This is a genomic window from Pseudarthrobacter sp. MDT1-22, assembly GCF_054511035.1.
Genome location: NZ_JBTNDK010000007.1, coordinates 1 through 185,091, shown reverse-complemented (window position 1 = coordinate 185,091; position 185,091 = coordinate 1). Strand labels below are relative to the sequence as shown.

175 protein-coding genes, 6 tRNA genes, 1 other RNA gene, 1 pseudogene and 2 riboswitches are annotated in these 185,091 nt (G+C 65.1%); of the genes and pseudogenes, 60 read left to right on the top strand and 123 right to left on the bottom strand.

Going from position 1 to position 185,091, the window contains the following annotated elements; all coding sequences use genetic code 11:
* Positions 1–313: 313 nt before the first annotated feature.
* Genes ACX80M_RS08300 through ACX80M_RS08290 form a run of 3 tightly spaced genes read right to left on the bottom strand, consistent with a single transcriptional unit; the run spans position 314 to position 1,753 of the window.
* Positions 314–499, bottom strand: coding sequence for an SDR family oxidoreductase (locus tag ACX80M_RS08300; protein WP_252604011.1), 186 nt, complete (start codon positions 497–499; stop codon positions 314–316).
* A complete protein-coding gene (locus ACX80M_RS08295; RefSeq protein ID WP_459309377.1) occupies positions 456–989 on the bottom strand; it encodes an SDR family NAD(P)-dependent oxidoreductase in 534 nt (177 codons plus the stop codon). Before ACX80M_RS08295 ends, ACX80M_RS08300 begins: the two co-directional genes overlap by 44 nt.
* Before the next feature lie 53 nt (positions 990–1,042).
* Complete coding sequence (locus tag ACX80M_RS08290) at positions 1,043–1,753, bottom strand: universal stress protein (RefSeq protein ID WP_459309376.1); 711 nt, start codon at positions 1,751–1,753, stop codon at positions 1,043–1,045.
* Between the two features lie 120 nt (positions 1,754–1,873).
* Between ACX80M_RS08290 and ACX80M_RS08285 the strand changes: the two genes are divergently transcribed.
* Positions 1,874–2,566: an NADPH-dependent F420 reductase gene (locus ACX80M_RS08285; protein ID WP_308293027.1), complete on the top strand. Its 693-nt coding sequence runs from the start codon at positions 1,874–1,876 to the stop codon at positions 2,564–2,566.
* Between the two features lie 45 nt (positions 2,567–2,611).
* Here the strand turns inward: ACX80M_RS08285 and ACX80M_RS08280 are convergent.
* Positions 2,612–3,169: pseudogene (locus ACX80M_RS08280) on the bottom strand (transposase); the annotation flags it as partial.
* Between the two features lie 227 nt (positions 3,170–3,396).
* On the opposite strand from ACX80M_RS08280, the gene ACX80M_RS08275 reads away from it, so the two are divergent.
* Entirely contained in the window at positions 3,397–4,077 is a 681-nt protein-coding gene (locus ACX80M_RS08275; protein WP_252599435.1) for a response regulator, read from the top strand.
* A 2-nt stretch (positions 4,078–4,079) separates the two neighbouring features.
* Here the strand turns inward: ACX80M_RS08275 and ACX80M_RS08270 are convergent, their stop codons facing one another.
* On the bottom strand, positions 4,080–5,675 hold the full coding sequence (locus ACX80M_RS08270; RefSeq protein ID WP_308293029.1) for a GAF domain-containing sensor histidine kinase: 1,596 nt from the start codon (positions 5,673–5,675) through the stop codon (positions 4,080–4,082).
* A 283-nt stretch (positions 5,676–5,958) separates the two neighbouring features.
* Between ACX80M_RS08270 and ACX80M_RS08265 the strand changes: the two genes are divergently transcribed.
* From ACX80M_RS08265 to ACX80M_RS08230, 8 genes are all read left to right on the top strand, one after another.
* Complete coding sequence (locus ACX80M_RS08265; protein WP_252599436.1) at positions 5,959–6,426, top strand: pyridoxamine 5'-phosphate oxidase family protein; 468 nt, start codon at positions 5,959–5,961, stop codon at positions 6,424–6,426.
* A 6-nt stretch (positions 6,427–6,432) separates the two neighbouring features.
* A complete protein-coding gene (locus ACX80M_RS08260; RefSeq protein ID WP_459309375.1) occupies positions 6,433–7,437 on the top strand; it encodes a zinc-dependent alcohol dehydrogenase family protein in 1,005 nt (334 codons plus the stop codon).
* A 76-nt stretch (positions 7,438–7,513) separates the two neighbouring features.
* The gene (locus ACX80M_RS08255; protein WP_252599438.1) at positions 7,514–7,981 is read left to right on the top strand and encodes a universal stress protein; all 468 of its coding nucleotides are present in this window, start codon (positions 7,514–7,516) and stop codon (positions 7,979–7,981) included.
* 197 nt (positions 7,982–8,178) lie between these two features.
* Positions 8,179–8,481 carry a universal stress protein gene (locus ACX80M_RS08250; RefSeq protein WP_252599439.1) on the top strand — a complete coding sequence of 101 codons (303 nt, stop codon included), beginning with the start codon at positions 8,179–8,181 and terminating at the stop codon, positions 8,479–8,481.
* On the top strand, positions 8,468–9,343 hold the full coding sequence (locus ACX80M_RS08245; RefSeq protein ID WP_459309374.1) for a universal stress protein: 876 nt from the start codon (positions 8,468–8,470) through the stop codon (positions 9,341–9,343). Before ACX80M_RS08250 ends, ACX80M_RS08245 begins: the two co-directional genes overlap by 14 nt.
* Positions 9,344–9,468: 125 nt before the next feature.
* Positions 9,469–10,524, top strand: coding sequence for a zinc-dependent alcohol dehydrogenase family protein (locus ACX80M_RS08240; RefSeq protein ID WP_252599441.1), 1,056 nt, complete (start codon positions 9,469–9,471; stop codon positions 10,522–10,524).
* A gap of 448 nt (positions 10,525–10,972) precedes the next feature.
* On the top strand, positions 10,973–11,506 hold the full coding sequence (locus ACX80M_RS08235; protein ID WP_252599443.1) for a flavodoxin family protein: 534 nt from the start codon (positions 10,973–10,975) through the stop codon (positions 11,504–11,506).
* Positions 11,507–11,515: 9 nt separating this feature from the next.
* Positions 11,516–13,981 carry an HAD-IC family P-type ATPase gene (locus tag ACX80M_RS08230; RefSeq protein ID WP_459309373.1) on the top strand — a complete coding sequence of 822 codons (2,466 nt, stop codon included), beginning with the start codon at positions 11,516–11,518 and terminating at the stop codon, positions 13,979–13,981.
* Here ACX80M_RS08230 and ACX80M_RS08225 read toward each other — a convergent pair.
* Complete coding sequence (locus ACX80M_RS08225) at positions 13,978–14,442, bottom strand: pyridoxamine 5'-phosphate oxidase family protein (RefSeq protein ID WP_252568836.1); 465 nt, start codon at positions 14,440–14,442, stop codon at positions 13,978–13,980. The genes ACX80M_RS08230 and ACX80M_RS08225 overlap by 4 nt on opposite strands.
* Positions 14,443–14,607: 165 nt before the next feature.
* Between ACX80M_RS08225 and ACX80M_RS08220 the strand changes: the two genes are divergently transcribed.
* The gene (locus ACX80M_RS08220; protein WP_252568837.1) at positions 14,608–15,030 is read left to right on the top strand and encodes an Hsp20/alpha crystallin family protein; all 423 of its coding nucleotides are present in this window, start codon (positions 14,608–14,610) and stop codon (positions 15,028–15,030) included.
* Positions 15,031–15,050: 20 nt separating this feature from the next.
* Here the strand turns inward: ACX80M_RS08220 and ACX80M_RS08215 are convergent, their stop codons facing one another.
* The 3 genes from ACX80M_RS08215 to ACX80M_RS08205 all read right to left on the bottom strand — a co-directional run bounded on the left by ACX80M_RS08215 (position 15,051) and on the right by ACX80M_RS08205 (position 21,107).
* A complete protein-coding gene (locus tag ACX80M_RS08215; RefSeq protein WP_252609604.1) occupies positions 15,051–16,076 on the bottom strand; it encodes a 6-phosphofructokinase in 1,026 nt (341 codons plus the stop codon).
* On the bottom strand, positions 16,073–18,457 hold the full coding sequence (gene ppsA, locus ACX80M_RS08210) for a phosphoenolpyruvate synthase (protein ID WP_459309372.1): 2,385 nt from the start codon (positions 18,455–18,457) through the stop codon (positions 16,073–16,075). The genes ACX80M_RS08215 and ppsA overlap by 4 nt, the downstream gene beginning before the upstream one ends.
* Before the next feature lie 91 nt (positions 18,458–18,548).
* Positions 18,549–21,107, bottom strand: a complete 2,559-nt coding sequence (locus ACX80M_RS08205) for a cation-translocating P-type ATPase (protein ID WP_252609621.1) — start codon at positions 21,105–21,107, stop codon at positions 18,549–18,551.
* Positions 21,108–21,344: 237 nt separating this feature from the next.
* On the opposite strand from ACX80M_RS08205, the gene ACX80M_RS08200 reads away from it, so the two are divergent.
* Positions 21,345–21,797, top strand: a complete 453-nt coding sequence (locus tag ACX80M_RS08200; protein WP_459309371.1) for a universal stress protein — start codon at positions 21,345–21,347, stop codon at positions 21,795–21,797.
* A 156-nt stretch (positions 21,798–21,953) separates the two neighbouring features.
* On the opposite strand, the gene ACX80M_RS08195 is transcribed toward ACX80M_RS08200, so the two are convergent.
* The 3 genes from ACX80M_RS08195 to aspS all read right to left on the bottom strand — a co-directional run bounded on the left by ACX80M_RS08195 (position 21,954) and on the right by aspS (position 25,765).
* Positions 21,954–22,520, bottom strand: coding sequence for a glycosyl hydrolase family 65 protein (locus ACX80M_RS08195; RefSeq protein WP_256476814.1), 567 nt, complete (start codon positions 22,518–22,520; stop codon positions 21,954–21,956).
* 549 nt (positions 22,521–23,069) lie between these two features.
* Positions 23,070–23,909: a GNAT family N-acetyltransferase gene (locus tag ACX80M_RS08190; RefSeq protein WP_459309370.1), complete on the bottom strand. Its 840-nt coding sequence runs from the start codon at positions 23,907–23,909 to the stop codon at positions 23,070–23,072.
* Between the two features lie 68 nt (positions 23,910–23,977).
* On the bottom strand, positions 23,978–25,765 hold the full coding sequence (gene aspS, locus ACX80M_RS08185; protein ID WP_459309369.1) for an aspartate--tRNA ligase: 1,788 nt from the start codon (positions 25,763–25,765) through the stop codon (positions 23,978–23,980).
* Between the two features lie 109 nt (positions 25,766–25,874).
* Here aspS and ACX80M_RS08180 point away from each other — a divergent pair, with 109 nt between their 5' ends.
* Positions 25,875–27,131 (top strand): APC family permease, encoded by a 1,257-nt coding sequence (locus ACX80M_RS08180; RefSeq protein ID WP_459309368.1) that lies wholly within the window; start codon positions 25,875–25,877, stop codon positions 27,129–27,131.
* A 21-nt stretch (positions 27,132–27,152) separates the two neighbouring features.
* Here the strand turns inward: ACX80M_RS08180 and hisS are convergent, their stop codons facing one another.
* Positions 27,153–28,538: a histidine--tRNA ligase gene (hisS, locus tag ACX80M_RS08175; protein ID WP_459309367.1), complete on the bottom strand. Its 1,386-nt coding sequence runs from the start codon at positions 28,536–28,538 to the stop codon at positions 27,153–27,155.
* Between the two features lie 232 nt (positions 28,539–28,770).
* On the opposite strand from hisS, the gene ACX80M_RS08170 reads away from it, so the two are divergent.
* The gene (locus ACX80M_RS08170) at positions 28,771–29,571 is read left to right on the top strand and encodes a peptidylprolyl isomerase (protein WP_459309366.1); all 801 of its coding nucleotides are present in this window, start codon (positions 28,771–28,773) and stop codon (positions 29,569–29,571) included.
* A gap of 67 nt (positions 29,572–29,638) precedes the next feature.
* The gene (locus ACX80M_RS08165) at positions 29,639–31,249 is read left to right on the top strand and encodes a DUF349 domain-containing protein (RefSeq protein ID WP_252599453.1); all 1,611 of its coding nucleotides are present in this window, start codon (positions 29,639–29,641) and stop codon (positions 31,247–31,249) included.
* A 689-nt stretch (positions 31,250–31,938) separates the two neighbouring features.
* On the opposite strand, the gene ACX80M_RS08160 is transcribed toward ACX80M_RS08165, so the two are convergent.
* The 9 genes from ACX80M_RS08160 to pdxT form a co-directional block, all read right to left on the bottom strand.
* Positions 31,939–34,332: a RelA/SpoT family protein gene (locus ACX80M_RS08160; protein WP_305884330.1), complete on the bottom strand. Its 2,394-nt coding sequence runs from the start codon at positions 34,330–34,332 to the stop codon at positions 31,939–31,941.
* A gap of 137 nt (positions 34,333–34,469) precedes the next feature.
* Positions 34,470–35,492: a protein translocase subunit SecF gene (secF, locus tag ACX80M_RS08155; RefSeq protein WP_252599455.1), complete on the bottom strand. Its 1,023-nt coding sequence runs from the start codon at positions 35,490–35,492 to the stop codon at positions 34,470–34,472.
* Positions 35,492–37,249 carry a protein translocase subunit SecD gene (gene secD, locus ACX80M_RS08150; protein WP_459309365.1) on the bottom strand — a complete coding sequence of 586 codons (1,758 nt, stop codon included), beginning with the start codon at positions 37,247–37,249 and terminating at the stop codon, positions 35,492–35,494. Before secD ends, secF begins: the two co-directional genes overlap by 1 nt.
* Before the next feature lie 111 nt (positions 37,250–37,360).
* Complete coding sequence (gene yajC, locus ACX80M_RS08145; protein ID WP_252599457.1) at positions 37,361–37,747, bottom strand: preprotein translocase subunit YajC; 387 nt, start codon at positions 37,745–37,747, stop codon at positions 37,361–37,363.
* A 182-nt stretch (positions 37,748–37,929) separates the two neighbouring features.
* Positions 37,930–39,018, bottom strand: coding sequence for a Holliday junction branch migration DNA helicase RuvB (ruvB, locus tag ACX80M_RS08140; RefSeq protein ID WP_252599458.1), 1,089 nt, complete (start codon positions 39,016–39,018; stop codon positions 37,930–37,932).
* A complete protein-coding gene (ruvA, locus tag ACX80M_RS08135; RefSeq protein WP_141140748.1) occupies positions 39,011–39,655 on the bottom strand; it encodes a Holliday junction branch migration protein RuvA in 645 nt (214 codons plus the stop codon). The genes ruvB and ruvA overlap by 8 nt, the downstream gene beginning before the upstream one ends.
* Before the next feature lie 90 nt (positions 39,656–39,745).
* Positions 39,746–40,324 carry a crossover junction endodeoxyribonuclease RuvC gene (ruvC, locus tag ACX80M_RS08130; RefSeq protein WP_252599459.1) on the bottom strand — a complete coding sequence of 193 codons (579 nt, stop codon included), beginning with the start codon at positions 40,322–40,324 and terminating at the stop codon, positions 39,746–39,748.
* A 35-nt stretch (positions 40,325–40,359) separates the two neighbouring features.
* Positions 40,360–41,115, bottom strand: coding sequence for a YebC/PmpR family DNA-binding transcriptional regulator (locus tag ACX80M_RS08125; RefSeq protein ID WP_459309364.1), 756 nt, complete (start codon positions 41,113–41,115; stop codon positions 40,360–40,362).
* 3 nt (positions 41,116–41,118) lie between these two features.
* Positions 41,119–41,829, bottom strand: coding sequence for a pyridoxal 5'-phosphate synthase glutaminase subunit PdxT (gene pdxT / locus ACX80M_RS08120; RefSeq protein WP_252599460.1), 711 nt, complete (start codon positions 41,827–41,829; stop codon positions 41,119–41,121).
* Between the two features lie 90 nt (positions 41,830–41,919).
* On the opposite strand from pdxT, the gene ACX80M_RS08115 reads away from it, so the two are divergent.
* Together ACX80M_RS08115 and ACX80M_RS08110 are read left to right on the top strand one after the other, a co-directional pair.
* Positions 41,920–43,212 (top strand): MurT ligase domain-containing protein, encoded by a 1,293-nt coding sequence (locus tag ACX80M_RS08115; protein ID WP_459309363.1) that lies wholly within the window; start codon positions 41,920–41,922, stop codon positions 43,210–43,212.
* A complete protein-coding gene (locus ACX80M_RS08110) occupies positions 43,209–43,976 on the top strand; it encodes a type 1 glutamine amidotransferase (protein ID WP_252609588.1) in 768 nt (255 codons plus the stop codon). The genes ACX80M_RS08115 and ACX80M_RS08110 overlap by 4 nt, the downstream gene beginning before the upstream one ends.
* A 36-nt stretch (positions 43,977–44,012) precedes the next feature.
* On the opposite strand, the gene ACX80M_RS08105 is transcribed toward ACX80M_RS08110, so the two are convergent.
* Positions 44,013–45,284, bottom strand: coding sequence for a CapA family protein (locus ACX80M_RS08105; protein ID WP_459309362.1), 1,272 nt, complete (start codon positions 45,282–45,284; stop codon positions 44,013–44,015).
* An 84-nt stretch (positions 45,285–45,368) separates the two neighbouring features.
* On the opposite strand from ACX80M_RS08105, the gene ACX80M_RS08100 reads away from it, so the two are divergent.
* Positions 45,369–47,381, top strand: coding sequence for a M3 family metallopeptidase (locus tag ACX80M_RS08100; protein ID WP_252609586.1), 2,013 nt, complete (start codon positions 45,369–45,371; stop codon positions 47,379–47,381).
* A gap of 152 nt (positions 47,382–47,533) precedes the next feature.
* Here ACX80M_RS08100 and pdxS read toward each other — a convergent pair whose 3' ends face one another.
* From pdxS to ACX80M_RS08070, 6 genes are all read right to left on the bottom strand, one after another.
* Positions 47,534–48,460: a pyridoxal 5'-phosphate synthase lyase subunit PdxS gene (gene pdxS, locus ACX80M_RS08095; protein ID WP_308216167.1), complete on the bottom strand. Its 927-nt coding sequence runs from the start codon at positions 48,458–48,460 to the stop codon at positions 47,534–47,536.
* A 141-nt stretch (positions 48,461–48,601) separates the two neighbouring features.
* Positions 48,602–49,225 carry a phosphatidylinositol phosphate synthase gene (gene pgsA, locus ACX80M_RS08090; protein WP_058932331.1) on the bottom strand — a complete coding sequence of 208 codons (624 nt, stop codon included), beginning with the start codon at positions 49,223–49,225 and terminating at the stop codon, positions 48,602–48,604.
* A complete protein-coding gene (locus ACX80M_RS08085) occupies positions 49,215–49,802 on the bottom strand; it encodes an HIT family protein (protein WP_252599464.1) in 588 nt (195 codons plus the stop codon). The genes pgsA and ACX80M_RS08085 overlap by 11 nt, the downstream gene beginning before the upstream one ends.
* A gap of 20 nt (positions 49,803–49,822) precedes the next feature.
* Positions 49,823–51,832, bottom strand: a complete 2,010-nt coding sequence (gene thrS, locus ACX80M_RS08080) for a threonine--tRNA ligase (protein WP_252599465.1) — start codon at positions 51,830–51,832, stop codon at positions 49,823–49,825.
* 115 nt (positions 51,833–51,947) lie between these two features.
* Positions 51,948–55,436: a DNA polymerase III subunit alpha gene (locus ACX80M_RS08075; protein ID WP_252599466.1), complete on the bottom strand. Its 3,489-nt coding sequence runs from the start codon at positions 55,434–55,436 to the stop codon at positions 51,948–51,950.
* Positions 55,433–55,768 carry a DUF6504 family protein gene (locus ACX80M_RS08070; RefSeq protein ID WP_104060764.1) on the bottom strand — a complete coding sequence of 112 codons (336 nt, stop codon included), beginning with the start codon at positions 55,766–55,768 and terminating at the stop codon, positions 55,433–55,435. Before ACX80M_RS08070 ends, ACX80M_RS08075 begins: the two co-directional genes overlap by 4 nt.
* 154 nt (positions 55,769–55,922) lie before the next feature.
* Between ACX80M_RS08070 and ACX80M_RS08065 the strand changes: the two genes are divergently transcribed.
* Positions 55,923–56,312, top strand: a complete 390-nt coding sequence (locus ACX80M_RS08065; protein ID WP_056340376.1) for a hypothetical protein — start codon at positions 55,923–55,925, stop codon at positions 56,310–56,312.
* Between the two features lie 73 nt (positions 56,313–56,385).
* Here the strand turns inward: ACX80M_RS08065 and ACX80M_RS08060 are convergent, their stop codons facing one another.
* Positions 56,386–56,706, bottom strand: coding sequence for a chorismate mutase (locus ACX80M_RS08060; protein ID WP_104060765.1), 321 nt, complete (start codon positions 56,704–56,706; stop codon positions 56,386–56,388).
* A gap of 19 nt (positions 56,707–56,725) precedes the next feature.
* Between ACX80M_RS08060 and ACX80M_RS08055 the strand changes: the two genes are divergently transcribed.
* Entirely contained in the window at positions 56,726–57,148 is a 423-nt protein-coding gene (locus ACX80M_RS08055; RefSeq protein WP_104060766.1) for a VOC family protein, read from the top strand.
* A gap of 23 nt (positions 57,149–57,171) precedes the next feature.
* Here ACX80M_RS08055 and ACX80M_RS08050 read toward each other — a convergent pair whose 3' ends face one another.
* Positions 57,172–57,903 carry an SOS response-associated peptidase gene (locus ACX80M_RS08050; RefSeq protein ID WP_252599560.1) on the bottom strand — a complete coding sequence of 244 codons (732 nt, stop codon included), beginning with the start codon at positions 57,901–57,903 and terminating at the stop codon, positions 57,172–57,174.
* A gap of 147 nt (positions 57,904–58,050) precedes the next feature.
* Between ACX80M_RS08050 and ACX80M_RS08045 the strand changes: the two genes are divergently transcribed.
* The 3 genes from ACX80M_RS08045 to ACX80M_RS08035 all read left to right on the top strand — a co-directional run bounded on the left by ACX80M_RS08045 (position 58,051) and on the right by ACX80M_RS08035 (position 60,115).
* Entirely contained in the window at positions 58,051–58,308 is a 258-nt protein-coding gene (locus ACX80M_RS08045) for a mycoredoxin (protein WP_056340387.1), read from the top strand.
* A gap of 83 nt (positions 58,309–58,391) precedes the next feature.
* Positions 58,392–59,477 (top strand): S-(hydroxymethyl)mycothiol dehydrogenase, encoded by a 1,086-nt coding sequence (locus tag ACX80M_RS08040; protein WP_252599467.1) that lies wholly within the window; start codon positions 58,392–58,394, stop codon positions 59,475–59,477.
* On the top strand, positions 59,474–60,115 hold the full coding sequence (locus tag ACX80M_RS08035; RefSeq protein WP_459309361.1) for an MBL fold metallo-hydrolase: 642 nt from the start codon (positions 59,474–59,476) through the stop codon (positions 60,113–60,115). Before ACX80M_RS08040 ends, ACX80M_RS08035 begins: the two co-directional genes overlap by 4 nt.
* Positions 60,116–60,165: 50 nt before the next feature.
* Here ACX80M_RS08035 and ACX80M_RS08030 read toward each other — a convergent pair whose 3' ends face one another.
* Positions 60,166–60,957 (bottom strand): lipoate--protein ligase family protein, encoded by a 792-nt coding sequence (locus tag ACX80M_RS08030; RefSeq protein ID WP_459309360.1) that lies wholly within the window; start codon positions 60,955–60,957, stop codon positions 60,166–60,168.
* On the opposite strand from ACX80M_RS08030, the gene ACX80M_RS08025 reads away from it, so the two are divergent.
* The 3 genes from ACX80M_RS08025 to ACX80M_RS08015 all read left to right on the top strand — a co-directional run bounded on the left by ACX80M_RS08025 (position 60,950) and on the right by ACX80M_RS08015 (position 63,854).
* Positions 60,950–61,339 carry a DUF2177 family protein gene (locus ACX80M_RS08025; protein WP_252609580.1) on the top strand — a complete coding sequence of 130 codons (390 nt, stop codon included), beginning with the start codon at positions 60,950–60,952 and terminating at the stop codon, positions 61,337–61,339. The two genes, ACX80M_RS08030 and ACX80M_RS08025, sit on opposite strands and share 8 nt — an antisense overlap.
* A 93-nt stretch (positions 61,340–61,432) precedes the next feature.
* Positions 61,433–62,137: an endonuclease/exonuclease/phosphatase family protein gene (locus ACX80M_RS08020; RefSeq protein ID WP_104060881.1), complete on the top strand. Its 705-nt coding sequence runs from the start codon at positions 61,433–61,435 to the stop codon at positions 62,135–62,137.
* A gap of 22 nt (positions 62,138–62,159) precedes the next feature.
* Entirely contained in the window at positions 62,160–63,854 is a 1,695-nt protein-coding gene (locus ACX80M_RS08015) for a SulP family inorganic anion transporter (RefSeq protein WP_252599469.1), read from the top strand.
* Positions 63,855–63,902: 48 nt separating this feature from the next.
* On the opposite strand, the gene ACX80M_RS08010 is transcribed toward ACX80M_RS08015, so the two are convergent.
* The 7 genes from ACX80M_RS08010 to ACX80M_RS07980 form a co-directional block, all read right to left on the bottom strand.
* Entirely contained in the window at positions 63,903–64,706 is an 804-nt protein-coding gene (locus ACX80M_RS08010) for a thioesterase family protein (RefSeq protein ID WP_252599562.1), read from the bottom strand.
* A gap of 31 nt (positions 64,707–64,737) precedes the next feature.
* Positions 64,738–65,250 carry a DedA family protein gene (locus ACX80M_RS08005; RefSeq protein WP_252599470.1) on the bottom strand — a complete coding sequence of 171 codons (513 nt, stop codon included), beginning with the start codon at positions 65,248–65,250 and terminating at the stop codon, positions 64,738–64,740.
* A gap of 4 nt (positions 65,251–65,254) precedes the next feature.
* A complete protein-coding gene (locus ACX80M_RS08000; RefSeq protein ID WP_252599471.1) occupies positions 65,255–65,509 on the bottom strand; it encodes a biliverdin-producing heme oxygenase in 255 nt (84 codons plus the stop codon).
* A 62-nt stretch (positions 65,510–65,571) separates the two neighbouring features.
* On the bottom strand, positions 65,572–66,096 hold the full coding sequence (locus ACX80M_RS07995) for an NUDIX domain-containing protein (protein WP_459309359.1): 525 nt from the start codon (positions 66,094–66,096) through the stop codon (positions 65,572–65,574).
* 54 nt (positions 66,097–66,150) lie between these two features.
* Positions 66,151–66,351 (bottom strand): DUF1918 domain-containing protein, encoded by a 201-nt coding sequence (locus tag ACX80M_RS07990; RefSeq protein ID WP_056340407.1) that lies wholly within the window; start codon positions 66,349–66,351, stop codon positions 66,151–66,153.
* 53 nt (positions 66,352–66,404) lie between these two features.
* Complete coding sequence (locus ACX80M_RS07985; protein WP_252599473.1) at positions 66,405–66,965, bottom strand: DNA alkylation repair protein; 561 nt, start codon at positions 66,963–66,965, stop codon at positions 66,405–66,407.
* Positions 66,962–67,321 (bottom strand): TraR/DksA family transcriptional regulator, encoded by a 360-nt coding sequence (locus ACX80M_RS07980; RefSeq protein WP_252599474.1) that lies wholly within the window; start codon positions 67,319–67,321, stop codon positions 66,962–66,964. The genes ACX80M_RS07985 and ACX80M_RS07980 overlap by 4 nt, the downstream gene beginning before the upstream one ends.
* A gap of 139 nt (positions 67,322–67,460) precedes the next feature.
* On the opposite strand from ACX80M_RS07980, the gene ACX80M_RS07975 reads away from it, so the two are divergent.
* The gene (locus ACX80M_RS07975) at positions 67,461–67,841 is read left to right on the top strand and encodes a cupin domain-containing protein (RefSeq protein WP_058932317.1); all 381 of its coding nucleotides are present in this window, start codon (positions 67,461–67,463) and stop codon (positions 67,839–67,841) included.
* A gap of 23 nt (positions 67,842–67,864) precedes the next feature.
* Here the strand turns inward: ACX80M_RS07975 and ACX80M_RS07970 are convergent, their stop codons facing one another.
* Positions 67,865–69,157 carry an aggregation-promoting factor C-terminal-like domain-containing protein gene (locus ACX80M_RS07970; protein ID WP_459309358.1) on the bottom strand — a complete coding sequence of 431 codons (1,293 nt, stop codon included), beginning with the start codon at positions 69,155–69,157 and terminating at the stop codon, positions 67,865–67,867.
* Between the two features lie 214 nt (positions 69,158–69,371).
* A riboswitch (cyclic di-AMP (ydaO/yuaA leader) is annotated at positions 69,372–69,540 on the top strand.
* Between the two features lie 29 nt (positions 69,541–69,569).
* Between ACX80M_RS07970 and ACX80M_RS07965 the strand changes: the two genes are divergently transcribed.
* Positions 69,570–70,454, top strand: a complete 885-nt coding sequence (locus tag ACX80M_RS07965; protein ID WP_459309357.1) for a C40 family peptidase — start codon at positions 69,570–69,572, stop codon at positions 70,452–70,454.
* A 69-nt stretch (positions 70,455–70,523) separates the two neighbouring features.
* Here ACX80M_RS07965 and ACX80M_RS07960 read toward each other — a convergent pair whose 3' ends face one another.
* The 3 genes from ACX80M_RS07960 to ribA all read right to left on the bottom strand — a co-directional run bounded on the left by ACX80M_RS07960 (position 70,524) and on the right by ribA (position 75,037).
* Positions 70,524–71,987 carry a protein adenylyltransferase SelO gene (locus tag ACX80M_RS07960; protein ID WP_459309356.1) on the bottom strand — a complete coding sequence of 488 codons (1,464 nt, stop codon included), beginning with the start codon at positions 71,985–71,987 and terminating at the stop codon, positions 70,524–70,526.
* A gap of 125 nt (positions 71,988–72,112) precedes the next feature.
* A complete protein-coding gene (locus tag ACX80M_RS07955) occupies positions 72,113–73,090 on the bottom strand; it encodes a dienelactone hydrolase family protein (protein ID WP_459309355.1) in 978 nt (325 codons plus the stop codon).
* Between the two features lie 72 nt (positions 73,091–73,162).
* Positions 73,163–75,037 (bottom strand): GTP cyclohydrolase II RibA, encoded by a 1,875-nt coding sequence (ribA, locus tag ACX80M_RS07950; protein ID WP_459309354.1) that lies wholly within the window; start codon positions 75,035–75,037, stop codon positions 73,163–73,165.
* A gap of 128 nt (positions 75,038–75,165) precedes the next feature.
* Here ribA and ACX80M_RS07945 point away from each other — a divergent pair, with 128 nt between their 5' ends.
* Positions 75,166–75,663 (top strand): MarR family winged helix-turn-helix transcriptional regulator, encoded by a 498-nt coding sequence (locus tag ACX80M_RS07945; protein WP_252599479.1) that lies wholly within the window; start codon positions 75,166–75,168, stop codon positions 75,661–75,663.
* 71 nt (positions 75,664–75,734) lie between these two features.
* On the opposite strand, the gene ACX80M_RS07940 is transcribed toward ACX80M_RS07945, so the two are convergent.
* The gene (locus ACX80M_RS07940; RefSeq protein WP_252599480.1) at positions 75,735–76,238 is read right to left on the bottom strand and encodes an ANTAR domain-containing protein; all 504 of its coding nucleotides are present in this window, start codon (positions 76,236–76,238) and stop codon (positions 75,735–75,737) included.
* Positions 76,239–76,305: 67 nt separating this feature from the next.
* Between ACX80M_RS07940 and ACX80M_RS07935 the strand changes: the two genes are divergently transcribed.
* Together ACX80M_RS07935 and ACX80M_RS07930 are read left to right on the top strand one after the other, a co-directional pair.
* A complete protein-coding gene (locus tag ACX80M_RS07935; RefSeq protein ID WP_252609570.1) occupies positions 76,306–77,025 on the top strand; it encodes an SDR family NAD(P)-dependent oxidoreductase in 720 nt (239 codons plus the stop codon).
* 60 nt (positions 77,026–77,085) lie between these two features.
* Complete coding sequence (locus ACX80M_RS07930) at positions 77,086–77,550, top strand: GyrI-like domain-containing protein (RefSeq protein ID WP_459309353.1); 465 nt, start codon at positions 77,086–77,088, stop codon at positions 77,548–77,550.
* Positions 77,551–77,582: 32 nt separating this feature from the next.
* Here ACX80M_RS07930 and ACX80M_RS07925 read toward each other — a convergent pair whose 3' ends face one another.
* On the bottom strand, positions 77,583–78,401 hold the full coding sequence (locus ACX80M_RS07925; RefSeq protein ID WP_252599483.1) for a CPBP family intramembrane glutamic endopeptidase: 819 nt from the start codon (positions 78,399–78,401) through the stop codon (positions 77,583–77,585).
* A 211-nt stretch (positions 78,402–78,612) separates the two neighbouring features.
* On the opposite strand from ACX80M_RS07925, the gene ACX80M_RS07920 reads away from it, so the two are divergent.
* Together ACX80M_RS07920 and ACX80M_RS07915 are read left to right on the top strand one after the other, a co-directional pair.
* A complete protein-coding gene (locus ACX80M_RS07920; RefSeq protein WP_252599484.1) occupies positions 78,613–79,083 on the top strand; it encodes a DUF4383 domain-containing protein in 471 nt (156 codons plus the stop codon).
* Positions 79,084–79,317: 234 nt separating this feature from the next.
* Entirely contained in the window at positions 79,318–80,760 is a 1,443-nt protein-coding gene (locus ACX80M_RS07915) for an FAD-dependent oxidoreductase (protein ID WP_459309352.1), read from the top strand.
* A 7-nt stretch (positions 80,761–80,767) separates the two neighbouring features.
* Here the strand turns inward: ACX80M_RS07915 and ACX80M_RS07910 are convergent, their stop codons facing one another.
* The 6 genes from ACX80M_RS07910 to ACX80M_RS07885 all read right to left on the bottom strand — a co-directional run bounded on the left by ACX80M_RS07910 (position 80,768) and on the right by ACX80M_RS07885 (position 84,045).
* Complete coding sequence (locus ACX80M_RS07910) at positions 80,768–81,166, bottom strand: hypothetical protein (protein ID WP_252599486.1); 399 nt, start codon at positions 81,164–81,166, stop codon at positions 80,768–80,770.
* Between the two features lie 2 nt (positions 81,167–81,168).
* Entirely contained in the window at positions 81,169–81,552 is a 384-nt protein-coding gene (locus ACX80M_RS07905; protein ID WP_252599487.1) for a cupredoxin domain-containing protein, read from the bottom strand.
* A gap of 878 nt (positions 81,553–82,430) precedes the next feature.
* Positions 82,431–82,691, bottom strand: a complete 261-nt coding sequence (locus ACX80M_RS07900; protein ID WP_252599488.1) for a type II toxin-antitoxin system RelE family toxin — start codon at positions 82,689–82,691, stop codon at positions 82,431–82,433.
* Positions 82,688–82,936 (bottom strand): type II toxin-antitoxin system Phd/YefM family antitoxin, encoded by a 249-nt coding sequence (locus ACX80M_RS07895; RefSeq protein ID WP_252599489.1) that lies wholly within the window; start codon positions 82,934–82,936, stop codon positions 82,688–82,690. The genes ACX80M_RS07900 and ACX80M_RS07895 overlap by 4 nt, the downstream gene beginning before the upstream one ends.
* A 52-nt stretch (positions 82,937–82,988) precedes the next feature.
* Entirely contained in the window at positions 82,989–83,600 is a 612-nt protein-coding gene (locus ACX80M_RS07890) for an exonuclease/endonuclease/phosphatase family protein (RefSeq protein ID WP_252599490.1), read from the bottom strand.
* Between the two features lie 157 nt (positions 83,601–83,757).
* Complete coding sequence (locus ACX80M_RS07885; protein WP_252599491.1) at positions 83,758–84,045, bottom strand: hypothetical protein; 288 nt, start codon at positions 84,043–84,045, stop codon at positions 83,758–83,760.
* A gap of 340 nt (positions 84,046–84,385) precedes the next feature.
* Between ACX80M_RS07885 and ACX80M_RS07880 the strand changes: the two genes are divergently transcribed.
* Positions 84,386–85,600 (top strand): aminotransferase class I/II-fold pyridoxal phosphate-dependent enzyme, encoded by a 1,215-nt coding sequence (locus tag ACX80M_RS07880; protein WP_459309351.1) that lies wholly within the window; start codon positions 84,386–84,388, stop codon positions 85,598–85,600.
* 67 nt (positions 85,601–85,667) lie between these two features.
* Here the strand turns inward: ACX80M_RS07880 and ACX80M_RS07875 are convergent, their stop codons facing one another.
* On the bottom strand, positions 85,668–86,324 hold the full coding sequence (locus ACX80M_RS07875) for a DUF4352 domain-containing protein (protein WP_459309350.1): 657 nt from the start codon (positions 86,322–86,324) through the stop codon (positions 85,668–85,670).
* A gap of 29 nt (positions 86,325–86,353) precedes the next feature.
* Here ACX80M_RS07875 and ACX80M_RS07870 point away from each other — a divergent pair, with 29 nt between their 5' ends.
* Positions 86,354–87,634, top strand: a complete 1,281-nt coding sequence (locus ACX80M_RS07870) for a hypothetical protein (RefSeq protein ID WP_459309349.1) — start codon at positions 86,354–86,356, stop codon at positions 87,632–87,634.
* A gap of 80 nt (positions 87,635–87,714) precedes the next feature.
* Here ACX80M_RS07870 and nrdF read toward each other — a convergent pair whose 3' ends face one another.
* From nrdF to ACX80M_RS07825, 9 genes are all read right to left on the bottom strand, one after another.
* Positions 87,715–88,689: a class 1b ribonucleoside-diphosphate reductase subunit beta gene (gene nrdF, locus ACX80M_RS07865; RefSeq protein WP_024368367.1), complete on the bottom strand. Its 975-nt coding sequence runs from the start codon at positions 88,687–88,689 to the stop codon at positions 87,715–87,717.
* A 91-nt stretch (positions 88,690–88,780) separates the two neighbouring features.
* On the bottom strand, positions 88,781–90,901 hold the full coding sequence (gene nrdE, locus ACX80M_RS07860; protein ID WP_459309379.1) for a class 1b ribonucleoside-diphosphate reductase subunit alpha: 2,121 nt from the start codon (positions 90,899–90,901) through the stop codon (positions 88,781–88,783).
* A gap of 53 nt (positions 90,902–90,954) precedes the next feature.
* Entirely contained in the window at positions 90,955–91,419 is a 465-nt protein-coding gene (gene nrdI / locus ACX80M_RS07855) for a class Ib ribonucleoside-diphosphate reductase assembly flavoprotein NrdI (protein ID WP_252609616.1), read from the bottom strand.
* A gap of 66 nt (positions 91,420–91,485) precedes the next feature.
* Positions 91,486–91,731 carry a glutaredoxin-like protein NrdH gene (nrdH, locus tag ACX80M_RS07850; RefSeq protein WP_013601222.1) on the bottom strand — a complete coding sequence of 82 codons (246 nt, stop codon included), beginning with the start codon at positions 91,729–91,731 and terminating at the stop codon, positions 91,486–91,488.
* 289 nt (positions 91,732–92,020) lie between these two features.
* On the bottom strand, positions 92,021–93,607 hold the full coding sequence (locus ACX80M_RS07845; RefSeq protein WP_459309348.1) for an AfsR/SARP family transcriptional regulator: 1,587 nt from the start codon (positions 93,605–93,607) through the stop codon (positions 92,021–92,023).
* A 157-nt stretch (positions 93,608–93,764) separates the two neighbouring features.
* Positions 93,765–94,064 (bottom strand): hypothetical protein, encoded by a 300-nt coding sequence (locus ACX80M_RS07840; RefSeq protein ID WP_252565625.1) that lies wholly within the window; start codon positions 94,062–94,064, stop codon positions 93,765–93,767.
* A 51-nt stretch (positions 94,065–94,115) separates the two neighbouring features.
* A complete protein-coding gene (locus ACX80M_RS07835) occupies positions 94,116–95,489 on the bottom strand; it encodes a class I SAM-dependent methyltransferase (RefSeq protein ID WP_459309347.1) in 1,374 nt (457 codons plus the stop codon).
* A complete protein-coding gene (locus ACX80M_RS07830; protein WP_252609522.1) occupies positions 95,486–96,217 on the bottom strand; it encodes a DUF1365 domain-containing protein in 732 nt (243 codons plus the stop codon). The genes ACX80M_RS07835 and ACX80M_RS07830 overlap by 4 nt, the downstream gene beginning before the upstream one ends.
* The gene (locus ACX80M_RS07825; protein WP_459309346.1) at positions 96,214–97,590 is read right to left on the bottom strand and encodes an NAD(P)/FAD-dependent oxidoreductase; all 1,377 of its coding nucleotides are present in this window, start codon (positions 97,588–97,590) and stop codon (positions 96,214–96,216) included. The genes ACX80M_RS07830 and ACX80M_RS07825 overlap by 4 nt, the downstream gene beginning before the upstream one ends.
* A gap of 185 nt (positions 97,591–97,775) precedes the next feature.
* On the opposite strand from ACX80M_RS07825, the gene ACX80M_RS07820 reads away from it, so the two are divergent.
* Together ACX80M_RS07820 and ACX80M_RS07815 are read left to right on the top strand one after the other, a co-directional pair.
* Positions 97,776–98,693: a LysR family transcriptional regulator gene (locus ACX80M_RS07820; RefSeq protein WP_252599504.1), complete on the top strand. Its 918-nt coding sequence runs from the start codon at positions 97,776–97,778 to the stop codon at positions 98,691–98,693.
* 45 nt (positions 98,694–98,738) lie between these two features.
* Positions 98,739–99,245 (top strand): DUF2004 domain-containing protein, encoded by a 507-nt coding sequence (locus ACX80M_RS07815; protein ID WP_104060889.1) that lies wholly within the window; start codon positions 98,739–98,741, stop codon positions 99,243–99,245.
* A 108-nt stretch (positions 99,246–99,353) separates the two neighbouring features.
* Here ACX80M_RS07815 and metE read toward each other — a convergent pair whose 3' ends face one another.
* The 8 genes from metE to ACX80M_RS07775 all read right to left on the bottom strand — a co-directional run bounded on the left by metE (position 99,354) and on the right by ACX80M_RS07775 (position 108,153).
* Positions 99,354–101,693, bottom strand: coding sequence for a 5-methyltetrahydropteroyltriglutamate--homocysteine S-methyltransferase (gene metE / locus ACX80M_RS07810; RefSeq protein WP_252609518.1), 2,340 nt, complete (start codon positions 101,691–101,693; stop codon positions 99,354–99,356).
* Positions 101,694–101,749: 56 nt separating this feature from the next.
* Positions 101,750–102,715 carry a methylenetetrahydrofolate reductase gene (locus tag ACX80M_RS07805; protein WP_252599506.1) on the bottom strand — a complete coding sequence of 322 codons (966 nt, stop codon included), beginning with the start codon at positions 102,713–102,715 and terminating at the stop codon, positions 101,750–101,752.
* Between the two features lie 376 nt (positions 102,716–103,091).
* Positions 103,092–103,841, bottom strand: a complete 750-nt coding sequence (locus tag ACX80M_RS07800) for a hypothetical protein (protein ID WP_252599507.1) — start codon at positions 103,839–103,841, stop codon at positions 103,092–103,094.
* 116 nt (positions 103,842–103,957) lie between these two features.
* A complete protein-coding gene (locus ACX80M_RS07795; protein WP_252599508.1) occupies positions 103,958–104,983 on the bottom strand; it encodes a vWA domain-containing protein in 1,026 nt (341 codons plus the stop codon).
* Positions 104,980–106,008, bottom strand: a complete 1,029-nt coding sequence (locus ACX80M_RS07790) for a vWA domain-containing protein (RefSeq protein ID WP_252599509.1) — start codon at positions 106,006–106,008, stop codon at positions 104,980–104,982. The genes ACX80M_RS07795 and ACX80M_RS07790 overlap by 4 nt, the downstream gene beginning before the upstream one ends.
* The gene (locus ACX80M_RS07785; RefSeq protein WP_252599510.1) at positions 105,999–106,469 is read right to left on the bottom strand and encodes a hypothetical protein; all 471 of its coding nucleotides are present in this window, start codon (positions 106,467–106,469) and stop codon (positions 105,999–106,001) included. The genes ACX80M_RS07790 and ACX80M_RS07785 overlap by 10 nt, the downstream gene beginning before the upstream one ends.
* Positions 106,459–107,109, bottom strand: a complete 651-nt coding sequence (locus ACX80M_RS07780; RefSeq protein WP_445260434.1) for a DUF58 domain-containing protein — start codon at positions 107,107–107,109, stop codon at positions 106,459–106,461. Before ACX80M_RS07780 ends, ACX80M_RS07785 begins: the two co-directional genes overlap by 11 nt.
* 36 nt (positions 107,110–107,145) lie before the next feature.
* On the bottom strand, positions 107,146–108,153 hold the full coding sequence (locus tag ACX80M_RS07775; RefSeq protein ID WP_141140814.1) for an AAA family ATPase: 1,008 nt from the start codon (positions 108,151–108,153) through the stop codon (positions 107,146–107,148).
* Between the two features lie 155 nt (positions 108,154–108,308).
* Between ACX80M_RS07775 and ACX80M_RS07770 the strand changes: the two genes are divergently transcribed.
* Positions 108,309–108,512: a hypothetical protein gene (locus tag ACX80M_RS07770; protein WP_056341538.1), complete on the top strand. Its 204-nt coding sequence runs from the start codon at positions 108,309–108,311 to the stop codon at positions 108,510–108,512.
* A 31-nt stretch (positions 108,513–108,543) separates the two neighbouring features.
* On the opposite strand, the gene ACX80M_RS07765 is transcribed toward ACX80M_RS07770, so the two are convergent.
* From ACX80M_RS07765 to ACX80M_RS07735, 7 genes are all read right to left on the bottom strand, one after another.
* Positions 108,544–109,428 (bottom strand): carbohydrate ABC transporter permease, encoded by an 885-nt coding sequence (locus ACX80M_RS07765; RefSeq protein WP_374210002.1) that lies wholly within the window; start codon positions 109,426–109,428, stop codon positions 108,544–108,546.
* The gene (locus ACX80M_RS07760; protein ID WP_252599512.1) at positions 109,425–110,342 is read right to left on the bottom strand and encodes a carbohydrate ABC transporter permease; all 918 of its coding nucleotides are present in this window, start codon (positions 110,340–110,342) and stop codon (positions 109,425–109,427) included. The genes ACX80M_RS07765 and ACX80M_RS07760 overlap by 4 nt, the downstream gene beginning before the upstream one ends.
* Before the next feature lie 3 nt (positions 110,343–110,345).
* Positions 110,346–111,698 (bottom strand): extracellular solute-binding protein, encoded by a 1,353-nt coding sequence (locus ACX80M_RS07755; protein ID WP_459309345.1) that lies wholly within the window; start codon positions 111,696–111,698, stop codon positions 110,346–110,348.
* Positions 111,699–111,806: 108 nt separating this feature from the next.
* Positions 111,807–113,009, bottom strand: a complete 1,203-nt coding sequence (locus ACX80M_RS07750; RefSeq protein ID WP_252599514.1) for an ROK family protein — start codon at positions 113,007–113,009, stop codon at positions 111,807–111,809.
* A 183-nt stretch (positions 113,010–113,192) separates the two neighbouring features.
* On the bottom strand, positions 113,193–114,353 hold the full coding sequence (locus ACX80M_RS07745; protein WP_252599515.1) for a class I SAM-dependent methyltransferase: 1,161 nt from the start codon (positions 114,351–114,353) through the stop codon (positions 113,193–113,195).
* A gap of 17 nt (positions 114,354–114,370) precedes the next feature.
* Positions 114,371–115,450 carry an FAD-dependent oxidoreductase gene (locus ACX80M_RS07740; protein WP_252599516.1) on the bottom strand — a complete coding sequence of 360 codons (1,080 nt, stop codon included), beginning with the start codon at positions 115,448–115,450 and terminating at the stop codon, positions 114,371–114,373.
* An 18-nt stretch (positions 115,451–115,468) separates the two neighbouring features.
* Complete coding sequence (locus ACX80M_RS07735) at positions 115,469–115,822, bottom strand: zinc ribbon domain-containing protein YjdM (RefSeq protein ID WP_252599517.1); 354 nt, start codon at positions 115,820–115,822, stop codon at positions 115,469–115,471.
* Between the two features lie 84 nt (positions 115,823–115,906).
* Between ACX80M_RS07735 and ACX80M_RS07730 the strand changes: the two genes are divergently transcribed.
* Positions 115,907–117,226: an SAM-dependent methyltransferase gene (locus tag ACX80M_RS07730; RefSeq protein ID WP_252599518.1), complete on the top strand. Its 1,320-nt coding sequence runs from the start codon at positions 115,907–115,909 to the stop codon at positions 117,224–117,226.
* Positions 117,227–117,329: 103 nt separating this feature from the next.
* Here ACX80M_RS07730 and ACX80M_RS07725 read toward each other — a convergent pair.
* From ACX80M_RS07725 to ACX80M_RS07665, 13 genes are all read right to left on the bottom strand, one after another.
* Positions 117,330–117,405: transfer RNA gene (locus ACX80M_RS07725), tRNA-Ala, on the bottom strand.
* A 142-nt stretch (positions 117,406–117,547) separates the two neighbouring features.
* Positions 117,548–117,620 (bottom strand) — tRNA-Ala (locus ACX80M_RS07720).
* A gap of 100 nt (positions 117,621–117,720) precedes the next feature.
* A complete protein-coding gene (gene rsfS / locus ACX80M_RS07715) occupies positions 117,721–118,122 on the bottom strand; it encodes a ribosome silencing factor (protein WP_058932218.1) in 402 nt (133 codons plus the stop codon).
* A 47-nt stretch (positions 118,123–118,169) separates the two neighbouring features.
* Positions 118,170–119,468 (bottom strand): hypothetical protein, encoded by a 1,299-nt coding sequence (locus ACX80M_RS07710; protein ID WP_252599519.1) that lies wholly within the window; start codon positions 119,466–119,468, stop codon positions 118,170–118,172.
* Positions 119,469–119,475: 7 nt separating this feature from the next.
* On the bottom strand, positions 119,476–120,207 hold the full coding sequence (gene nadD / locus ACX80M_RS07705) for a nicotinate-nucleotide adenylyltransferase (protein ID WP_256470950.1): 732 nt from the start codon (positions 120,205–120,207) through the stop codon (positions 119,476–119,478).
* Positions 120,146–120,376: a hypothetical protein gene (locus ACX80M_RS07700; RefSeq protein ID WP_252599520.1), complete on the bottom strand. Its 231-nt coding sequence runs from the start codon at positions 120,374–120,376 to the stop codon at positions 120,146–120,148. The genes nadD and ACX80M_RS07700 overlap by 62 nt, the downstream gene beginning before the upstream one ends.
* A gap of 75 nt (positions 120,377–120,451) precedes the next feature.
* Positions 120,452–121,804, bottom strand: a complete 1,353-nt coding sequence (locus tag ACX80M_RS07695; RefSeq protein ID WP_252613591.1) for a glutamate-5-semialdehyde dehydrogenase — start codon at positions 121,802–121,804, stop codon at positions 120,452–120,454.
* A gap of 26 nt (positions 121,805–121,830) precedes the next feature.
* A complete protein-coding gene (gene proB, locus ACX80M_RS07690; protein ID WP_252599522.1) occupies positions 121,831–122,979 on the bottom strand; it encodes a glutamate 5-kinase in 1,149 nt (382 codons plus the stop codon).
* 10 nt (positions 122,980–122,989) lie between these two features.
* On the bottom strand, positions 122,990–124,579 hold the full coding sequence (gene obgE, locus ACX80M_RS07685) for a GTPase ObgE (RefSeq protein WP_252599523.1): 1,590 nt from the start codon (positions 124,577–124,579) through the stop codon (positions 122,990–122,992).
* A gap of 118 nt (positions 124,580–124,697) precedes the next feature.
* Entirely contained in the window at positions 124,698–124,961 is a 264-nt protein-coding gene (gene rpmA / locus ACX80M_RS07680) for a 50S ribosomal protein L27 (RefSeq protein ID WP_056340543.1), read from the bottom strand.
* Positions 124,962–125,022: 61 nt separating this feature from the next.
* Positions 125,023–125,331, bottom strand: a complete 309-nt coding sequence (gene rplU / locus ACX80M_RS07675) for a 50S ribosomal protein L21 (protein ID WP_018773353.1) — start codon at positions 125,329–125,331, stop codon at positions 125,023–125,025.
* Positions 125,332–125,603: 272 nt separating this feature from the next.
* Positions 125,604–127,202 (bottom strand): bifunctional hydroxymethylpyrimidine kinase/phosphomethylpyrimidine kinase, encoded by a 1,599-nt coding sequence (gene thiD, locus ACX80M_RS07670; protein WP_252599524.1) that lies wholly within the window; start codon positions 127,200–127,202, stop codon positions 125,604–125,606.
* Positions 127,185–127,282, bottom strand: a riboswitch (TPP riboswitch). It overlaps the preceding gene by 18 nt.
* 101 nt (positions 127,283–127,383) lie before the next feature.
* Entirely contained in the window at positions 127,384–130,674 is a 3,291-nt protein-coding gene (locus ACX80M_RS07665; protein WP_459309344.1) for an Rne/Rng family ribonuclease, read from the bottom strand.
* 452 nt (positions 130,675–131,126) lie between these two features.
* Here ACX80M_RS07665 and ACX80M_RS07660 point away from each other — a divergent pair, with 452 nt between their 5' ends.
* Positions 131,127–131,801, top strand: a complete 675-nt coding sequence (locus tag ACX80M_RS07660; RefSeq protein ID WP_252599526.1) for a vitamin K epoxide reductase family protein — start codon at positions 131,127–131,129, stop codon at positions 131,799–131,801.
* A gap of 113 nt (positions 131,802–131,914) precedes the next feature.
* Here the strand turns inward: ACX80M_RS07660 and ndk are convergent, their stop codons facing one another.
* From ndk to ACX80M_RS07635, 5 genes are all read right to left on the bottom strand, one after another.
* The gene (ndk, locus tag ACX80M_RS07655) at positions 131,915–132,334 is read right to left on the bottom strand and encodes a nucleoside-diphosphate kinase (RefSeq protein ID WP_058932211.1); all 420 of its coding nucleotides are present in this window, start codon (positions 132,332–132,334) and stop codon (positions 131,915–131,917) included.
* Positions 132,335–132,372: 38 nt separating this feature from the next.
* The gene (locus ACX80M_RS07650; RefSeq protein ID WP_111909021.1) at positions 132,373–132,819 is read right to left on the bottom strand and encodes a DUF4233 domain-containing protein; all 447 of its coding nucleotides are present in this window, start codon (positions 132,817–132,819) and stop codon (positions 132,373–132,375) included.
* A 2-nt stretch (positions 132,820–132,821) separates the two neighbouring features.
* A complete protein-coding gene (locus ACX80M_RS07645; protein ID WP_252599528.1) occupies positions 132,822–134,180 on the bottom strand; it encodes a bifunctional folylpolyglutamate synthase/dihydrofolate synthase in 1,359 nt (452 codons plus the stop codon).
* 3 nt (positions 134,181–134,183) lie between these two features.
* Positions 134,184–137,522: an isoleucine--tRNA ligase gene (gene ileS, locus ACX80M_RS07640; protein ID WP_252613587.1), complete on the bottom strand. Its 3,339-nt coding sequence runs from the start codon at positions 137,520–137,522 to the stop codon at positions 134,184–134,186.
* Between the two features lie 399 nt (positions 137,523–137,921).
* On the bottom strand, positions 137,922–138,974 hold the full coding sequence (locus ACX80M_RS07635; RefSeq protein WP_083510487.1) for a glycerophosphodiester phosphodiesterase: 1,053 nt from the start codon (positions 138,972–138,974) through the stop codon (positions 137,922–137,924).
* 215 nt (positions 138,975–139,189) lie between these two features.
* On the opposite strand from ACX80M_RS07635, the gene ACX80M_RS07630 reads away from it, so the two are divergent.
* Positions 139,190–140,200 carry an endonuclease/exonuclease/phosphatase family protein gene (locus ACX80M_RS07630; RefSeq protein ID WP_252613585.1) on the top strand — a complete coding sequence of 337 codons (1,011 nt, stop codon included), beginning with the start codon at positions 139,190–139,192 and terminating at the stop codon, positions 140,198–140,200.
* Here the strand turns inward: ACX80M_RS07630 and ACX80M_RS07625 are convergent.
* Positions 140,197–140,955: an SDR family oxidoreductase gene (locus ACX80M_RS07625; RefSeq protein ID WP_141140833.1), complete on the bottom strand. Its 759-nt coding sequence runs from the start codon at positions 140,953–140,955 to the stop codon at positions 140,197–140,199. The genes ACX80M_RS07630 and ACX80M_RS07625 overlap by 4 nt on opposite strands.
* Positions 140,956–141,037: 82 nt before the next feature.
* Here ACX80M_RS07625 and valS point away from each other — a divergent pair, with 82 nt between their 5' ends.
* Positions 141,038–143,656 carry a valine--tRNA ligase gene (gene valS / locus ACX80M_RS07620; protein ID WP_252599532.1) on the top strand — a complete coding sequence of 873 codons (2,619 nt, stop codon included), beginning with the start codon at positions 141,038–141,040 and terminating at the stop codon, positions 143,654–143,656.
* Between the two features lie 313 nt (positions 143,657–143,969).
* Here valS and ACX80M_RS07615 read toward each other — a convergent pair whose 3' ends face one another.
* The 6 genes from ACX80M_RS07615 to ACX80M_RS07590 all read right to left on the bottom strand — a co-directional run bounded on the left by ACX80M_RS07615 (position 143,970) and on the right by ACX80M_RS07590 (position 149,201).
* Entirely contained in the window at positions 143,970–144,584 is a 615-nt protein-coding gene (locus tag ACX80M_RS07615; protein WP_252609479.1) for a mycothiol-dependent nitroreductase Rv2466c family protein, read from the bottom strand.
* Positions 144,585–144,651: 67 nt separating this feature from the next.
* The gene (gene clpX, locus ACX80M_RS07610) at positions 144,652–145,932 is read right to left on the bottom strand and encodes an ATP-dependent Clp protease ATP-binding subunit ClpX (RefSeq protein WP_056340575.1); all 1,281 of its coding nucleotides are present in this window, start codon (positions 145,930–145,932) and stop codon (positions 144,652–144,654) included.
* Positions 145,933–146,111: 179 nt separating this feature from the next.
* Entirely contained in the window at positions 146,112–146,771 is a 660-nt protein-coding gene (locus tag ACX80M_RS07605) for an ATP-dependent Clp protease proteolytic subunit (protein WP_056340578.1), read from the bottom strand.
* 36 nt (positions 146,772–146,807) lie between these two features.
* A complete protein-coding gene (locus tag ACX80M_RS07600) occupies positions 146,808–147,431 on the bottom strand; it encodes an ATP-dependent Clp protease proteolytic subunit (protein WP_248764136.1) in 624 nt (207 codons plus the stop codon).
* Positions 147,432–147,655: 224 nt separating this feature from the next.
* On the bottom strand, positions 147,656–149,041 hold the full coding sequence (gene tig / locus ACX80M_RS07595) for a trigger factor (RefSeq protein ID WP_252613583.1): 1,386 nt from the start codon (positions 149,039–149,041) through the stop codon (positions 147,656–147,658).
* Positions 149,042–149,126: 85 nt separating this feature from the next.
* Positions 149,127–149,201: transfer RNA gene (locus tag ACX80M_RS07590), tRNA-Pro, on the bottom strand.
* Between the two features lie 148 nt (positions 149,202–149,349).
* Between ACX80M_RS07590 and ACX80M_RS07585 the strand changes: the two genes are divergently transcribed.
* Positions 149,350–149,423: transfer RNA gene (locus ACX80M_RS07585), tRNA-Gly, on the top strand.
* Positions 149,424–149,482: 59 nt separating this feature from the next.
* Here ACX80M_RS07585 and ACX80M_RS07580 read toward each other — a convergent pair.
* From ACX80M_RS07580 to ACX80M_RS07570, 3 genes are all read right to left on the bottom strand, one after another.
* Positions 149,483–150,403, bottom strand: a complete 921-nt coding sequence (locus ACX80M_RS07580) for an Fpg/Nei family DNA glycosylase (RefSeq protein WP_252599535.1) — start codon at positions 150,401–150,403, stop codon at positions 149,483–149,485.
* Positions 150,403–150,897 carry a ribose-5-phosphate isomerase gene (locus tag ACX80M_RS07575; protein WP_459309343.1) on the bottom strand — a complete coding sequence of 165 codons (495 nt, stop codon included), beginning with the start codon at positions 150,895–150,897 and terminating at the stop codon, positions 150,403–150,405. Before ACX80M_RS07575 ends, ACX80M_RS07580 begins: the two co-directional genes overlap by 1 nt.
* A 77-nt stretch (positions 150,898–150,974) precedes the next feature.
* Positions 150,975–151,991, bottom strand: coding sequence for a hypothetical protein (locus ACX80M_RS07570; protein ID WP_459309342.1), 1,017 nt, complete (start codon positions 151,989–151,991; stop codon positions 150,975–150,977).
* Between the two features lie 110 nt (positions 151,992–152,101).
* On the opposite strand from ACX80M_RS07570, the gene pepN reads away from it, so the two are divergent.
* Together pepN and ACX80M_RS07560 are read left to right on the top strand one after the other, a co-directional pair.
* Positions 152,102–154,669 carry an aminopeptidase N gene (gene pepN / locus ACX80M_RS07565; protein WP_459309341.1) on the top strand — a complete coding sequence of 856 codons (2,568 nt, stop codon included), beginning with the start codon at positions 152,102–152,104 and terminating at the stop codon, positions 154,667–154,669.
* Between the two features lie 9 nt (positions 154,670–154,678).
* A complete protein-coding gene (locus ACX80M_RS07560; RefSeq protein ID WP_252599538.1) occupies positions 154,679–155,152 on the top strand; it encodes an OsmC family protein in 474 nt (157 codons plus the stop codon).
* 100 nt (positions 155,153–155,252) lie between these two features.
* On the opposite strand, the gene ACX80M_RS07555 is transcribed toward ACX80M_RS07560, so the two are convergent.
* A complete protein-coding gene (locus ACX80M_RS07555) occupies positions 155,253–156,245 on the bottom strand; it encodes an NAD-dependent epimerase/dehydratase family protein (RefSeq protein WP_252613577.1) in 993 nt (330 codons plus the stop codon).
* A gap of 122 nt (positions 156,246–156,367) precedes the next feature.
* On the opposite strand from ACX80M_RS07555, the gene ACX80M_RS07550 reads away from it, so the two are divergent.
* Together ACX80M_RS07550 and ACX80M_RS07545 are read left to right on the top strand one after the other, a co-directional pair.
* Entirely contained in the window at positions 156,368–157,060 is a 693-nt protein-coding gene (locus ACX80M_RS07550; RefSeq protein WP_252599540.1) for a mechanosensitive ion channel family protein, read from the top strand.
* 4 nt (positions 157,061–157,064) lie between these two features.
* Positions 157,065–157,517 carry a globin gene (locus ACX80M_RS07545; protein ID WP_305884324.1) on the top strand — a complete coding sequence of 151 codons (453 nt, stop codon included), beginning with the start codon at positions 157,065–157,067 and terminating at the stop codon, positions 157,515–157,517.
* 52 nt (positions 157,518–157,569) lie between these two features.
* Here ACX80M_RS07545 and ACX80M_RS07540 read toward each other — a convergent pair whose 3' ends face one another.
* Positions 157,570–158,226 (bottom strand): hypothetical protein, encoded by a 657-nt coding sequence (locus ACX80M_RS07540; protein WP_104060850.1) that lies wholly within the window; start codon positions 158,224–158,226, stop codon positions 157,570–157,572.
* 63 nt (positions 158,227–158,289) lie between these two features.
* On the opposite strand from ACX80M_RS07540, the gene ACX80M_RS07535 reads away from it, so the two are divergent.
* A complete protein-coding gene (locus tag ACX80M_RS07535; protein ID WP_252599541.1) occupies positions 158,290–159,270 on the top strand; it encodes an acyl-CoA thioesterase in 981 nt (326 codons plus the stop codon).
* Positions 159,271–159,372: 102 nt separating this feature from the next.
* Here the strand turns inward: ACX80M_RS07535 and ettA are convergent, their stop codons facing one another.
* The 3 genes from ettA to ACX80M_RS07520 form a co-directional block, all read right to left on the bottom strand.
* Positions 159,373–161,055: an energy-dependent translational throttle protein EttA gene (gene ettA / locus ACX80M_RS07530; RefSeq protein ID WP_058932192.1), complete on the bottom strand. Its 1,683-nt coding sequence runs from the start codon at positions 161,053–161,055 to the stop codon at positions 159,373–159,375.
* Positions 161,056–161,101: 46 nt separating this feature from the next.
* Positions 161,102–161,659 (bottom strand): DUF6993 domain-containing protein, encoded by a 558-nt coding sequence (locus ACX80M_RS07525; RefSeq protein WP_459309340.1) that lies wholly within the window; start codon positions 161,657–161,659, stop codon positions 161,102–161,104.
* Between the two features lie 108 nt (positions 161,660–161,767).
* Positions 161,768–162,349 (bottom strand): single-stranded DNA-binding protein, encoded by a 582-nt coding sequence (locus ACX80M_RS07520; RefSeq protein WP_252599543.1) that lies wholly within the window; start codon positions 162,347–162,349, stop codon positions 161,768–161,770.
* Positions 162,350–162,563: 214 nt separating this feature from the next.
* On the opposite strand from ACX80M_RS07520, the gene ACX80M_RS07515 reads away from it, so the two are divergent.
* A tRNA-Arg gene (locus ACX80M_RS07515) sits at positions 162,564–162,636 on the top strand.
* Between the two features lie 114 nt (positions 162,637–162,750).
* Here ACX80M_RS07515 and ACX80M_RS07510 read toward each other — a convergent pair.
* The 3 genes from ACX80M_RS07510 to ACX80M_RS07500 are packed head-to-tail and all read right to left on the bottom strand — an operon-like array spanning position 162,751 to position 165,988.
* A complete protein-coding gene (locus ACX80M_RS07510) occupies positions 162,751–163,608 on the bottom strand; it encodes a sugar phosphate isomerase/epimerase family protein (protein ID WP_252613575.1) in 858 nt (285 codons plus the stop codon).
* Positions 163,605–164,819, bottom strand: a complete 1,215-nt coding sequence (locus tag ACX80M_RS07505) for a dihydrodipicolinate synthase family protein (protein ID WP_252609468.1) — start codon at positions 164,817–164,819, stop codon at positions 163,605–163,607. The genes ACX80M_RS07510 and ACX80M_RS07505 overlap by 4 nt, the downstream gene beginning before the upstream one ends.
* Complete coding sequence (locus ACX80M_RS07500) at positions 164,819–165,988, bottom strand: Gfo/Idh/MocA family protein (protein ID WP_252613573.1); 1,170 nt, start codon at positions 165,986–165,988, stop codon at positions 164,819–164,821. The genes ACX80M_RS07505 and ACX80M_RS07500 overlap by 1 nt, the downstream gene beginning before the upstream one ends.
* 178 nt (positions 165,989–166,166) lie before the next feature.
* Here ACX80M_RS07500 and ACX80M_RS07495 point away from each other — a divergent pair, with 178 nt between their 5' ends.
* Both ACX80M_RS07495 and ACX80M_RS07490 read left to right on the top strand, forming a co-directional pair.
* Positions 166,167–167,255, top strand: a complete 1,089-nt coding sequence (locus ACX80M_RS07495; RefSeq protein WP_252613571.1) for a LacI family DNA-binding transcriptional regulator — start codon at positions 166,167–166,169, stop codon at positions 167,253–167,255.
* A gap of 171 nt (positions 167,256–167,426) precedes the next feature.
* On the top strand, positions 167,427–167,897 hold the full coding sequence (locus tag ACX80M_RS07490; protein WP_252609462.1) for a GNAT family N-acetyltransferase: 471 nt from the start codon (positions 167,427–167,429) through the stop codon (positions 167,895–167,897).
* On the opposite strand, the gene map is transcribed toward ACX80M_RS07490, so the two are convergent.
* Positions 167,884–168,651 carry a type I methionyl aminopeptidase gene (gene map, locus ACX80M_RS07485; protein WP_252599549.1) on the bottom strand — a complete coding sequence of 256 codons (768 nt, stop codon included), beginning with the start codon at positions 168,649–168,651 and terminating at the stop codon, positions 167,884–167,886. The genes ACX80M_RS07490 and map overlap by 14 nt on opposite strands.
* 140 nt (positions 168,652–168,791) lie before the next feature.
* Here map and ACX80M_RS07480 point away from each other — a divergent pair, with 140 nt between their 5' ends.
* On the top strand, positions 168,792–169,568 hold the full coding sequence (locus ACX80M_RS07480; protein ID WP_459309378.1) for a DNA alkylation repair protein: 777 nt from the start codon (positions 168,792–168,794) through the stop codon (positions 169,566–169,568).
* 15 nt (positions 169,569–169,583) lie between these two features.
* On the opposite strand, the gene mptB is transcribed toward ACX80M_RS07480, so the two are convergent.
* Positions 169,584–171,140: a polyprenol phosphomannose-dependent alpha 1,6 mannosyltransferase MptB gene (gene mptB, locus ACX80M_RS07475; RefSeq protein WP_252599551.1), complete on the bottom strand. Its 1,557-nt coding sequence runs from the start codon at positions 171,138–171,140 to the stop codon at positions 169,584–169,586.
* A gap of 161 nt (positions 171,141–171,301) precedes the next feature.
* Between mptB and orn the strand changes: the two genes are divergently transcribed.
* The 3 genes from orn (at position 171,302) to def (ending at position 172,825) form a co-directional block, all read left to right on the top strand.
* Positions 171,302–171,934: an oligoribonuclease gene (gene orn, locus ACX80M_RS07470; RefSeq protein ID WP_082575783.1), complete on the top strand. Its 633-nt coding sequence runs from the start codon at positions 171,302–171,304 to the stop codon at positions 171,932–171,934.
* 129 nt (positions 171,935–172,063) lie between these two features.
* Positions 172,064–172,136: transfer RNA gene (locus ACX80M_RS07465), tRNA-His, on the top strand.
* Between the two features lie 116 nt (positions 172,137–172,252).
* Entirely contained in the window at positions 172,253–172,825 is a 573-nt protein-coding gene (def, locus tag ACX80M_RS07460) for a peptide deformylase (protein WP_252599552.1), read from the top strand.
* 9 nt (positions 172,826–172,834) lie between these two features.
* On the opposite strand, the gene ACX80M_RS07455 is transcribed toward def, so the two are convergent.
* The 4 genes from ACX80M_RS07455 to rnpB all read right to left on the bottom strand — a co-directional run bounded on the left by ACX80M_RS07455 (position 172,835) and on the right by rnpB (position 176,172).
* Entirely contained in the window at positions 172,835–173,632 is a 798-nt protein-coding gene (locus ACX80M_RS07455; RefSeq protein ID WP_459309339.1) for an HNH endonuclease family protein, read from the bottom strand.
* Positions 173,633–173,757: 125 nt separating this feature from the next.
* Complete coding sequence (locus tag ACX80M_RS07450) at positions 173,758–173,961, bottom strand: hypothetical protein (protein WP_252609453.1); 204 nt, start codon at positions 173,959–173,961, stop codon at positions 173,758–173,760.
* Between the two features lie 77 nt (positions 173,962–174,038).
* Entirely contained in the window at positions 174,039–175,517 is a 1,479-nt protein-coding gene (locus ACX80M_RS07445) for a glyceraldehyde-3-phosphate dehydrogenase (protein ID WP_308293026.1), read from the bottom strand.
* Between the two features lie 268 nt (positions 175,518–175,785).
* An RNA gene (gene rnpB / locus ACX80M_RS07440) (RNase P RNA component class A) lies at positions 175,786–176,172 on the bottom strand.
* Positions 176,173–176,228: 56 nt separating this feature from the next.
* Between rnpB and ACX80M_RS07435 the strand changes: the two genes are divergently transcribed.
* Positions 176,229–176,993 carry a YaaA family protein gene (locus ACX80M_RS07435; RefSeq protein WP_459309338.1) on the top strand — a complete coding sequence of 255 codons (765 nt, stop codon included), beginning with the start codon at positions 176,229–176,231 and terminating at the stop codon, positions 176,991–176,993.
* Positions 176,994–177,053: 60 nt separating this feature from the next.
* Here the strand turns inward: ACX80M_RS07435 and ACX80M_RS07430 are convergent, their stop codons facing one another.
* Both ACX80M_RS07430 and ACX80M_RS07425 read right to left on the bottom strand, forming a co-directional pair.
* On the bottom strand, positions 177,054–177,809 hold the full coding sequence (locus ACX80M_RS07430) for a zinc ribbon domain-containing protein (RefSeq protein WP_459309337.1): 756 nt from the start codon (positions 177,807–177,809) through the stop codon (positions 177,054–177,056).
* A gap of 178 nt (positions 177,810–177,987) precedes the next feature.
* Positions 177,988–178,911: a Nif3-like dinuclear metal center hexameric protein gene (locus ACX80M_RS07425; protein WP_252601535.1), complete on the bottom strand. Its 924-nt coding sequence runs from the start codon at positions 178,909–178,911 to the stop codon at positions 177,988–177,990.
* A 99-nt stretch (positions 178,912–179,010) separates the two neighbouring features.
* On the opposite strand from ACX80M_RS07425, the gene msrA reads away from it, so the two are divergent.
* The 3 genes from msrA (at position 179,011) to epsC (ending at position 181,159) form a co-directional block, all read left to right on the top strand.
* The gene (msrA, locus tag ACX80M_RS07420; RefSeq protein ID WP_252601537.1) at positions 179,011–179,535 is read left to right on the top strand and encodes a peptide-methionine (S)-S-oxide reductase MsrA; all 525 of its coding nucleotides are present in this window, start codon (positions 179,011–179,013) and stop codon (positions 179,533–179,535) included.
* A 64-nt stretch (positions 179,536–179,599) separates the two neighbouring features.
* The gene (cysK, locus tag ACX80M_RS07415; RefSeq protein WP_058932137.1) at positions 179,600–180,535 is read left to right on the top strand and encodes a cysteine synthase A; all 936 of its coding nucleotides are present in this window, start codon (positions 179,600–179,602) and stop codon (positions 180,533–180,535) included.
* Positions 180,536–180,574: 39 nt separating this feature from the next.
* Entirely contained in the window at positions 180,575–181,159 is a 585-nt protein-coding gene (epsC, locus tag ACX80M_RS07410; protein WP_252601539.1) for a serine O-acetyltransferase EpsC, read from the top strand.
* 16 nt (positions 181,160–181,175) lie between these two features.
* Here epsC and ACX80M_RS07405 read toward each other — a convergent pair whose 3' ends face one another.
* Positions 181,176–182,009 (bottom strand): oxidoreductase, encoded by an 834-nt coding sequence (locus tag ACX80M_RS07405; protein ID WP_252601540.1) that lies wholly within the window; start codon positions 182,007–182,009, stop codon positions 181,176–181,178.
* Positions 182,010–182,134: 125 nt separating this feature from the next.
* Positions 182,135–183,571: an NADP-dependent phosphogluconate dehydrogenase gene (gene gndA / locus ACX80M_RS07400; protein WP_104060870.1), complete on the bottom strand. Its 1,437-nt coding sequence runs from the start codon at positions 183,569–183,571 to the stop codon at positions 182,135–182,137.
* Between the two features lie 172 nt (positions 183,572–183,743).
* Here gndA and ACX80M_RS07395 point away from each other — a divergent pair, with 172 nt between their 5' ends.
* The gene (locus ACX80M_RS07395; protein ID WP_252601543.1) at positions 183,744–184,472 is read left to right on the top strand and encodes a FadR/GntR family transcriptional regulator; all 729 of its coding nucleotides are present in this window, start codon (positions 183,744–183,746) and stop codon (positions 184,470–184,472) included.
* Positions 184,473–184,514: 42 nt separating this feature from the next.
* Here the strand turns inward: ACX80M_RS07395 and ACX80M_RS07390 are convergent.
* Positions 184,515–185,091 (bottom strand): zinc-binding dehydrogenase (locus ACX80M_RS07390; RefSeq protein WP_459309336.1); only part of this gene is annotated, 577 nt, incomplete at its 5' end.

Below are 185,091 nucleotides of genomic sequence, written 5' to 3'. Positions count from 1 at the left end.
GCACGTTCCATGCTTGTTCATCGGATAAAACTGTTGCCGGACGTTCATCACTTTCCATGCCATGACCTCCTGAACACTCGGGACGGCCCTCCTGCCTAATAGAGAGGGGCAGGAAGCCGTGATGGCGAACGTTGAAACTGGGAGGCGAACGGTCCTGGCAGCCAAGGTCCTGGTAAGGGCACTGCGGCGACCTGACCGCCGTCGACAGCGCAGCCTTCACCGGAAGGGTCTGTTTGACCTCATCATTGCCACAACCGGCGGATCTGCCGCGCGCAGCGTGGACACCGTACCGTCGTCCAAGCCCAGAGCGATCCTATGCTCCGGTGACTGGATTGTGCGCAAGCCCGGCAGTTTCTCCACCGTCAATGACGAATTGGGCGCCGGTGACGAAGCTGGATTCCGCGCCCGACAGATGGAGCACCAACTCTGCGATTTCCTCCGGTCGGCCTACCCGATTAAGGGCAACGTGCGAGGTAGTGAGTTCGAGACCCTCGGTCATGGGGGGTCAGGACGGCGCCAGGGTGCACCGAGTTGACGCGGATGCCGTAGCGGGCGAGGTCCAGTGCTGCGCTCTTGGTCAGCCCGGTGACGTCGAATTTCGACGCCGTATAGCGGGCCGACGGTTGGATCAGGAGGATATTGCCGGGGCGAACTGCTTCGGCGGGGATGTCTTCCGGCGGCAGGCCCCGCAGTTCGCAGTGGGCTGTGTGCGGCACGCGCTCGGGCAGGGACTTGAGTTCCCGGGTGGCCCGGCCTTGGGCGATCTCTTCCAGGGCTTCGCCTCCAGCGAGCATGAGTACGATGATCAGGGCTGCCACGTACTCCCCTACAGCCACGGTCGCGGCAATGGCAGTTACCGCCAGGAGATCAATCCCCCAACGGCCGCTGCGTAGCGCCTTGACCATGGAGCCGGACCGGATGATGGCAACCACAATGGCGTAGGCACTTGCTGTCCATCGGGCTGCCGGGTCCTCCCCCAGTGCCAGCAACAACCAATAAGCTGGCCTGTGCTGCGTCTCGCATGAGCACATCGGCAGGCGAGTCATCCGATTCCAGCGCTTCGCGGACACGGAGTCCCGGAAAGAGCTCCCGGATGCGGCCGGCTGCTTCTGAGATAGCCGGCTGCTTCTGAGATAAGTGCCCGGGGATCAGGCTCACGGCTGTGACCTATTCCCGTCCTGCCTCCTGCGTTGGCTGGAGGCAGCGTTTTCGACACCGCATGCAGCACTGTCAGTCCCTCTCCGGTCCGGCTCGCCTCCTCCGCCGCCATCTTAAGGGCAATTTCGGAGTCAGCCGATCCGTCGACGCCGACCACCACTCCGATATGGTTCGTCGCCGCTGGCGCGGGAATGACTGCGACGGGACTCCGGCAGAGGACTACTGCCTGAAAGCTTACCGACCCGAAACCCTCCCCTCGCCCGTCTGCGGAACGGTCCGAACCGAGAACCACAATCTCGGCGCCAACGGACAACAGGCTCAGCATCGGTGCCGGCTTGCCCGGCTGCCAGCTGGTGAGGATTTGCAGCGTCGGATGCCGCGCGGCCAGCCGGTCACGCGCAAGGCCCAGCAGCACCTGCGCCTCGGCCACGGCCTCCACGTACTGCGCCGGCACCCTGTAGTACGAGGATTCGGGCACCACCCGCACCAAATGCAGCCGGAGGCCTAGCCGGTCCGCCCTCTGCGCAGCCCAGTCCGCAGCCCCTCCGCCTGTGCTGGAGCCATCAACCCCCGCCAGGACCTCATGCGCCTTCAACTCCTGCTCCCTTCATCACACCACTTACACCACAGTGTCTCGCTGAAGCACTGAACGGCCAGTGCCTTAAGCCCCCACCGCCTCCGGGGCTTTCGTCCCTATTGCCCGAACCGACTAACAATGTCTACTGGATGGACAAGCAGATCGCGGCGTTTCCAGCAAGGGAAGATCATGACCAACATCAGCATTCTCGGCAGCGGACACATGGCCCGCGCACTCGCCACGGCGATGCTGCGAGGGAACAACCCGGTACAGATTCTTGGCCGTGACGGCTCCAAAACACGGGATCTGGTCGAAAGCCTCGGACCCGGTGCCACAGGAGGCGTGACGGGGGCCGCCATCACAGGAGCAATAATCTTCCTGGCCATCCCGCACAAGGAAGTCCATAACGCCCTCCTGGAAATCGGCGACGCTCTTGACGGCCGGGTCGTCGTAGACATCAGCAACACCGTGGACGTCACGAATTTCGATCGGCTGACCACGGAGCCCGGCACCTCCGCAGCCGAAAATACAGCCCGGCTGTTAGATGGACGCGCGGATGTGGTGAAAGCATTCAACACCACGTTTCCCACCACCCTGGAGGCTGGAAAGGTCGGCGGGCAACATCTGGACGTTTTTATCGCCGGCGACTCGGAGCAAGCCAAAGAGAAAGTCAGCGCCGTGGCAGCGGCCGCAGGACTCAGGCCCATCGACGTGGGGCCGCTTCGGCGTTCGCGCGAACTTGAAGCCTTCATGCTGGTTGTTATGGGCCTGCAGGTCAGCCCTGAGCACCAGCACTTCAACTGGGACACCGCGCTCAGGATTTTTCCATAGAAAAGGGTTGCCTGATGATCCCGCCTTCAGGCATTCAGCGCGGGTGATCGCCGCGTAGACCTCGTCCAGCGGCCGGTTCTGCCACGCGGCCATCTCCTCGACCACCCGGTCGGTGATCCGGGAGACCGTCTCCTTCGACACAGACGTACCGTAGATCTCGGCGAAATGGGCGCTGATTTCTCCCGTGGTCAAGCCCTTGGCGTAGAGCGAGAGGACCATCTCATCGACCCCCGTCAGGCGGCGCTGGCGCTTCTTGACGATGACCGGCTCGAACGTGCCTTCCCGGTCCCGCGGCACGTCCACCTGCACGGGGCCGGCGGTCTCCGTCAACACCGTTTTCGGGCGCACCCCGTTGCGGGAGTTGCCAGTCTGTTTACCGGCCGTATCGTGCTTTTTATATCCGAGGTGCTCGGTCATTTCCTCATCGAGCGCAGTCTCGATCACGGTCTTGGTCAGCTGCTTGAGCAGACCATCGGGACCGGTCAGGGACAGGCCCTGTTCCTTCGCCATTCTGACCAGCTCGCGGGCAGCGTCAGCCTCGGATATTTCTGTCTTCTTCTCAGCGGTTTTCGTACTCGGCACAGCCTCAAGTGTTGCGGCCATATCGGGCTCCTCCCCGCCAGGCTTAACGCCCGGCGTGTCGAGCCGGATACACCGTTATTTCCACAGTCCCTTCCCCGGTTCCGCGGGCAGGGGTAGGGCCATTGGTCATACCCCGCCGCGCCGGCCGGGTCATTGGACCCTTGTGGCGATACCGTCCTTCCTCAAGAATGAGTCAGTCGCAGACGTGACACCTCGGTACCGGTTGGAACGGGTACACAGAAAGGAACATGATGAACGCCTCGACAGCATCGGAGCAATGGACTGAATCATCCGACGACGGTATCCGGGTGTTCATCCTTGACGACCACGAGCTGGTACGGCGGGGCCTTCAGGACCTCCTGGAAAGCGAAGGTTTCGTCGTCGTCGGCATGTCCGGGTCTGCCGCCGAAGCGGCACGTCGGATTCCGGCGCTGCGCCCGGACGTGGCAGTACTTGATGCCCGGTTGCCGGACGGGACGGGGATCGAAGTGTGCCGCGATGTGCATTCGGTGGATGAAACGATTAATTGCCTGATCCTCACAAGCTACGACGACGAGCAGGCGCTGCGGGGCGCGGTCCTGGCCGGGGCCTCCGGGTACGTTCTCAAGGAAATAGGCGGTTCCGCCCTGATCGGTGCCCTGCGCCGCGCCGCCAAGGGGGAATCCCTGTTTGATGCCGACCTGAAGGCCCGGATTGTTCAGGGACTGGCAGAACCGGAGCGCGTGGACCCAAAAATCGCGTCCTTGACCCGGCAGGAGCGCAGGGTGCTGGAGCTCATTGGGGAGGGTCTGACAAACCGCCAGATCGGCGAACGTATGCTTCTGGCGGAAAAGACAGTCAAAAACTACGTCTCATCCCTGCTTGCGAAGTTGGGTTTTGAACGGCGGACGCAGGCCGCGGTCCATGTGGCGCAGCACCATGAACACTGACCTCAGAAAACTGGAGCCGTCCATGTCAGTGCTGTTCCCGTTTCCGGGGAGCTGGCGACCTCGAAAGTGCCGCCCAGTGAGGCGGCCCGGTGCTGCATGTTCGTCAGGCCGGTGCCAGGCGAAGGCACGCTGAATCCTGTGCCGTTGTCCTGGATCAGGATGCCGACAAGACTGTTGTCCACGGAAACCGACACGCGGATCGAATCCGCTCCGGAGTGCCGGACGGCGTTGCTCAGCCCCTCCGTGATCATTGCCAGGATATTCAGGGCGGTTTCTTCATCCCGGATCGCGTCGATGGGCCCCGTAAGAGTCAGCAGGGGGACAAACGGCAGGGACTGCGCGCCGCTACGAACCGTCTGGAGGACACGGCTGCTGAGGAGTTCCTTCGCCGTGGCGGAGTCACTCAGCGAATAGATGGTGTTGCGTAGCTCCCGGATTGTCTCGTCCAGTTCGGCGGTCACAGTCTGGATGGTCCTGGCTGCGGAGTCATCGGACATATAACGTCGGAGGCTTTGGATGCTGAGCCCTGCTGCGAACAGGCGCTGGATGACGAGGTCATGCAGGTCGCGGGCGATCCGGTCCCGGTCGGTAAACACGGCAAGTTTCTCCCGCAGCCGATGCGCACGCGCCAGCTCGAGCGCCAGTGCGACGTGCGATCCGAACACGGGACCCATCTCCAGGTCCGTCGTACTGAACGTCCCGGATTGACGCTCCCGCAGGAGGAGCAGTAGGCCGTGGTGGGTGCCGTGGGCGCTGAGGTCGATAACCAGGAGCCGGCTCGTGGCCAGGTCACTTCCGGTGCCGAGGGCAGACGATGCGTCTTCAATCACAGCGGCGTGGCCCGTGGCGAGAACGGTGTCCATTTCGCCCGAGTCAAACGACAAAAGCCGTCCGACCCACTCCGGAGCATGGTTCCCCGCACCTCCGGCGATCCGGTACAAGTCGGGAGTGTCCTCCTGGACCAGGATGAGGGCAAGGGTGGAACCGGACTCCTGGAGTGCTCTGGCGGCGATCATGTCCAGTCCCCCATTCTGGCCCTCCGGCGTCTCCTCGTCGCCCATCATTTTGTTGGTCACATCCATGGAGGCCTGAAGCCATGCGGTTCTGCGCCGGGCATCGTCATAGAGCCTGGCGTTTTCGATGGCGACGCCGGCGGCTGCAGCAAGTGCCTCGGCCAGGTCTTCGTCTTCGTCTGTGAAGTCGCCGCCGCCTCTCTTATGGGTCATGTAGAGATTGCCGAACACAACGTCCCTCACTCGGATCGGCACGCCCAGGAAAGATTTCATCTGCGGATGATTCTTGGGAAACCCGTAGGCATCCGGATGCTGGCTAAGATCATGCAGCCGCAGCGGCTTCGGATCGCGGATCAGGAGGCCAAGAACGCCATGTCCTGTGGGGAGGGGGCCAATCTGACGGGCGAGTCCCTCATCTATCCCCACAGTGATGAAATGGCTCAGGGCACGGTCGCCTCCAATCACTCCCAAGGCCCCATAATCAGCCCCGAGAAGGTGGCACGCTGAACTGACCACTCTGTGCAGCACCGCCTCCAGGCTAAGATCCTCGGCCAAGGCAACGACGGCACTTAGAAGTCCTTGCATCCGTTGCTGGTCGCTTACCATTTCCCCGGCACGGTCAACAAAGTCGGTACGAAGTTCGTCGATTCGAGGCCCGGCAACGGGTTGCCGGGCGCCCGTACTGGTGGGGTGTATGGGCTCGTTCAATGTAACCCGCCTTTCGATGGACATCCACGCGGGCCGGCCTGCCGGCTGCAGCCGGTGCACACAGACTACCCCTGCAGGGGAGGTTCATCCAGCACCGCAGGTTCGGTGAGGGGTCTTTGTGCCCTACAGCCGGTCGCACCTGCTCCGTATGATCGTGGCCATGACCCCAGATGCATCGATACCGGAGACCGCCGTGCTGCCAACTGAAGAGTGCTGGCGTTTGCTGCGGGGCGACTCCGTGGGCCGCCTTGCCGTGTGGGTGAACGACCACCCCGAGATCTTTCCCATCAATTACAAGGTTGACCATGAATCACTTGTCTTCCGAACAGGTGCCGGCACCAAGCTTGCGTCCGCATTGGGCAAGCTGGTGGCGCTTGAAGCCGATGGTGCTGACACGGATGGGGGCGTTGCCTGGAGTGTCGTCGTGAAAGGGCCGGCCACAGCCCTCACCCGTACCCCTGAACTCCTTGACTCCGTAGGACAGTTACTGTTCCCCTGGGAGACAGGCCCCAAGGACCATTTCCTCCGTATTGTCCCGGAGAGTGTCAGTGGACGGCGTTTCAAGATCGCCGCCCCGTTGACCTGGGGCGGTCCCTTGGATGAGGCCACCCGCGCCGGACTTGAATGACCAGTCATGAGGGCATGGTGGGTTGAAAAACCCGGCCCCATCGTGTCAGGTCCGTTGCGCCTGGGCGAGCGCCCTGATCCATCGCCGGGGCCGGGCGAGGTCCTGCTCTCGGTTCGTGCATGTGGTGTATGCCGCACAGATCTTCACCTTGCTGAAGGAGACCTGCGGCCCCGTGCTGCTCGACGGATCCCTGGCCATGAAGTGGTCGCCGAGGTGGTGGGGCTCGGAGCTGGCAGCTCCCGGTTCCGTCTTGGCGAGCGCGTGGGGGCAGCCTGGCTGGCCCGTACGTGCGGCTCTTGCCGCTTCTGTGCCGGCGGGTCAGAGAACCTCTGTCTCGCCCCGTCATTCAACGGCTGGGATGCGGACGGCGGCTACGCGGAGCTGATGACCGTCCACGAGGATTACGCGTACCGGATACCCGAAGCATTTACCGATGAGCACGCGGCGCCCTTGCTGTGTGCCGGGATCATCGGTTATCGGGCGCTTCGTTCCTCCGGCCTTCCGCCGGGAGGCAAACTCGGCATTTATGGCTTTGGCGGATCGGCCCACCTGACGGCGCAGATGGCTATCTACGAGGGTGCAAGCGTCTATGTCATGACACGGTCGGCGGCGGCGCAGAGGCTGGCCCTTGAACTGGGGGCAAAGTTCGCCGGGCCCGCTGAAGCAGTCCCGCCTGAGCTGCTGGACGCGGCCATCCTCTTCGCTCCTGCGGGCCGGCTGGTACCAATCGCGCTTCGAGCTCTGGACCGCGGAGGAACCCTCGCCGTCGCAGGCATCCACTTGAGCGACATCCCGGTCCTGGACTATCAAAAGGACCTTTTTCAGGAGCGCCGCCTGCGCAGCGTCACGGCCAATACCAGAGCCGACGGGCGGGAACTCCTCGCGCTGGCAGAGCAAATACCGCTCCGCCCCACCACTACCCCCTATCCGTGGACAAAGGCAGACCAGGCATTGCTGGACCTGTCCCTGGACCGGTTCACGGGGGCCGCAGTGTTGCTTCGACCAGCCTGAGGCGCCGCCGGAAACCGTGTGCCTTCAGTGACCTTCGGCCCTAGGCCACCGCCGGATCCTGGGGGAAGGTACTGCCATGAGTGATAACGATCGCATCCTTGTCGGAATCGACGGTTCCGAATACTCCCCCGCGGCGCTGCGCCTCGCCGGGCGCCTGGCGTCCGCACTGGCCGCACCGTTGCACGTCGTCACATGCCTGGGCTTCTCCGACTTCTACCTGCCCGCGCACCTGCCTCCGGGTTACATCGATACAACGGCCGAGCTTGAGGCCATCGCCAAACGCCTCATGGAACAGGCCATCGACAGGGCCTACGGCGCGGAGCGCCCAGAACATCTCACGACAGCTGTCAAAGTGGGATCGCCTGCGAAGGTCCTGGTTGACGAAAGCCGCAACGCCCAAATGCTCGTCGTTGGTCGACGCGGCCACGGCGGCCTCTTTGGCCAGCTCATGGGCTCCGTCAGCGCAGCGTGTGCAGCCCATGCGCACTGCCCTGTGCTGGTGGTCAGCCAGGAGGCCGAGGAACACGATGCCACCGGCGGCTGAACTGCCGCCAATCGTGGTGGGCGTAGACGGAAGCGCTCCTTCCACACTCGCTCTGCGCTGGGCGGGCGCATTGGCGCCGCTGCTCAACGCTCGTATCCGGGCCATGTTCCTCCTAGCAGTTCCAGATCGCCTTCGGCACTTTCACCCCGGTTGTCTGGAACCCCGATGAAGAAGCCCGGAAAATCTGTGCCGAGGCAGTGGCCAAGGCCTTCTACGGTGTTCCTCCTGCGAGGCTCGAAATGGTGGTGTCCCAAGGGCCGGCGGCCAAGGTCCTAGTCGAAGAAAGCAGGTCTGCGCACATGGTTGTAGGGGGCAGCCGCGGCCACGACGGATTTGAAGGGCAGCTGCTGGGTGCGGTGAGCGCAACGGTGGCTGAACACGCAAAATGCCCAGTCCTCGTCGCGCATGGCTCAGACCTGCCGGCAGGGATTTCGATTGCTCCCGGGCAGGCCTCCGTGGAGGGCGGCGGCAAGGCCGGGTCCAGCCATGCCCTCCCCTGACCGCGTGGTAGTTGGCTACGACGGATCGGCTGAGGCAGCCCTGGCTGTGCGCTGGGCTGCACGGCACGCGAAGTTTTTGGACTGTGAGTTGCAGGTGGTTCATTGCTCACTGTGGCCGCTGCTGACCAGCGACCTTGGACCCGTCAAGGGCATAGAGGGAAGCGGGCTGCAACATCAGGCGCAGGCCATCCTTGATGAGGGGAAAGCTGAGGCGCTGTCAGTGGCGCCCCGGGTCAGGATCCGGAGCAGCCTCCTGTACGGACTTCCTGCAGGCCATCTCCGGCGGATCGCGGAAGATGCGCGGATGCTGGTTCTTGGCAGCCGCGGGATCGGTGGATTTATGGGACTTCTGGTGGGTTCAGTAAGTCTGGAACTCGCGGCGACGGCGTCCTGCCCCGTTGCGGTCATCCGGTTCGATAAGAACCCGGAGGGGCGCATCGTGGTGGGAATTGACTCTTCCGGGTCGGCGGGCGTCCTGAGTATTGCCTGTGCCATGGCCAGTGCTACGGGAGCGGACCTGATGATCATCCACGTCATCCGGTCCCATGACCGCACAGCCCACGAGGCCGGAGGGGGCCAAGGAGCGGCCCGTCGCCTCCTCCTGACGGCCGCTCACGACGCCAGCGGTCTGGCTTCGGACGTGACTATCAGCCAGCACGTTGCCCAGGATACTTCCGTCCCGCGGGCGCTCCTTAATGCTGCCCGTGGTGCCGCCCTCATCGTCGTCGGAAGCAAGGGCCGGGGGCTCCTCAGAGGAGCTATCGGGTCAAATGCCCACGCAGTCCTTCACCACGCCACGGCCCCTGTCCTGATCTCCCGGCAACTGGAGCCCGGCGGGACCGCGGGCAATGTGGCGACCTGAGCCGCCGCCGTCGGACTTCCGGGACTTTTGTCCCTTACCGGCGAGGCAATCGGGCGTCATCGTTGAGGTGGAGCAGCATTCCGCACGCCGTGGAACCCTATCAACAGCAACAGGCAGGAACGGTTATGAAAGCTATTGTTTACGGAGGCCCAGGGAAGAAGTCCTGGACGGAAGTCCCCGATCCGGCGATCCGGAATCCCACCGATGCCATTGTCAAGGTTGACACCACCACCATTTGCGGGACGGATTTGCACATCCTCAAAGGGGATGTGCCGGCCGTGACGGAAGGAAGAATCCTGGGCCACGAAGGAGTGGGAACCATTACTGAGGTCGGGTCGTCCGTGACTAGCCTGAAACCGGGCGACCGCGTGATCATCTCCTGTATCAAGTCCTGCGGCCACTGTGCCAACTGCAAGAGCGGCCTCTATTCGCACTGCATGGGCGACGAGGGTGCCTCGGGCATCGGCTGGGTCTTCGGCCACCTGATCGACGGCACGCAAGCCGAATACGTGCGGGTCCCATACGCCGAAAACTCCCTCCATCTGCTGCCCGACGGTGTAAGCGACGAGCAGGCCGTCATGCTGTCGGACATCCTCCCCACGGGCTTCGAAATCGGGGTCCAGTACGGCCGGGTCAAGCCCGGCGACACGGTAGCGGTGGTCGGGGTGGGTCCGGTCGGGCTGGCCGCAATCGCCACCGCCGGGCTCTACGGAGCGGCGACCATCATCGCCATCGACCTTGACGCGAACCGCTTGCAGAAGTCCCGCGAGTTTGGCGCCACCGAGGTCGTCCTGTCAGGCGACGCCGACTGGAAGGAACAGGTGCTGGGCCTGACCGACGGCCAGGGCGTGGATGTGGCCATCGAGGCAGTGGGCATTCCCGCGACCTTCAGCATGTGCACGGAGATCGTCCGGCCGGGCGGGAATGTCGCCAACGTGGGGGTGCACGGCAAATCAGTGGAACTCCATGTGGAGAACCTCTGGATCCAGAACATCAACATCAGCATGGGACTCGTGAACGCCAACACCACTCCGATGCTGCTGAAACTCGTGGCCCAGAAGAAGCTCCCGGCGGAAAAGTTTGCAACACACCGCTTCCGTTTTGACCAGTTCATGGACGCCTACGACACCTTCGCCCGGGCCGCGGAGACAAACGCCCTGAAAGTAGTGATCACCGCATGAAAGGCTACGTTGTTTACGACTCCGCATACGGGAACACCAAGGCGGTTGCAGAGCCATCGCACAAGGCCTCAAACCTATCCGCGCTGCAGCGGTTTCCGTGACGGACTTCAACCCCGGGAACCTGTCAGGCGGCGATCTCCTCATCGTCGGCTCCCCCATCAACGGCTGGCGGCCCACCCCCAAAATCACGGTACTGCTGGCGCAGTTGGGCAACGGCCGGCTCAGGGCATCAAGGCCGCAGCGTTCGACACCCGCGTCCGCTTCTTCATCCATGGCGACGCCGCCAAGAAGGTGACCAAACTGCTCACGGAAGGCGCGCCCACGCCATCGCCCGCCCCGCCCCGTTCTACGTCCGGGGCACCGAAGGGCCCCTGCGCGGTGGAGAACTTGAAAAGGCAGCGAGCTGGGCCCAGGACCTGGCCTCAGCACTCGAGAAGAAGGCCACACCATGAAAGCAGCCATCGTTTACGAATCCCTCTACGGCAACACACGCGCAATCGCTGATGCGATAGCGCAAGGGCTGGAGGGGGTGGCCGAACCACACGTGATGTCCGTGGAGGAGGCAGGCCAGACCCAGCCCACCGCCACGGATCTCCTGGTGGTGGGAGGGCCGACCCACATCCACGGCATGAGCAGGAAGCCGATGTGGGAACTGGCAGTCAAAGACGCCCTTGAACACCCGGAGAAGGGATTGGTCCCGGACGCCGCATCGGGAGGACCGGGCTTGCGGGCATGGTTCGACTTCCTGGACAAGGCAACCGGAAAAGCGGCCGCCTTCGACACCCGGCTGAAGGGGAACAAGCTAGTGACCGGTCACGCGTCCAAAGGCATCGCGAAACGACTCAAGCAACATGGCCTTGAGCTGATAGTCGAGCCTGCGAGCTTCCTCGTCGATGACGCCAACCAGCTTTTGCCAGGTGAACTCGACCGGGCGCGCGAATGGGGAAAGACGCTCGGCGCAGCCCTCTCGCCGGCACCCTGAGTGAGCCGCGTGGGCACGGCAGCGGCGCCATATCCGCCCGGGGCTGATGCTCCCGCAGGATCCGGTCTCTCCGCCGATGATGTGAAGGAACGAACGCTGGCAGGCCTGGCCAACGGAGTTCCCGACAATTCGAGCAGAAGCCTGTGGCAGATTGTCCGGGCGAATGTGCTGACCCTCTTTAACGGCATTGTTGGCGGCTGCTTCCTGCTCTTGCTCTTCCTGGGGCAGTGGAAGGACGCGCTCTTCGGCTTCGCCGCGCTCAGCAACGCCGTCATCGGCGTGGTCCAGGAGTACCGCGCCAAGAGGCTGCTGGACCGGCTGGCCGTCCTTGACGCCCCCCGGGCCAGGGTGCTCCGTGAAGGCCAGGTCCAGGACATCGCAGTTTCCGACGTCGTCCTGGACGACGTCGCGGTACTGCATGCCGGCGACCAGGTCGTGGCAGACGCCGTCATCATCAGCGGGGATGGCCTTGAAATTGACGAATCCTTCCTTACCGGCGAGTCTGAACCCGTAGGCAAGGGCAGGGGCTCCACCGTGTGGTCGGGTTCCACCATCACGGCGGGGCAAGGCGAGGCGCGGGTGGTCGGCGTAGGGGCCGGCTCGTACGCCAGCCGGCTCACCGCGGAGGCGAAACGTTTTTCCCTGGTTAATTCAGAGATCCGCAACGGGATCGACCGCGTCCTTCGGTGGATCAGCTGGGCTCTCTTCCCTGTCGTCGTGATCGTCACCAACGGCCAGATGCAGGCTAAGGGTGGCTGGGATCTGGCTTTCACCACCGGGGCCTGGGTGGAGGCGCTCGTTGGCGCAGTGGCGGGCGCCATCGCCATGATTCCCTTGGGCCTGGTGCTCATGACCAGTGTTGCGTTCGCGGTCGGTGGTGTCCGGCTGGCCCGCCAAAATGTGTTGGTGCAGGAACTGGCAGCTGTGGAGGGACTGGCCCGTGTGGACGTTCTGTGCATCGATAAGACCGGTACCCTGACGGAGGGCAGGGTGGTCTTCGACGGTGTGCACGCTGCGGGCATTCCATCTCCGCCGGGCTGGAGGGAGGCACTGGGATGGTTCGGCGCCGACCCCCACGCCAACGCCACCGCCCGCAGCCTGGCGGGCACCTTCGCCTTTGACGGCAACCGGGTCCCGGCCGCCGTCGTTCCTTTCTCTTCCGCCAGGAAGTGGAGCGCAGCGAGTTTCTCTTCGCCTCATGCTGCTGCGGGAACGTGGGTGCTCGGTGCACCCGAGATGGTCTTGCAGGGGAACAACGCATCCACCGGTGACGTCCTGGTCCAGTCCCGCCGCCTCGCGTGGGCGGGTTTACGCACCCTGGTACTGGCTTACTCGCAGGACGTTGCGCCCGAAAGGGATCCCGACGACGTGCAACTGCCACCAGGGCTTACAGCCGCCACACTGCTGACATTCCGGGAAAAAGTCCGCCCCGATGCAGCGCAGACCCTGTCCTATTTCCGCCAGCAGGGCGTTGCCGTGAAGATCCTCTCCGGCGATGACCACCGGACGGTCATGGCGGTGGCCCGTGAGGTGGGGCTCGACGCCGTCGTCGGCTACGATGCGCGGCACCTGCCCTCAGATCCTCACCTGATGGAGGAAACGCTGGACGGCTTGTCCGTGTTCGGTCGAGTGACGCCCGCCCAGAAGAAAGATATGGTCATGGCGCTGCAGAAAATGGGGCACACCGTCGCCATGACGGGTGACGGCGTCAACGACGCCCTGGCATTGAAGGAAGCGGACATCGGGATCGCCATGGACACTGCGGCACCCGCCACCAAAGCCGTGGCCCAATTAGTGCTTTTGGACGGGCGCTTTGACAGGCTTCCTGCAGTCGTGGCCGAAGGCCGCCAGGTCATCGTCAACATTGAGCGGGTCTCGGTGCTGTTCCTAAGCAAAACAACCTACGCGGTAGTCCTGTCGATAGTGTTCGGAGCGCTGTTGTGGAGCTTTCCGTTCCTGCCCCGGCAGCTCTCCGCCACTGACGGTCTCACCATCGGCATCCCCGCGTTCTTTCTGGCCCTGATGAGCAATCCACGCCGCTACAAACCTGGATTCTTGAAACGGTCACTGGCCATGGCCGTCCCGGCCGGAATCATCGTCGCGACGGCGGTACTGGCTGTGCAAGTGTATTCCGTGGCGGCGGGCGGCTTCAGCGCCGGAGCCAGCCGCACCGCCTCCGTGGTAACCCTTTCCCTGGTTGCCCTGAGCGTGCTGGCGGCTGTCAGCCGCCCGGTCAGCGCCCTGCGCGTGGCCATCATTGCAGCCATGTGCCTGGGCCTGTTCCTGCTGATGACCGTCCCCATCCTGCAGGAATTCTTTATGCTCGAATGGCCACCTCCTGAACTCACAACTGCCTCGTTTGCCGCCGCCTCCGTCGCCATCCTTGCGGTCCTGGCACTAAGCCAGGTCCACGCACGGCGGTACCCTGTCGATAGGCCTGCGAAGGTGACACAGAACTCAGTGGCGCGGCCCTAGAGCCAGTCCGCCGAAAAATCCTGCGGCGGCCACCAGCGCGTGCGCGGCGAAACCGCAAACCTTCGCCCGGAGACCTCCGTAGGGACGATCTGCACCAGATGCTCTTTGAGTCCGGCCTGCCACGGTTCGCGGTCAGGACCGGCTTCCTGGAGGGCCGCCGGATCTCCGTCAAACGGCCCAGGCATTCCCTTGACCACAACGCTCCACACTTCGGTGGCGTATGCATTCAGCCCGTCTGTCTCAAAAGCCACGGCGGCGCCGCTGAGGAGGGCACGAAGTTTCGTGCCGGGCGCCGTGCGGAAGACCACCGTTTCGCCGACAGTCATGAAGTTCAAGGGAAAGATCTCGGGGACCGCACCGTTGATCACGGCCAGCCGCCCGATATAGGAAGACTGGAGATACTTCCAGCAGTCAGCCGGGGCGAGGACTTCCGTGTGAGACTCTGAGGGGGAGCTGCTCATGCAACTGATCCTAGCCCTCCAATGCCGGCTCGCATTGAACCGCACCATCAGCGCAACCTTCCCGGCACTCAGGACCAAAGCCTCTGGGTCCTCCCGGCCCTTTGCCCGACCCTTAAGGAGTCGGGCACGTCATGCCCCGACGGTCATCCAAGCAAGGAGGCAGCCATGGCTGATTTGATGAAATGGTTTGACACCCGGCGCTCCCCCGTCGAGATGATTGAAAGAATTTTCGAAGGTGATACAGCGGCGTCGGGGATCCGCGTCGAAGAATCGGTTGAAGGCAACACACTTGTGGTCCGGGCCGAACTGCCAGGGATCGATCCGGACAAGGACGTCAGCGTCACCATCGTTGACGGCGCCCTTGAGATCAAGGCCGAGCGCAGGGAGCAGTCCGAGCAGAAGGAAAAGGACAGTTACCGCTCGGAGTTCCGCTATGGTTCTTTCGTGCGGAGGCTCGCTTTGCCCGACGGCGTTCAACAGGAGGACATCACTGCTTCCTACAGGGACGGGGTGCTGGAGGTCAGGACGCCGGTGCCGACGGCCGCCCAGCAGCCCCCGGCGAGGAAGATCGAGATAACGCGCGGCTAACAGCAGGATCCGGCCACGGATCAGCCGAACAGGACCGCTGCCTCACGGTAACGGTCCTCGGGAACGGTCTTGAGCCGGCCCAGCGCAGCGTCAAATCCGACGTTCACGATGCTGGTACCGTGCAGGGAGACCATGGTCCCCCAACGGCCGGTGGCGGTGGATTCGACAGCGGCCATGCCCAGCCGTGTGGCCAGCACCCTGTCAAAGGCGGTGGGGGCGCCACCCCGCTGGATGTGCCCCAAAACCGTCGCCCGGGTTTCGATTCCGGTCAGCGACTGCAGTTCGTGCTCCATGAGCACACCGATTCCGCCCAGCCGGGGCCTGCCGAAGGTGTCCAGGCCGCGGGGCGAGTACGGCGCGTCCTGGCCCTCCGGGACGAACGCCTCTGCGACAACCACCAACGGTGCCCGCCCGCGGTCGTGTGCGGACTGCACCCACCCGGCAACCTGCCCCAACGGAACCGTGTGTTCCGGAATGAGGATGGCGTGGGCGCCGGAAGCCATCCCGGCATGAAGGGCGATCCAGCCGGCATTTCGGCCCATGACTTCTGCGATCATGCAGCGGTGATGCGACTCCCCCGTGGTGCGCAGCCGGTCGATGGCCTCTGTCGCCGTCTGGACCGCGGTGTCGAAGCCGAAGGTGAAATCGGTGGCGTCGAGGTCATTATCGATGGTCTTTGGAACGCCCACCACCTTAATTCCCTGGTCTGACAGTTCCTGCGCGGCCGCCAGGGTGCCCTCTCCCCCGATGGCGACCAGGCCGTCCACTCCGAGACGGCTGAGGCTTTCGCGCACCGCCCCCACTCCGCCTTCCTTTAGCGGATTGGTCCTCGATGTACCAAGGATGGTCCCGCCAAGACGGGAAAGTCCCCGCACGGCGTGCCGCGGCAACGGGACCACGTCCCCGTCAAGCACCCCTCGCCACCCGTCCCGGAAACCGACAAAGTCATACCCGTGGGAAATGACGCCACTCAGCACTGCACCGCGGATCACCGCATTCAGCCCGGGGCAGTCTCCGCCGCTCGTGAGAATGCCCAGCCGAGTCACTTTTCGGACTTTTCGGCCGCAGCGATCACGGGAACCGTCTTGAGGTACGTGTCGGGGTTGAGCGAAATGGAATCGATGCCCTCCTTCACCAGGAATTCCGCGAAGTCCGGGTGGTTGCTCGGGCCCTGGCCGCAGATACCGATCTTGATCCCGGCTGCATGCGCCTTGCCGATAACCTCTGCGATCATCGACGTGACCGCTTCGTCCCTCTCGTCAAAAAGCCCGGCCAGCTGTTCAGAATCGCGGTCAACCCCCAGGACAAGCTGTGTCAGGTCATTCGACCCTATGGAGAATCCGTCGAAGCGCCGGGCGAATTCCGACGCGAGGATGACGTTCGAGGGAACCTCGCACATCATGTAGATCTGCAGTCCCTCCTCACCACGGACCAGGCCGTTTTCTGCCATCACCTTGATCACCAGGTCTGCCTCGTGGAGGGTGCGGCAGAACGGCACCATGACAATGACGTTGGAGAATCCGAGTTTCTCGCGTACTCGTTTCAGCGCCCGGCATTCCAGGGCGAATCCTTCCCGGTAACGCTTGTCGTAGTAACGCGAGGCCCCGCGGAATCCCAGCATGGGATTCTCTTCGGCAACTTCGAAGGAGCCGCCTCCGATCAGGTGTGCGTATTCGTTGCTTTTGAAGTCGCTGAGCCTGACGATCACGGGGAGCGGGTGATAGGGCGCCGCGATCTTGGCGATGCCCCTGGCGAGGACGTCAACGAAGTATTCCTGCAGGTCGGTGTAGCCGTACGTGAGCTCCCTGATGCGTGCAGCCTCGCCGGCTTCTGTGACGCGTTCGGGATGGACCAGCGCCATGGGATGGATCCGGATGAGGTTGCTGATGATGAATTCCATCCGTGCCAGGCCCACGCCGGCCGCGGGCAGGCGCCACCACTGGAAGGCGGCTGACGGGCTGGCGATGTTGACCATGACGGCGGTCCGGGTCGCAGGCAGGGCCCCGAGGTCAACCTCTTCGACATCGAAAGCGAGGGTGCCCTCGTAGACCTCCCCGTCCTCACCGCCCGCGCAGGAAAGCGTGATGGGCGTTCCTTCCTCAAGGACCGAGGTGCCGTTTCCTGTCCCCACCACGGCGGGCACGCCCAGCTCCCTGCTCACAATCGCGGCATGGCTTGTCGGGCCGCCGTGGTCGGTAACGATGCCGGCGGCGCGCTGCATGATGGGAACCCAGTCAGGGTCGGTCATTTGGGTCACCAGGATGGCGCCGTCCCGGAATTTGTCGATGTCCCGGGCGTCCCGGACCACACAGGCGGAGCCGTGCGCGATCGATTCACCGATCGCCGCACCGGAGACAAGCCGAGGGCCCGATTCGCGAAGGTGGTAGACGCGGAAAACGGACCCGCTGCGCCGCGCCTGGACAGTCTCCGGCCGTGCCTGGACCATGAAGAGTTCGCCGGTGGACCCGTCTTTGGCCCACTCCATGTCCATAGGACACCCGTAGTGGTCCTCCACCGCCACAGCCCAGCGAGCTAGGGTCAAAATCTCGGACTCGGTGAGTACCAAGGAGCGCCGCTCCTGGTCTGTCGTGTCAACTGTCCTGGTTCGCGCGTGCCCGCCCCGGCTGTAAACCATCTTCCGTTCTTTCGAGCCCATTGTTTTCTCGATGATCGGTGCAAATTGTGTGGTGGACAGCAGTGGCTTGAATACCTGGTACTTATCGGGGTTGATGGTGCCCTGGACCACCGTTTCTCCCAGCCCCCACGCGGCGCTGATCAGCACGCTGCGCGGGAATCCTGATTCTGTGTCGATGGAAAACATCACCCCGGATGCCCCAAGGTCTGAACGCACCATCCTCTGCACGCCGATGGACAAGGCCACATCCAGATGGTCGAACCCCTTGATTTCCCGGTAGCTGATGGCCCGGTCGGTGAACAGCGAGGCATAACACCGCCTGCAGGCCTCCATCAGCTCCCGCTCGCCGGCAACGTTAAGGAAGGTTTCCTGCTGGCCGGCGAAACTCGCGTCCGGAAGGTCCTCTGCCGTGGCGCTGCTGCGCACGGCAACCGAGGCCCGGGCCTGTCCTGTCCGTTGGGACAAGGCTCTGTAGTGTTCCCTGATGTCGGCGGCGCTGTCCGGCGGAAACTGCCCTTCAAGGATGAGTTCCCGGATGGATTCGCCGGCTTCCCGCAGGCTTGTCCGGCCCGCCCGGTATGCATCGATCGAGGCACGCATCGCCGGTTCGATGCCGTTGGCGGCGACGAACGCCCGGTAGGCGGAGGCCGTGGTGGCAAAGCCCTCCGGTACCCGGACGCCCGAACTTATCAGGGAGCGTGTCAGCTCACCCAGCGATGCGTTCTTGCCGCCCACGGAGGGCACATCGCCCATCCCTACGTCTTCCAGCCACACCACGTGAACGTCGGTCATCGTCGTCCTTGCATTCATGGCTCGATCCTCCCGGGTCAGCCGCGGCAGCAGCAGAGGCTTTGGTCCTGCGGACTCCGGCGTGAGAAGGGTGCTATCCGGCTTTTGTTCCGTGCCGTCTTAGCCTCTTGTAAGCCCAGTCGGCTGCCAGCACCGCGGGAACAGCCAAAGCCGCAACGGCGAACCCGAGGAGCGGCGGCGGGAGGTGTCCAAGTACGGCGGAAACAGGCACTGCGTAAAGGCACACGGCCAAAGCGCCGATTTCTGCCAGCACCGCCCAGAGCAGCAGGCGATTAGTGAGCCAGCCCTGCTTCCAGGGCGGCAGGGTGGCGCTGCGGCAGGCGAAAGCATTGGCCAGCTGGCCAAGCACGACGGCGGTGAAGGCGGCTCCGGACGCCGCCATCACCAGATCGGCATCCTGCGGGTCTCCGCGCGTCCACCCGCCGCCGAACAGCACCACGGAAAACGCCGTCATTTCCATGGCCGCTTCCACGGGACCCAGCACGCAGAACACCCGGAACATCAGCCGGCGGTCCATCAGATGCCGTCTTTCGGGTGGCCGCTTCAGCACACCTTTTCCTGGCGGTTCGCCGCCCAGGGCGAGGGCGGGAAGGAGGTCGGTGCCGATGTCGAGGGCGAGGATCTGCAGTACACCGAGGGCGAGCGGGAACTGGCCGCCGGACAGTGCCCAGATGACGAAGGGCGTCAGTTCGGCAACGTTGTCCGTCAGGTGGTAGGTCAGGAAGCGGTGAATGTTGGAGTACGTGGTCCGGCCCTGTTCGATGGCTGCGACGATCGTGGCGAAGTGGTCATCCAGGAGCACCAGATCGGCAGCTTCCCGGGCAACGTCAGTTCCGCTGAGTCCCATGGCCACCCCGATATCGGCCTCCTGCAGCGCGGGACCGTCGTTGACGCCGTCGCCTGTCATGGCCACGACGTGGCCGCGGCTCTGCAGCGCCTTGGCCACCCGCAGCTTCTGTTCCGGCGAGACCCGGCTCACCACAATGCCATCCCGGTCCAGCAAGGCGCCAAGGATCTGTTCGTCCTCAGGAAACTGCGATCCTTCCAGAACCAGTTCCGGGGAACCCATCAGACCGATTTCCCGGGCAATCGCCGCAGCCGTGGCGGGATGGTCGCCTGTGATCATCCCGACCCTGATCCCGGCTTCGCGGGCAGTCTGGATCACCTCCCCCACGCCGGGCCGGGGCGGGTCGTGGAGGGCGATCAGCCCCAGCAGGGTGAGCTCCACTTCAGCCTCCTCGGGAAGGCGCCCCAGCCAGTCCTGCACCGGACCGGGCAGCTCACGCATCGCGACCGCCATGACCCGCAGCCCCCGGGAAGCCATCGCTTCAACTTCTTCCGCCGCAGCGCCTGCGGACTCTCCGCAGAGCGCCAGGACCGATTCGGGCGCCCCTTTAACAAAGAGGGTGGCGCCGACAATGGCCGATTCACGCCGACGGCGGGGATCAAACGCGAACCGCCGCGCAGGCATCGCATCTACGGGAGCGGACCCGGAAAGACGGCGCGCCAGAACGTCAATGGCAGCCTCCATCGGATCCCCCGCCGTCCTCCACTCAACTCCGTGGAGGACAGCCCTGCCCTGGGAGGCGGCCCGTGCCGCGAGCGCGGTACTGGTGGCCGCGGAGATCCCGGTTCCCTCTATGTCGGCCTCCGGCTGGTAACCCTCCCCCGTCACCTTCGCACGGCCGTCGGCTGTAAAGACTTCGACGGCGTTCATCCGGTTCTGCGTCAGGGTTCCTGTCTTGTCGGTACAGATGAAAGTGGTGGATCCCAGAGTTTCCACGGCCTCCAGATTGCGGACCAAGGCGTTCCGCGCCGCCATCCGTTGGGCCCCCATCGCCAGTGAGAGAGTGACGGTCGGCAGGAGCCCCTCGGGGACCAGGGCAACGGCGACGCCGATGGCGAAGAGGAAAGCGCCCTGCCAAGGGATGCCTACCAACAAGGACACGAGGAAGAAGAACCCGGCGACGGCCAGTGCTACCGTCGCGATGATGTGGACGATCCGGCGCAGCTCACGGGCCAGCGGTGTCGGCGGAGATACTGTTCCACTGGTCAGCGCGGAGATTCCGGCAAGCCGCGTGTTTCCACCTGTGTGGGACACTACCGCGTCTGCGTCTCCGTTGACGAGGAACGTCCCGCCCCAGGCGCTGTCGCCGCTGGCCTTAGCTACCGCTTCACTCTCGCCTGTCAGCATTGACTCATCCACGGCACAGCCGGAGGCAACAGTCAGGACGACGTCGGCGGGCACCCGGTCACCTGCTGTCAGGACCACGGCGTCACCCGGGACCAGTTCACTGGTGTGAACCCTCTGGATGTGTCCGTCCCGGCGGACGGAGACGTCAGCGGGCAGCAGCGCGCGCAGTTTTGCGGCCGCGTGCTGGGCACGTTCCTGCTGGATGTGGGCGAAAATCCCGTTGACGACGACCACCACGATGATAGCAACACCAAGCTCCGGGAGGCCTCCGACGAAGGCAAGTGCAGCGGCGCACCACAGCATCAGTGCAAAAAAATGCGTCAACTCGCCCAGGAGCTTCCGCCACTGCCGTACCGGCTTCGCGGTGGGAAGAACGTTTGGCCCCGACTCCCTGAGCAATGCTGCGGCGCGTTCAGAACTCAGACCGGTTGCATCCAGTCCGAATCGGGGCGGACCCCCTTGTTGCGTCACTGCTACTCCAAATTCGCCGAAGTCTGGTTCGTTGACAGGCTTCACCAGGTGGGCCGTAGCGTCTAGGGCCAAAGGTCATGGTGGGGTCCGGGACGTTGATGCGGACGCTGTGCCGGCGTCGTGACCTTGGACCCTGTTCGTCCTTAACCGCCGGGTAAATGCTTTGAGGAAGCCTGTGCACGTACGGCACGCGAGGAGAAGATCATGGCCAAAGCCGCTGAGGAGAAGATCATCGTCGGCGTGGACGGTTCCGACGCATCCATCGAAGCTCTTCGCCAAGGGACTCGTCTGGCGCTGGCCCTTGGGACCCGCCTGGAAGCCTGGGGATGCTGGGAGTATCCGGCAGGTTATGAAGGCTATCTTGCTCTGGGGGTAGAAGGTTTCGCCCGCGAAGCTGAGGAAAATCTGGAGCGTGCACTCGCGGAAGCCTTTGGCCCCGAACGTCCGCGCCATGTCATTGTCAGGCTCGTCCACGGATCGGCACGGACGTCGTTAGTTGGCGGAAGCAGGCGCGCCTCTCTACTTGTCGTCGGAAGCCGCGGGCATGGCGGTTTTGCCGGCCTGCTGCTCGGATCGGTCAGCGCTGCCTGCGTCGCCCACGCGCACTGTCCTGTCCTCGTGGTGCACTCGCCCCGGGCGGGAAAGCCCTCTCCGTAGGTGATTCCCGCCGTCGTGTTTCTTTATTCAGCGGGTTCTTTATTCAGCGGACCTGATTCAGCGGACCTGATTCAGCGGGTTCCTTATTCATCGGACCTGATTCAGCGGGTTCCTTATTCAGCGGACCTGCCCCGGACAGGTACATGCCGGGAGACCTTAGCCAGCAACAAGCGGGAAGTGCCGTGTATCGCCGGCGCCCAGAAGGACGCGTTCGGAGCCGACCTGCAGCCGAATGGCGGAGGCGTCTCCGGGAGCCGCTGAAACAGTCAACGTGCCGTGTTCGAGGTTGACGGCGAGTAGATGGTCCCGGTAGCGGACACGGAAGGAAACTGACTCTATTTCTTTTGGCATTTTTGGGGCGAAAAGAAGGGCATCACTGGTGATTCTGAGGCCAGCAAAGCTGCGCTGATAACATCGATGGTTCCGGCCATGGCGCCAAGGTGGATGCCTGTGTGAGTGGTGCCGCCTTGGGTGTCGTCGAAGGTCAGCGCTCAGCGCCTCACGGAAAGTGCTCCAGGCCCGCTCCGTGCCCATCGCGGCTAGCACTGAAGCGTGTGCCACGCGGCTGAGCGTGGAGCCGTGAGCCGTGCGGGCCAGGTAGTAATCGACTGTCTCGGCGAGTTGTGCGGCGGACACTTCATAGCCCAGCCCGGCCAGAAAGAGCGTCAATTCCTTCTCGCCAAGGACGTAGAGCAGCATCAGCACGTCAGCCTGCTTGGCCAGCCTCTACCGGTTGGTGCTGTCGCCCTCGGCTTCGAGGATCAGGTCCAGGCGTTCGATGTCGCTCACTGCGGGGCCATCGCGGACGGTGGCCCTGGTGCAACAGAGCTCCACCGGGAAACCCGTTCGCTATTCGACCTACTCCAGCGGCGACAACGGACTGACCTGGGAGCACGGAACCGACCTGGATGCTCCGTCCTCCGATCAGGAGGTGGCCTTCCCCCCCGGCTGGCCACTAACGGCGAAGGGTTTGTGCTGCTGGCAACCCAAGGGCGGCCACGCCATCACACGCGCCCGTTCTTATGGTCAGCGGCGACGGCAGGGAGTTTGCGGCCCGGACAGTGGACCACACCGCACTCGAACAGGAGGATCTCCGTGTTTACGCCATCGGGATCGCAGGCGAAAAGGTGATGATCGCCGGCGCCACCGGGCCACCTGACGGGCGCGAACCCCTTGGGATAAGCGTTGATGTACCGGAGCCATGATGTACCTGAGCCCTTGATGAACCCCTGCCGTGGATGCGCCCGTGCATTGCAGCCGCCGCAAACACCGTCAACAGCCGGTCAGGTGCCGCTTGGGCCGTTCCTGCCGGTAAAGGTAGCGGCAGGCTTCCTGGAATCCTGCCTTGGCGTAGAGCTGCTGGGCCCCGGAGTTTGCTGCGGTGACCAGCAGCCAGTAGCCGGCCAGGTTCCGGACGGCGCCTTCGTACAAGAGTGCCTGCATGATCCGCAGGGCATGGCCGCGCCGCCGGGCGTCCGGGCGGGTGGCCATGCAGTACAGCCCGCCCCAACCCCCTGTTGCTTCCCCGGCGGGAGGGAGAGCGAGCCGGCCGACGGCGGCGGGAACGCCGTCGTGGGACCTCACCAGCGCATAGAGCGACGGGCAGCCTGCCAGGATGCTGCGTGCGGTCTCGCGCTCGGCCGGGCCGCCGCGGCCGTCCACGCTCCACCACAGCTCCAGCCACTCATCGCTGGGGACCGTGGAGATCTCGACGCCGGGTTGGGCCGCCGCAGGATGGGTTAGCGCAGGTTGGTCCGCCGCCTGGACGCCGTTGCTCCGGCACATCACCAGTGTTTCGGCTTGGCGGGTGAAGCCTTCCCCGTCGAGGACAATATTCAGTTCGGTGGAGCGGGGATCATCGAAGACCTGGAAAATCAGCGGCAGGCGCCGGCCGCGGTACCAGAGCCGGGCTGCACGCAGAGCCTCATGCTGCCGGTGCATATCGCCCTCCGGCTCGCGCGGCCACACCGAATTGGCGCGCTGGGTCACGCCGGAAGCTGCGCGAAGCACCCAGCCGTCGGATTCCTCGCGGTCCGGGGCCGGCCAGGCGGCATCCATCAGCGCCTCAAGCCCAGGCAGGGCCAGGGCTGGTGCAGGACGTGAAACTGTCATGGCGTACCACTCTTCCAACGCGAAAGGCCCCCCGGTTTCCCGGGGAGCCTCTCGACTGCGCTCTTGGACTACTCGGCCTTTTTAGGCTCTTCGGTTTTCGCCTGGGGCTTGAAGTCCACGCCGGCTTCCTTGCGCTGCTGCGCCGTGATCGGCGCGGGGGCCTGGGTCAGCGGATCGTATCCGTTGCCTGTCTTCGGGAAGGCAATGACGTCGCGGATGGACTCAACGCCCGCCAGCAATGCCACCACACGGTCCCAGCCGAACGCGATGCCGCCGTGCGGAGGAGCGCCGAACTTGAAGCCTTCCAGCAGGAAGCCGAACTTGGTCTGGGCGTCTGCATTGTCCAGCCCCATCAGTTCGAAGACGCGTTCCTGGACGTCACGCTCGTGGATACGGATGGAGCCGCCGCCGATTTCATTGCCGTTGCAGACGATATCGTAAGCGTAGGACAGGGCCGATTCCGGGTCCTTGTCGAACGTGTCCATGAACTCGGGCTTGGGCGAGGTGAAGGCGTGGTGGACGGCCGTCCACTTTCCGGCGCCAACAGCCACATCGCCGGACGCCACCGCTGCGGCGGCCGGTTCGAACATGGGGGCGTCAACCACCCAGCAGAAGGCCCAGGCGCTGGGGTCGATCAGGCCGGTGCGGTGGCCGATCTCCACGCGGGCAGCACCCAGGAGGGCACGGGCCGCTGACTTCTCACCGGCGGCGAAGAAGATGCAGTCGCCCGGCTTGGCGCCCACGGCGTCGGCGAGGCCTGCACGCTCGGTTTCGTTCAGGTTTTTGGCAACAGGGCCGGCCAGTTCGCCGTCTTCCTTGAAGAGGACGTAGGCCAGGCCTTTGTGGCCTCGCTGCTTGGCGAATTCCTGCCAGCCGTCCAGGGTGCGTCGCGGCTGGGAAGCGCCGCCGGGCATCACCACGGCGCCGACATACGGGGCCTTGAAGACGCCGAATCCGGTGTCCTTGAAGAATTCGGTGAGCTCAGTCAATTCCACGCCGAAGCGGAGATCGGGCTTGTCCGAGCCATAGCGCGCCATGGCGTCTGCGTAGGTGATGCGCTGGATGGGCGTGGGGATCTCGACGTCGATCAGCTTCCACAGCGCCTTGACGATGTTTTCGCCCAGGGCAATGATGTCGTCCTGGTCCACGAAGCTGGCTTCGATGTCCAGCTGGGTGAATTCGGGCTGGCGGTCGGCGCGGAAGTCCTCGTCGCGGTAGCAGCGCGCGATCTGGTAGTACTTCTCGAAGCCGCCCACCTGCAGGAGCTGCTTGAAAAGCTGCGGTGACTGCGGCAGTGCGTACCAGGAACCCGGCGCCAGGCGGGCGGGGACCACGAAGTCGCGGGCGCCTTCCGGCGTCGAACGCGTCAGCGTGGGGGTCTCGATCTCGACAAAACCGTCCTGGTGGAGCAGTTCACGGGCAATCCGGTTGGCTTCGGAGCGCAGCCGGAGGTTGCGGGCGGGGCCGGGGCGGCGCAGGTCGAGGTAGCGGTGCTTCAGGCGGGCTTCCTCACCGACCTCCACGTGCTCGTCGATCTGGAACGGCAGCGGATCGGAGGTGTTGAGGATAACCACCTTGTCCGCCATGACCTCGATGGCGCCAGTGGCCAGAGCGGGGTTCTCGTTGCCCTCCGGGCGCTTGGAGACGGTGCCGGTGATCTGCAGGACGTACTCGTTGCGCAGGCCATGGAAGACCTCTTCCTCACGGACCACAACCTGGGCCACGCCGGACGCATCGCGCAGATCCACGAATGCAACACCACCGTGATCACGACGGCGGCCCACCCAGCCAGCCAGGGTTACGGTTTGTCCAATGTGCTCGGAGCGAAGGGATCCGAGGTCATGTGTGCGCAGCACAGCACGCCTTTCTGAAGACGACAGCAGGAAAACAAAAGATAAAACTGCATAGGATCGTTCCGGGAACAATCCCGTCTGAGTTTACCCGCTGGAAAGGCGCGACTCCCCCATGCCCGAACACCAGCAGCTTCAACGGAGGCTCGGCGTGTTTGACGCCACGTCCATCGGCCTGGGCTCCATGCTCGGGGCCGGCGTTTTTGTGGTCTTCGCCCCCGCCGCGGGCCTGGCCGGAAATTTCCTGGTCCTTTCGGTCCTGATCGCGGGTGCCGTGGCCTACTGCAACGCGGTGGCCTCCGCGGAACTGGCTGCACGGTATCCGGCCAGCGGCGGAACGTACGTGTACGGCCGGAAGCGCCTGGGGGAATGGCCCGGTTTCCTGGCCGGCTGGGGATTTGTCAGCGGCAAGACGGCCTCCTGCGCCGCCATGGCCCTGACGTTCGGCCACTATGTGTCACCGGGCTACGCGGTGCCGGTTGCCATCACTGCGGTGGTGGCGCTGACCGCCGTGAACCTGTTTGGCATTACCCGCACAGCACTCCTGACCAGAATCCTGCTGTGCGTTGTCCTGGCCACCCTGGTGTTTGTTGCCGCTGCCGCCATCGTGGGGCCGCATCCTGCGGACTTTTCGGCAGGCGGAACGTCCGACGGCGGAGCTACCGCCGGCTTTAGTGGCGTGCTGCCGGCCGCCGGCCTGATGTTCTTCGCCTTCGCCGGCTATGCGCGCATCGCCACCCTCGGAGAGGAAGTCAAGGATCCGGCCAGGACCATTCCGCGTGCGATCCTGGCTGCCCTCGCCGGCGCCTTCGTCATCTACCTGGCGTTGGCGCTGCTGCTCCAAAACCACTTGACCGAAGGCAAGCTGGCCGCCACCACGGCCCCGCTGCTGGACGCTGTGGTCAATTCGCAACTCGCCGCCGGTGCGCCGGTGGTTCAGGCCGGCGCGGCAGCGGCGTGCCTAGGTGCGTTGCTTGCGCTCATCACGGGAGTGGGCCGCACAACGTTGGCCATGGCGCGGGAACGCGATCTGCCGGCGCCCCTGGCACGAGTGGGCGGCAAGCACACGGTGCCGTTCGTGGCGGAACTGGCGGTGGGCGCCGTCGTGATCTTCCTGATCCTGACCACTGACGTGATGACGGTGGTGGGGTTCTCCAGCTTCGGTGTGCTCATCTACTACGCGGTGACGAACGCCGCGGCGTACACCCTGGAGGAGCACCCGGCCCACGGCCCGAGGTGGCTCAATGTGGTTGGCTTCATCAGCTGTCTGCTGCTGGCTTTCACGCTGCCGCACGTCTCGGTGCTGGGGATGGCCGCCGTGCTGGCCGTCGGCGCGGCCGGCCGGTTCGTGGTGCTTCGGCTGCGCCGCTAGCTGCCGCCAACACCGGGTCGGTCAGGCCGGCTGGGCTGCTGCCGCTGGCACCTGGACTGTTGTGACCTGGACGTTAAGGTCTTCCGACGGCGGCGTCCAGGTTGCGGGATCGGCGTCGGCCTGCTCGCCGGACCGGATGTCCTTGACCTGGTGCTTGCCGTCGTCGTCGGTGAACCAGACGAACGGGATCCCGCGGCGGTCCGCGAATTTGATCTGCTTGCCGAACTTCTCGGCCTTGGCAGCGACTTCGGTGGCGATGCCCCGGCTGCGGAGCTGGGCGGCAACGTCCTGCGCGGCACCCCAGCTGTCGTCAGTGGTGAGCGCCACCAGCACGGCGGTGGGCACCGAACGGGAGGCCTTGGCCAGGTCCTGGCTCAGGATGCGCGAAACCAGCCGCGTCACACCGATGGAGAGGCCGACGCCGGGGAACTTGCGGTTGCCCTTGCTCGCCAACGCGTCGTAGCGGCCGCCGGAGCAGATGGAACCGAGCTGTTCGTGGCCCACCAGGACCGTCTCCACCACCGTGCCGGTGTAGTAATCCAGGCCGCGGGCGATGCTGAGATCGGCAACAACCTTGCCCGGCGCGCGCTGCACGGCCGCTTCGATCACCTGTTCCAGTTCATTCAGGCCCTCCTCAAGGAGGTCGTTCGTCACGCCGAGCGCACGGACCTGAGCCACAAACGAGGTGTCCTCGGTACGGATTCCTGCCAGCTTCAGCGCGGCCTGCGCCTGGTCATCAGTAGCACCCAGTTCGGTCTTGAGCAGATCTGCGACCTTGGCTGCGCCGATCTTTTCCAGCTTGTCGATGCTGCGGAGCACGCCGGCGGTGTCATCCAGGCCGATGCCGCGGTAGAAGCCTTCGGCAAGCTTGCGGTTGTTGATCCGGAGGCGGAAGTCCGGAATCGGCAGTGCGCTCAAGGCTTCGGCAATGACCAGGGCAATCTCCACGTCATAGCGGAACGGCAGCTCGCCGTCGCCCACCACATCGATGTCTGCCTGGGTGAATTCGCGGGCCCGGCCTTCCTGCGGGCGCTCCCCGCGCCAGACTTTCTGGATCTGGTAGCGCCGGAACGGGAACGCCAGGTACCCGGCGTTCTCAACGACGTACCGCGCAAAAGGCACAGTGAGGTCGAAGTGGAGCGCGAGGGCGTTGGGGTCAGCTTTGCCGGCCTTGCCCGCGTCGGAGGTGTCGGCGTCGTCGTCCTGAAGGCGGCTGAGGCCGTAGACCTCCTTATCAATCGCACCCTTGCGCAGCAGCTGGCCCACGGTTTCCACGGCACGGGTCTCGATGGACGCGAAGCCGTGCAGCTCAAAAACCTTGCGAAGGGTGTCCAGCACGTGCAGCTCCACCAGCCGCTCCTCAGGAAGCCACTCGGGGAATCCGGACAGGGAGGCTGTGCGTGCCATGGTGGATGTTCTCCTCTTGATGAAGGGTGCCTGGGACTTTGCCCGGCATTCCGCCCGAAACGGGCGGGGAACGGCGGCAGTCCGGCAACTCATGCATAAACTATGTGCGGCAGTCAGTTTATGCGTCATCCGCCGGCATCTCTAATACGGCGGCCGGCGCCGCAAGGCTGCCGGCAGACAACCGCCTCTGGATTCAGTTCCTACCGGACGCGGCCCGATACAAGGAGGACCATTGGCGGCCAGTCCACGCAGCGCCCGCGAAGCCAAACGGCGCATCCAGCAGATGGAGGCAAAGCGCGAGCTGCGGCGGGACCAGGAGAAACGCCGCAAGCGCGACAACCTCATCGCCGCCTGCGCCGGAACCGCCGCCGTCCTGCTCGCCGTCGTGCTTCAGTTCACTGCCTTTGCCGGCAATCCCACCGAAGAGGAATTCGCCGCCGCGGAGGCCGGCCTGACCAGCCCAACCGACTCCCCCACGCCTTCCGCGCCGGCCACGAACGGCGCGAACATCCCGGCCCCGGACACTGCCGCCGGGAAGGTGTTTACCGGTGAATTGGCACTGAACGGGAACGTGCTCGGCGTCGAAATCGACGGTACCAAGGCACCCCAGGCTGCCGCGGTCTTCAAAGCATTGACGGACGAGGGCTTCTACAACGGCAGCGCGTGCCACCGGCTGACCACGGGCGACACCTTCGGACTCCTGCAGTGCGGTGGCGCCACCGCTGCTGCCGACCCCGAGTACACCTGGGGTCCCCTCGAAAACACCCCGGCAGACAACATCTACCCTGCGGGCACGATTGCCATCGCCCGGTCCGGCGACAACGCCTACGGTAACGGCAAGCAGTTCTTTGTGGTCTACAAAGACACGGTGATTCCCGCCGACTCTGCCGGGGGCTATACGGTGGTGGGCAAGGTGACCTCTGGAATGGAAGCAGTCAACGCCATTGCCGCCGCGGGAATCAAGCCCGGCTCCAGCGCATCAGACGGCGCACCTGTGCAACCAGTCACGATAGACTCGGTTTCTCTGAAGTAGGAAGCCAGGCCGTTACGGCCGCGGTGCAGTACGTGAGTATTTCCCTCCAAGCGAAAGACTTTTAGCGGTGACAGACAGTCAGAAATCCGACGAAACAGCAGCAGACCTGACCGAGGTAGCGGCCCCCGTGGCTGACCAGGCAGACGCTGTCCAGGCAACCGCCGAACAGGCCACGGTTGACGAAACCGCAACTGAAGCGGACGTGGATCCAGAGAGCGTGGGCCTCCAGGCCGAACGTGCCGAGGTCCCGGCCGCCCCGGTTGAAGAGAGCGCGGCTGAAGGCGAGAGCGCGGCTGAAGAAGCCCCGGCTCCGGTGCCTGCTCCGGCACCTCGACCCGCCCCGTCACCGGCAGCCTTCGCTGCCCGGCCCAAGCCGGCAGCAGCCGCACCTGTGGCAGCACCGGCACCCGTCGCCTCCGCGACTTCGCTGGCGGAAGCTGCAAAGTGGGGCCGTGTCGAGGGTGACGGCCACGTATTCCTGACGATCGACGGCGATGAGCACCCGGTGGGCCAGTACCCCGGCGTCAGCAATGACGAAGCCCTTGCCTACTTCGCGCGGAAGCATGACGACATAGTTGCGCAGGTCCTGCTCCTGGAACAGCGCATCAGCTCCAAGGCGCCCAGCACCGATATGCAGAAGACCGTCACGCACCTGCGCGAGCAGCTGGCGGAGCGGAACATGGTGGGAGATCTTCGTTCCACCGAAGCGCGGCTCGACGCTGTTTCCGTGCAGATCGCAGAACTCGAAAAGGCAGAGAAGGCAGAACACGACGCCGTTCGCTCCGCCGAGCTCGCGGCCCGCGAGGCCATCGTGGCCGAAGCCGAAGAGATCTCGGGGCAGGATCCCGCACAGATCCAATGGAAGACCTCCAGCGCCCGGATGAACGATCTTTTTGAAAGCTGGAAGACAGCCCAGAAGGGCGGCATCCGGCTTGGCCGCAGCAACGAGGACGCCTTGTGGAAGCGGTTCCGTGCCGCCCGCACAGTTTTCGACCGTCACCGCCGCGCGTACTTCTCCCAGCTGGACAGCACCAACTCGGCCGCAAAATCGGCCAAGGAGAAGCTCATCGCCGAAGCCGAGGCTCTGTCCTCGTCCACCGACTGGGGCTTTGCGGCCGGCGAATACCGCCGGCTCATGGATGAATGGAAGGCCTCACCGCGCGCCAGCCGCAAGGACGACGACGCCCTCTGGGCCCGTTTCCGTGCCGCGCAGGATGTGTTCTTCACGCACCGGCAGGCAGCCAACGAGGAGATCGACCAGGAATACGCCGCCAACCTCACGGTGAAGGAAGCGCTCCTCGTCGAAGCGAACAGCATTCTGCCGGTCAAGGACCTGGCCGCGGCGAAGAAGGCGCTCCAGTCTGTCCGGGACCGCTGGGAAGAAGCCGGCAAGGTGCCCCGCGCCGACATGGGCCGCATCGAAGCCGGCCTCCGCAAGGTGGAGGACGCAGTCCGCAACGCCGAAGAGGAAAACTGGCAGCGCTCCAACCCTGAGACGAAGGCCCGCACCAACAGCGCCCTGTCGCAGCTGGAAGCAGCCATTTCCGGCCTGCAGGACGATCTCGCCAAGGCCGAGAAAGCCGGCGACCAGCGCAAGATCAAGGGGGCCCGCGAAGCCCTCGAGGCGAGGCAGGCCTGGTTGGACCAGATCCAGCGCTCGGCCAGCGAGCTTTCCTAGCAAGTAGTTTGAGGACGCCTTCATCAGGCGTCTGTCGGAGGACGCACAGGCCCGGCCCCGGTTATCCACATAACCGGGACCGGGCCTGTGCGCATTAAGGGAAGACGCGGCAGGATGGAGGGATGGCCACCTCCCCACCACCCCAATACCCGGACCTGTATTCGCCCGGCAAGCCTTTCGCGTGGCCCGAACTCCAGTCGCTGGCAGCGGACGGTGTCCTGGCGCAGTTCCACCAGCACGGCTTCACGTTGCCGGATGCTCCCGCGTCACCCCAGGTGCGGGCCAGAACGGTGGCCAACGCGGTTCCGGCGGCCGTCAGGCAGCGCGTGGTGGCCGGGCGGATGACGGCGGCCTGGATCTACGGCTGTGCGGCTGAACCGGACCGGCTGGCCTTGCTTGTGGATGCGAAGCGGCGGATTTCGAGCCTCCGCAACACAAGGGGCTGCACGCTCCATGAAGTCCGGCTTGGTCCGTTCGACGTTGTCAGCATGGGCGGGCTGATGGTGTCGAGTCCACTCCGCACCGCCGTCGACATCGCCCTGCATGTCGACGCCCACCGGGCCTTGCCAGCACTGGCGGGGTTGCTGGCCCGTCCGGAGCGGGACGTGCGGCTGCGCCTGCTGATTCTGGCCATTGAGGCCAGCCCGCGGGTCCCCCACAAACGGGCCGCACTGGAAAAGCTGGCCTTGCTAGCTCCGGCGCTTGTTACCGGTGGTCCGGTAGACGTCGAACACGCCGTCGATGCGCCGCACGGCACTGAGAACGTGGCTGAGGTACTTGGGGTCGCCCATCTCGAAGGCGAACCTGGAGATGGCCACCCTGTCGGTGGAGGTGTTCACGCTTGCCGCCAGAATGTTGACGTGGTTCTCGGACAGCACACGCGTGACGTCGGAGAGCAGGGACTTCCGGTCCAGCGCCTCAACCTGGATCTCCACCAGGAAAACACTTGACTGGGTGGGTGCCCAGTCCACCTCGACAATCCTGTCGGGCTGGTCCCGGAGATCCGAAATGTTGGTGCAGTCCGTGCGGTGCACCGAAACACCGGAGCCGCGGGTGACAAAGCCGAGAATCGGGTCCGGCGGAACGGGCGTGCAACAGCGCGCGAGCTTCACCCAGACATCGCCAACGCCGCGCACCACCACGCCGGAATCGGAGAACTTGGTTTTGGCCACCTGCGTGGGGATGCTGACTTCAGTGATGTCGTCGTCAGTGCTCTCGTTGCCGCCCAGGCTTTGAACGAGTTTCTCCATGACCGACTGCGCTGACGTATGACCGTCGCCCACGCCGGCGTAGAGGCCCGAGATGTCAAGGTACTTGAACTCTGCGGCTACCGCCGCGAGGGCCTCGTGCGTCATCAGGCGCTGCAGGGGCAGGTTTTGCTTGCGCATGGCGCGGGTCAACAGTTCCTTGCCGCGGTCGATTGCTTCTTCGCGCCGTTCCTTGCTGAACCACTGGCGGATCTTGTTCCGGGCGCGGGCACTCTTGACGAAGTGTTGCCAGTCCTGGCTGGGCCCGGCACCTTCGGCCTTGGAGGTAAAGATCTCAACCCAGTCACCGTGGTTTAGCTCGCTGTTCAAGGGCACAAGCTTGCCGTTGACCCGCGCGCCGATGGTGCGGTGTCCCACTTCGGTGTGGACGGCGTAGGCAAAATCCACCGGAGTCGATCCGGCGGGCAGTGCCATGACCTCACCCTTGGGGGTAAAGACAAAGACTTCGCGGGCATTGATCTCAAACCGCAGCGAGTCCAGGAACTCCCCGGGATCGGACGTTTCCTGCTGCCAGTCCACCAGGGACCTCAGCCAGCCCATGTCACCGTCGCGGGGGCTGCCCGGCCCGACAGCCGTACGGCTGGGCTGATCCTTGTACTTCCAGTGGGCGGCCACACCGTACTCAGCACGGCGGTGCATTTCGTGGGTCCTGATCTGGATCTCCACGGGCTTGCCGCCGGGTCCGATCACCGTGGTGTGCAGCGACTGGTACATATTGAACTTGGGCATGGCGATGTAGTCTTTGAACCGCCCCGGCAGCGGGTTCCAGCGCGAATGCATAGTGCCCAGGGCGGCGTAACAGTCCCGGACCGAATCGACGAGTACACGGACGCCCATGAGGTCGTTGATGTCGTCGAAATCCTTGTCCCGGACGACCATCTTCTGGTAGATCGAGTAATAGTGCTTCGGCCTGCCGGTGATGGTGGCCTTGATCCGGGCAGTACGGAGATCCTCAGTGATCTGGTCCCGGATGACGCCGAGGCTTTTCTCCCGTTCCGGGGTGCGGTCGCCCACCATCCGGACGATTTCCTCATAGACCTTTGGATAGAGGGCCGCGAAGGACAGGTCCTCCAACTCCCATTTGATGGTGTTCATGCCCAGCCGGTGGGCCAGGGGCGCGAATATTTCCAGGGTTTCGCGGGCTTTTCGTGCCGATGACTCCGCGGAGACAAACCGCCAGGTCCTGGCGTTGTGGAGCCTGTCCGCGAGCTTGATCATCAGGACCCGGATGTCCTTGGCCATGGCCACAACCATCTTGCGGACGGTCTCGGACTGCGCGGCTTCACCAAAGCTGACTTTGTCCAGCTTGGTGACGCCGTCCACCAGCATGGCAACCTCGGGACCGAAGTCCCTTTTGAGGTCCGCCAGTGTGTAAGGGGTGTCCTCGACCGTGTCGTGCAGCAGTGCCGCGGCGAGTGTGGTTCCGCTGAGGCCCAGCTCAGCGAGGATGGTGGCTACGGCCACGGGGTGGGTGATGTAGGGATCACCGCTCTTGCGCTTCTGCCCACGGTGGCTCTGCTCAGCCACCTCGAAGGCGCGCTGGATGAGATCAAAATCTTCTTTTGGGTTGTTCGCACGGACGGTACGCAGCAGCGGCTCAAGAATGGGCGAATAGGTTGCCGTGCCGCGGCCGGTCAGCCGGGCCAGACGGGAGCGGGTACGTTCGCGGCGTCCGGGAAATGTAGGGCGGGCGCCCGATTTGTCCACGGGAACAACTGGCGCCGGGCGTGCGGAAGCGGTCAGTCCGGTCTGAACTCCGTGTCCCGGACTGTTATCCCCGCCTGCCGCTGGCACCGACGCCGAACGTTCTTCCAATGAAGCACCCCTCACGACTGTTTAATTACCCCAGTCTATTCCCCCGCCAGTTCACTTATGTAACAGGCGCCTGAATGCGAAACGGACCGGGCGACGTCGGTATTCCGACGCCGCCCGGCCCGCTTTGATGCAAAAGGTCAGGCCTCTGCGGGCTCAGCCGATTCTTCGGTCCGGGCGTTGTTGGCGGACCTGCGGTGTTCGACGCGTTTCGCCTGCTTCACCAGGTCAGGTTCGTTCTGGCGCAGCCAGGCATACATCGGGGCAGCGATGAATATCGTGGCCGCCGTACCGATCAGAATTCCGACGAACAGTGCCAGCGACAGGTCGCGCAGCGTGCCGGCCCCCAGCAGGCCGGCCCCGATGAACAGGATGGCACCGACCGGGAGAATGGCCACCATCATGGTGTTGATGGAACGCACCAGGGTCTGGTTGACGGCGAGGTTGACTTCCTCACCGAAAGTACGGCGCGTGGACGCATCGAGATCCGCGGTGTTCTCACGAATCTTGTCGAAGACCACCACCGTGTCATAGAGGGAGTAGCTGAGCACCGTCAGGAACCCAATGATGGCTGAGGGCGTCACCTCGAAGTCACTGAGGGCATACACGCCGGCGGTGATCATCATCGTCACCAGCATTCCAGCCATTGCAGACAGTGACATCTTCCAGGTCCGGAAGTACAGCGCCATCAGCACCGCGGCCAGGGCCACGAAGACGATCAGGCCAATCAGGGCCTGCTTGGTGACATCCGCACCCCAGGTGGGTCCGATAAAGGTTGATGTCACCTCGTTGTTAGTGACGCCGTAGGCCGAGGTGAGGCCTTCCTTGATCCGGAGAGTCTCGTCATCCGTGAGCTTGTCCGTCTGGATCCGCATGGTGGTACCGGCGACATTGGCGACACGCGGAACGCTGCCGGCCACAACGTCTTCGACAACTTTTTCACCAAGGGCCGAGTCGGTGCTTTGCACGTTGGAGACGGTGAACTCCGAACCGCCGCGGAATTCGATGCCAAGGTTGAAGCCACCCTTGGCAACCGGAATGAGGATGGACAGCGCCACCGCCACCGCCGCGATGATGAACCACAGTTTCTTGGCACCGACGAAGTTGTAGGAGCGCTTCCCGGTGTAGAGCTCGTTGCCGAAATTGGCGAAGCTGCTGGACATTACTTGTTCTCCTTGGCTGCGCTCTTGGAGGAGCCGGTGAGCTGCTCCTGCTTTTCCGCGAGGCGGCGTTCTGCGATGGTCATGCGTCGTTCAGCCTCGGCCGCCGCGCCGGTGTTCTTGGCGCGGACCACGGACGGCTTGGCCTCCGGCGTGCGCAGGCGCCCGGCGCCGCGGTAGAGCGGCACAACACCCAGCCGCTTGGGATCCAGGCCGGAGAGCCGGTGGCCCTCCCCGAAGAACTTGGTGCGCGCCAGGAGCTGCAGCGTCGGGTGCGTGAACATAAAGACCACGATGAGGTCGGCAATGGCCGTCAGACCCAGCGTGAAAGCGAACCCGCGGACGTTGCCGACGGCCACAAAGTAAAGCACCAGCGCGGCCAGCAGGTTCACGGCCTTGGAGGCCAGGACAGTGCGCTTGGCCCGCTTCCAGCCGTTCTCCACCGCGGAGACCAATCCACGGCCTTCGCGGAGTTCATCGCGGATGCGTTCAAAGTAGACGATGAACGAGTCAGCGGTCTGGCCGATGGCGACGATGAGGCCAGCCACGCCGGCCAGGGAAAGCCGGTAGTTTTCGGTCCAGCCCAGGAGGGCGATGGCCAGATAGGTCAGGGCGCCGGCCACCACCAGCGATGCAATGGTCACCAGGCCCAAGGCCCGGTACTGGAAGAGTGAGTAGACCACCACCAGGAGCAAACCGATGATGCCTGCAAGGAGGCCCATACGGAGCTGTTCGCCACCCAAGGTGGCGGAGATCTGCTGGTCGCTCTGGATCTCGAAGCTGATGGGCAGTGCACCAAAGCGAAGCTGGTCGGAAAGGACCTTGGCGGTCTGTTCGGTGAATCCGCCGGTGATCTGCGGACGTCCGTCGGTGATGACGGCCAAGGAGCGCGGCGCGGAAATGACCTGGTCGTCGAGAACGATGGCGAACTGAGCCTTGGGGTCGTTGCCGGTTTCGCCGCCGGCTGCCACATAGAACTGGTTCAGGCGTTCGGTGACCGACTTGAACTTGGCGGTGCCTTCGTCGTCGAACTGGATGTTGACGGCCCAGTCGTTGGTCACAGCGCCCTGCGCACCCTGCTGCAGCTGGAAGGAGGACGTGACAATGTTGCCGCCCTTGACCTCCACTGGACCCAGGATGTACTTGATGGCCGGCGTGGTCTCTGTTGCCGGTTCGCAGGTAACCAGGGGTTTAGTGGGATCGGAGGCTTCCGGGCTCTCCGGCGCAGGATTGTTGCAGTCCATGGTTTCGAACTGCCGGTAGATGTCCGCGGTGATCCAGTTGATATCGCTGCCGTTGGCGGGCTCCGCCGTGGGCTTCGGAAGCTGGTCTTCGGGGGTGAGGGATTCCGTTGGGACGGGCGCGCCGTCGCCGTTCAGCAATACGGGACGGAAGTTCATGTCCGCGGAGGCCTGGATCAGGTCGCGGGTTTCCTTCGTGGGTGTACCCGGAAGGCTGACCACTACGTTGCGGCCTGACTGCGTGCTGATTTCCGCTTCGGCAACACCTGAACCATCCACACGTTGGCGGATGATGGCCACGGCCTGGTTGAGCTGCTCTTCATTGATGTCCGAACCGCCCTCAACCTTGGGCGCCAGGATCATCTGGGTGCCACCCTCGAGGTCCAGTGCCAGTTTGGGTGCCCAGCTTGCGTGTCCGGCAAGGGTGCCGCCGGCCAGGACGGCGGTCAGCACGGCGAGGACTACGCCGAGCCACACCAGTACCCTCAGGCCTGAGTTGTTAGGGCCAGTTCGTGCCATTGTGAATCTTTCTCTTATTTACGGAGGAACCACCGGCGGGAGCTATCAGTCCCACCGGCGGTTATCCCCAGCCGTAGAGGTGTTGTAACGCGGGCTGCCGTGCGGCGAGGACTAGCTGTCCTTCTTGCCCTCGTCGTTGTGTCGTTTCAGGGTCTCGTCCGGGGTTTCGGCGGATGCCGTCGGGGTGCCCGCTTCTTCAGTGGTCAGGGCTGAGGCGTCATCCGGGACGACCGGAGTCTCGGCTTCGACAGGCTCCACGATCTTGGTCACTGACTGGCGGTGGACGGTGGCCAGGTTCCCGGGCGAGAGTTCCAGGACAACCTTGTTCTCGGCGTCGTCCATGGAGACAATCCGGCCGAAGAGTCCGAAGCTTGTCATGACCTCAACACCGGGCTCGAACTGGGACTGCAGCGTTGCCTGCTGCTCCTTGGTCTTCTTGTTGCGGCGGAACATCATGAAGATAAAGATTCCGAGCATTGCGAACAAGACGATGTTCATTGGATCCACAGGGAAGATTCCGTTCTGTACTGGCGTATCGGGTGTTTGGCAGCGTCCGCGTCGTTCCCCATTGCAGAGAATCCTGCCTGGCAGGCAGCGGCTCCTCGGAGCCGTCGCGGGAACACAGACCCGAACGTGCCGGGAGTCATACCAGTCTAAAGGGAAAAGCTGGGAGGACAGTGCTATTGGCCGTTCGGTGCCCATTCGGCCGCGGACTCGGCGCTTTCCGGGTCCGGTTCGAACAGATCAAGCGGTTCCTGCCCGAAAACTCCTGCCGGTACGGCGAAACCCAAGTGGGTCCAGGCCGGAGCCATGGCGATGCGTCCCCTGGGCGTCCGGCCCAGCAGGCCTTCGCGCACCAGGAACGGTTCCGCCACCGTTTCCACGGTCTCGGTCTCCTCCCCCACCGCAATGGCCAGGGTGGAAAGTCCCACGGGTCCCCCGCCGAACTTCGTAATGAGTGCCTCCAGGACTGCCCGGTCCAGCCGGTCCAGGCCTCGCTTATCCACTTCATACATGTCCAGGGCAGCGGAAGCGGCGCGGGCATCAATCTGCTCAATCCCATGCACGAGTGCCCAGTCCCGGACCCGGCGGAGCAGGCGGTTGGCGATACGTGGCGTACCGCGGGACCGGCCGGCAATTTCGCTGAAGCCCGCAGAGTTGACCTTGAGGTCCAGCAGGCCGGCGGAGCGCCTGAGCACCAGTTCGAGCTCGGCAACGCTGTAGAACTCCAAATGCCCGGTGAACCCGAACCTGTCCCGAAGCGGGCCGGGCAGCAGACCGGCGCGCGTGGTGGCACCCACCAGGGTGAAGGGCGGCAGTTCCAACGGAATGGCGGTGGCCCCGGCGCCCTTGCCCACCACAATGTCCACACGGAAATCTTCCATGGCCATGTAGAGCATTTCCTCTGCCGGCCTGGACATCCGGTGGATCTCGTCCAGGAAGAGGACCTCCCCTTCGGAAAGGGAGGAAAGGATGGCGGCGAGGTCGCCGGCGTGCTGGATGGCCGGACCGCTGCTGATCCGCAGTGGCGCGTTCATTTCAGCGGCCACGATCATGGCCAGGGTTGTTTTGCCGAGGCCCGGAGGGCCGGAAAACAGCACGTGGTCCGCGCTGCGCCCCCGCATCCGGGAGGCCTGCAGGACCAGCGAGAGTTGCCTGCGGACCCGGTGCTGGCCGACGAAGTCATCGAGGTTCTTCGGCCGGAGGGCGGCTTCAATCGCCCGTTCCTCGGGTTCCTCCCCAGCCGCCACCACAGAAGGCTCAGCCACGGCTGCCTACGCGGTTACCGGCCCGCGCGCCGTCCTGGCCCAGCCAGCGCAGCGTGGTCCGCAGGATCTCGGCCACATTGCCACGGAATTCCACCTCGGGATCGTCTGCAAGGGCCTTCTCGATGCTGGCACCGGCATCCTTTTCCGACCACCCGAGGCTGGTCATGGCCGCCACCACCTGGGGCTTCCAGGCCGCTTCGGCCGGAGTGGACACGCCGGCGGCACCTGCCGTTCCGTGGGGCACCAGCTTGCCGGCCAGTTCCAGCACAATCCGGCCGGCCACTTTGGGGCCGATGCCGGGCACCGTGGTGAACGTCTTGCTGTCACTCGTGTGCGCGGCAACCCTGATCGCTTCAGGCTCGTGCACGGCGAGCACCGCCAGCGCGAGCCGCGGACCTACGCCGCTGACGCTGAGCAGGACATCGAAGACCTCGCGTTCGTCGTCGGTGGCAAAACCGAACAGGGTGAGGGAATCCTCGCGCACGATCAGCGACGTGAAGAGCTTGCCTTCCTCGCCGGTGCGGAGGCGGCTGAGGGTCTGCGGTGTAGCGTTGACGCTCATGCCCGCCCCGTTGAGGTCGATCACGGCAGCGGAAAGGCCAACGTGCGCTACGGTTCCGCGAAGGAAACTGATCAAAGCCGGGCTCCTGGTGTACTGCCGGGCTCTTGGGGGTAGGACCGGCTATCCGAACATATCTACGAATACCCTAGCAAGCGCCCCGGACATTCAGCGTGCGCGGCGCGCTTTCACCTCGGCATCGGCCCACGCGCGCTGGGCAGGCGTCAGCGACAGGCTGCCGGGGCCGGTGGTGGCCACCGCGGCTCCGCTGCCCGCGCGCCAGGCGTGGGTGATGGCAAGGGCCAGGGCATCTGCAGCGTCCGCCGGCCGCGGCGGCGCGTCCAGCCTGAGGATTTTTGTGACGAGTTTGGTCACGGCTTCCTTGTTGGAGGTACCGCTGCCGGTCACCGCTGCTTTCACTTCCGACGGCGTATGCAGAGCCACCGGGATGCCGCGCCGGGCCGCGGCGGCAATCACCACACCGGAGGCCTGTGCCACGCCCATTACCGTGCTGACGTTGAGCTGGGAAAAAACGCGTTCGACGGCGAGCACCTGGGGTTCGTAGCGGTCCAGCCACTCGTCGATGGCCAAGGCAATAACCAGCAGGCGCTGGTCCAGGGTCTCCTCGGGAGAGGTACCCACCACTCCGACTGCCACCATTGTGGCGCGCCTGTTCCGCTCGACGTCCACCACGCCGATGCCGCACCGGGTGAGGCCCGGGTCAACGCCTAATACGCGCAGGGTCACCCTGGGACATCCGCCTTAGGCCACAAAGCCGAAGGTCACTCGGCTTCCAGGGCGGCCTGGACTTCGTCGCTGAGGTCGGCGTTGCTGTACACGTTCTGGACGTCGTCGAGCTCTTCCAGGGCGTCCACGAGCTTCATGAACTTCTTGGCGGCATCGAGGTCCAGCGGCTCCTGCATGGACGGCACAAACTCGGCCTCGTCGGTCTCGTATTCGATTCCGGCTTCCTTGAGGGCATCGCGGATGGCCTGGAGGTCGGTCGGCTCGGAGTGGATCTCGAAGCTTTCCCCGTTGTCCTTGACTTCCTCGGCTCCGGCGTCGAGGACGGCCATCAGGACGTCGTCCTCGCTCAGGCCGTTCTTCGGCAGCGAGACAACGCCCTTGCGGCTGAACAGGTAGCTCACCGAACCGGGATCGGCGATGGTGCCGCCGTTGCGGGAGATGGCCAGGCGGACCTCGGAGGCGGCTCGGTTCTTGTTGTCCGTGAGGCACTCGATCAGCAGCGCCGAACCCTGCGGGCCGCGGCATTCGTACATGATCTCGGTGTAGTCAACCACTTCGCCGGTGAGGCCGGCGCCACGCTTGATGGCACGGTCGATATTGTCGGCCGGAACGGAGGTCTTCTTGGCCTTGGTGACGGCGAGTTCCAGGCCCGGGTTGCCGGCGAGGTCCGGTCCGCCCATACGCGCGGCGACTTCGATGTTCTTGATCAGTTTGGCGAACGATTTTGCACGGCGGCTATCGAGGATGGCCTTCTTGTGCTTGGTAGTCGCCCATTTGGAGTGTCCTGACATGCTTTACGCGTCTCCTCTGATCATGCGGATAAAAAGTTCATGTACGCGTTTCTCCCCAGTCACTTCCGGGTGGAAGGAGGTGGCCAGCAGGTGGCCGGAACGCACTGCAACAATTCTAGCTGTCCCCGGCAGAGTCGCCGCGTGGGACGCGTGCTCAGGGTCTGCGGGCTCCACCTGTGCCAGTATGTCCACGCCGTCGCCGACGCGTTCCACCCAGGGTCCGCGGATGAACACCGCGTGCACCGGAGCGACACCGGATTCCGTGGCGCTGAAGTCCAGGCCCTTGAAATCCAGGTCCGTTTCGAATGACTCGCGCTGGCGGCCGAAGGCGTTGCGCCGCACTGTGATGTCCAGGCCGCCGAAGGTCTGCTGCGGGTTGCCGGCCAGGTCTGTGGCCGGATCGGCGATCTCGTCGGCGAGGAGGATCATGCCGGCGCAGGAACCGTAGACCGGCAGTCCGTCGCGGATCCGGTCCTTCAACGGTCCGGCCAGCTCAAAGGCGCGGGCCAGCTTGTCGATGGCCGTGGATTCTCCGCCGGGAATGATGAGGCCGTCCAGGCCGTCCAGTTCGGAGGGGCGGCGGATTCCGACGCCGGCGGCACCCGCAGCTTCCACGGCCCGGAGGTGTTCGCGGAAGTCGCCCTGAAGTGCCAGGACGCCGATCCGGAGGCCCGAGCCCACGCGTGCAGAAGCAGCCGAAAGGGGGTTTGTCATCCAATCAGCATAATGTGCGCTGGTCCCGGGGCGGCGCCGGAAGCGCTTCCGGGAAGGGTTCTATGCCGTTGCTGGGATATATTACAGAGCATGCTTTACATCAGTGTTCCGCTCGGCAAGCTGGTCCGCCGGGTGTCCCGGCTCAGGGGCGGAGGGTCCGCGCTGCCCGGGCTGGTGGTCGAAAAAATCGATCCCGGCTTTATGCAGCGGACACTCTCCACGCTCCCCCACGGCGTCGCCGTGGTGAGCGGAACCAACGGCAAAACCACTACCACCAAGATGGTGGTGGAACTCCTGGAAAGCCAGGGCCTGAAGGTCTTCACCAACCGCACCGGCAGCAATTTCACCCGCGGCGTGGCGGCGGCCCTGCTGGGCGAAGTGGACTGGCGCGGCAGGCTCCGGGCCGACGTCGCCGTGCTGGAGCTCGACGAAGCCCACGCCACGCATTTTGTGAACCGTGTTCCGCCGCGGTACAGCCTGCTGCTCAACGTCCTGCGTGACCAATTGGACCGGTTCGGCGAGATCGACAATACGGCCCAGCTGCTGCAGCACATCGCCGACAAAACCACCGGAACCGTGGTCCTCAACCGGGAGGATCCGCGGGTGGCCCGCATCGCGGAAACCCTCACCGGCCAGGACGTCCAGTACTTCGGCCTGGACGATTCGCTCCTTAGCACGTTCCCCAACGACGACGACATGCGGGCAGCGCCCGGCAGCCCCGCCCCCGCAGCGCTCCCCCACAAGCCAGCCGCCGACGTCGTACTCCGCAAAGTGGGGCCGGACACCGCCGATTTTGAGTACGACGGCGCCACGGTCACCACCGCGATGAAGCTCCGCGGCGTCTACAACATCTTTAACGCGGCTGCGGCGCTGACCCTGGCCCGCAGCATCTGTGGCGGCGGTGCCGCCACAGCCGACCACGCCACCCTGCTCACCGCGCTGTCCCAGGTGGAGCCGGCGTTCGGCCGCGGCGAAAGCCTCACGGTGGACGGCCAGCCCCTGGACCTCGTCCTGGTGAAGAACCCCAGCGGTTTCCGGCTGGGACTGAAGTCCTTCCCCGCGGGCGGTTACGCCACCATGATCGCCATCAACGACAACTACGCCGACGGCCGGGACATGTCCTGGCTCTGGGACGTGGAATTCGATTCGCTCCGCGACGGCGGCGTGGACCAGCTGACAGGTTCCCGCGCCTACGACATGGCGCTGCGGCTGCAGTATGACGACGTCCGGATCGGCGGGGTCCAGCCGGAGATCGCGCCCGCACTCGCCGCGTTCATCCGGGACGCCAAGGGCAAACCGAAGCGGATCTTCTGCACCTACACAGCCATGCTGGCCATCCGCCGCGAGCTGTCCAAAATCACCACAGTGGAGGTGGTCTCATGACCGCTGAATCAACCGGCATCGGGCCGGACGGCGTCGAACAGAATTCCAAGGGGACCATCCGGGTCCTGCAGCTCTACCCGCGGGACATGAACATCTACGGCGACTGGGGCAACGCCCTGGTGCTCAAGCAGCGGATCAGCTGGCACGGCTTCACCCCGGATCTGTTGGAGTACAACGTCGGCGACGAGTTTCCGGCCGACGTTGACCTGATTGTCGGGGGCGGCGGCCAGGACAGCGGACAGCTGGTCATCAAGGACGACCTGCAGTCGCAGGCCGGCGTCCTCACGAAGCTGGCCGAGGACGGCGCACCCATGCTGGTGATCTGCGGGCTGTACCAGCTGTTCGGGCGCTTCTTCAAGACCCGCTTAGGCTCGGTCATACCGGGCATCGGTGTCCTGGACGTGGAGACACACGGCACGGACGAGCGCCTGATCGGCAACGTCCGAGTGGCCACCGAAGAGTTCGGCGAGGTGCTGGGATACGAGAACCACAGCGGGCAGACCACGCTGGGTGCGGGCGTCCGGCCGTTGGGGACCACCGCGAAAGGTACCGGCAACAACAGCAGCGACGGCCACGAGGGCGCGCGCTACAAGAATGTGGTGGCCAGCTACCTGCACGGTTCGCTGCTGCCCAAGAACCCTGCCATCGCCGACTTCCTCATAAGGACCGCCGCCGAGCGTAAATACGGCACCTTCACGGCCGGCGCCCCGGACGACCGCTACGCGGTGCTGGCCCGGGAGCACGCAACGCGCCGTCCGCGCTGAGTAGCGCTGCGCGGACGATTTCCCCGTCGAACCGTCTCAGGGATCCTTGGTGATCAGCAGTTCGTGCGCGCCGGCAGCAGCCGCGCCCATCGAGTCCACCACCGTGGCGGTCCTCACCCTGGTGGCGGCGTCGGCCTCGGGAGTTGCACAGACGCCTTGCGGTGCATCGGTTGCCACCGAGCACCAGCGGTACGGGTCGCGGACAATCACCGAGGGGGCCCAGGTCAGGTCCGACGCCGTCCACTTCCCGGCTGCGTCCTGGCTGAACTGTGCCCGCACGAGCAGGCCCTCGTTGTTCACTACGTACCAGGGCGACAGTTCGGCGACTCCGTTGCCCAGGCCGTAGACGATCCAGGTTCCCTTGTAGTTTTCGATGGGCAGCACCGAGTGGGTGTGGTGGCCGTAGATCATGGTGAACTGGCCGCTGTCCACCAGGGCGTGGGCCACCTCCTGCTGCTGAGCGTTGGCTTCACTGGCATACTCGTCGCCGGCGTGCATGGCACCGAGCACGATGTCCGCGCCGAGAGCCCGCGCCTTCACGGCCTTGGCGATCATGGTGGGCGCGTCCAGCATGTCCACCTGCCAGTCGTATTCAGGGTATTGGCCGTTGAGCCCGTAGGTTCCCTGGATGATCGCAATCTTGGCGGCGTTGGTCTGCAGGATCAGGATTCCCTGCGACTCGGTCTGGGTGCGGTAGGAACCGGTGTGCTTCAGCCCCGCCGCATCCAGGGCGTCCAGGGTACGCAGTACTCCGTCCGTGCTCCGGTCGATCGTGTGGTTGCTCGCGGTCGTGCAGGCCTGGTACCCCACCGCCTTAACGGCTGTGATGATCTGCGGCGGGACGTTGAATGACGGGTACGCGGAGAACGGGCCATCGGGCCCGGCCACGGGCGTTTCCTGGTGGCAGATAGCGAGGTCGCTGGCGTGGATGTACTTTCGTTGGCCTTCGAGGAGCGGGGTGAAGTCCAGCCCTGGTTTGTCTGCTGCGGCGGCATCGTCGCGGGCCTGTTGCCAGAGTTGGGTGTGGACCAGCATGTCGCCGGTCACGACGACGGACGTGCACCGCAGCGTGGGGCAGGCCGGCCCCGCGCCGGGGGTGGGAGTGGGCGTCGGGGTGGGGGTCGCCGTCGGGCTTGGCTGCCTTGTCCCGGCGCCGGTACTCGCAGCTGCACCGGAGGAAGGAGCGGTCTGTTCGGCGACCAGGCCGCATCCTGCCAGCAGGGCAGCGGCCAGGGCGCCGGCGGACACCGCAGCAGCGGAACGAACAGCAACAGCGCGCACCGAAGCAGCGCCCAACCTTTTCCCCATAAGCGTCATTGTAGGTCTGGCCGCCGCGCAAATTCGGCAAAGCCGCGCGTTGAGAAGCATGCGCCAGTGTGAAAGGTTAGCGTGATGACGAATCCCCTCCTCAGCGCCAGCGCGCTGCCCTATGGGCTGCCGCCTTTTGCCCGGATCAAACCAACCGATTACGCCGAAGCCATCGACGCTGGCCTGACGGAACATCTGGTGGAAATCCTGGCGATCGTGGACAACCCGGCGCCGGCGGACTTCGAGAACACGGCCCTGGCCATGGAGAAGTCCGGCCAACTGCTCCAGCGGGCGGCCGACTCCTTCTTCACCCTTGCCTCAGCCGACGCAACAGACGAAATCCGTGACCTGGAAACCGAACTCTCACCCCGCATTTCGGCGCATCAGGACGAGATCTACCTCAACCGGGCACTGTTCGACAGGTTCGCGGCGATTGACACCTCCGGGCAGGACGGTGAGTCCGTCCGGCTCGTGGAGGAGTACGTGAAGGAATTCCGCCAGTCCGGGATCCAGCTCGAAAAGCCGGACCAGGAACGGCTGAAGGAAATCAACGCGGAGCTGTCCAAACTGGGCACGGAGTTTGGCCAGCGGGTCAAGGAGGCCATGAAATCTTCTGCCTTGCTGCTGGACACGGCAGCCGAACTGGCCGGCTTGCCGGCGGACGATGTCGCCAGCGCTGCTGAGGCGGCCCGCGCCGTTGGCCACGACGGAAAATTCCTGCTGACGCTGATCCAGCCCAGCAACCAGCCTGCCCTGGCTGCCCTCGAAAACCGGGACATCCGCCGTCGGCTGTTTGAAGCTTCCATCGGCCGGGGCAGTGATGGCGGCAGCCTGGACGTCCTGGAACTGGCCAGGTCGACGGCACGCCTGCGCGCTGAAAAGGCAGCCCTTCTGGGTTTCGCCAACTATGCCGAACTCGTGGTGGACCGCCAGACGGCCCGCGACTTTGACGCGGTCCAGTCCATGCTGACCAGGCTGGCCCCGGCGGCTGTGCGCAATGCCGACGCCGAGGCTGCGGCCCTGACCGAGGCGGCAGGGCATCCGCTGGAGGCCTGGGACTGGGCGTTTTACTCAGCCAAGGTGCGGCGGGAAAAATACGCCGTGGACGAGCAGGCACTCCGCCCCTATTTCGAGCTGGAACGCGTGCTCCGGGACGGCGTCTTCTTCGCCGCCACATCCCTCTACGGCATCACGTTCCACGAACGCAAGGACCTCGCAGGCTACCACCCGGATGTCCGCGTCTGGGAAGTCCGGGACCAGGACGGCAGCGGACTGGGATTGTTCCTGGGCGACTACTACACCCGCGAATCCAAGCGGGGCGGCGCCTGGATGAACTCGCTGGTGGACCAGTCGGGCCTGCTGGGCACCCGGCCCGTGGTGATCAACAACCTCAACATCTCCAAGCCGCCGGCAGGCGAGCCCACACTCCTGACGCTGGACGAGCTACGCACCACTTTCCACGAGTTCGGACACGCACTCCACGGCTTGTTGTCGAACGTGACGTATCCGCGGTTCGCCGGGACTGCTGTCCCCCGTGACTTTGTGGAATACCCGTCGCAGGTCAACGAGATGTGGATCCTGTGGCCGGAGGTGCTTGCCCATTATGCCCGGCACCACGCCACCGGCGAACCGCTTCCGCAGCAGGTGGTGGACAAGCTGAACGACTCACGGCTCTGGGGCGAAGGCTTCGGGACCACGGAATACCTCGGTGCCGCGCTGCTGGACCTGGCCTGGCATGTGCTGGACGAAACCGAAATCCCCGACGACGTCCTGGCGTTTGAGGCGAAGTCCCTCGCGGCCGTGGGCGTGGCTCATGCCCTGATCCCGCCGCGTTATCGCACCGGCTATTTCCAGCACATCTTCGCCGGGGCTGGCTATGCGGCCGGCTATTACTCGTACATCTGGAGTGAGGCGCTGGATGCCGAAACCGTGGACTGGTTCACCGAGAACGGCGGCATAACGCGCACCAACGGTGAACGCTTCCGCCAGGAGCTGCTCTCCCGCGGCAACAGCAGGGACCCGCTGGAATCCTTCCGCGCGCTTCGCGGCCGGGACGCCCGGCTGGAGCCCCTGCTGAAACGCCGCGGCCTCGACTAACCCCCTCATCGGTTGCTCCGTAACAGCCGTTTTGAGGGCCCATAACGGCGGTTACGGAGCAATCGATGGGGTTTCGACAGGCTCAACCACCGACGACGGCGGCGGGCCACCTTCGAAAAGTGACCCGCCGCCGTCGTACTGCTTTGGAGCTGTTACCAGCCGCGCTCGGAGAGGCGGTGCGGCTGCGGGATCTCGTCGACGTTGATGCCCACCATGGCCTCGCCGAGGCCGCGGGAGGCCTTGGCAATGACGTCGGGGTCATCGAAGAACGTGGTGGCCTTGACCACGGCAGCGGCACGCTGGGCCGGGTTGCCGGACTTGAAGATGCCCGAACCGACGAACACGCCGTCAGCGCCGAGCTGCATCATCATCGCAGCGTCGGCTGGGGTGGCGATGCCGCCCGCGGTGAACAGCACCACCGGGAGCTTACCGGCCGCGGCAACTTCCTTGACCAGTTCGTACGGGGCCTGCAGTTCCTTGGCCGCGACGTAGAGCTCGTCCTCGGGCAGAGCGGCAAGCTTGGCGATCTCGGCGCGGATCTGGCGCATGTGCCCGGTGGCGTTGGAGACGTCGCCGGTGCCGGCCTCACCCTTGGAACGGATCATGGCCGCGCCCTCGTTGATGCGGCGCAGCGCCTCACCAAGGTTCGTGGCGCCACAGACGAAGGGAACCTTGAAGTTCCACTTGTCGATGTGGTGGACGTAGTCGGCCGGGGTCAGGACCTCGGACTCGTCAATGTAGTCCACGCCCAACGACTGCAGGACCTGGGCCTCCACGAAGTGGCCGATCCGGGCCTTGGCCATGACCGGGACGGACACGGCTGCGATGATCGCCTCGATCATGTCCGGGTCCGACATCCGGGACACGCCGCCCTGGGCACGGATATCGGCCGGAACGCGTTCGAGCGCCATCACTGCAACGGCACCGGCGTCTTCGGCGATGCGGGCCTGTTCAACGTTGACGACGTCCATGATGACGCCGCCCTTGAGCATCTCGGCCATGCCCCGCTTGACGCGGTTGCTGCCCGTGACGCTGTTCGCGGACGAACCGGCTTCGCTGCTTACATCAGGTGTAGACACAAAAACCCCTATGGGTAGATAGATGATCTTCGCCGGGCGTGAGGGCGGCAAGAAACCGAAAGTACACGCACCGGGTTGCCGGATCCATTGACCGGGCAGTCACAATACTAGTCCCACGGCAGGCGGCGGGCTTAATCAGGCTTAATCCGAAGCTGCGGACTCCGCAAAGGCCTGGCGGTGGACGGTGGCTACGCGCTGGATGATCGTGATGAGGCTGGCCAAGGCCAGGAGTCCAAGCGTCACCAGAAGAACCACCGGGGGCAATCCCAGGCCGGTAAATCCGGTGACCACGAGCACCGAAACCAGTCTCTCGGCGCGCTCGGCGATGCCCACATTCGCCGTGAAGCCAAGGGATTCGGCCTTGGACCGCGCATACGAGACCACCATGCCCAAAACGAGGCACAGCATGGCGGCGACGGCGATGGCGTAATCGTCGCCCCCGGTGAAGAACCAGATGGCCACACCCGCGAACAGCGCGCCGTCGGCGATCCTGTCCAGGGTGGAGTCCAGGAAGTTTCCCCAGCGGCCGCCAGTGTCCCGCAGCCGGGCCATAATGCCGTCAAGCACGTCCGAGAAAATGAACGCGGTAATGAACAGGGTCCCCCACCAGAGCTGGCCGAGGGGGTAGAAGACCAACGCACCCACCACCACGCCGGCGGTTCCGATGACCGTCACAGCATCAGGGGAAACACCGATTTTCAGGAGCCAGCGCGCAAGCGGAGTGAAAAGCGCGGTGAAAAACCCGCGCGCATGCCTATTCAGCATCCGTCTCCCCGGGCCAGGCCTCTGCAACCTGCTGGCGGACTTCATCCAGGGTCTGCGTGATGGCCTTGGTCTGGGCAATGATGGGGAAGAAGTTGCCGTCCCCGCCCCAGCGCGGCACGATGTGCTGGTGCAGGTGCGCGGCGATTCCTGCCCCGCCAACTACGCCCTGGTTCATGCCGAGGTTGAACCCGCCCGGGTTCGCCACCTTGCGCAGGACCCGCATGGCCGTCTGGGTGATCTCCGCAAATTCCGCGGTCTCTTCCACCGTGAGGTCCGTGTAGTCCGGGACATGCCGGTACGGGCAGACCAGGAGGTGCCCCGGATTGTAGGGAAACAGGTTGAGGACCACGTAACTGGTCTTCCCCCGGTAGACGATCAGGGCTTCCTCGTCAGTCCGGCCCGGACCCACGCAGAAGGGACAGTCGAACTCGCCCTTGAACTGGTGCTGGCCGCCCTTGATGTAGGCCATCCGGTGCGGAGTCCACAGGCGCTGGAAAGCATCCGGCACGCCCGCGAGCTCAAAGTCATCTGTCACGCCGGCATCCCCTGGATAGCCTGCGCCTGTGTTCTCCTGCACCGTGTTCTTATCCGTTTCCGCTAGCTGGTCCGGTTACGGACGGCTTCCGTGATCCGCTTGACGGCCTCGGCCACCGGCACGCCGTTGTCCTGGCTCCCGTCACGGAAACGGAAGGACACCGCGCCCGCCTCGGCGTCGTCGCCGCCGGCGATCAGGACAAACGGGATCTTGTCCTTGCTGGCGGTGCGGATCTTCTTGGGGAACCTGTCCGAGGACGTATCCACCTCTGCGCGGATGCCCGCCGCCTTGAGCTGGTCAACGACGTCGAACATGTATTCGTTGAACGTTTCGGCCACCGGGATGCCCACCACCTGCACGGGGGAAAGCCACGCGGGAAACGCGCCGGCGTAGTGCTCGGTGAGGACACCCATGAACCGCTCGATGGAACCGAAGAGCGCACGGTGGATCATCACAGGACGCTGGCGCGTGCCGTCAGCTGCCTGGAATTCCAGCTCGAAGCGTTCCGGGAGGTTGAAGTCCAGCTGGATGGTGGACATCTGCCAGGTTCGCCCGAGTGCATCCTTGGTCTGGACGGAGATCTTCGGGCCGTAGAAGGCCGCGCCGCCCGGATCCGCGACGAGTTCCAGGCCGGATTCCTCGGCCACTTCGGCGAGTGTCCGGGTAGCTTCTTCCCAGGCTGCGTCTTCGCCGACGTACTTCTCCGGGTCCTTGGTGGACAGCTCCAGGTAGAAGTCGTTCAGGCCGTAGTCCTTCAGCAGGTCGAGCACGAACTTCAGGGTCTTGGTGAGTTCGTCCTTCATCTGCTCGCGGGTGCAGTAGATGTGGGCGTCGTCCTGTGTCATGCCACGGACCCGGGTCAGGCCGTGTACCACGCCGGACTTTTCGTACCGGTAGACCGAACCGAACTCGAAGAGACGCAGGGGCAGTTCGCGGTAGGACCGTCCACGCGAGCGGAAGATCAGATTGTGCATGGGGCAGTTCATCGGCTTCAGGTAGTAGTCCTGGCCGGGCTTGCGCACGGTGCCGTCCTCGTTGAGTTCCGCGTCCACATGCATGGCCGGGAACATGCCCTCCTTGTACCAGTCCAGGTGGCCCGAGACTTCGTACAGGTGACCCTTGGTGATGTGGGGCGTGTAGACGAACTCGTAGCCGGCGTCGACGTGGCGCTGGCGGGAGTAGTCCTCCATCTCCTTGCGGATAATGCCGCCCTTGGGGTGGAACACGGGCAGGCCGGAGCCCAGCTCGTCAGGGAAGGAGAACAGGTCAAGTTCGACGCCGAGCTTGCGGTGGTCGCGCCGCTCAGCCTCGGCGATGCGCTCCTGGTAGGCCTTGAGCGCTTCCTTGGTGGGCCAGGCGGTGCCGTAGATGCGCTGCAGCTGCTGGTTCTTCTGGTTGCCCAGCCAGTACGCGGAGGAGGATCGGGTCAGGGCGAAGGCGTTGGAGATGAGCTTGGTGTTGGGCAGGTGCGGGCCGCGGCAGAGGTCGCACCAGACCGTGGTGCCCTCTTTGCGCTCGACATTGTTGTAGATGGTGATGTCGCCGGCGCCGACCTCGACGTTGACGCCCTCGCCGGCTTCGGCGGCGTTGTTCTTCTTCCCCAGGAGTTCGAGCTTGTAGGGCTCGTTCTTCATGGCCTCGCGGGCCTCGTCCTCGCTGACCACGCGGCGGACGAACTTCTGGTTCTGGTTGACGATCTTGAGCATCATCTTCTCGAGGGTCTTGAGGTCCTCGGGGGTGAACGGTTCTGCGACGTCGAAGTCGAAGTAGAAGCCGTCGGTGATGTACGGGCCGATGCCCAGCTTGGCGTCCGGGCGCAGCTGCTGCACGGCCTGGGCCATGACGTGGGCGGTGGAGTGGCGGAGTACGTCCAGTCCGTCCGGGGAATCGATGGTGACGCCCTCGATCTCGGCGCCCTCGGGCAGCTCCTGGTCCAGGTCCTTCAGCTCGCCGTTGACGCGGGCAACAACAACATCGCGGCGCTCAAAGAAGAGTTCCGCACCGGTTGTCCCGGTAGTCACCTTGGTCTCTTCGCCATCGACGATGAGGGTGATCTGCTGGGCATCTGACACGGGTGTCTCCTATTCAAAGTTTTAGGCTTCATAGCTTGCGGCGTACGGGGACCACAGCCAGCCATCGTCAATGCTATCGGGTTCCCGGGAGGCCGACCAACGGGACCGCGGCCGCTCAGCCGCCCATTCCGGTAATCGCCAGGCTTCGGCTGATCCCGTCCAAAGGATGCGGCACATCGGTGCTCTCCACCCGATCCGCCGCGAACGGCAGGGATTCCACCCGGCTCAGGTCCCAGGCCATGCTGGCGCTCAGGCTGATTCCCCGGGGACCTGTCCGCCGGGTGGTGCCCCGGATCAGCAGCAGCCTGGTGCCGAACAGCAGCAGCCCCGCCTGTTCCTGGGCTTCATGGAAAAACACGGAGTCGACGCAGCCGGTGCCATCGTCGATGCTGATGAACACCACCCGCCGGCCGCCACGCATGGGCGGTGTCTGGGTGGCGATGCGCACCCCGGCCACCAGCACCTCGGTGCCGTTGCGCAGGCTCAACAGTTTGTCTGCAGTGGTGACCCCCAACCGGTCCAGCATGGGCCGGTGGCTGTCCATCAGGTGCCCGCTGACATCAATGGCCATCAGGTCCAGTTCTGCCCGGACGTTTTCCACCAGGGTGGGCGCGGGAAGCCCGGGCTTGACGTTCCGCAGCTCCACATCCCCCAGCGGCAGGGACAGCTGCCCGTCCATGATGTCGAGGCCCTTCCGGGTACCGCCCGCGGCCTGGAGCTGTTGCAGGTGCTGGACGAGGTCTGCGCGGTTGGCGGCGCCTCCCGATTCACGGTGCAGGGAGTCAAAGGCACCCAGCTGGGCGAGCCTTTTGATGCTTGGCTTGCTCAGCCTGGACCGGGCACGGAGGTCAGCCAGGGAGTCGTAGGGCTGGCCGGCGACAATCCGCTTGAGCTCGGTCCCGGACAGGCCATAGATGCCGTTAAGGCTCAGCCTGATCCCCAGCTTGCCGGCGTCCGGCCCGTCCGTCACCCGTTCCACCCGGTACTCGGCCTGGCTGCGGTTGATGTCCAGCGGCAGGATGGGGATGCCCAGCCTGCGGGCCTCGGCCACCAGCAGCCGTTTGGGGTACATTCCGGGATCGTGTTCCCACAGCCCGGCTAGGAAAGCCTCGGGGTGGTGCGTCTTGAGCCAGGCGGACTGGTAGGTGGGAACGGCAAATGCCGCACCGTGCGCCTTGCAGAAGCCGAAACTGCCAAAGGCTTTCAGGGTCCCCCAGACCTTGTCCACCACTTCCGGGGAGTACCCCTTGACCCGGGCCTCCTTGCGGAAGAACTCTTCCACTTTCAGCTCGTGGACCTCGTTGCCGAGCGCCCGGCGGAACTCATCCGCGCGTGCCAGGCCGCAGCCGGTCATCACGTGGAAGGTTTTCAGGATCTGTTCATGGAAGACAGTGACGCCATGGGTTTCCTGCAGCACGGGTTTCAGGTCCGGGTGCGGGTACACCTCCGGCGCGAAGCCGTGCCGGTGCTCCAGGAAAGGCCGCACCATGTCCGATTTCATGGGGCCTGGCCGGAACAGCGAAATGTCGATGATGAGGTCATTGAACTCACGCGGCGCCAGCTTGCCGATCAGTTCACGCTGGCCGGGTGACTCGATCTGGAAGCAGCCCAGGGTGTGGGTGCTGCGGATCAGTTCGTAGGTTGGTTCATCATCCAGCGGCACGGCGTTGAGGTCGATGTGGCCGTTCTCGGCGATGTAGTCCGGCCCGGTCCCGTCAGGACCTGCAGGGTGGGCCCCTGCCGCCACCACTTCCGCTTTGGAAGGATGGATCCGGATGACTTCCCGGACGGCAAACGCCATCGCGCTCTGCATCCTGACCCCCAGGACATCAAGCTTGAGCATGCCCATGGGATCCATGTCGTGTTTATCGAACTGGCTCATGGGCAGCCCCAGCCCGCTGGGCTGCACAGGGGTCCGGTCAAGCAGCGTGGCATCGCCCAGGATCACCCCGCAGGGATGCATGGAGATATGACGGGGCAGCCGGTCCAGCCGTTCCGTGAGGTCCACCAGCAGGTCAAGCTGCTGGTTTTCGGCGAAGTCCCGTTGTTCCACCCGCCCGGCGAACTCCCGCAGCTCAGGTTTCTCAACCAGTGCCTCACGGAATTTCCGGGCCGAAAAACGCCACAGCTGCTTGGCTATCTCACCGACGTCGTCATCGTCCATCCCCAGGGCCATCCCGGCGTCGCGGACGGCACCGCGTGCGCGGTACCCGTTCTGCATGCTCATCAGCGTGACGCGCTCGGAACCGAATCGGTCAAAGATCCGCCGGTACACGTTGTGCCGTTCGGCGCTTTCGACGTCGATGTCGATGTCCGGCAACGTGGCCCGGTCCCGGGACAGGAAACGTTCGAAGATCAGGTCGTGTTGCAGGGGGTCCACCTGGCTGACATCAATCAGGTAGTTGACCAGGCTGGAGGCCCCGGAACCGCGGGCGGCTGCCCTGACCCCCATGTCCATGATCATCCGGGAGACCTCCGCGACCGTGAGGAAATAGGAGGAAAACCCGAGGTTCCTGATGATTCCCAGCTCGTGCTCCAGCCGCGAGCGCATGTCCTTGTGGGCTGAGCCTGATATTCCGGGGAACCGCCTGCTGATCCCGGCCTCACAGCGCTGCACCAGTTCATCGTGCGGGTCCCGGCTGATGCCTATGACCGATGCCTCGGGGACCACCGGCTGCTTCCAGCCCATGTCAGTCACCGGGTCAATCCGGCAGAAGTCGGCGAGCGCCTCGGTCTGCGCCATCAGCTGTTTGAGGTCCGCTGCGCCATACCCTGCGGCGCGGATGATTTCCTTGCCGAGCTGAAGCATCTGCGCTGAGGATTTGAGCCAGGCCTGCCCGTTGGGCTGGAGCAGCGGTTCGGCCGCGAGCTCGGGGAGGGACTTCAGCGTCCGGGCGGAGTCGAGCACGTCAGCTGTGGCGGCGCCGTCCTCTGCGCAGTAGCGGACAGCGTTGGTGAGCACGGCGGGTACGTGGTGTTCTTCCGCGAGTTTGAGCATTCGTACTGCGTGGGCGGTGCTCAGGGGCGCTCCGGGGGCAGTGAGCTGGGAAACGACTTCCGCCACCAGGGTTCTTGGGGGCATGGCGTCCAGCCAGCTTTTGAAAAGGGTGCGCGGACGGAGGTAGCGCCGGCCGCTCATGGCCCGTCCAACGTCGGAATCCGGGCCGATCAGGACCGTCAGGACCGGTTTCAGGGTTTTGGGGTCGAGCGTGCGGGAGGCGAGTTCGGCGCGGGTGACCGCCACGGGCACCGCTCCCCCGGCTTTGCCGGAGGTGCGGGCATGGGCATCGGACACCAGCCGGCACAGTGCGCGGTAGCCCGCCCCGTTGTTGTGGCCGCGGGCGAGCACCACCACCCTGCCGGCGAGCTGGGTGCGGTGGTCGCCGTCGTCGTCGAAAACCGCAAGGTCCACCCCCACGATGGGGTCGATGCCGGCTTCCATGCAGGCTTTGAGGTGTTTGATGGTGCCGTAGAGGCCGTCCCTGTCCGTGCAGGCGAGCGCGGTTGCGCCGTCCGCGGCGGCAACCTGGGCCAGTTCGTCGGGCCAGGCAACGCCATAGTGTGCACTGAAGGCCGTGGAAACGTGAAGGTGGGAGAAGCTCATGCTGTTTGTGGCCGGAGGGCGTCGTGGATCCGCAGGAGCCTCCAGCGGCCGCTGCCGGTATGCCGGCTCAGGTCCAGGGTGAGCGGCTCTCCTGCATCCCGGGGGCCGGCACCCCGCGGGTCCGCCTGCACTTGGACGCGCCAGATTTCGTGGTCCACCAGCCCCGGCCCGCTGCCGAGCGGCGCACGGCGTTCCTCGGCCCACCACTGCCGGCGTTCATACCACCGGACGGGCTCGGCGCACACCGTGTAGTGCCGTCCGGCCCACTGGAGGTTCAGCGGCTGGCCGGCGGGGGTGCAGACAACGTCCACGGACTCGCTGAACATACCCATGGGCGCCTCCCGGAACTGAACGGAGCTGATGCAAAATGCTGATGCAAAAGCAAGGTATTCGAATACATGTTCGAATACCTTGAGTCTACGACGACGCTCCGACAAAACCTAGACAGGGGTGGACGGACGGGCAGCAGGGAGGCAGGATTGTGGCATGAGCACCAATGACGCACTCCTCAAGCACGTAAGCATCAAGGCCCAGGACGAAAAGCTCGTGGCAACCTTTGATATCGACGGCAACATACCGGGGGCAGGTGCGTACGTAGTGGGACTGGTGGCGGCGAGCCCTGATTACTCATCGCAAAGACGCTTGGGCATTGAGTTCATGAACGGGGAGGCCATTGCCTTCTACTCGTTCAGCCATGACCAGAGCGCCGAGGAAAACTATGATCTTGGCGGCGTGACGCACTCGGGCAGCACCATCACCGGCAACTTCCCCGTCGCGGCCGTCCATGGCCTGGGCAAGGGCCACATCATGTCGGCCTTCAGCGAGGCTGACGGCCGGGAGTTCCAGTCGGGCGTCGCCGTCGACGAAGCGCTCTAAGTCGACGAAACGCTCTAGGGAACACCGCGGCAGGTGCTGCCGGAACTGTGTCCGGACAGCACCCGGCGCGTCGTCAGCTGCTTTCTTTGTGGACCTTCATTTCGAGTTCAATGAACCCCGAGATCATGGCCCGGTACGTTGATTCCACGATGTCCGGGTCAATGTCCTTCTTTTCCGCGGCGGCCCGGACATGCTCGATCACCCGTTCCACCCGGCCGGGGGCGCGGACTTCAGCGTCGTCCCCTTTCAGGGTTCCGGCGATCCGGATCAGGCGTTCACGCCGCGCAATGAGGGTGACAATCTGCTCGTCAACTTCGTCGACCGCAATCCGAACCGCAGCGAGCTGTTCTTTGTCGGCCAAAGCGTCCCTATCGTTTCCTTGAATTGTTGCCATCAACTGAGAGTATCGAAGCATGCAGCCCAGAGTCGACTTCATCTCACTAGGCGTTCGCAGTGTTGACGCCTCCCGCCGGTTCTACGCGGAGGGCCTCGGCTGGCCTGTCCACCGCGAGTTTCCCGGCGATGTGGTGTTCATCCAGGTCAACCACGGCCTCATCCTTTCCCTGTGGGACGCCGCGCAGATGCACGCCGAGGCGGGGGTAGGTGCCCCCGGCCCGGTCCCCTGCATCACGCTCAGCCACAACCTGCCCAGCACCGAGGCGGTGGACCGGGTCATGGCGGAAGCGGCATCGGCCGGGGCAACTATCGTCGCCGCGCCGGTCACCCAGCCCTGGGGCGGGTACAGCGGCTATTTCGCCGATCCGGACGGCTTCCGCTGGGAAGTTGCCTACAACCCCACGTGGACAGTGGACGACGCCGGCAAGGTCACCGTTTAGGGGCATGTGGCCCGAGTGCCGGTTTAGAACAAGGCTTCCACCGGCCGGATCAGTTCCGGGGAGTTGTTGCGTACGTTGCCCACCTCGGTGCCTACCGAATCCACATGCCAGTCGGCCGCGACTTCCTTCACGTGGGCCCGGACCAGGTCCACGAGGAAGGCGGCGTCATCGATCTGCGGATCAAGCCACGACGCCATCGTGGCCCGGTCCATGGGCAGCGGCACGCGGTCGTGCAAGGCGGTGAGCTTGCCGAAAATTGTGGACTCGGCACCGGGCGGCGGGGTGTCTGCCGTCAGGATGGATGTGGAGAGCATCCACCGTCCGGGATCACCCTCGGCCTTGGACGGATCCTTCCACCACTCATACAGGCCCGCGAACACCAGCCCGCTGCCTTTGCCTGGATGGACGTAGTAGGGCTGTTTGGCTTTGCCGGTGCCCTGCTTCCATTCGTAGTACCCGTCCGCCGGGACGGCGCAGCGACGTGACTTCACGGCCTTGCGGAAGGCCGGCTTCTCCAGCACAGTCTCGCTCCGCGCGTTGATCATCTTGGGGCCGATGCCCGGATCCTTCGCCCAGGACGGCACCAGGCCCCAGCGGGCCACATGCAGCTGCCGCACGGGGCCGTCGTCGATCAGCCGTTCCAGGACGATCGGCACGTGGTCGGTCGGCGCCACGTTCCATGACGGCGGAAGGTGCACTTCCTCTTCCAGCTGGGCATCAAAGTCGGCCAGCAAGTCACCCACGGCCCGTGCCATCACATAGCGTCCACACATGGCTCCAGCATGCCATCAGCGTTATGTACTGTCATCCGGCACCGCATCCGCCGGGCAGGCTCAGGGAATAGCCCGCCGCGGGTTACCGTTGACAGGAACGAACCCCCTCAACGATTTCAGGAGAGCTCCGTGGACTTTACCCCCGAGAACGGCACCATCACCATGTTTTCCACCACCTGGTGCGGCTACTGCAACCGGCTGAAGAAGCAGCTGGACGCGCAGGGCATCGGCTACACGGAAATCAACATCGAAGAGGTGGAGGGCACAGCCGACCTCGTGGAGAAGCTCAACGGCGGCAACCGCACCGTCCCCACCGTGCTCTTCCCGGACGGCACCGCCGCCACCAACCCCTCCGCTGCCGAGGTAAAGAGCCGCCTCGCAGCCTGACCACGGCAGCTCGTGTGGTAGACAGAACGGGACCAACATCCGTGTTGGTCCCGTTCTGTCTATCTGCATTGAGGGAGCCTTTCGTGGTCCATAAAGTCAAAGGTGTCGTAGCCCGCTCCAAAGGGGCCCCGGTCACTCTGGAGACCATCCTGGTCCCGGAACCGGGCCCGGGCGAGGCCCTGGTGGACATCATCACCAGCGGCGTCTGCCACACCGACCTGCACTACAAACTGGGCGGCATCAGCGATGACTTCCCGTTCCTCCTGGGCCACGAGGCCACCGGAGTGGTCAGCGCCGTGGGCCCCGACGTCACGGACGTCGCCCCGGGCGACCGCGTGGTGCTCAACTGGCGGGCCGTCTGCGGCAACTGCCGCGCGTGCAACCGCGGCCAGGCACAGTACTGCTTCAACACCCTCAACGCCACCCAGAAGATGACGCTTGAGGACGGCACCGAACTGTCCGCCGCCCTGGGCATCGGCGCGTTCATCGAAAAGACCCTCGTGGCCGCCGGCCAGTGCACCAAGGTCGATCCCGACGCCGATGCTGCCGCCATCGGCCTGCTCGGCTGCGGCGTCATGGCCGGACTGGGCGCCGCCATCAACACCGGGGGCGTCAAGCGCGGTGATACGGTCGCCGTCATCGGCTGCGGCGGTGTGGGCGTGGCCGCCATCGCCGGCGCCGCGCTCGCCGGCGCAACCACCATCATCGCCGTCGACATCGACGCGAAAAAGCTGGACCGTGCCAAGGGCCTCGGCGCCACCCACACCGTGGACTCCTCCGCAACGGACCCTGTCGAGAAAATCCGGGAACTCACCGGCGGCTTCGGCGCTGACGTGGTGATTGACGCCGTCGGGCGCCCCGAAACGTACAAGCAGGCGTTCTACGCCCGCGACCTCGCCGGCACCGTGGTGCTGGTGGGCGTCCCGACGCCGGAGATGACCCTGGAGCTGCCCCTGCTGGACGTCTTCGGCCGCGGCGGCTCGCTGAAGTCCTCCTGGTACGGCGACTGCCTGCCGTCCCGGGACTTTCCCATGCTGATCAGCCTCTACAAGCAGGGCAAGCTGGACCTGGATGCATTCGTGACCGAGCGGATCACCATCGACCAGGTGGAGGAAGCGTTCGAGAAGATGCACTCCGGTTCCGTGCTGCGTTCGGTGGTGGAACTGTGAGCGTCCGGATCGATCGTCTCGTCACGTCCGGAACGTTTTCGCTCGACGGCGGTACCTGGGATGTGGACAACAACGTCTGGATCGTGGGCAACGAGGAGGAATGCGTGGTGATCGACCCCGCGCACGATGCCAAGGCCGTAGCCGCGGCCGTCGGTGGCCGGAAGCTCAAGGCGATCCTGCTGACCCACGGCCACGACGACCACATCCGTTCAGTAGCTGACTTCTGGGACCTCGTCCAGGCACCGATCCACCTCCACCGGGAAGACTGGATGCTGTGGCGGAACGTCTACCCGGATGTGGAACCCGACGTCGCCATCAATCACGGCGACGTCATTGAAGTGGCGGGGGCCAGCCTGACGGCCCTGCACACCCCCGGTCACTCGCCCGGCTCGGTGTCCTTCCACCTGGCTGACGGACCCGACGGCGAGGGCTCGCTCTTCAGCGGCGACACCCTGTTCCAGGGCGGCCCCGGCGCCACGGGCAGGTCCTACAGCGACTTCCCCACCATCATCGAGTCGATCCGGACGTGGCTGCTGCCGCTCCCGGCCGGAACGGTGGTCCGGACCGGCCACGGCGCCAGCACCACCATCGGGGTCGAAGCCCCGCACCTGGACGAATGGATCGCCCGGGGCTACTAAAGGGGCCCCGGCCGGTCTGAAACCGGGCCAGCCAGCCCCGCCAGCGCGGGCTACGCCTCCCGAGTGTCCAACCCTGCATAGCTGCTGAAGTCGGCGTGCCGGAGGGAGGCGTGGCCCGCGTACGCGGCAATAACAGCGTCCTGGACATCCTGGACCGTGAGGCCAGGCACGAGGTCGTTGGCCGCGCCGGCGGTGGCCGGGTCCCAATCCAGGCCCAGGGCTGCATAGCTGTCCGTCAGGACGCTGCGGATGGGGGCGGAATTTTCCACCACGATCACGGAACTGAACAGCCACCCGCCGCTCACCACGCGCTGCGCTGTGCCCACGAGCTTGATCCGGTGCGCCGGGTCGTCCGGGTGGGTGCCGTGAACGCTGAACTCCCCGGGGCAGTACTCCCCCGGAATTTCGCCAACCGCTGCCTGCACACCGACGTCCCGCAGGGACTGCGCCAGCAGCTCACCAAAGAAGCTGAACCGGCCCTTGGAACCGGCAATGGCGTCCGCATGGGGCATCACATGGTCCACCACCAGCGTGCCCTCGTGGTAGGCGGCGGCGCGTCCGCCGGCCTTCCGCACCAGGGGTTCGAATCCGTGCTCGCGGCAGGCCCGGGCGGCCGCGTCGAAGCCGGGCAGGCGGGTATCCCGCTGGCCGAAGGCAACAGTCGGCGCGGGCCGGTACAGCCGCAGCGTGGGGCCGATCCTGCCGGTCTTCGCCTGGGTCAGCAGTTCGAGGCCGAATTCCAGGTCACGTGCGGCGCCGAGGGAATGATCCTGCCGCACCACGGTGAGCGTCCGGAGTCCCGCTTCGGCGTCCTGCATATTGCTAAGCTCCCTTATGGTCATATTGCAATTCCTTGTCGTCGCGGCTGCGTTCGCGGTCATCGACGCCGTCTGGCTCAAGCTCATGAACCCGTTCTACCGCAGCCACATCGGAGACCTGCTCGCAGACAAGCCACACTTAGGTTACGCCGTGGCTTTCTATGTCATGTACATAGCGGGGATTGTCTTCTTTGCGCTGCGGCCGGCGCTCGACGGCGGCAGCTGGCTGACCGCCGTCGGCTATGGGGCCGCCCTGGGCGCCTTTGCCTACGCGACGTATGACCTGACGAATGCCGCCACGCTCAAGACGTGGCCGGTGCAGCTCATTGTTGTGGACATCCTGTGGGGTGCCGCCCTGACGGGACTGTCCACCCTCGCCGGCTGGCTGGTGTTCCGCGCCACCTGACATCCAGCGGTGTATTGCTGCACCGTCCCCCATCGGGTGGCTAAACTCAGGAACTGGGTCCACCCGCTACTCCTCAGAAGAGGTAATCCACTGATACGCGTCATTAGCTACAACCTCCGCAAGCACCAGGCCAGTGGGGAACTGGTTGATCTTGCCCAGAACTTCGGCGTCGATGCCCTGTGCCTCCAGGAGTGTGACACCTCGGACCTGCCGGACACGCTGGGTCCGCTGCAGCTCGCCGACTCCACCAAGGGCAACCGCCTTGGGCTGGCCATTTACTACCGCCCTGACCGGTTCACGGCCCACGGCACCAAGACCTTCGCGCTCAAAAAGTCCCTGCACGACATGGTCCTGGCGCCCGCCCATGAGCGCCTCATCGGCACGCGCGTGCGGGACAACGAGACCGATCACGAACTGGTTATCGCCTCGTTCCACGCCGCTCCGCTGACCGCCACCAACTCGCTGCGGCGCAACCAAATCCACGCGGCCCACGCGGAACTCCTGGGTATGGGCACCGGCCTTATGACTCTGATGGTGGGTGACTTCAACTACCCCTTCTTCACCAAGAACCTCAACGAACACATGAAGAACACCGGCTACGAACTCTCCCTCAGCGACCGCAGGACCTACACCCGCTACAAAGTATTCAAGGGCCACTTCGACTTTGCCACGTCCCTGGGACTGAACATCGAGAATGTGGAAACCCTGCCCCGCGGCGCCTCCGACCACCTGCCGATTCTGGTGACCGCCGAATATGGCCAGGATTCGACGCCGTTCCAGGAGCCCCCCGCGTCCTGATTTCACCAATTTGGAGGCCCGAGTGCGGCACGACTGGATCAACAAGGCGCTACCGGGCGTTGGTGTTGCGCGTGGCTACAAACGGTCCTGGCTGAAGTCGGACCTGGTGGCCGGGGCGGCCTTGAGCGCAGCCCTGGTGCCGGCAGGGATGGCGTACGCCGAGGCCAGCGGGCTTCCTGCGGTGAACGGGCTGTACGCCTCCGTGGTGCCCATGATCTTCTATGCCGTGTTCGGGCCATCCCGGGTTGTCATTGTGGGGCCGGACTCGGCGCTGGCCCCCATGATCGCGGCCGCCATCCTTCCGCTGGCCGGGCAGGATCCGGAGAAGGCGGTGACCATGGCCGGAGTGCTGGCCATCCTGATCGGCGTCTTCCTGATAGCCGGCCGGATCTTCAAGCTGGGGTTTGTGACCGGATTGCTGTCCCGGCCGATCCGCGTCGGGTACCTGAACGGCATCGCACTGGCCGTCACCGTCAGCCAGCTTCCGCGGCTGCTGGGGATCGATGTCTCGGCCGATGGCCTCTTTGAGCGCCTCACGTCCCTGGCGGACGCCGTCCTCAGCGGCGGTATCAATCCCATCGCCCTGGCTGTGGGTGCCGGCAGTGTGGCCGTCATTGTCGCCGGCCGTTTTCTTCCGTGGAAGGTGCCCAGCGTCCTGTTCGCGGTGGCCGGCTCCATCGCCGCAGTGGCCGTACTGGGCCTGGCCGGACAGCTGCCCATGGTGGGCGCCCTGCCGCAGGGACTCCCGGCCCCTGCGCTGGGCGGAATTGGCGTGGACGAGGTCCTGTCGCTCGTGGGCCCTGCAGCAGGCATCGCGCTGATTGCTTTTGCGGACACCTCCACTTTGTCCAAGAGCCTCGCAGCGCGACGCGGAGCGAGGGTCAACGGCAATGAGGAAATGGGGGCCTTGGGCATCGCCAACGTGGCAACCGGGGTGCTGGGCGGCTTTCCGGTGAGCGGAAGTTCCTCCCGCACCCCGATTGTGCTCGACGCCGGGGCGAAGACGCAGCTCAGCGGTGTGGTGGCAGCCTTGCTCGTAGTCCTTTTTATGGTCGCCACACCGGGGGTGACGGCTTTCCTTCCCACCGCCACGCTCGCCGCCGTGGTGATCGTGGCGGCGTCTTCGCTGGTTGACGTGCGAACGCTCGTGCGCCTCGTCAGGATGAGCCGGCTGGAGGCCCTCCTCCTGGTGGTTACATTCCTCGGCGTCGCCTTTGTAGGGGTCCTGCCGGGAATTGCCGTGGCCATTGGACTGTCCCTTCTGGCCTTTGTCCAGCGCGCCTGGGATCCCTACCGCACTGAGCTGGCCAGCGTGGCGGACGTTCCGGGCTTCCATGACCTGGACCGGCATCCCGAAGGCCGGCGGGTGGAGGGCCTGGTGATTGCCCGTTTCGATGCACCGTTGTTCTTTGCCAACGGGGAAGTGTTCGCCGAGCACATCCACGGCCTGGTGGACGCTGCGCCCTGGCCGGTGAAGTGGGTCATTGTGGCAGCCGAGCCGATCACAGGCCTTGATACGACAGCGCTGGATGAGCTCGTTCTGCTCGACGATGAACTGGCGCAGGACGGTATCAGCTTGGTCTTCGCAGAAATGAAGGGACCGATCAAGGACCGCCTGATCCGGTTCGGGGCGAGCGCACGGTTCACTGCGGACCATTTCTTCCCCACCCTGCGCAATGCGGTGCACAGCTACAAAAGCATTACCGGCGCCGACTAGTCACAGGGACAGGTAGTCACAGCGGTCCGGTAGTCACGGGCAAGGCCGTCAGGTCCGGCGAAGCGTCAGGATCTGTTCGGCACGGCCGAACGGGCCCTGAAGATCGTGCAGGACGGTGGACGTGAGGCCAATCCCGTCGGTTCCGAAGGAGACGGCGTTGTCCAAGCCAAGCCATTCGCCGTCGGGCCTGCGGTACATGTGGATCTGCAGGTCCAGGTTGGGGAACGCATAGCTGTCCTTGCCCGGCGGGACCCTGGCCGCGATCCCGTTGGCTGTGTCAACGAGGCCCATCAGGCGGGCCAGGTCGCCGCTGTCGGCTTTATCCGTCAGGGGGTGCTGCGTGCGGAGCCAGACGATGCCGGCGCCGGGCCGGTGGCCCTCGGCCACGCGCATCTCCAGGGACCGGATATAGCCGCCTGGCCAGATGGCGGCGCCGTCGAACGGTTTGCATTCATCCGGTGCCGGGATGGCAGTGTCCTCGACGGCGGCAACCGCGGACGTGTCGCTGGTGATCATCCGCCACGCGGTGGCGCGGATGGCCACCCGCCCGTTGGCTACCAGTTCTGCCTGCAGGAGCTCGATGGTCCGGCCGGGGCGGAGAGTGGTGGTTTCGATGTGGAACCCGCCGCCCGGGATCAGGCCCAGGATCTCGTAGCTCAGCCGGGCCATGCGCATGTCGGCGCGCGGCTCGTGGCGCTCCAGGCTGTCCGCCATCAGTCCGGACGCTGGCGCCATGTGCTGTTCGTGCTCGTTCCAGGCCCCTTGGGCGTGGATGGTGGAGCGGAATTGGCCGTCGCCCTGCGCCTGGTAGTAGAAATCGCCGTCGGCCAGTTCCGGGAGTGCAGCAGTCAACATTGACCCTTTCGCTTTGTTCTTGTGTGGCTCAGCCCACCCTATCCGCTGTGCCTGCCTCGGCCCGGTCGGCAGCGCTCCCCCGCGACCGGCGCCGCCGCCGTACCAGCAGCCAGGCGATAAGTCCGGCCGCTGCGGCGGCCAGCACAACAATCCCCCACGGGGAGCCGGCAGCCAGCGCCAGCCACGCCTCCACGGCGGCGAGCCCGATGGTGGCGTAGAGCAGTGCCCAGAGGATGGAACCGGCGACGGCGGCGGGAAGGTAGCGCCGCAACGGCATCTTCGCAGCGCCGGCGGCGAGGTTGACGGCGGTCTGCAGGCCGATGGTCAGGAACGAAAGCGTCACGGCGAGTGGTCCCCACCGGCGGACCAGCTCCTTCGCGTGGACGGCACGCCGGCCGTTCCAGGACGACGCGAACCGCGTGTGTTCCATGCCTGCTGCGGCTCCCCGGCCGATCCAGTACGTCGCATTCACGCGCAGCATAACAATCGCGAACAGGCTGGCTGCCGCCACGCCGAAGGGCAGATCCCGGAACTGGTCCATGGGGTCAGGCCGCAGGCTGCGGTCGGGCCCCGACGGCGAGCTGCAGGTCCGCGAAGATGCCGCCGTTGAGCCGGAAGGCGTGGGCGGCGTGCGCGAGCACCTCCTCGGTCCCGTCCTTGTCCAGCTGGGCAGTGAGGGCAGCGACGGCGGCCGCGTCCATCCTGCCCTTGAGCAGGTCGCCCATAAACGGGGACGACTCAGCTTCTTCGTGGGCCGCACTGGTGGACTGTGTGAGCAACACGGAGAGCGGGGCGGTCATGTTCTTCCTCATGCGCAGCAGGGGGTCGGAACACCATTATGGCGCACCGCACTTAGGCAACCCTAATCTCGCCCTTCCAGCATGCGCGTCCGCAGGTCCGGCCACGATTTTGCGAAACCGGGATGGAGCTCCTTCGCGTCCACCTCGTCCAACCGAACCCACTGGAGTTCGAGGCTTTCCGGATCGCTGATTACGGGCTCAAAAGGCGCGGTCACCAGCACTACAACGGTGGTGTAGGACCAGTAGCCCAAGTCCAGCACAGACTTGAAGAGGACGCTCACATCCGCGGCCGGTACCGCGGCTTCCTCGTGCGCCTCGCGGAGGGCCCCGGTGACTGCGTCCTCGCCCTGGTGCAATGCTCCGCCGGGCAGTCCCCAGGTACCACCGTTATGGCTCCACAGCGCGCGGTGCTGCAGGAGAACGCCCTTGCCGGGGTCATAAGCCAGCACGCCCGCGGCACCGAACCTGCCCCAGAACTTGCCGCCGCCGCCCTCCACCCAGGCGTCACCGGGGTCCCGCGGACCGGTCCGGGCCGGTGGAATCGTGAGGTTCGCGTCAGGGGACGTGGCAGCCAAGGAGTGATCCATTCCACCAGTCTGACAGGTGCCCGGTGGCCCGGACGCGCGGCCGCCCGCGGCGCGTCAGCCGGCCTGTCCCGCGTGACCGCGTTCGACGGCGAAATCACCGCCCGGGTACATAACGGTTTCGTGTCCGTCGTCGAACCTGACCAGGTAGGGCGGATGACCTTCCTGACCACGGACTTCCACGATCACGCCGTGCCGGTCCGAAGATCCGACGGTCCTCCCCCGGACGATAATCCTGTCGCCCTGCGCTGCCTCCATGGCAATCACCTCCAAGCCCCAGAGTACGACTGACGGGGACCGGGGAACAGGGGTCAGTCGCGTTCCGCGTCGCGGTTCCCGGAAATGCGCTGCAGGTCGGGTCCCTGAGACGCGATGAGCCGGGCAGCGTGGCGAAGCGAATCGTCGGGGTCCTGGTGCCAGCGGGTGATGACGACGTCGGCGCGCTGGCGGCCGCTTTCGCCCAGTCCCTGCAGCAACGGAACCACAACGTCGGCAATCAGTGGGTCCACCAGCTCACCGGTCTGCGCGGTTCTGATGAAGCCCTCCAGCCGGGTCAGGTCAGAGTGGCGGAGGAGGGCAACCCGGGACTGCAGCAGCACCACGGCCGCGAGCCGCCTTTCATAGACCGGCCGCCTGCCGGGACCGGGCCGGCCCCAGAGGAGAGATGCCAAAGCGGTCACCTCGTCGTGGCCAAGATCCTTGAATTTCGTGCCGGCGTCGCGGACGGTGCCGCGTACGGCTCCCACCGACGATCCGTAGGACCCAAGTGCCCCGCCCACCCGGGACTCCACGCCTTCCGCCCGGTACCAGGCGCCCTCATTCTGCAGGGTGGCATCGATGAAGCCGGCAGCCTCCTGCACACGCCCGTTCACAGCACCCTCCCGGTGGCCGCGTGGAGGATGCAGAACGGCGTCGACGGGCGGGCTTCGAGCCGTCCCTCCGCGATGGGGTCCCCGCACACGGCGCACGTTCCGTACGTGCCCGCCGCAATCCGCGCCAGGGCCGCATCCACCTGGTCAAGTCCCGCACTGCTCTGCTTCAGGAGCGCCGAGGCCTGCGACAGCTCGAACGCAATGGTGGAACCCTCGGGGTCGTGTTCGTCATCCACGTTGGAATCCTGGCGTGCGGCGTTCGCCGAGGAGATGTCCGCACGGAGCGCGGGGAGCAGCTCGAGTTTCCGGGCGCGCTCTTCTTCCAGCAGGACCCGGAACCGTTCAAAATCGGGCATGGGAAAAGCCTAGTGGTTTGGGTCTCGACAAGCGCCGCCGGCGGGAGGATGCTGGCAAGCGTAAGCGCCTCAGATGTGGTCTGGCAGCCAGGGACAGAAAGCTGCCGGACACAAAACCAACAGAGAAAGTCTGCGTGTCATGCCTACAAACATCGTCACAGAACTGGCAGTCAAGTCCCACAACACACCGGATGAGAAGCGCCGGCCGGAGAAAACCGAAGTGGATGTCGTCAACCTGGGCGACTACACGGTCGGCCGGTTGACGTTCAGTCCCGGCTGGCGCTGGTCGGACTGCATCAAGCCGGTGGTCCAGACCGAGTCCTGCCAGAACAACCACGTCGGATACTGCGTTTCCGGTGCCCTCAACGTCGAGACCACCGGTGGCAACCGGATCAGCATCAGCGCCGGCGATTCGTACACCATTCCACCCGGGCATGACGCCTGGGTGGACGGCGACGAAGCCTTCGTCGGCATTGAATTCTTCAGCGCCGCGGAATTCGCCAAGCCCCCGGGAACGTGACCCGGCTGCCCTCCCCCGGCAGGTCAGTACCAGTTGTTGGCCACGGAATGGTTCCACGCGCTGCACGGTGACCCGTAGCGGTCAGCGATATAGGACAGGCCCCAACTGACCTGGGTCCGGTAGCTCGTGAGCCAGTCGCTGCCGGCGCTGGCATACTTGCTGGCCGGCAGCGACTGGGCGATGCCGTATGCGCCCGAGTACGGGTTGGTGGCGGTGGTCAGCCAGTTCGACTCCTTGGTCCACAGCGACGCCAGGCACGGAAACTGGTCCTGGCCCCAGCCGTAGGCGCCCAACTGCCCGGCCGCGTAGGTTTTTGCGCCGGCGGGGTCGTTCACAGCGCCGCCCGGCACGGAAGGCACGACGACGACGGGCGGCGGGACCGGCGTCGGGCTCGGGACTGGAGGCGGGGCGGGCACTCCCGGTACAGCAGGTGGGGCCGGAGCCGGTTTCTGCGCGGCGGCGAGTGCAGCTGCCTTGGCTGCCGCCTCCGCCTGTTGGCGCGCCTGTTCCTGGGCCGTGGCCCGTTTGGCGGCCTGCGCCGTTTCGTACGCGGCCAAGGCCACCTGGCCCTGCCGGAACTCACCCTCCACCGCAGCGGTGGTGCCCTTGAGGGAGGCCAGCTGCGCGGTCAGTTCCTGGCCGTGCTCCTGCTGCTCCGCGATCTGCCGGGACATGGCCTGCTGGGCGGACTGGGCGGCGTCGAGCTTGGTCCGGGCTTCGCCGTACAGTCGCTCGCGTTCGGCCCTGGCTGCCTGCTCCTGATCGGCCAGGGCGCGGGAAATGCGTTCGGCGGCTGCGGATTTGTTCACCAGGGCTGCAGTCTTGTCGCTGACGATCTGGACGATATTCAGGCCTTGGATGCTGTTGTTCTGCACGGCGTCGAGAGCAACGAAGAAACCCATGTTTGTGCCACCGGTCTTATACGACTGCGCCGCCAGGGCACCGATTTCCTTCTTGTACTGTCCCAGTTCGGCCGCGGCGCGTGCCGTCTGGGCGGTCAGGGCATCCACAGTGGAAGTGGCGGCCTGAAGCGCCGCTTCGGCCTGGGCGTACTCCGCGGCGGATGTCACGGCCGCATTGCCCAGCGCCTCCGCTTCGGCCTGAAGCCCGCCCAGCAGCCCGTTGATCCTGGTGACCTCTGCCGCTTTGCCGGCCTCGCTTTGCTTGGCGTTCTGCACGTCCTGCCACGAGGGATAGCCGCCGGGCGGGGCGTCGTCGGCGGCATGTGAGGGCAGCAGCGCAGCCGACCCTACCAGGGCGACCGCCAGCATGCCGGCGAGGGCGGGCAGCCGCATTTTTTGAACAATCCGGGACATAGTTGGTGAGCTTACCGGGCATATACGGATTACGGGGGTTGACCTGCAACATCGTTACCAGGGAGTAGAGAATTCGCGCTGATGTACGAGTGAATTTCACTCCTACATTCCGTTACCGGAATGTGACATTGCCGCCGAGCAGAAGTTATGGTCAAACGGTGGCCCGGCTCAAGCCGGACCATTCCCGCCAGTATGCCGAGCCCTGCCGCTGACCGGGATCCAGTCGCTTTCCAGCTGGCAGGGACGGGGGAACCACGTTTCCACGGCTTCTTGCGAAGCCTTGGGGTTAAGTCGGTATCGCTCCGTTCAGTGCGGCGCCGCTACCGGCCGGGTATCTCCGACCCGAACCCGACAGCTCACCCCGCAGGCATGGGAGAGGCTCACCCCGCAGGCATGGGAGAGGCGATCAACCGTGTCCAAGAATTCCGCTTCCGCACGCCATCGTGTGGTTTCTGCCAGCTCTACCGTCCCTGTCGGCCTGTCGTCAACGGCCAAAGCACACGCCCTGACGTTTGGCCGTCCGGCCCTGGTGGCTGTTGCTGCATCCGGCCTGCTGTTCGGCATCGGCGTCCCGGCTCAGGCCGGCGTCCACGGCCCGGATGATGCCGGGACTGCCAACGCCCAGGTCCAAACAAGTGCGGCGGTAGCGGCCCCAGCCGCCACTGCTCAGGCCGCTGCTGCTCCGGCACCGGCCGCGGCCAACGTTCACACCGTCGTTTCGGGTGACACGCTGGGCCAGATTTCCGCCACCAACGGCGTCCCGCTCAACGACGTCCTTGCCGCCAATGGACTCTCGCTGACCACCATCATCTACCCCGGCGACCAGATCCGGATCCCCGGCGCCGGCTACACGGCACCGGGCGCCGCACCGGCTCCGGCGGCGAAGGCCGCAGCGGCGCCGTCCTCCGCCACCAACACCGGTATACAGCTGGCCTCAACGTCCGCACCGGCAGCCCAGGCTCCGGCCGGCTCGCTCGGCGCGGCCATCCTGGCTTCGGCCACTTCACAGCTCGGCGTGCAGCAGGACTGCACCGCCATGGTGGAGAAGGCGCTGCGCTCGGTGGGTAAGAGCGTGGGTGACCTGGCTCCCGGCCAGTTCTACCAGTACGGCACGGTGGTGGGCACCCCGGCCGCAGGGGATCTGGTCATCACGGCCGGCCATGTGGGCGTCTACGCCGGCCATGTGGGCGTCTACGCCGGCAACGGCCAGGTAGTCAGCGGCGGGGTGGACGGTTACAAAACCGAAGTCCACTCCCTCAGCTGGCTCGCCGGAGCGTCCTTCGTCCGCGTAGCGTGATCCGACCATGCTCGACGGCGGCGGGCGGCACCCGGCCGCGCGCCGCCGTCGTCCATCCCTGGTGTTCGCTCAGGTCCCGCAGAAGGTCCGGTAGCTCCCGAAGTCTTCAGGGGCGGGGCCGGCGTAGCGTTCCAGCCCGGGGCGCTGCGTGTACGGATCGGCCAGGACGTCCACCAACCGGTTGAATGGGTCCAGGTCGCCTGCGATAGCAGAGTCCAGAGCCTCTTCAACCAGGTGGTTCCTGGGGATGTAGACGGGGTTGACCCGGTCCATCAGGTCCGCGTCCGGCGCCAGGGCCAGCCACCGTGCGGCCCAGGCGTCGAAGACGCCCGGGTCCGCAAACATGGACCGCGCAGTTTCCGGGGTCCCGCGGGCCGCCGAGCCGAGGCTCCGGAAGAAGGAGGTGTAATCCACCTGGCCTTCCTGGAGCAGCGCCAACACGCCGTCCACCAGGGGCGACGCGACGTCGTCGTGCGTGTCCGGGCGCAGCCCAAGCTTGGACTTCATGCCGGCTGACCAGGCAGCGCTGTACAGCGTGCGGAAGGCGCCGAGGGATTCAACGGCGAGCGCCACGGCCTGGTCCTGGTCTTCATGGAACAGGGGCAGGAGTGCTTCGGCGAGCCGGGTGAGGTTCCACTCGGCAATGACCTGCTGGTTGGCGTAGGCGTAGCGTCCGTCCGCGTCGATGGAGCTATAGACCGCGCCGGGGTTGAAGGCGTCCATAAACGCGCAGGGACCGTAGTCGATGGTCTCGCCGGAGATGGCCATGTTGTCGGTGTTCATCACGCCATGGACGAAGCCCACCAGCATCCAGTGCGCCACCAGGGACGCCTGCGCGGCTATGACCGCCTCGAAGAACGCGAGATAGGGCTTGTCGGCGAGCGCCGCGTCGGGGTAATGGCGGCTGATGGCATGATCGGCCAGGCGGCGGAGAAGGTCCGTCTCGCCGTTGACGCGGGCGAACTGGAAGCTGCCAACGCGCAAGTGGCTGCTGGCCACCCGGGTGAGCACGGCGCCGGGCAGCATGGTTTCGCGGCGGACGGGCCGGCCCGTGGCCACCACGGCGAGGGACCTCGTGGTGGGGATGCCCATGGCGTGCATGGCTTCGCTGACGATGTACTCGCGCAGCATGGGACCGACGACGGCGAGACCGTCACCTGCGCGGGCGAACGGTGTCCGGCCGGAGCCCTTGAGGTGGATGTCCCGAAGCTGCCCGTGGATGTCCGTGACCTCACCCAGCAGGAGGGCCCGCCCGTCGCCGAGCAGGGGTGAGTAGCCGCCGAACTGGTGGCCGGCATAGGCCTGGGCCACCGGTGTGGCACCGTCAGGAATCTGGTTGCCGATGAGCAACCGGGTCCCCTTGGGCGTCCGCAGCGAGGACGGGTCCAGGCCCAGTTCGCCGGCCAACGGCTCGTTCAGGACCAGCAGCTGCGGGTCTGGCGCTTCTTCCGCCTGCCAGGGAACCGCCAGCTCCTCGAGTTCGCGGGCGAAACGCCCGTCGAAGGTGAGCGTTAGTGGGATTGCGGTGCTCATCCTTCAAGACTACCCGCGGCCGCGGGTGAGTGCCCCGCCCTCCCAACTGAGTAGCGCTATCTGTCGTTCTGGAGGCTCAAAACGTCAGATAGCGCTACTCAGATCAGCCGTGCTGGCGTCGCCCCTCAGACGTGCTGTCCGAACCAGGCGAGGGTGTCGTTCCAGGCAGCCGTGGCCTGGGTTTCGTTGTAGCGCTCGCCGGTGTCGTTGTGGAAGGCATGGTCCACGCCGGGGTAAACGGTGAGCTGGTGCGTCACCGTGGTGGCGTCCAGGGCATCGCGGAGGCCCGGCATCGCGCCGGTGATCCGCGCGTCGCGTTCGGCATAAACCCCGAACACCGCGGCCTTGATGGCCGGCACCTTGTTCAGGTCCGGCGCCGGACCATAGCACGCCGCGGTGGCCTTCAGCCCGGCCAGCTCGGTTGCCGCCTGCCAGGTAATGCCGCCGCCGAAACAGTACCCGTTCATGGCGATGCGTCCGGAGTCCACGAAGTCCTGGCCCTGAAGGTAGTCAAAGGCCGCCGCGAAGTCAGCAACATGGCGTGGGGCGCCAGCGCTGGTCAGTGCACCCGACACGGCGTCGGAGTCAAGGCTGGCGGTGCCGCCTTCCCTGCTGAGCAGGTCAAGGGCCAGCGCCGTGTACCCGGCTTTGGCAAAGCGGCGGGCAACGTCCTGGATGTGCGGGGTCAGGCCGCGGTTCTCGTGGCAGACCAGCACCGCAGGGCCGGCTGCTCCGGATTCGGGCCGGGCGAGGTACCCACTGATCTCGGTTCTTTCGGCCGGGAACCGCACGGTCGCCGTCGTCAGCCCCGCGGCGCCCTCCGGGACGGAGAGCGGACTTTTGGCCCCCGGAACAGCACCGGCAGAAGCGGTGCCGGTGCCCGCCGTCGACGATGACGGCGTGGGTGTAGGCATGGGGTCCGTGCTGCGTGGGACTTCCTCGGGTGTGCATCCGACGAGCAGCATCGCGCCCGATGCCGCCGCCATGCTTCCCATGATGAATGCGACCCGGCGGGTGAAGGTGCGGTGCGTCATTGCGCCGGCGCGGTAGTCGTCGAAGAATTCCTCGATCAGGTACCGTTCAAACTTTCCAAGCTGGACCATGGTTGGCCTCCTCGAGTGAGGGTCATATCCTTCTCCGAAGCCGGCGGTCCTGCAAGGGTCCCATGCGCCCGGTCAGAACTGCTCCGCCGGGATGGAAAACCCGAGGTCCAGGAGTCCGCGGCCTGCCTGTTCCAGGATCGGATCCATGGTCAGGGAGGCGTGGTTGAGCAGTACATTGACATCGCGTTGGATCCGCTGGAGTGGGTGCGTCAGCCGGTGAACACTCCCTCCGGAGCCCGTCAGGATGAGGCGGACAGCCTCGGCGGATGCCGCGCCACTGAGACCGAGGGAAAGCCGGTACTGTGCCCGCTCCTCATCCGTGAAAGCGACCGGCCGCCGGCCGTAGGAAGCGGCCACCACCCGGACAGCTTCCTGCCAGTGCAGCCGCGCAGTCGCCACCTGCCCGAAGGCCTGCGAGAACCGGGCCTGCGCGAGCGGCGAATCCGCCTGCCGCGCCTGCGTTGTCTGCTTGACCTTGCGCACCATCATCAGGTCCCGGAACACCTCGATGGCGTGCTCAGCGGCCCCCAAAGCAGCTGCCGGGGCAACCATGTTCAGGAACGTGGCCATGGGGATGTGGATGTTCGGATCCGGATGGATGCGGCTGCCGGGGTTGTCCGCGGCGGCCAGGAGGTTCCACTCCAGAGCGCGGTGCGCTGGGACAAAGAGATTCTCCGTCCGGAGATCGTTGCTTCCTGTCCCCCGCAGGCCGGCCGTGTGCCAGACGTCCAGGAGGTCAAGATCGGACACCGGGACCAGGCACTGTAGGCGGATCTCGCCGTGCTGCACAGCCAGGAGCGCCCACTCAGAATGCATGACACCGGAGGCGAAGCTCCAGCGGCCCGAGATAATGAACCCGCCGGGAACCTTCTCTGCTTTACCTGGAGGGGCGCCGGTGGCGGCAGCCAAGGGCGCCGGCCCGTTGGCGAAGACTTCATCCTGGGCTTCCTGCGGCCAGCGGGCCAGCATCCAGACATGTTCCACCAGGTGCCCGACGCTCCACGCCGTGGAGACACATCCCTGGGCGAGGTGGCGGACCACCTCCACGTAGGTTTCCAGCCCCATGCCGAAGCCGCCCACGGCCTTAGGCGCGAGCATCTGAAATACGCCCGCCGCCTTCAGTTCAGCCATGGTGGCTTCCGGAATACGGCGGATCTCCTCGGTTTCAGATGCGCGTTCCCGCAGCCGGGGAACGAGGGCATCCACCCGGGCTAGCAGCTCGTCGTGCGTCGGAACTGCCACAGCCGCCGCGGTCGGCATCACGGCCGGGAGCACCTCTTCGGGAAGCTCAATGGTGTGCGCTGTATGGCTGCGCTTCGCGGCCAGGTAGCGGTGGTTCGCCTCCGAGAGGTGCACGCCGGTGGGGACCTGCTCCGAGACGTCAACGCCGAGGGCCGTCAGCTGCCCTACTTTGTCCGGGTTGTTGGTGAGGAGGCGGATCCGGCCGGCGCCAAGCGCTCCGAGCATCTGGGCGGCGGCGCTGTAGTCCCGCTCGTCCTCGCCGCGACCCAGGGCAACGTTGGCTTCGTAGGTATCCAGGCCGGTGTCCTGCAGGGCATAGGCGTCGAGCTTGGAGTACAGGCCGATGCCACGCCCTTCCTGCCGGAGGTACAGCAGGAAGCCCCCGACGGCGGCAATCTCCTCGACTGCCTCGCGCAGCTGGGGTCCGCAGTCGCAGCGCTCGCTGCCGAACACGTCGCCGGTGAGGCACTCGCTGTGCAGTCGGACCAGCGGGGCCGTACCTTCCGGGCCCTGGTCCAGGAGCGTCTGCTCCCATTCGCCGAGCGCGAGCAGCAGGTGCTCCTTACCGTCGGCCAGCCCATGGAACGTCATGATCTCGGCTGTGGCCGCGAAGCCATCAGGGAAGCGCAGCGGGACGGTGACCTGGCTGCGGACGGCGGCCGGTTGTTCGAATGGCCGCGCGACGGTCTCGGACATGACGGTCATCTGGGCTCCTCAGGAAGTCTGAAAGTACTTGAATGTTGAAGTAAACAGTACTGGTCATAAGTTCACGACGCAAGTGATTTGCCGGACATAAAACTTCACTCATGAAGTAAATGCCTTAGGCTTGCCCTATGGAAAATTCCGTCGAACCCCGCTGGCTGAGCAGGGATGAACGTGAGGTGTGGCTGACCCTCGTGGGCATCATGATGAAGCTCCCCGCCGCCCTGGACTCCCAGCTGCAGCAGGACGCCGGGATAAGCCACTTTGAGTACATGGTCCTTGCCGGCCTGTCTGAAGCTCCGGAACGAACCCGCCGGATGAGTGACCTGGCGGGCTTCACCGAGTCCGGACTCCCCCGCCTGTCCCAGGTTGTCAGCCGGCTTGAAAAGCGGGGCTGGGTTCACCGCTCCACGGATCCTTCCGACGGACGCATCACCCTGGCCACACTCACCGACGAGGGCTGGGCGAAGATTACCCAAACCGCTCCGGGGCACGTGGAAGCAGTCCGAGCGCTCGTGTTCGATCCCCTCACGAAGGCGCAGTCGCGCCAGCTGGCGAGCATCGGCAAGCGCATCATGGGCGCTATCGACCCAGAGGACCGCTGCCTGCGTGAAAGCGCCCCGCTCTGAGAAACTTGATCCGGAGCGCAAAGAGCCCCCGGCCTCTGCCGATTAACAGGAACTGCCGCCATTCAGGTAGGTCAGTGGTCGAAATGGATCCGTACGGGGTGGGGCTCGTCGGCCGCGGCAACAATCTCGGCCGCCAAATCGCGGATACTGACGTTGCGGGTCCGTGATGCACGGAAGAGCCACTCAAGCGCATCATCGTAGCTGCACCGTTCCTGGCCGATGATGACACCCAGCGCGAGATCTGTCGGCGTCCGCGAAGCCATGGCCGCCCCAAGGTTCTCCTCCGTTTCCTGCAGTGACACGATCCGGAGGACGAGGCGCAGTCCCTTCGACGCCTCCGCAGCCAAGGAATGGGCTGCTTCCATGGCGTCCCGGCCGAATCCGTGCGGCCTGGAGCTGTAGAAGATCATTCCTGCGCTGGCCTCGCCCTCCAGGTGCATCCGCAACGCCAGGAGCGACAGCACCTTCTCGCGCCGGGCGGCTTCGACGAAGCTGGGCCATCGCTCCCCGGACCTCAGGTCCGTGACCGTGACAATTCCTACTTCCAGCTGGCGGCTTGGGAGGCGCTGTGGCATCGGGCCTTGCACGTGAGGGTGCCTTGGTGGTCGTGGCGGGGCGATCAACAACCCGGCGAGCGCGGCGATGGCGGGCATCCGCCGGCACGTTCCGGGCGCCAAACTTGAACCACTGGTCTGTGACCTCTCAGACCAGTCCTCGATCCAGGCGGCGGCGGCGGACTTCCTGTCCCGCCACGACCGGCTCGACGTGCTGGTCAACGCAGCGGGCGTGTTCCGCAAGGAGCGTCAGGTAACCCGCGATGGAATAGAACTGACCTTCGCCACTAATGTGATGGCGTACTTCCTCCTGACGAACCTGCTGCTGGACGCGCTCACGCACCGCGCAGCCGCACCACCCAGCAATCCCCGCATCGTCAACATCGCGTCCCGGTATGGCAATTCCAGGCTGAACTTCGACGACCTCCAGACGGCAAGCGGCAAGTACAGCTACCTTCGCTCGACGCCGCCCACAATGCTGGCCCGGGTTCTGCTCACGCAGGAGTTCGCTGAGCGTCTGCGCGGCTCAGGCGTGGTCGCCAATGCCGTCCATCCTGGACTGGTCAAGAACACGACGCTGCTGCAGGACGTCGGGGGCCCATTCCGCTGGATCACGAACACGTTCGGAGCACCCGCAGAAAAGGCCGCGGATACACCGCTCTGGCTCGCCACGTCACGCGAAACAGCGGGAGTCTCCGGAAAGCTATGGGCCAAGCGCAAGGAGCTCCCGACGCCCGGAATGGGATCGGACCCCGAAGCCCGGAAGCGCTTGTGGGACGCGTGCGCGCACCTGGCCGGGATGCCCTGACGTTGAGCCTGTTGGAGCAGGCTTCAGGATCAAGTAGCCGAGTGCAACACCATCAAGTGGTTGTATGCAGTCATCGACCCCATGAAGCCTTTCGCCAGAAAGCAAATGGGCAAGCACTTCGTGGAACCACCGCTCGAAGGCCTCTGGTGGGCGGACGATATCCAGGACTTCATCCGCGGAAACCGAGACAAACTGAACTGGCGGATGATGATCGTCTTTGAACCGGGCTGGCTGACGGCGGCGATGTTTGAGGATGCCGTCGATAAGGCGAAAGCAAGCATGGGTGAACCGCCGGCCAGCCTGCGGATCGAAAGCCTTTACGAAGGCCTGTGCGCCCAGATCATGCACGTGGGGCCGAACAGTGGGGAAGTGCCGACCCTTGCCAGGCTGCACAGTAAGTTCCTGCCCGCCCATAACCTGGTTCCAAACGGGAACCACCACGAGATCTACCTGGACGACCCCAAGCGAGTGCCTCCGGGGAAGCTAAGGACTGTGCTGCGCCAGCCAGTACGTCCATCCGGATAGGCCAAGGTACGACCGCTCCACGCAAGCAGGCCTCAATACAAGAAGATCGGCAGCCAGTCGCGGTTGTGCGCGTGCACGAGTGCGAGGAACAGCACAAAGTCGAAGACTAAGTGCACCGTCACAACATAAGTGAACGACTTGGTCAGCTTGAAGGTGTATCCCTGCAGCAGCGCGAACGGGAACGTAAGGAGCGGTCCCCAGGCCATGTAGCCGATCTCCCACAGAAAGGACGAGAAGACCACGGCCTGCAGGATGTTGGCGAGCCAGTCCGGGAAGTGCCGCCGCAGCAGCGTGAACGTGGTGCAGATGAAGAACAGTTCGTCCCAAATTCCAACCGCGTTGACGCCGAGAAAGAGGCGCCAGAAAATGGTGGGGTCGGAGGCGTCCGGCCAGTTCTGATACACCCCGGTGCGGATCAGGTAGACCGGAAGGATGAGGTAGCCGAGGGCCACAACAACGATCAGGTACAGCTTTGCGCTCAACGGCCATTTGCGGCCCGTGTTCACCGGAAACTTGATGATCCTCTCGCGGTAGGCGAAACGGGACACCAGCCACGGCACCAGCACGGCCAACGCAAGGGCTCCACCCATCAAAGCAATGTGCGGGATGCTCAAATCAGCGTTCAGCGGAACCAGGCTGATGATCACCATTCCCGCCGCAATCAGCGCGAGGTGCCGTAGGAATTCGCGGTCGATGACTGCGGCCGTGACGAGGCTCAACGCAAGCACGCCGTAGCCCATGAGGTCATTCTCGACGCCGAATAGCAGCACTCCGGACACCGAGAGCAGGACCGCTGGCACCAGTTTCCATGTGAGCGCGGTACGGGGTGGTTCGGTCAAGATCGAAGTCACGCTACCAGCATGTCAGCGACGGCGCCGTCTGGGAAAGATGGCTGCGGCGGTCCACGCCTGGGTGAGGCCCCCAAAGCACTGTTAACGCGAACCCTGCCCACACGCGGTTTTCCGGAGTACGATGTGGGCGTCGGCAGGATTTTTGCGACTCCTTGCCGCAAGGCCGCCTCTCCATCTGAAGAGCCGGCAACCAGCGTGAAAGGGAGACAAAATGACTACCGCGTCACACCCTGCCCAACACCACATGATGGGGTTGACACTTCACAACACCGCCATCGGTATCGGTGCAGTTTTCCTGCTGGTTGGAGTCCTCGGGTTCATCCCGGGAATCACCACCAATTACGGCGCCATGACCTTCGCGGGACATGAGTCCGGGGCCATGCTTCTTGGCGTCTTCCAAGTGTCAGTGCTGCACAACATCGTGCATTTGCTGTTCGGTGTGGCTGGGATCGTTATGGCCCGGACAAGCCCGATGGCCCGCTGGTTCCTGCTCGGCGGCGGCATCGTGTACCTGGTCCTGTGGATCTACGGCCTGGTCATCGACATGAACGCGGCTGCCAACTTCGTCCCTTTCAACACTGCTGACAACTGGCTGCACCTGGTTCTGGGCCTCGGCATGATCGGCCTGGGCCTCTGGCTGGGCAGGGATGCAATGGAGAAGACGAAAGGAAGCACCTCATAGCGCCACGGTTCGTGGGAAACCGAAGGCGGCGGCCGTCCCCTGGAGTAGAAAATCCTCGGGACGGTCGCCGTCAGTCCCTCGGCGTCGGCTGCTGCTGACGCAGCCTTAACACAGCCGAGCAGTACCGGGTGATCCTGAGGTGACGCAGTGAATGACGCATCGAACAGTGGACGGCCGGAAGGTGAACCCCGCTCACTCTGGGTCGCTACCGCCGGAGCCACCGATTATCCGGTCTTGAGCGGGGATCTGGAGGTGGACGTCGCGGTTATCGGGGCCGGCGTCGCCGGGCTGACCGCCGCGTTGGCACTCAAACGCACCGGCTGGACCGTCGCGGTCATCGAGACCGCCCGCATCGGAACCGGCGTCACCGGCCACACCACCGGCAAGGTCACCTCCCTTCACCGCCTTGCCTACACGGAACTTGCCCGCCGACACAGCAACGACACCGCGCGTATCTACGGGGAGGCCAACCAGGCCGCAGTCGAACACGTCGCGCAACTCGTGGCCGAGGAAGCCATCGACTGTGACTTCCGCCGCGTAGCCAACTACACCTACGCCGAATCCGACGACGCGCTCAGCCTCGTGCGCGCCGAAGCCAACCTTGCCGCCCGCCTCGGCCTGCCCGCCGCCTTCACCACCGACGTGCCACTTCCCTTCCCGGTCAAGGGCGCGGTCCGATTCGACGGACAGGCGCAAATCCATGCCGTGAAATACCTCCGGGGTCTCGCCCGCGCGGTCAACGGTGAGGGCAGCTTCGTCTATGAGCAGACCCGGGCGCAGCAGGTCCACGATGGTTCCCCGGCCGTCGTCGATACCGAACACGGCACCGTCCGGGCCCGCGGCATCATCGTCGCCACGAATGTGCCGTGGGGCGGCCAGGGCCTGTTCTACCTGCGGTCTCATCCGCACCGCTCCTACCTCGTCGCAGGACGCGTGGACACGCCACCGCTGGACGCCACGTTCATCAGCGCCGACGAACCGATGCGATCCATTCTGACCACCAGCGTCAACGGCACAAGCTACGTGCTTACCGGCGGTGAGGGCCACCGCGTATCCGAGCCCGGCGACACAGCCGCGCGGTACCGCAGACTCGCAGCCTTCGCCCACGACCGCCTCGGCGTGGAAAAGATCGCCTACCGCTGGTCAACACAGGACGGCATCCCGCTCGACGGGCTGCCCTACGCCGGACTCATGTCCCCCGCCGCCAAGCACGTGTACGTGATCACCGGTCTGCGGAAATGGGGCCTGTCCAACGGAACCGCAGCCGCCCTCATTCTTGCCGACACCCTCAGCGGCCGGGAAAACCCTTGGGCCTCGGTGTTCAACAGCAACCGGTTCACCCCGGCAGCCAGCGCGAAACGGTTCGCGGAGGAGAACTTCAAGACCGTGGCAGCTGTCCTGGCCAGCAAACTCCGCCGCCGGCCCAGCCACTCGGACCTCTCGCCGGGAGAGGGGACAGTCATCAAAGTCAACGGCGAGAGCACCGCCGTCTACAAAGACGCAGACGGGCAAGTCCACGCCGTCTCCGCCACCTGTACCCATCTGGGCTGCACCGTCGGCTTCAACACCGCCGAGACCACTTGGGACTGCCCCTGCCACGGCTCCCGATTCTCCACCGACGGAACCGTCATCCAGGGACCCGCTGCCAAGAACCTGCCACCCGCGCAGATGCCCTGATCGCCCACTAGTTGCCCTCGGCCCGTCGCTTCGGGGCGGTACGGACCAGACCTACTGCGGCCAGGAGTGCTCCCACTCCTTCGGCCACGGCGCTGAGCGACTTCTCAAGAAACCACACCGGCTCATACATCGCGGGGAAGGGTCCGAAGGCCGGAAAATCCACATACCGGTATAACACCACGGCGACGAATGCGCTCAGGGCCACCACCAGTGCCAGGGCAAAGGAGGCTCGGCTGCCGCGGAACAGAACCCACAGCGCCGTCAGCACCGCCGCCGCCGATTCGAGATAGAACAAGTTGCCTTGTCCGATTCCGCCAGGCGCGGCCGCCTGGTAGCCGGGGGCCAGATAAATATGGACCCCGGCATCGATGAACAAAGCCAGTGCTGTCAGTACCCTCAGTGCCATGTTCATTTGACTATCAGCGTCCCGCGCATATTGGGGTGATAGGTGCAGAAGTACGGGTAGGACCCGGGTGCCGAGGGCGCCGTGAACGTGGCCGTCCCGCCGCTTCCGCGGACATCCACGTCAAATGCCTGGCCCTGGTCCGCGGTGACGGTATGGCCCGCTGAGTCCATGTTGGTGACCATGACAATTGCGCCCGGCGCAACGGTCAGCGGCGCGCCATACTCGAAGTCCTTGATGGTGATAACTGGCGCTCCGGGGGTGACCGCTCCCGTCGTCGCTGTCCCCGGCTCGGAGGACGCTGCGGGACTTCCGCCGCCGGAGCCGCACCCGCCCACGAGGAGCGCCGCCATCAGCAGCACTGCGGCCTTGGTCTGAATCGCTCTCACGGTGACCGTCCTCGACTCCGGAAACCAGGGCCGGCCAGGCCCTGCCTGTCCCTACCATTGTGCGCGCATCAGACGGAAATGGCGCCTGCGTCTGCGGCAGGTACGTCGCTGCGACGTCGGTACCGGCTCCGACGACGGCCTGCCAGTTTGTACGGAGCGGCCGGCGTCGAACGTAACAGCACAGAAGTAACCCGGGCCGGCAACTCGCTGTGGAGTTTCCCAAGCCGGCAGGCCCCGCTTGTCGGACGGACGCCAACGAAATGTGAAAGAGCCACTTTCACAATTGCCGCCGAGGCACAACCCGCTGACCTGGCTTGGCGGCGCCGGCATAGTCGCCGTGCTGCTCTGATCGGGATGGCTCTTGTTCTCGATGGAACGGCCACGGCCTAATCCTCAGCGAGCGTTCGAGGGTCCAGGCGGGAGCGCTACCCGCGACGAAGTTTAAGACTCACCCGGGCACGGGCGACGACCCCGTTGCGCAGCTTCACGCTGAACGGTGTCCCCACCGTCGGTGCCGTGGGAGCGGCCGGTGCAGGGGCGGTCGACGGGCGAGGCTGCCGCAGGCTGCGCCGCTGCCTCCGCCGGAGCCGCGGAGTCAGCGGCAGAAGCGATGGGACCCGAATCCGCCACAGGCTTGCTGCCGATGGAGATGGAGGCCTATGACCACACCGAGCAAGGCTGGCAACGCTGCACATATGGGAGGTGTCAATTGGGCAAGTGCTTGCCCAATTGAAGCCGAGCAATTGTGCAAAGCGTTGCACAATTTGGACTGGGTCCGTTTCAAATGTTACAAGCACCGGACGAGGAGCGCAGGGCTGGGCTCCGTCGTCGATTTCATCGCCATGTCGGGCAGTCATGATGAGCTTGAGCTCGAGAGCCTACTTGCCGTAGACATCGCGCCGATGACCAAGGGTGATAACAACCACCAGCAGAACATCGTCCTGGACCGTATAGATGATCCGATAATCGCCAACAGCGACCCGAAATCCCGGACGGCCACGCAAGGCAATGGCCTTGGGCGGCCGCGGATCGGAGCCTAGGAGTGCGATGGCGCCGTGAATACGATCGCGCTCGTTCGGATGGATCTGTCTGAGGGCCCGAAGGGCCGCAGGACTTAGCTCAATCCGATAGCTGGTCATGCCCAGCCAAGATCGACTTTCACTTGGGCCCAGGGGATATTTTCGCCCTCTTCGGCCATGGCCGCGTCGAACGCTGCGATATCTTCGACCTCTTCAAGGGCATCCAACATCTGCTCATAGCGCTCCGGGGACACAAGAACGGCTGCCCGACGCCCCCTGCGCTCAATGAATACCGGCTCGGATTCAGCCACACGGAGGAGTTCCGGTAGATGGGAACGCGCGTCAGTGATGTTGATGGTTGACATTCCTCAAATGTACATCTAAGCGCCTCGAGTGTACATGACAGGCATCATTGACTTATCCGATATCGAGGATCAGCGGCATGTGGTCGCTATGTGCCAACCAGGCGTCAGCATCCCCTATTCGCAGATTGGCTGCGGTTCCGTCGCTCAGGAACGCGTAGTCGATATGATGCCCAAATCGCTCGTTCCACTGGTGATAATACGTCTTGGCCGTTTCCGCACCATGGTCCGCAACCTCGTGGCGGTGGTACACACTGCTGAGCCCGAGCCCGGCAAGCTTGTCTACCAGCATGCTGTGGTTTCTTCCAGGATGCTCCCTGTCCCAGACCGTGTTGCTGTTGAAGTCCCCCATCAGCAGTGCCCTATCGGTTGCCAGGAAGCCAGCGTGACGCTCGACTATCTGATGGGTCACGCGAACATACCTCAACTCACGATTCAGCTGATGCGCCCAAAGGGCGAGAATGTTGAGTTCGTCTATCGAAAAGGGGAGGTGCCAGGGCAGATTTGGGTCCGCGGTTTCTGTAATTTTGTAGCGGGCGTCGGCAAATCCAATGACTCCAAGACCTTTGTTTAGGTTACTGCCGGTCCACGCTGCAAAGGGGTGTTCGGCTTCGGAGATGTCTTTCTTGGCGACTTCTTGAAGTGCGGTTGACGTCAGCGCCCTCAACGAAACGGTGTGCCAGGATGCCCTGCACCAAGCGGGTGCAGGGCATTCTGTTAGGCATACACTGCACGCCTTACCAGCCGCCGTTACCCCGGGATCTGGATCCGCGCCGCTTCCTGCATCAGCGGGTCGGAGATCATCACGGTCGCCGCCCCGGGTGCTATGTCGAACGCGATAAACCCACGGGACTTCTCACCCGGCAGGACTTCACGGAGCCCAGCTGGTTATCGGCAAACATGCTGAGGTCAGCTTTGCGGCCGCTTTCATCCTTGGCTGAGGAGTAGAAGGGATTCGAGCTGGTTTTCCCCGCCTCGGTCTCCCACAGCACGTCCAGAAGCAGGTAGGTTCCGTTCTTCGGCGGCGACGCAAACGCAGTCGCGGTCACCGTGTCCGTCCGCACAGCGGAGACGATCGTGATTCTGGCAACGTCGCCGTTGCGCATTTTCATGGTGAAAGGTGTCCCCACTGTCGGTCTTGCCAGAGCGGCAGGTGCTGGAGCTGTCGCCGGTGCGCCGCGGACGCGGCGGCATAAGTGATGAGGCTGGAATCCGCCACGGCTTGCTGCCGCAGAAGCATGCGCCCATGACCATGCCGAGCAGGCCTTGCAACGCTATGAATAGGGGAAGTGCCAAATTGGGCAAGTGCCGCTTGCACAATTGACGCAATGCCCCTTTACTCCAACGCGTCGTCGAGTCAACAATGGCTCTAACAACAGCCTCCGCTGGCTCGGCAGCGCGCCGCCCATCCGACTGCCGCCCCACCGGGCTGCCCTACACAGGAGCACTGACATGAACGATCCGACAGCCACATCCCAGACAACGTCGGCGGTATCTGATCGCGCTGCACGGCTGGCGTCGATCCCATCCCTTCAACGGGTTAACGCCTACATCCGGGAGTACAGTGCCCGCGGGCACGGGCAGGTGCCGGGCTGCGACTTCACCTTCGGCAACCCGCACCAGATGCCGGCTGACCGCTACGTCAATACGCTGCGGGACGCGCTGACTCCTCAGAATGATCAGTGGTTCGCCTACCAGACCAACGGCGAGGCCGCCCGGGAAGCAGCCGCTCAATCCCTTCACAGGCTGCTGGATGTGCCCTTCCGGACGGAGGATATTTACCTCACCACCGGTGGCTTCGCCGCCATCGCCCTTGCCCTGAAGACCGTCGCCGATCCCGGCGACGAGATCATTTACAGCCTGCCGCCCTGGTTCCTATACGAGCCGCTGATCCTTGAAGCCGGGCTCGTACCGGTGAAGGTGAAAATCAACACAACCACGTTCGACCTGGACCTCGACGCGATCGAGGCAGCCATCACGGAACGCACCCGGGTAGTGATCGTCAATTCGCCCAACAATCCCACGGGGCGGATTTATCCCCCCGAATTGCTGGTCCGGCTGGCCGAACTGCTGGAGGCGGCCTCGGCCAGGTTTAGACGGCGGATCTACCTCATCTCGGACGAGGCCTACAACCGGATCGTGTTCGACGGCTCGCGATTCCACAGCCCTGTGGAGTTCTACCCGCACACGCTCCTGGCCTACTCCTACGGCAAGACCCATCTCTCCCCAGGCCAGCGCGTCGGCTATCTGGCGTTGCCGCCCACCATGCCGCAGCGGGATGAGATGGAGCCGGCTATCACCGGCCTGCAGGTCGCGATGGGCTGGGTGTATCCGAACGCCCTGCTGCAGCACGCGCTTCCCGAACTGGAGAAGTTCACCATCGACGTCGGCCAGTTGCAGCGGCGCCGGGACCGTCTCGTCGATGTGCTCGGCGGCATGGGGTACCGCGTCCTGCGGCCGGAAGGCACGTTCTACCTGTATGTCACGTCCCCCATTTCGGACGATGAGGCGTTCACCAACTCACTTGCCCGCCGGGATGTCTTCGTGTTGCCGGGCGTGCTGTTCGAGACGCCAGGCTTCTTCCGGATCTCCCTGACAGCCAACGAGGACATGATCGAACGCAGCTTGCCGGCATTCGAAGCGGCGATGAAGGAAAGCCGCCCGTGATTCATGCTGAAGGAGTCCTGCCGGCTGTAGCCGACAGGGCTCCCTCCGCGTCCCGCTGAAGTTCCGGTTACCCAGGGATCTGGATCCGCGCCGCTTCCTGCATCAGCGGGTCGGAGATCATCACGGTCGCCGCGCCGGGTGCCATGTCGAACGCGATGAACCCGCGGGACTTGTCGCCCGGGAGGACGTCACCGGAGCCCAACTGGTTATCGGCAAACATGCTGAGGTCAGCCTTGCGGCCGCTTTCATCCTTGGCTGAGAAGTAGAAGGGATTCGAGCTCGTCTTCCCCGCCTCGGTCTCCCACAGCACGTCCAGGAGCAGGTAGGTTCCGTTCTTCGGCGGCGACCCAAACGCCGTCGTGGTCACCGTGTCCGTCCGCACGACGGAGACGATCGTGATTCTGGCGACGTCGCCGTTGCGCATTTTCACGGTGAAGGGTGTCCCCACCGCCGGTCCGGTGGGAGCCGCCGGTGCGGGGGCGGCCGACGGCGGTGCTGCCGCCGGCGGCGCCGCGGCCTCGGCCGGAGCCGCGGAGGCAGCCGCCGAAGCGATGGGGCTGGTGTCCGCCACAGGCTTACTGCCGCTGGAGCAGGAGCCCATGACGATTCCGAGCAGCAGGACGCCAGCCGGAATCACAAAGCGCTTCTTCTTGTAGAACGGGCGCTTGACCGTGGCCGCAGCAACCGGCATGGACGGGACTGAATCAAAGTTCTGGTGAGACATGGTGGTGGTGCCTTTCAAGGGTGCGATTGGTGATGCTGCGGGTGCTATTGCTTTTCCCATTTGCCGCAGCGGCTGGATTTGAAATCTTGGCCGGCGGACAGCGCAACGGAGGGTCGGCCGCCGCCCGGGAGGTCGTTGTCGATGATGTTGCCGTCCTTCGGTCGATCCGCTTGGGACAGACAAGGACGAACCTTATCGCGCAGCTATCCGGCGTGAGTGACAGTTTGGTCCGGTCTAGCGCCGCGGGGCTGGCTGCAGATGGAAATCTCATCTACAGCATCCAGGACGGAAGCTTGGCGTTGACCCCTCTCGGAGAGCGCCTAGCAATTGAAATGGCAACGATCGAACCTGTACAAAGGCCGTTCAAGGTGTGTTTCGACCGGACTTTGTGGAGGGTGAAGGAATACGACCCAAGACATTTGGTACAGAAGTCGCAGGTCCGTGATGAGCAGATGCAGATTTTACCCGCATTCAAATCATCAAGAATAGCAGATGATGACGTTACGGTCGCTAATCTAAATGCCCTCATTCGAAAAGGGGATAGCACAACTACAGATATTGATATACTACGTATTCTGCGTTTATCGGGGAACACGCATAGATTTCTTCCCGTACAGATGCTGATCTACGTGGATCCGGGCAGCTATGACTTGGATATTGCCATATTGATTGATGACGAATTAAGTGGCGACCATGAGTTTCCCCTTATTTCCCTGGACGTAATAGGTAAACTGTCTCTAAACGTTAGCCCCGGAATTGAACGTGAGCCACTCGCTGACGCAATTGAAGTTGCTCGTCAGGCTGCGCCAACCGGACAATCTTTTCAGAGTCTAGTGTCTAAGGGATTAAGCCAAATAGCACCCGTTTTTGGGTTTGAACACAATGCTTGGCTCGAAAAAGCCCTCACGACGACTAAGAGTAGATTGCTCGTAGTCACTCCCTCGCTGGACAAAGAAATTATGACTCACCAAATTCTTCCCAAAATCTCAACTATTCTTCGCGAGGGCGCGGAAATAAAGCTAGCTTTTGGTGTCGCAAAAGAGGAAAATGGTTCCAACACGGATCTACATGCGTCGATCGCCAGCATTAGGCAAAAGTATCCCGCATCGTTTTCCATCGCCTGGGGACAAGAAGTTCAGTTTAGCTCGCTCGTCTTCGATGACACTTGGATCCAAACTGGCTTCGAATGGTTTACCGACCTCGAGTTCGATCCAACGGCGGTACGACTTCATGAAGGAACTGCTGTCCAGAGTCGGCGCTTCGTGGATGAAACATACCGGCGCCTTTCGACAAGTTACTTTGGTCTCTAAACAGACTTCAATGACTACGGCCCCTAAGCTTGATTGCTTCGGGGCCGTAGATTGTCTTTATGCGTGAGACAGGAAGAAGACTAGAAGTCCCAGTCATCATCCTCAGTATTTACAGCCTTACCGATCACGTACGAAGAGCCGGACCCCGAGAAGAAGTCGTGGTTTTCGTCAGCATTCGGTGATAGGGCCGAGAGGATGGCCGGATTCACGTCGGTGACGGAAGCCGGGAACATGGCCTCGTAGCCCAGGTTCATCAGTGCTTTGTTGGCGTTGTAGTGCAGGAACTTCTTGACGTCCTCGGCCAGGCCAACGGAATCGTAGAGGTCGTGAGTGTACTGGACCTCGTTCTCGTACAGCTCGAAGAGCAGTTCGAACGTGTAGTCCTTGATCTCCTGCTTGCGCTCCTCGGAGAGACCTTCCAGGCCCTTCTGGAACTTGTAGCCGATGTAGTAGCCGTGCACGGCTTCGTCGCGGATGATCAGGCGGATCAGGTCGGCCGTGTTCGTCAGCTTGGCCCGTGAGGACCAGTACATGGGCAGGTAGAAGCCCGAGTAGAACAGGAAGGACTCCAGCAGCGTGGAGGCCACCTTGCGCTTCAGCGGATCGTCGCCCTGGTAGTAGTCCATGACGATCTGGGCCTTCTTCTGAAGGTTCACGTTCTCCGTGGACCAGCGGAATGCCTCGTCGATCTCCTTGGTGGAGGCCAGCGTGGAGAAGATCGAGGAGTAGCTCTTGGCGTGCACGGACTCCATGAACGCAATGTTCGTGTAGACGGCTTCCTCGTGCGGGGTGATCGCGTCCGGAATCAACGAAACGGCGCCGACGGTGCCCTGGATGGTGTCCAGCAGGGTCAGACCGGTGAACACGCGCATGGTGAGCTGCTGCTCGTCCGGGGTCAGCGTGGCCCACGACTGGACGTCGTTGGAGAGCGGGATCTTCTCGGGCAGCCAGAAGTTGTTGACCAGGCGATTCCAGACGTCTACGTCCTTATCGTCCTGGATGCGGTTCCAGTTGATCGCTTCGACGTGGCTAAGCAGCTTGACCTTCTCGGTCATGTCATCCCCTAAAAGTTGGGTTGTTCTTTGAAGTTAAGCGTACGACGGCGGGCGGGCGCCCGCCGTCGTACTGTCCAGATTTAATTGAAGATTAAAGCATGCAGCTGACGCAATTGTCCACCTCGGTCCCCTCCAGCGCGAGCTGGCGGAGACGGATGTAGTAGATGGTCTTGATGCCCTTCTTCCAGGCGTAGATCTGGGCCCGGTTGATGTCGCGTGTGGTGGCGGTGTCCTTGAAGAACAGCGTCAGGGACAGGCCCTGGTCCACGTGCTGCGTGGCGGCGGCGTAGGTGTCGATGACCTTCTCGTAGCCGAGCTCGTACGCGTCCTGGTAGTACTCCAGGTTGTCGTTCGTCAGGTACGGCGCCGGGTAGTACACGCGGCCCAGCTTGCCTTCCTTGCGGATCTCGATCTTGGACGCCACCGGGTGGATCGAGGAGGTGGAGTTGTTGATGTAGGAGATCGAGCCCGTCGGCGGTACGGCCTGCAGGTTCTGGTTGTAGATGCCGTGCTCCATAACGGAGGCCTTCAGCTCGCGCCAGTCATCCTGGGTGGGGATGTGGATGTTCTTGAACAGCTCCGCAACCTTCTCGGTCTGCGGCACCCACTCCTGCTCCGTGTACTTGTCGAAGAACTCGCCCGAGGCGTACTTGGACTTCTCGAAGCCGCCGAACGTCTGCCCGGTCTGGATGGACAGCAGGTTGGAGGCGCGGACCGCGTGGTACACCACCGAGTAGAAGTAGATGTTAGTGAAGTCCAGGCCCTCTTCGGAACCGTAGTGGACCCGCTCGCGGGCAAGGTAGCCGTGCAGGTTCATCTGGCCCAGACCGATGGCGTGGGACTGGTCGTTGCCGCGGGCGATCGAGGGCACCGAGGTGATGTTGGACATGTCCGAGACCGCCGAGAGGGACCGGATGGCTGTCTCGATGGTCAGTCCGAAGTCCGGGCTGTCCATGGCCTTGGCGATGTTCAGCGAGCCCAGGTTGCAGGAGATGTCCTTGCCGGTCTCATCGTAGGACAGATCGTCATGGTACGTGGTGGGCTGCGAGACCTGGAGGATCTCCGAGCACAGGTTGGACATGATGATCTTGCCGTCGATCGGGTTTTCCCGGTTCACGGTGTCCTCGAACATGATGTACGGGTAGCCGGATTCGAACTGGATCTCGGCGAGGGTCTGGAAGAACTCGCGCGCCTTGATCTTGGTCTTCTTGATCCGGGAATCGTCCACCATCTCGTAGTACTTCTCGGTGACCGAGACGTCGGAGAACGGCATGCCGTAGACGCGTTCCACGTCGTACGGGGAGAACAGGTACATGTCCTCGTCCTTCTTGGCCAGCTCGAACGTGATGTCCGGGATGACAACGCCCAGCGAGAGGGTCTTGATGCGGATCTTCTCATCCGCGTTCTCGCGCTTGGTGTCCAGGAAGCGGTAGATGTCCGGGTGGTGCGCGTGCAGGTACACCGCACCGGCACCCTGGCGGGCACCGAGCTGGTTGGCGTAGGAGAAGCTGTCCTCGAGGAGCTTCATCACGGGGATGACGCCGGAGGACTGGTTCTCGATCTGCTTGATCGGGGCGCCCACTTCGCGGATGTTGGTCAGCGCGAACGCCACACCGCCGCCGCGCTTGGACAGCTGCAGCGCCGAGTTGATGGACCGGCCGATCGATTCCATGTTGTCTTCGATGCGGAGCAGGAAGCAGGAGACCAGCTCGCCGCGCTGCTTCTTGCCGGCGTTCAGGAACGTGGGCGTGGCCGGCTGGAAGCGGCCTTCGATGATCTCGTCCACCATCTGCAGGGCGAGCTTCTCGTCACCACGGGCCAGGTGAAGGGCCACCATGCAGACGCGGTCCTCGTAGCGCTCCAGGAATCGATTGCCGTCGAACGTCTTCAGCGTGTAGGACGTGTAGAACTTGAACGCGCCCAGGAAGGTCTCGAAGCGGAACTTCTTTTTGTACGCGCGGTTGTAGAGCTCGCGGATGAAGTTCATCGTGTACTGGTCGAGGGTTTCGCGCTCGTAGTACTGGTTCTTCACGAGGTAGTCGAGCTTCTCTTCCAGGTCATGGAAAAAGACGGTGTTGTTGTTCACATGCTGCAGGAAGTACTGGTGTGCAGCCTCGCGGTCGGCCTCGAACTGGATCTCGCCGTTCGGACCGTACAGGTTCAGCATGGCGTTGAGCTCGTGATAGCCCAGGCCCTTATAGGCGGCTGGCATCTCGGGCTTTTCGACGGCGGCGCCTGCGCGGGTGCCCTGGCCTTCGGCCCTGGTTACTTCTGTGTCTGCGACAGTCGTGTCCAAAACGTGTCCAATCCATTGTGTACGCGGGCGACGTCTTCTGGCGTGCCCATAAGTTCAAATCTGTAAAGCCGGGGGACGTTGCACTTGGCGGCAATGATGTCCGCTGCCATGCAGTAGTTGTCCCCGAAGTTTGTGTTGCCTGCACCGATAACCCCACGGATCAGTTGCCTGTTCCGCGGGTTGTTCAGAAAGCGGATCACCTGCTTGGGCACTGAGCCCTCTCCCCCGGTGCCCCCGTACGTCGGCACCACCAGCACGTAAGGCCGGGTGGCGAGAAGGCGTGCATCCTTTGTATGGAGCGGGATCCGTGCCAGCTCACGTCCGAGCTTCGCGACAAAGCGGCTGGTGTTCTCGGAGGTGGAGGAAAAGTAGATGAGCTGGCTCTGTGTGGTGACAGGCTGCAACGGGTCCACCTGGGCCCTGGCCACTGCCAGTGCTGACACGGGAGTCACCTCATGTGTGGGTATTGAAAGTTGCCGGCTGGCGAAAAGTGCAGGGCCTTAGGCCACGGAGGAAACGGCAGACAGCGCCAGTTCCTCGATCTTGTCCGGGCGGAAGCCTGACCAGTGGTCCTGGTCCGTGACTACAACAGGTGCCTGCATGTAGCCCAGCGCCTTCAGGCGCTCGAGGGCCTCGGCGTCCTGGGAGATGTCAACGCTCTGGTAAGTGATGCCCTTTTTGTCCAGCGCACGGTAGGTTGCGTTGCACTGTACACACGCAGGTTTGGTGTAAACCGTAACGGTCATGGTCCCTGTCCCCTTTATCGAAATCTTCGCTCGTCTTTGTCCCGCCCAAGCTGTACGTCGATACTACATGTAGTGCAGACGGCTCTTCGGAACCCCAAGATGATGTATTACAAGTATGTCATTTAATGCACTTTTAATCCACAGGCAGAGGCCCTCAAAATGTCCGGAATCCCGCCATTTTTGCGGACGTCATCCACACCCTGTGGAGTACTTAGCCACATTTTCCGGCCCGGCGTGTCGCCTGCGGGACGGCGCGTCGCGCGTGGCTCGAACAGGCCAAACCGGAGTCTTAGCTCCGTACCGTGGGCAGCGACGCCAAGAGGCCCATGGCGCGGTCGAGCAGGTCATCCATGCTTCCCCGGGCCGCTCCGGCCACAGCCTGCCTCGCCACGGCATCCGCACGGACCGTGTCCCCGGACTCCAGCGCCGCGCTGGCCTCTGCCAGGAGGATCTCAACCTGTACCCAGGCGTACGAATCAGTGACCCGGCTGCAGAGGATCCCCGCGTTCTTCATCCACTCCAGTGCAGTATCGGCGTTGCCTTCCAGCAAATGCGTGAGCCCGATGGTCTTCGCAGCAAGGCCTTCCCAGCAGGGGTCCTGCAGCTGGCGTGCGAGCGCGAAGGTTGCCTCCGCCTGCTCCCGGACCACCCCGGGCCGTTCTCCATCGGACAGACGGGCATGGGCCAGCCACGCTTCCGGCCAGGGCCGGAATGCCGTCCAGCGTTCGCGGCGGGCCAGTTCGCAGGATTGCCGGGCCCATTCTCCGGCCTCGTCCACGCGGCCCAGGAGGAACAGGCTTCGTGCCCCCAGTCCCAGGTTCCAGGCTTCACGCCTGACGGCACCGGCACTCCGGCTCAGCTCGACGGCGGCAGCGAACTGGTCGGCACCTGCTTCAAGCTTGCCCCAGTCGCTGAGGTTCATGGCTTCAAACCCGGCAATGGCAGCGTCGAGGGACGGATCCCCGGTTGCCAGCCCGCGGGCAGTTTCCAGGTATCCGGCGGCACTGGCCCGCCGTCCGGCGATGATGTCAACATAGGCCAGCTCCGACAGCGCCTTTGCCGCTACCGGCTCCGCGCCGGCGGCAGACGCCAGGTCTACGGCGGCGGCAAGAATGATAGAGCCTTCGTCGTCGTAGCCTCGAATTGAGTGGACGAGCGCCGCGCCGAGCTCGGTCAGGCAGCGGCTCAGCAGTTCCTTGTCGCCGGATAACTCGGCTGCGGCGGACGCTCCGCGCAGGCATTCGATCCCGGCGTCGGCAGCGCCGGCTGACAGGGCGGCAAGCCCGGCCTCGCACAGGGACTGGGCGGACGCGCGGGCTGAAACACCGGGTACCGGCGCCGCGACGGCGGGCCGTGCGGCCGCGCGGAGGGCCGCGGTGGGCCTTGTTCCGAGCTCGGCGGCGAACATTGCTTCGCTGGCGTCGGCCTGCCGGAGGGCAGCGTCCACATCACCGGATGAGGCCAGCGCCTTAACCAGCAGGATGTGCGGCCCTTCTTCGAAGGGCGCCCGTGCCACCATGGCCCGGGAAAGTTCCACGGCCCGGGCGGACTGCCGGGCAGAAAGCGCCCGAAGAGCGGCCTGCCTCAGGGCGCTGAGCACCTCACTGTCCACCCTCTGGCGCTCCACCAGGAGCCAGGACTCAAACCCTGGCGATCCCTTGACGTCGATCCCTTCCAGGAAGTGCCCTTCGGGAATCTCCGTTTCCAGCACGCCCCGCGAGAGTTCGGCCACGTCCACAGCTGTATCCGGACCGAGCCCGTGCGAGACAGGGTTGCCCCGGAAAGCTTCGGCCAGGCCCGTTTTCCGACGCAGTTCAGCCAGCGTCCACCGCAGTGCCCCCATGGGATCGTCGGCGTCAGAAAACAGCTCATCCACGAGAACCTGGCGGGAAACCGGCCCCGATGACCGGACCAGCCTCCCCAATACGGCCCAGCTCTTGTGGCCTCTGGGCCCGGGAATCGGCTGGCCGTCGCGTTCAAGACCCAATCTGCCGATCAACCGAAGGCGCAGCACAAGCACAATGTAGCAACGCTCAGGCAGCCAGCACCAGAGCGGGTGCCGGATTGAGCTGCGCCAGGAGTTCAGCCTGGGCGGGCGCACCCAACTCACGCACCAACACACCGTGAACGATGCCAAATGCCCGCAGCCGGGCTACCTCCGAACCGTCCCAGTCATTGAGCGCGGCCGCCGCGCCCGGCGCAAACGGCTGGACCGCGGATGCCATCATCTCCAGGGTCCGGCGATCCCTCTGGGTGCCCTCAGCCACGATACGGTCGGCTGTGAGGGTGATGAAGGTATTCAGTTCTGCTGTGGTGTTCCAATTAGTTTCCATAACTGGAGTTTCCAGCGCCGGCGTGTGACCGTGCGTGTGACCACCTGAAAATTAAAGCTGAGCCTCCCTGCGGTCCAGGACAATCTGCTGCACGTCCAGGTAGCCGGACTGGAAACCCGCCCGTGAATAGCACAGGTAGAACAGCCACATCCGCTGGAAAACGGCGTCGAACCCCAGCCCGCCCACCTCCAGTGAGCGGGCCATGAACCGCCCCTCCCAGAGGCGCAGGGTCGCGGCGTAGTGATCGCCCAGGCCCATCCGTTCCCGCACGCGGAGTGTGGTGTGCTGCTGGGTCACGCTTTCGATGGCCCGCACTGAGGGAAGGAAGCCACCGGGGAAAATGTACTTGTGCACCCAGGTGTACGCGTTGCGCGTAGCCAGCATGCGGCCGTGCGGCATGGTGATGGCCTGGATGGCCACCTTCCCGCCCGGGGCCAGCACGCGGTCAATGGTCTGGAAGTAGATGGGCCAGTACTCATAACCAACCGCCTCGATCATCTCCACCGACACCACGGCGTCGAACTCGCCCTCCACGGCCCGGTAATCCTGCAGCGCAACCGTCACCTGGTCTGCGTAACCGGCAGCCGCAATCCTTTCCTGCGCCAGCGCCCGCTGCTCACTGGACAGCGTCACGCTGTAAACGGTGGCACCACGGGCTGCTGCCCGGAGGGCCAGTTCACCCCAGCCGGTGCCGATCTCCAGCAGCCGCGTGCCTGATCCGACGCCGGCCTTGTCCAGCAGCCTGTCGATCTTGGTCTGCTGGGCCTCCGCCAACGCGTCCCACGGGACCGCATCCAGCGCACCGTCGCTCAGCGGGAAAAGCGCCGAGGAGTAGCTCATGGTGGTGTCCAGGAAGTTGGAGAAGAGCTCGTTGGAGAGGTCGTAGTGCCGCGAGATGTTGCTGCGCGTGTTGTGCTCTTCATTGCGTTCCTGCCGCGGCGTCCGGGGCAAGTACAGGGTCCGCAGCTTCTGCAGCGGAGCGGGAATCAGCGTGTCCACGGACGCGGCGAAGACCTCCAGCACCCCGGTGAGGTCTGATGCTTCCCAGTCCCCCGCCATAAACGACTCGCCCAGCCCGATCAGGCCGTTGTCCCCGATCCGCACTTCGAACGCTGCCGGCCTGAGCATGGTCATCACCGGCGCGTCCAGGCCGCCGGTGCCCAGCACTGAACCGTCCGGGTAGGCAACGCGCAGGGGCAGCCGGCGCACCGCCGCCTTGAACAGCAGGCCGGCGGCCTTGCCCGCCACCAGCGCTTTAGTGCCCGACGGCGCGTGGGCAACACCGGGCCACACTTCCGGATCGATGGTGGCCGGCGACGCCGGTACCCCGGCAGCGGTCCGTTCCGTCACCGGGTGCCGTGCGGCTGACTTCGCGGCGGAGACCTCCGCAGTCGCGGCTGTTCCGTTCTCATCGGTCATTGTCATTGGACTGCCTCCTGTGAGGGGTGATGTGGTTTTTTGATGACTGGCAGGCGTCGAGCCCAGAGTTTGATGCCCTGGATCCGGATCAGCGCCGATACCAGCAGCGGCGCGGCCGGGACGGCAATGGCCGCTGCCAGGATGTTCCTGACGGTGGCCGGGTGCCGGTCCCCGTCCATGGTTGCGGCGAACGGCCGTTGACCTTCCCGCTCCAGGACGATGGAGACGGACAGCCGTTGCTCCGGGGCGGGCAGCTTCATCCGGTACTGCCCGTCAACGTCATTGAACGGTGAAACGTAGAAGGCCTTGGGCACGCTGGCCCGGCCGGAAAGATCCGTTTCCAGGAGGTAGCAGTGGCGTTCGCCGTAGGTGTTGTGGACCTCGGCGATGACGCACTGCAGCTCCCCGGACATCCGGTAGCACCAGAAGATGGTGAGCGGGTTGAAGACGTGGCCGAAAACCCGGGCGCTGGTCAGCATCCGGATGGCCCCGCCGTCGGGCTCTATCCCCCGGGTCAGCAGGAACCGTTCCACGTTGCTGCGGATGGTGTCCTCGGGATCGCCGAGGTGGTCGGCGGCCCGGAAGACAGCCAGCGGCCGCATGAGCCGGGGCAGGACGGGGATCCGGTCCACGTCCACAAACCAGCTGTAGCTCCGGTAGGTGAACGCATTCTTCAGCGGCGTCTGGCGCACGTGGGAAATGGACGTGCGGTAGATGGCTGCGGTTGAGCTCATGCGCCCTCCGAGGCTGGGAGCAGTTCGGGCTCGGGTGCCTGGATCCCGGAAGTGTCCCAGGTGCGTCCCAGGCTCGCGGCGGCACGGACACCGGCCAGGGCGCCGTCCTCATGGAACCCCCAGCCCAGGTAGGCGCCGGCGTAGGCAATGCGGTCATCACTCAGGGCCGCAATGCGCTGCTGTGCCCGCAATGATTCGGGGGTGTACTGGGGGTGTTCGTAGACCATGCGTTCAAGGACCCGGTCCTCGGCGATGAGCTCGGACTCCCCCAGGCTCACCAAGTACGGCTGGCCATCGGCCGGCTCCAGGCGCTGCAGACGGGTGAGGTCGTAGCTGACCAGCACCTTGTCCGGGCGGGCTTCGCAGCCCGGGAGCCGGTAGTTCCAGGACGCCCTGGCATTGTCCGCGGAGGGCAAAACGGCCGGGTCCCGGTGGAAAACCGTGTGGTTGACCGAGTACGGCATCTGCCCCAGGGCTTCCCTTTCGGCCGGCGTGGCGTCCGCGAGGAAGCCCAGGGCCTGGGCCGGGTGCGTGGCGATGACCACGGCCTCGAAATCCTCGACTCCGTGGTCGGTGTCCACTTCCACGCCGAGGGCGTGGCGCCGGATAGCGGTGACCGGGCTGCTAAGCCTGATGTCCGGGAGCGTGGCGGCCAACTTCGCCACGTACTGCCCCGAACCGCCGGTGACCGTCCGCCACTGCGGCGAACCCTTGACGCCCAGCATGCCGTGGTGGCCCAAAAACGTGAAGAGGTAGCGCGCCGGATAGGACAGTGCCGTGGTGGGATCGCACGACCACACCGCGCTGACCACCGGCGTCATGAAATGGGAGATGAAGTACTTGCTGAAGCGTTCCTTTGCCAGGAAGTCACCGAGGGTCAGCTCCGCGCCGCCCGCACCAGGGCCGGCGTCGGACGCGGGAGCCGACTCAATCAGAGTGCGGGCCCTGCGGTAGAAGCGCATGAGCTCCAGCAGCATCAGCAGGTAGCGTCCGCGCAGCAGGCTGGACGGGCGGGCGATGATGCCGCGACCGCCCCCACGGGCCCCGGCGTATTCCAGGCCGCAGCCGTCACAGCGGACGGACATACTCATTTCGGAGTCCTGCGTCTCCACGCCCAGCTCGGCGAACAGCCGCAGCAGGGTGGGATAGGTCCGCTCGTTGTGGACGATGAAGCCGGTGTCGATGCCGAGGACGGATCCATCCGGCTGCGCGACATTGTGGGTGTGGGCGTGGCCGCCCAGCCTGCTGTCCGCCTCGAAAAGGGTGACGTTGTCTTGCCGGTTCAGGACATACGCGGCCGTCAGGCCGGCCACTCCGCTGCCCACGACGGCGATGCGCCGTCCGTGCGGCTTGAAGGTCGAGTTCCCTGCCAAAGACACTGTTTTGCTCCCCTGCTCGGACTGCATGTGCGCTTGCTCGGTGCAAACTCTCTAGGGGCAGTTCGACGCCGTGGGGCCGGTGGATGACTGAGTTGCGGTAAATCTTTGTGCCAGAATGAAGCGGGCGTTCCATCCCCGGCACACCGCAGTGCCAAGGCGGCCCTGACCGAAGGACAGCGTTGGTAAATCCCGTACATCTGAAGACCCTCCTGGAAGTTACCCGGCTGGGCTCGTTCGCGGCCGCAGCGGCACGCCTGGGCTACACGGCGTCGGCGGTCTCGCAACAGATGTCCGCCCTGGAACGCGAAACGGGCGTGGTCCTGTTCCAGCGTTCGGCCCGCAGCGTGGTCCCCACGGAAGCGGCGGAAGTGATGACCCGGCACGCCGCGAAGGTGCTGACGGACATCGAAGCGCTGATGGCGGCAGCCTCCAAGACACACAGCAGCACCAGCCAGGAGCTCCGGCTGGGAATCTTCCCCAGCCTGGCTACCTATGTCCTCCCGCGCATCCTGAAGAATCCGGCGTGGAAGGACCTGGCCATCGACCTCAAAGTAACGGTGGCCGAACCGGCCCAGACCATCCAGGGACTGCGCACCGGCGGAGAGCTGGATGTGGCGCTCGTTTTCCAGGTGGGCCAGTCCGGGCTCGCCTGGCCGCACACTATTAACCGGCAGTGGATCGGCGATGACAACTTCCGCGTAGTGCTCCCCGCGGGCTGGGGTTTCCGCACGGACGCCAAGGTGGCGGCGGACCATTTGTCCGAGCTGCCCTGGATCATGCACCACCCCGGGAGCCCCGATGCCGTAGTGATTGAGCGTCTCTTTGCCAGCTGCAACCTGCATCCGCGCGTGGTGGCCCACAGCGACGACTTCCATGCCAGCCTCGAAATGGCGGCCGCCGGACTGGGCGCGGCGCTGGTGCCCGAGCTCGCATTGCGGAACCGGCCGGCCGGCGTTGTAGTGCTGGACGTTCCCGAGATCCGGCTGGCCCGGAACGTGTTTGCCCTGCTCATCAACGAGAAGAAGACCGCCCGGGTGCAGCTGTTTGTGGACCTGCTCGCCGAGACGATGGCCGCTGCGGGGTCCTCAGGCAATTAGCCCGGAATGCTGGAAAGCGCAGCACTTGGGGGCTATGTTGAAGGTATGAACAGGGTAGCGAGCCAGCACTTTGGAGAAATCGAGCTCAACCACGGCAGGGATCACAACATCGCCGCCAAACATGAGCTGGGTGGCCAGGTACTGGAACTTGACCTGAACATCAACGCACACGACCACTTTGACGAAGCGGCCATGCACAAGGTGGACTACCGGCTGCGGTTCCTCCCCGAACTGGTGGATGAGGTGCGGCAGATGATCGCCGACGAGCTGGAGCAGGAAGGCACCAGCCCCCAGGAATACCTCCACTTCCACTGCAGCGCCCTCAAGGACGAGCACCTGCAGAAAGTCTTCGGCGTGGAGGAACGCAGCCAGCTCACCAACGACGTCTTCCTCAAAGCCCTCAAACTCGGCCACGTGGGCATCTTCCCCGGACAGCCTGAACGCTACTTCGTGATGGACTTCACCCTGGGCTCACACTTCACGGACGAGGTCCTGGTGGTAGCCGCCGACGAAGACGGCGTGGTGGACGACGAAATCCTCTGGGAGTCCTGAACCCTTAACGCACGACGGCGGCCGGTCACCTTTCGGTGACCGGCCGCCCGTTCGCTATCCGGTGGTTGAGCTTGTCCAGGTTTCGACAAGCTCAACCACCGGGTGTTGTTACTTCGCGGACTCCAGCAGGCCGGCGCGGACCGTCTTGGTGGCCTTGACCAAGTTGCGCAGGGACTCTTCGGTCTCGGCGTAGCCGCGGGTCTTCAGGCCGCAGTCCGGGTTGACCCAGAGCTGGCGTGACGGGACGTGCTTGACGGCGGTGGCCAGGAGTTCAGTGACCTCCGCTTCGCCCGGAACACGCGGCGAGTGGATGTCGTAGACGCCCGGACCAACGCCGCGGCCGAAGCCGTGGGACTCGAGGTCGTGGACAACCTCCATGCGGGACCGTGCTGCTTCGATGGAGGTGACGTCGGCGTCGAGGCCGTCAATGGCGTCGATGATCACGCCGAATTCCGAGTAGCAGAGGTGGGTGTGGATCTGCGTGGCGTCGGCCGCACCGGCGGTGGCCAGTCGGAAGGAATCCACTGACCACAACAGGTAAGCGGCGTGGTCGGCCTTGCGCAGCGGCAGGAGTTCGCGCAGTGCGGGCTCGTCCACCTGGATGACCTTGATGCCGGCAGCCTCGAGGTCCGCGATTTCGTCGCGGAGGGCCAGGCCAACCTGGTTGGCGGTCTCGCCCAGGGGCTGGTCGTCGCGGACGAAGGACCAGGCCAGGATGGTGACCGGACCGGTGAGCATGCCCTTCATGGGCTTGCTGGTCAGCGACTGGGCGTACTCGGCCCAGGCCACCGTGATGGGGGCGCTGCGGGTGACGTCGCCCCAGAGGATGGACGGGCGGGTGCAGCGGGAGCCGTAGGACTGGACCCAGCCGTGGACCGTGACGTCGAAGCCTTCGAGGTTCTCGGCGAAGTACTGGACCATGTCGTTGCGCTCGGGCTCGCCGTGCACCAGGACGTCGTAGCCGAGCTCTTCCTGCAGCTCGACGACGCGCTTGATCTCGTCCTTCATGAGCTGCTCGTACTGCTCGTTGGTGAGGTCGCCCTTGTTGTTGCGGGCACGCGCCGAGCGGATTTCGGACGTCTGCGGGAAGGAACCGATGGTGGTGGTGGGCAACGGCGGCAGGTGCAGGGCCTCTTCCTGGGCGGCTTCGCGGACTGCGTAGGCGGAGCGGCTGAAGTCCGCCGGGGTCAGAGCCCCGATGCGGGCACGGACGTCGTCGCGGCGCACGCCCTCGGCAGTGGCGCGGGCGGCGATGACGGCCGATGCCTCGTCGATGGCTGCCTTGGCGGAGGCCGGATCGGCCAGGTAGGACGCGAGGGTCTTGACCTCTACGGCCTTCTGGTCGGCGAACGCGAGCCAGCTGCGCAGCTCGTCGGAGAGCTGGCCTTCTTCAGTGACGTCGTGCGGCACGTGCTGGGTGGAGGTAGAGGTGCTGACGGCGATCCGGCCGGCGGCAGCCTTCAGTTCGTCCAGCTTGGCGGCGGCGACGGCGAGGTCGTTGCGCCAGATGTTGTGGCCGTCAACGACGCCGGCAACCAGGGTCTTGTTGCCAAGGCCGGCCAGGGCCGCTGCGGAGGGGACCGCACCCTTGAAGGCGTCGATGTGCAGGGCGTCGATGTTGGTGGCGGCAAGCGTGCCCAGCTGGCCATCGAGGGCGCCGTACGGGGTGGAGACGAGGATCTGCGGGCGCTTGGCTGCACCGGAGAGGACTTCGTAGGCGCGGGCAACGGCTGCTTCGATTTCGGCGGCCGGGGTGTCCTGATCAACAACCAGTGCGGGCTCGTCAAGCTGGATCCAGCTGGCGCCTGCGGCGGCGAGCTTCTCGAGCAGCTGTACGTAAACCGGCAGGACGTCTTCGAGGCGGGACAGCGGAGCGAAGCCTGCGGGGGCCTCATCTGAAGCCTTGGAGAGCAGCAGGTAAGTGACCGGGCCAACGATGTACGGGCGGGTCTCGATGCCGTTGGCCAGGGCGAACTCGAATTCATCAACGATGCGGTTGGAGGCGAGGGTGAACTCGGTCTCCGGGCCGATCTCCGGAACGAGGTAGTGGTAGTTCGTGTCGAACCACTTGGTCATTTCCAGTGGCTGCTGGTCCTTGGTGCCACGGGCCAGGGTGAAGTAGCCGTCGATGTCGAGCTGGCCTTCGGCGTTGAGGAGCTTGCCGAAGCGGGCCGGGACAGCGCCGAGGTGGGCGGTGGCGTCCAGGACCTGGTCGTAGTAGGAGAACGTGCCCGGAACAGCGGCGGCTTCGGTGAGGCCCAGTTCCTGCAGGCGCTTGGCGATGGTCAGCTGGATGCCCTTGGCGGCGGCGTCCAGGGCAGCAGCGTCGATCTTGCCGGCCCAGTAGGCTTCGATGGCCTTTTTGAGCTCGCGGCGGCGGCCGATGCGCGGGTAGCCGAGGAGTGACGCGGCCGGGAACGGAGTGGCGGGGGTGTTCTGTTCAGTCATGGGAGATTCCTTGAGTGTTAGTGGAAACTGTGAATGGTCTGGCGGATGTTGGAAGGTCAGCTGGCGAGCTGGCGCCGGAGGGTGGCGCTGCGGCGGGCAACTGAACGGGACTGGCGCGGAAGTGCCAGTTTGTCCAGCACCTCCAGCGCGCTCTGGTGTTCGTTGAAGGTGTAGATGTGGATGCCCGGCGCTCCGGCCTCGAGGGCCGCGTTGGCCAGGTCCACCGTGGCCCGGACACCGATCCGGAGTCGTTCGCTGTCGCTGTCCGCCGCGGCCAGGCGGGCCAGGAGTTCCGGTGCCGGTTCAACGCCGGTCAGTTCGCCGAGCCGTGTGACCCGGCGCAGGCTGGTGAGCGGCATAACGCCCGGGATGATGGGGATGGTGACCCCGGCCCGGCGTGCGCGGCTGATGAGGTTCGCGTACTGCTCGGTATGGAAGAAGACCTGCGTGATGGCAAAGTCGGCGCCGGAACGCTGCTTGGCGAGCAGCACCTCGACGTCGTGGGCTTCACTGGGTGATTCCGGGTGCCGGGTGGGGTACGCGGCGACGCCCACGGCGATCTTGCCTGCACACAGCAGGGCCGACCGCCGCTGTTCAACCCGCCGGATAAGTTCGATCAGGTCCTGCGCATACCGCAGTGACCCTGCGGCGAGCGGTGCACCGTCCTTGGGCTGGTCGCCCCGGAGGGCCAGGATGCCCCGGACCCCGGTGTCCAGGAGGTCGCCGATGATCTCCGCAAGTTCCTCCGGCGTGTTGCCCACGCAGGTGAGGTGGGCGAGGGGCCGGAGCGTGGTTTCCAGGAGGAGCCTGTTGATGAGTTCGACGGCGGTGTCCCGGTTCGAGCCACTGGCACCGTAGGTGACGGAGACATAGTCCGGCTCGGTGGTTTCCAGTTCCCGGATGGTGGTCCAGAGCGACTCGGCCGCGGCCGGCGAGCGGGGCGGGAAGAGCTCGTACGAGAGCGCCACGGGGGCAGTCTCGGTGAGGTTCGGATGCGTTTCAATAAGGCTTGGCGGTGACATTTGCGTCCTTGGCTTTGGGCCATTGCCGGCTACCGGTCAGCAAATGTGACGGTGAAGCCGGGAATGAATTTGAGTTTGGGAACACGAAAAACTCCACAGGGACGCAGCCGCGACTGTTACGCCTGTAATGAAGTTGTCCGTGAGCAAATGTCAGGCCCACATGGGGGCACCCACACCCTCCACAATCGGAGGATCGCTGACACGTTACCTCGGTAACTTGTATAGAACTCTAGGAGCCCGCGGGGCACCCTTCAAGTCCACTGCCGAATTAAGACGCAGCTTTACGGCGTGTTTCGCATTGGTGCAGAATTTTGTTCGCCATATTGGTCAACGGATTCATCGGGGCATACTGCAGACCCGCCGCTGCCTTGGCCTGTTACCAGGGCCGGTCAACACCCGGCCCGAAGCCATCGTCCCGGAGGTACTCGTCCCGCTCCTGCCCGGAATTCCGCTCGCTTTGGGCTTCCCTGGCCCTGTCCCTGAGCTGCTCAAGCTGGCTCTGCTGGCCCGGATCCGCCGGAAGCGCGTCCTGCCCAGGCGCTTCCGGCGGTTGCGGGGTGGTGTTGTCCGCAGCCGCTGCATCGGCCTTTTGCTGCAGCCGCTCCGCCGCCTGTTTCAGTTGCTCCCCCGCGCCGGATTCGGCGCTGGCATCAGCGCCGGCATCCGCGCCGGAGGCAAAGCAGCCCTCCGGAGCAGCCTCCACCACCGCAACGCCTTCGGCGAACAGCCGGGCCGCCGCCGTCGGATCTTCTGTTTTGGCCTCGGCGTCACCGAGGCGTTCGATGGTGAGGGCCAGGTTGACCCGGACGACGCACTCGTCGGCCGGGCCCGCCAGGGACAGTGCTTCCTCGAAACGTTGGCGGGCACCAGCGAAGTCCCCGGCGAGGAACAGGCCGTCACCCTCGGCGAACGGCGCCTTGTGCGGCTCGATGAAATTGGCGGTCCTCAGTCCGCCCGCAGCATCCGCCACGCTGCCGGAGTCCCCGGCCGCGAAGGACCGGGCAGCAGTGTCGGCGAGGATGCCCACGCTGAGCATCTTCGCGGCCAGGCACAGGACCAGGAGTGCGGGCAGCGCAGACCACCACAACAGCCGACGGCGTCGCTCCCGCCGGTCCCGCGAGGTCACTGGCGGTGCCTGTTTCTGCGGTGCCGGTTCCTGGGGTGCCGGTTCCGGGGGTGCCGGCGTGGGCGTTGGCGTTGGCGTTGGCGTTGGCGTTGGCGTTGGCGTTGGCGTTGGCCGCATCATGTTCGAACTCCCGCTCCGGGCCGGAGCTGCCGCCATTGGCGCAGCACCAGGAAAGTTTCGCGGAGAGCCAGCAGGAACACTCCAGCGGCGAGGAGCCAGTACAGCTCGGTCCGGCCGGCAACGCCGCCATCCGCCGGTGCCCATTGGAAGTCCCCGGGATCAGCGGCCTGCATCATCGGCGCCACCGGGTCACCGGCCGAACGGTGGACATAGGGCACCCCCAGCTGACCGGCAATCCCTTGCAGGCGGCCTTCGTCGATGACCGATAGAGCCTCCTTGCCGGTTCCGGACGACCGGTCCTGGATGTAGCCTGCGCCGGCGTCCTGCCCCGAACCCTGACCCGTGTTTTCCTTCATCCGGCCGCCGTCCGCCGTGCCGTAGCCGAGCACCGCGCCGCCGTCCACCAGGCCGCCGGCGAGCCTGATCGCCGCCGGCGCCTTGGCGCTGGTCTGTTCCCCGTCGCCCAGGTAGTAGACCAGGCACGCCCGTTCGGGATGGCTGTCCCGCGCGGCGCGCAGCCGCTCCGCCAGCAAGGTTCCGGCAGCGGTGACGCTGCTGCCCTTCGAAAATGCCGTGACCTGCGGATGCAGGACGGACACGCTGGCGTCCAGGGCGGTGGCGTCGGTGGTGAGGGGCATCCGGACAATGGCGTTGCTGTCGAACGTCAGGAGCGAAAAGCGGGGCCCGGCCAGTTCACCCGCGATGGCCATGATGTCCTGCCGCACCCCGTCCAGCCGGGGCGAGCCGTCGCCGTAGTCTTCGGCAGCGATGCTGCTGCTGGTGTCCACCACAAAGAAAACGTTGACATCCGCCGCCGCGGCCTGGGAGCTTCCGCCGGGAACACCCGGCCGGAGCGCCGCGGCCAGGAGCAGCAGCACCAGGGCGCTCCTGAACAGCCAGTCGCGGCGTGTACCGGCAGACTGCACCCGCGACGCTTGGACGAGACGCCAGACCAGAAACAGCACGGTCGCGGCGATGAGCGGGACCATAACCCACCAGGGAAGGATCGGTTGCAGTGTCATGGCCGGAGCCTCCACGACGCGCCCGCCAGTACCAGGCCGGACAGGAGTGCCAGCGTGAGCGGCAGCTCAGGCCGGTCCGAGACCACGGCCCGGGGTGCTCCCTTCATGGCCGTGGCTTCGGTTTCCTGCGCGGAATGGACGAGGTCCGCCACAGCCTCCGGGCTGTCCAGTTGGTGGTACGCCCCACCGCTGGCTTCGGCCGCTGTGCGCAACCTGGCTCCGGGCTGGCCGGGGCCGGGTCCGTAGTCAAAGTCGCCGGGGTTCAGGGCGTAAACACGCACATCGCGCTCCTTGGCCAGGGCGGCCGCCTGTTCCAGGGTGAAGATGGGATCGCCGGACAGGTAGTTGTCCGTTGCCAGGACGATGGACCGCGAGCGCCGCTGACCGGCTTCAGGGGTGCCGGTCTCCGCTCTGCGGGCATCCGCGGCGCCGGTGTACGGGAACCCGTTGACGCAGGATGCCAGGCCGTCGCCGATCAGTGACGATCCGCGGCCGTTCCAGGTGCCGTCCAGGAACCCCGCGCTGCCGGGGCTTCCCTCGAACGCGTTTTGGGCCAGCTGGAGTTGTTCCTGGACATACCCATAGTCGTCGGTGAGGGGGAAGACCTGGACGGCGCTGCTGTCGAAGACGGTGAGGCCGATCCGTTCGCCGTCGAACTCCTTCGCCAGTTCGGCAAACACCTGCACCACGGCCGCGTCGGCGCTGCTCATGGAGCCCGACGTGTCCAGGCACAGCATGATGTCCCGGTTGCGTTGCTCCGGCTGGATGGTGGTCAGTTCCACCGGACGCGCCGCCGCGGCCACCGCGGAGACCAGCAAGGTTGTGGCTGCGAGAGCGGCTACGGCCAGCCATCGGCGGTGCCGGCGGAGGGCCGCCTGGTATTCGGGCAGCGCGGTGAGGCGGTCCGCATTGGCCACCGGCCGCCGTCGAGCGTTTGCGTGGCGGTCCGGGCGGTAGGCGCGCCATCCTGCCAGGGCCGCGATGACCAGCGCCGGAGGGATCAGCCACCAGAACATCAGTTCCATTGCCGCACCGCCTGGCGGGCAGTCGCGGCCGATTGCGTGACCGGCGGCAGCGGTTCCAGGCCGAACTCGCCCGGGTAGATCTTGCGGACAACCTCGGCCACTGGGGGCAGCGGGTGCCCGTGCAGCTCCGCAAGGGTCATCCTGGGGGCGTCAATGCCGGTGACGTCGCGGGCGAACCGGCGGACCAGCAGGCTAAGTTCCTGGTGCGCCTCCCGTGCGGTCAGCAGCCCGGCGGCGGCGTCTGCCGTGACGGCGTCGATCCTTTGCAGGTAGGCCTCCTTGAGGCCCGCAAGGTCCGACGGCGGCGCGAACCGGGGCGCCTGCTCCGGCACCTTCGGTTCGCGCGTGCTCAGGAAAACGAACGCGTACCAGCCCAGGACCGCTGCCAGTAGGGCGAGCCCTGTCCACAGCCACGCCTGGCTGTACTGGAGGGGTCCGTAGATGCCCGGGTCAGCCTGCACGCCGGTGCCTTTCCAGGAGGGCGAAGAGTTCCGTCATGACCGCACTGCTGCCGGTCACGTGGCCTTGGGTAATGCCGGCGCGGCGGAGCATGGCCTGCCGGGCGGCGTCCCGTTCCCCTGTTGCCTTGGCATAGGCCGCCGCGACTGCCGGGGAGGCTGCCAGGTGTGCTGGCAGCATCGACGAGTCTGCCACGCTGAAGGCGTCCTGGCCGGTGTTTCCTTCCCCGGCCAAGTCAGCGTCCCGGATGGTGAGCCAGAGGACCTCATGCTGGGCACGGAGGCGGCGGAGCAGCTGTTCCGTGTCGGGGCCGGCGGCATGTTCGTCGGACACCACAAACAGCAGGAACCGGCCCTTGACGTTGCGGGCCACGTACTCCAGCTGGTCCTCGATCCTGCTGGGGCCAGAGTCCAGGGAGGTGGATGAGTCAACCTCGCGCAGGAGCCGTTCCAGATGCGGCTCACCGGCTTTGGCCGGGATGGAGCGTGTCCCGTTGCGGTCGCCGCAGACCAGGCCCACTACGTCGCCATGCCGGTGCGCCAGGTAGCCCACCACGCCGAATGCCATCACGGCGATGTCCTTTTTGGTTTCGCCGTCGCGGGACTCTGCGGCCATGCCTCGGCCTGTATCGGCAATCAGCAGGACGGTCCGCGCTGCAGGAGACTGGTCACTGCTGGCTCAGGGAGTCTGGACAGAGGCCACGACCGCGTCGATGATCGTCTCCACCGGCACCTGCTCGGCGACGGCGTCGAACCCCAGGATGAGGCGGTGCCGGAGCACACGGTGGGCGAGGGACTTCACGTCCTCCGGGATCACGTGGTCCCGGCCGTTGAGAAGTGCCACTGCCCGGGCGGCCTGGCTGAAGGCAATGCTGGCGCGCGGGCTGGCGCCGAACTCGATGAAGCCGGCGAGCCGCTGGTCGATGTACTGCCCGGCGTTCCGGGTGACGAACACCAGGCCCACGATGTAGTTGATGACGGCCGGGTCGATATAGATCCGCTTCACGAGAGCCTGGACGCCGATGACGGCGTCCAGTGAGGCGGCGGCCGCCGGCTTCTGCTCGGCGCTGAAGACCCCGGCGTCGATCCGGCGGATGATTTCCGTTTCCTCGGCCGGCGTGGGGTAGTCCAGCACGTCCTTGAGCATAAAGCGGTCCATCTGCGCCTCCGGCAGCTGGTACGTGCCTTCCTGCTCGATGGGGTTCTGCGTGGCCAGCACCATAAACGGGGACGGCAGCCGGTACTCCTCTCCCCCGATGGAGGTCTGCCGCTCCTGCATGGCCTCCAGCATGGCGCTTTGGGTCTTGGCGCTGGAGCGGTTGATCTCATCAAGCAGGACGATGTTGGCGTGCACCGGCCCCAGCTGCGTGATGAAGGTGCCCTTGGCGGCGTCGTAGATCTGCGTGCCCACGATGTCGCTGGGGAGCAGGTCCGGCGTGCACTGTATCCGGCGGAACTCTGCGCTGACTGCTTCGGCCACGGTCTGGGCGGCGGTGGTCTTCGCCAGGCCCGGAACGCTTTCCAGCAGGATGTGCCCACCGGTCATCAGGCCCACCAGCAGGGATTCACGCAGCCGTGCCTGGCCCACCACTTTGGCATCGAAGCTGCGGGAAATGTTCGCCACTACCTGCTGTGCACGGGCCAGTTCCGCCGGTTCGATTCGTGCGGGCGCACTGGTTTGAAGCAATGGATTTCCCCCTGATGGCTGGTGGTCTACGGATGTTAGCCCGGGTGTGCTGCCGTGCGGCTGCACTCCGTCCGCCATCCTATCCAAGACACCTCCCGGTGCGGCCGCAATGGAGACCCCTCCCCATCGCGGCTCTGCAGGTCTATTCTTTTGCCATGAGTGAGCTTCCAGCCAGTTACAAAGAGTTTCTCGCCGACAAGAGCGAGCGGTTCATCCTTGCCGTCAAGCCTGTTCTGCAGCAGTCCGCTGCCGACAAATCCCATGGTGTCCGGGTTACCTACAACGCGGGTCCCACCGGCCACCAGGCCCACCTCGATGACAGCATCCCCTTCGGCGTGGTGGTGGAGGACATCGACTGAGGTTCCGGCCGGCTTCGCAAGCCGCGCAGCACTAGCCCTTGACCGCACCCGAGAGCGCGAAGGAACTCCCCGCGCCCCTGGCCACGATGACATAGAGAGCCAGCACCGGGACTGAATACAGGATGGAAAAGGCGGCCAGCTGGCCGTACGCCACTGCGCCGTGCTGTCCGAAGAAGCTGAAGATCGACACCGCCGCTGGCTGCCGGGCTTCGGACAGGAGCAGCACGAACGGGACGAAGAAGTTCCCCCAGGCCTGGATGAACACAAAAATGAACACCACACCCAGTCCCTGCCGCATCAGGGGCAGGAGGATGGTCCGCAGCGCCGTCAAACCTGACGCACCGTCCACCCAGGCTGCTTCCTCCAGCGACACCGGAACCGCGTCCATGAAGTTCTTGGTCATCCAGACGGCCATGGGCAACGTGGTGGTGGCCATAAAAAAGATCGTGGCGGGCATCGAATCCAGCAGTTGAAGCTGCACAAACAACCCGTACACCGGCACCATGATGGCCGTGATGGGAAGGCAGGTTCCAAACAGGATGGTGTACATAAACGGCTTGTTGAACCTGGACTGGTATCGGGACAGCGGGTAGGCAGCCAGGACGGCTGCCACGAGGTTCACGGCGGCCGTGCCGGCGGACAGCACCATGCTGTTCCAAAGCGGCTGGAACAGCAGCCCCGGTGTCATGATGGCGGCAAAGTTTTCCAGGGAGACCCTACCGGGGAGCCTTGTCTCATGCCCGGCGGAGGCATCAAGGGACGCAAACACCAGCCAGAGCAGCGGCAGGACAAAGCAGGCACCGATCAGGATGAGGGAAACGTCCGCCGGCATCCGGGCACGCTGCTGGGCGCGGGAAACTGCGCCAGTCCCGGACCGGAGCTGCCCCCGTGCGGAGGTCCCCGCCGTCGTCGTCATGGTTTGGTCTCCCGCAGGAGCCGGACGTAGGCGGCACCGAACACCACGCCAATGAGGATCAGCACCGAGGCCACCGCCGTGCCGTAGCCGATGTCGCCGAACTTGAAGGCCTCCAGGTACGCCAGCACCGGCAGCGTGGTGCTGGCGTTGGCAGGACCGCCCGCTGTCATCACCCAGATGAGGGTGAACACCGCCAGCGTCTGCAGAGTGATGAGCATGAGGTTGGTGGCGATGCTGCCGCGGATCATGGGGATGGTGATGAAGGCCAGTCGCTGCCAGCCCCCGGCACCGTCCATCAGCGCGGCCTCCGTGACCTCACCGGGGATGTCATTGAGCGCGGCGCGGTAGACGAGCATGGAGAACGCCGTGCCACGCCAGATGTTGGCAAGCAGAATGGCGACCATCGGGAACGAATACAGCCAGTCGGTCTGCCCTAGCCCCAGCCCGCCCAGCAGCTGGTTCAGGGTCCCGTCGCGACTGAAATACGCGTAGGCGGCGAAGGCGGCCACGATCTCGGGCAGCACCCACGCAGCCACCACCGCAGTACCGACGACGGCGGCCACCGTCCGGCGGGCCCGCCGCATCAGCACCGCGAGGGTGAGCCCCAGCAGGTTCTGGCCCAGGATAGCAGAGCCGCCCACGAACAGGACGGTCAGGCCCAGCGAGAGCGGCAGCATGGGGTCCGACAGGAGCCTGGCGTAGTTGTCGAACCCGATCCAACCGGGACTGCGGGCATTGCGGCCGGTCAGGGCTGCATTGGTGAATGACGCGTGGAAGGCCCACAGCACGGGACCGGCCAAAAACACCAGCAGGAGAACCACTGCCGGGAGTACGGGGAGCAGCCGTGCCTGACGCCGGAGTCCGGGGCGACGCCGCCGGTTGCCGGACCGGTCACTCCTGAGGGAAACCGCCACAGGCTACTGGGCGACGGTCTTGGCCTCACCCACGATGCCCTTCACCGCCGCGTCATAGTCGGCGGCCGCCTGCTCCGGGGATTTCGCCCCGGTAATCACGGCTTCCGTGGCCTCCTGGACGGCCGCGGAGATCCGCGGGTAGTCGGCCGTGGCTGGCCGGTAGTGCGTGACGGCCACAAGCTCGGACACGTCTTTCACAAACGGGTTGGCCGCCTGGTAGCCGGCGTCGGCGGCGACGTCCTTCCGCACGGCGATCTGGGAGCTGGCGATGTTGAAGGCCAGGGAATTCTTCTGGTTGAGGGCCGTGGCGAGGAACTCAAACGCGAGGTCTGGGTTTTTGGTCTCCGCCCCTACCGCCAGGGTCCAGCCGCCGGACATGCTGACACCGCCGGGTGCCTGACCGTTCTGGGTGGGGAACGCCGTCACGCCCATGTCCTGCCCGTACTCGGCCCATTCGTAGCTGCCGCCCTTCTGCCAGAAGGACGGCGTATAGGAACCCTCAACAGTGGCGCCCATCTTGCCCTGCGGCAGCCACTCGCCGAAGACCTTCTTCCACACATTCGCGTCGAGGGCCTCCGCCGGGGAGACGGCCAGTTTTTCGTCGTAGAGGGTCTTGAGGAACCCCAACGAGTCGGTGAACCCGGGGGAACCGACCACCCATTTCTTGGCGTCGGCGTCGTAGAGTTCGGAGTCCGTTCCGTAGAGCAGCTCATAGAAGCTTTGCATCACGGTGCCTTCACCGGAGGCCTTGCCGGCGTACATGTTGAACGGCACCACGCTGGGATCGCTGGCCTTGATTTTCCGGGCGGTGTCCAGGACGTCCTGCCATGTGCGGGGCTCCCACGGGACGCTGACGCCTGCGGCGGTGAGCACCTTCTTGTTGTACCAGATAGCTCGCGTGTCGGTGCCCAGCGGGACCGCGTACGTGCCGCCGTCGTCCCCAAGGCCGGCGGCCTTGGCGCCAGCATCGAAGGTATCCCAGTCCTTCCACCCCTCAAGGTGGCTGTCCAGTTTCAGGAGGTACCCGGCGTCGACGTCGGAACGCACCTTGAAGGTGTCCTCATAGAAGACATCCGGGGCGGTGGAGGGCGAACGGAGAGCGAGGGCAAGTTTGGTGCCGTAGTCGTCGTCGTTCGCCTGGATGGGCTCCAGAGCCACCGTGACGCCCTGATTGGCGGCCTCAAACTCCTGTTTGGCCGCCTCGAAGAGCGTGTCCAGGGCAGTGAAGGAATCGGTCTTTTGGTAGACCACCTTCAGCGTTTTGGTCTCCGCTTCGGGGGCGGCGGGGGAACATGCCGTCAGCACAAAGGCTGCGGCGGCAATGAGTGACGTGATTCCAAGGGCCTGACGACGCATGATGCTCCATTTCGGTCAATGGCTGCCGTCCCCTGTGTCTGCGGGCCCCCAGCCGCGGCGATATCCACATGCTAGATGGGGCTCCTGCCACTGGCAAGGAGCCCCGGTTCAGACTTCCAGGAGAAGCCGCTGCGCCCGGGGCGCCAGTGTATGCTCCAGGACAAGGCAGGCAGCTCCAACGGCGCCCACGTCCTCACCGACGCCCGTGCCGACAACCTCGATGGTGTGGATCAGGCGCGCCGCGCTGTTGGCGTCCACCAGCGCCGGGATCTTCTCCAGGTAGCGGTCAGCGATCCGGCTCCAGAAGGGCCCGCCGAACACAACCCGCTCCACATCCAGCGTGTTGGCGACCACGGAGACGGCCCGGGCCACCAGCACGGCTGACTTGTCGATGATCGCCAGGGCCTTGGCATCGCCGGCATCGGCAAGGTCGCACAGCTGGGAGAAGCTCTGCTGCACTTCGGCTCCGCTGGTGTGCTTGCCGGAGCCGTCCAGGATGCCGGCGGCAACGGCCTCCGCCACGAGCACCTGCGGGATGGCTGAGGACTTAACGCAGCCGCGCAGTCCGCAGTCGCAGACCGGGCCATCGGGGTCCACCACTATGTGGCCGATCTCGCCGGCGTTTCCTGACGTTCCACGGACCACCTCATCGTTGAGGACGATGCCGCAGCCGATACCCGTGCCCATGTACATAAAGATGAAAGTGCCCGAGCCGCTGGGCCCGCCGGCCCATGTCTCGGCGACGGCGGCGCTGGTGACGTCCTTATCCACCAGGACGGAATAGCCGGTGGCTTTGGCCAGGGCGTCCCGAAGTTCCACGCGGTCCCAGCCCGGCAGCAGCGGCGGGTCCACCACGGTGCCGTTGTCCAGGTCGATGGGTCCCGGAGCGGCCAGGCCCAGGCCGGCGATCCGGCTGGTGTCCACGCCGGACTCGGCAACGAGGTGCTCGATCTCGGTGGCCATGGTGGATATAACGGCTGCAGGATCACTCCCGCCGGGTGTCCTAATCCGTGAATGCTGTACAACGGCGCCCACAAGATCGAGGACCACGAACGTGGTGACGGCGGGGTCCAGGTGGACGCCGATGGCATACATTCCGCCCGGGTTGAGGCGAAGCATGGTGCGCGGTTTGCCGGGGCCGCTGCCTTCTTTGCCCGCTTCGACGATCAGGTGCTGGTCCAGCAGGCGGCGGGAGATGTTGGAGATGGTCTGCGGCGAGAGGCCCACAATCTGGGCGAGCTCCACGCGGCTGAGCCCCCCGGATGACCGGCGGATGGCATCCACGATGACCGTGAGGTTGAAGTCCCCCATGCGCGGAAGATTAGTCCCGCGCCGTGGCGCCGAGGACTGGCGGATTTCTGGCACGGTCTCCCCTAGGTTTTCGGCCGCGTATTCATGATTATGTCTGAATGGTACGTTACCTCCTGATCAACGCCCAGAGCCGGAGGTGAGGCCGCGCCGCGGCCGGGGCGCCACCTTGCCGTGCTGGCACGCCTATGGCCGCCGAGTGCTGACCGCCACCGTGAACTTTGGATTGCCGCCCCTCACAGTGGTGGGACCCACCAGCCGCTCCAGCGCCGGGAGGTACTGCAAGTGCCGGTTGAACACCGTCCACAGCTCACCGCCCGGCGCCAGGACCCTGGCCGCCGCCTCGAAAAGTTTAATGCCCGCCCCGGCATGCACACTGGCGCCCAGGTGGAAGGGCGGATTCAGCAGGATCAGGTCGGCGCTTCCGGCCGGGAGGGTGCTCATGGCGTCATCCTGGAGGGCGGTAATCCTCTCCTCGAGGCCGTTGGCCTGCGCCGTGGCCCGGGCGGACGCGACGGCGGCGGCAGACCGGTCCGTGGCCGTGACCCTTGAGGCCGGGTTCTGGCGGGCGTACATGGCGGCGAGGATGCCGGTGCCACAGCCCAGATCGATGGCGTGCCCGGCTTCAGGCATCTCCGGCAGGAAGGTCAGGAGGAACCTGGTCCCGATGTCCAGTTTCGCTCCAGCAAAGACGGCACCGTGCGCAGCAACGTCCAGGTCCAGCTCGGCAAGGCGTTCGACGGCGGGACTCCACTCGTGCGTCTCAGTTTGCCGGGCGCCGCGGGCCAGGATGATCCGGGACTTCTGCCGCGCCAGCTGCGGCTGGACCGTCTCGAAGTGGCGTTCCAGGACCGCGTTCATTCCCAGGGACATGTGTTTGATCCGCCCGCCGGCGAGCAGCACCACGTCAGGGGCGGCATAACGCGCCACGGCGGCTGCGATTTCTTCAAGCTCCGCCAGCGTCCGCGGCAGTTGAAGCAGCACCAACTCCGCGCCGGACAGCAGCTCCTCCCCCAGCGGCAATTGTTCGAACCCGGTGGCGTCAATGGCTCCGGGATCCGCCGCTGCGAGCCCCACAGCCGCAGCGTTGTTCCGCAGGGCGCGCTCCCCAGTGATGAGATCCTCATGCACACGGACCCGGCTGACCCCCAGCGTGCCCAGCGCACCGAGGGTGAGAGCACCGTAGCGGTCGCCGATCACTGCCAGCCGGGTACCCGGTTCCGTGCGCGCTGCGGCGGCTTCGAGCAGCTGCCGGTCCGTGGCGTCCCAGGCCTGGAGGTTCGGGGCTTCGACATCCGGGTGGCGCCGGAGCGTGCCGAAGATGTCCTCAAGAGTGTTCTGTGCCACTGGTTCCTGCCGTCTGGTCATGTACTGGTTGTTGATGCGGTTGGTGCAAGCGCGGGCAGTTTGAGGATGGCGGTGACGGCCGCCCGGCCCGCCCTGTTGGCGCCGATGGTGGACGACGACGGCCCGTACCCCACCAGATGGACGCGCGGTTCAGCTGCCACCTGGGTCCCTTCCATGGCGATGCCGCCGCCGGGTCCCCGGAGATGCAGCGGCGCCAGATGCTCGAGCTCGGCACGGAATCCGGTGGCCCACAGAATGACGTCGGCACGGAGCAGGCTCCCGACGGCGAGCCGGACGCCGTCGGGCTCTATCGCGGTGAACATGGGGCGACGGTCCAGCGCACCCCGTTGCGCTGCCGCCCTCAGCGCCGGGGTCCAGATGAGGCCGGTCACGGCCACCACGCTTTGCGGCGGCAGGCCCTGCCGCACGCGCTCCTCCACGAGGGCGACGGCGTTGTGGCCGGCCTGGGCGTCGAACGCGGCGTCACGCCAGTCGGGTTCCCGCCGGGTGAACCAGCTGGTGCTGGTCACCTGCGAGACCTCCTCCAGAAGCCCGACGGCGGAAATGCCGCCTCCCACGACGATGACGTGCAGGCCGCGGAACTCCTCGGCGGAGACGTAATCGGCCACGTGCAGTTGCCGGCCCCGGAACGTGGCCCGGCCCGGGTAGATGGGCCAGAACGGCCGGGTCCACGTACCGGTTGCGTTGATGACCGCCTTCGCTGACCAGTCGCCGCTGTCGGTGCTGATCCGCAGGCGCCCCGCCGGATCGGCGTCTTCCCTAGCGACCGAGGTGATCTTGACCGGGCGCAGGACCTCAATTCCGAGGTCCCGCTCGTAGCCGGCGAAGTACCGGCTCAGGAACTCCGAGCTGGGTTCCGTGGGATCCACGTCAGGCTTCGCGATGCCGGGAAGGTCACTGATGCCGTTGACCGTCGCCATGACCAGGCTTTTCCAGCGGTGGCGCCAGGCGCCGCCCGGGCCTTCCTCGGCGTCGAGGACCTTGTATTCAACCCCTCGGCGCTGCAGGTGGTAGGCGGCGGAGAGTCCCGCCTGGCCCGCGCCGATGACCACAACGTCGGTGGTTCCGTAGTCCATGTCCCTGACCGGTTCCGGCTAGACCTTCTTCACCACGGAGGATTTGAGCTGCATCGGCCCCACGCCGTCCACCTTGCAGTCGATGTCGTGATCGCCCACACCGTCCATCAGCCGGATCCCGCGGACTTTGGTGCCAACCTTGATGACACCGGAGCTGCCCTTGATTTTCAGGTCCTTGGTCACCGTGACCGTGTCGCCGTCGGCGAGGATGTTGCCCACTGCATCCTTGATGACCCTCGGCCCGGCCTCTGCCGTGGCCTCCGCCGCCTGGGCGGACCACTCGTGGCCGCATTCCGGGCAGACCAGTAGCGCACCCATCTCGTAGGTGTAGGCGCTGGAGCATTCGGGGCACGGTGGCAACGTCTCATTCACTCCCCCATGATAATCGCGCCACTGCGCTGACAGGTGCGCGCCGGCGTCGTACTGTTGGGCCTAGGCGGACGAAAGGCGAGGACCATGAAAACAGAAAAAGGGGCAGCGTCGCTGCTGGCGAACGCACTGGGCATCGTCCTGGGGACGACGGAGATACCGCTGAGGGTGCGGGCGTGGGACGGGTCCGAGGCGGGGCCACCCGAGGCCCCGGTCCTCGAATTCAGGTCACGCCGCGCCCTGCGCCGGATCCTGTGGTCGTCGGGGCAGCTCGGGCTCAGCCGCGCCTATGTCGCCGGGGACATCGCTGCCCCCGGCGACATCTTTGCAGCCTTCACGGCGCTCAGCTCGGTGGGCAAGTTTTCCGAACCCGGCCCCTTCCGGCCCCCGACTCCGCGTGAACTGGCCACGCTGGTCAGCACGGCGGTCCGGCTGGGCGCGCTGGGCCCCAACCCTGCTCCGCCGCCGGAGGAGGCCAAGGTCATGCGGAAGGGCCGGCGCCACACCCGGAAGCGCGACGCCGCGGCCATCTCGCACCATTACGACGTCGGCAACGACTTTTACGCCCTCGTGCTGGGACCCTCAATGGTCTACTCGTGCGCTGTGTGGGCGGATGGACCAGACGGCGGCGGCACCCCTGCCGAACGGGGCCTTCCGGCAGGACTGGATGACGCGCAGAAGGCCAAGCTGGATCTCGTCTGCCGGAAGCTTGGGCTGAAGCCCGGGATGAGGGTACTGGACGTGGGGTGCGGCTGGGGCAGCTTCGCGTTGCACGCGGCGCAGCATTACGGCGTCTCGGTGGTGGGCGTGACGCTCTCCACCGAACAGGCCGTGCTGGCGCGCAAACGTGCGGCCGACGCCGGCCTGACCGAAAACATCGACATCCGGGTCCAGGATTACCGGGATATCGCCGACGGGCCGTTCGACGCCATCAGCTCCATCGGCATGTCCGAACACGTGGGCCGGGAACAGACACCCAACTATGTCGACGTGCTCCACGGCTTGCTCCGTCCCGGCGGCCGGCTGCTCAACCACGCCATCTCCTGGAACGCCGGCCCCATCAAGCCCGACCCGGATTCGTTCATTCCGCGCTATGTCTTTCCGGACGGCGAGATGATCAGCCTGGGCGAGATGGTCAGCGCACTGGAGACCGGCGGGTTCGAGGTCTTGGACGTGGAGGCCCTGCGCCAGCACTATGCGCTGACCCTGCGGGCGTGGGTGCGCAGGCTCGAAGAGAACTGGGACGAAGCCGTCCGGCTCACCAGCCTGGGCCGGGCGCGGGTGTGGCGGCTCTACATGGCCTCAAGTGCCCTGGGCTTTGAAACCGGGATCACGGGCGTCAACCAGGTCCTGGTCCAGCGTGCCGGCGGGGACGGGCCGCCGCTGCGCCGGAGTGATTGGATCTAAGCACTCACTACTGGGCGCCCAGTTCTCCGGGCTCCCTGCTTGGGAGACAAAAAATGAGCCACCCGACCGGGTGGCTCATTTTTTTACGGACCTGCGTCCTGTTTGGTGGAGCTGAGGGGACTCGAACCCCTGACCCCCTGCATGCCATGCAGGTGCGCTACCAGCTGCGCCACAGCCCCAAACTTGTGCTTCTCCGCGGTTCAGACCGCCCGAAGCAACCTGATCAGCTTAATAGAAATCTGCGCGCTGCGCCAATCGGGAGGCGCATTTTCCTGCAACAAAAAATCCGCCGGAATCTTTCGATTCCGGCGGATTATCCGGTGGAGCTGAGGGGACTCGAACCCCTGACCCCCTGCATGCCATGCAGGTGCGCTACCAGCTGCGCCACAGCCCCGGACCTTCGTTACTCCGCGGTCTCCCCGGAGCAACTCAAATATCTTAGACCAGCTTTTCCGAAAATTCCAAATCGGGCATATTCGGGCCGGCAAGGCCTGCTATTCGGAGTCGGAGGCCGCCGTCGCCTTGGCTGACGTGTCCTCGCCCAGCTGCAGGTCAACCACTGGGCAGTCCTTCCACAGGCGCTCCAGGGCGTAGAAAACGCGGTCCTCTTCATGCTGGACGTGGATGACGATGTCCGAGTAATCCAGCAGTACCCAGCGCCCGCCGGAGCGGCCTTCGCGGCGTACCGGACGGAGGTCCTGCTTGGAAAGTTCTTCTTCGATGCCGTCAACGATGGCGTTGACCTGGCGCTCGCTCGGCGCGGATGCGATGAGGAAGACGTCCGCCAGTGCCAGCCGTTCGCTGACATCGAGGGCCACAATGTCGTGGGCAATCTTGTCCGCGGCTGCCTTGGCGGCTTGGCGGGCAATGGCGATGGATGAATCTGTTGCAGTCATGGGACTCCTTGTAGTTTTCTAAAGCTTTGTAAAAGGGCGTTGCCTGGTCAGCTGGAGATGCCGCTGACGATGAGGATAACGCCGGAAATAAGGGCCACGATCCCAAAAGCCAGGACGAGGACCTGCATAAGCCTGAGCCGCTTCGCACGGGCCAGGCCGGCCGTTGCCGCATCCAGCGGCTCCAGCCCATGCGCTGACCGTGCCGGGATGCGCGGCAGGTCATCGAACAGATCGCCCGTCTCCCCCACTGGCGTAGAGGCCGTGATGGGCTGGACGGGGACGACGCGCTTCGGTGCCGCGGCGGCCCTGGCAGCAGCTTCCGCACGGGCGATCACCCGGGAACGGCCCGACGCGGCCGCCTGCGCAGAACCCGCGGCCGGCTCTTTGGACGTAGTGGACGGCCTGCGGCCCTTGCCGCCTGGCCGGACCTTTGGTCCGGCCTGGGTCGCCAGCGGCACGTAGGAGGTCGCCGGGGGTTTCATCACAGGACGGTCGACGCCGGGTACCTGCACGAATTCCAGCGGCGTGACCATGGCCAGGTTGTCGGCGGTGGCCGGGCCCGTCTGGGGAACGGATTGCGTGGCCGCGGCCTGCGGATTGGGAGCCTGCGTGGGTACTGATACTGGCTGGGCAGTGGCGGCCTGCTCGGCCAGCTTCCGCTTGGCCATCGCCCGGCGGTTAAGCACCGCCGCGCGCTCGGCCAAGGCGATCTGTTCCGCAAGGATGTCCGGATCCACTGCTTCGGGGTCCAGCGAGGCGATGTGTTCCATCTTGGCCAGCTGGTTCTTGGCCTGCTCGGCAATAAGCGTGCGGGCTGCGAGTGCCTGCTCCACGCTCATGCCAGCCGGAACACCTGCACCGTTCGCCGGCGCGGCGGGCCCGGCCATATCGGCGGATACAGCGGTGTCGTGACCTGGCCTCGTTGGGGCTGTCTTCGCTTGACCCAGCTTGGCTTGGCCTGGCTTAGGTTGGCTCGGCGCGGGTTGGCTTGGCAAAGGCTGCCCCATGGGAGCGGGAATGATGGGATTGGCCGAGGTGACGGCCTGTTCCTTCAGTTGCTGGAGCCGCAACTGCCTGCGCGTGGGAGGGCCTCCTGCGGAAAGCTGGCCCTCTTTCTCCTCGAGTTCTTTGATGGCACGCAGCGCCGCGCGGTCGCGGGCCCGGATCTGCGAGGACCGCTGCGCTTGGGACTGCTCGGGGACGGAATCCACCGGGGCGTCAGCCGCGCGCCGTTGTTTTGAGGCAGGCGAAACCTGGCCCGGGCCGTTGGACCCGGGAGCCGTGTTCTCATCTCTGGCCTGCCGCAGTTCGCGGCGGCTGCGGACGGGGGGCTTTTCCTGACTCATTGAGGACTCATTCAGTACTGGCTGGCTCGTCTGTTTCGGTAGTTCGGACGTCCTGGGGATCTGATCCCTCGGCGTACAGACCATATTTGGCGATGTATTGGACCACTCCGTCCGGCACGAGGTACCAGACGGGGTTGTTCCCGGCTACACGGACACGGCAGTCCGTGGACGAGATGGCCATGGCCGGCACCTCGAGGAGGCTGACGTCCTTGCGGCCCATGCCATCAAGCACATGTCCCGGCCGTGTCACACCGACAAAATGGGCCAGTGACCACAGCTCGTCGATGTCCTTCCAGGAAAGAATCTGCGCCAGTGCATCCGCACCGGTAATGAAGAACAGATCCGCATCCGGACGCTGGGTCCGGAGATCCCGCAAGGTATCAATGGTATACGTGCGACCGGGCCGGTCAATATCCACCCTGCTGACGGTGAAGCGCGGGTTCGATGCCGTGGCGATCACCGTCATGAGGTAGCGGTGCTCAGGCTCACTGACCTGCTTGTGCGACTTTTGCCACGGCTGCCCGGTGGGGACAAAGACCACTTCATCCAGGCTGAACTTGGCGGCCACTTCGCTGGCTGCAACAAGGTGGCCGTGGTGGATGGGATCAAACGTCCCGCCCATCACGCCCAGCCGCAGCCGCCTTTGCGCACCGTCACGGTGCAGAACACGGGAAATTTCAGTGGCCTTGGCCGTGGTCGTGCTTGTTGGGGTGCTGGCGGTGCGGATCGGCGTGCTCATCCGTTACGGTGTGCCGGTTGCCCAGGTTCGAGTAGGAGAGCGTAACGAACATCATCACCAGCAGGATGGCGAAAATGGATGCGCCGAACACCCACGGTTCAGCCCAGATCGGAGCGGGTGCGTGTTCTCCGCCTTCGGCAACGGTCATGGCGATCTGCTGGAGCAGCATTTTCTCCCCTAGGGTTCAAGGATGTGGCAGCGGATTGTCCCGCCGTTCCGGACTTCTGTCTATATTACCGCGTTGCTACCCGCGGACCTGGCCTTCGCCCTGCACGATCCACTTAGTGGTGGTGAGCTCTGTCAGTCCCATCGGGCCGCGGGCGTGCAGCTTCTGCGTGGAGATGCCAACCTCGGCACCGAGGCCCAGCTCGCCGCCGTCGGTAAACCGCGTGGACGCGTTGACGATGACCGCGGCAGAGTCAACCTCGGCGATGAACCGCTCCGCGTTGGCCAGGTCGTTGGTGAGGATCGCTTCGGTGTGGCCCGTGGACCAGGTCCGGATGTGCTTGACGGCGTCATCCAGGCTGTCCACCATTGCTACGGCGAGGTCCAGGTCCATGTACTCGGTTCCCCAGTCCTCATCCGTTGCCGGAACGGACTCAACAGATGAAGGCAGCGCCGCACGGATGCGCTCGTCGGCGTGGAGGGTGACCCCGGCGCCGCGCAACGCGGCGGCGACGGCGGGCAGCACGGCGGACCGCGAATGGACCAGCAGCGTCTCCACGGTGTTGCAGACACTGGGCCGCTGGGTCTTGGCGTTCAGCAGGATCTCCACCGCCATGTCCTCGCTGGCGGATTCGTCGATGAAGATATGCACGTTGCCCTCGCCGGTCTCGATGACCGGCACGGCGGCGTTCAGCACCACGGACTGGATCAAGTCCCGGCCGCCGCGCGGAATCAGGACATCAACGCGGCCGCGCGCACGCATCAGCGCATTCGCACCTTCACGGCCGTACTGGTCCACTGTCTGCACGGCATCGGCCGGCAGCCCGACGGAGTCCAGGGCTTCGCGGAGGATCTGGACCAGTGCTTCGTTGGTGGAGGCGGCAGCAGTGCCGCCGCGGAGGATGACGGCGTTGCCGCTCTTGAGGCCAAGACCGGCGATGTCTACAGTGACGTTGGGGCGGGCCTCGTAAATGGCGGCAACCACTCCCATGGGCACGTTGATCTGGCGCAGGCGCAGCCCATTGGGGAGGGTCTGGCCTCGGACCACGTTTCCGACCGGATCGGGCAGGCTGGCCAGGTTTTCCAGGGACGCCACGAGCCCGTCGATCCGGCTTTCGGTCAAGGTGAGGCGGTCTAACAGGGCCGCCGACGTGCCGTTGGCTTTGCCGGCCGCAACGTCCTTGGCGTTGGCCGACAGGATGAAGTCCTTCCGCGCCAGCAATGCGGCACCGATGGCCCGGAGGCCACTGTCCTTCCGGGCGCGGTTGGCCCCGGCCATCTGGCGGGCTGCCTGCCGTGAGCGGTCAGCGATGGCGTGGACGGCCGCCTCAACCTTCGCCGGGGTGTGGGTCCCCCCCTGTTCCGGCCCGGGAGGAACCACGGTTGAATCGTCGGAAGTGCCAGTGGCTTGGGAAATCAGTGCCTCAGTCATCCTTCAAGTCTAGGCGAGCGGACCGCTCAGACCAGAACCAGGTCGTCGATATGGACAACCTCACGGTCGAATCCGCGGCCCAGGGACTCGCCCAGTTCCACTGTGGAGCGCCCCAGCATCTGGGGAAGCTCTTCGGAAGAGTAATTAACCAAACCGCGCGCGATGACGGTACCGTCGCCGGCCACCATCTCGACGGCGTCGCCGGCTTCGAAGGTGCCGTCCACCGATGAAATTCCGGCGGGGAGCAGCGAGTAGCGATTGTCCCGCACAGCGTGCACGGCGCCGTCGTCAAGGAAGAGCCTGCCCTGAACGTGCGCCAGGTGGGCCAGCCACATCATCCGCACGGACTTCCGGCCGCTGTTCACGGTGAACCAGGTCCCCACGTCCTCACCGGCCAGGGCGGCTGCGGCGTTGGTTGTGGACGTGACCAGCGCCGGGATGCCGGAGTCGGCGGCCATGATGGCAGCCTCGACTTTAGTCTGCATGCCGCCGGTGCCTACGCCTGCCTTGCCCGGCTTCCCGATAGTCACTGCCTCAAGATCTCCGGGGCCGTCCACCTGGGAAATGCGCTTGGCGCCCTTGGCGGGCGGGCCGTCGTATATCGAGTCGACGTCGGACAGCAGGATCAGGGCGTCAGCACGGACCAGATGGGCCACGAGCGCTGAGAGCCTGTCGTTGTCGCCGAAACGGATCTTGTGCGTGGCGACCGTGTCGTTTTCATTGACCACCGGCACAACGCCGAGGTTGAGGAGGCGGTTCAGTGCACGGAACGCGTTCGCGTGGTGGCTACGACGCATGAGGTCATCTGCGGTCAGCAGCACCTGGCTGACCGTGACGCCGTGGGCGCCGAACGCGTGCGTGTAGCGCGCCATGAGCAGGCCCTGGCCCACGCTGGCGGCGGCCTGCTGGGTCGCGAGGTCACGCGGACGCTTCACCAGGCCGAGGGGCGCAAGCCCTGCGGAAATGGCTCCCGAAGAAACCAGGATAATTTCCGTGCCGGCGTTATGTTTGGCGGCCAAGACATCTGAGAGGGCGGTCAGGGACTCTTCCGAGATGCCGCCCTTGATGCTGGTCAGCGACGACGACCCTACTTTGACAACGATCCGGCGGGCCCGGGCGAGCACACTGCGGTCGTCTTTGGGTTCCTCGATGATTACTGCGGACTCTTCGGTCATTTCAGCGGCCTCACTCGTCATCTTCAACGCCCAGCCCACTCTCAGTGACAGGCTTGGCGGCGCGGCGCCCGCTGACCGATTCGGTCCAGATCCCGGCCTTGCGCTCTGCCTCGAGCTCGGCGCGGGCGGCGGCCTTGGCCTCACGGCGTTCCACCTGCTCGTCCCGCTTCTGCCCGCGGGTGGGCCGGTCGCCGATGTCGGCGAAGCGGACGTCGGTGCCACGCGGTGCCGCCAGCAGTTCTGCACCGGCCATCATGGTGGGCTCCCAGTCGAAGACAACGCCGTCGTCCTCGCCGATCACCACGGTGTCACCGGGCACGGCGCCCTGCTTGAACAGTTCGTTTTCGACGCCGAGCTTCGCCAGGCGGTCGGCGAGATAGCCGATGGCTTCCTCGTTGGTGAAGTCGGTCTGCTTAACCCAGCGGACGGGCTTGTCGCCCAGGACGCGGAAGAGCGGCTCGAGGTTCTTTTCCTCGCGGCGGATCTTGAAGCCGGATTCGTTGACGGCGCGGGGCCGCAGAACGGGAGGCTGGACCTTGGGCGGGGCGGCTGCGAGGGCGGCACGGGCAGCCTGGACGATTTCCGCCATGGCGAAGCCGAGCTGGCGGAGACCCTCGTGGCTGGTAGCCGAGATTTCGAAGACCCGGTAGCCGCGTGACTCCAGTTCCGGGCGGACAAATTCAGCCATGTCCTTGCCGTCCGGGAGGTCCACCTTGTTCAGGGCCACCAGGCGCGGACGGTGGTTTAGCGGAACCACTTCGCCGTCGGCACCGGCATAACTCATATCCACGGAGTATTTTTCCAGCTCGGCCTCGATGATGGCCAGGTCCGCCAAAGGGTCACGGTCCGATTCAAGCGTGCCGCAGTCCAGCACGTGCACCAGGGCGGCGCAGCGCTCCACGTGGCGCAGGAAGTGGTGGCCAAGACCCTTGCCTTCGCTGGCGCCCTCGATGAGGCCCGGGACGTCCGCAATGGTGAAGCGGACATCGCCGGACTGGACAACACCCAGGTTCGGGATCAGCGTGGTAAAGGGGTAATCGGCGATCTTGGGCCGCGCGGCGGACATGGCCGCGATCAGGCTGGATTTGCCGGCAGAGGGGAAACCCACCAGCGCGATGTCGGCGATGGACTTCAGTTCCAGCACAATGTCACGGGCGTCACCCTCGATGCCCAGCAGGGCGAAGCCCGGGGCACGGCGCTTCTGCGAGGACAGCGAAGCATTGCCCAGGCCGCCCAGGCCGCCGGCGGCCGCCACATACTCGGCGCCTTCGCCGACCAGGTCCGCCAGGACGGTGCCGTCCTTGGACTTGACCACGGTGCCGTCCGGTACGGGCAGGATGAGGGTCTCGCCGCTCTTGCCACCCCGCCAGTCACCCATGCCGGGGCCACCGTTGGTGGCATGGCGGTGCGGGGCGTGGTGGTAGTCAAGCAGCGTGGTGGTCTGGTGATCAACGCGCAGGATGACATCGCCGCCGTCGCCGCCGTTGCCGCCGTCGGGACCGCCCAGGGGCTTGAACTTCTCCCGGTGGACAGAGACACACCCGTGGCCGCCGGTACCGCCGGATACGTGCAGTACTACCCGGTCTACAAAGCTCGCCACGTGGATCTCCTCAGTGCTGTTTTCCTGTACGCCCAAAGGCGACAAGACGATTGTAATGCGGTTAAAAGAACAGTGGAGCGGACCAAAATGGCCCGCTCCACCGCTTCAGAACTATTTGTTACTCTGCAGCTGCAGCAGCAACGATGTTAACAACGCGGCGACCGCGGCGGGTGCCGAACTGGACAGCTCCCGGGGCCAGTGCGAACAGTGTGTCGTCGCCGCCACGTCCAACGCCGGCGCCCGGGTGGAAGTGGGTGCCACGCTGGCGAACGATGATCTCGCCTGCGGAAACTACCTGGCCGCCGAAGCGCTTGACGCCGAGGTACTGGGCGTTGGAGTCACGACCGTTGCGAGTGGAACTCGCGCCTTTTTTATGTGCCATTTGAAATGCCTGCCTTTAAATTCTGGGGAATCTGCTGAAGAACCTGAACAGTAACGAAGAGTTACTTGATACCCGTGATCTTGACCTTGGTCAATTCCTGACGGTGACCCTGGCGCTTCTTGTAACCGGTCTTGTTCTTGAACTTCTGGATGACGATCTTCGGACCACGGAGGTCTTCGAGGATCTCAGCCGTAACCGTTACCTTGGCCAGGTCCGCAGCAGCAGAGGTGACTTTGTCACCGTCTACCAGGAGCAGTGCGGGCAACTCAAAGGTGCTGCCGGCTCCACCGGGGACGCGGTTCAGGGTAACGAAGTCTCCAACGGAAACCTTCTCTTGGCGGCCGCCTGCGCGGACAATCGCGTACACCACTTGGGAACTCACTTCTCTCGACGTTTATTACTAAATTTGCGTGCTGAACCCTGTTCCATAATTGGCTGGGTTCTCGCTGTGCCTCAACGCCGTGGGGTCGTAACCCAAGTGTTGGCGTAAGCACCGAAGATCTAGAATACGCTAATTTTGCCTTCGGCCGCAAATGAGGCTGGTTACGGCAGGTTGTCTGTGATAGGACCCACAAGCAGGTACTGCACTGACAATCCAAAACCGTGCCCGACTATCGTACAGGCCGCACGGGCCCCAGCCAGTCAGGAATGAATTCGCGGCGCGTCGAAGAATTCCACCTCGAACCGGCACGACTGCCTGAAAGCCACCAGCATCGCCGCCTGTTCATCCGCGGAAGCACTCCGACCGGCGTCGTCACCAAAGTCGATGGCGTAGCGCGTGGCCTGGGCGAAATCCTCGTCAGCATAGGCCCGCAGCCAGTCGGCATAAGGATGTGCTGCCGGGGCACCCGCAGCCAGGAACTCCGCGTGGAGAGTCTGTCCCACTTCGGCATACAGCCAGAAGCACGGCAGTACCGCCGCCACGAGGACCGCGTAGCTGCCTGAGGCCGAGGCCGCCAGCAGGTGGTCCACGTAGGACTTGGTGACAGGTCCCAGGACGGAGTCCACTGTCCTGGTGCTTAGCCACGTGCGGTGCAGTTCGGACTCGACCTCAAGGCATTGCTGGGCCGACTTTGCCCAGAACAGCTGGGCGGCTTCCGTGGGCGCCAGCGCACTGGCCCGGGCAAGGACCCGCGAATAGCCGTTGAGGTAGATGGCGTCCTGGGCGAGGTAATAGGCGAACTGTTCCTCAGCCAAAGTGCCGGCCGCCAGGTCGCGGATGAAATCCAGCCCGTAGATGGCTGCAAGATCCGGCTCCGACGCCCGCCGCAGCGTCTCTGCGAATTCGCCGGCTGCCGGAACCTGTTGCATGTGGTGGAAGTGGTTGATGGGGCCGTTGCCCGCGCCCACCTCAAGTTGGTCAGCGGCCTGCAGCGCGCCCACCAGCCAGGGCTTCACTTGCCGTAGTGCGGCTTCCCAGTCCCCCAACCGGGCCTGGGCCGTGGCCATGGCCGATGACAGTGAGCAGCCGGTGCCGTGGCTGTTGCGCGTGGGGATCCTGTCCCCGCTCACTTCCACCACTTCCTGGGCGAGCAGCCCGGCAGCGTTGACCAGGGCATCCGGGCACGCACCGCCGTCGAGATGGCCGCCCTTGACCAGGACAGTGGCACCGGTCGCGGCGGACAACCGCTGTCCCTGCCCGAGCGCGTCGTGCCATTCCCTCGCCTGCGGCTCCCCCACCAGGATGGCCAGTTCGGCCAGGTTGGGGGTGATCAGGTCCGCGAGCGGGAGCAGCTCCCGCAGGGCCGCCTCGGCAGACCCCTGCAGTAGCCGGTCGCCGCTTGTGGCCACCATCACCGGATCAAGAACGACGACGGCGGGACGCACCTTTTCCAGCCAGTCGCGGACCACGCCTATCACCGCAGCGTCGCCCAGCATGCCGATCTTGACCGCGTCGATGGTGATGTCATCGCTGATGGCATCGAGCTGCTGGCCCAGGAAGGACGCAGGCGGAACGTGAACCGCCTGGACCCCCCGGGTGTTTTGGACTGTCAGTGCGGTGATGGCCGCCATGCCGTAGCCGCCAAGAGCCGCGATGCTTTTGAGGTCGGCCTGGACGCCGGCGCCACCTGAAGGGTCCGATCCGGCAATGGACAGCACCCGCGGAACGTCACGCAGCACCTGGACGTTGGCAGTCCGGCCTGGCGCGGGCAGGACCTCAGCCCCGGTTGCTGAGGATCCCTGTAGAGCCGCCGCGGGCGTTGCAGGAGGAAGGACAGAAGTTGAAGCCAAAGGAGACATCCCTTCGCCGGTGCTAACCGGACAGGTTCAACGGGTGTGGATCTCAGCCGGCTCTCTGCGCGGCACCCCGTGTCAGTCACCAGCCTAGCGTTCCTCGCGACTTAACGCCGGACGCCCGGACGCAGCCTGTGATTCACAGGCACATCCAGGCGCCGTTGTATTGGCTTGCCCTACTGCTTGGTCAGAGCTCCGAGGCCGGAACTCCTACGCCCAGGATGATGGGCGCGTTGGCGGCAACCGGCTTGTCGGCCACAGGAGCCTTGACGGGCTCCGGCGCCTTGGCGGCGTGGGTGTGTCCGGCGGCAGCCGCCGGAGCGGCTTCGTGATGCTCTACGGACGTGGCGTTGGCTGCGCCCTGGGCACGGCTGGCACTCCGGTTCCGCCGGGGACGGCGGGCGCGGGGCTCCTCGGTGTGATCGGAGTAATCCTTCTCCGCCGCGGCTGGCTGCTGCTGGCGGGCAGGTTCGGCCGCCCGGCTTTCAGTTGCCTGGACTGCCGGCGGAGTGCTTTCCGCTACCGGAGCCGGCTCACCAAGGTGGGCGAAGGCCTCCGCGAGGCGGTCAAGTGTCAGGGCAGGTGCGTGCGGCTGGTCATCGTGGTGCGCAACGAACGGAAGCACCACCTGCTCGCCGCCGAATGTCAGCACTGCGGCCGGGCGGCCGTTGGAGTCCGTTTCGGACTGCCCAACCGGAGCCGGCACCGGAGCCGCAGGCTGCCGGCCCGCGGCAGCTGATGCGTGAGCCACCTCGTCGTCATGCAGATGCGCGGCGTGGGCTGCGGCCGCAATGTTCGCAAGCGCTGCCCGCGTGGCCTCCGCCTTCGCATGGCGCTCGGCATCGCTGGCTTCCGGGTGGACCGTGTGGATCTGCACCGGAGCTGCCGGTGCTGTTTCCAGCGGCTGGCCGCCCCGTCCGCGGCGGCGCTTCCGGTCAGTGCGGCCACCCGGCTGGCTGTCCGGGCGCTGACTGTCAGTCCGCACGCTGTCGGTGCGCTGGGCTTCCGGGCGGCTGTCAACCCGCTGCACGTGGTGCTCCGCGGCTACCGTGTTGGCGCGGCGGTGTTCCACGGGGTCGTCGTGGGTGACAATTCCGCGGCCTGCACAGGTTTCACACTGCTCGCCGAAGACTTCCAGGAGCCCGGTGCCCATGCGCTTGCGCGTCATCTGCACGAGGCCCAGGGAGGTCACTTCGGCCACCTGGTGCTTGGTCCGGTCGCGGCCCAGGCATTCCACCATGCGGCGCAGGACAAGGTCGCGGTTGGATTCGAGGACCATATCGATGAAGTCGATGACGATGATGCCGCCGATGTCGCGGAGTCGGAGCTGCCGGACCACTTCTTCAGCTGCCTCAAGGTTGTTCTTGGTGACGGTTTCCTCGAGGTTGCCGCCGCTGCCGGTGAACTTGCCGGTGTTGACGTCCACCACGGTCATGGCTTCGGTGCGGTCAATGACCAGCGAGCCGCCCGAAGGCAGGAAGACCTTGCGTTCCAGGGCCTTGTGGATCTGCTCATCGATCCGCCACGCAGCGAAGATGTCATGGTCCTTGGTCCACTTTTCCAGGCGGCCCACGAGGTCCGGGGCCACGTAGGTGACGTAGGCCTCGATAGTGTCCCAGGCCTCTTCACCGGAGACGATCAGCTTGGAGAAGTCCTCGTTGAAGACATCACGGACCACCTTGATGGTGAGGTCAGGTTCGCCGTAGAGCAGCTCCGGCGCGAGGATCTTGGTGGACGTGGACTGGCTTTCGATGCCCTCCCACTGCGCGCGCAGCCGGTTGATGTCGTGCGTGAGCTCCTCTTCCGAGGCGCCTTCGGCAGCGGTGCGGACGATGACGCCGGCGTGCTCCGGGAGGCGGTCCTTGAGGATGCGCTTGAGGCGGTTTCGCTCGACGTCGGGCAGTTTGCGGGAGATTCCGGTCATGGAGCCGCCGGGCACATAGACCAGGTAGCGGCCGGGCAGCGAGATCTGGCTGGTCAGGCGTGCACCCTTGTGGCCCACGGGATCCTTGGTGACCTGGACCAGGACGGTGTCGCCGGACTTGAGCGCGTTTTCGATCCGGCGCTGCTTGCCTTCGAGGTTAACGGCTTCCCAGTTCACTTCACCGGCGTACAGAACGGCGTTGCGGCCGCGTCCGATGTCAACGAACGCCGCTTCCATGGAGGGCAGGACGTTCTGCACTTTGCCGAGGTAAACGTTGCCGATCAGGGAGTCCTGCTGGGTCTTGGAGACAAAATGCTCGGCCAGGACGCCGTCTTCGAGGACGCCGATCTGGATTCTGTCGTCGCGCTGGCGGACGATCATCTGCCGGTCAACTGATTCGCGGCGGGCCAGGAACTCGGCCTCGGTGATGACGGTGCGGCGGCGGCCGGTGTCGCGGGATTCGCGGCGGCGCTGCTTCTTGGCTTCGAGGCGGGTGGAACCCTTGACAGACGTGACGCGGTTGTTGACCGGCGCTTCGGTCGCGGCGCGCGGCGCGCGGACGCGGGTCACCGTGTTGGGCGGGTCGTCGCCTTCTCCTCCGGTGAGTTCCAGATCCTGGTCGCCACGGCGGCGGCGACGACGACGGCGGGACGTCACGCCCTCATCGGCCTGCCCGGCGGATTCCTCATCGGTTTCTTCGGCTGCGCCTTCGTCGCCTTCGTTATCCCCGTCAGCATCGCTTTCGCCTGTGCGGCTGCGTCCACGGCGACCACGGCTGCGGCGCCTGCGGCGGCCGTTGGCGTCGTCTGCTTCGCCGTCGTCGGGGTCGTCCTCTTCCGGCTCTTCAACCACGGCAGCAACCGGCGCGGGGCGGACCACGGTGCTGAGGTCGGGGGCCTGGAAAAGCACCGATGTGGTGGACGCCGGCTCAAGGAACAGTGAACTGAACGGGCTGGCAGTCTCAGCAGCAGCCGGCTCTTCAGCCAGCGCGGCGGCAGCGTTGACCGGGGCAGCGTTGACGGGGGCAACGGCGGCGGCTGCTGCGGGCGCGGCGGCCTCCGCAGCGGCGACTTCCTCTGCTTCCGGGGCCGGCGTCGCTGCAGTTTCAGGGGCTGCCTGCTCCGGAGCTGCCTGTTCCACGGCCGCGGGAGCGACGTCGGGGGCAGAGGTTTTGCGCGTGGCCACGCGGCGGCGGCGGACAGGCTTGGTCTCCGCCGCAGCCTCGGGGGCTGCGGCTCCGTCCTCCGGTTCGACGGCGGCGGGCTCTACGACGGTCTCGGTAACAACGGCGGCAGGTGCCTCCAGAACCTCAGCAGCGAAGGCCGGCAACGGTTCGGCGGTCTCCACCTTCTTACGTGCGCGGGTGCGGCGGACCGGCGCCTTAGGCTCCGGTGCGGCGTCCGTCGCAGGCTCAGCCTCGGCGGCCTCATTCACCGGTGCGACCTCTGCGGCCTTCGGCACTGCCTTCCGGCGTGTCCGGGTGGGCTTCTTGGGCGCTTCCGTGGCCTCGGCGACGGCTTCATCATTAACGGCTGGTGTTAGTTCGTTTTCCATATGTGGCAACACTCCTGCCCCTGACGTACCGCCACATCCGGCACCCATTGGGGCACATATTGTCAAAACCCGCAGGCGTTGACAGAAGTCAAGTGGATACTCCCAGGTTCGCACCGGCAGAGGGGTGCGGCAGCCCGTGGGAGCCGTCGGCTGTGTCCTGAAACCCGTTGTTCTACACGCCACAACCAGGTGCCGACCAATGGAATTGCGGGAAGCCGGATCAGAGAATCCGAAGCCTGCCCTGCTCATCATTGGCGGTCTTGAAACAAGCCACCGGACCGGAGTCCGAATGTGGGTCGGCCTCCAGCCATGTTCATTCTCTCACACCCGGGCTGAAAGGCGGCGGAACCACGGGCAACGGATCGGTACCTGAGGGCGCTGACTGAATGCTGCTTCCAGCCACCGGCGTTACAATCGGGGCAAGGAGCACCCGAAGCAAAGGACGCCACACCATGCCCAGCATTTCCTCCCACGGCACCGACACGCCGGCTGCCTCCCCTGCGGCGGAGCCGTTAGCCGCCACGCCCGGGAGCGTGCCGCCGATGGCACGCAACCGGCCCTTCGGCTGGCTATTGGTCATCACTGGCGCCATCGGCTGGCTGGCCTCGGGAACGCTGGTCCTGGAAAAGCTCGCTGTCCTCGAGGATCCGAATCATGTAACGGCCTGCGACGTTAATCCGTGGATCTCCTGCGGCCAGGTCATGCAGACGTGGCAGAGCTCGGCGTTCGGGTTCCCCAACATGTTTATTGGCATCGTGGCGTTCGCCGTCATCATCACAGTGGGCATGGCCCTGCTCTCCGGCGCCACGTTCGCACGCTGGTACTGGGCGGGACTCCAGGCCGGCGTGACGCTCGGCTTCGCGTTTGTGGTGTGGCTCTGGTCCCAGGCACTCTACGACATCCATGTTCTCTGCCCGTTCTGCATGATTGTCTGGGCCGCGATGATCCCGCTCTTCGTCTGGGTGACCATCCGCAACGTCGTCCACGGCGTCATCCCCGTCCCGGCAGGTACTGCACGTGTGCTGGGCGAATCGGGCTGGATCATCACGGCGCTGCTGTACGTGGCGGTCATCGCCACCATCTTCTTCGCTTTCATCCAGGTGTTTGCCGGAACCTCGGGCTTCTGACGCGGGCCCCGCACAAAACGCACAAAAGGCGCGAACCAACAAGCGCGAACGAACACTTGAGGCCCCGGTTTCCCGGGGCCTCAAGTGTCCGTTCGCGCAGTTGGGGGTGGACGTTAGTCCTGGAACCAGATCTTGATTTCGCGCTCGGCCGAGTCCACGGAGTCGGAGCCGTGGACCAGGTTCTGCTGGACCTTCAGGCCCCAGTCGCGGCCGAAGTCGCCACGGATGGTGCCGGGAGCCGCAGTGGTGGGATCCGTAGTGCCGGCCAGGGACCGGAAGCCTTCAATGACGCGGTGGCCTTCGAAGATCGCGGCCACCACCGGTCCGCTGAGCATGAATTCAACGAGGGGCTCGTAGAACGGCTTGCCCACATGTTCTTCGTAGTGCTGCTCCAGCAGTTCCCGGCTGGCGTCAACCTTCTTCAGTTCGGCGAGGGTGTAGCCTTTGGCCTCAATGCGGCCCAGGATGGCGCCGCTGAGGTTGCGGGCAACGCCGTCGGGCTTGATCAGTACCAGGGTGCGCTCAATGGTCATAGCTGCTCCAATGCGTAATGTGTGGTTTCGGGACAATTCTACGAGGCTTCCGGGGTGTCCCCGTGCGACGCATTCCACTCGGCCTGGTCGCGTTCGCGCTTTGCGGCTTCTGAATCGATCCTGATGCCGGTGCGGATTCCATACCACCAGGCCAGGCCGAACAGCGCGCCAACCAGGAACATCATGGGCTCAACGATGCCCGTCAGGATCAGCACAATCTGCAGGATCCAGCCCAGTCCCACGCCCCAGGGCTTGGACAGCACCGCGCAGGCCAGGATCATCACTACGCTCAGTGCGATGCCGATGCCCAGGATCAGCGCCGGCGGAAACTCGCCGCGCCTGAGTCCAAAGACGGCCAGCGTTGCGAAAAAGACCACAAACGCTTCAAGCAGCAGGACGGTGGAGGCAAACATCACCTTGGTGGACCGGCGCTTCTTGGGCATTCCCGGGCGCCACTCGCGCTGCGCTTTGGTCAGCTTCGCCACCGCTAGGCCTCCGTCTTTCCGAGCAGGATCCGGGCTTCCGCCACCAGGGTGATGGAACCCGTCACCAGCACGCCGCCGGAGAGGTCGTCGCTGGCTTCGGCGCGTTCCACGGCCCATTCGAGGGCGTCGTCGAGCTTCTCAGCAATGTGGATGTTGTCTTCGCCGAAGCCCATTTCCACCGCCAGTTCAGCCAGTTCGGCCGCGGGCACTGCCCGTGGCGAATTGGACTGGGTAAAGCAGTATTCCTGGGCGATCTCGCCCAGGGATTCCTTGAGCTGGCGCAGGATCTCTTCGGCGTCCTTCTCCTTCAGGACTCCCACTACCGGCACCAGCCGGGTGAAGCTGAAGGCCTCCTGGATGGCCTCGGCCGAGACCCTGATGCCGTCCGGGTTGTGGGCCGCGTCAACAATGATGGTGGGCGCCGTGCGGACAACCTCAAGGCGGCCCGGGGACGTGACGGATGCGAAGGCCTCCTGGAGCACCTCGGCGTCAAGTTCCTTCTCGCCGCCGAAGAAGGCCTCGAGGGCTGCCACCGCCACTGCTGCGTTCTGGGCCTGGTGCGCACCGTGCAGCGGCAGCAGCAGTTCCGGGTACCGGCCGGCGATGCCCTGAATGCTCACCACCTGGCCGCCCACGGCAACCGTCCGGGATTCGACGCCGAACTCTACGCCTTCAAACCGGAACGGGACTCCCACGTCCTTGGCTTTCTCGAGTAGCACCTGCGCAGCATCAACGGGCTGCGAGGCACTGATGAGGTAACCACCGGGCTTGATGATGCCGGCCTTCTCGTACGCAATCTCCTCGGTGGTATCGCCCAGCAGGTCGGTGTGGTCCAGGGAAATGGGGGTGACCACGGAAACCAGGCCGTCGCCCACGTTGGTGGCATCGGTGATGCCGCCCAGACCCACCTCGATCACGGCCACGTTGACCGGCTGGTCCGCGAAGATCGCGAAGCCCAGGATGGTCAGGCACTCGAAGTACGTGAGCCGGGGCTCCCCCGCAGCGGTAAGCTCTTCGTCGACGATCTGCAGGTACGGGCGGATCTCATCCCAGATCCGGACAAACGTTTCGTCAGAGACAGGGTGGCCGTCGATGCTGATCCGCTCGGTGACCTTGGACAGGTGCGGGCTGGTGTAGCGGCCGGTACTCAGGCCGTGCGCTCGCAGCCCGGCCTCGATCATCCGGGCCGTGGAGGTCTTCCCGTTGGTGCCCGTCACATGGATGATCGGGAACGCCTTGTTGGGCTCCCCCAGCACATCCATGGCCCGAAACAGCGGCGCAAGACGCGGCTCCATCTTGTTTTCCGGCGCACGCCCCAGCAACTCTGCGTAGACACTTTCCACGGAGAATTCGTCAGTCATAGCTCAAGCCTCTACTTTTTCGACGGTAATGCGTGGTTCGCCTGACTCAGCCGGAACTGTGGCCAGCTCCAGGGTCAGGGTTTCGGTCTTGACCAGCTCGGCGTTTGCCAGCAGCGCCTCCAGCACGGCGGGAGCGGCCGTGACGGTGGTGCGGATCCGGTCGCTCACATTCAGTGCAGCGTCCTTGCGTGCCTGCTGGATGGCGCGGACCATGTCCCTAGCCGTCCCTTCGGCCTCAAGTTCGGGCGTGACCTCGGTGTTGAGCACCACAAAGCCGCCGCCCGGCAGGACAGCTACTGAAGCCGATCCGCCGTCGGACTCTGCCACCACGGTCTCCAGCGTGTACTCCTGGGATTCCAGCTCCAGGCCGCCAGAAACAACAACTCCCGCGACGCCGTTTATTTCTTGAACCGACCAGTCGCCGGACTTGGCGCCCTTGATGGCCTGCTGGACGTTCTTGCCCAGGCGCGGGCCCGCGGCGCGTGCGTTGACCACGAGCTTCTGCTCGATGCCGAACTCCTCCGGGGAGGCGCTCTCGGCGTCCAGCAGGCGCACGGAGCGCAGGTTCAGTTCATCGGCGACGACGGCGGCGAAGCCTCCCAGCGCATCCGCGCCAGGTGCCACAACGGTCAGTTCCTGCAGAGGCAGCCGCACGCGCAGGTTTGCGGCCTTCCGCAGCGAGGATCCGGTGGAGCAGATCTGCTGCACGCGGTCCATCGCTTCCACCAGCGACGCGTCGGCCGGGAACAGGTCCGCGTCCGGCCAGTCGGCCAGGTGCACGGAGCGTCCGCCGGTGAGGCCGCGCCAGATCTCCTCGGAGACCAGCGGCAGCAGCGACGCGGCCACGCGGGACACGGTCTCCAGCGCGGTGTAGAGCGCGTCGAAGGCGTCAGCGCTCTCGTCAAAGAAGCGCTGGCGGCTGCGGCGGACGTACCAGTTCGTCAACATGTCCAGGTAGCTGCGCAGTTCATCGCACGCGCCGGAGATGTCGTAGCTGTCCAGCTGGGCGGTCATGTTGCGGACCAGGTCACCGGTGTTCGCCAGCAGGTACTGGTCCAGGGTGTCGGCGTACCCGTCGTAGCGGAGCTTCGCGTCGTAACCCTTACCGCCGTTGGCGGCGTTCGTGTACAGCGTGAAGAAGCTGTACACGTTCCACAGGGGCAGGATGACCTGGCGGACGCCGTCGCGGATTCCCTGTTCGGTGACCACCAGGTTGCCGCCGCGCAGGATGGGGCTGGACATCAGGAACCAGCGCATGGCGTCGGAGCCGTCACGGTCCAGGACCTCGGAGACGTCCGGGTAGTTGCGCAGGCTCTTGGACATCTTCTGCCCGTCCGAACCGAGCACGATGCCGTGGCTGATGACGTTCCGGAACGCCGGACGGTCGAACAGCGCCGTGGACAGGATGTGCAGCATGTAGAACCAGCCGCGGGTCTGCCCGATGTACTCAACGATAAAGTCTGCCGGGTTGTGCGTGTCGAACCAGGCTTCGTTCTGGAACGGGTAATGCACCTGGCCGTAGGGCATGGAGCCGGAGTCGAACCAGACGTCCAGGACGTCCTCGACGCGGCGCATCACGGACTGGCCCTCTTCGGGGGTCCGGGGATCGTCCGGGTTGGGGCGGGTCAGTTCGTCGATGAACGGGCGGTGCAGGTCAACCTCGCCGGCCTTGTTCAGCGGCAGGCGGCCGAAATCGGCCTCGATCTCGGCGAGCGAGCCGTAGACGTCGGTGCGCGGGAATTCGGGGTCGCTGGACTGCCACACCGGGATGGGGCTGCCCCAGTAGCGGTTGCGGCTGATGGACCAGTCGCGGGCGTTGGCCAGCCACTTACCGAACTGGCCGTCCTTGACGTTGCCGGGGATCCAGTTGATGTCCTGGTTCAGTTCGGACATGCGGTCCTTGAACTTGGTGACTTCCACGTACCAGGAGGACACCGCGCGGTAGATCAGGGGGTTGCGGCAGCGCCAGCAGTGCGGGTAGCTGTGCTCGTAGCTGGCCTGGCGGACCAGGCGGCCCTGGGCCCGCAGCACCTGGGTGATGGGCTTGTTGGCCTCGAAGACCTGAAGCCCGGCGATGTCGTGCAGGTCGCCGTGGCTGAACAGCGGCAGGAACTTGGCGCCTTCGTCCACGGACAGGACCACCGGGATGCCGGCCTCTTCACAGACCTTCTGGTCGTCTTCACCGTAGGCGGGCGCCTGGTGGACGATGCCGGTGCCGTCGGTTGTTGTGACGTAGTCGGCCACGAGGAAGCGCCAGGCGTTCTGCGTCCCGTACTTTTCGTCGTCGCTGAAGTCGTTCCACAGCGGCTGGTAGGCCAGGCCCTCCAGGTCGGCGCCGGTGTGGGTTGACGTCACGGCGGCCTCGGCGGAGTCCGCATCCTCATAGCCCAGGTCCTTGGCGTACGCGGCCAGCAGGTCCGCGGCCAGGAGGAAACTGCCGGTGACGGGCGCGTCCGGCGAAGCGGCCTTGACGCCGTTGGGTCCGGCGGGGAGAACGGCGTAGGTGATGGAAGGCCCGACGGCGAGCGCCAGGTTGGTGGGCAGCGTCCAGGGCGTGGTGGTCCAGGCGAGCGCCTGGACGCCGGCGAGCTGCTTCGACAGCGCCGACTCCCCTGCCGTGATGGGGAACGTCACCGTGACAGTCTGGTCCTGGCGGTTCTTGTAGACGTCGTCGTCCATGCGGAGCTCATGGTTGGACAGCGGAGTCTCGTCCTTCCAGCAATACGGCAGCACACGGTAGCCGTTGTACGTCAGGCCTTTTTCGTGCAGCTGCTTGAACGCCCACAGGACCGATTCCATGTATTCGACGTTGAGCGTCTTGTAATCGTTGTCGAAGTCCACCCAGCGGGCCTGGCGGGTGACGTAGCTCTTCCACTCATCGGCGTACTTCATTACGGAGGCACGGCAGGCGTCGTTGAACTTATCGATGCCCATGGCCTCGATCTGGGTCTTGTCCGTCATGCCCAGCTGCTTCATGGCTTCCAGTTCAGCCGGCAGTCCGTGGGTGTCCCAGCCGAAGCGGCGTTCAACGCGGCGGCCGCGCTGTGTCTGGTAGCGGCCCACGAGGTCCTTGGCGTACCCGGTCAGGAGGTGGCCGTAGTGCGGCAGTCCATTTGCGAAGGGAGGGCCGTCGTAGAAGACGAATTCGTTGCTGCCGGGCTGCCCGCCGGGGGCGTCGGCGCTTCGCTGGTCGATGCTGGCCTGGAAAGTGCCGTCCTGGTCCCAGTACTTCAGGATGCGCTCTTCGATCTCCGGGAACTTGACGGAGGCGGAGACACCGGCGGCAGCGCCGCTCGAAACTGCAGCCGAAGGGGAAGCTGAGGCTTTGGGGTAATACGTCATTCTCGACATCCTGGATTGAGCTGGTGAACCACTCAGCCGCTGCTGGATGGTTCCGTTCAGGATGCGAGGACGGCTCGTGTGCTGTCCTGGGACTGCACGCTTACCGCGGTACCACCTCACTTACCGGCACTCCACCATGCTCCGGGGGAAGCTTGTTGGTGCGCCGGCCGCTCATTACTGCTGTGACGGGCTTACCCGTCCGGTTCTACCGGCCCTGGCGCGTGCTGATCCTTGCGCCGGGGCGTTCTTCCGGAAGCTCACCGGTGATGGCCGGGTCAAAGCTGATACGACGATGTTACCGGAGAAGTCACTGCGTTTCACTGCACACTGCCTTGAAAGCACAGCGCGGTCCGCCGGGCAGCGAAACGCAGTGACGGCGGCTGGGCGCCCGGGCCGGTACTAGAAGCCGCGCGGCAGTTTCATCCCGGCAGCAGCCATGACATCGCGGAGCCGGTCCGGGTAGTCGGTGATGATCCCGTCAACGCCGGTGTCGATCAGCGCCCGCATGGTGGGCTGGTCATCGACGGTCCACGGGATGACCTGCATCCCGGCAGCGTGCGCACGTTCCACCATGTCCGCGGTGACGTAGGGGACGTAGCCCGGATCGGTCACTTTGCCGTTCTGCGGGGTGCCGTGCACGGGAGAGACGGCGTCGAAGCCGAGGGAAGACGCTGCAGCGATGAGGTCGCCGCCAAAGTCGTCGGCGTCAATCCCGCCAAGCCACGGCGAGCTGCCCGGCTGCCCGGCCTGGAGGAAGTCCTTGTTGGTCAGGGCCACGGTGCGGATCTGCGGGTCGCGCTGCTGGACGAGGCGCAGGGAGCCCCAGTCGAAGCTCTGGATGGAGACGCGGCTCTGCATCTGGGCGGCGTTGATTTCCCGGAGTGCGACGTCGATGAACTGCTCGCGCGGGGCGGTTTCCGCCGGAGCGCCGGCTTCGACCTTCGTTTCAATGTTGAACTTCACCTGGCTGGCGCGGTGGGCGTCGGCGAGCTCAAAAACCTCGGCCAGAGTCGGCATCTTGGCGCCGGGAGACGCCGTCTGGCCCGGGAACTGCGGCTGGGTGAGCGAACCGCAGTCCAGGCTTCGGACCTGTTCGAAGGTCAAGTCCTTGACGTACTTGCCCACATAGGGGAACTGCGGATCGTTCGGCGTGACCGGCGCGGTATCGAGGCACTTCTTGTTGCTGATCTTGCGGTCGTGCGTGATGACTTCGCGGCCGTCCTTGGTGATCTGGAGGTCAAGTTCCAGGGTGGACACGCCGGTCTCGAGGCCCTTGGCGAAAGACGCCAGGGTGGATTCGACGGTCAGGCCGAGTCCGCCGCGGTGGGCCTGTAGATCAAAATGGTTGTCCGTGCCGTTGGGGTTCGTGTCAGCGGCTTGGGCCTGAACCGAAGTCGTGAGGAGCAGGGCTGCGCTGAGTACGGCAGCGCCAAGCTTCATCGGGGTGCGCATAGGAAGGAATCTCCACTCTGGTGGTGTGCAGTTTTGCGCCTGCTACAGTGCCGTCCTGCGGCCAACGTCAGGCCACAGCGGGCTGGCCGGAGTGCGACTGGACGGTAAACGTTGGGCTTCATCGCAAAGCCGATCCAATCAACGGGCGACGCCAGGGCGGCGACTCTTTAGACTCGTGCCATGACAGTCTCCCGGGCGATTTGTTCCGGTCCCTGATGGGCCATCGTGCACACCACTGCTGGCTGTTGTCTGCTGGCCTGGTTGCGGCCCCTGTTGTGGTGGTGTCCTGGTTCCGCGCCGTTCCGGCGCCGTGGCCGCCGCTTGTGGTGCAGGTAGTGGCCTTTACGCCGTGGCTGGCATTCCTTGCCGCGGCCGCGGTGTTGCTGACACTGCCCAGCCGGCGCGCCTGGGCTATCCTGCCGGCGGCAGTCCTGCTGACCGCACAGCTTACCTGGCTGTTCCCGCCGGAAGTGTTCCTGGCCCGGCAGGGAGGGTACCCCCAGGTCCGGGGGCCGGATGCTCCAGCCGCGGCGAAGCTGACAGTCATGAACCTCAATGCCCGGCTCGGGGGTGCTGATAGCGCCGCCATCGTCCGGCTGGTCCGGGACCACCATGTTGACCTGCTGACCGTCCAGGAGCACAGCCCGGAGTTGGAGAAGCGGCTGGCGCGGGCGGACCTGGGCAGCGTGCTTCCCCACCGCGTGTCCCATCCCCGGAACGGAGCGGCCGGCAGCGCCGTCTACTCGTCTTTCCGGCTCAAGGAGGTGGGAATGGTCCCTGACACAGCGTTCAGCATGCCGGTTGTCCGGCTTGAGACCAGTGACCCAGGCGCCGGCGCCGGGCTGACGGTCATCAATGTGCACGCGCACGCGCCCGTGGACATTGCAGTTCATCAATGGCGAAGTGACCTTACAGCTGTGGCCCGGGCAAGCAGCGGAGCCGGTCCTACGCTTCTGGCGGGCGATTTCAACGCGACATATGACCACTGGGAATTCCGCGCGATGCTGGAGGGGGCCGGCGGCGGCCGGAAACTGGTGGATGTTGCAACCGCGTTGGGCAGCCGGCTCATCCCCACCTGGCCGATGCGGGATTACAGCCTTCCCGGCGTGGCTCTGGACCATTTGGTGACCAGCCCGGACATTTTAAGTTCGGGTTACTCGGTCCACCCGGTCCGCGGCACCGACCACGCTGCAGTGATCGCCACCCTGGAGATCCAGCTTCCCTAACGCTTGCGGATCAGCTTGTGGGTGGCCGCCTGTGCAACGGGCCGGATCACGATCTGGTCCAGGTTGACATGGTGCGGCGCGCTGACGGCGTAGCGCACCACGTCGGCGACGTCGGCTGCGGTCAGGGGCTTCTCCACGCCCTCGTAAACCTTCTCCGCGGCGTCCTGGTCACCAAAGCGGTTGAGCGCGAACTCTTCGGTGCGGACAAGGCCCGGGGCTACCTCGATGACTCGGATGTTGTGTTCCGCCTCTTCCAGCCGGAGGGCACCGGTCAGTGCGTGCTGGGCAAACTTGGCGGCGTTGTAGCCGCCGCCGCCCTCGTAGGCCACCAGTCCGGCGGTCGACGTCAGGTTCAGGACAGTTCCTTCGCCGGTGGCGCGGAGCATCGGCAGGAACGCCCGGGTGAGCTTCACGGTGCCGAGGACGTTGACCCGGAACATCCATTCCCAGTCCTCGGTGTTGGCCTCGCCCACCAGGTCAGCACCCCGGGCCCCGCCGGCGATGTTGATGAGCGTCCCCACGCCGCCGGCTTCGGTGACGCGGGCAAGGAGCCTGGCGACGTCGTCGTCCTCGGTGATGTCAGCGGGAATTCCGACGGCGCCTGTTTCAGCTTCCAGCGCGGCCAGCCGTTCGGCGCGGCGTGCCACAGCGAATACCGTCCAGCCTTCCGCCCGCAATGCCCGCACGGTTGCCTCGCCGATGCCGGTGCTGGCGCCGGTTACTACTGCTGCCTTGTTCAGTGAATCTTCAGTCATGGCACCACCATAACGGGCCCGGCCGGTGGCATGCTTGGAGCGATGTCGCCGGATGAAGTCCCGGCCATGAAACAATTGCCAGATGGCTGAAGACACTCAGGGTACAGACACGCCCTCCACCGCCCCTATCAACGTTCCGGACAAGCCCGCCCTTGAGGGGCTCGAAGCTGCCCTCACGCAGCGCTGGCTTGCCGAAGGGACCTACAAGTTCAACCCGGACACCACCCGGGAGCAGGTCTACTCGATCGACACTCCCCCACCCACCGCATCTGGCTCCCTGCACGTGGGGCACATGTTCTCCTTCACGCAGACGGACGTGCTGGCCCGCTACCAGCGCATGATCGGCAAGAACGTGTTCTACCCGATGGGTTGGGATGACAACGGCCTGCCCACCGAGCGCCGCGTCCAGAACTACTACGGCGTGCGCTGCGATCCGTCCATCCCGTACGACGCCGACTACCGGGCTCCGGCGGAGCCCGCCAAGAACCAGCGCGATTTCGACGTCGTCTCGCGCCGGAACTTCATCGAGCTGTGTGAAGAACTTGCCGTGGAGGACGAGAAGGTGTTCGAAAGCCTGTTCCAGCAGCTCGGACTTTCCGTGGACTGGCAGCTGACGTACCGGACCATCGATGACGCCTCCCGCGAAGTCTCCCAGCGCGCCTTCCTGGCCAACCTGGCAGCCGGCGACGCGTACATGGCCGAAGCGCCAACCCTCTGGGACATCACCTTCCGCACGGCCGTGGCCCAGGCGGAACTCGAAGACCGCGAAGTTGCCGGCGCGTACTACCGCTACCCGTTCTTCACCGAAGACGGTGAAAAGATCTATGTCGAGACCACCCGTCCCGAACTGCTGGCAGCCTGCGCCGCCCTCGTTGCAAACCCCGACGACGAGCGGTACCAGCCGCTGTTCGGCAAGATGGTCACGTCCCCGGTCTTCGGTGTTGAGGTTGAGGTCAAGGCCCACGCGCTGGCCAAGGCGGACAAGGGCTCCGGCATCGCCATGGTGTGCACGTTCGGTGACCTCACCGACGTCACCTGGTGGCGGGAACTCCAGCTGCCCACCCGTGCCATCGTTGGCCGGGACGGCCGCATCGTCGGCGAAACCCCGGACTGGATCACCACCGATGCAGGGCGCACCGCCTACGAAGACATTGCCGGCAAGACCGTCTTCAGCGCCAAGGAAACAGTGGTGGAGCTCCTGGCCGCCGAAGATCTGATCGACGGCGAACCGAAGAAGATCATGCACCCTGTGAACTTCTACGAAAAGGGCGACAAGCCCCTCGAGGTTGTCACCTCACGCCAGTGGTACTACCGCAACGGCGGCCGCGACGAAGAGCGCCGCGCCCGCCTGATCGCGCGCGGCCACGAGATCGACTTCCACCCGGCCTTTATGCGGTCCCGCTTCGAGAACTGGATCTCCGGGCTGAACGGCGACTGGCTCGTGTCCCGCCAGCGCTTCTTCGGTGTGCCCATTCCCGTCTGGTACCCGCTGGACGCCGAGGGCAACCCGCGGTACGACGCCCCGATCGTGCCCCTGGACGAGCAGCTGCCGGTTGACCCCGCGGCCGATGCCGCACCCGGTTACGACGAAGCCCAGCGCGGCGTTCCTGGTGGCTTCGCCGGCGACGCCGACATCCTGGATACGTGGGCCACGTCTTCCCTGACGCCGCAGATTGTGGGCGGCTGGAGCCGGGACGAAGACCTCTTCGCCAAGGTCTTCCCGTTTGACCTGCGCCCCCAGGGCCACGACATCATCCGCACCTGGCTGTTCTCCTCGGTAGTCCAGGCTGATGCGCTGCAGCACGCCGCGCCGTGGAAGCATGCCGCCATCTCCGGCTGGATCCTGGACCCGGACCGGAAGAAGATGTCCAAGTCCAAGGGCAACGTGGTGGTTCCCACCGATGTGCTGGACGAATTCGGCTCCGACGCCGTCCGCTACTGGGCCACGTCCGCCAAGCTCGGCGCGGATACGGCGTACGAGATCGCGCAGATGAAGATCGGCCGCCGCCTTGCCATCAAGCTGCTGAACGCCTCAAAGTTCGTCCTGAACCTGGGGGCGACGGAGAATTCCGTGGTCTCCACCGATCTCTCGGTGCTGACCAACCCGTTGGACCGCGCGGTGCTGGCCCAGCTGGCCGATGTGGTGCGCCAGTCCACCAAGGCGTTCGAGAACTACGATTACGCCCGGGCCCTGCAGATCACCGAGAGCTTCTTCTGGCAGTTCACGGACGATTACGTGGAGCTCATCAAGGACCGCGCCTACGGTGCCGCCGGCGACGCTGAGCAGGCCTCCGTGCTGGCAGCTCTCGCCACCAGCCTGGACACGCTGCTGCGCCTGTTCGCCCCGTTCCTGCCCTTCGCCACCGAAGAGGTCTGGGGCTGGTGGCGCAACGAATCCGTACACCGTGCACAGTGGCCCACCGCAGTGGACGTGGACGGCGACACCACCCTGCTTGCCACCGTTGGCACGGCCCTGAGCGGTGTCCGCAAGGCCAAGTCCGAGGCCAAGGTCAAGCAGCGCACCGAGGTCCTCTCCGCCACCATCACGGCGTCGGAATTCCTGACCACGCAGCTGAAGGCCGGACTTGGCGACCTGAAGGCAGCCTCGAACGCCCGCGAACTGACCCTGGTGGCAGGCGACGGCGAACTGACCGTCAGCGATGTCGTGCTGGCCGCTCCGGAGGAACAGCCCAAGGCCTGACCTGTTTTTGGGCAAAGGGGAAGCCCCATCAGCGTTTTGCCGTTGGTGGGGCTTCGACTTTTCGGCCATCCTGGTGACGTCTTTGATGGTCTGGCAGGATCCTTGGATCTTCAGGTCTTCCTACCTCGTCACTGGTAGCTTGTATCTGACTTTGCCGATGGCTGCGTCGGATACATATCACTGAATCTTTGGTTCCTGCGTCCCGCTTCTTTCGAAGTGGGTAAGATCCATTGTTGTCCCGACGGTTGGGATGCGCAAGAGCCCCGGAAGAACTACATCAGAGTAGTTCGTCCGGGGCTCTTTGCTGTCTGCGTCAGTTGAATTCGGGACGTTCGCTGCGACTGCGCTTAATCTCGAAGAAGTGCGGGTACGAGGCCAGTGTGACGGTGGCATCCCACAGCAGGCCCGCCTGCTCGCCGCGCGGGATGCGGGTCAGCACGGGGCCAAAGAAAGCGGCTCCGTTGAAGGCAACAACCGGCGTGCCGACGTCGTGCCCCACCAGCGAGATGCCCTCCTCATGGCTGGCCCGCAGCTGGGTGTCAAAGGCGTCCGTGGTGGCAACGTCTGACAGACTGGCCGGGAGTCCGCACTCAGCCAGTGCCTTGCTGATGACAACGCCGAAGTCCTTCTCCCCGCCCTGATGAATCAGTATGCCCATGGCGTCGTAGAGCGGCTTCACCACGTGGTCGCCGTGCTGCTCCTGGGCCGCGATGACGACCCGGACCGGACCCCACGCCTTGTCCATGGCCTCGCGGTACGCGGGTTCCAGGTCCCGGCCCTCGTTCAGGACAGACAGGCTCATCACATGCCAGACCGTTTTGATGTCGCGGACAGCCTCGACCTCGCCGATCCAGCGTGACGTGATCCAGGCGAACGGGCACAGCGGATCAAACCAGAAATCGGCCTGGTTGATGGTTGTTTCAGTCATGCATGAGTCCTCTGTTCCTGGGCGTGCGGGAGGGAAGGCGGAAGTGTCGGGCGGGGTGGTGGACGTGTCAGGCGGACTTGCGTCGCTTGGTCACGTGCGGAATGAGGGTGGGCTCGGCCTTGCTGAGGACAACGTCAGCGGTGATGACCACGCTGGCCACGTCTTCGCGGCTGGGGAGGTCGAACATGACCGGGAGCAGCACTTCTTCCATGATGGCGCGCAGGCCGCGGGCACCGGTGCCACGCTCAAGGGCCTGGTCGGCGATGGCGTTGAGGGCGTCGTCATCAAAAACGAGTTCCACGCCGTCGATCTGGAACATCTTCTGGTACTGCTTGACCAGCGCGTTCTTCGGCGTGGAGAGGATCTGGATGAGGGCGTCGCGGTCCAGGCTGGAGACTGTGGTGATCACGGGCAGGCGGCCGATAAATTCCGGGATGAGACCGAATTTCAGGAGGTCCTCGGGCATCACTTCGCCGTAGGAGTCCACCTTATTGCTGGCGTCGTTGAGGGGGGCGCCGAAGCCGATGCCCTTGCGTCCGGAACGCGAACCAATGATCTCTTCCAGCCCGGCAAAGGCGCCCGCCACGATAAACAGCACGTTGGTGGTGTCGATCTGGATGAATTCCTGGTGGGGGTGCTTGCGTCCGCCCTGGGGCGGAACGGAGGCCACGGTTCCTTCGAGGATCTTCAGGAGGGCCTGCTGCACGCCCTCGCCGGAGACGTCCCGTGTGATGGAGGGGTTCTCGCTTTTGCGCGAAATCTTGTCGATTTCGTCAATGTAGATGATGCCCTGTTCGGCCTTTTTGACGTCGTAATCGGCCGACTGGATGAGCTTGAGGAGGATGTTCTCCACGTCCTCACCCACATAGCCGGCTTCGGTGAGTGCCGTGGCGTCGGCAACAGCAAACGGAACATTCAACCGCCGCGCCAGGGTCTGGGCAAGGTAGGTTTTGCCGCAGCCTGTGGGGCCGATCAGGAGGATGTTGGACTTGGCAATTTCGACGTCGTCGTGGTGGCCGCCCTCAGCGAGGCTGCCGCTCTTGGGGGCGTGGCCGGCCTGGATCCGCTTGTAGTGGTTGTAGACGGCGACGGCGAGGGAACGCTTGGCAGGTTCCTGGCCGATGACGTATTCCTGCAGGAAGTCGAAGATCTCGCGGGGCTTTGGCAGCTCGAAGCTTCCCAGATCGGCGACTTCCGCGAGCTCTTCTTCAATGATCTCGTTGCAGAGCTCAATGCATTCGTCGCAGATGTAGACACCGGGCCCGGCAATGAGCTTGCGCACCTGCTTCTGGCTCTTTCCGCAGAAAGAACACTTCAGCAGATCCGTGCTCTCGCCAATCCGAGCCATATGTGAACCCCTTTAGTATCTTGCTGCCAGGCAGCTGTGCACCGTTGCTGGAATCGTGGCGGGCCTGGGAGGACCGGCCGTGACATCTTCCACTCTAGGTCACAATTGCGTCCAAGGGTGGAAAGCGAAGGCCGGTGCGGCCCAAATTACTGGACCGCACCGGCCGTCGAAGAGGCTGGCTACCTGGTGATTGCCTGCGGCTTCATCTTGCGGGAATCAAGCACCTGGTCAATGAGGCCATAATCCAGGGCCTCGGCGGCGGTCAGGATCTTGTCACGCTCAATGTCGTTGTTGACCTGCTCCGGGGTGCGGCCCGAGTGGTGCGCCAGCGTGTCCTCAAGCCAAGCGCGCATGCGCATAACTTCCGCGGCCTGGATCTCCAGGTCCGAGGCCTGTCCACCTTGGCCGCCGGAGAGGGCCGGCTGGTGGATCAGGACACGGGCGTTGGGCAGGGCCAGGCGCTTGCCCGGGGTGCCGGCTGCGAGGATCACGGCGGCGGCGCTGGCGGCCTGGCCGAGGCAGACGGTCTGGATCTCCGGCCGGATGTACGTCATGGTGTCGTAGATCGCGGTCATGGCCGTGAAGGAACCGCCCGGGGAGTTGATGTAGAGAGTGATGTCGCGGTCCGGGTCGGTGGACTCGAGCACCAGCAGCTGGGCCATGACGTCATCAGCGGAGGCGTCATCGATCTGGACGCCGAGGAAGATGATGCGGTCCTCGAACAGCTTCGTGTAGGGGTCCTGGCGCTTGAAGCCGTAAGGCGTGCGCTCTTCGAACTGGGGAAGGACGTAGCGGCTGGTCGGAAGATTACCGGCAGTCGATCCGAAGTTGTAAGTCATTTTGTTGCTCCTGATCTAAGTGTTCTAAGTGCCGGGTTACTTCTCGGAGGCTGACTCGCCGGAGGTAGCGTTGGCGGTTCCGCCGCCGCCTGAGACGGAACCGGCGTGGGCCGCGATCTTGTCGAAGAAGCCGTATTCGAGGGCTTCAGGCGCGGTGAACCACTTGTCACGGTCGTTGTCCTTGAGGATGGTATCCACGGACTGGCCGGTCTGGTCCGCGGTCAGTTCGGCCATGACCTTCTTCATGTGCAGGATCAGTTCGGCCTGGATCTTAATGTCCGAGGCCGTGCCGCCGATGCCGCCGGAGGGCTGGTGCATCAGGACCCGGGCGTTGGGGGTGGCGTAGCGCTTGCCCTTGGTGCCTGAGGAGAGCAGGAACTGGCCCATGGAGGCTGCCAGGCCGGTGGCGACGGTGACGACGTCGTTCGGGATGAACTGCATGGTGTCATAGATGGCCATGCCCGCGGTCACGGAGCCGCCGGGAGAGTTGATGTAGAGGTAGATGTCCTTTTCCGGGTTCTCGGCGGACAGGAGCAGCAGCTGCGAGCAGATGGCGTTGGCGTTGTCGTCACGCACCTCGGAGCCCAGCCAGATGATGCGCTCCTTCAGGAGGCGGTTGTAGATGTAGTTGTCCTGGCTGGCCGGATCTACAGTCGCCATCCGGGGGGCCTCTGCGTGCTGTGACATGTGTACTTACCTCTCGCTGGTGACGGTGACATCACTGAACTTCACTACTTGGACACTAACCGGTTTGGTGGCCGATTTGTTCGCGGGAATCGCGCTGTTCGCTGACGGCGCACGATCCCTGCGAGAGCCCGTTAACCAAGGCAGCCCCCGGACCAATAGGTCCGGGGGCTGCCTTCAGTCGCACTGCCAGGGGCGTGCTAGAACTTCACGGCTGCCGGGTCGTCACTCGGGGTGGCCTCGGTCTCGGCGTTGGTGTCTTCAGCAGCCTCAGCGGCGGGAGCCTCTTCTTCGCCGCCGGGGCGGACGAAGTCGCTGAGGTCAACGGTCTTGCCCTCGGTGTCGGTCACGGTGGCCTGGCCCAGGACAACGGCCAGTGCCTTCCGGCGGCGGACCTCAGAAACCATCATGGGAACCTGGCCGCTCTGATCGATGATCTGGGCGAACTGGTTCGGGTCCATGCCGTACTGGCTGGCGGCGCTGACGATGTAGTCGATCAGCTCAGCCTGGCTGACGTTGACTTCTTCCTTTTCGGCAATGGCGTCAAGGATGACTTCGTTCTGGAAGGCGCGGGCGGTGTTGGCCTTGACCTCTTCGCGGTGCTCCTCGGTGTCGTGTTCGCCTTCACCGTGGCCGTTGCCCTCCTTGAAGTGCGCGTCGACCTGCTCGTCGACCACAGAGTCCGGAACCGGAACCGCAATGAGCTCAACGAGCTTGTCCAGGACCTTGTCCCGGGCCTCTACGCCCTGCTCAACAACCTTGGAGTCGGCGGCCTGCTTGGCCAGGTCCTCGCGGAGTTCGGCAAGGGTGTCGAACTCGGAGGCCAACTCGGCGAAGTCGTCGTCGGCCTCGGGAAGCTCGCGCTCCTTGACGGCCTTGACAACAACCTTCACCTGGGCGGACTCACCGGCGTGGTCACCGCCCACCAGGGTGGTTTCGAAGATGGCGTCCTCGTCAACGCTGAGGCCGGTCACGGCCTCGTCCAGGCCCTCGAGCATGGTTTCGGTGCCCACCTGGTAGGACAGGCCGGACGCGGAATCAACGTCGGCGCCGTCAATGGTGGCGGTGATGTCGATGGTCAGGAAGTCGCCATCGGCGGCCGGGCGGTCCACGGACTTCAGCGTGCCGAAGCGGCCGCGCAGTTCATCCAGGGCCTTGTCAACGTCTTCGTCGGAGGACTCCGCTGCGGCTACCTCGACCTTGATGCCGGCGTAGTCCGGGAGTTCGATCTCCGGACGGATATCAACCTCGGCGTGGAACTTCAGTTCCCCGTCCGTGGAAGTGGGGTCCGGAACTTCGGTGATTTCAACCTCGGGACGGCTCAGGGGGCGGATGCCGGATTCCTGGACTGCAGCCTGGTACCAGCCGTTGAGGCCTTCATTGATGGCCGTCTCCAGGACGTAGCCGCGGCCAACGCGCTGATCAATCAGCTTGGACGGGACCTTGCCCTTACGGAAGCCAGGGACCTGGATCTGCGAAGCAACAGTCTTGTATGCCTCGTCGATGCTGGGCTTCAATTCCTCAAAAGGGACCTCAACATTGAGCTTGACCCGCGTGGGGGTGAGGTTCTCGACAGCGCTCTTCACGGTCTAAGTACTCCTGGGTTTGTGGGATGGGTTTCTGCAAACGCATTTTTCTGCCCGGGCCGCTTGCACGGCCCGAGCCGCAGAGTCGGGGTGACAGGATTTGAACCTGCGACTTCCTGCTCCCAAAGCAGGTGCTCTAGCCAAGCTGAGCTACACCCCGTAAGTGCACAGGCAAGTCTACGGTCATCCGGGCGTTCTTTGCACATTTGACACGTGGGGCATGAATTAGGTTTAGTTGTATCCGGCTTCAACAGCCAGCCCGAAGAAACGCAGAGCAGCCAGACGCAACAGCTGAGCTGTATTTTTCCGGGGACGTAGCTTAATGGTAAAGCCTCAGTCTTCCAAACTGATTACGCGGGTTCGATTCCCGTCGTCCCCTCCACATAAGCAGGGCCCCTCAGCTGAGGGGCCCTGCTTTTTTGTTTGGCCGGCTGGGGTTGGCTACTGCTGGCAGCCGGGGCACCAGTAGAGCTTGCGGCCCACCATTTCGGTGATGGCCACCGGCACGGCGCAGACCCGGCAGGGCTGCCCTTCGCGCTTGTACACAAAGTGGGCGTCGCTGCCCGTGGGCAGGAGCGCCCCCGGTTCCCGGTTATCCGGCTCCCAATACACCGGCGGTGTGGTGATGATCCGCCCGTCGCGGACGCCGTCGGCCATTACTGCGGCTGTGTCGTCCCACAACAGACCGGCGGCGCTGCTGGAGAGTCCAGTACCCGGCAGCCATGGATCCAGCCGCTGCCGGAACAGCACTTCGGCCCGGTAGACATTCCCGACGCCGGCAATCACCTTCTGGTCCATCAGCAGCGCTGCGATGGACGTCTTGCGGAACAAAAGGCCCGTCACAAAGCGGGTCCTGTCCGCGTGATGGTTGTGCAGCGGATCCGGCCCCAGCCGGGCCAGGACGGCCCGGGCTTCTGCATCGGTGATGGCCGCGCATGTGGTGGCACCGCGGAGGTCCGCCCAGCCATGCTTGCTGACCAGCCGGACACGCACGGCGCCGCGGGGCTCGGGAGGTCCCGCGTACTCAACCATCCCGGCGTCGTCGGTAGTTTCGGGGTCCTCGAAAACCTCGCGCTCCCCGATCTTCCGCGGGGCACCGATGCTGGAGGCCCCGCTGAAGGTCGCGTCGCCGCCGAAGTCCCAGGCCCCGTAGAGCCCCAGGTGGACGTGCAGCACCACGGCGTGGTCAAAATGCAGGAAGAGATGCTTGCCGTGGGCGCGCGAATCCGTCAGGACCTGGCCGTCCAGCAGGGCTGCGCCGGCAACGAACCGGCCCTGCGGGCTGCTCACGGATAGCGATTCCCCGGTAAAGACGTCCCCGAACTGTTGCGCCAGGCGGCGGACTGAATGCCCTTCGGGCACTATTCGATGACCTCGCCGGTGGTTTCGTAAGCCGCGATCTTGCCGATGCGGCGGACGTGCCTTTCGTCGTTGCTGAAGGGCTCAGCCAGGAACGCCTCGATCAGTTCGGTTGCTTCCCCGACAGTGTGCTGGCGGCCGCCAACGGCCACCACGTTGGCGTCGTTGTGTTCGCGTGCCAAAGTTGCGGTGGAGTGGTTCCAGGCGAGGGCTGCGCGGACCCCCTTGACCTTGTTGGCGGCGATCTGCTCACCGTTGCCCGAACCGCCCAGGACGATACCCAGGGCGTGGATTCCTGCCTGCTGGTCAGCGACGACGGCGAGCGCTGCGTTGATGCAGAAGGACGGGTAGTCGTCCAGGGCGTCGTATTCCTTGGGGCCGTGGTCCACCACGTCGTAGCCCTTGGCCGTGAGGTGGCTGACCAGGTGGGCGCTGAGTTCCATGCCGGCGTGGTCGGTGGCGATGTGTACCCGCGGGAAGGCAGGGGAAGAAGTCACAGCAGTATCCGTTCGTTTCGGCGCCGGGGCCAGCAGTGCTGGTTCAGGCCAGGGTCAGATCATCAGGGACAAGGTTACTAGGACTCGGACTCCGGCGCGCGTTCGCCGGAAGTGCCCCCGTGCGCCCTGGCAGCCACCCGGGTCAGGACTTCCGCCAGCCGGGCCGCGGATGCCGGGCTGCCGCCGCTGACCGCAAGGTTGCGCCCATCTGTTTGATGAACGACGACGGCGGGGCCGCTGCTGACCAGCATCGCGGCGGTGCCGCTGTGGTTGCGGTAGCCCCACCCGCCGTAGTCGGCGGCGCGGACGTCCGCGGCACTTGCGGTGGAGATCGCGGCCGCCGGCACATCCATGACCGGCAGCACTCCGGCCACCAGGACACGCAGGCCGCGGCGATCGGCCTTGACACGGGCGCAGAGGAAAGCAGCGGCCACCACAGCGAGGGCAGCCACCAGGGCCCCGAGCCAGGGAAGCGCCACAGCGATCAGCGCGGCCGGGAACAGGCTTGCCACCGCGATCATCACAAAGACCGAGCTGCGGGCGTGCACCCACATCCGGAACGTGTCCCCCGCAAGCTCCGGGTCAAGCTCGCGGGCGAGGGCCAGCTCCAGGGCCCGGTCATCGTCAAGCGACCACTGCCGGTCGGCCTTGAACACGAAGCCCATGATGACACCCAGCGACAACGCCGCCCCGCTGCCCAATGCGAGAACCGTGAGATCCACCCGGGACTCCCGGGCGTCCGCGAGGCCGGCCTGCCCCACCAGCCCGGCCGCCAGGACGCTGGTGATGAACAGGCTCAGGAACAGTCCCGTCCCCATCATGATCCGGCGCATCACAGCGGGCCGGGACAGCGGTGCCGCCTGGAACATGACCAGCCAGCCTGAGGCGATGATAAGCAGCGCGCCGCCGCCCGCATAGGCGCCGAACGGGGCAAAGGAGGCGCCGCCGTCGGCCGTCCAGCTGATGGCTACGGGGTCAGGAAGATCGGGACGCAGCAAGAAGGCGCAGAACACAAAAGCCGCCGCCAGGACCACGGGAAAGCCGACGGCGAAGCGCAGTGCCTTGGTGTCCACCGAATCCCGGAACTTTCCCATGCATTAACGCTACTCCCGCCGGAGGCCGTGACAGAATGACTTCACTGTGCCGGTGCAGGCCACCGCCCGCCGGCAACCGCAACCCCTTCTGGAGGCCCCACTTGCCAGGTATGAACCTGACTCGCGCCGAAGCCCGCGAGCGTGCCGCACTCATCAACGTTGACTCCTACGATGTCATCCTCGACCTGACCAGGGGCGGGAAGGTCTTCGGGACCACCACCACGGTGAAGTTCACGGCAGTGCCGGGTTCCACCACTTTCATCGACGCCGTAACGCATGCCGTGCACAGCGTCACGCTCAACGGGCACGCCCTGGACCCTGCGGCAGTGTCCGACGGTATCCGGATCCAGTTGCCGGACCTGGCGGCGGCCAACGAGCTCACGGTGGTGGCCGACGCGCCGTACATGAACACCGGCGAAGGCCTGCACCGCTTTGTGGATCCGGTGGACCACGAGGTATACCTGTACACCCAGTTCGAGGTTCCCGATTCGCGCCGGATGTTCGCGGTGTTTGAGCAGCCCGACCTCAAGGGCACCTTCAGATTCACGGTCACCGCGCCGTCGCACTGGGATGTCATCTCCAACTCCCCCACCCCTGCCCCGGTGGAAGCCACACCAGGGGACGACGGCGGCGCCCGCTCCGTCTGGACGTTCGCCCCCACACCGCGGCTGTCCTCCTACGTCACCGCCCTGATCGCCGGCCCGTACCAGTCAGTCCGCAGCGAAGTGGCCAGTTCCGACGGCCGGCTGATCCCGCTGGGAGTTTTTGCCCGGAAGTCCCTGATGCAATATCTCGACGCGGACAACATCTTCGAGCTGACCCGTCAGGGCTTCGAATTCTTCGAGGCGCAGTTCGGCTTCCCGTACCCGTTCGAGAAGTACGACCAGCTCTTTGTGCCTGAGTTCAACGCGGGCGCCATGGAGAATGCCGGCGCGGTGACCATCCTGGAAGGCTACGTTTTCCGGAGCAAGGTGACCGGGGCCCAGATCGAGCGCCGGGCCATCACCGTGTTGCACGAACTCGCCCACATGTGGTTCGGCGACCTGGTGACCATGCGCTGGTGGAACGACCTCTGGCTCAACGAATCCTTCGCCGAATACATGTCCCACCTCGCGGCCGTGGAAAACACGTCCTTCACGAGCGCGTGGACCACTTTCGCCTCGGTGGAGAAGTCCTGGGCCTACCGCCAGGACCAGCTGCCCACGACGCACCCGATCTTCGCCGACATCAGCGACCTGCAGGACGTGGAGGTCAACTTCGACGGCATCACCTACGCCAAGGGCGCCTCGGTCCTGCGCCAGCTGGTGGCCTGGGTGGGGCCAGAGCAGTTTATGGCCGGGGTCCGGGAGTATTTCGCGAAGCACGCCTGGCAGAACACCGAGCTGAGCGACCTCATGGTGGAGCTGGAGAAGGCCAGCGGCCGCGACCTGGACCAGTGGGGCCGCCTCTGGCTGGAGACCGCCGGCGTCAATACGCTCAAGCCGGAGCTCTCCGTGGACGGCTCCGGGACGCTGACGTCCTTCACCATCGTGCAGTCAGCCGTCGAGGAGTGGCCCACCATCCGTCCGCACCGGCTCGCCGTCGGGTTCTACAACCTGAACAGCTCGGGCAAGCTGGAGCGCGTGCACCGCGAGGAGCTCGACGTCGACGGCGAGCGCACCGAGGTCCCGGAACTGGCGGGCCTGGCGCAGCCTGACCTGATCCTGGTCAACGACGACGACCTCGCCTACGCCAAGGTCCGGCTGGACGAGAAGTCCCTCGCCACGGCAACGGCGCACCTGAAGGACTTCAGCGAGAGCCTGCCGCGCACCCTGGTGTGGAACTCCGCCTGGGACGCTGCCCGCGACGGCGAGTCCCCGGCGCGCCGGTATGTGGAGCTGATCCTGGCCAACGTGGCCGCGGAATCGGATTCTTCGGTGATCCTGGTCCAGCTGCGCCAGCTGGCCACCACGCTGAACTTCTATGTGGCCGAGGAGCACCGCGAGGCCACCACGGTCGCCGCCGTAGACACGCTGTGGGACCTTGCCAGCGCAGCGCTTGGCGGGTCCGACGCCCAGCTGCAGTTTGTGAAGTCGTTTGCCCTGCTGGCCGGCAGCTCAGGCCAACTGGACACCGTCGCCGGGCTCCTGGACGGCACCGCCACCCTGGAGGGGCTGGCCGTCGACCAGGACCTGCGCTGGGAGCTGCTGGCGTCCCTGGTGGCCGGTGGCCGGCGGGGCCAGGCACAGATCGACGCCGAACTGGAGCGCGACAACACCGCCAGCGGACAGAACGCCGCGGCGCTGGCCACGGCCGCCATCCCCACCGCCGAAGCCAAGGCCGCAGCGTGGGACTCGATCGTGGTCACGGGAGAACTCTCCAATGCGCTCCAGGGTTCAGCCGTCACAGGCTTCATGCGGGTGCTGGACCGTTCGCTGCTCGAGCCGTATGCGGAAAAGTACTTCGAGGCTGTTCCCGGGATCGTGGCAAACCGCACACACGCACTCGCCCAGCAGATCGTCGTCGGGCTTTATCCGGCACTGCTGACCACGCAGGCAACGGTGGACCGGACGGATGCTTTCCTCGCCGGGCTTCCGGCCGACAGCAGCGCCCTGCGCCGCATGATGCTGGAAAACCGGGACGGCGTGGCCCGGGCGTTGCGGGCACGCGCGGCCGACGTGCTGCCGGGCGAAGCCTAGGCCGGCGCCGTGGGCCTGGGCGAGCACCACTATTCCCTGACGGTGCAGTGGACCGGCAACCTGGGTAACGGCACGTCGTCGTACCGGGGCTACTCACGGGACCACGACATCCGGATCCCCGGGCTGCCGGTCCTGCCCGGTTCCGCCGATCCGACGTTCCATGGGGACCGTGACCGCTACAACCCGGAGCAGCTGCTCCTGGCGGCGTTGGCGCAGTGCCACATGCTGTCGTTCCTGCATGTGGCCGTGAAGCACGGGGTGGTGGTGACCGACTATCAGGACGACGCCACCGGTGTGATGCGGCTGAACCGCGACGGCAGCGGACAGTTCGAGTCCGTCACGCTGAACCCGAGGGTGACCGTGGCGGACGCGGCCCATGTGGATCTGGCTGAACAGCTTCACCGCGAAGCCAACGCGGTCTGTTTCATCGCCCGCAGCGTCAACTTCCCCGTGGATCATTCGCCCGTGACCCTGGTGGCCTGAGACCCAACTGGGTCGCACTAACTGTCGTTATGGGAAGTCATAACGACAGTTAGTGCGACCTACATGGGTGGGGTGCTACCCAGTTCGCGTCCGGCCGGACTCAGCGGCTTCGAACAAGCTCCTCTGCCAGCCGTGCTTCGGTGGCGGGCGTGAGCCCTGCCTTGCGGGGGCGGTCCAGGCCGCGGCGTCGTTCGTCCTCCAGTGTGTCCGCCAGTGTTTCCTGCCAGGGTCTTATGGCCAGCCCGGCGGCCCTGGCGGCGTGGTTGCCGCGGCTGCAGAACCCCTCGTGGCCGGGCGGCAGCCACAGCGGGAGGGAATCCGGTCCGGCCCAGTAGTCGATCCCGTGCTCCACCAGCCAATCCTCCGGGGCCTTGAGGACTTCGCCCCGGTATTCGGCCACTGTTTTGGCCGCCTCGATGTAGTTGCCAAAGGGCACCTGGTCCCCCACGGCGTTCAGCGGCCCCGTCACCCCACGCCGGGCAGCATCGAGGACCCAAGCCGCCAGGTCCCGCACATCAATGACCTGCGTGGCGTGGGCGTCGATATCCGGGACCACGGCCGGGCCGTCGTCCCTGGCGAACCTCGCAGGCCAGTAGCCGTACCGGTCCGTCCCGTCACCGGGGCCGCTAATCAGGCCGGCGCGGCAGAGGTGCGCCCTGTCCCCCGCGGCCTCCAGGGTGGCCTGTTCAATCGCTGACTTGGATTCACCATATGTATCCGGAGTGGATTCCGTGCCTGCTGGCAGCGGTGCCAGCAGGTCAGCGTCCTCAGCCGCTCCCGGCGTCGAATGGTCTGCGTAGACGGAGCAGCTGGACACAAACGTCCAGTGGGCGGTCCGGTGGGCCAGTGCGGTCAGCGCCTCCTTGGCAGGGACAGGATCGCGAGCCACGTCAATCACCGCGTCCCAGTCCCTTGCCACCTGTGCATAGCTGTTCACGCCGAGTGAACGGTCCGCTCTTACCCACTGGACGCCGGCTGGCGGTTCCGTCGCGGATCCGCGGGCCAGGCACGCGACTGTGTGACCTGCGGAAACGGACTGCCTGGCGATTTCAGACGAGAGAAAGGCGGTTCCGCCCAGAATGAGGATGCGCATGGGGCCACGCTACGGCGCTAGGGTTGAAGGAGAACAGAGCCTTATGCCGCGGGCGAACCTGTGCATGGGCCGACGTCATCCCCCCGGCCGCCGCCGGTGACCCCCCAAGGAGTTTTACCTCTATGTTCAGCACGATGTCGCTTACACCCCCGCCCCTCACCTCGCAGCCAAGCGGCGTCAGCATTACGGGCATTGTGATCAGCCTTGGCGTCGGAATCGCGATATGGCTGGTGGCCACCTTCGTAATTTCCCGGATCAGCAAGCGAGTGGCGTCGGGTACCAATTTCTTCAAGAAACCGCACTTCAAGTGGGTTGCACCCGCCCTGCGGGCCCTGGATCACGAGCGCCGCGTGCAGCGGGCGGAAACCATCGGTTCCCTGCTCAACAGCATCGTCGGAGTTCTGGTGGCCGTGATCACCACCATGTACGTGCTGCAGAACCTGGACATCAACATCGCCCCGCTGCTGACCAGCGTGGGAATCCTGGGTATCGCCATCGGTTTTGGCGCGCAGCAGCTGATCCGTGACTTCCTCGCCGGGATCTTCATCACCATCGAAGACCAGTACGGGATCGGCGACGTCATCGAAACCAGCGAAGTAGTGGGTGTGGTCGAGTCAATGGGGCTGCGCATCACCCGGGTCCGCTCGGAGGACGGCGCCATCTGGTACCTCCGCAATGGCGAGATCCTTCGCGTCGGCAACCGTTCGCAGGGCAACTACGTGCCAGTGCCGGACTTGCCGGCCGCCGGGCCGGACACTGCCCTGAGTGCGCCCGCCACCGAGGCGAAAAAGACCGAGCAAAAGGCCGGAGAATAGAGACATGACCATACCCGCCGAGCCGCAGCAGCCACGCCAGCTTATGCAGAACGATCCCTTCAGCCAGCCCGGCTACACGGACAACTTCTACAACGCCGTGGGCGGCCACGAGACGTTCGTCAAGCTGATCGATGTCTTTTACGACGGCGTAGCCACGGACCCGCTGTTGCGCCCGATGTACCCGGAGGAGGACCTCGAACCGGCCAAACGGCGGTTCCTGATGTTCCTGGAGCAGTACTGGGGCGGCCCCACCACGTACGGCGAGGAACGCGGCCACCCGCGCCTGCGGATGCGCCACATACCGTTCCGGGTCACGCCGGAGGCCAAGGACCGCTGGCTGTTCCACATGCGGACCGCTGTCGATGCCCTGGAACTGCCACCCTTGTACGAGGGAACGCTCTGGGACTACATGGAACGCGCCGCCCTGTCCATGGTGAACAGCCCGTCGGAGGCCTGACGCGGCCTTCGGGCTTAGCGTATGGGCGCGTACGACGGCGGCTGGCCGGGTTTTAGAGGCCGCTGCCGGTGCGTGCCAGGACGTGGCCGCGTGGACCACTGAGGCGGAACCAACGGCCCGCCCGGTACAGCTTCTGGTCCGCGTCTGCGAGGAATCCCAGGGTGAGGGCCGCGAAGGCGGCTCCTGCCGGAAGGCCGGAGTCATCAAGGGCCCGGCCCCACACAGCGGCGCGTGCGTTGTTGACGATCAGCGCCCCCGGCTGGGCGGGCATGATGCCCGCCACTTCGGTGATGCCGGCTTCGGCCGCGCGCCGGAGTTCAGCATCCGACAACGCACCCACCAGTTCCCAGCCGGTGCGCGGTGCGCCGACGCCTGTCCACGATTCGGTGACGGTGGACGGCGGAACCGGCAGCTCGACGTCGTCCTCCCCTGCCCTGGCAAGCCGGTCAAGAACGGCTGAGAGCGGTACCGTCACGTCAATCGCGGAAGGTTCCGCCAGCGCCATGGTGCGCAGGCCCAGGATGGTGGGGGTGGATTCGCCCAACAGGCGGGGCCGCAGAATGCACACGTAGGCCGCGAGAACGGAACCTGCGGCCTGAAGCCGGATGGCGCCGTCGTCGACCGTCTTGGCACGGGTGGTGAATGTTCGCAGATCGGCGAGATCACGCGGGTCGGCGAACCGGAAGGACTTCGTAAGTAGGTCAGACACATTAAGAACACTACCGGCTGAAGCTTGGTTGAGCAGCGGCCGGGCGGCGTCTAGAGTCGATCCATGACTGAAGCCGAAACCGGACTGCTGGCGCCACCCAGCGGCGACCCCACCGAAACGCTCATCCAGCTCCTGGACCTTGGTGAGCTTGAGGGCGCCCGGACGGATGAGGACATCTTCCTTGGCCCATCGCAGCAGCAGCCCCGGCAGCGTGTGTTCGGCGGCCAGGTGCTGGCCCAGTCGCTGGTCGCTTCCATGAGGACGGTGGACCCGGAACGGTTTGTCCATTCCATGCATGGCTATTTCCTCCGGCCCGGCGACGCCAACAAGCCCATCACGTTCGGTGTCCAGCGCCTGCGTGACGGCCGGTCCTTTTCGGCGAGGCGTGTCCATGCCTACCAGGAAGGGGTGCCCATCCTTTCGATGATCGCGTCCTTCCAGGACCTGGACGAAGGCCTCGACCACGAATCCAAGATGCCCGCCGGCATTCCCGATCCTGAGTCGCTGCCGAGCACGGCCGACCTGCTGGGCAAGTTCGACCACCCCATCGCCCAGCATTGGGCTTACGAGCGGCCCTTTGATATCCGGCACGTCGACCCGCCGCTCTACGTTTCGGCCAAAGGCAAGAAGGAGGCCCGGAACGCCGTCTGGATGAAGACGTTCGGGCCCATGCCCGATGATTCAAACCTGCACCGGGCCGCCCTGGCCTACGCCAGCGACTACACGCTGCTGGAATCCATCCTGCGCCGCCACGGGCTGAGCTGGATCACGCCCGGCATGAGTGTCGCCAGCCTCGACCACGCCATGTGGTGGCACCGTCCCGCCCGGGTGGACGAATGGCTGCTCTACGTCCAGGAATCCCCCAGCGCCCAGGGAGCCCGCGGCCTCGCAACGGGCAAAATTTTCAACCGGGCCGGGCAGCACGTTGCCTCGGTGGCGCAGGAGGGCATGGTCCGGGTTCCCACCGACCTGAAAAACAAAGTAGTTGGCGCGTTCCAGTCCAAAGTCCTGGAGCACCAGATCCGCAAGGCCGGGCGGAACTGAGGCTGAGCGGGCTGACTGAGCCCGCTGGCAGAGCGGGCTGACTGGCTCCCGGCAGGCAGCAGAAAGGCCGACACCCTGACGGGGTGCCGGCCTTCTTTGCGATCAGTCGCGGGTGAGGCGGCGGTGCGTCACGCGGTGCGGCTTGGCCGCATCGGGTCCGAGCCGCTCTACCTTGTTCTCCTCGTAGGATTCGAAGTTGCCCTCGAACCAGTACCACTTGGCGGGGTTTTCCTCGTCGCCTTCGTAGGCCAGGATGTGTGTGGCCACCCGGTCCAGGAACCAGCGGTCGTGCGATACCACCACGGCGCAGCCGGGGAACTCCAGCAGCGCGTTTTCAAGGCTGCTGAGCGTTTCGACGTCGAGGTCGTTAGTGGGTTCGTCAAGGAGCAGCAGGTTACCGCCCTGTTTGAGCGTCAGTGCAAGGTTGAGGCGGTTGCGCTCACCACCGGAGAGCACCCCGGCCTTCTTCTGCTGGTCCGGACCCTTGAAGCCGAAAGCGGCAACGTAGGCGCGGGACGGCATTTCGACCTGGCCCACCTGGATGTAATCGAGGCCGTCCGAAACAACTTCCCACAGGGTCTTGTTCGGGTCGATGCCGCCGCGGCTCTGGTCCGCGTAGGAGATCTTGACAGAATCGCCGATCTTCAGCTCACCGCCGTCGAGCGGCTCCAGGCCAATGATGGTTTTGAACAGCGTGGACTTGCCCACGCCGTTGGGGCCGATGACGCCGACGATGCCGTTGCGGGGAAGCGTGAAGGACAGTCCGTCGATCAGGGTGCGGTCGTCGAAGCCCTTCTGCAGGTTCCTGGCTTCCAGGACCAGCCCGCCCAGGCGCGGGCCCGGCGGGATCTGGATCTCTTCGAAATCAAGCTTGCGGGTGCGGTCAGCCTCGGCAGCCATCTCCTCGTAGCGGGCCAGACGGGCCTTGGACTTGGTCTGGCGGCCTTTGGCGTTGGAGCGTACCCACTCGAGTTCCTCGGTGAGGCGCTTGGCCTGCTTGGCGTCCTTTTTGCCCTGGACTTCCAGGCGGGCACGCTTCTTCTCCAGGTACGTGGAGTAGTTGCCTTCGTAGGGGTACAGGTGGCCGCGGTCAACCTCGGCGATCCATTCCGCGACGTGGTCAAGGAAGTACCGGTCGTGGGTGACGGCAAGGACTGCGCCGGCGTAGCTGGAGAGGTGCTGTTCCAGCCACAGTACGCTCTCGGCGTCGAGGTGGTTGGTGGGCTCGTCCAGGAGCAGGAGGTCGGGCTTCTGCAGCAGGAGCTTGCAGAGGGCCACGCGGCGGCGCTCACCGCCGGAGAGCAGCGTCACGTCGGCGTCCGCGGGCGGGCAGCGGAGGGCGTCCATGGCCTGCTCAAGCTGGGAGTCGAGATCCCAGGCCTCAGCAGCGTCAATGGCTTCCTGCAGCTGACCCATTTCTTCAAGCAGGACGTCGAAGTCAGCGTCGGGGCTGGCCATTTCCTCGGAGATCTCGTTGAAGCGCTGGATCTTGCCGTAGATCTCGCCAACGCCTTCCTGGACGTTGCCCAGGACAGTCTTTTCCTCGTTCAGTGGCGGTTCCTGCAACAGGATCCCCACGGTGTAACCGGGGCTGAGCCGGGCCTCACCGTTGGAGGGAATGTCCAGTCCGGCCATGATCTTCAGGATGGTGGACTTACCGGCACCGTTCGGGCCTACAACACCGATTTTGGCGCCCGGGAAGAACGACATGCTTACGTTGTCAAGAATGAGTTTTTCGCCAACTGCCTTGCGGGCATTGGTCATTGTGTAGATAAATTCCGCCATGGTTCCAAATCTAGTGGGTTGGCGGGCTTAACTCACATTCGAGGCGTCAGGCAGCCGCTCCCACGAAACACTTGCCGCTGGCCAAGACAGGCAGAATGATAACGGTGACCTTGCCGTCACGGACCTGTCCCACCACGCAGTCCGTGCCCTGCAACACAGCGACCTCAATGGCATCAGCTTCCAGCCCGGTAGGCGTCCGGCTCGCCGACACTTCGAGCGCCGGCGGGGAAATCCCGGCGCCGGTCAGGGCATCTGTCACCTGGGCTGTGGCTGGCTTTGGTGTCCCCGCCGCCAGCTTCCCCAGCGCATCCGTCACAGTCTGTTTCATCGCCACGGTGTCCGGATCCTCCGCCGGGGACGTGGCGGCCGGCTGGGTGGAGCCCGTGGTTGCCAGCCCCGAGGGGGGTGCCATTTCGCCGGGCGTGGCAGCGCCCGTGCCTGCCGCCGTTGGGGAGCTGCCAGTGCAGGCTGCAAGCGCAAGAACCATCAGGAGGCTTCCGGCGAGCGCCGCAGGCGCCCGACCCGCACGTGCCCCAAACCGCCGGGAACGGGTGGTCCGGCTGGTGATTGGGGTTGCCTGCCGGTTGTCCGTCGCGCGATTCATGCCGCCATTCTGCCACGCGGCCACGCCTGGGACGGAACGGTCCCGGCGCGGGCGGACTGCCGGCCCCGGGCCCGCCCGCGTCCCGTGCGGTATCCAACGCCAGCACTTTCAGACGGTGGCTCCGGCGAGCTCGCCTGTTTCAGCATCCACCGGAATGCGGTTGCCGTCTGCATCCTCGTGGAAGACTCCCAACGCTGCAGCGTCGTCGTCCGTGTGCTCCCCTTCTTCCGGGTCTCCGCCGTCCTCGTCAGGATCAGCGGGGCCGACGCCGCTGCCCTCCGCTGACGCCTCCTGCCCTGCCGCGCCGTTGTCTGAGACGAGGTGCAGTCCGGTGTCGCTGGTACGGATGTAGTTGGCCGAACCGCGCTTGAGGTCGTGACCCACGGAATCCGCATCGATTTCGGCCGAATGGTAGACCCGGCCGTCTTTCTCCCAGCTGCGCAGCTTGAGCCGGCCAACGACGATGACGCACTGGCCCTTCTTGATGCTGCAGGCCATGTTTCCGGCAAGCTGACGGTAGCCCTGGACGTTGAACCAGTTGGTGTGGCTATCCACCCAGGTGCTGGTGGCCCGGTCAAAACGCCGCGCCGTTGAACCGAGGCGGAACGAGGCGGTGCCAACGCCGCCCGGAGTCGTGGAGGTCTTGATATCCGTGGCAACGAAGCCCCGGAATGTTTGGTAGTCAGTCATCGTCTTGTCCTGTCTCGAAAGGTAGCGCCTTAGCGGCAGAACCAGCTTCGCGCGGACGGCACCGGACCGCGAGGGACAACTTCGCGTATGTGCACAACCCTGCCTGCAACCGCCCTGTTGAGGAGGAGTACCGGCAGTGCGCGACGCTGACGCTGCTGCGCGTCGGGGCAATGTAGACTTTTGATGCGCCGGATCTATCGTCGTGGCGCCACGTGCCCCAGTAGCTCAGGGGATAGAGCAGCGGCCTTCTAATCCGCCGGTCGGGGGTTCGATTCCCTCCTGGGGCACAAGTTGTTGAACCAGCACCTCCGCTACGGATGGGCCGGTCAGCGAAGAACACCCCCGGTCTTCGGACCGGGGGTGTTCTTCGTTGTGTGAGTGTTACGAACCTGCGGTGTGAATCAGGCGTAGGGCAGGACGAGTTCCGCGTAGCGGGCCTTGACGGTCTCCATGACAGCATCTCCGTCGGCGTCCCAGATCTCCTGGTTGAAGATTTCAACTTCGATGTCCCCGGTGTACCCGGCGTCCCTGACCCAGGTGCCGATGGTGGCGAAGTCGATGACGCCGTCGCCCATAAATCCGCGGGACAGCAGTGGATCGGCCGCTATGGGCATGTTGAAGTCACACACCTGGTAGGAGGCGATGCGCCCGTCCCTGCCAGCACGTACAATCTGGGCCTTCAGGTCCGGGTCCCACCAGACGTGGAAGGTGTCGACGGCGACGCCCACCGCCTGAGCATTAAACGGGGCTGCAAGATCCAGGGCCTGGCCCAGGGTCGAAATGACGGCGCGGTCCGCTGCGTACATGGGGTGCAGGGGTTCGAGCACCAGCCGGATGCCGTTCTCGGTGGCGAACGGGACAAGATCGGCGAGGCGGTCGGCAACGCGCTGGCGGGCTGCCACCACGTCCTTCTCCCCCGGCGCCAGGCCGCCGACCACCATGAAGAGTTCCCTGGTGTCCAGCGCAGCGGCTTCGAGGACGGCCGCGCGGTTGTCCGCCAGGGCGGCGGCCTGGCCCTCAGCGTCGGGCGCTGTCAGGAAGCCGCCGCGGCACAGGGAGGACACCCGGAGGCCCGCGTCCTTGATCAGCTTCGCGGCCTTGTCCAGCCCCGCTTCTTCAACCCGGTCGCGCCACGGGGCGATCGCGGGGATTCCGGCGCGTACACAGCCACCAACAACTTCGGCAAGCGTCAGCTTCTTGGTGGTGGCGCTGTTCAGGGAAAGCCGTGAAAAAGGGGACGGTTCTGAATTGGATGTCATACTCCCACTCCGTTGATGCGCAGGTAGTCGGACATCCGGAACGCGGCGAGCGCCGGGTCCTTCAGCAGCCCTGCCTGGTCGGCAAGTTCGAAGGTCTTGGCCAGGTGGCAGACGGAGCGGCCGGAGTGCAGGCCGCCCACCATCTGGAAGCCGGGCTGCCTGCCGTTGAGCCATGACATGAAGGCGATCCCGGTCTTGTAGTAGAACGTGGGGGCGCTGAAGATGTGCTTGCCGAGCTCGCGGGTGGAGTCCAGGATGGCGCGCGCTTCCTCAGCCTTGCCGGCGTCGTACTTCTGCAGCGCAACCGATGCGGCAGGGTAGATCGCAGCGAAGATGCCCAGCAGCGCGTCCGAGTGGTGGCTGCCGTCGCCGTCGATCAGTTCCGGGTAGTTGAAGTCGTCGCCGGTGTAGAGGCAGACCCCTTCCGGCAGGGCAGCGCGCAGGGCAACCTCGTGCGAAGCATCCAGCAGCGATACCTTCACGCCGTCCACCTTGTCCGCGTGCTGGCGGACAAGGGACAGAAAGGTCTCGGTCGCGGCAGCGACGTCGTCCGAACCCCAGTAGCCGGCCAGCGCGGGATCGAACATGGTTCCGAGCCAGTGCAGGATGACGGGCTGGTCCACTTCCTGCAGCAACGTGGAGTAGACGTGCAGGTAGTCGTCCGGACCGTTGGCCACGCGGGCCAGCGCCCGGGAAGCCATCAGGATGATCTTGGGTCCGGCTTCACTGACGACGGCGATCTGCTCGCGGTAGGCGTCCAGGACAGCGGCGAGTCCTGCGTTGCCGGTGGGCAGTGCGGCGAGGTCCAGCTGGTCGGTGCCGGCGCCGCACGAGACGAGATCGCGCACAGTCTTCCCGGCGGTAGCGGGGCCACCGGCAGCGACCACCGAAGCGGCCTCCACACCGGTGCGCTTGATGAGCTGCTGGGTTGCGGCCCAGTCCAGGCCCATGCCGCGCTGGGCGGTGTCCATCGCATCGGCGACACCGAGGCCGTAGGACCAGAGTTCGTGCCGGTACGCCAGGGTGGCGTCCCAGTCGAGGCTGGCCGGGGCACCTGGCGTGTTGTCCGCCAGGACCTCGGGAATGACGTGCGCGGCGGCGTAGGCACGCCGCGACGTGAGCGGGACGGTGGGGCGGGCCCACGACACGCCGCCCTGGAGGCGGTACTCGCGGGTGCCGCCGCCGTGGGTGGGAAGAATCAGGGAAGTCATCAGAGCGTGATCTCCGGGATGTCGATGGTGCGGCGTTCGTCGTTGGACTGCAGGCCAAGCTCGGCGAGCTGGACGCCGCGGGCGGCGGACAACAGGCCGAAGCGGTGCTCGCGGCCGGCCACCACGTCGCGCAGGAACTCTTCCCACTGCAGCTTGAAGCCGTTATCCAGCTCGGCGTTGGCAGGGACTTCCTGCCACTGGCTGCGGAAGGATTCCGTGACGGGCAGGTCCGGGTTCCAGACGGGCTTGGGGGTGTGGGCACGCTGCTGGGCTACGCACTTGTTGAGTCCGGCAACGGCCGAACCGTGCGTGCCGTCGATCTGGAATTCCACAAGCTCGTCGCGGTAGACGCGGACAGCCCAAGAGGAGTTGATCTGGCCGATGACCGGCTCGCCCGCCGGCGTTTCGAGTTCGAAGATGCCGTAGGAGGCGTCGTCCGCCGTGGCTTTGTACTCCTTGCCTGCCTCGTCCCAGCGGGCCGGGATGTGGGTGGCGGTCTTGGCGTTGACGCTCTTGACCTTGCCGATAATGCCTTCGAGGACGTAGTTCCAATGGCAGAACATGTCCGTGGTCATGCCGCCGCCGTCTTCTTTGCGGTAGTTCCAGGACGGTCGCTGTGCTGCCTGGACGTCGCCTTCGAAGACCCAGTAGCCGAATTCGCCGCGGATGGACAGGATGCGGCCGAAGAAGCCTTCGTCCACGAGGCGGCGGAGCTTGACCAGGCCGGGCAGGTACAGCTTGTCGTGCACAACACCGGCGGTGACGCCGGCTTCTTTGCCGATGCGGGCCAACTCGATGGCCTCTTCGAGGGACTCGGCCGTGGGCTTCTCGGTGAAGATGTGCTTGCCGGCCAGCATTGCCTTCTTGAGCGTGGCAGCGCGGAGGCTGGTCATGGAGGCGTCGAAGATGATGTCCACGGTGGGGTCATTGATCACGGAATCAAGGTCCGTGGTCCACTCGGCCACCTTGTGCAGTTCGGCCAGTTCGCGGATCTTGGCTTCATTGCGGCCCACCAGGATGGGCTCCACCTGGACCTTGGTGCCGTCCTCCAGCGTGAAGCCCCCAGCGTCGCGGATGGGAAGGATGGAACGCAGCAGGTGCTGGCGGTAACCCATCCGGCCGGTGATGCCATTCATGGCGATACGGATCGTCTTTGTTTCGAAGCCCATGTGTCCTCCACGGTGAGTGAGCAGTGTTACTCAAGGGATATTGGGAAAGCGCATTCCCACTGCGTCCATCATGCACCGCTCGCGTTCGGGTTGGCAAGCGCTTTCCCAAAGTATCCTCAAACTGCCATACTGAAAGCGGCGCTAACGGCGCTGAAAGTCTGTACGAACGGGAGAAGTTGTGGCTGCAAGTACCCTCACCGAGGTGGCCCGGCTGGCGGGCGTTTCGCCGGCCACCGCCTCCCGCGTGCTGAACGGCTCCGCCCGGATACCCGGCAAGGATATTGCGGACCGGGTGCGCCAGGCCGCCGAATCCCTCGGCTACATTCCCAACGCCCAGGCGCAGGGGCTGGCCAAGTCCAGCTCCGGGCTGATCGGGCTGATCGTGCATGACATTGCCGATCCGTACTTCGCAGCCATTGCCCGCGGCGTCCAGGATGCCGCGAGGGAACAGCACAAGATGGTGCTGCTGGCCACCACCGAGGGCGCTCCAGACAGTGAGAAGGAGGCCGTGGCTGCCTTCGCCGCACGCCGCGCCGATTCCATCGTGATCGCAGGATCACGGACCTCCCGCACCGAGGACCTGGAAGGCAACACCGAACTCGCTGCGGAACTGGACCGATACTGCCGCAACGGCGGCCACGTGGGCGTGATCGGCCACGGGATTGTGGGGGCCGCGACAGCGGACGGCTACCACGTGGTGAGTGTGCCCAATGAGGAGCTGGCCGCGCAGCTCGCAACCGAGCTGGCCGCGTCGCGGGAAGAAGACTTCGTCATCGTCGGCGGCCCGGAAGGGCTGTTCACCTCCGACGACCGGATCCGTGGGTTCCAGCGCGGCCTCGCCAGCGCCGGCCTGCCTGCCGCGGACGTCATCCGCACGGACTTCACCCGTGCGGGCGGCTTCGAGGCCGGCCTCGCCCTGGCTGCACGGATCACAGCGTCCCAACCCGGGACCGCGACAAAACGGCTCTGCATCTTTGCCGTCAACGATGTTATGGCCATCGGGGCCGCTGCCGCGCTGCGCTCCCAGGGACTGCGGATCCCGCGCGACGCCGCCGTTGCCGGTTTCGACGATATTGAGACTCTGCGCGATTTCCGGCCGGCCCTCTCCACGGTGCACCTTCCCCTGGAGGAGATCGGACGGCAGGCCGCCAGCAGCGCAGCCGGCCCGTCCGCCGACGATGCCGGATCGCCCCCGATAACCGGCCAGGTCATACTCCGGCGCAGCACCGAAGTGGCACACCCGACCAGCGCCGAGTCGGTGGCCTGACCAGCATGACGGACGGGCCCGCCCCCGGCCTGACGACGGCCGCGGCGCAGTGGAACGGCGTCGAGCGCTTGTTCAGCCGCCCCGGCGAGCCGTCCCCGCTGCTGGTGCCGCTTCTTTGCCCTCACCGGTCCGGAGTACTCCGCGCTGGGGCCGGCCGCCCGCAAGGCACAGTTGAAGGAAAGGTTCGACGGCGGCTCCCCCGCCCCCGGCGTCCTCGCCTTCGTCGACGGTCAGCCCGTGGGCTGGTGTGCCGTGGAGCCACGGACCTGTTATCCCCGAGTGCTTCGCTCCCGCATGCTGCGGCTGGCTGAGGAACCAGGGCCGCCCGATTCCGAAACAGCATCACCGGATGCGTCCGGCGGGGTGTGGTCAGTGACCTGCTTCGTGGTCGCCGCCGGCCACCGCCGGAGCGGTGTGGCAGCCGCGCTGCTGCGCGCCGCCGTCGAGCATGCCCGGCTCAATGGTGCCGACGTTGTGGAAGGCTACCCGGTGGACCGCGAGCAGCGGCCCAACGCGGGACCCGCAGACCTTTACCACGGCACGCTGAACCTCTTCCTGCGCGCCGGGTTCACCGTGGACAGCAGCGCCGTCCCAGGGCGGGCCATGGTGCGCCTGAGCCTCACCGGACCTAAGGGAGCGTAAGGATCAGCGGGCCATCGGCAGTGATGGCCACTGTGTGTTCGCTGTGGGCAGCCCGGCGTCCGTTGGCGGAACGCAGCGTCCAACCGTCGTCGTCCTGATAGTAGTCGTCCTTGCGGCCAAGGATCAGCATAGGCTCGATGGCGATGACCAGCCCCTCGGTGAGCTTGATCCCCCGTCCCGGCCTGCCGTCGTTGGGCACCGGCGGTTCGGCGTGCATGGTGCGGCCGATCCCGTGGCCGCCGTGGTCAGCCAGCAGACCGTAGCCCGCCCGCCGCGCGGCGCCGCCGATCGCGTAGGCAAGATCGCCCATTTTGTTGCCGATCCGGGCTGCCTCGATCCCACGGGCCAAGGCGGCATCCGTGGCATCAATGAGGGCCTGGTCCACAGGATCGGGTGTTCCCACAATGAAACTGACGGCCGCATCGCCGCACCAGCCCTCCAGGAATGCCCCGCAATCCACGCTTAGCAGGTCACCGTCCTGGAGTCTGTAGCCGTCGGGGATTCCGTGGACCACGGCGTCGTTCACACTTGTGCAGATCACGCCGGGAAAGGGAACTGCGGCCCAGCGCGGGTGGTAGTCCAGGAAGGCCGGTGTCGCTCCCGCCGTGGCAATCGTCTCCGCGGCCAGCGCATCGAGGTCACGCAGGGTGACACCCACTCCGGCGGCCTGACGCACCGCCGCCAGGGTATTGGCCACCACCCGCCCGGCTTCGCGCATGAGGGCAATCTGCTCGGGAGTCTTGATCATGGACATGCAGGGAACCTCCGACGTCGGGTAGCACGGTTCACGGGAACGTGCAGTTTGTCTGGTCCCACTCTAGAGCCGTCCCGCTGAGGATGGACCGGCCGACATCCACGCCGCCGGCACCTCGCTAAAGTTGCACCATGGACCGAATGTCGCCGAATGACGAATCGCTGGACACGGACGCACCGGTCACGGATGCTCCGGGTACGGAGACTCCGAACCGCGAGTTGCTGGATGCCGTGCGCGCGGCGCTGCGGGAGCGGACTGACCCGGTGCGGGCCACTGGCGCGCAGGCGTATATGAAGTCCAGCCTGCCGTCACTGGGCGTCAGAGTCCCGGAAGTCAGGCGGCTGGCGCTGGCCGCTGCTTCCGTCCACCCCGTTACGTCGGCGGGCCAGTTGCGGGCCACGGTGCTGGAACTCTGGCGCGGCTCCACAGTACGCGAGGAACGCTATGCGGCCATTGACCTGACAAGCCTCCGGTTGGTGGCCCGTGACCAGCTGATGCTCCCGGTCTATGAGGAGATCATCCGCACCGGCGCGTGGTGGGATTTCGTGGATGGGGTGTCGCATCGTATCGGCGGGCTTCTTCAGGCCCACCGGCCCATGATGACCGAACTCCTGCTGGCCTGGAGCACGGACCAGGACTTCTGGATCCGGCGGTCGGCCATCACCTCGCAGTTGAAGGCCAAGGCCAGCACGGATCAGGACCTGCTGCGGGCTGTCATTGAGCCGAACCTGGCGGACCCGGAGTTTTTCATCCGGAAGGCCATTGGCTGGGCGCTTCGTGAATACGCCAAAACGGACCCGGAGTGGGTACACGATTTCGTGGTGGAAAAGGGTACGCGGTTGAGTCCGCGGTCCCGGAAGGAAGCCTTGCGGCATCTGGAACAGGGCACGACGGCGGGAATCACCGGCGCCGGATAACCGCGCCTGCGGAGACTAGATAACGGGGCGTTCGGTCACCGGTTCGGCCGACTTCCGGAAAAGCCCTTTGGTGTCTGGATCCATGAAGATCAGGTACATAGCAAAAAGCAGGCCGGTAATCGCCGCCGCGAAGCGGGCCAGGACCAGGGCAAGTCCCAGGTCCTCGGTCTGGAGGTAGGGAAATACCTCCAGCTGGTCAGAAATGGCGTAGATCATGAAGAACGATACGATGAAATACAGGGCCTTGACCTGCCAGTCATTGCGGATGCCTGTCACCGCGAACAGCGGGATGAGCCACACCACGTACCAGGCCTGGATCATCGGCGCCAGCACCACAATGGCCGCAAAGCCCAAGGTGAGGCGGCGGATCAGCCGCTCATGCTCACCCCTGAATATCTGGAAGGCGACGATGCCTACGGCAAGTATTTTGCCGGCGTCGAACACCCAGTCGGCGAGCGTCCACCCGTCGAGGCCGAAGGCGTTCGAAACGGAAGCGACCATCAGCCCCACCAAGCCCACCGGCGCGTACCAAATGAAGAGGCTGCCAGGGGCGGACAGCCCATTGATCCAGCCGAAGCCGAACCCGTTGACGAGGCTCAGGCCGTACAGAATGGCCAGGCTCAGCCCTCCGGTCAGTCCCCAGAACAGGAATTTCCGCGGCCAGCCGGCGTTCTTGCCTGCCCAGATCAGGCCGATGAACGGCAGGAAAACGATGGTGATGGGCTTGACGGCGATGGAAAGGGTGACGAGGACTATGCCCAGCACCACGCGCCTGGTGGCCGCGTAATACAGCCCGGCAAGGGCCAACCCGATCATGAGGGCGTCGTTGTGGACGCTGGCGATGAAGTTGGTGAGGAACAGGGGGTTGGCCGCGGTGAGCCACAAGGCGCGGTGCGGATTGACGCCGTGAAGCTCGGCCAGCTTGGGCACGTAGATGACACAGAGGACCACACCAAACAGCGCCACGAGCCTGAAAAGCATCACGCTGGCCTCGGGCTGGACGTTGGTGGACCAGACCACAAACTGCTCGATCCACAGAAACAGCTGGCCGTACGGCACGGGAGCTTCAGTCCACTGCTTGTCGGCGCCAAGCTGGAAATAGTTGGACAACGCCGAGATGCCGTTCTCGTAGGGGTTGAACCCCTCCACCATCAGCCTGCCCTGACCAATGTAGGCATACACGTCGCGGCTGAAGAGCGGGACGGTGAACATCAACGGCAGGCCCCATGCTGCGATGGCCTGCAGCGTTGCCTTTCGCGCCGCCGGCCCCCATACGCGGACCCGCTGGCCGAGCCTCAGCCAGGAGCGGACCAGGAGCATGCCGCCTACCGCAACCAGCACGATGGCCAGGGCAACGCCGATGGCCTCCGTCCGCATCCAGATAAAGATCGGTACGCGGCGGAGTTCGGAAACGGGGGCCAGCCAGCCGACGCCGAGGGATCCGAACACCATAAGCACCGAGCCGACAAGACCGGCAAGGATGGGGGACCTGGCGTTATCCACTTCTGCCGCACCGGGCTCCGGGATCACGCTGGCCGCCATCTCCCCCGTTGCAGGCACAGGCGCCGTCATCTTAGGATCGTCCAATCTCTTTACACTCGGCGCTTCAGTCCCGCGGGCGGCTGTGGCCGCCCGGGCCGCGCAGACACCGCACAGCGGCAAAATCCTCGCCCCATGTACCCGAAATCCTAGCATCGGACGGTTGCGCCGGAGCTAAACGGTAGGCTGGTCCGGTGCCTATATCTAACGAACGCATCGTCTGGATCGACTGCGAAATGACCGGCCTGGACATCAAGAACGACGCCCTGATCGAGGTGGCGGCGCTGGTGACGGACTCAGAGCTCAACATTCTCGGCGACGGTGTGGACGTGGTGATCAAGCCTGAGGATGCGGCCCTCGCCCAGATGAACGACTTCGTGAGGGACATGCACACCCGGTCCGGGCTGCTCAAGGAACTGCCGCACGGCAAGACCATGGCCGAGGCCGAAGCCGCCGTGATGGAATACATCGAAAAGTGGGTGCCGGACCCGCGCAAGGCACCGCTGGGCGGCAATTCCGTGGGGACCGACCGCGTCTTCCTCTCCCGCGACATGCCGGCCGTTGTGGAGCACCTGCATTACCGCGTGATCGACGTGAGCACCATTAAGGAACTCTCCCGCCGCTGGTTCGCCCGGGCTTACTTCCAGTCCCCCGCCAAGAAGGGCGGCCACCGCGCCCTGGGTGACATCCAGGATTCCATCGACGAGCTCCGCTACTACCGCGAGGCGGTTTTCGTTCCGGCTCCGGGGCCTGACAGCGCCACGGCCCGTGAAGTCGCCCAGCGCATCACTGCCTCGCCGGGCACAGCAGGTATTCCGAAAGAGTAATCTGCGCCACGTTTGGCGGAAATTTTCGCAAAAAGCCCAAAAATGGCGCAAGCACCCTCAAACAGCAGGTAAGCTATTTGAGTTGCCTTTCCAGAGCACCGGACTACCGGGAAATCTGTGGGGCGCATGGTGGGCTTAGCTCAGTTGGCAGAGCGCCTGGTTGTGGTCCAGGAGGTCGCGGGTTCAACCCCCGTAGCTCACCCTCATAGGGCGGCAGTGAAAGCCGTCCATTTGGAGGCCGTACCGGATATCCGGTACGGCCTCCATTTTTTTGCATAACCGCCGGCGCCACGCCGCACGCACGAAGGGCCGCCTGACATGACAGTTCTGCCAATCACCGTCTGGGGTGAACCGGTGCTGCACCGCCGCGCCGCCGAGGTGGAGGTTTTCGACGACGAACTGCGCACCCTGATCGCGGACATGTTTGAAACCAACGAGGCCGCCAACGGCGTGGGCCTGGCGGCGCCGCAGGTCGGTGTGGGCAAAAGAATCTTTGTGTACAAGTACGCCAATGACGACGGCGCTCCGCCCATCGGGGTCCTGGTAAACCCGGTACTGACCCTGTCCAAGATCTCTGGCGCGCTGCCGGACCCCGAGGAAGAGGAAGAGGGCTGCCTCTCCTTCCCCGGCGGCGCATACCCGCTCAAGCGTGCGGAGTGGGCGCGGGTGGAAGGATTTGACGGCCATGGGCAGCCTGTGGAGTTCGAAGCGACCGGATGGTTCGCACGGGTCATCCAGCACGAATACGACCACCTCGACGGAAAGCTCTACGTCAACCGGCTGATTGACCGCTATGCACGGAAGGCCATGAAACTGGCCAAGAAGAGCGGCTGGGGTGTGCCCGGCCTGACCTGGATGCCCGGTGTGGATCCGGACCCGTTCGGCCACTGAGCCGACGCATTACCTCGCAGTAATGGTTGGCTGGTCCGGGCAGGAGTCCAGGACGCGCTTCATCGCATCCTTCTCCGGCTGCGTGACCCACAGTCCATAGGATGCCTTCACCGAGATCTGGCGGGCCACGTAATGGCAGCGGATGTTTTTGTTCTTCGGCAGCCAGGTGGCGGCGTCGCTTGCGCTCTTCTGCTGATTTGCAGGACCGTCCGCGGCGATGAGGTTTAACGGATCGTTGGCCAGGCTCTGGCGCTGCTGCGGGGTCAGCCCCTGTGCGCCTTTCTGCCACGCGTCACTGAGCGCCACGACGTGATCGATCTGGATTTCCTTGCTGCTTTCCGGGCCACGCCGGAACAACATGGCTTTGCCCGTGTACGGCTCATGGATGGACCCTGACACTACCTTGCATTTGGAACCCTCCGTGAAGCCCACAGCGGTGAGGTCCCTGCGGAGGATGTCATTGCGGGTGTCGCAGCCGTTCCGGTCCACGTCCAGCCAGGCCTGCCCGAAGGCCTCCCGCTGGTAATTGTCTTTGGGAGCCCGTCCCTTGACGGGAAGCCGCTCGAGGGCGGTCAGGGCACTCCCCTGCGGTACAGCGTGCACCGGGATCACGGGCTTCATCCAGGTCCCGTCGAAAACAGGCGCCTCGCGGGGCCCGGCGATTGCCGGTTCTGCCACAGCGAACTGGCCCGCGGTGAAAAACCACCCCGCGGAGCCCACTGCCGACACGGCCAGCACCGCCAGTAGAGCCCAGGCCTGCCTCGAGCGGCGGCGGGCACGGCGGTAGGCACGCCAGCTGACGGTCATGGGCAACCGGCTCTTCCTGAAATGTAATGCACCAGAAGAGCCTAGGCCACCCCACTGACACCCATGCGGTTATCCACAATGGGGAGGACGAGTGGCCCGGGACATCCGCCTACTGCTACGGCCGGCTACTGCTCCCGGACTACACGGCGCAGGTCTTCTTCGGCAACCTGAAGGAGCCCTTCGAGCTGGCGCACGCGGTCGTCGCCGACGTCGCCGGAAGCCCGGGACGCGCGGGCCTGCTCCAGGAGCCTGATGGCCTCTTTGTGGTTGGCCCTGGCGACGTCGAGGGCGTGTTCAAGGGTGGTCTCGTGGAGAGTTTCGTTATCCATGCCACCAGTGTGGTCCCGATTCCCGGCTGATTCCAGCGAACCAGCCGGGAATGTCCGGCAGCCAGCCCGCAAACGGCCTAGACGGCGATTGCGGCCAAGGCCGCAGCGGCCTCCTTGGCGGGGAACGCCTGCGGGTTGACGCCGGCCATCTCTTCCATAACCCGGACTACCTGGCAGCTGTAGCCGAACTCGTTGTCGTACCAGACGTAAAGAATCAGGTTCTTGTCGTTGGAGATCGTGGCGAGGCCGTCAACGATGCCGGCACGGCGCGAGCCGACGAAGTCCGTGGAAACAACCTCAGGCGAATCGATGTAGTCAATCTGCTTGCGGAGGTCCGAATGCAGGGACATCTGACGCAGATAATCATTCACCTCATCCTTGGTGGTGCCGTTTTCCAGGCTGAGGTTCAGGATCGCCAGCGAGACGTCCGGCGTGGGGACCCGGATGGAACTGCCCGTGAGCTTGCCCAGCAGTTCGGGCAGGGCCTTCGCCACAGCGGTGGCCGCACCGGTTTCCGTGATGACCATGTTCAGCGCGGCGGAGCGGCCCCGGCGGTCGCCCTTGTGGAAGTTATCGATCAGGTTCTGGTCGTTGGTGAAGGAGTGGACCGTCTCCACGTGGCCGTGGATCACACCGAACTTGTCGTTGATGGCCTTCAGGACCGGGGTAATGGCATTGGTGGTGCAGGACGCCGCGGACACGATCTGGTCCGTGTCCTCGATGGTGCCGTGGTTAATGCCGTGCACGATGTTCTTCAGCGCGCCCTTACCCGGGGCAGTCAGGAGAACGCGGGCAACGCCCTTGCTCTGCAGGTGCTGGGACAGGCCCTCAGCGTCGCGCCAGCGGCCCGTGTTGTCCACCACCAGGGCGTTGTGGATGCCGTACGCGGTGTAGTCGATCGTGGCGGGGTTGTCCGAGTAGATGACCTGGACCTGCACACCGTTCGCGGTGATGGTGTTGGCGTCCTCGTCCACGCGGATGGTTCCCTCGAAGGAGCCGTGGACCGAGTCGCGGCGCAGAAGGCTGGCGCGCTTGGTGAGGTCCTTGTCCGAGCCGCGGCGCACCACGATGGCACGCAGGCGCAGGCCGTGGCCGCCGCCGGCCTTTTCGATGAGAAGGCGCGCCAGCAGGCGGCCGATCCGGCCAAAGCCGTAGAGCACAACGTCGGTGCTGGTGCGGTCATCGCCACCACGCCTGCCTACTACCTCGGCAAGCTCGGCGCGGAGGAACTCTTCCAGGGTGGCGCCGTCGCCTTCTGCCTTGAACTTCTCCGCGAGGCGGGCGACGTCGATGGCCGCCGCACCTAGCTCCAGCTGAGCCAGGATGTTCAGCAGCGGTGCGGTCTCTTCGAGCAGGAGCTCGGTGTTGCTCATGCGGCGGGCGAAACGGTGCGCCTTGAGGATGTTCATAGTGGACTTGTTGATCAGGCTGCGGCCGTGAATGCTGGTCACCACGTTGTTTTCGCGGTACAGCCGGCCAATCACCGGAATCATGGCCTCGGCGAGAGCCTCCCGGCCCATCCACGTATCAAGACAAGAATCTGACGTCTGGCTCACAGAACTACCTTCCTCGGTTCAGCCGCATACGTCGTCGTACGCGGTTGGCGGCCACCTGATGTTGTCCAGGGGCTCTGGCACCGGCAGGATGCGGTCCATCCCGGGTGCCGTGGAGAAGCGTAAAGAAAAGCCACCGGCTGCGAACGCAGACCCGGCGGCAGAACTTCTACGTTCGCTCTCTATTCTAGGCTGGAGCGACACCGCGGACCGCCGCAACCGGCGTGAAATCACTCACATGCGGGGCGCGTCGGTGCCCGGCGGGTGGTGTTGGATGGGTTGACCGATACGCCGGGTTCTGTGCTCCCGTGCCGTTACCAGCGCGGGAGTAGCGGCCATCCATCTACGGACGCCGTTGCCGACGCCCTCCAGCGGCCTACCCGGACACTCGGGCGGGCAGCCCTCAAACGTGTCCTGTCTGGCCTTGCTCCGGGTGGGGTTTACCTAGCCTTCCCGGTCACCCGGGAAGCTGGTGGTCTCTTACACCACCGTTTCACCCTTACCTGCTGAGCTTCCGTTGCCGGAAGACGCAGGCGGTCTGTTCTCTGTGGCACTGGCCTGCGGGTTACCCCGAGTGGGCGTTACCCACCACCCTGCCCTGCGGAGCCCGGACGTTCCTCGAGCCACTTGCGTGACGCGCGGCCGCCTGGTCAACCCATCCGCAGCCAGTCTACCGCCGGAAGGAGGCCCCTCAGTCGCCGGTAGGATCGTACGGTGCTGATTCTGCTTCCCCCCTCCGAAGGCAAGACCCCCGCAGTCCGCGGGTCCGCCGTCGACTGGCCGTCACTGAGTTTTCCTGAACTCAACACCTACCGGGCCAAGGTCCTGGAAGCGCTGGGGACGGTGAGTGCACATGAGGATGCCCTCGCGCTGCTCGGCGTCGGCGCATCACTGCAGGACGACGTCGAACGCAACACCCGGCTCCACGCCGAACCGGCGGCCCCTGCGCACCAGATTTATTCGGGCGTTCTGTACGACGCCCTCGGCTACAAAACGCTGACCCCGGCGCAGCGCCGGAAGGCCGATGGTTCGGTGCTCGTGATCTCGGCCCTGTGGGGTGCCATCCGCTTCGCCGATCGTGTGCCCGCCTACCGGCTGTCGATGGGAACGGCACTGCCCGACGTCGGCCGCCTCGCCTCGTTCTGGAAGCCGCAGCTTTCGGAAGCCCTCGCGGAGTCGGTGTCCGGGCATCTGCTCGTGGACTGCCGCTCCAGCACGTATGCCATGGCATGGGCACCACCGCCGGCTCAGACGGTGGCCATCAACGTGTTCACCGAGGTCAACGGGGTGCGCAAGGTGGTCAGCCACTTCGCGAAACACACGCGCGGCGAGCTGGCACGGCACCTGCTTGCCCGCCGCGGCAACGCCCCGCAGACCCCGGTACAGCTGCTGAAGGCCGCGCGCGAGAAATGGGACGCGGAGTTGGTTGACGGTTCAGCGCGGAAACCGCACGCCCTGAACATCATCCTTCCCAACTAAGTAGCACTAACTGTCGTTTTGAACGTTCAAAACGACAGTTAGTGCTACTTACATGGGCTGCTAGGCAGTTGGGGCGGGGGTGTTCCACTCGGCGGAGCGCACGAGGATGGCGCCGGAGTCCGGGCAGAACACAATGTCGTCTTCGGCGGCGGCCTTGATTTCTGCGAGGTCTCCGGGGCTCAGCTTCATGCCGGAGGCTTCAGAGGTTCCGTGGAACAACCGGGCGGCGCCCGCTCCCCGCTTAGCGAGCGTCTTTCCGTAAATAGCCAGCATCCCGGCGTCGAGTCCTGCAGCGAATTCGGCACGCTTGCCGCGGACAACGGTCGCTTCAGCGGCCACCTCGGCCAGGGCCTCATCGAGTTCGGCGCGGATGCCTCCGAACGAGCCCTGGACGTTGTCCACGATGAGCTGCTGGGCAGCCTGGCGCTCGCGCAGCGAATCCAGGCGTTCCAGGACTTCCAACTCCACGTCTTCAAGGTCGGACCGGCGCTTGTTGAGGGAGGCAATGTCCTTCTGCAGGGCCACGAGGTCCTTTGACAGCCCTGTTCCGCTGTTGAGCCGGGCTTCGTCGCGTTCGATGCGGGAGGCGACCTGTTCGACGTCGGCCTCGGCGCGCTTCAGCTCGGCCTCGGCGTCATGGACGGCCATCTTGGCGGAGCCGAGTTCACCGTTGGCGACGGAAAGGGCTGACTGCAGGTCCTCGATCCGAGGATCAGTTTCCAGGGCGCGACGGCGGTTGGAGAGGGACTTGAGCTTTGCGTCCAGCCCCTGCAGTTCGAGCAACTTCAACTGTTCCGCCGGTGCTGCCTTGGCCACTATTTACCTCCGCTAAATCCAATCCGGCCGAAGCCGGGCACCGTATCGGCGCTCTATAGACTCTAGCGCCTAGCGTGCTCCCCAGGCTCGACAGGTCCCCACCGGCTCCCAAACCTCGCTGCGCTCGGTGTGGGTCCCTCGCCGGTGTGGGCCCGGCGACGGAGTTCGCACGCCAGGCTTAGCCCGGCGTCAGAATGAAGTCCCACGGATCGCTGTTGGTGGTACTTACCTGGATCTCGACGTCGTGGCCCTGATCGGCGAGCACATTGCCCAGTGCCGACGCAGCGGCGGGCAGCCAGAGCCATTCGCTGGCGAAGTGCGAAACGTCAATCAGGTACGGCCGGCCGTTCACTGCCGCTTCCCGGGCTTCGGACGCCGGATGGTGCCGGAGGTCGGCGGTGACATAGACGTCGGCGTTGTTGGCCCGCACTTCGTTAAACAGGGAATCCCCGGCCCCGCCGCAAACCGCAATACGCCGCACCAGCCCATCCTTATCCCCGGACACGCGGACTCCCCCGGCCACCGACGGCAGGATGCCGAACACCCTGGCTGCGAAATCGCCCAGGCTCATCACGTCCGCCAGATCACCCACGCGTCCGATGCCTTCCTCGGGCAGGCCGTTTGCGGCAACGGTCAGCGGGACAACGCCCTCCAGTCCCAGCGCATCAGCCAGGACGTCGGAAACGCCCCCGACGGCGGAATCACCGTTGGTGTGAACGGTCAGGAGAGCGGTGCCGGACTCGATGAGACGGTGGATGGCCTGCCCTTTGGCAGTGGTGGCGGCCACCGACGTGACGCCTTTGAGGAGCAAGGGGTGGTGGGTGATCAGGAGCTCGGCACCCCATTCCACGGCTTCCTCGATCACCGTGAGCGTGGGATCAACGGCGAACATCACCCTGGTAACGGGCGCTGAGGGGTGGCCGGCCACGAGCCCAACTTCGTCCCAGTTTTCGGCCAGGGACTCGGGCCAGAGTTCCTCGACCGCCAGCAGCACCTGGCCCAGCGTGGGAGCAGCTGGACCATCCGCTGCAGCGTCCTCCCCGGTAAGGGTGCCGTCGTCGTGCTTGTCCGCATCTGTAACGCCGGTGTTCACAGGTTCCATAGTCTCATTTTTACCCCATGGAGCCATCTGGCCCGCATGTGTCACAGTCTCGTAAGGTGGTCAGGGAATCATCCGGGGCACTCAACCATTGAAGAGGTCATGAAAACTTTTGTTCTTGGTGGAGGCTGCTTCTGGTGCCTTGACGCCGTTTACCAGATAACCAAAGGCGTCAGCTCGGTGGTTTCCGGCTATACGGGCGGCCACGACCCGTACCCCGACTACTACTCCGTCTGCGGCGGGACCACCGGCCATGCCGAAGTTGTGGCCGTCACCTTTGACGAGGCCGTCATTCCGGCCGAGGTCATCCTGGACATGTTCTTTGCCCTGCACGATCCCACCACGCTCAACCGCCAAGGGTACGACGTCGGCACCCAGTACCGCTCGTCCATGTTCTATGAGACCACCGAGGAGAAGATTCTCTTCGAGGAAGCCATCGAACGGAACCAGGCGCTGTGGTCGCACCCGATTGTGACCGAGGTCAGCCGGCTGCCGCGGTTCCATGCCGCGGAGGAGGTCCATCAGGACTACTACGCCAAGTATCCCGAGCAGGGCTACTGCCAGGTGATCATCAATCCCAAGCTCGCCAAGGCCAGGAAATATTACTCTGCATGGCTTAATGCTTAGCAGCGCCGCTCAGCCATCGTTAGGCTGACCTCAGCATTCACTCTTGAGAGATAGGCATATCTACATGGCACGGATCTATGACGATGTAACGCAGTTGGTCGGCGGCACTCCGCTGGTCCGCCTGAACCGGCTCACCGAGGGCCTGGGCGCCACTGTGGCCGTCAAGCTGGAGTTCTACAACCCGGCAAACAGCGTCAAGGATCGCATCGGCGTGGCCATCGTTGACGCCGCCGAGAAGTCCGGCGCCCTCAAGCCCGGCGGCACCATCGTTGAAGGCACTTCCGGCAACACCGGCATCGCCCTGGCCATGGTGGGCGCTGCCCGCGGCTACAAGGTCATCCTGACCATGCCGGAGACCATGTCCACCGAACGCCGCGTTATGCTGCGCGCGTTCGGTGCCGAAATTGTGCTGACCCCGGGTTCCGAGGGCATGCGCGGCGCCGTGGAAAAGGCCCAGGAAATCGTGGCCAACACGGAGAACTCCATCTGGGCCCAGCAGTTCGCCAACGAGGCCAACCCTGAGATCCACCGCACCACCACCGCCGAGGAAATCTGGTCCGACACCGACGGCAAGGTGGACATCTTCGTCGCCGGCATCGGCACCGGCGGAACCGTCACCGGCGTCGGCCAGGTCCTGAAGGAACGCAATCCTGACGTCCAGATTGTGGCCATCGAACCGAAGGACTCCGCCATCCTGAACGGCGGCGCTCCCGGGCCGCACAAGATCCAGGGCATCGGCGCCAACTTCATCCCGGAAATCCTGGACACCAACGTCTACGACGAAGTCCTGGACGCCACCCTGGAGGATTCCGTCCGCGTCGCCCGTGAACTTGGCGTCAAGGAAGGCATCCTCGGCGGCATCTCCTCCGGCGCCATCGTCTGGGGTGCCCTGGAACTTGCCAAGCGTCCGGAGAATGCCGGCAAGCTGATCGTGGCGGTTGTCTGCGACTTCGGTGAGCGTTACATCTCCACCGTGCTCTATGACGACATCCGCGGCTGATCAGTCCGTTGTCGCCCCGTTTCCTGTAGAAAGAACTTTGTGGGCTTTTTCGCAAGACTGAAGGAAGACCTCGACGCCGCCCGGTCACACGACCCGGCGGCTCGAGGTTCTTTTGAGAACTTTTTCGCCTATTCGGGGCTGCACGCCATCTGGATCCACCGGCTGACGCACCGTATGTGGCAAAGCCCGGGGCTGCGGTTCCCGGCGCGGCTGGTGTCGCAGCTGGGCCGCTTCCTGACCGGAATCGAGATCCATCCCGGCGCCACGATCGGCCGGCGCTTCTTCATCGACCACGGTATGGGTGTGGTCATCGGCGAGACCGCCGAAATCGGCGAAGACGTGATGATCTATCACGGCGTCACGTTGGGCGGCCGCTCCCTGGCCAAGGTCAAGCGCCACCCCACCATTGAGGACCGGGTCACCATCGGTGCCGGGGCCAAGATCCTGGGACCCATCACCATCGGCCGGGACAGCGCCGTGGGCGCCAACGCCGTGGTGGTCAAGGACGCGCCGCCGGAATCGATTGTCACCGGAGTGCCCGCCAAGTGGCGCCACCGCGATGCCCAGCGCGAAACCAAACCCGCAGTGGATCCGGCCGAGTACGACATCGAATACCGGATCTGATCCGTTACTGCAGCCTCTACCCGGCAACACGCTTCAGGACTGCCATGACCACCGCGTCATAGATCCGGTCCGGCAGGACGCGCCGCAGGCCCAGAATGGCTGCCGCTCCCCTGCCCACCGGATACCGGGTCCGGGGACGCGCAGCCGTGGCCGCGTGCAGTACAGCCGCAGCAATCACCGCTGGCTGCGTTGACGTCTCCGGCCTGTCCGTGGACGCCAGGACATCCGCCATGTGCTTTGCCTGGGCGGCGTACGGCCCCTCGCCGCTGCTGGCCAACAGCCCGTCAGCGGAAATCCGGCCCCATTCGCTGAGCGTACTTGCCGGTTCAATAACGGCGACGTCGATGCCGTGCGGCTTGAGTTCCAGCCGCAGCGCATCGCTCATGCCCTCGACGGCGAACTTCGTGGCGTGGTACCAGGCACCGAGGGGTTCGTAGAATTTTCCGCCGATGGACGAGATGTTGATGATCCTGCCCCGGCCCGCACTCCGCATGGCCGGCAGGACCAGCTGGGTCATCCTGGCAAGGCCAAAGACGTTCACTTCGAATTGGCGCCGGCCTTCGGCCAGGTCCACCTGTTCCAGCGCCCCGTAGGACCCGTAGCCGGCGTTGTTGACCAGAACGTCTATCCGCCCTCGTTCTTCCAGGACACGGCCGACGGCGGCACGCATCGAGTCGTCGTCCGTCACGTCCAGTGCCAGGACCTGGACGCCCAGCGCTTTCAGCGGCTCCATCCTGTCCACGCGGCGGGCGCCAGCGTAGACGATGAAGCCATGGCTGCTGAGCTTCTTCGCCGCCTCGAAGCCGATACCCGTGGAAGCTCCCGTAACAAATGCGACTGGCTTGGGCATTCTGACTCCTTGGTATGGACGGACACCGCGGCTGCTGCCGGAAACGCCAACGGCCGGCAGCTCCCAGAATATCCGGGAAGTGCCGGCCGCAGGGTTTGCAGCTTGATGCAATCAGAGCATGGGGATTAGTGCGTGTCCACTGCTTCGATTTCAGACTTGTCCTCGCCCCACAAGGTGTGGAACGTGCCCTCAGCGTCGACGCGGCCGTAGGTGTGCGCGCCGAAGAGGTCACGCTGGCCCTGGATCACTGCGGCCGGCAGTCGCTTGCGGCGCAGGCCGTCGTAGTAGGCCAGTGAAGAGGAGAAGACCGGCACGGGGATGCCGAGCTGGACGGCGGTGGAGACCACGCGGCGCCATGCCGGCAGGACCTCGGCGATGGCCTTGGTGAACGCCGGGGCGAACAGCAGGTTGGCCGGCTTATCTTCGGCGGCGTAGGCGTTGGTGATTTCCTTGAGCAGCTCTGCACGGATGATGCAGCCGCCGCGCCACAGCGAAGCGATCTCGTCCAGCTTGAGGTCCCAGCCGTATTCCTTGGCTGCTGAGGTCAGCATGTCCAGGCCCTGGGCGTAGGAAACCAGCTTGGACGCGTACAGCGCCTGGCGGACGTCCTCAACGAAGGTATCTGGAACGTCGACGGCAATTTCCTCACCGGCGAGTAGTTCCTGGGCGATCTTGCGCTGCTCGGACTGCGATGACAAGGCGCGGGCGAAGACCGACTCGGCGATGCCCGACGTCGGGGAACCAAGCTCCAGCGCGGAGATGACCGTCCAGCGTCCGGTGCCCTTCTGGCCTGCGGCATCCACCACAACATCTACGAACGGCTTGCCGGTGCGGGTGTCAACGTGGCCCAGGACCTCGGCGGAGATTTCGATCAGGAAGGAGGCGAGTTCGCCCTTGTTCCACTCTTCGAAGATCTTGGCCTGGTCAGCGGGTTCGATGCCGGCGCCGGAGCGGAGGAGGTCGAAGGCTTCGCCGATGACCTGCATGTCGGCGTATTCGATGCCGTTGTGGACCATCTTGACGAAGTGGCCGGCGCCGTCGGTACCGATCCAGGCACAGCAGGGCTTGCCGTCGACGTGCGCGGAGATCTTTTCGAGCAGCGGGCCGAGGGCGTCGTAGGACTCCTTGGAACCACCGGGCATGATGGACGGGCCGTTCAGGGCACCTTCCTCACCGCCGGAGACGCCGATGCCGACGAAGTGCAGGTCCTTCTTCGCAAGCGCGGCTTCGCGGCGGCGGGTGTCCTCGTAGTGGGAGTTTCCGGCGTCGATGATGATGTCGCCGGCTTCCAGCAAGGGTTCAAGCTGCTCGATGACCGAGTCAACCGGCTTGCCGGCCTTGACCATGATCAGGACGCGGCGGGGCTTCTCCAGCGAGTCAACAAGTTCCTGCAGCGTTTCGGTCCGGACAAAGTCGCCGTCCGTGCCGTGCTTTTCGAGCAGCGCGTCGGTCTTTTCAACAGACCTGTTGTGCAGGGCAACGGTGAAGCCGTTGCGGGCCAGGTTGCGGGCCAGGTTGGCGCCCATCACCGCAAGGCCGGTGACACCGATGTGTGCAGACATCAAAACTCCAATTTCGTTGTGCAATGGATGTGCAGATGGCTCCGCGTTCGCTGCGAAGCACGCTGTCACGAACCGATGGATCCTAATAAAGCATATATATTCAATCGGCTTGAGGGAAGCGGTGCCCACTTTGTGGAACGGGCCCAGTCAATCCCAGTTTAGGCTTGAGTCCATGTCGACCAGCCTGCACCACCGTGCCATCGAGAACCTAGGCACCCGGATCATCACGGGCGAGCTGCCCACCGGACACATTATGCTGGCCGAGCACCTTGAGGAAGAACTGCAGGTTTCGCGTTCCGTGGTCCGCGAGGCCGTGCGGGTCCTTCAGTCCCTGGGCCTCGTGGAAACCACCAAGCGGGTGGGGATCCGCGTGCTGCCGCCGAGCCGCTGGAACCCCTTCGATTCCCAGGTCATCCGCTGGCGGCTATCCAGCGACGCCCGCGGCGCCCAGCTGCGTTCACTGATCGAACTGCGGTCCGCCGTCGAGCCCGCAGCTGCCGAGCTGGCCGCGAACAATGCCCCGGCACAGCTCCGGCGTGAGCTGGTGGACATTGCCCATGCCCTGCGCGACGCCGGCCACTCCGGGGACGCGCAGAAGTTCCTGGAGCTGGACATCGCCTTTCACTCGGTCCTGCTTTCCGGATCGGGGAACGAAATGTTCGCCAACCTGATGGGGCAGGTGGCGGAGACCCTGACGGGGCGCACGGTCCACGGACTAATGCCGGACCACCCCCATGAGGGGGCGCTGCAGTGGCACGTCGATCTCGCCGAAGCGGTTGCCGCCGGGGACGCCGCCACGGCCCGGGCCGCTTCTGAACAGATCATGCGCCGCACCACATCCCGGCTGTCCGGAACGTGGACGGACCAGCCCCGGGTGTTCCTTCCCGTCCGCCGGAGCTGACAACGCCCAGAACCAGCCAGAACCAGGGCGTCCTTTATCGTGCTATTCCGGTTGGAAGTTGAGGAGTACTTTTCCTGATGTGGCGGAGTTCCTGGCTGTTTCGAAGGCTTCCAGGCCTTGGCTGAGGGGGTATTCGTGGGTGATGACGGGGCCGATGTTCAGGGTGCCGTCGGCGAGGGCTGTGATGACGTCGTCGATTTCGTTGTTGAAGCGGAAGGATCCGCGCAGGTCCAGTTCCCGGGTGATGGCCAGGGAGATCAGGACCGGCTGGGGTCCGGTGGGCAGCAGCCCGACCATGACCACGGTACCGCCGCGCCCCGCGCCCTGAATGGCTGAGGCCAGGCCGTGGTGGCTGCCCGAGGACTCGATGACCACATCGGCCTGCACCGCGGCGATCGCGTCCGTGTCCCCGGCCTGCAGGGTGTGATCCGCTCCGACGGCGGCGGCGATCTCCAGCGGTTTGGCATGGACGTCGACGGCGGTGATCCGGGCCGCGCCGGCACGTTTGAGGACCGTGACGGCCAGGGCGCCGATCGGGCCGCAGCCGATCACCAGCACACTCTTGCCGGCCACGTCCCCGGCACGTCCGACGGCGTGCCAGGCCACCGACGCGGGTTCG

Excerpts from the sequence above, each read along its gene's own strand:
- nrdE (WP_459309379.1), bottom strand. The coding sequence starts at position 90,901 with ATGCCAGCCGCCTATAAGGGCCTGGGCTATCACGAGCTCAACGCCATG.
- ACX80M_RS08285 (WP_308293027.1), top strand. The coding sequence starts at position 1,874 with ATGTCTACTGGATGGACAAGCAGATCGCGGCGTTTCCAGCAAGGGAAG.
- ACX80M_RS07840 (WP_252565625.1), bottom strand. The coding sequence starts at position 94,064 with ATGGAAACTAATTGGAACACCACAGCAGAACTGAATACCTTCATCACC.
- ACX80M_RS07875 (WP_459309350.1), bottom strand. The coding sequence starts at position 86,324 with ATGTCTCACCAGAACTTTGATTCAGTCCCGTCCATGCCGGTTGCTGCG.
- ACX80M_RS07755 (WP_459309345.1), bottom strand. The coding sequence starts at position 111,698 with ATGCGTCGTCAGGCCCTTGGAATCACGTCACTCATTGCCGCCGCAGCC.
- ACX80M_RS07555 (WP_252613577.1), bottom strand. The coding sequence starts at position 156,245 with ATGCGCATCCTCATTCTGGGCGGAACCGCCTTTCTCTCGTCTGAAATC.
- msrA (WP_252601537.1), top strand. The coding sequence starts at position 179,011 with ATGAAAACTTTTGTTCTTGGTGGAGGCTGCTTCTGGTGCCTTGACGCC.
- ACX80M_RS07990 (WP_056340407.1), bottom strand. The coding sequence starts at position 66,351 with ATGGAGGCAGCGCAGGGCGACAGGATTATCGTCCGGGGGAGGACCGTC.
- proB (WP_252599522.1), bottom strand. The coding sequence starts at position 122,979 with ATGACCGAAGAGTCCGCAGTAATCATCGAGGAACCCAAAGACGACCGC.
- ACX80M_RS08115 (WP_459309363.1), top strand. The coding sequence starts at position 41,920 with ATGCTTTACATCAGTGTTCCGCTCGGCAAGCTGGTCCGCCGGGTGTCC.
- pdxT (WP_252599460.1), bottom strand. The coding sequence starts at position 41,829 with ATGACAAACCCCCTTTCGGCTGCTTCTGCACGCGTGGGCTCGGGCCTC.
- ACX80M_RS08245 (WP_459309374.1), top strand. The coding sequence starts at position 8,468 with ATGCCCTCCCCTGACCGCGTGGTAGTTGGCTACGACGGATCGGCTGAG.
- ACX80M_RS07935 (WP_252609570.1), top strand. The coding sequence starts at position 76,306 with ATGGCGGGCATCCGCCGGCACGTTCCGGGCGCCAAACTTGAACCACTG.
- ACX80M_RS08050 (WP_252599560.1), bottom strand. The coding sequence starts at position 57,903 with ATGGCACGGGCCGTGGGTGACTTGCTGGCCGACTTTGATGCCCAGCTG.
- ACX80M_RS08030 (WP_459309360.1), bottom strand. The coding sequence starts at position 60,957 with ATGACCATAAGGGAGCTTAGCAATATGCAGGACGCCGAAGCGGGACTC.
- pgsA (WP_058932331.1), bottom strand. The coding sequence starts at position 49,225 with ATGCTGAATAGGCATGCGCGCGGGTTTTTCACCGCGCTTTTCACTCCG.
- ACX80M_RS07425 (WP_252601535.1), bottom strand. The coding sequence starts at position 178,911 with ATGGAACCTGTGAACACCGGCGTTACAGATGCGGACAAGCACGACGAC.
- pepN (WP_459309341.1), top strand. The coding sequence starts at position 152,102 with ATGAACCTGACTCGCGCCGAAGCCCGCGAGCGTGCCGCACTCATCAAC.
- ACX80M_RS08075 (WP_252599466.1), bottom strand. The coding sequence starts at position 55,436 with ATGAGCTTCTCCCACCTTCACGTTTCCACGGCCTTCAGTGCACACTAT.
- valS (WP_252599532.1), top strand. The coding sequence starts at position 141,038 with ATGGCTGAAGACACTCAGGGTACAGACACGCCCTCCACCGCCCCTATC.
- ACX80M_RS08190 (WP_459309370.1), bottom strand. The coding sequence starts at position 23,909 with ATGACAGTTTCACGTCCTGCACCAGCCCTGGCCCTGCCTGGGCTTGAG.
- ACX80M_RS08005 (WP_252599470.1), bottom strand. The coding sequence starts at position 65,250 with ATGGACCAGTTCCGGGATCTGCCCTTCGGCGTGGCGGCAGCCAGCCTG.
- ACX80M_RS07525 (WP_459309340.1), bottom strand. The coding sequence starts at position 161,659 with ATGAATCGCGCGACGGACAACCGGCAGGCAACCCCAATCACCAGCCGG.
- ACX80M_RS07750 (WP_252599514.1), bottom strand. The coding sequence starts at position 113,009 with ATGGGGGACTTCAACCTCACGGTCATCGTGGATGCCATCCGCCGGTCA.
- ACX80M_RS07880 (WP_459309351.1), top strand. The coding sequence starts at position 84,386 with ATGAACGATCCGACAGCCACATCCCAGACAACGTCGGCGGTATCTGAT.
- secF (WP_252599455.1), bottom strand. The coding sequence starts at position 35,492 with ATGTCCAGCAGCTTCGCCAATTTCGGCAACGAGCTCTACACCGGGAAG.
- ACX80M_RS07405 (WP_252601540.1), bottom strand. The coding sequence starts at position 182,009 with ATGCCCAAGCCAGTCGCATTTGTTACGGGAGCTTCCACGGGTATCGGC.
- ACX80M_RS07700 (WP_252599520.1), bottom strand. The coding sequence starts at position 120,376 with ATGCTGCTCCAGCAGATCGCCATGACCGTTGCCGAAGGCGGAGAACAC.
- ACX80M_RS07790 (WP_252599509.1), bottom strand. The coding sequence starts at position 106,008 with ATGGAACTGATGTTCTGGTGGCTGATCCCTCCGGCGCTGGTCATCGCG.
- ettA (WP_058932192.1), bottom strand. The coding sequence starts at position 161,055 with ATGGCGGAATTTATCTACACAATGACCAATGCCCGCAAGGCAGTTGGC.
- ACX80M_RS08110 (WP_252609588.1), top strand. The coding sequence starts at position 43,209 with ATGACCGCTGAATCAACCGGCATCGGGCCGGACGGCGTCGAACAGAAT.
- ACX80M_RS07695 (WP_252613591.1), bottom strand. The coding sequence starts at position 121,804 with ATGACTGAGGCACTGATTTCCCAAGCCACTGGCACTTCCGACGATTCA.
- ACX80M_RS07450 (WP_252609453.1), bottom strand. The coding sequence starts at position 173,961 with ATGGATAACGAAACTCTCCACGAGACCACCCTTGAACACGCCCTCGAC.
- def (WP_252599552.1), top strand. The coding sequence starts at position 172,253 with ATGACAGTTCTGCCAATCACCGTCTGGGGTGAACCGGTGCTGCACCGC.
- ACX80M_RS07635 (WP_083510487.1), bottom strand. The coding sequence starts at position 138,974 with ATGCGCACCCCGATGAAGCTTGGCGCTGCCGTACTCAGCGCAGCCCTG.
- ACX80M_RS08125 (WP_459309364.1), bottom strand. The coding sequence starts at position 41,115 with ATGTCAGGACACTCCAAATGGGCGACTACCAAGCACAAGAAGGCCATC.
- ACX80M_RS08055 (WP_104060766.1), top strand. The coding sequence starts at position 56,726 with ATGCAGCCCAGAGTCGACTTCATCTCACTAGGCGTTCGCAGTGTTGAC.
- rsfS (WP_058932218.1), bottom strand. The coding sequence starts at position 118,122 with ATGACTGCAACAGATTCATCCATCGCCATTGCCCGCCAAGCCGCCAAG.
- ndk (WP_058932211.1), bottom strand. The coding sequence starts at position 132,334 with ATGACCATTGAGCGCACCCTGGTACTGATCAAGCCCGACGGCGTTGCC.
- ACX80M_RS08060 (WP_104060765.1), bottom strand. The coding sequence starts at position 56,706 with ATGGCAACAATTCAAGGAAACGATAGGGACGCTTTGGCCGACAAAGAA.
- ACX80M_RS08220 (WP_252568837.1), top strand. The coding sequence starts at position 14,608 with ATGGCTGATTTGATGAAATGGTTTGACACCCGGCGCTCCCCCGTCGAG.
- ACX80M_RS07900 (WP_252599488.1), bottom strand. The coding sequence starts at position 82,691 with ATGACCAGCTATCGGATTGAGCTAAGTCCTGCGGCCCTTCGGGCCCTC.
- ACX80M_RS08180 (WP_459309368.1), top strand. The coding sequence starts at position 25,875 with ATGCCCGAACACCAGCAGCTTCAACGGAGGCTCGGCGTGTTTGACGCC.
- ACX80M_RS07645 (WP_252599528.1), bottom strand. The coding sequence starts at position 134,180 with ATGACTGACGAATTCTCCGTGGAAAGTGTCTACGCAGAGTTGCTGGGG.
- ACX80M_RS07520 (WP_252599543.1), bottom strand. The coding sequence starts at position 162,349 with ATGACTGACTACCAAACATTCCGGGGCTTCGTTGCCACGGATATCAAG.
- ACX80M_RS08200 (WP_459309371.1), top strand. The coding sequence starts at position 21,345 with ATGGCCAAAGCCGCTGAGGAGAAGATCATCGTCGGCGTGGACGGTTCC.
- nrdH (WP_013601222.1), bottom strand. The coding sequence starts at position 91,731 with ATGACCGTTACGGTTTACACCAAACCTGCGTGTGTACAGTGCAACGCA.
- ACX80M_RS07550 (WP_252599540.1), top strand. The coding sequence starts at position 156,368 with ATGTTCAGCACGATGTCGCTTACACCCCCGCCCCTCACCTCGCAGCCA.
- ACX80M_RS07805 (WP_252599506.1), bottom strand. The coding sequence starts at position 102,715 with ATGTCACCGCCAAGCCTTATTGAAACGCATCCGAACCTCACCGAGACT.
- ACX80M_RS07995 (WP_459309359.1), bottom strand. The coding sequence starts at position 66,096 with ATGGATCACTCCTTGGCTGCCACGTCCCCTGACGCGAACCTCACGATT.
- rpmA (WP_056340543.1), bottom strand. The coding sequence starts at position 124,961 with ATGGCACATAAAAAAGGCGCGAGTTCCACTCGCAACGGTCGTGACTCC.
- ACX80M_RS07710 (WP_252599519.1), bottom strand. The coding sequence starts at position 119,468 with ATGAGTCAGGAAAAGCCCCCCGTCCGCAGCCGCCGCGAACTGCGGCAG.
- ACX80M_RS08255 (WP_252599438.1), top strand. The coding sequence starts at position 7,514 with ATGAGTGATAACGATCGCATCCTTGTCGGAATCGACGGTTCCGAATAC.
- ACX80M_RS08065 (WP_056340376.1), top strand. The coding sequence starts at position 55,923 with ATGAGCACCAATGACGCACTCCTCAAGCACGTAAGCATCAAGGCCCAG.
- ACX80M_RS07500 (WP_252613573.1), bottom strand. The coding sequence starts at position 165,988 with ATGGGCTTCGAAACAAAGACGATCCGTATCGCCATGAATGGCATCACC.
- ACX80M_RS07660 (WP_252599526.1), top strand. The coding sequence starts at position 131,127 with ATGCCCAGCATTTCCTCCCACGGCACCGACACGCCGGCTGCCTCCCCT.
- ACX80M_RS07765 (WP_374210002.1), bottom strand. The coding sequence starts at position 109,428 with ATGACGACGACGGCGGGGACCTCCGCACGGGGGCAGCTCCGGTCCGGG.
- ACX80M_RS07730 (WP_252599518.1), top strand. The coding sequence starts at position 115,907 with ATGAAAACAGAAAAAGGGGCAGCGTCGCTGCTGGCGAACGCACTGGGC.
- ACX80M_RS07630 (WP_252613585.1), top strand. The coding sequence starts at position 139,190 with ATGGGCCATCGTGCACACCACTGCTGGCTGTTGTCTGCTGGCCTGGTT.
- ACX80M_RS08270 (WP_308293029.1), bottom strand. The coding sequence starts at position 5,675 with ATGCAAGGACTTCTAAGTGCCGTCGTTGCCTTGGCCGAGGATCTTAGC.
- ACX80M_RS07505 (WP_252609468.1), bottom strand. The coding sequence starts at position 164,819 with ATGACTTCCCTGATTCTTCCCACCCACGGCGGCGGCACCCGCGAGTAC.
- ACX80M_RS07625 (WP_141140833.1), bottom strand. The coding sequence starts at position 140,955 with ATGACTGAAGATTCACTGAACAAGGCAGCAGTAGTAACCGGCGCCAGC.
- ACX80M_RS07665 (WP_459309344.1), bottom strand. The coding sequence starts at position 130,674 with ATGGAAAACGAACTAACACCAGCCGTTAATGATGAAGCCGTCGCCGAG.
- ACX80M_RS08000 (WP_252599471.1), bottom strand. The coding sequence starts at position 65,509 with ATGACCGCCCCGCTCTCCGTGTTGCTCACACAGTCCACCAGTGCGGCC.
- ACX80M_RS07545 (WP_305884324.1), top strand. The coding sequence starts at position 157,065 with ATGACCATACCCGCCGAGCCGCAGCAGCCACGCCAGCTTATGCAGAAC.
- ACX80M_RS07975 (WP_058932317.1), top strand. The coding sequence starts at position 67,461 with ATGCCTACAAACATCGTCACAGAACTGGCAGTCAAGTCCCACAACACA.
- ACX80M_RS07795 (WP_252599508.1), bottom strand. The coding sequence starts at position 104,983 with ATGACACTGCAACCGATCCTTCCCTGGTGGGTTATGGTCCCGCTCATC.
- map (WP_252599549.1), bottom strand. The coding sequence starts at position 168,651 with ATGTCCATGATCAAGACTCCCGAGCAGATTGCCCTCATGCGCGAAGCC.
- ACX80M_RS08260 (WP_459309375.1), top strand. The coding sequence starts at position 6,433 with ATGAGGGCATGGTGGGTTGAAAAACCCGGCCCCATCGTGTCAGGTCCG.
- ACX80M_RS07910 (WP_252599486.1), bottom strand. The coding sequence starts at position 81,166 with ATGGCACTGAGGGTACTGACAGCACTGGCTTTGTTCATCGATGCCGGG.
- ACX80M_RS07815 (WP_104060889.1), top strand. The coding sequence starts at position 98,739 with ATGAACAGGGTAGCGAGCCAGCACTTTGGAGAAATCGAGCTCAACCAC.
- ACX80M_RS08025 (WP_252609580.1), top strand. The coding sequence starts at position 60,950 with ATGGTCATATTGCAATTCCTTGTCGTCGCGGCTGCGTTCGCGGTCATC.
- ACX80M_RS07455 (WP_459309339.1), bottom strand. The coding sequence starts at position 173,632 with ATGACCGTCAGCTGGCGTGCCTACCGCCGTGCCCGCCGCCGCTCGAGG.
- ribA (WP_459309354.1), bottom strand. The coding sequence starts at position 75,037 with ATGACCGTCATGTCCGAGACCGTCGCGCGGCCATTCGAACAACCGGCC.
- ACX80M_RS07770 (WP_056341538.1), top strand. The coding sequence starts at position 108,309 with ATGAGTGAGCTTCCAGCCAGTTACAAAGAGTTTCTCGCCGACAAGAGC.
- gndA (WP_104060870.1), bottom strand. The coding sequence starts at position 183,571 with ATGTCTGCACACATCGGTGTCACCGGCCTTGCGGTGATGGGCGCCAAC.
- ACX80M_RS07395 (WP_252601543.1), top strand. The coding sequence starts at position 183,744 with ATGTCGACCAGCCTGCACCACCGTGCCATCGAGAACCTAGGCACCCGG.
- ACX80M_RS07605 (WP_056340578.1), bottom strand. The coding sequence starts at position 146,771 with ATGACTTACAACTTCGGATCGACTGCCGGTAATCTTCCGACCAGCCGC.
- secD (WP_459309365.1), bottom strand. The coding sequence starts at position 37,249 with ATGGCACGAACTGGCCCTAACAACTCAGGCCTGAGGGTACTGGTGTGG.
- ACX80M_RS07960 (WP_459309356.1), bottom strand. The coding sequence starts at position 71,987 with ATGAGCACCGCAATCCCACTAACGCTCACCTTCGACGGGCGTTTCGCC.
- ACX80M_RS07970 (WP_459309358.1), bottom strand. The coding sequence starts at position 69,157 with ATGTCCCGGATTGTTCAAAAAATGCGGCTGCCCGCCCTCGCCGGCATG.
- ACX80M_RS07480 (WP_459309378.1), top strand. The coding sequence starts at position 168,792 with ATGTCGCCGAATGACGAATCGCTGGACACGGACGCACCGGTCACGGAT.
- ACX80M_RS08275 (WP_252599435.1), top strand. The coding sequence starts at position 3,397 with ATGATGAACGCCTCGACAGCATCGGAGCAATGGACTGAATCATCCGAC.
- ACX80M_RS07920 (WP_252599484.1), top strand. The coding sequence starts at position 78,613 with ATGACTACCGCGTCACACCCTGCCCAACACCACATGATGGGGTTGACA.
- ACX80M_RS07740 (WP_252599516.1), bottom strand. The coding sequence starts at position 115,450 with ATGGACTACGGAACCACCGACGTTGTGGTCATCGGCGCGGGCCAGGCG.
- ACX80M_RS08225 (WP_252568836.1), bottom strand. The coding sequence starts at position 14,442 with ATGAGCAGCTCCCCCTCAGAGTCTCACACGGAAGTCCTCGCCCCGGCT.
- ACX80M_RS08070 (WP_104060764.1), bottom strand. The coding sequence starts at position 55,768 with ATGGGTATGTTCAGCGAGTCCGTGGACGTTGTCTGCACCCCCGCCGGC.
- thiD (WP_252599524.1), bottom strand. The coding sequence starts at position 127,202 with ATGTCTCCTTTGGCTTCAACTTCTGTCCTTCCTCCTGCAACGCCCGCG.
- ACX80M_RS07510 (WP_252613575.1), bottom strand. The coding sequence starts at position 163,608 with ATGACATCCAATTCAGAACCGTCCCCTTTTTCACGGCTTTCCCTGAAC.
- ACX80M_RS07830 (WP_252609522.1), bottom strand. The coding sequence starts at position 96,217 with ATGAGCTCAACCGCAGCCATCTACCGCACGTCCATTTCCCACGTGCGC.
- hisS (WP_459309367.1), bottom strand. The coding sequence starts at position 28,538 with ATGGCACGCACAGCCTCCCTGTCCGGATTCCCCGAGTGGCTTCCTGAG.
- nadD (WP_256470950.1), bottom strand. The coding sequence starts at position 120,207 with ATGAGCACGCCGATCCGCACCGCCAGCACCCCAACAAGCACGACCACG.
- yajC (WP_252599457.1), bottom strand. The coding sequence starts at position 37,747 with ATGAACATCGTCTTGTTCGCAATGCTCGGAATCTTTATCTTCATGATG.
- cysK (WP_058932137.1), top strand. The coding sequence starts at position 179,600 with ATGGCACGGATCTATGACGATGTAACGCAGTTGGTCGGCGGCACTCCG.
- ACX80M_RS08235 (WP_252599443.1), top strand. The coding sequence starts at position 10,973 with ATGAAAGCAGCCATCGTTTACGAATCCCTCTACGGCAACACACGCGCA.
- ileS (WP_252613587.1), bottom strand. The coding sequence starts at position 137,522 with ATGACGTATTACCCCAAAGCCTCAGCTTCCCCTTCGGCTGCAGTTTCG.
- ACX80M_RS07600 (WP_248764136.1), bottom strand. The coding sequence starts at position 147,431 with ATGGCGACTGTAGATCCGGCCAGCCAGGACAACTACATCTACAACCGC.
- ppsA (WP_459309372.1), bottom strand. The coding sequence starts at position 18,457 with ATGACCGACGTTCACGTGGTGTGGCTGGAAGACGTAGGGATGGGCGAT.
- ACX80M_RS07980 (WP_252599474.1), bottom strand. The coding sequence starts at position 67,321 with ATGCCCGATTTTGAACGGTTCCGGGTCCTGCTGGAAGAAGAGCGCGCC.
- ACX80M_RS08265 (WP_252599436.1), top strand. The coding sequence starts at position 5,959 with ATGACCCCAGATGCATCGATACCGGAGACCGCCGTGCTGCCAACTGAA.
- mptB (WP_252599551.1), bottom strand. The coding sequence starts at position 171,140 with ATGACGGCGCCTGTGCCTGCAACGGGGGAGATGGCGGCCAGCGTGATC.
- nrdF (WP_024368367.1), bottom strand. The coding sequence starts at position 88,689 with ATGACCGAGAAGGTCAAGCTGCTTAGCCACGTCGAAGCGATCAACTGG.
- ACX80M_RS07945 (WP_252599479.1), top strand. The coding sequence starts at position 75,166 with ATGGAAAATTCCGTCGAACCCCGCTGGCTGAGCAGGGATGAACGTGAG.
- ACX80M_RS08100 (WP_252609586.1), top strand. The coding sequence starts at position 45,369 with ATGACGAATCCCCTCCTCAGCGCCAGCGCGCTGCCCTATGGGCTGCCG.
- ACX80M_RS07885 (WP_252599491.1), bottom strand. The coding sequence starts at position 84,045 with ATGAAAATGCGCAACGGCGACGTTGCCAGAATCACGATCGTCTCCGCT.
- metE (WP_252609518.1), bottom strand. The coding sequence starts at position 101,693 with ATGACTGAACAGAACACCCCCGCCACTCCGTTCCCGGCCGCGTCACTC.
- ACX80M_RS07955 (WP_459309355.1), bottom strand. The coding sequence starts at position 73,090 with ATGGTCCAGCTTGGAAAGTTTGAACGGTACCTGATCGAGGAATTCTTC.
- ACX80M_RS07940 (WP_252599480.1), bottom strand. The coding sequence starts at position 76,238 with ATGCCACAGCGCCTCCCAAGCCGCCAGCTGGAAGTAGGAATTGTCACG.
- ACX80M_RS08240 (WP_252599441.1), top strand. The coding sequence starts at position 9,469 with ATGAAAGCTATTGTTTACGGAGGCCCAGGGAAGAAGTCCTGGACGGAA.
- ACX80M_RS07535 (WP_252599541.1), top strand. The coding sequence starts at position 158,290 with ATGACTGAAGCCGAAACCGGACTGCTGGCGCCACCCAGCGGCGACCCC.
- ACX80M_RS07570 (WP_459309342.1), bottom strand. The coding sequence starts at position 151,991 with ATGGGAAAGTTCCGGGATTCGGTGGACACCAAGGCACTGCGCTTCGCC.
- ACX80M_RS08300 (WP_252604011.1), bottom strand. The coding sequence starts at position 499 with ATGACCGAGGGTCTCGAACTCACTACCTCGCACGTTGCCCTTAATCGG.
- ACX80M_RS07895 (WP_252599489.1), bottom strand. The coding sequence starts at position 82,936 with ATGTCAACCATCAACATCACTGACGCGCGTTCCCATCTACCGGAACTC.
- ACX80M_RS07835 (WP_459309347.1), bottom strand. The coding sequence starts at position 95,489 with ATGACAATGACCGATGAGAACGGAACAGCCGCGACTGCGGAGGTCTCC.
- clpX (WP_056340575.1), bottom strand. The coding sequence starts at position 145,932 with ATGGCTCGGATTGGCGAGAGCACGGATCTGCTGAAGTGTTCTTTCTGC.
- ACX80M_RS08105 (WP_459309362.1), bottom strand. The coding sequence starts at position 45,284 with ATGGGGAAAAGGTTGGGCGCTGCTTCGGTGCGCGCTGTTGCTGTTCGT.
- ACX80M_RS07615 (WP_252609479.1), bottom strand. The coding sequence starts at position 144,584 with ATGACTGAAACAACCATCAACCAGGCCGATTTCTGGTTTGATCCGCTG.